This is a genomic window from Kitasatospora sp. NBC_00070, from assembly GCF_045041205.1.
Classification (GTDB): Bacteria; Actinomycetota; Actinomycetes; order Streptomycetales; family Streptomycetaceae; genus Kitasatospora.
Map to the genome: position 1 here is coordinate 626,517 of NZ_CP108247.1, position 227,516 is coordinate 854,032.

A 227,516-nucleotide genomic window follows, 5' to 3' on the forward strand; every position below is an offset into this window, starting at 1 on the left:
CGTGCTGCTCTGGCAGACCGACTTCGGCGGGCTCGGCGGCCCGGACGCCCTCCGCAGCCTGGAGCTGTTCGCCGCCGAGGTGATGCCCGCCGTCGGCGGCGACCGCACCCCGGCCGTCGCCGCCGCCCGGTGAGGGCCGCGCCGATGACCGCCCCGCGCCCGCGCGCCCTGCCGAGGAAGGTGCTCCCCACCCCATGACCGTCGAGCTGATCCACCCACCGCTGGCGGCGGACCGCGCGAGCACGGCCCGGCCGGTGCTCGCCGACACGGCGCTGCTGCGGATCAACCCGCTGCCCGGCCGCCGGCTCGCCTCGCCCACCCTGGGCGTGGCCCTGCGGGCGCTCGCCGCCGCCGAGACCGCGCGCTTCCAGGTCGCCGAGGCGGCCTGCGCGGAGCTGTACGAGCTGGCCGGCGGCCCGGCCGGGCGGGACCGCCACCGGGCGCTGCGACTGCGCCGGGACATCCACAACCACCGCGATCCCGAACCGGCGCTGCAGACCGGCCCCTGGCCGGAGGCCGTGACGGCCTGGCTGGACGCCCAGCAGCGCAGCCTGCTGGCCCGCACCGCCCTCACCGCCGGGCACCAGGACCTGCTGGCGCACGAGCGGACGGTGCTCGCCGAGCTGTGCGCGGCCGAACCCTTCCAGCTCTCGCTGGCCCTCAACTCGCCCCAGGTGCTGGACGCGGTGCGCCGCTACCGCTCGGGCGCGAACGCGCCCTCGGCCCGGCTGCGCAAGTCCGAGCGCGGCATCCTGCAGCACCTCACCCGGGCGATGGTCCGCACCAGCCCGCTGTCCCGGTTCACCGCCGTCGGCTTCGCGCACTGGTCCGAGCACGGCACCGCGCTGGACGCCGTCGGCTTCGACCGGAAGGCGGCCCGGGCGTACGTCTCGCTCGACCGGGCCCTGTTCTCCGCCCTGGTCACCGGCGTCGGCGAGGTCCCCTGGGCGGAGGGCGCCCGGACCTCGCTGCCGCCGGTGGTGGACCAGAACCGCACCCTGCGGCCGAGCGACTTCGAGGTCCGCTTCGTCCGCCGCAGCCAGGGCACCGCGACCCTGGCCGGCACGCCGCTGACCCGCCCGCTGACCGCACTGCTGGCGCTCACCGGCCTCGGGCCGATCCGCACCGCCGTGCTGCTCGCGGAACTCGCCCGCGAGCTGGCGGTGCCGCTGCCCGTCGCCCAGCGGTTCGTCGCCCACGCGCTGGCGGCGCAGCTGCTGCTCCCCGGCCCCGCCGTCCCGGAGCAGCTGGTCGACCCGCTGCCGGCCGCCCGCGCCGTGCTCGCCGAGCGCGCGCCGGAGGCCGTACCGGTCCTGGACTCCGCCGCCCGGAGCCTGGCCGAGATCGCCGGCGGCGGCGTGGTCGGACGCCGAACCGCGCTGGCCCGCCTCCAGGAGGCCGAGACCGGGCTGAACGCGCTGTCCGCGCGCCCGGCCCGACTGCACGTCAACGAGGACCTGGTGCTGCCGCCGACCGCGGTCACCACCCACGGGTACGAGCAGGCGCTGGACGACCTGGCCGAGGTGACCGCCTTCCTCGCCGTCTTCGACCGGCACCACGAGGTACGGGCGCTGCTCGGCACCGCCTTCGCCGACCGCTTCGGCCCCGGCGCCGAGGTCGGCCTGGCGACCGCCGCCCCCGACCTGGTCGCCATGGTCTACCGCCGGGAGAGCGCGCTGACCGCCGGCAACGCCGCCGAGTTCGGCCCCGCCGACGGCTCGCTGGCGGATCTGCTGCGGCTGCGCGCCGAGGCGCTCGCCCACGTCACCACGGCCGTCGAGGCCGCGGCGGACGCGGCCGAAGTCCGGCTGGACCCGGCCGGGCTCGGCGCGTTCGGCCGCCGTCTGCCGGGCTTCTTCCGCCGCTCGGCCTCCTCGTACGCCCTGCTGGTGCAGCCGGTGGACGGCCGTCTGGTGGTCAACGACTGCTACGGCGGCCGGGGCCTGCTCGGCAGCCGCTTCCTCGGCTCGGACCGGGAGCTCGGCGGCGACGCGGCCGAGCGGACGGCCGCCCGGACGCTGCGTCAGCTCGGCGGCGACGGCGGCGCCGTGCTGGAGGACCGGGGGCTGCACGGCTCGAACATCAACCACCGGGTCGGCCTGCTGCCCGAGACCATCACCCCGGAGGACTGGGCCGGGGTCAAGATCGCCCACGACCCGGCCACCGGCGCGCTCTCGCTGCGCGACCGTGGCGGCCGGCGGATCACCCCGGTGTCCTGCGGGATGAAGTGGTCGGAGCTGCTGCCCGAACCGCTGCGGGTGGCGATGTGGCTCGCCGACAGCGGACGCGTCACCCTGGACCCGCTCGCCGCCGTGCGGGCCGCCCGGCTGCGCGCGGACGGCGACCGGGCCGCCACCCTGCGGCTGCCCCGGCTGACGGCCGGTCAGGTGGTGCTCCAGCGCCGCCGCTGGTACGCCGGGGCGGACTTCCCCGAAGCGGCCGAGAGCCGGACCGAGGCCGAGCACCTGATCGCGCTCACCACCTGGCGGGCGGCCCACCAGGTGCCGGAGGAGGTGGTCGCCAAGACCCCGCTCGGCGGTCTGCCGTCCCGTCAGGGGGCCGAGGGCGTCAGCGCCTACGTGAAGGCCCGCCGCCGGGACAAGCCGCAGTACCTCGACCTGGGCAGCGCGCTGATGGCCCGCGCCCTGCCCCGGCTGCTGGACCGGCGCGGCCGGGGCTACCTGGAGGAGGCGCTGCCCGGCGTCCGGGCCGCCCGGCACGCCGTCGAGTGGGCGGTGGAGTTCGACCTGCCCGGTGCCGATCCGCTGCCCGCCCCGCACCCCGAGGAGACCGTCCGATGACCCAGGCCACCGCCCCCGCGCCGGCCGCCCCCGCGCGGCCGGCCCCGGCCCGGCGCGATCCGGCGGCGCGGGTCAGGCTCCGCCCCGGGACGCACTTCGCGCCGGTCGCCCGCGGGGTGCACGTCTCGCACCTGCGGAGCTCGTTCGTGCTCGCCGGGCCGCCCGCGCTGCACCAGCTGATCGACGGTCAGCTCGGACGGCTGGCGGACGGCACCTCGGTCGACGAGCTGGTGGCGGCGGGTGGTTCGGAGTCCGCCCGCCCGGTCCTCGACCACCTGCTGCGCACCCTGCTCGACCAGGGCGTGCTGCTGGACCTCGCGGCCCTGACCGTCGGCGAGCCCGACCCGGCGACCGCCGCCCGGTACGCCGACGTGCTCGCCCACCTGGAGGACCACAGCGACGACCCGTACGCGGTCTTCGCCCGGCTGCGGGCCTCGACCGTCGAGATCAGCGGCTCAGGACCGGCCGTGCCCGGCCTGCTCCGCGGCCTCGCGGCGTACGGGATCGAGCGGGTCCGGGTCACCGGCCCGGGCGCGGCACCGGACGGGCCGGTCCCGGACCTCACCGTGCTGGTCCTGGACCGGGAGAACGACGCTCGCCTCGCCGCCCCGGCGGCCGGGTCCGCCGTGATCCCGCTGCTCACCCTGGACGACCTCGCCGTGGTCGCCGGGCCCGGCGTCCCGGGTTCGTTCGCCGGGCTCCCCGCGGCCACCGCCCGGGCCCGCGCCTGGGCGGCGCTGGAGCCCGGGGCGGCGGCGCCGCCCACCATGAGCGCCGTGCTCGCGGGAGCGCTGGCCGCCCGGGCCTGCTTCGAGGCGCTGACCGGGCTGGCCACCCCGCTGCCCGAAGCCGCCGACGGCCCGGCCCCGGTGGCCGACCAGGTGACCGGCCGGGTGGCCGGCCCCGCCCGCCCGGAGCGGGACGCCTCCCACCACGTCACGCTGGTCTGGGGCCACGCCCTGGAGTCCCGCCGCCTGCCCGCCCCGAGGCTGCACACCACCACGGCGGCCCGCTGGGACTCCCCCGACGTCGCGGCGCTGCTGGCGGACGCCGGGCCGGGCGGCGCACCTGACGCCCTGTCGGTGTTCCGTACCGCCGCCCCCCTGACCACGCGTTGGAGCGGCCCGGCCCGGCTCGAACCGGATCTGGACCTGCCGCAGATCCCGGTCTCGACCGCCACCGCGCGCTTCCTCGACGGCGGGAGCACGTACCTCGGCTGGGGCCCGACCCGCGCGGTCGCCGGGGTCGACGCCCTGCTCGCGGGGCTGCGCGACGCCGCGACCCTGGACGCCCTGGCGGAGCACACCGGGCCGGTCACCACCGGCCGGACCGTGCCCTGCGCCGGTGCCACCGGGCAACTCTGGCTGCTGGACGGCCTGGTGCGGCTGCTCGCCCCGCCGGACACCGGCACCGAGTTCGACTGGCCGGACGTGACACACCCCGACGTCCAGTCGCTCTGGGGTGCGCTGCTCGACCACTTCGACGTCCCCGTCACCCTGCGGACCGAGCCGCTGCCGGAGCTCGGCGGCCTGGTGGCGACCGCGACCCGGGCCACCGACGGCGCCGTGCTGGGCCGCCAGTGGGGGCCGGGCACCCAGTCGGCGGTGCACGCCGCGCTGGTGGAGAGCTGTGCTCGGGTGCAGACCGGGCTGCTCCGCGCCCCCGACCGGGCCACCGGGACCGGGAGTTGGGTGCTGCACGCACTGCCCGCACCCCGGCTGGCGACACTGACCGCCCGGGCCGCCGAGCTGCTGGCGCGGCCGGGCCGCGACCTCCGGGCCCACCGGCTGCTGAGCGACGGTGTGCTCGACCGGCTCCCGCTGGTCTGCGGCCTGCTGGAGTGGCGATGAACGCGCCGCACCGGACGGCGCCGCCGTCCGGTGCCCCCGCCCGCACCCTGCTCGGCCCGGGCGCGCCCGCCGACTGGGACTGGAGCGGCTGGGCCGCCCACCCCGGGGTCGGCCTGCTCGCCGTCAGCGCCGGCTGGGACCGGCGCTGGGAGGCCGAGGCGCTCGCCGAGGCCCGGCTGCGCGGGGTCGGACTGCTCTCGGTCCGGATCGCCGACGACGCCGTGGTCCTGGGCCCGCTCTGGACCCCGCTGCTGCTGGACGGGACCCCGGTCTCCTGCGCGGGCTGCGTGGTCACCCGGCTGTCGCACCGTCACCGTCCGGAGGGCGAGGCCCTGGTGGACTTCGCGGCCGCCGCGGGCCGGGTGGCCCCGGCGGAGCCCGAGGCCACCGGTACGGGCCGCCCGGCCCCGCACCGCGCCTCCCCCTGGCTGCCGCAGGCGGTCGGCGCGTACGGGCTGGTGCTCGGCGCGGCGCCGCTGCGCCCGGGCGAACTCGTGGTGCTGCGGGGCGACGGCACCATCCGGCGCCACCGGGTCCGCCGGACCCACCGCTGCCCGGTCTGCGGCACCCCGCGCACGGCCGCCGGGGACCCGGCCGTGCCGCCCCCGGCCCCGCCCCGGCACCCCCGCCCGACGGACGCCGCCGTGCCCACCCGGGCCGGTGCGCCCTACGGCATGGACCCGGACCGGATGCGGCGCGCGCTGGCCGACTCCCGGTTCGGCCCGGCCGTCCGGGTCAGCCGGGACGGCCACGTGCCGTTCGCGATGTCCGAGGTCCAACTGCTCGGCGGCGCCCCGGCCGGCCACGGCCGGGCCCGGACCTACCGCGAGGCCGAGGCGGTCGCCTACCTGGAGGCGTACGAGCGGGTGGCCGGCTATCCGCACGCCGCGCCGCTGGTCACCGGGCGGACCGCGCGCGAGCTCGGCGACCGGGCCCTGGACCCCGCCCGGCTCGGCAGCTACACCGCCGAGCAGCTCGCGCACCCGCTGAGCCGGATCCGCCCGTCGACCCCGGACACCCCGATGGACTGGGTCTGGGGCCACCGGCTGAACGACGGGGCGCCGCTGCTGGTCCCGGCCGACGCGGGCTTCTACCAGTACCGCTACCCGCCTCGCGCCCCGGGCGACCGGCGGCTGAACCACGTCCTGGAGTCCTCCAGCGGCTGTGCCCTGGGGTCCTCGGCGGAGGAGGCGGCGCTCCAGTCGCTGCTCGAACTCGCGGAACGCGACGCCTTCCTGATCGGCTGGCACCGGCAGCAGCCGCTGCCGGTGATCGACCCGGCCACCGTCACCGACCCGCAGAGCCGCCTGCTGCTGCGGATGGCGGCGGCCCGCGGCTTCGAGGTGCACCTGCTCGCCGCGTCCGCCGACATCCCGGTGCCGGTGGTGTGGGCGCTCGCGGTCCGGCCCGACCGGGCGCTGCCCGCGGCCTTCAGCACGGCCGGCTGCCACCCCGACCCCGAGGTGGCCGTCCGGTCCGCGCTCTGGGAGCTCGCCCAGCTCACCGAGAACGGGCTGACCTGGGATCCGGCGACCACCGAGGCGATGCTCGCCGACCCCTGGCTGGTGACCGAGCTGATGGACCATCCGCGCCGGAACGCGGACCCGAAACTGCTGCCCCGGGTCGAAACGGTGCTGGGCGGTGCGCGGCTGACGCTGGGTGAGGCGTTCCCCGGCTGGCCCGAGGTCTACCGGCACGCCGCCGGCGGGGACGTCACCGGCGGGCTGGAGTTCGTGGCGGAGCTCTACCGCCGGGCGGGCCTGACCGAGATCGTGCTGGTCGACCAGTCGACCCCCGAGCACGGCGACGCCGGTCTGGCGGTGGTCAAGGCCGTGGTGCCCGGCATCGTCCCGATGTGCTTCGGCCAGGTCCACCAGCGCTTCGGCGGGCTGGACCGGCTGCTGGGCGCCCGGGCGGCCCCGGCCGAGTCGCTCGATCCGCACCCGTTCCCCTGATCCGTCCGGCGGGCCCGACCCGGCCCGCCGCCCAGCACCCATGACAGGAAGCGACGTTGACCGTAACCGACGTGCGCCGTTTCGCCTACCGACAGGGCCCGGGCAAGGGACTCTTCGGCGGGGCGATCGAGATCGACGACTCCGCACCGACCACCACCGCCCTGCCCCCGACGGCGGCCCGGGGCTCGACCGGCCACCCCCTGCCGCACGGCACGGTGGACCTGCTGGCGGCGGCCCCGTACCCGCACGGCCGCACCGACGCCGCCGCAGGTGACCGGGCGGGCCACCTCCTGCTCACCGCCTTCGGGCTGCAACGCCGGGAGCCCTCCAACCGGTTCAACGACCACCGGGTGGTCGCCTCGGTCCGCAGCAAGTTCCCCGTGCACGTGCTCACCGTCTCCGGCGGCGGGGCCGGCTACCTGGACCTCTACCGGCACGCCCTGGTCGACCTCGACCTGCCGGACTCCGAGGTACCGGCGCCGCTCGGCGACCTGGACGTGCTGCTGGCGGCCCGCTACACCGACCTGCCGACGCCGTACGGCCGGCTGCGCTGCGCGCTGGGCGACCTGGAGACCGGGATCAACCTCCGCAGCCTGCTGGTCGCCGCGCAACTCGCGGGCGTCCCGGCCCGGTTGTCCCTGGACGGGGAGGACTCGGCCGCCGCCGCCCGGCTGCTCGGCGCCGCCGGCCCCGGGCGCTGGTCCGCTCCGGTCCGGGTCGCGCTGTCCGGTCTGACCGCTCCGGCGGGCGGGCAGCCGCTCCCCGGCACCCCGGCCGACCCGGCGGTCTTCGCCGCGGCGGACCGGCTGCTGGCCGCCGAGTCCGGGCATCCCTCGCTGACCGAGGCCGAGCAGGTCAACGGGCACCGCTTCGCGGCCCGGCACCCGCTCGCCGCACCGGCGCTCGGCATCCCCGCCGCCACCGCCGACTCCGCACCCCCCGGCACCGGTTGGGACGGCGTGTTCTGGAACAGGTCGGCCGGGCGGGTGCCCGACCGGCTGTCGGGCTTCTCCGGCCGGCCCGTCCGGCTGCCGGAGTCTGCCGTGCAGGAGTTCCTCGCCTGGGCGGCCGTACCGGCCCCGAGCCCCGAACTGGCCGAGATCGGCCGCCGGGTCCGCCTGTTGGTGGCCCTGCAGAACGTCGGGGACCGGCCGACCGGCTACTACGAGGCGACCCCGGACGGGCTGCGGCCGGTCCGGGAGAACCCGACGGTGATGACCTCGCTGCAGGCCGCCTTCGGCTATCCGGTCTCCCCCGGGACGGACTGCGGGCTGCGGCACGCGTCGATGGTGTGGACCTACGCGGTGGACGTGCCCGCGCTGCTCACCGACCTCGGCCCGGCGGCCTGGTCGCTGCTCCAGCTCTGGTGCGGCTGGACGGCGCACGGCCTCGAACTGGCCGCGGCGGCGCTCGGCCTGTACGCCCGCCCCGCCCGCTCCTACGACGAGTTCCGCGTGCAGCGGCTGGCCGACCTCCCCCGCCGGACGGTGCCGGTGTTCATGACCGTGTGCGGCCGCTCGCGGTTCGCCGAACCGATGCTGGACCTGCGGACATGACCACCGACTCCGGCTGGCGGAGCTGGCACCTGCACCTGGCCGCCTTCGGCACCGACGTGTCGGACCAGGCGCTCGCCCGGGCGGTGGCGCCGGTGGTCGCCCGGCACACCGTCGCACCGGGCGGCGCCGAACGGCCCTGGTTCTTCGTCCGCTACTGGCAGGGCGGCCCGCACCTGCGGCTGCGCATCCACGGCCCGGACGAGGACGAAGCCCGGGAGATCCAGCAGCTGCTGACCCGCGCGGTGGCGGCGGTCGACGCCGCGGTCCCGGCCGACCGGCGCCTGACGGTCCCTCAGTACGCCGACGCGGTCGGCGTACTGGCGCGGACCGGCGAGGGCACCGGCGCACTGGACCAGGGCACCCTGCACCCGCCGGGCGTGGTCCGCGCCCGGTACGAGCCGGAGACGGACCGCTACGGCGGCCCCGGGCTGCTCGGCCTGAGCGAGCGCCTGTTCCACCACTCCAGCACCGTCGCCCTCCGCGCCTGCCTCACCCCGCGCGGCCGCCCGCAGGTCTTCGCCCAGACCCTGGCCGCCACCGCGGTGTCCGCCTCCGCCCTCCCCCGGACCGAGATCCGCCCGTTCCTGGAGTCCGTCCGGGACGGCTGGGCGTCCTGGACCCACGCGTACGTACGGGAGGACGGTGGCGCGGGCGGGCCGGCCCCCGACGACGACCGGCTGGCCGCCCAGGCCGAACAACTCCGCCCGGCCGTTCCCGAGTTGCTCCGGCTGATGCGCGAGCCCGGGGCACCGTGGGACACCTGGTCCGACCCGCTGCGCTCGGCGGTGCCGGTGTGGAGCACGGCACCGGGCGGGGTGCGCCGGGCCCACGGCATCCTCGGTTCGCATCTGCACATGACGGCCAACCGGCTCGGGGCCGGGGCCGGTCAGGAGGGGCGGACGGCCGCGCTGCTGCTCCGGCTGACCGGGAGCGAACTGCCCTGACCGGGCGGGCGGCGGGGCGGTCAGGCGGTCAGGCGGTCAGGGTGAATCACAGACCGCCCGCCGGGCGGCGACCAGGCCCAGGCGGGCGGCGGCCGCGCCCGCCTGGAACCTGCTGACCGCGCCCAACTCCAACAGGATCTCCGCCACATGGCGACGGCAGGTGCGCAGCGAGACGCCGAGCTTGCGGGCGATCACCGCGTCCTTGGCCCCCTCGGCCAGTAACTCCAGGATGCGCTGCTTGACGTCGTCCTCGCCGAGCACCACGTGCTCGGACAACTCGCCCCGGGCCGCCGCGCCGCCCCAGACGGTGCCGAACAGCCCCCGCATGGTCCGCACGCTGACGGGCTCCCGGACCACCGCGAGCAGCGGCTCGTCCGCGCCGCCACCGGCCGGCACCAGCACCGCGTGCCGGTCCACGATCAGCAGGTCGTGCGGGAGTCGGCGCGCCGTCCGGACCGTGACCCGGCCGGGGTCCGGCTCGTCGAGCCACGGGGCCACCTCCGCCACCCGGCAGGTGCCGTCGATCAGCACCAGCAGGCGGTCCGGGCGCCCGGGCCCGGCGAGCGCCTGCCGGACCAGCCCGGGCAGCGGTGAGCCCGCCCAGTCGCCGGATCCCATCCAGAGCAGCTCGCCCGGGTGACCGTTCGTCATCTCCCGTAGCAGGCCGACCGCTGCGGCGAGGCCCACCAGCGTCGAGTTGTGCACCGACCCGCCGGGAAGCTGCCGGTCGAGCTCGATCTGCGTCATTCCGCCTCCGTGGAGGGGCCGACGACAAGGGGACCACCGCCCGCATCAGAGCGGGCAGTGCTCTCCGGTCGGCACCCTGTGGGCACCTGTCGGCCCGGCCGGCGAGCCGGGCCCAAGCACGGAATCTAGGGCGCGCGGCGACGGGCCGACCATCCGTATTAGTACTGAAGTGGCCTTACGTAGAAGCCCGGATCGGCATAGTCTCTGTCCTGCTCTGGGCGTGATCCGCCGGCCAGCAGGGCGCACCTCCCGTCCTGGCCGGTGCGGCTGGAAGGGGGTGGCCGGCGTGCGGCAGCACTACGCACGGGAGATCCCGCCCACACCGCTGATCGGGCGCGAACCCGAACTCCTCCACTGGGAAAGGCTCCTGGACCGGCTTCCGGCCGGCGGAGGTTTCGTCGAGGTGGCGGGTGAGCCCGGCATCGGCAAGACCCGGCTGCTCGCGGAGTTCGTCTCGCGCGCCGCCCGGCGGGGAGTCCGGGTGCTGTCCGGCCGGGCCACCGAGTTCGAGTCGGACGTGCCGTTCCAGGTCTACCGGGACGCGCTGGGCAACCGGCTGGACGAGGCGCTCGGACCGCTCGGGCCCGACAGCCTCCCCCACCGCCCCACCGGATCACCCGAGTTGCTCGACGTCGAGCGGTTCCGGGTCTGCCAGGCCGTCGGCGGCCTGCTGCAGCGGCTCGCCGAGGACGAGCCCACCGTGCTGGTGCTGGACGACCTGCACTGGGCCGACCCGAGGTCGGTGGAGCTCACCGACCACCTGATCAGGCATCAACTGACCGGCCCGCTACTGCTGCTGGCCGCCCACCGGCCCCGCCAGCTGGCGCCCCGGCTGCTCGGCACGCTCGCCAACGGCCTGCCGGGCACCGGCGTGCACCGACTGGCCCTGCCGCCGCTGACCGCCGAGGACTGCGCCGAACTGGCCGCGCTGGTGAACCCCCGGGCGAACGCCCGGGACCTCTTCCTCCAGTGCGGCGGCAACCCGCTGCTCCTGCTGGCCCTGACCGACACCGACCGACCGCTCGGCACGGACGGCCGCTTCGAGCAGCCCACCGACCGGCTGCTCGGCGAACTGGCGGGCCTGGGGCCGGACTCGGCGCTGCTGGCCGCCGCGGCCGCCGTCCTGGGCGACCGGTTCTCGGTGGAGTCGCTGCACGCGGTGTCCGAGCTCCCACCGGACCGGGTGCTCACGGCGGCGGCCGACCTGGTGCGCCGCGACCTGCTGCGCGCCGTCCCGCACACCGCCCTGTTCAGCCTCCGCCACCCGCTGCTCAGCCGCACCGTCTACGACCACGGCGACCCGGTGTGGCGGCTGGGCGCGCACCGCAGGGCACTGGCCGAACTCACCGACCGGGGAGCCCTGGCCACCGAGCTCGCCACCCACGTCGAGCGGTCGCTGAGCGGTCACGACCAGGCCGCGGCGAACACCCTGGAACAGGCCGCGCTGGAGGTGCTGAACACCCTGCCGCAGGCCGCCGCCGGCTGGCTCCAGGCCGCCCTGCGGGCGCTGCCGGACCACCCGGGCACCGGCTCCCAGCGGCTGCGGCTGCTGCTGACGTGCAGTCAGGCCCTGCACACCTGCGGCAGGCTGACCGAGAGCCGCGCACTCATCCAACAGGTGCTCCGGCAGCAGCCGACCGGACCGGACCGGGCCCGCGCCCGCGCCGAGGTGGTGACCGTCTGCGCCCGGACCGAGCGGATGCTGGGGCACTACCCCGAGGCCACCGCCGTGATCGAGGCCGAGCTGGCCGAACTCACCACCGGGGCCTCGCCGGAGGCCGTCGAGCTGATCCGGGAGTACGGCTCGACCAGTATCCTCCGCGGCGACTACGCACACGCCATCCCGGTGGTGGAGTCGGCCCTGACGATGGCCCAGGAACTCGGCTACGCCGTCGGCGAGGCCGGCCTGCTGGCGCTCAGCGGCCTCGGCCAGGCCCAACTCGGCGCCACCCGGCGGGCTGTCCGCGAACTCGCCCGGTGCGCGGCCCGGACCGACGCGCTGCCGGACGCCCAACTGGCCTCCTCCCCGGAGACGCTGACCCAGCTCGGCTGGGGCGAGCTGCTGACCGAGCACCATCCCGAGGCCCGCCGCCACCTGGAGCGCGGCCTCCAACTCGCCCGGCAGGGCGGGCAGGGCCATCTCCTGCCGCACCTGCTGCTCGGCCACGGTTTCCTCCAGCTCTGGACCGGGAGCGCGGAGCGGGCCGGCCGGACGGCCGAGGAGGCCACCGAGGCGGCCCGCGAGCTGGGCAACCAGGACCTGCTCGGGCTCTCGCTGGCCCTGGAGGCGAGCTGCCTGGTGTGGACCTGCGGTTCGGCGGAGGCGGGCCGGGCGGTGGAGCTGGCCTCCCGGGCCGTCGACACCGGCCCGTACCCCTCGACCTGGTGGAGCTGCGTCGCGGCGGGGGTGCTCGCCCAGACCCTGCTGATGGCGGGCGAACACTCCCGGTGCAGCCGGGTCCTGCTGGAGGCGGGCGGCGGACCCGACCTGCCGCTGGTGCCGGCCGGCAACCGGGCGTCCTCGTACGCGGTGCTGTCGGCGGCGGCGCTCCAGGCCGGCAACCGGACGGCGGCGCACGGCTGGGCCACCCGGGCGGAGAGCGCGGCCAGGGCGGTCGCACTGCCGTCCCAGCTCGCCTATGCGGAGCGGGCCCAGGCGGCGGTCTTCGCCGCCCACGCGAACACCGAGCAGGCCGCCCGGCTGTTCGACTCGGCCGTCGACCGCTTCCGGGCGAGCGGCCTGAAGGGGCAGTGGGCCTGGACGCTCGCGCTGGGCGCCCCGGTGCAGACCGCCAACGGGCAGCCGGAGCGCGGCGCGGCCTGGCTGCACGAGGCCGGCGAACTCGCCGACGAGACCGGGGCCCGCCGGATCAGGGAACAGGTCGACGCGACGGCGCACACCCGGCCCGAACCCGCACCGCCGGCCGCTTCCGCCACTCCCGCCGCCGGCCTCACCGCCCTCACCACGAGGGAGCGTCAGATCACCGACATCCTGACCACCGGTGCCCGGACCAAGGAGATCGCCACCGCGCTCTTCCTGAGCCCCCGTACGGTGGAGACCCATCTCGCCCGGATCTACCGCAAACTGGGAGTCACCTCGCGGCTCGCCCTGGTGGCCGCCCTGGCCGCCCAGCCCCTCGACCACCCACCGTTGACGGTGGCGGACCCACCGACCTGACCGCAGGAAGGCTTCCGAGCGATGGCCCAGCAGTTCGGCGACTACCAGAACGAGATCTACTTCAACGGGCTGGCCGGCGTGCTGCCGACGATGCCGATGACCTTCGCCGAGCTGGAGGCCAGGGCGCAGTCGGCGCTGCCGCCGTCCCTGCTCTCCTACGTCGCGGGCGGGGCGGGCGACGAGTCCACCCAGCGGGCGAACGTCGCCGCCTTCGGCCGGTGGGGCCTGGTGCCACGGATGATGGTCGGCGCGGCCCGGCGGAACCTGTCGGTCGACCTGTTCGGCCTGCGGCTGCCCTCGCCGCTGTTCATGGCACCGGTCGGCGTGATCGGCCTGTGCGCGCAGGACGGCCACGGTGACCTCGCAACCGCCCGGGCCGCCGCCCGGACCGGGGTGCCGATGATCGCCTCCACCCTGACCGTCGACCCGCTGGAGCAGGTGGCGGCCGAGTTCGGCGACACCCCCGGCTTCTTCCAGCTCTACACCCCCACCGACCGGGCCCTGGCCGAGAGCCTCGTGCACCGGGCCGAGGCCGCCGGGTACCGGGGCATCGTGGTCACCCTCGACACCTGGGTCACCGGCTGGCGCCCCCGCGACCTGGCCGCCGGCAACTTCCCGCAGCTGCGCGGCCACTGCCTGGCCAACTACACCTCCGACCCGGTCTTCCGGGCCCGCCTCGCCAAGGCGCCCGAGGAGGACCCGGGGGCCGCCGTACTGGAGTGGGTACGCGTCTTCGGCAATCCACTGACCTGGGACGACCTGCCCTGGCTGCGCTCGCTCACCGACCTGCCGATCGTCCTCAAGGGCCTCTGCCACCCCGAGGACGTCCGCCGCGCCAAGGACGGCGGCGTGGACGGCGTCTACTGCTCCAACCACGGCGGCCGGCAGGCCAACGGCGGCCTGCCCGCCCTCGACGCCCTGCCCGGTGTGGTCGCGGCCGCCGACGGCCTGCCGGTGCTCTTCGACTCCGGGGTCCGCACCGGCGCCGACGTGGTCAGGGCCCTCGCCCTCGGCGCCACCGCCGTCGGCGTGGGCCGCCCGTACGCCTACGGCCTGGCCCTGGAAGGCACCGACGGCGTCGTCCACGTGCTGCGCGCCCTGCTCGCCGAGGCCGACCTGATCATGGCCGTCGACGGCTACCCCGGCCTCGCCGACCTGACCCGGGAGGCGCTGGTCCGGCTCTGACCGACCCTACGGCTCGACTTCGGTGCGGTAGACGCGCAGCCCCCGGCGCCGGTAGTTGACGAGCGCGCTCGGGTGATCGTTCGAGTTGGTCTGCAACCACACCCGGCGAACCGACTCCGCCTCCAACGGCTCGGTCTCCCATGCCTGTTGCAGCGCCAGCGTCAGCGCGTGCCCGCCGAGCCCCCGGCCGACGTACTCCGGCAGCAGCCCGAAGGTCCGGAGCTCCACCTCCCCACCCGGCTGCGGTTCCAGCGCGGCGATCCCCGCCACCTCGCCCGCCAGCACGACCAGCCAGTACCGGCGCTGCGGGTGCGCCCGCGCCACCTCCTCCCACTCCCGGTCGGTGCGCGCCGAACTGCGCCACCCGTAGGCCGCGCCGACCCGGGCCTGCACCGAACGCACCAGCTCCGACAGGCCCTCCTCGCGTCGAAGCACCAACGCGGGCACCACCTGACCGGGCGTCAGCTCCCCGCGCCCGGTCATCTCCAGATACGTGACGGTCTTTCCCATCCCGGCACCGTACCGGGCCACCGCCTTCGGCCGGCACCCCGCCCGGGCGGGCTCAGCGGCGGTGCCGGGGCACCGACTGCGGCTCCGTCGCGACCCGCACCAGTCGGCGGCGCCCTCGGTGACGTCCCTCCCCGCCGAGCCAGCCGATCTCCACCACAGCCAGGATGAGCAGCACCAGAAGCAACAGCACCATGTCGGGACCTCCACGAGTGACGGACCGTGACCTCTGCCTTCCCCCGATCACCGACCGCACACCCCCGGGAGGGCTCTCCACCCGTTGGCCGACGGGTACTTCACCCGTGCAGCCGATCGACCCGGTTCCGGCCGGCGGAAGTCCTTGCCGAACGGTCGACCACTCCGCGCTCCCGCTCGGGTAGCTTCCGAGGCATCCGTGGCGCGCGAGGCCCCGCCGCGTGGGGCACGGTGCGGCGGGGCCTCGGGCTTCGCGGACGGTGCCGGGTCAGGAGGTCGGGGCGGGCAGTTCCGGGGTCAGGACGTTCCCGGCCGGGATGTGGCCGCAGTCGGAGGGGGCGGTCCGGCCCGCGAAGCGGTCGTTCAGCCAGCCGAGGGCCTGCGGGGCCCAGACGACGGGGACGCCCACGTGGCTGAGCAGGTCGAACTGCTGGTACTTGACCGGGTCGTTCCCGGTGGCGCAGTACTGCCGGGCGAGGGCCCGGACGTCGCCCGCGACCATCACCCCGTCGCCGGTGCCGATGCCGGCGGGGCTGCCGAAGGTCCCTTCCAGGACGCCGCCGTTGCCCTGGGCGATGTAGCCGGGGACGGTCGGGGTGGGGGCCGAACCGAGGTTGATCCGGTTCACCGCCGCGAGGAAGGCCGGCACCGAGTTCGGGTCGGCGTACTGCGGCTTCGCCATCTTCTTCCAGGTGAGCCCGGGGTAGTGGCCCACGGCATCGGTGATCGACCCGTGCTCCAGCTGCTGGTAGACCGTCAGGCCGTAGTCGCTCAGGTAGGGCTTGAGGTCGATGCCGAAGGAGCGGGAGACCCCGATCACCGCCATCGGGATCACGCCGCTCCACGCCAGCGAGCCGTCGACGTACTTGAGGTTGTGGGCCGGGTCCACGAGCAGCCCGCCCTCGGTGTAGCCGACCAGCTTCCGGTTGACGTCGGGTGCGTAGCCCGGCGCCAGCGCGGCCGCCCAGTTGGTCGCGATGGCCCCGCCGGAGTAGCCCATCAGGCCGAAGGAGGTGTCGGCGTCCAGGCCGGTGGCCGCCGATCCGGTCGCGGCGCGGATCGAGTCCAGGGTGGTGGTCCCGTACTCCGGTCCGGCCGCGAAGTCGGCGGTCTGACCCTCGGTGTCCGGGATGACCAGGTTGTAGCCCTGCGCCAGGAGCGGCACCAGGAAGACGGCCTCGACGTTCGGGATCAGCCCCCCGAGCGAGAGGTCGCCGGCGATCGCCCGGGACGGACCGTCCGCCGGGTTGAGGGAGTCGTAGAAGGACTGGTACGAGACCGCCTTGCTGCCGTCGCCGGTCAGGCTCCGCACCACGGTGGTCACGTTGGCGGACGGGCGGCCCTGGGCGTCGGTGGTGCGGTACAGCAGCTGGATCGCCTTCACCGGGGTGGGCAGGCCCAGCAGGTGGTACTGCAGGGTCCGGGTCTTCAGGACGGTGCCCGGTGCGAAGGAGGCCAGCGGCGCGCTGCCGTCGTAGGTGTAGAACCGGTCGCCCGCCGCGGCGGCCGACGGTCCGGCAGCTGCGGCCGGTCCTGCGGCGACGGCCAGGGACAGGGCGGCGGTGACGGCGACGGCCAGCAGCCGCGAGGTGTGCTTGGGCATGACTCCCCGATTCGTGGGTGGGATGGTCGGGACCTGGCGACGGTGCAGGGCCTGAAGGGTGGTCAGGCGTCCGGTCCCCGGAGGTGAACTGCACGGCGCCGGTGTGGGGGTGGGGGTCGGCGCGCGGGGGTCCGGTGAACGGTGCGGTCGGGAGGCGCACACCTCTGGTGGTCCCACCGGCGAGCGTGTTACCAACTGGTCAGTAACGTCCCGAAGACCATGATGGCCGCGGTACGGCGCCGCGTCCCCGGGCCGGACCACAGAGATTCGCGAGGTGGATTGTGACCTCATCCAACGCGGTGGAACCCGCCTCGGTCCCGCAGCTCGGCGGCGTACCCGTCCACGAGCGGCTCAAGGCCGCCGCGGTGGCGCTGGCACCCGCCGTGATGGCCCGGTTGGTGGAACAGCTGCCCGCCTACGGGGCGCTCCCCTCCGAGCAGCTCCGGGGCGAGATCACCCGGGAGGTGGAGCGCGGCATCCGGGCCTTCACCGAGGTGCTGCGCACCGGCGAGCTGCCCGGCGGGACCGAACTCGCGAGGATCAACGAGTCGTCCGCCCGGCGCGCGGACGAGGGCGTCCCACTGGAGGCCGTGGTCGGGGCGTACCACTTCGGTGCGCAGGAGTGCGCGGACCGGGTCCTCTCCGCCGCCGTACCGGGTGACCTGCCCGACGTGCTGCTGGTGCAGCAGCGGCTGCTCGACTACCTCCGGCTGGTCAGCTGCGCGGTCGCCGCCGGGTACGTCCAGGAGCGGCAGGCCGCACTCGGCGACGAGCAGGTCGCCCGACAGGCGCTGCTGTCAAGGCTGTTGGAGGGCGGCGACCCGAGGTCCGCAGCCGACCGGGCCGGCCTGCCGCTGCCGCCCTGCTACCTGGTCCTGGGCATCACCATGGGACCGCACCCCGACGAGTTGCTCCCCGGGGTGAACCACGCCGTGGCCGCCCGCCGCAAACTCCGCCGGCTGCGGAACGAACTCCAGCGCCAGACCCCGGGCGTACCGCTGTCCGCGCTGTCCGGGAACGGCGGGCTGGTCCTGATCCCGGCCGACGTACCGCCCGCCGACTTCGGCCCCGCAGACCGGGACCGGCTCGCCCGCCTGGTCGAGCACCTCGGCCGGATGTGCGGCGCCGAACTGCTGGTGGCAGCGGCCGCCGCCGCCCCGGCCGGCGTCGCGGACGCCGCCCGACTGGTCGGCGAGCTACGGGAGGTGGCCCGGTCCTCGGGCCGGGGCCCCGGCCTCCACCTCCTGGACGACCTCCTCCTCGAGTACCAGCTGAGCCGCCCCAGCCCCGCCCGGGACAGGCTCGCCGCCCTGCTCGTCCCCCTGGCCCGGCGCCCCGAACTCCTCGACACCCTGCGCACCTTCCTCGCCTGCGGCCTCGACCGCCGCCAGGCCGCCGCCCGCCTCCAGGTCCACCCCAACACGGTCGACTACCGCCTCCGCAGAGCCACCGAACTCACCGGCCTGGACGCCGCCCGAGGCACCGACCAACTCACCCTGCGCGCCGCCCTGGCCGCCCACGACACCACCCGATCCGGCGCGCCCGACTCCACCTGACACCCTCCGGCCCTCGCGTTGACGAACCACCGGGCCGACGGGCCGTCAGGTCGCGCGCGGTGCCCGTCGGAGACTCCGACCCGGTCGATCGCAGCTGCCGTCCCACCGGCCACCACCCTGACACCACGGTCGCCCTATGAAGTCATAGGTAGGCGACCGGCGACCCTGCTGGTAGAAATCTGCCGTCAGCCACGCCTCGCGCTTCGCTTGTTCACCCGGCCGAGGGCGCAAGAACCCCAGGGTCCCCGTGATCCGCCGGAACATCAGCCCGGGCCGGGCGCAACGTCTCGTACCACTTCAGCACAGAGGAAAAACCTTGAAGCTTCGCAAAGCAGCCGCAGTGACACTGGCCGGCGCATTCACCGCGGTCGGCCTCCTTGCGCAGCCCGCGACGGCCACCAGCGGCGACAACTCGCGCGCCTGGGTCACCGGCGGCACGATCCACAACTACTGTGCCGTGGGCGACTTCTGCCTCTACACCGGCATGCTCTACTCCGGGCGCGTGTACGGGCTGCCGAACTGCACGGACTACGCCTTGCACGAGTGGAACGGCGTCGGCTCCTGGAAGAACAACCAGACGCCGGACAGCTACAACACCGACGCGCAGTTCAAGAACGCCGGCGGGACCGTCATCGGATACGGGTGGCTCCAGTACGGGGCCGAGCCCGCCGTCAACCTCACCCCCGTGTACTACGTGCGCCCCTGCGGCTGAGCTCCCACCGTCCGCACACCGTGGTCAACCTATGAGGTCGTAGGTCATCGATCGGCAATCTCCCTGGTAGAAATACCGAGGGTTTCCGCCATTAGCCATGTCTCGCGATTCGCGGAGCCGATAGCACGAACCCCCCGAGCCCCCAATATTCGGCGGAATATCAGCCGGGGCCGGGCGCAACATCCCGTACCACTTCAGCAAAAGGGAACAGATCTTGAAGCTTCGCAGAGCAGCCGCGGTGACACTGGCCGGCGCATTCGCCGCGATCGGCCTCCTGGCGCAGCCCGCGATGGCCAGCAGCACCGACAACTCGGGCGCCTGGGTGACCGGTGGCACGATCCACAACTACTGCGCCACGGGCGACTTCTGCCTCTACACCGGACCGTCCTACACCGGGCGCGTGTTCGGACTGCCGAACTGCACGAGCTACGCCCTGCACGAGTGGAACGGCATCGGCTCCTACCGGAACAACCAGACGCCGGCCAACTACCGGACCGACGCGCTGTTCAAGGCCTCCGACGGGGACACCATCGGGTCAACGGTGTGGTACCCGGTCATGGAGCGCATCGACTACACGCCGGTGTACTTCGTGGTCCCCTGCGGCGGCAACTGAGATCCCGGCCCCGTGCCTTCGGGACCGCGGTGGCTGACGGAGTTCGTTCGGGACTCTCGGGCCACGGGTCTCGTTGAGGTGTTCGGCTGACTCTTCGCAGAGCCCAGGTGGGTTCAGCCCGAAGGCCCGGTACCGGTGTGGCGGACCGGGCCTTCGTCGTGCCCGAGCGGACCACGCGCCCGATGGTCGGGCGGGCGGTTCGCCCGCACCGCATGCCGCCCGGCCCGGCCGCAGGCCCTCTCGGGGCGACGAGCCCCACCTCGTACCCGACCGCACCCGGGCACCTGCTCGCCCTGGTGAAAGTCACCAACTCCCCAACTCCCCACCGGCACTGGTGGGGAACGACGAAGGATCCGGTCCGCCAGGAGGCAGAACCGGATCCTTCGTGCTGCGACCGCCGACCGGCCGACCGGGCCGTTCCCAGGAGCCAGTGGCCGCGGGTGCCGGCTCTGGCCTCGGCGACGACTACGCCGGCCTGAGGACAACCGAGTTGATGGGCGACAGGTTTTCGACGTCGTGCTCGCCCGGCTGCACATAGACCCGCACAGTCCCGGTACCGCCCCACCCCTCGCGGAGTTCGACCTTCCACCCGTCGGTCTGGTTGTTGAAGACGATGTGGTTCCCCTCCTGGTAGCTGAGGTTGTAGACCCCTTCCCAGAAGATGAGGTCCGGGTGGCCCCCGTTCCAGCCCTTGTCCTGCGCGTAGATGCAGGCCGCCCCGGACGGGCATCCCTGGTAGCTGCCCGATGCCTGCGCCGGACTTGCCGCCAACACGCCTGTGGCCAGGGTCAGCATCCCGGCGGCCGCCACTGCGGCGAACCTCGTACCGATCGACCTGCCACCAGTCGTTCCTGCCACGCGCGCCATCTCTGCCCCCGGATATCAGCGAATGTGGGCGGTCCGCCGCCCTCGCACAAGGATGACGCCGTGGAAATCCGCAGGGAACCTGCAATCTCACAGGTTGACTGCGGGGGGCAGCAGGTCCGTCGAACAGAGCGGACGACGGCATCCGTGGCGGGATCGTCGGCTCCCGTGCGGCGATCCCGATCGGTTTCGCTCTCACCGACCGGAACCGCCAAGTCCGGCAGCGGACGGCTCCTAGCCTCGATCTTGCATGACGGCTCGTCAGTTTGGCTGGCGGGTCGTTTCTGCTTGTCCGGGCTGGGTTTTCTACCTGTAGAAATGCCGAGGGCCCGGCTGTCGCGTCGGGTGGGCGCCGGGTTCCACAGCTCCGGAAGTGGTCGAGTGCTCGTCGGGGTGGGGCGTTATCGCTGGTCAGCCGGGGTCTGGCAGGGCGTGTAGGCGTGCGAACGCGCTGGTGATCGTGTCGGTCCAGGGCCAGTGGCGGGCCAGGCGGAGGTAGCGGCAGCGGCCGGTGGTGACGAGCTGGGCGGCGGCGGAGAACAGCCGCAGCCGTAGGCGTTTGGGTTCCCAGCGGCGGGCGGTGCCGGTCAGGGCGAGCATGGGCATCCAGGCGAGCAGGTCGAGTGCGAGCTGGACGATCTCCAGCCAGACCTGGTTCTGCGCGAACCGGTGGAGGGGCAGGTTGCGCAGTCCGGTGTCGCGGGCGGCGCGGATGCGGTCCTCGGCGCGGGCCCGCTGGCGGTGCCGCAGCTCCAGGCGGGCGATCGGGGCGTGGGTGGTGTTGGTGGCGAAGCAGGTCAGGCGCATGCCGTCGGCGTCGGTGAAGCGCAACTGCGCGCCGGGGTGCGGCCGTTCCTTGCGGACGATGAGCCGCATCCCCTTCGGCCAGCCGCTCAGGACGTCGCCTGCGAGTTCGGCGACCCAGGCGCCGTCGCGGATCTCTCCGCCGGGTTCGACTGCGGGGGTCCAGGCAGAGGCCGGGATCTTCAGCACGGCCTGGTGGATGCCGCCGGTGATGGTCATCCCCACCGAGTAGGACAGCCACCGGCCGCGTGTGGTGAGCCAGTTCAGGAAGTCGTGGGTGCCGCCGGCGGAGTCGGTGCGGATCAGGGTTCGGCGTCCGCGCCGGTACTTCTTCGGTAGCTGGGCCAGTGCCGTCCGGGCCGCTTCGATGTGGTCTGCGGCCGTGTTGCTGCCGGCGTTCCCCGGCCTCAGCAGGCCCGCCACCGGTTCCCCGGACCCCTCGCGGCCGTGGTCGACGAACGCGAACAGTGGGTGGTGCCCGAACGTCTTCTTCCAGGTTTTGGCGGCGTCCTGCTTTTCGGAGTGCGCGAGGACCAGCACTCCGTCGATGTCCACGGTCACCTCGCCGCCCGCGTCCGGGGCCGCCTCGCCGGCCAACCGCCAGGCCCGCTCGCGGACTTCGGCCCGCGCCCGACGGATCGCCGCGAGTGCGCGGGGCCCGGCCGCGGCGAGGGTGTCGACCAGACGGGAGACGGTCGGATCGGAGGCCACCGGGCCGAACACGGCGGGCTCGGCCCGCAGCATCGCGACATCGGCCAGGCAGTCCCCGCCAAGGGCCACAGCGAGCGCGACATCCAGCAGGATCTTGCCGGGATCATGGACCACACGCGCCTTGCGCCACGGCACCAGCGCCGTCGATATCGCCGCATCCAGCCCCACCTTGCGGGCCGTCTCGACCAGCAGCACGGCACCGGACTGCGAGACCACCCCACGACCGTTGCCCTCGACGCGAACACGCGGATACGACCCGATACTGTTCACCTGAGAAGTGCTTCTTTCCACGCAGCTGACTGGACCCTAGACAAGTCCCATCGTTGCAGGTCAGAAGCACTTTTCTCTTTTCTGATCACCCGTCGGACAGTGCCCGCCGTGAAAGGCCGAGGCTAGCCGACGGATCGATCCCGGTGAGCAGCGATCAGATCGCGGTACCACGCGTACGACGCCTTCGGCGTGCGGAGCTGCGTCTCGAAGTCGACGTGCACCAGGCCGAAGCGCTGATGGTAGCCCTCGGCCCATTCGAAGTTGTCCAGCAGCGACCAGGTGAAGTAGCCGCGCACGTCGACTCCTTCGGCCACCGCCGCCTCGACCGCGCGCAGGTGGCCGTCCAGGTAGCTGATCCGCTCCTGGTCGTCCAACTCCTCGCCGTACGAGCAGCCGTTCTCGGTGATGGTGATCGGGGGTAGGGCGGTGCCGTACCGGGAGCGCAGACCGGTGAGCAGTTCGCGCAGGCCGTCCGGGACGACGGGCCAGTCGAAGGCGGTGCGGGGGACGCCCTCGATCGGGGCTTCGGTGAAGGGCAGGCCGGGGTCGGTGGGGGCGGCGATCCGGGTGGGGTTGTAGTAGTTGACGCCGAGTCCGTCGAGGCCGGAGCCAGCGATGAGCTTGAGGTCACCGGGTCGGACCGCACCGCCGAGGTCCTCGGTGACGCCGAAGGCCGACAGGTCGGGGTAGCGCCCGAGCAGCAGCGGGTCGGTGAACAGCCGGTTGTGCAGGGCGTCGTAGGCGTCGGCGGCCGCCACGTCGGCGGGGTCGGCGCTGGCCGGCCGGACCGGGGTGAGGTTGTTGGCGATCAGCACCTCCCGGCCGTGCTCGCGCAGCACCTCGGCCGCCAGGCCGTGGCCCAGCAACTGGTGGTGCGCGGCGGGCAGCGCGTCGAGCATCAGGGCGTGCCCCGGGGCGTGGATGCCCAGGGCGTAGCCGTAGACCATGTGCACGAAGGGCTCGTTGAGCGTGATCCAGGCGGGCACCCGGTCGCCTAGCCGGTCCACGACCGCCGCTGCGTACTCGGCGAACCGGTACGCGGTGTCACGGTTCAGCCAGCCGCCGGCATCCTCCAGCGCCTGCGGGAGGTCCCAGTGGAACAGGGTCGGCAGCGGGGTGATCCCCGCCTCCAACAGCCCGTCCACCAACCGGTCGTAGAACGCGAGCCCCGCCGGGTTGACCGCTCCCGCACCGGTCGGCTGGATGCGCGGCCAGGCGATCGAGAACCGGTAGCCGTCCAGTCCGAGACCCCGCATCAACGCGACGTCCTCGGGCCACCGGTGGTAGTGGTCGCAGGCCACCGCCCCGGTCTGCCCATCCCGGACAGCCCCCGGCCGGGCGGCGAAGGTGTCCCAGACGGACGGCCCGCGCCCGTCCTCGTCCACCGCCCCCTCGATCTGGTACGCGGCGGTCGAGACTCCCCAGCGGAAACCCGCCGGCAGGTCGAGTCGGTTCGGCACAGCCTGACTCCTTGCTCACACCAGCATGGAACATGAGGAAACCTCATGTTAGTCGGCCGCCACCGAAACACCAGACACAGCAGCGCAGTTCTCATCGGGGAAACATGTCCACGAAGCCAGGCGCTAGTTGACCGCCCATGCGGCGGCTCGGGCCGGTGCACGGACACGGGGGCGCCGACTGCGCATGGCGGGCTCCCGGGAAGAATTCCGGGATTCGTGGGAACTCGGTCCATGATCCGGACGACTACTGGCAGGGCACGCAGAGGCGCGCCTGTGCACTCGGATCCTCCAGGAGAGTTCCATGCGTTCTCGCGTGTTGTGCGGCATCGCTGCCGTGGTCGCCCTTCTCGTCACGGGCTGCGGCAGTGCCGGCGGTGCGAAGTCGGGCGACGCGGGAACGGGCACGGCGTCCGCCCCGGCCGGTGGTACGGCCGCTGCCGCGGCCTTCCCGGTCAAGGCCGCCGACTGTGCGGGGAAGGAGACCGTCTTCGACGCGGCGCCGAAGAAGATCGTCACCAGCAACGCGTCCAGCCTGGAGACGCTGCTGCGACTCGGCGCGGGCGCCAGGGTGATAGGCACCGGCTTCCCGCCGGGCAAGGGCACCCTTCCCGTCGACCTCGCGGACGCGGGCGCCAAGGTCCCGGTGCTCGGCGACATGGTGATCCCGAAGGAGAAACTGCTGGGCTCGGGCGCCGACCTGTACGTGGACACCTTCGGTGAGATGGGGGGCATGGGCGGCATGGGAGTGACCCCGACCGACCAGGAGTACCAGGCGGCCGGCATCAAGCGGGTCTTCCTGCACTCCACCGCGTGCGCGGCGATGGCCCCGGCTGCAGTGCAGGACCTGACCGGCGTCGAGGCCGACATCAAGAGCCTCGGCCAGGTCACCGGCACCTCGGCCAAGGCCGACGCGCTGGTCTCGGACATGGAGAAGAAGGTTGGCGCCGTGAAGACCGCGCTCGCCGGTGTGGCGGCGGACCAGCGGCCCGGCTACTTCTTCTTCGACTTCGACGCCGGTACCAAGCAGCCGATGGCGGTGGGCAACCGGCAGGTCGCCAACGCCGTGATCACCCTGGCCGGAGCACGCAACGTGTTCGGTGACCTCGACGGCGACTTCAAGCCCGTCTCCTGGGAGGACGTCGTCGCCAGGAACCCCGACTGGATCCAGCTCGGGGTGCGCAGTCGCGGCAGCGAGGCCGAGAACAAGAAGGCGTACGACGAGGCGGAGAAGTTCCTGCGCGAGTTCCCGGCCACCAGGGGCATCAAGGCCGTTCAGGACGGCAGGTTCCTGCGGGTCGGCTCCGAGGTGACCACGATCGCCGGCATCCGCAACGCCGACACCGTCCGGCAGATCGCCGCCGCCATCCACCCGGACCTGGTCAAGGGCGCGCAGTAGATGACCACCGCCACTGCGGCGACCGACCGCCGGCCGACGCGCGCCGCGCGGGCCGGCGTCGTCGCGACCGCACTCACCGCCGCACTCGTCGCGGCCCTCACCCTCGCCGTCTCGCTCGGCTCCGTGGACATCCCCGTCGGGGAGGTCTGGACGGTGGTGGGACGCCGGCTGACCGGCGCCGTCCCCGAGGCCGGCACCCGGGACCTGATCGTCTGGCAGCTGCGCGCCCCCCGCGCCGTGCTTGCCGCACTGGTCGGCGCCGGGCTCGGCCTGGTGGGCACCGCCGTCCAGGCGCTGGTCCGCAACCCGCTCGCCGACCCTTACCTGCTGGGCATCTCCTCCGGTGCCTCCCTGGGTGCGGTCGCCGTCGTCGTCCTCGGCGCGGGCACCGGATTCGCCTTCGGCTTCGGCGTCTCGGCCGCCGCGTTCGCCGGGGCACTGGCCTCCTTCGCCCTGGTCTGGGCGATGGCCCGGCGCGGCGGCGGTTTCGCCCCGATGCGCCTGGTCCTGGCCGGGGTCGGCATCGGACAGTTCCTGTCCGGGTTCACCAGCTTCCTCGTCCTCCAGGCCGGGGACGAGCAGCAGACCAGGGGCGTGCTGTTCTGGCTGATGGGCAGCCTCGGCGCCGCCACCTGGGACCAGCTCGTCCTGCCCGCCGTCGCCGTCTCGCTCGGCTGGCTCGCGCTCCAGGCCCGGGCCCGGCACCTCAACGCCGTGCTGATGGGTGACGAGACCGCAGCCGGGCTCGGTGTCGACACCGCCCGCCTGCGCCGTGAGCTGTTCGCGGTGACCAGTCTGCTGACCGGGGTGCTGGTCGCGGTCTCCGGCGCGATCGGCTTCGTCGGCCTGCTGGTACCCCACGTGTGCCGCCTGGTCGTCGGCGGCGACCACCGCCGCCTCCTACCACTGTCGGCTCTCACCGGCGCCGTCCTCCTGGTGGTGGTGGACACCGTCGCCCGCACCGCCCTGGACACCCAGGAGTTGCCGATCGGCGTCGTCACCGCCGTCATCGGCGCCCCCGTCCTGCTCTGTCTCCTCGACCGACGGCTGGAACGCTGATGAGGATCACCATCGAGGACATCACCGTCGCCCTCGGCGGACGCGATGTCCTCTCCGACATCGGCCTGATCGCCGCCGAGGGCGAGATCGCCGGCCTGGTCGGCCCGAACGGCAGCGGCAAGTCCACCCTGCTGCGCACGGTCTACCGGCACCTGAAGCCGCGCGCCGGGCGGGTGCTGCTGGCCGACCGGGACGTCCGGTCGATGGCTCCGGCCGAGGCCGCCCGACACCTCGCCGCGCTGCCGCAGGAGCGCGGCTCGGACTTCGAGTTCACCGTCCGCGAGGTGGTGGCGATGGGCCGCACCCCGTACAAGCGGGCCTTCGCCGGGGACGACGAGAACGACCGGGTGGCGGTGACCGGGGCACTGGAGCGGGTGGGTCTGCGGGCGTACGCGGACCGCCGGTTCGCGGAACTGTCCGGCGGTGAGCGGCAACGGGTACTGCTCGCACGGGCGTTCGCCCAGCAACCGGACGTGCTGGTGCTGGACGAGCCGACCAACCACCTCGACGTCCGGCACCAGGTGGAGCTGCTGGCCCTGCTGCGCGAGCAGCGGCGCACCACGCTGATCTCGCTGCACGACCTCAACGCCGCGGCCTCGCTGTGCGACCGGCTGCACGTGCTGCACGAGGGCGCTCTGGTGGCCTCGGGCACTCCGCGGGAGGTGCTCAACCCGGACCTGCTGGCGAAGGTGTTCGGCGTCCGGGCCGCAGTGGTGGACCATCCGCTGACGGGAGACCCGCTGATCGCCTTCGACCACCGGCGCACCGCCGACGCGCCGGCCGCCGGGAAGTCCCGCACGGCGGTGTGATCTGCGCCTGTCGCACGATTCGCCGGAGCGCGGCCCCAGGTCCCCACGGGACCTGGGGCCGCCCGGCTCTCGGTACGGTCAGCTGGTCTCGAAGTGGCTCGGGCGGCCGTCACGCAGGACCAGCCGGCCCTGCCGTTCGGCCTCGGGTCGGCGCACCAGTTCCCAGGTGCCGTCGGGGCGGTGCAGTACGGCGGAGTGCCAGGGGGTGGCCCAGGCGTCGGGGGCGTCGAGCAGGCGGATGCCGAACTTGGCGGCGCCACGCGGCTGCGGGTGGATGGACAGGCGCACGGTGCGCGGGTGGTGTTCGGCGATCAGGTCGCCCCAGGCGCGGCTGCGCTGGATGACGCCGTAGGCCCGCTGTCTGCACTCGCGCTGGAGCGCGGACCTGGTGCCGGTGAAGTCGACGGTGTCCTCGGTGAGGAAACGGGTGATGCCCAGGTAGAGGGCGAGAGTGTGCTCATCCGCCCTCACCTCGGCGCGCAGGGCCTCGACGGTGGGCGCGTACCTGGCGTGGACGCGGGCGCGCTTCTCGTCGTATGCCAGATCGCCGAGGACGTCGCGCAGGTCGAAGACGGACAGGTGGGTGAGGTTCTCGCGGCGGATCATGGCGGCGAGTTCGTCGGCGTAGGCGTCGATGTGCGGGTCGGGGACGCGGATCAGGTCGCCGAAGATGTGACCGTCGGAGCAGATCGCCATTCTCGCCCCGGGCCCGTACACCTCGCCGACCCTCCTGCACAGGTCGTCGAGGAACGTGAGGGAGAGACGTTCTCCCTCGTCCGGGAGGTGTCCGAGGACCTTGGCGGGGCTCGGGGACTTGCAGGGGAAACCCGGCAGGGTGAAGACGATCGGGTCGCCCTGATCGACGAACTCGGCTATCTGACAAAGCTGTTCGGGGAAGTCGCCGACGGCGGCCGGGAGGTCGGTGTCGGTGCTGCGACGGTGTGGCAGGAGCAGTTCCAGAACGGCGGCGCAGGTCTGCCGGACGTCTCTGGAGGTCGATACGGGTTGGGCCATGACGGTTTCGGTGGTGGGCACGTTTCTCCTCCGTGAGGGCATGGCGAGATGGCGCCCGGGCGCCTGCCCCTTTTCGATGGGGCGGGCGCCCGGGCGCCGGGACCGGTGTGTGGCTGGGGTGGGTCGGGTCAGACGCGCTTGTCGTACGTGACCGGCAAGCTGTTGACGCCGCGGGCGAGGACCGCCGGGATCCAGCTCAACTCGTCCAGGTCAACTGCGGGCCGCAGGCCCGGCAGGCGCGTGAGCAGGGTGGCGACGGCAATCTGGAGTTCGGCCCGGGCGAGCGCGGCGCCGGGGCAGAAGTGGACGCCGTGGCCGAAGGCCAGGTGGGCGTTCGGGCTGCGCTCCAGGTCGAGTGCGTCGGCGTCGGGGAACTGCCGCTCGTCGCGGTTGGCGGCGCACAGCGAGACGATGACGGAGTCGCCGGCCGGGATGCGGGTGCCGTGCAGGTCACTGTCCTCGGCGAAGAACCGCCAGGTGGTCAGTTCGAACGCGGCGTCGTGGCGCAGGAGTTCCTCGAGTGCCCGGGGCATCAGCTCCGGTTCGTCCCGCAGCCGCTCCAGCTGGTCGGGGTGGCGCAGCAGGGTGATCATCATGGTGCTGATCTGGTTGGTGACGGGCTCCTGGCCGGCGACCAGGAGCTGGAAGATCATCGAGTCGAGTTCCTCCGGGGTGAGCTCCCCCCGGTCGCGGGCGACGACCAGGCGGGAGAGCAGGTCGTCCTCCGCGTGCTCGCGCTTGTGGGCGACGACGTCGGCGATGTAGGTCTGCAGGCCGGACAACCGGCCCTCGTAGGCGGGGCGGCCGGGGTCCTGGGGGCCGACGGGCTGGACGACCTTGCCCCAGTCCCGGTCGAAGCGGGCGGCCTGCTCGGTCGGCAGACCGATCACCTCGGCGAGGACACGGAAGGGGTAGTGCGCGGCGAAGCCGGCCACCAGGTCGGCGCCGTCCTCGGCGGGCAGTGCGTCCACGAGCCGGTCGGCGATCTCCTGGAAGCGGGGGCGCATGGCCTCGATGCGGCGCGGGGCGAACGCGTCCAGGACCAGGCGGCGCATCCGGGTGTGCTCCGGCGGGTCCTGGTGCAGCAGGTGGACCTGGAGCCGGGAGTGCTGGGGCTCGGGCATGATCGAGGCGAGCGCACGCCAGTTGTCGTTGCCCAGACGGTGGTTCTTGCCCAGGCGCGGGTCGTTGAGCGCGGAGTGGGCGGCCTCGTAGCCGGTGACGAGCCAGGCGGCGATCCCGGACGGGAAGCGCACCCGGTGGACGGGACCCGCGTCGCGCATGCGGCGGTACAGGTCGTAGGGATCGGTCTTGTAGGCGGCGCCGTACAGCGGTATCGGCTCGCCGGCGGTCGCGCCGGTGACGGGGCAGCGGCCCTCGGCACGGTCAGGAGTGGTCATGGCGAATTCCTCGGGGGTAACGGGGACAGGTGAGGTCAGAGGCTGACTGCGGGCTTGTGGTGGTCGAGCCACAGGGCGAGGTCCACCACCCGTTCCAGGCGCAGCCGGTGGCCCCACCGGAGCTGGTCGGCCGGGATGTCGAGGGTCGCCTTGATGACCGCCTCGTCGGCGATGTCGCGCACCTGCGGGGCGTCGAGGGCCTCGTGGGCGAGTGCCTGGAGGCCGCTGTTGTAGTCGGGGTGGTGGGTGGCGGGGTAGTGGTTCTTGGGCCGCCACAGGACGGAGGCCGGTGCGATGCCCTGGCCGACCGAGCGCAGCAGACTCTTCTCCCGGCCGTCGTGGTTCTTGAGCGCCCAGGGGGCGTTGAAGGCGTACTCGACAAGGCGGTGGTCGCAGTAGGGGACGCGGACCTCCAGGCCCTGCGCCATGCTCAGGCGGTCCTTGCGATGCAGCAGTTGGCGCAGCCAGCGGGTGAGCGAGACGTGCTGCATCTCCCGTCCCCGGTGCTCGGCCGGGCTCTCCCCGTCCAGATGCGGAACGGCTGCGAGGGAGGTGCGGTAGGTGCTGTCACGGAACTCGGCGATGCGCAGCGTCCGTGAGAGCTCGGGGTTCATCGGCATCGCGGCCTCGTCGCCGGTGACCAGCAACCACGGGAAGGTCTGCGCAGCGAGCGCCTTGGGGCTGTGGAACCACGGATAGCCACCGAACACCTCGTCGGCGGCCTCGCCGGAGAGGGCGACGGTGGAGTGCTTGCGGATCTCGCCGAACAGCAGGTAGAGCGAGGTGTCCATGTCGCCGACACCGATCGGCGAGTCCCGGGCGACGACGACGGCCCGGCGGTGCCCGAGGTCGAGCAGGGCGCGCGGGTCGAGGGTCACGGTGGAGTGGTCGGTGCCGATGAACGCTCCGGCCTCGGTCGCGAACGGGGTGTCGTGGCCGGTGCGCAGCACGTCGCCGGTGAACTGCTCGGCCTGGTCGCTGTAATCGACGGCGTAGGACCGCAGCTTCGCCCCGGGGCCCTCGGCGAGACGCAGTTCGTCGGCGACCAAGGCGGTGACGACGGTGGAGTCGAGGCCGCCGGAGAGCAGGCTGCAGAGCGGGACGTCGGCCTCCAGCTGGGCCCGGGCCGCGCGGTTGACGAGGGAGCGGACCTGCTCGGTGGTGGCGGCGAGGTCGTCGGTGTGCGGGCGGGCCTCCAGCTGCCAGTAGCGGCGCTCGCGGATGCCGTCCCGGTCGAGGACCAGCAGGCCGCCGGGGTGGACCTCGCGCACGCCGGCCCAGATGGTGGGCCCCGTGTTGAAGAGCAGGCTGTACGCCTCGCGCAGACCGTCGGCGTCCACAGCCGGGGTGACCTCGGGGTGCGCGAACAGGGCCTTCGGTTCGGAGCCGAAGGCCAGGCCGCCGTCGACCTCGGCCCAGAACAGCGGCTTCACGCCGAGCCGGTCGCGCACCAGCAGCAGCCGCTGCTCGCGCTCGTCCCAGATGCCGAAGGCGTACATGCCCTCCAGGCGGTCGACCAGCGCGTCACCCCACTCCTGGTAGGCGCGCAGGACGACCTCGGTGTCGCTGCGGGTCTCGAACCGGTGCCCTCGGGCTGTGAGGTGGGCGCGCAGTTCGTGGTGGTTGTAGACCTCGCCGCTGTAGGTCAGCACGACGCCCGGGTGGTCGGGGCGGTCGGCCATCGGCTGGGCGCCGCCTTCGAGGTCGATGACGGACAGGCGGCGGTGGCCGAGTGCGGCGTGGGCGCCGAGCCAGACCCCGCCGGCGTCCGGGCCGCGCAGGGCCATGGTGACGGTCATCGCCTCGATGACGGCGGCGCTGTGGCGGACGTCCCTGTGGAAGGACACCCAGCCGGTGATTCCGCACATGCGCGTGCTCCTGACGTGAAGTGACGGGGCGGGAAAGGAGGGTCAGGCCGCACGGGTGCCGGTGCGGCCGTGCAGGGCCAGCAGCGGGACGGCGAGGCAGGCGGACGCGGCGGCGAGGCCCAGTCCTACGTGCAGGCCACCCGCATCAGAGCCGCCGAGGCTCCAGGCGGCGGTCGCCAGGGCGGGGCCAAGGGTGAAGCCGAGGCTGCGGGCGAGCTGCACGGTGGAACTCGCGGTGGCGACGGACCGCGGCGCGGCTGACGTCATGACGAGGGTCTGGGCGGGCCCGCCGTACAGGCCCATCCCGGCGCCGGCCAGCGCGAGGCGCCAGGCGATGCCGGGCAGCGACCAGCTGTCGCCGATCGGTACGAGCAGGACGAAGCCGAGCGCGGTCAGCGCGGCGCCCGCGGTGGCGGTGGGCCGGGCGCCGACGCGGTCGGCGAGGCGTCCGCCGAGCGGGCCGGCCAGCGCCATCGCGAGCGGGAAGCACAGGATGGTCAGGCCGGTGGCGGTGGCGCTCCGGGCCTCCTCGCGCTGCAGGTGCAGGGCGAGCAGGTAGTGCACGCCGGCGAAGGCGACCGCGACGGCGAGCACGGCGGTGTTCAGGCCGGCGGTTCGGTTCTCCTGCAGAGCCGCCTTGACGGGCCGTCCCCCGGAGCGGCGCAGCCACACCAGTGCCAGCGGTACGGCCGGGGCGGCCAGCAGCAGCCACAGCGGCGCGTTCACCGAGAAGGTCAGGGCCAGGAGCAGGGCTGCGACGGCGCCTGCGATCAGCGCGGCGTCGGTGAGCTCGGCCCGCGCGGGCAGGCTCAGCGATCCGCTCCGGGGCAGGCGTCGGCGGGCTGTCAGCCAGGCGGCGAGGCAGACAGGGAGCTTGACGAGGAAGATGGCGCGCCAGCCGAGGTGGTCGAGCAGCAGTCCTCCGAGGGCGGGCCCGGCGACCGCGCCCAGCGGCCCCAGGGTGGCCGGGACGCTCATCGCCCGGCCGCGCAGCTCCGGCCGGACCGAGCGCATCGCGAGCACCGGCATCAGCACGAACAGCACGGCCCCGAAGGCGCCCTGGAGCATCCGGGCCCCGATCAGCGCACCGGCCCACGGCGCGGCCGCGGCCGCGGCGCTGCACAGCGCGAACCCGCCGACGGCGGTCAGCACCGCCGCGCGCGTACCGACCGCGTCGAGCCAGCGGCCGGCGGGCAACAGCAGCGCCACCAGCGGAAGTTGGTACCCCAGGGCGGCCCACTGGGCGGTCTGGGCCGAAACCTGGAAGCCGTCGGCGATGTCGGCGAGGGCGATGTTGACGATGTTCATGTCGAGCATCGCCACGAAGGACAGCATCCCGGCGACCGCCACCAGGCTCCAGCGGTCCGCCGCCGCGTGCGGCACTTCATGGGCCGTCGGCGCGCTCACCGGGATATCTCCCTGACGGTGGGTCTGAACCGGTGTGACGAGCGTCTGTTGAGCCGCATACCCCGTCCTTCTTCGCAGAACCGCGCACCGTCGGCAACGGCACCCGGCAAACGAGTCGGACCGCACCCCCGAGAAGTTCCGGATACCTGCCGAATTCTTTGTCAGGTGGGAGAGCGCACTCGCGCAGCTCGTCCCGCACCGGTGCCGGAGCGTCCCGCGCTGCCCGGCGCGGGCGCCCGGGTGGTCCGGGCCCTGAGCGGTGGCCGAGGTGGCCGGCCGGTCAGATGCGGCCGGTCAGCGTGAAGCCGGCCTCGTCGACGGCGGCCCGGACCCGGGCCTCGTCGATCTGGCCGGCGACGCTCACCCGCCCGGCCTTGGCGTCGGCCGTGACGGCGGTGACGCCGGGAAGTGCGGAGAGCCGGGTGCTGACGGTCCGCTCGCAGTGGCCGCAGCTCATGCCCTCGACGGCGAAAACGGTGGTGCTCGACATGGATGGTTCCTCCGGAGACTGTCGTTCACGGCCTGCGACGCGGGCCGTGGTGCGTGCGTGCGTCCACGACAACGCACGGACGGTGGCGGGGCACCGGGACACGCCGCCCGGTGCCCCCTTCGGGTGGAGCGGGGAACTGATCAGGCCACGCGGCCGACCGGGGCCCGGCCGACCTGCTCGGCGTCGGCGAGCTGGCGGATCAGGACACCGCGGGCCCGGTTCACCCGAGAGCGCACGGTACCGATCGGGCAGCCCGTGAGCTCGGCGACCTCCTCGTACGGCAAGCCGAGCACGGCGGTCAGCACGAAGGCCTCGCGGCGCTCTGCGGGCAGCGCATGCAGCAGCTCGGTCAGCGCGATGCCCTCCGGGAAGCCGGGCAGGTCGCAGTGCTGGGCCTGCTCGACGGCGCTCTGCCAGTCGTCGGTGTCCAGCAGCCGGGGCCGAGCCGTGGCGAGGCGGATCCGGTCCACGACCGTGCGGCGGGCGATGGACTTCAACCAGGTGCGGGCCGAGGAGCGGCCTTCGAAGCGGGGCAGGCTGCGCAGCGCCCGCAGGTAGGTGTCCTGGGTGAGGTCGTCAGCGGCCTGGGGCTCACCGCTGAGGTGGGCGACGAAGCACCACACGTCGGTGCGGGTGGCGCGGACGAAGCGGTCCACGGCGACCGGGTCGCCGCCGCGGGCGGCCAGCGCCCAGGCGGTCACGGTCGGATCATCGGCCCGTACGCGCCGGGTCACGGTGCGTGGGGACGGCAGGACAGGCGTCATCGCCGGTTGTCCTTACTCGGGAGGTGGGAGCGGCCGGGCAGGCCGCAGGACCGGTTCGGGGCGTGCGACGGCGGCGCCGCTGCCAGGGCCGGCGCGGTGTCAGCCGGGGGCTGCCCCGATGTGACGGGCCGTCAGTGGACGGCGGGTGCGACCGGTGGTCCCCGAGTGGTGAGGGCGTGGACGAGCAGCAGCCGCCGCGGACGGCGGGCCACGGTGCGGAGGCGGCGCTGCGGGAGAGGGCTGACGGGCCGGACGGCGCCGAGCAGCAGCAGGACCGGGGCGAACAGCCGGGTGGCGACCGTGCGGGCCAGCCCGTGGACGGCGCGCTCGCCGGCCGACAGCCACAGGCCCAGCAACAGTGCTGCCAGCAGGTGCGCGGCCAGCATGCCGAGCATGCCGCCGCCGTGCTGGTGCGCCACCGCTGCCATGGCGTGGTGCGGAAGCCCGGCAGCGGGCATCGTCATGCCCGGCATGTCGGCCATGACGGAGGGGTCGGGCAGGTCGACCGGGACAACGGTCAGGCCGCCGCCGGGAGCTGACCACGGGTCAAGGCCCGCAGCCTCGACGAGTTGCGTCGCCTGCGCCTCGGTCAGTGGTCCGGCGTTGCACAGGAGCAGCTGTGCCCACTGGGTCGCGTATCCACCGTGGGCAGGTGCTGCGGAGGTTGCCTGACCGAGCGAGAACACCGCGTGCAGAGCTGCCTGACCGCCGACGGTCAGCCCGGTGACCAACAGCGGGCCGCGCTCCCGGCGGGCCGTGAGCCAGGCGAGCGCCCCGGTGCCCGCGAACGCGGCGGCCAGCGCCCAGCCGGGCACGGGGACGCCGGACGTCAGGACATGGCCGGTCGCCGCGAGCAGCACGCCGGCAGCCGCGAACACTGCGGCCCGCCCCACCCGTGCGACTCGTCCCGTTTCCATGGCCGGCTCATCGTCGCATCCCTCACGCGTTCACCGTGACGCCCCCCGCGACTTCGACCGGCCGGCGAGATGTGACGGGCATCACCCGTTCGCCCTGGAACTCCGGCCGCCGCTCATCCGACCAACGTTTCGGCTTCTGCCCATGAGCCGGTCCGTCAACAGCCCCAGTACTCCCCGGTGGCGGCCGGACAATCTCCCGCCCGCCGCGCCCGCCCTGCGCTGCCGCCACCGTCGTGCCCGGGGACGCGGGGAACGAGCGGACGACCCCGACGGCGGATCGTCGAGGGCGAGGCGTCAGGTGACTGTCGCCGGCCAGGCCGTCGGCCCTGCGGCGCTGCCGAAGCGGGCAGTTGGCGGCCCGGGGACTTCGGTCCGGGGCTCGGGAGTCGTGTCGTGTCACGGCACGGGCGGGGCACTGGTACGGCCCGCGATCGCGTCGGCGAGGGTGGCATGACAGGGGAGACGTATGTCGAGGGAGGCGAGGTTCAGTAGCTGCGCGACGTGAGGCTGGGTGTAGACCAGCCGCAGCCAGCCGCCGCCGCGCTCCGCACGGGCCTGGGCGGTGGACAGCACTCCCAGCACGGAGGTGTCCGGGTTCGTGAGTTGTCCCAGGTCCACGATCAGGCGCTGGGTGCCCTCGGCGGGGCCCCATCCGTTCAGGTCGAAGCGCAGTACCGCCGTCGTGGCGAGGCTGAACTCGCCACGGGCGGTGACGATCCGGTATCTCTCCCCGGCAGCGTCCGGGCCTTGACCTCTGGCAGTGCTCACGGGCCCAACTCCCTGCTTGACCTGCACATGCTCGCGTGGTGGTAGGCGAAGCCGGGGTCCGGGGCGGCGCGGGCACGAGCATAGGCGAGGTGAAGGAGCGCACACCGAGCGTGAGAGGAGGAGGAGCCAGTCGCTGTCGCCAAACGATCGTCTGCTGCACATTAATGACCACATCGATGCCGTTTTTCGCCCGGTTCGCCCGAGGAGTGCCAGGGCGCTCGAGGCCCGTGGTCCTCGCCGTCGGACCGCTTCCGCCCTTCGGGTTCCGCTCCGGCACTTCGTGGCACCGGTTGCGCAGGGACGCGAGCCCTGCCCGTTCTGACGTCGGCAGGCGCAGGCCCCGGCGCCGCGTCCACGTACCGGCGACTCACGCAGCTGCGCCCGCACCACAGACACGCAACCGCACCGCCCCCTCGGCACCTTCGGCCAGGTCAGGGATGGTCCGAGGGTCGACCCGAGCGCCGGCACGGGATCCGGACCAGAGCGGGTCGGGGCGACCGGGAGCACTGCGCCCGGCCGCACTCCCGGCCTGGCCGAGTTGGCGGTGGATCGAGGGCTCCACGGGAGGAAGGCTGCCGGTACGCGGTGGCAGGGCGGCAGCGGAAGCCCGCAAGGGGGACGTCACGCGCCGGCCAACGGCTCGGCCCGTCCGGACGGCACGGTCACATCCCGGAGTGCGCCCCCGTACACGCCGGGGCGGCTCCTGTCCGACTCCCCATCTGGCCGATCGGGCTTTCCAGTTGATCAGTTGACGCTCCATCAGACCGTTCCGGACCGTACGGTGGCCGTATGACGGACGCGGGGACCGGCGACCGAAGGCAGGTGCCGCTGGCGCTGGTGGTGGGCCACGCGCTGACAGGAGCGGCCGGCCCGGTAGTAGCGTCGGCGGGCGAGGGCTCGAAGGCACGTATCCGAAGAGGCATCGGCGACAGGAGATGCGCAACGGCCCTGCGCAGACGCCGAGTCGGGAACGCGTGCCGACGGGCCGGGTCTCGTCATGAGCGGCCCGCACCGGAGGCCTGCCGGTACGGACCGCCCCTCGCCGCCGGAACTCCCCAGTCCGGCGGTATCGCGAAGCGCCGGTGGAGAACCCAATTCCGCACCGACGCACCGCGACCCCCCTGCCCATGGACTCGAGGACGTGTGCGGACAGGGGTGAAGAACCTGGCGGTACGCGAGGGAAGGGTGCTGCTGCCTTCCCCTGCCGAGCCGGTGCATCTCCCACATCAAGCGCACACGGCCGGGGTCTCGGGCAGCCACGCCAGTCTAGGACGCCGGGGCACATTCCGATAGACCACGCACGGACAGCGGCACGGACGACGTGATTTCGGGGGTTTCATGATCCACCCCTGGGCCGGACGCAGGCGTCGCTCTGCTGTGGACAGTCACAGCACCATCGCGCCCGACCCGGAGTACCGACGTCATCGCTCCGCCGACCGTGTGGTGGGCGGCACCAGGTCGCTCTCGCTGATGGTGTAGGTGAGTTGCGGGTACCTGAAGTCCGTCTCGTGGTTCTCGCGGCGGCGCAGTCGGTAGAACTCGCCCTGCTGCTCCTCGTCGGCCGGGAGCAGGCGCGCACCCCCCGGGAGGTACACGTGTCCGTCGCGGTACCGGACGGAGGTCTTGGAGGTCCGGAAGGTGACGCCCAGCCAGAGGTTCTCCGGCGTCCGGGCGGAGGTGTCGAGGACGATCCGGTGCCGGAGGCGGCGATTCGAGTCGACGGAGAAGGTGACGACGGAGTTGTGGGTGAGGGGGATCTCGAACCCGCCGCCGCCGGGCTGCTTCGGTTCGACTATCAGCCTCCTCGACGGGACGGCCTCGGGGAAGCGGTAGCAGGAGTAGACCGCGATGTGCGAGTCGTCGGCCAGGTCGAGGGCTTGGTCGGAGTGGCTGCCCATGGTCGCGTAGGCGTTGGTGTAGGTCTCGATGAGGGCGTTGTTGAAGGCGACGGGGAGGGCCGCGTGCTCCTGGATCCGCTGCGCCAACTGCTCGTGCACGGGCCGGAAACGCTGCGTCGGGCTGCCGTACCGGGTGGTGGTCCGCACCAGCGGGACGCCGCCCGACTCGTCGACCCGGGCGAGCACCGCACCTCGCCTGCCCTTGCCGACATCCTCCCAACTGACCGACGCGGACAGCTCGTTGAATGGATCACCGTCGACCGGCAGAGGGTGGGAGCGGACCTCGTCCGGGATCCTAGGATCGCGGGGCACGGTAGTCTCCCGAGTTCATGCTGAAGAGGAACCGCTCACCGTAGTCGATGAAGGACGTGGACCTGTTCTCCTCGGCGTACAGCCTGCGCAACTCGTCCGTCCCTGCTTCGGTGGGCGACTCCAACTCCACCAGTCCGTCGGCCTTCTTGAGGAAGGTCCGGCCGTCCCGGTGCACGGCCTCGGTGTTCGAGCAGCGCACCACGTAGCCCAGGCGGGTCGGGAGCAGTTCGGCGTCCAGAGCCGCGGGGCGGATTTCGTGTGTGTAGAGGCGGTTGGTGGAGAGCGGCATGAAGAAGACGGAGCCGGGATAGAGGGTCAGGCTGAACTGCGCGGGGAGAGCGTCCTCGTCGCGCGCCCCGGTCGGCGACTTGCGGCGGAAGGTGAGCCGGGTCAGGCCACTGGTGTGCTCGATGCCGTGGTCGAAGGCGTCCTCGGCCATGGGCCGGAGCTTGTCGAGCCCGTCGTAGAAGGTGCAGAAGGCCATGATGCCGTTGGCGGGCATGTCCTTGGTCTTGTCCGCATGCGAGGAGATCCTGGCCTTGGCCTGCTTGCGCTCGGGCGTGGCCCGGGTGTTGTGGTAGGTCTGGGCGAGCACGTGGTTGAGCCGTGCGTGGCCCCGGAAGACGGTGGCGGCCTCGCGGCTGAGGGCCTCGACAATGCTCGTGTCGGTGGGGCGGAAGCCCTCGGTCGGGCCCGAGAGGTTGGTGGAGCAGCGGAGCAGGCGGAAGTGCAGGTCGTCGCCGTCGCGGGTGACGGGCGTCAGGTAGATGCCGCTCCGATGGGCCGTCCCGGGCTTGGTGGACTCCGTCAGGGCCTGGAACTCGTGCTCCGCGGAGATCCGCCCGAAGTGGTCGTCGTCGAGGTCGAAGAAGCGGCGGTAGTACACGCCCACCCCGTGCACCCGAACGGGGACCCGGCCGAGATCCACGACGGTCCACGGGGCGTCGGCGTCCTCCCGGTATCCGTGCGACAGCCCTCGGACGACGAACACCCGCGCAGCCGAACGGAGTTGACCATCACGGACCGCAGAAACGTCGCCGCACAGGTAGACGTCCTTCCCCGCCAGGTCGGGCGAGCCGGACGCCAGGTCATTCGGTGTGAGCACGGCCCCGAAGAAGTCCCGGGCCACATCGCTGTCCTGCAACGCCGCAGGCACGATCAGTATGTTGCCCACACCTTCGATGCGGGCTTCTTCTGGAGCTGCCGTGTACATCGGACGAATACCCCGCCGTTCGCAGACCTGGTGGATCACTGCACGACATCAGTGAATCACCCCTCACTGTCGTCGCGCCCCGGGCCCGCTTCCCGGGGTGTGGCGGACGTTCACACGGGAAGGGCAAACGCCCTGGGCAGCGGCCTGGCCGCGGACCCGCCGCCGCAGTCAGTGCTGCTGGACGGCACGCCCGCCGGCAGCGGACGGCCGCTCTCACCGACACCTGCCAACGGAGCCGACCGGGAAGAGCTCCACCGAGCGGCACGTGCGTGTGCCAACTCCGGGGACCACGACCGCTCCCCCAACCCCGGCCACCCCCACGCCATCGCCATCGCCAGGTCGTACCGGCGCCTCGCCCCGAACCCCCGGCCCACAGCCTCAGCCCCGTCCGCGGTACTGCCTCCGGCGTCTCAAGTCGTCCCACCGTCGGATCCGGACTGCGTGCAAGGGTGTGATCCAATGAGTTCATGGGGGATACCGGAAAGATCTACGGGCCGCTGGAACTCGTCGCCGGGCGCTGGGTGGTGGGAGACTCCCACCGGCCGGACGGGTCCTGGGTGGAGTTCCGAACAGAGGGAATGGTCCGGCACGCCGGCGGCACGGAGGACGAGCTGATCCCCTGGGCCAAGGTGATGCTGGGGATCGGCATCCAGATCGGGCATGGGACCAAGGGATCGGCCTATCAGGGTGACCTCGGGTTGACGGGCCTGCTCGGTGGCCTCCCCGGCCCCTTCAAGGGACGTGGGGGTGGCCACCTCAGCATGACCCTCCGCCACCCGTACGAGGACCGGAAGCTGACCTTCGACCGGCACGCCCAGTGGTACAAACCCACACACGTCCTGCTCCTGGCCGAGCTGATGACGCAGACGGTCGCCGCAGGCGAGGCACACCGCCTCGGCGACGCCGACTGGCTTGCATGGGCGGTCGGGCGCCTCGAGCTCGTGACGTCCTGGCCGATCGGCCGTCAGCCCGCGGCAGTCGTGCAAGCGGCCCTGAAGGACTGACCGGCTCTCGCCAGGACCGCGTGATCCGAGAGAAGGCGTCCGGTATCGAATCAGGCGACGTTCGCCCTGCGGTGATGATGTGACGCGCCGTCCGGGTGATGCTCCGCACGGCGCCTCTGCGCCAGGCTGTGCGCGGGCGGCGTGAGCGAACATCGAGCTTTGGAGTGACCCCTGGCCCCGGGGTGGCCATCGCGTGGGCGGACGCTTTTTCGATCACTCCCCGAACCCTTGAGGCATACAGGAGTCGGTCCGTCCCCAACCCACCTACGGGCCCCGCTGCGCCCCCTCACCACTTCAAGCCCTCGTCTCGCACCAGCCGCACCCGAGCCGACAACCGTGTGCACGAGTTCCGTCAAAGCGGCGACGACCGGTTCCGCGCCATGGCCCTTCCGGCATAGCGTGCGACTGCGGGCAAATGTTTCGTACAGGCGAACTGGCCTCCCGCTTCTGGCCGTTGACCGGGGGCTCATCGCGACAACCTCACGTCTGTACGCACCACCGTCCACTCCCTCCAGCTCGCCCGCCGGGCCGGTGGCTGCCGAGGCCGAGGGCTTGGTGCGCCAACTCGCCGCCGAGGGGCACCTCTCGGCCGAGGCCGCAGAGCAGCGGATCGGCTCCGTAGCAGGCGAGTTGGCAGCGACGGGCGCCTACCGGCAGAGTGCCGAGGAGCTCTTTGAGGGGACCCGGATCGTCTGGCGGAACAGTCCCCAGTGCGTCGGCAAGTTCTACTGGCGGGTCTGGAGACCCGGGACTGCCGCGCGACCGGAGCCGCCGAGGGTGACGAGAGCGCCCTGTTCGAAGCCCTTGTCGACCACTTACGGCCGGCCTGGAACGGCGGCAGAGTCCGCCTGCTCCTGAGCGCTTTCGCCCCGAGCACACCCGACCGGCCCGGACCCAGGGTCTGGAACAGCCAGCTCATCCGCTACGCCGGCTACCGGCAGCCCGACGGGTCCGTCGTCGGCGACCCCGAGACGGCGGATCTCACCGCGGCCGCCCAGCGGCTCGGCTGGCGCGGCCGGGGCACCGACTACGACGTCCTGCCCCTGGTCGTCCAGCAGCCAGAGTGCGAACCCCGGTACTTCGACCTGCCACCGGACGCGGTCCCGGAAGTGCAGATCAGCCACCCCGACCACCCCTGGTTCGAACAGCTGGGCCTTCGCTGGCACGCCTTCCCCACGATCTCCAACCAGATCCTGGAACTGGGCGGCCTGCGCTACACGCTGGCACCCTTCAGCGCCTGGTACACCTGCACCGAGATCGGCGCCCGCAACCTGTCCGACACCAACCGCTACGACAAACTCCCCGAGGTCGCCCGGGGGATGGGCCTGGACACCGGACGGGACCGCACCCTGTGGCGCGACCGCGCGCTGCTCGAACTCACCGTGGCCGTACTGCACTCCTACGACCAGGCCGGCGTCTCCATCGTCGACCACCACTTCGCCACCAAGCAGTTCGTGCGGCACGAGGAACGCGAGTACAAGAGCGGTCGCAGCTGCCCGGCCGACTGGTCGGCGATCGTGCCGGCCACCAGCGGGTCAGCCACCCCGGTCTGGCAGCGCCGGTGCGAGCCGACCAGGGAGCTCCCCAACTTCTCTCCCCACCAGGCACCCTGGCCCACCGGCGGTGCCGAGGGCTGAGCGATGCAGCTCGGCTCGTTCGTGGTGCCGGCCGGAGCGGTCCTCAACCTCTGCGGCAGTGGCGTCTACGCCGTACGGACGCTGCGCGGATCGGTCCGGCCCAACCCCGTCACCCGGCTGCTCTGGGCCATCGCGCCAGGCGTGGCGTTCGCGGCCCAACTCGCCCACCACGTCAGCCGGCCGGCCCTCACCACCCTCAGCGTCGGGCTCGGCCCCCTGCTGGTCTTCCTGTGCGCCCTGAGCCGCCCGGGATTCCGCAGCACCCGGCCGACCCCGGCCGAACTCTGCTGCGCAGTAATCTCGTTGGGCGCACTCGTCGGCTGGTGGATCACCGCGGACCCGGACACCGCGCTCGCCCTGAGCATCCTGGCCGACGGCTGCGCCGCCGTCCCCACAGTCGTGAAGTGCCACCGCCACCCCGAGACCGAAGACCGTACGGTCTACGCTCTGACGGCTCTCAGCTCGGCGCTGACCCTGGCTACACTGCCCACCTGGACCTTCACCGCCGCAGGCTTCTCCTGCTATCTGCTGACGCTCTGCGGCACCCTGCTGGTCCTGCTGCGCCGCCTGCCGGAGTCCTCCGACCTCGGTACGCTCCGGCCCTGACCGTCAGCGCGGCTCTCCCCCACGTCCGTCAGGGCGCGGTCCACTCCCGGCGCTCCCCGGTCGTCGGCAGCAGCACCGGGCCCTCGACCCGCGCGAACCGCCAATCGCGCGGCCGGGCCCGGCCCCGCCGATCGGTGTCGCGGATCCGTAGCCCGTCCCCGGCTCGGCTCAGCTCGGGGTGCAGGTGGGCCCCGACGCGATGCGGCAGGGTGGAGCGGACGATCTCCCAGCGGTCGGCGCGGATCCGGCCGATCGACACCTCGCAGTCCAGCAGCGCGGCCGCCTCCGCGCGGCGACCGCAGCCCCGGACCTGCTCGACGAGGGGGACCAGGAGCGTGGGCAACGGCACGGACCGGTCCCGGGCGTAGCAGAACCAGGAGCCCACCCGGACGAGCAGGCCGGCGCAGCCCTCCTCCGAATCGTCCAACAGGGCGGCCGCCGGGGAGCCCGGTGGCCGCTCGACGGGCTCCCAGTGCTCCAGATAGTCCTCGTGCAGGCCCTCCTCGACCAGCACGGCGCCTTCCCAGTGCAGGGTGCCCGCGTCGGGGAGCGGGGCCGAGGGGTGCAGATCGATCCTGCGGACCCAACCGAACGCCTCGCCGTCCTGCTCCAAGGTGCCGGCGAACGCCTTCTGCCCGCACAGCGCCAGCAGTTGTGGGCGGTCCAGGTCCTGCAGAGACGTCCCTCCGACCCTCTCCTCGAGACCGGGTGGCTGCCGCAGATCCCCGAACAGCGAGGGGCCCTGGACCCACGTGGTGGCGGTGACGCGATCCGTCGAGCCGTCCGCCTCGCGGGCGAGTGTCCGGCGCCAGACACCGTGCAGATCCGCGAGGGCAGGGCTGGGCCTGGACATCAGTACTCCGTACCTCGGGTCCTGACGGACGGGGTGGAAGCCGGACGCGAAGCCGACCGGGAGACCACGCTACGCCCCGGCGGCCCCGGGTGGCAGCCGATGCACCGACCGACCGGGGTACGACGGACTGCGAGGGCAGTTGCAAGTGTCCAACCGGTCAGGGAAGGACGTTGGCGCCGGGAAGGGTGTTGGGCGGCAGCCGCACGGCTACCGCCCAACACCCTGACCCCGACCCCGATGAGACGCTGCCTCAGGTGCCGGGTGGGCACCCTCAGGGACTGTCGATCAGAGCAGTTGGAACGACCATTCCTGCTTCCAGCCGCCCTCGCAGCTCCACACGCCGAGTTGCTTGAAGTCGGAGTCGTGGGTGAGACAGTCGTCGTCGGAGATCCGTATCTGGTACTTGCCGCTGCCGAGGCTGACGAACTCCCACTTCTGGTTGGAGGTGTTGCCCCACGCCTGCTGCTCTGCCACGTACGTGTCCGGGTTCTCGGTGAGATTGAACCCGAGGTCGTTGACGATCCGGTAACGGCCCCCGCCCAGCGGCTTGATCGTCCAGGTGGACCCCTTGTACCCGAGGATTCCGCCCACGATCGGGGAGCCCCAGCTCGCGGTCTCGTTGGGTGCCGTCGCGCCCAGCCCGTTGGAGAGCTTCAGGAACAGCGGCCGCTCGGTCGGGATGCTGGAGCCGCCCCCGGTCGGCGGGGTGGTCGGCTTCGGGTCCGGCTTCGGGTCCGGCTTCGTCGGCGTGGTCGGGTCGGTCGGGGTGATCACGCCGCCGGAGGTGGACTCGAGCACCCACTCCTGCTGCCAGCCCGACTTGCAGGTCCACACGCCGAGCTGCTTGAAGTCGGCGTCGTGGGCCAGGCAGTCGTCGTCGGAGATCCGGATCTGGTACTTGCCGTTGCCGACCCCGAACAGCTCCCACTTCTGCTTGGAGGAGTTGCTCCACGGCTGGAGTTCCGCCAGGTAGCTGCTGTTCTCGGTGAGTTCCAGCCCGTAGGAGCTGGTGATCCGGTAACGGCCGCCGCCCACCGAGGCGACCTTCCACTTCGATTCGTTGCCACCCCGGATCCCGGGGACAACTGACGCGCCGACGGAGCCGCTGACCGGGACAGCGCCCAGCCCGTTGGAGAGCTTCAAGTACACGTCGGCGCCGTTGGCGGGCGGGGTGGTCGGGTCGGTGGTCGGCGGGGTGCCGCCCCAGGCCCAGTTCTGGTTGGGCGCGTCCCGATTGTCCTCGGAGCCGCAGGCCCAGGCCGCCACCGTGCTGCCGTTGGCGGTCCGGCCGCTCAGGTCGTCGATGCAGACGTCCTTGGAGCGGTCGTCCTGGTCCGTGATGTGCCGCAGACTGCCGCTGGGCGACATGTACCAGCGTTGGCCGGGGATTTCCAGGCAGTCCCAGACCTGGAGCTTGGCCCCGTTGGCGGTCGTGTTGCCCGCCAGGTCGAGGCACTTGCCGTTGGCTGCGCGGAGCTTGTAGCCGTTGTAGGTCCACTTCTGGGCGTCGCCGTTGTTGCACTCCCACATCTGCACGGGGGTGCCGTTCGCGCTGCCGTTGCCGCTGACGTCCAGGCAGGCGTGGTAGCCGGGGCCGGCGGAGTCGGGGGTCAGGCTGCCGGTCTTGCCGGCGTAGCCGGACCGGGCGGGGAAGTGGATGGTGCGCACGTCGCCGTCGCACTTGTAGGGCCGCGCGGTGTTGGCCCGGCAGGTCCACGGTTCCTTCTTGACGCTGTCGCCGTCGTTGCCGACGAACGCCCAGTTCAGGTACCCGCCGTCACCGCGGTTGCGGAAGGTCGAGTCCCCCTGGAAGACCCAGATCCGGAACTTGTCGTAGCCGGACGGTTCCTTCTTCTCCGCGTCCAGGTAGTGGTTGAGCTTGTAGGTGGTGTCGAGCAACACCCCCTTCATGTCGGCCTTGTGCTCGTTGGTGAACCACTCGGTGTCGTACAGGTCGGTGCCCACGGTCTTGAACACCATGACGTTGAACCCGGGGAACTTCTCGCTCAACTTCGTCGCGGTGCTCTGGGTGAACTCCGCGTTGTCCAGCTTGTTGAGGTTGGCGGCCCTGCGCATGAGCCTGATGGTGTCGAAGGCGGAACTGATCAGCGAGCTCATGCAGTTGCCGCCACCCGGCACGGCCGGGGTTCCGCAGGTCTTGTCCACGGGAGCGGTCGGCGCCGGTGCGACCTGGGCCTGGGCGGTCAGGCCGGAGAGCATGACGACTGCGGCGACCCCGCAGGTCAGGGCGCGTTTCAGGCGGGACAGGGATTTCATCTGAGCAAGATCTTTCTTGTCGAAGAAGTTGGATGTTAGGCCCCGAAATCCTCCGTACCGCGGCTCCTGACGACATCCATACGGCCGACCCCCAGCAGCTTGACGCCCGTTCACACGCCACCCCCCGGTCCGGCGGGAGCTGCGGGCCGGATCGGTCCTGGGCGGACTTGACGATGTGCCCACGCCGGCCCCGAGCCGCCGCGGCCCGGCGACGGGATCGACTACCCTCCTCGGCAGGTGAGCCGGGAAGTCTGGTCGGCACAGGCCAGAACTCCGTCATCGTCCGGGAGACCCCGATGCGCACCGATCCCCGTCCCACCCGTGCCGGCATACCGTCCGGGCGAGCCCGCTGATGCGCGGCGTCGCGATCTTCGAGGCCGACTGGCGGCGGGAGCGGCTGCGCACCAACCTCTGGCTGGTCCCCGCGCTCCAGGCGCTGGGCGCGGCGGTGCTGGCCACCGTCACCCTCCTGCTGGACCGCGCGGTGTACGACGGCCATTTCGCCCTGCCCAGCTGGGTGTTGAGCGGGGCTGCCGACGGTGCCCGGCAGATCCTGACCACCATCGCGGCCGCCATCATCACCGTGGTCGGTCTGGTCTTCTCGATCACGATCGTCGCCCTGACGCTGGCGTCGACCCAGTTCGGGCCCCGGATGCTGCGCAACTTCATCCGGGACCGGGGTACTCAGCTGACTCTGGGCGCGTTCGTGGCCACCTTCTTCTTCAGCGTGCTGGTACTGGTCTCGATCAGCCCCGGATCGCACGGCGACTTCGTCCCGCACCTGTCGATCACCACAGCGCTCGCCCTGACCGTGGTCGACCTGGCCGTGCTGATCTACTTCATCAACCACATCGCCACCATGATCCAGCTGCCCCAGGTCATCGCGGGCATTGCCGACGACCTCGCCCGCGCCATCGAGACGCAGGGCACCGTGGCCCCCGCCGTGTCCGGTGGGCCGGACGCCGGCCCGTCCCAGGACGAGTTGGTCAAGCAGATCGAGTCGGCCGGGGCCACCATCACCACCTCCGCCAGCGGCTACCTCCAGTACATCCGGCACGACCGGCTGGTCCGGATCGCCACGGAGTCGAACGCCGTCATCCATCTCCCGTACCGACCCGGCCACTTTCTCGTCAAGGGCCAGCCGCTGGCGGTCGTCTGGCCGGCCGAGGCTGCGCCGGACATCGCGCAGAAGCTGGCCCGAGGGCACGTCACCGGGCCGTACCGGACGCTGACCCAGGACGTGTCCTTCGGCGTCGACCAGCTGGTGGAGATCGCCCTGCGCGCCCTCTCGGCCGCTGTCAACGACACGTTCACGGCCCTGACCTGCATCGACTGGCTGAGCGAGTGCCTGTGCCTGGTCACCACCGGCTGGCACCCGCAGCGCGTCCACCGCGACGCGGGCGGTCGGATCCGGGTCATCGCCTACCAGGCCGACTACGACCGGCTGATCCAGCGTGCCTTCGAGAAGATCCGCCAGTCGGCGCTCGGCATGCCTGCCGTGATGATCCGTCAGCTGGACGCCCTCCACAAGATCATGGAACAGACCTCGCTGCCCGACCGGCGCCAGGTCCTGCTGGACCAGGCCGCCATGATCCTCCGGGCCTGCGACACCTCCGTACCCGAGCAGGCCGACCGCGAGGACGTTCACCGCCGCCACCGGGCCCTGCTCGCCCTGCACGCCCAGGCCGAACTGAGCTCACCCGTACCGGTGGCCCAGCGCTGAGAGAACCGGGGCCGCGGCGGCGGAGCCCGGCGCCTACACCTCGATGTGGGAGCCCATGATGACCGTACGGTCGCGAGGAAGCCCGAAGTACTCGGCGGCGTCGGCCGTGATGTAGGAGGTGGCGATGAACAGCCGCTTGCGCCAGGGTGCCATGGTCGGTGCCTTCCCCCGGCGGAGCTCGATCTTCGACAGGAAGTAGGACGCCTGGTCGAGTTGGAGCTGCCCCTCGGTCTGCGCGGAGTCGAGCGCCGGCACTCCGCCGCTGTGGAGCCGGTCGACGAACTCGCGCAGCGGGCCTTCGTGCCGGGCCCGTTCCGCGGTGACGAGCTCGCGCCCGCGCTGCCAGGTCGTCATGACGGTGAACGCGGTGAGACCGATCAGCAGCGGCAGCCAGGCGCCGTGCAGGAGCTTGGTCGCGTTGGCCGCCACGAACAGCAGGTCCACGAAGAGCAGCACGGTCGCGCCGATGGCGACCAGCCACACCGGGGTGCCCCATCGCGCGCGGGCGATGCAGAAGAACAGCAGGGTGGTGATGGTGATGGTGCCGGTGACCGCCATGCCGAAGGCGAAGGCCAGCGCGGCCAGGGCGGCGGTGGCGCGCCGGCCGCGCGGTGAGCCGGATCGCCGCAGCAGGGTGATCAGCGCCATGATGCCGCCCTCGCCCTCGTTGTCGGCACGCATCGCCAGCAGCACGTAGGTGACCAGCACGATGATCACCACCGACCAGAACACCAGCGACACCACCCCGTACACGTTCTCCGGGCTGACCGGGACCGGATGCGGGTCGCTCGGGTTGAAGACGGTCTGGAGGGTGTAGATGGGGCTGGTCCCGATATCGCCGAACACCACCCCGAGGGCACCGACCACCAGCGCGAGGCGCGCCGTGTCGTGCCCGCTCGGACGTTGAGTGTCCGGCAGCCCCGGTGCCGCACCGCGATCGGCCATGGTGGTCCTCCTCCGTACCGGCCGCTGGGCAGCGGACCCGGCCCATCCGGGCGGACGACACCGCAGCGCGACGGCCGGACAGTCGTACGCCGCACCTTCCACCAGGTGGCCCGTTCGACATCGAGAGGCTGTCAGGAGTGACCCACCGTCAGTCGACGGCTCCCCCGAGCAGTTGGCGGAGATCGCGATGCGCATGCCCCCTCCAAGCAGATGTCCGCACCCCGCGCGGCAACAGCGGGGCGTGGGCTTCCTGGATCTCGGAGTCGTCGGCAACGGATTCACCGGGGCAGTCGAGAGGCCCCACTCCGGTGGTGCGGAGGACGCGCGGCACCGCTGCCGGCCAGGTCGTATCGGAGTCCGCCCCCTGGCGGACTCGTCTTCCCCGATACGACCGTTACACCGAGCACCCGATGGCACTCCGCGCGTCCCCTTCACCTACCGCCGGTCGGTCACCTGCACAGGCATCGCAGCCACCGGTCTTGACGCATCGTTGGCACCGGTCCTGGCAGCTCGAACGGAGCGTTCGTCAGTCGTCGATTGCCTGGTAAAGGGTGGTCCAGAAGTCCTGCATGGCCCGCGCCGAGTCCGGGGTGGACATCCCGGTCTGGGTGAGCAGGATGCCGACCAGCTGGTTGTCCGGGTCGGCGTAAGCGGTGGTGCCGGCCCCGCCGTCCCAGCCGAACTGGCCGATCGGCGCGTAGTCGCCCCGGTAGGTGCGCACCGTCATCCCGAAACCCCAGCCGCCGGTCTGCCCCTGACCGTACGACAGGTGGACGACGCTGCGCGCCCAGGCCTGGATGGCGGCTGTCTGCTCGGGCGTGAGGCGGTTGGCGGTCATCAGCTCGACGGCCGGCCGGGACAGGATCCGCTCGGTGCCGTGCATCCCGCGGTTGAGCAGCATCCGGAAGTAGGCGTGGTAGTCGTCGACGGTCGAGTCGAGTCCGCCGCCGGCGGACTGGAACGCCGGCGGCTTGCTGTGGTGTCCCCCCTCGGCCGGGTCCTCCACGGTGAACGCTCCGGTCTGCGGGTCGGGGGCGTACAGCGGCGGCAGCCGGTGGATCTTCTCGGCGGGCACGTGGAAGCCGGTGTCCTTCATCCCCAGCGGCTCGAAGATACGCTCGCGCAGGAACGCCTCGAACGACTGGCCGGTGACCCTGGCCACCAGCACCCCGAGCACGTCGTCGCTGACGTTGTACAGCCAGCGCTCCCCGGGCTGGTTCATCAACGGCAGCGTGCCCAGTCGGCTCATCCACTCGTCCGGCTCCACCGCCGGCAGCATCCATCCGTTCTCGCCGTAGATGCTCCGCTCGAAGTACGCGGTCATCATCGGCGAGCCCATCGCCGTCGTGTCCAGCCCCAGCCCGCAGGTGGCGGTGAGCAGGTCCCGCACGGTGATCGGACGTCGGGCCGGCACGGTGTCGTCCAGCGGGCTGTCAGGCTGCCTGAGCACCCGCCGGTCGGCCAGTTCCGGCAGCCAGTGATCTATCGGGTCGTCAAGTCGCAGTCGGCACTCGTCCAGCAAGACCATGGTCGCGGCGACCGCGACCGGCTTGGTCGTCGAGGCCATCCGGAAGATGGTGTCCCGGCGCATCGGTGCGCCGCCGTCGTGACGCATCGTCCCGATCGCCTCGACATGGGTCTCCCCACCCCGGCCGACCAGGGCGACGAGTCCGGGGATCTTCTTGGACTCGACGTGCGCTTCCAGTACCTCACGCAGTCGGCGCAGCCCTGCGTCGGACAGGCCGTTGTTGCCGTTTCCCATCGTGAATCTCCTTGCACGCAGTGGTCGGTCCCGGCGATGCGGCGCGCGGCGGCCGGGCAGGGCCCCGCGGCGGCATGGAACGTGCTGCTCGCCCCTCGGGGGCGACGTGCTGAGGTGCGGTCAGACCGGCCCGTCCGCTGTGCCGGTCCCGTTGCCGGCGGCGCGCTCGAGCTCCTCGATCAGCTGCTTGCGCGCCCGGGCGGGGACATAGCCACCCTCCGAGTAGTTCCGGGCGAACTCCTCGACGAAGTCCACCGGGTCCTCGCCGACGACCTCGCGGATCGGGGTTCCGTTCACCGCAGCCTGCTCGAACAGGTCGGCGAGGTCCTCGAACATCGCCGCGTTGCTGTCGCCGTCGGTCGGCACGAAGTGCATCAGGTGCCGCTCGATCGCCTCGACCGCCGTGCGGTAGCCCCCGGGCAGCTCCTTGACGCGCGCCTTGTACGCCCGCCAGCGCTTCTTGGGCCCGATCAGCTTCGAGATGAAGCCGGTGTTCTCGACATCGGACATGGTCACTCGCCCCCTTCGCGGAGCTGTTCCAGTCGTTCCGTGAGGAAGCTCCAGGTCCTCCAGAACTCTTCGAGGTACTCCCGCCCCTGAGCGTTCAGGGAGTGCACCTTGCGCGGCGGCCCCATCTCGGAGGGCACCTTCTTCACATCGACGAGACCGCGCTTCTCCATCCTGAGGAGCAGCGCGTAGATGGTCCCTTCGGCGATGTCGGAGAATCCCTGTTCCCGCAGCCGTGCCGTGATCTCGTAGCCGTAGGCGGGCCGGCCGGCCAGCGACGCGAGGATCATGCCCTCCAGCGTGCCCTTGAGCATCTCCGTCAGCAGCTTGGCCATGGAACACCTCCTCCCTGCGCTAGCTAGCGCCGTTGAGTACTGGTATACCGTAACGCTGACTACCGGTACTTAGCAAGACGGAATAGTGAGGGTCCAGGCCGGCGGCGGGGTTTACGGAGCTCCTCCGGCTCCACCCCGGCACGTCCACTGTGTCCGCCTCGCCGGCGAGGGCCGCGATCCTCCGCGAGGCGACGTCGTGCAGCCGCACCGCGGCCGAGCGGCGGTGCACGCAGCGCCCCAAGATCATCCACGGCTGATCCCGGCGTATCCCGGGCCATCCCCCTTCAGGGTCCGTGGCGGCAGCCGAGGCCCGGTTCGGTGATCAGATGGCAGCGGCGCGAGGGGTCGGCCTCCAGCTTGTGGCACAGCCCGGAGGCGTAGACGCGGAGGTGGTGGGAGTTCCCCTCCCGCCCAGGACCCCCGACCTCGCCCACGATCTGATCCTCCGTCACCACCCGCCCCGGAGTGGCGAGCAGCAGAGCGATGCTCCTCCACTCGGTGGGAGTGAGTCGCACAGGTCCGTCGAGGCCGGTCGCCACAGCCGCCGGCAGGTTGGCTTTGTTCACGTTCAGCAGCAGCGTCTGTCTGCGTGCTTGGGCAGCACTTGGTGATCACCGGGCCTCGGAATGTTCACGAGAGACAGCGTCAGCTTGTCCTTCGACATCCGGCGTTGAACGGCATCTCGAACGCGACTGGCCACTTCGCGGTCTGCGGGACGGCAGGACCACCTCCGGAAGCACGCATGAAGATGTGATGATGCCGAGCATGGCTATCGATTCAGTGGTTGTGCGACAGCGTGTCGAGGGCCTGGATGCGGCTGTGCCGTTCTACGAGAAGTTGACCGGAAGCACCGCATCGCGGTTCGCCTTTGCCGGCGTCACGCTGGCAAGCGTCGGTCCCTTCCTCCTGTTCGCCGGACCTGACGAGGCGGTGCAGCGGGTGGCGGGTGTGGCGGCGACTCTCGCTGTCGCCGACCTGGATGCCGCAGTCAAGGAAGCTGGGGCAGGGGGAGCTGAGATCGTGATGCCCATCCAGCCCACTCCGAACGGCCGCCGTGCAGTGCTGCGGCACCCGCACGGCGGGGTCTTCGAGTACGTCGGCCCCTGACCTTGTTGTTCAGCTGAGCGTGTCGTTTCGCCAGGCGCAATGCATGGGGACGGCCCGGCGGGCGGCGGGCCGTCGAGGCAGGTAGCGCCAGAGATCAGCTGGCCTTGGCCGATTCCTGGGCGCTGGCTCGGGCGCCGGCGAGGCGGTAGGAGTCAGTGCCGGTCTCGATGGAAGTTGCTTCCGTGGCGCGGGCCAGACCGAGCCCACGGCATTGCGGACCGTCCGCCACGACACGTGAGCCGGCCCGGAGGCGGGGTGTGCTTCGTCCGGGCCGGCTCGCCCGGTCAGTGTGCTGAGGTGTGGTCGTTTCTGCTCATGCCAGGGTCACCCGCTACCGCAGGGACCTGAAGTTCGGGAAGCCGACCCGCCAGACCGTCCACGGCCTGACCGACCTGACGCACCAGCAGGCATCCCCACACTGCATCGGAGCTCTCGCAAGGTCGGAGCGGATGATCGAGAACCGGCTCCACTCCATCCGTGACACCGCCTTCCGCGAGGACGCCTCGAAGGACCGCACCGGGCACGGCCCGGAGAACACAACCCGTCCTTCGGCGGGTCGGCAGGCAACATGATCTCCACCGCCTCGGAACTCAATCGCCTCTTCGGCGCCCTGCTCAGCGGCCGGCTGCTCCCGCCGGCCGAACAGCGGGAGATGTTCGCCACCCGGCCGACCCCGCCGAACACCTCGATTCCCGGCACGACGTACGGCCTCGGGGTGACCTCGGCCGAACTCCCTTGCGGTGCCACGGCCTGGGGCATGGGCAGCGCCATCAGCGGCTCGTGGTCGTACACCTTCGGCACCCGGGACGGCCGGCACCTGACCGCCCAGAACGTCAACGGGGACTGGAACAACCCGATCGGCTTCTTCGCCGACGTCCTGACGGCGGAGTTCTGCTCGGGCCCGTGCGCCGGGACGGCGAGCTGACCGAACGCCGAGCGCGAGGGCGGCGATCGGCTCTTCGGGGGGGGTGGCGGCAGGAGACGTGGCCATGTCAGGCTCACAGCTCCAACTGGCAGGCTCATCAGGGGAGTTCACATGAGAACCTTGCAGCAACAGCTGACCCGACTGCTGACCGTCGTCGCCCTCCTGCTCGGCGGCCTGGTCCTGACCGGCGCCCCGGCCGCGACAGCGGCCGTACAGCAGGCGCAGAGCGGCGCGACCACGACGATCTGCGGCTACACGCCCGTCCCCGCCGGCTGGGTGATCCTCGGTCAGACCTCGGCCGGCTGCAGCGGCTACGGACAGCGCACCATCATGCAGCTCACCACCGAGACGACCGTCCAGGCGTGCGCCAACTCCCCCATCCCGGACGGGTGGGTGATCACCTCGATGCAGAACGTCACCGGCTGCGGCAGCTTCCCGCAGTACACCCTCCTGAGGATCACCACCCAGACCACCGTCACCGACTGCGCCCAGTCCGCGATCCCCGGCGGCTGGGTGGTCACCGCGATCCGGACCTCCGGCACCCCCTGCGGGACGTACGGGGTCTACACCATCCTGAAGATCACCGACGAGACCGGCGTGCAGGTGTGCGGAAACTCCACGATTCCCGTCGGCTGGACCGTCACCGGCCAGGGGTCGGGCTCGCAGTGCGGGGTCTACGTCGTCTACAACATCCGGAAGACGGCCTGAACCCACCCGGGCAACCGGCCGGTCGGCGGCACCACCTGCCGCCGACCGGCATGCTCCGGCCACGCACGGGCCCGAAGCGCAGCCGCCCGCGCTCCCAAGCGACCATCAGGAAACTCTCAGGTAAGGCTCATCCGTGCGTGGCAGGCTGCCTGGGCGCGCGTGGGCCCGATGCCCACCCGCAGTCCCCGGAGAGTTCGTTCGTGCGTATTCGCTCCATGACCCCCGCCCCCGTACGCCGCCGCCCCGCCCCGCTCGTACGCGGGGACACCGTCACTCCCGCGCCAGGCTCCCCTGAGCCGGTGACCGAGGTGCGGCAGGGCGCGCTCCGGAGGGCGCGAGGAGCAGCTGTGACCACACCGGCACGGAGCTCGCACGCACCCCCCTGCCCGGGCTCTCCCCCCTCCCGCAGCACCACCCGACCGCATCCTTGACCCGAGGAGACGCGCCCGTGACCGAACTCCACCCGTCCCCCTCACCCACCACCGTCACAGTCACCGCCCCCACGCCACCGCCACCGCCTCCGTCGCCGTCGCCGCCACCGACGCTGGCCCTGGCACCGACCCCGAAGCCGGCCGGCCGATGGCGGTTGCTCCGCTGGGCGGCCTGGCCGGTCTACTTCACGCTGCTCGCCCGGTGGACGTACGAGAACGGCCTGGCCTACACCGAGGACCTGGTCTTCCTCTGGCTGATCGGTGCCCTGCTGGCAGCCGCCGTGCACGGCGGTGAGGGCTGGCGCCGCACCCTGCTGGTGCTGCGCGACTGGGTGCCGGTGATGGCGGTGGTGTGGACGTACTCGCTGCTGCGCGGTTACGGTGCCCACACGCCCTGGCTGCCGCACCTGCGGCCCCAGTTGGCGTTCGACACGGCGCTCGGGTTCGGCCAGACGTGGACGGTGCGCCTGCAGCACGCCCTGTACACCCCGGGCGCGGCGCACTGGTACGACTACGCCGCCGTCACGGTGTACATGTCGCACTTCTTCATGGTCTTCGTGCTGCTCGCGGTGCTCTGGCGGCGGAACCACGCCAGGTTCCGGCACCTGCTCGGCTGCTACCTCGCCGTCACGTACGCAGGCTTCCTCACCTACGTCCTCTACCCGGCGGTGCCGCCGTGGATGGCGGGCGCCCAGGGCGACACCGCCCCGGTGACCAGGATCGTCGGCGACGTGCTGGCGCAGGCCGAACTGCCGCGTGCCGCCTCCGTGTTCGAGGACGGCAGCCGGTTCGCCAACGACGTGGCCGCGATGCCCTCGCTGCACGCCGCGTACCCGATGCTGATCGCGCTCTTCTTCTGGCCGACCGCCACCCGCCGGGTCCGCGTGCTGCTGGCGGCGTACCCGCTCGCGATGGCGTTCACCCTGGTGTACGGCGCGGAGCACTTCGTCATCGACATCCTGGTCGGCTGGGTCTACGCCGTCGTGATCCACCGCGGCGTCACCCGCCTGGTACGGCGTCGGGCAGCGGGCCGCGCCCTCCGCGCGGTGCCGACCGTCCAGCACCGCAAGGTGCTCAGCGCCCCGCGCTGACCGGACCCGCCCACCCGGCGCTGACCGTCGCCCCCCGGGGGCAACGGTCAGCGCCGTCCGGCTCAGGCCAGTTGGGCCGCCTGCAGCCCCGCGTACGCGCCGCCGCTCCGCAGCAGCTGGTCGTGCGAGCCGATCTCGGCTATCCGGCCCTCGTCCAGCACCACGATCCGGTCGGCGCCCTTGATGGTCGACAGCCGGTGCGCCACCACGAACACCGTCCGGCCCCGGACCAGCCGGCCCAGCGCCTGCTGGACCAGTGCCTCGGAGCGCGAGTCCAGCGCGGAGGTGGCCTCGTCCAGGACCAGGACCCGGGGGTCGCGGATCAACGCCCGTGCGATGGCCAGCCGTTGCCGCTGCCCGCCGGAGAGCCGGGGCCGCGCTCACCGACGACGGTGTCGAGCCCCTGCGGCAGCCGGTCGATGAACTCCAGCGCGTTGGCGTCCCGGAGCGCCGTCCGGACCTGGTCCTCGGTCACCTCCGGCAGGCCGTAGGTGACGTTCTCCCGGATGGTGCCCTCGAACAGGATCGACTCCTGCGGCACCACCGAGACGAACTTGCGGTAGCTGCGCAGGTCCAGCGACTCCATGTCGGCGCCGTCCAGCAGGATCCGGCCCTCGGTGGGGCGGAGGAACCCGATCACCAGGTTGAGCACCGTCGACTTGCCCGCGCCCGAGCCACCGACCAGGGCGATGGTCTCGCCCGGACGGACCGTCAGGTCGAAGGCGCTGACCGACGGCGGCCCGGCCTCCTCGTAGCGGTAGCCGACGCCTTGGAAGTCCACCCGGCCACGGATCCGTTCGACCTCCGCCTTGCCGGAGTTGACCTCCAGGTCGGGGGCCTCCAGCACCTCGCCGACCGAACGGACCGACGCCAGGCCCTTGCCGATCACCGGGGTCAGGCTCATCAGGCTGGTCACCGACCCGGTCAGGGTGGTGAAGTAGGCGCTGAGCATGACCACCTGCCCGGCGCTGACGTTCATCCAGCCGTAGTACGCGACCAGGGCGGAGCCGGCCAGGCAGCCCACCCCGATGGCGTTGAGCAGGATCCACGCCAGGGCACCGAACCGGCCGTTCAGCAGGTCCAGTCGCAGCCCCGCGCTGAGCACCGAGCCGAGCGTCCGGTCGACCCGGCGCAGCGCGGTGCGCTCCAGCCCGTGCGCCCGGGTGATCGGGATCAGCGTGGTCATCTCGTTGATCCGCGAGGAGAGTTGCTCCACCTGCACCCGGAACGACTCCTTGTCGGACCGCAGCCGCTCCCGCAGCCGGTCCACCAGCAGCGCGGAGGCGGGCACGATGACCAGGAACACCGGCAGGAAGGCCGGTGCCTGGAGCGCGACCACGACGACGCCGCCGACCAGGGTGGCGACGGCGCCGAGACCGAGGTCGGCGGTCTGCTGGGACGCGTTCTCGATGCCCTCGACGTCCCGGACCACCTTGGCCTGCAGGACACCCGCGCTCACCCGCGAGTGGTAGCCGATCGACAGTTGCTGCATCCGGTGGCAGAGCGCCGAGCGCAGCCGGGTGCCGGTACGGCGGATGCTGCCGTGCATGCAGCGGACGTAGAGCAGGTGCAGCGGCAGGTTGAGCAGCAGGATGACCAGCAGGACGGCGGCGTTCCACCACAGCCCGGCGATCGGCCGGTGCTCGACGACGACGTCGATGATGTTCGCGGTGATCAGCGGGAGCAGCCAGACCGGCGTGTGCTTGGCGAAGTACACGACGACGGCGAGCAGCACCCGTCGGCGGTCCGGCTGGAACAGGTAGCAGAGGGTACGGATGGGGTGTTCGCCACGGTAGCGGTGGCTGAGCGGGCCTTGCGGCAACGCCATGAACGTCTCCTGGGGACGGAGTTCGGTACAGCTGGGGCCTGAGGGTTGCGGTCATCCTCCCAGCGCGGCCCGAACACGCAACAGCCAATTTCCGCACCCGGCCCCGGTCCCCCTGCCCGCATGCCCCGGCCGCCGGGCGAGGGGAGCCTGCGGCGGCCGGGTCTGCGCGACGGGGCGGTCCCGGGCCTCCGGGCCGACACCCGGGACCGCCACCACCCCCTCGTCTGACCGCGCACCCGCCGGTCAAACCTGGCGATTCGTCAGGCCCCCCTGCCCGCTGCGGTCGCACGTGCACCGACTGACGTCCCCGACCTGCCACGATGCCCCTGACCGCCCGTCCGGGGAACGCCGCATCGGGCCGTGCGCCACCCGACCAAAGATGCAACATTTTGGTCGATCGTGTTGACATCTGCTCGATACCAGGCCGGATACTGCATCTAACTGCAGACCTCGCGGTGTCGCAGCCTTCATCCCCCACCCGCTCCGGTGCCGTGCAACCCCCCTCAGCGCACCTGCCGCCCGGCCCGGAGTACCGACCAGGAGGGCCACCCCGTGCCACGTCCCCGCCCATGGGCCGCACCCGTCCCCCACGACCACCGCGGCACAACTCCGCCCCCGCATAAGGAGACCCCCGTGCCGTCCCGCCGCAGCAGGCTCGCCGCCTTCCTCCTCGCCACCACCATGACGGTGACCGGCGGACTGCTCGCCCAGAGCACCGCCCGGGCCACGCCCCCCACCTCCGGATACACCGTCACCGTCGGCGCCAAGGGCGCCTGGACCCACCCGACCGACACCCCGGCCTTCCCCTACATCGACAAGGACGGCACCTTCTACTACCAGCAGGCCGCCGCCCTCTACGGTGCGAACCAGGGCCGGGTGTGGGACTTCTACTCGGGCGGCAACCTGGACACCGCGACCTTCAACACCACCCTCAGCAACGCGGTGAACCCCGCCAACGCCAACGACAGGAACAACGACACCACCTGGCGCTGCAACAACAGCCCCACCGGTCTGGAGGCCACCGCGCCGCCCGCCGGCTCCGGCTACTCCCAGAAGAACTTCTGCGACCTGGCCGGCCTCTGGGTCGATCCCGACACCGGCGACTGGTACGGCCTGGTGCACAACGAGTTCACCCCGCAGCCCTTCGGCGACGGCCTGCACTACGACGCGATCGACTACGCCGTCTCCACCGACCAGGGCCGGACGTGGACCATCAAGGACCACGTCATCACCTCCCCGTACGGCACCAAGCGGGGTGACACCACCGCCTTCCCGAACCAGACGTACTACTACGGCGACGGCGACCAGCGGCTGTTCGTCGACACCGCCTCCGGGTACTTCTACGTCTTCTACGGCTCCCGGGTGGTCGACAAGAGCGGCAGCTGGAAGGCGTTCCACGAGCACGTCGCCCGGTCGCCGATCTCTGCCAAGATGGCGCCGAACTCCTGGCAGAAGTGGTACGACGGCGCCTGGTCCCAGCCCGGCAAGGGCGGCCAGGAGAGCAACATGGTGCCGGTCGGGACCACCGGCGGCACCGGCTACACCCCGGCCGCCGCCGAGTACAACCCGGCGAACACCGGCACCGCCGACCAGCAGGTCGCCGCGGGCAAGATGCCCGCCACCTCGCCGCTGTTCGTCATGGACATCACCTACAACGCCCACCTGGGCCTGTACATCGGCGAGCCCCAGGCCGTCGACCAGTCCGGCAACGCGCCGCAGGAGCTCTACGCCACGGACGACCTCACCACCCAGAAGTGGTACAAGATCGGCGACACCGGCAGCTACCACACGGCTTCCTGGTACCGCTGGTTCCTGGACAGCGTCAGCAAGACCGGCAGCGGCATCGTCGGCAAGAACTTCCGTACCTACTGCTCCTTCGGCTGCTCGGGCGGTTCCAGCAGCGAGTACGTCAACCTCGCCGTCGACAACGCCACGCCCGCCGCACCGCCGGTGGACGTGACCAAGGCCTACCGCATCGCCAGCGGGGCGGGCCGGGTGCTCGCCCAGGTCTCCGGCAGCTCCGCCACCACCTCGGTGGCGGCCGCCACCGGTTCCGGTCTCGAGACCTGGAGCTTCACCGGCAACGGTGACGGGTCCTACCGCGTCACCAACGGGTCCACCGGCCGGCTGCTCGGCGTCGACTCCGGTGTCACCGCGGGCCGCGCCTGGGGCGCCAAGCCCACCGTCACCGCCGCCCCGGCGGGCGGACCCTCCGTCGGCCAGCAGTGGTGGGTGATCCCGGGCAGGTCGACCACCAACACCCCCGACGGCACGTACCGCCTGGTCAACCGCTACAGCGGCCTGGCGATCGGGCTGTCCGCCGACACCGCGCGCCCGGCCGAGACCACGCCCACCCGGTTCTGGACCAACACCACCGGCAGCCCGGTCGGCGCGAGCCGCACCGCCGCCGAGCAGGCCCTCACCCTGACCGCGACCGGCAGCGTCCCCGAGACCGTGTCCGTGACCGGTCCCGGCAACCAGTCAGGCAAGGTCAACACGGCGGTCTCGCTCCAACTCACCGCCACCGACTCGGCCAACAAGCCGCTCACCTTCTCGGCGACCGGCCTGCCCGCCGGTCTGTCGGTCAGCCCCGGCGGCCTGATCACCGGTACGCCCGGCAGCACCGGCAGCTCGACGGTCACCGTCACCGCCTCCTCCGGGACCGCCACCGGCACCGGCACCTTCACCTGGTCGGTCGGGGTGGTGGCCGACGGCACCCACACCGTCGTCAGCTCGGGCAAGGCCCTGGACGACCCGGACCACTCCACCGCCTCCGGCATCCAGCTCATCACCTGGACACCGAACGGCGGCGCCAACCAGAACTGGGTCTTCACCCAGCAGAGCGACGGCTCCTACCAGCTCGTCAACGGCCTCTCCCAGCTGTGCGTCGACGTCAGCGGCGGCTCCACCGCGGCCGGCGCCCAGGTGCTCCAGGCGACCTGCACCGGGGCGAGCAACCAGCGCTGGCTGGTCAGCACGGTGACCGGCGGATTCAAGATCACCTCTCAGAAGAGCGGGCTCCTGCTCACCACGGCCTCGACCTCCAACGGCGCCAAGGTCACCCAGCAGCCCGACACCGGCAGCGCCCTCCAGCGCTGGACCATCAGCTGACGGACCACCACAGACCCGGGTCCGGACCCGCTGCCCCGCCCCCGGACCCGGCCCGCCCGAGGCGGTGGGTGCATCCCCTGCACCAGCCCACCGCCTCGGGCACCTCCATGACTGATGAACCGTCACATCCCCTCTTGGGAAACCGACTTCGATCCTTCGGCCACCGGGTGAACCGGACGCTTCCGGGGTAGGGACCGTGCGTCGCCTGCGCTGGGGGGGAACGAATGGATCTGATCGGATCCGGGCCGGGCCTGGCGGCCGGTTCGGTGGCGGCGGTGCTGTCGTTCGCCGTCCTGTTCTCCTGGCGCCGGGCGGTACGGCGGGCCTGGCAGGCCCTGGCCGCGACCGCGGGCCCGCCGCGCCCGGCCACCGCCGAGCTGGACCTGTACGAACTCGCCTACCTGTACAGCGGCATGGGCCTCCACCGGGCACCCGCCGTCGCCCTGGTACGGATGCACACCGAGGGGCGGATCAGCCTGACCCGCAAGCAGTTCGGCGCCTTCTGGTTCCGGGTGTCGGATCCGGTGCCCCGCGACGAGGTGGAGGGCGTGCTCCTCGCCGAGATCGCGCGGACCAGGAAGGGCCGGCTGCCCGACCGCCCGGGCTGGGACCGGAATCCGCCCGCGCACCTCGCGCGGAGCTTTCGCGAACGGCTGGTGACCGAGGGCCTGTTGACCGAGCGGACGATGCCCGCCGGCGTCCTGGCCGACTCACCCGCCGCCGTGGTCTGGCGGGCCGGGCGGCGCCGGGTCCGGCTCCGGTGCGTCACCGTCCTGGTCGCCCTACTGCTCACCGGCGTGGCCGTCGCCGTCCTCTCCCGGGCCTGGCTGCCACTCGCCGCCCAGGTCGCCGTCCTGCTCGCGGCAGCGGTCCGACGCCGACCACCGGAGCACTACGGCCGCACCGACCTCGGCCGGGCCCTGGTCGCCGCCGCCCAGGCGCGGCCACTGCCCGCCGACGCCGAACTCCTGCGCCGGGTGGCCACCCAGGGCCTGGAGCACGGGCTCCCGGCGGGCCACCCGCTGAAGCCCGTCCCGCCGCCACCTCCTTCCCCGGCTCCACCCCGCGAACCGGACCCGCCACGGCAGGAGTTCAACCTCGACTCGACCGGCCTCGGCGGGCTCTGAACCCCGTGCCACCGTGCGGTCAGCCGGACTTGACCACCTTGAGCACCTTGCCGGTGGCGCCCACGTTCAGATAGCCGCCGCCGCTGTACTCGTCCGAGAGGTAGTACCGGATGGTGATCTCGTCGGCGAACCAGCCGTACGTCACGTTCAGGTAGCGCGACTTGGGGCTGGGGACACCGAGCTCGGTCTGGGCCTTGGCCATGACGGTGGGGATCTGGTTCCAGTCGATCTTAGCGAGGTCCACCGGCTTGTCGTTGCTGCCCACGGTGCCACCGGGCTTGCTGGTGAGCTTGCCGGCCCGGTAGTTGACGTCGTCGTAGTGCTTGGGGTTGTCCTTGGTGATCACCCTCGCACTGGCGTACTCGGGGTAGATCAGCAGCTGGGTGACCGTGGCGGTGCCGGTGGCCGAGCGGATCTCCTCCACCAGGCCGCGGGCACCGTCCGGGGTGAGCAGGTCCTTGGCGGCGGCACCGGACGCCTTGGGCGTACCGCTGGTGGCGGGAGTCGAGGCGGCACCGCCGACGGCGGTGCTGCCCGTACTGGCACCGGTGACCCGTGGGGAGGAGCCGGCGGCCGCGCGATGGTCGAACTTCAGCAGCCCGCTGCTCAGCGACCACCCCAGCAGACCGACCAGCGCCACCCCGGCCACCGCCCCCAGCACCGGGCCGGTACGTCGGCGGGCGCGCGGGCGCCCCGGCAACTCCGGCTGCGGCCAAGGCTCCTGACCGCCGGTGGCCTGCCCGGGCACCCGGTCGACCGGGCCCGTGGCGGGGTGCGGCACGACACCGGTGAGCTGGGTGGGCGTGTACGGGACGGCGTCCTGCACCCCGGCGCCGCGCGTGCCGTCGATGCCCTGCTCGGCCGCGGCCAGCAGCCGGTCGAGCTCGGCGGCGTCGGGGCGGAGGGCCGGATCGCGGGCCAGCAGCGCGACCAGGGTCGGGCCGAGCGGGCCGCAGCGCACCGGTGGCGGGAGCGGCTCGTCCAGCACGGCGGCCAGGGTCGCGAAGGTGGTGGCGCGGCGCAGCGGGTGGTGGCCCTCGACCGCGACGTACAGCATCATGCCGAGCGACCAGAGGTCGGAGGAGGGGTTGCCCTCCTGGCCGCGGATCCGCTCGGGGGCGATGAACTCGGGCGAGCCGATCAGTGCCCCGGTCGCGGTCAGGCTGGTCGACTCGGTCAGCGCGGCGATGCCGAAGTCGGTCAGCACCGGGGTGCCGTCGGCGCGCATCAGCACGTTGGCGGGCTTCACGTCGCGGTGCTGGATACCGGCGGCGTGGGCGGCCCGCAGCGCGGAGAGCACCCCGCGGCCGATCCGGGCGGCCTCCTGCGGCGCGAGCGCGCCCCGGTTCAGCCGGTCGTGCAGCGAGCCGCCGGAGACCAGCTCCATCACCAGCCAGGGATGGGCGAGTTCGGCGTTGTCGACGATGTGGTAGATGATCACCACGTGCGGGTGCTGGAGCCGGGCCAGCGCCTGGGCCTCGCGCAGCACCCGCTCGCGCAGCTCGAAGGCCGCGGCCGGGTCGGCGGCCAGCATCGCCAGGTCCGGCGAGCGGACCTCCTTGAGCGCCACCTCGCGCTGCAGCACGATGTCCCTGGCCCGCCAGACCAGGCCCATGCCACCGCCCCCGAGCCGCTCGAGCAACTCGAAACGGCCGTCGACGAGCCGGCCTCCGGGACCCCCTGTAGTCATGGCGGTCATCGTAGGGGTTCGGGCGGACAGCTATCGAACGGACCGGTGGGTGAGCGGCACTCGCGTGGTCGGGGGCCGCCGGCACGGCCCCCGACGTCAGCGGTCCGTCAGGTGAGGGCGGCCCAGTTCTGGGAGTTGGCGGTGCCGGTCGGGTTGGCGGTGACCGCGGCGCCGGGAGTGTCGGCGGCGCTGTCGAGGGTGTAGCCGGTGGCCGGGTTGGTGATCGTGTAGGTGCCGCTGTTGTTCTGGGTGACCTTCCATTCCTGGTACGGGCTGGAGGAGTTGACGGCCCGCAGGGTGGTCTGGCCGCCGGAGGTGGTGGGTGCGGTCAGCACGAGGTGGTCCGGGCAGCCGTCGATGAGCTTCGCGGTCCCGTTCGCCTCCGCCCGCAGCGTCCACTGCTGCTTGTTGCGGGTGGGGTCGGCGGTGGCCAGGACGGCGGGTGAGCTGGCGGAGGCGCCGCACTGGTCGGAGCGTTCGACGGCCAGTCCGCCGCCGTTGGTGAGGACGTGGGTCCGGCCGTCGCCCACCGGTGTGGGGCCGTAGTTGATGGCGTGGGCGGCCAGCGCGGTGAGTGCGCTGCCGGTGGTGGACAGCGCGGGGTTGGCGGTGGGCCGTCCGGTCTTGAAGTAGTCGGCGAAGGTGGCGGGCTTGCGGGCGGTCATCACGCTGATCGTGCGGTCCCAGCCGCCGTCGACGTTGTTCCACAGCTCCAGCAGCGCGCCGTCCACGTTGCCCTGGACCTGGTCCCCGGTCTGCCAGCCGGTGGTGTAGGTGAAGGACTGGCTGCCACCGTCGGGCCACACGTAGCGGGAGTCCTTCAGGAGGTAGGCGGCAACCGAGTCGGCGAAGCCCTCGGTCCAGGCGCAACTGGCGGAGCTGACCTTGTCGACGTAGTGCGGGCTGCAGCCGGAGACCGCGGGGAACTGCCCGTTGTAGAGGCGGTGTTGGAAGAAGTGACCGGCCTCGTGGAGCACGGTGTGCTCGGAGTCGGGGGCTGCGGCGGGGAGATAGACGGTGTTGGCCAGGTCGTAGACCGGGCCGTCGGCCGAGTTGGCGGTCCACCTGATGTTGAGTTCGGTGCAGGCGTCGTTGTTCGCCTCGTGGGTGGACCAGCAGTCGCTGACCGGGTTGTTGCGCGCCCACCACAGCAGGTTGACGGTGTCGAAGGCGTGCCAGGCCCTGGCGCTGCTTGCCTTGAGGGTACCCAGGTCGGCACTGGCGGCAAGGTCCGACCTGGTCGGCGAGTCGAAGGTGTACACGGCACCGTTGCCGTCGCTGACCTTCCACAACTTGGTGCTCTCGGTGCTGAACCGCACCCAGATGCTGCTCATCGGGGTGGCGGTGGGGGTGTAGCAGAGGTTGAAACCGCCGTCGGCGACGGCGGTGTACCGGTAGTCGGCGGTGAGCGGGCGCGGGGCGTCGGTGGCCTTCTCCTTGCCCCACAGCTGGATGTTCGCGTTGCGGACCGGCTTGGTCAGCGTGGGCTTGCCTCGGCCGGCTTCGGCCGACTCGTAGTCGTAACTGAGCTTGCCGCTCAGACAGATGGGGGTCGCGGCCGCGGCGCTGGACGCCGTCAGCGGAACGACGGCGGTGGCGACGAGCAGGGCGGTACTCATGGCGGCGAAGCCACGAGGCAGCCGAAATCCGATGGCCACGGGTTTCCTCTCATAGGGGCGTTGCAAAGTCCTGCCGGTGCCCACTGGAACCGTCCGACGGAATCCGGCCCGGGCGGGCGGGCGACCTTCCCAAGTCACCCTGGATCACCACGGAAGAGCAGTTCCTGATCAGGGCAGCCGGACTCAGCCGCTGCGCCTGACGGCCGACGTGGACAAGGACGGAAGCCCGGCTCTCGGGCCACCGACCAAGTTGTAGTCACACACGGTTACGCCAGGTAGCCGCGGTCACGCCCCTTCACCCGGACGGCCCATCGGCTTCACCCGCCGAAACGATCATTCACGCGTAGCCGTCCGCCGGACCCCGGCCCCGCTCGGGGCCGCCGGGATCGCGGCTCACCCGGCCGGTGCACCCGCCCGGTCGTCCACCAGCCGCAGTCGGTAGCTGCCGCGCAGTGGGGCCACCGGCAGCCGCCCGGCGCCGAGTTCGGTCAGCAGCACGGTCGGGTCGGTGCCGAGGGTGACCGTGCGCGGCTCGCCGTCCAGCCGGACCAGCATCAGGCCGAGGTCCAGCGCGAGCACGTCCGGCAGCAGCGGCACCGCCGGGCAGCTCCGCCCCAGGTGCTCGGCGAAGGCGAGCGCCTCCTCGGTGGCGAACAGCTCGGGGGTCCGCTGCCGGGCGTACCCGGCCATCAGCCCCCGCACCCCCGCCTCCCCCAGGGTCAGCAGGAGCAGCCGGACGGTGTGCACGAGCGTCCCGGCCAGGGCGCCCGCGCGGAACTCCAGGATCAGTTCGCGCAGCAGGTCGATCGCCGGGTCGGTGGCCAACTCCCGCTCCAGCGCGGTCCGGGGCTCCCGCCCGACGGCCAGCCCGCCGAGGGCGGCCTCCCACTCCTCCGGCGTGGCCCCGCCCGTCGCCGGGTCCGGCGAACGGCGCGGTGCGGGCGCGGCGGCCGGGACCGCCGGGTCCACCGGCCAGATCGCCCGCAGTCGGTCCGTCAACTCCCGTACCGCGCCTGCCTCCAGGCCCGGAGCGGCTGAGGCGGTCAGCTCGAAGAGCACCGCCCGGAGCGCGGGCAGCCGGGGCAGCACCCGTTCGGCGAGCCGCAGCAGGTCCTCGTCGGGCAGACAGCTGTGGGCGTCCAGCCAGTAGCCGCGGTGCTCGAACCCGCCGGCCAGGTGGACCTCCCAGACCCGGTCCAGCGGGAGTTCGGCGAGCAGCTCCTCGACCGTGCAGCGGCCGTTGCGCTCGTTGGCCAGCACGTTGTGCAGGTCCAACAGCAGCCCGCAGTCGGCCTGTTCGGCCACCCGGGCGGCGAAGGCGCCGTCGCCGAGCTCGTCGACCCGGGGCCTGAGGTAGTTGGTGCCGAGCTCCACCGCGAACGGGACGGGGAGCGTCTCGGCCATCGCCCGGACCGACCGGACGCTGCGGCGTACGCCGGCCGGGGTCTGCCGGGGCGGCAGCATGAAGCCGGTCCGGAAGCCCTCGGCCCCGCCGACCCGGTTGAACGCCAGGTGCTCGCTCACCCAGGGAACGTCCAGCCGCTCGGCCAACTCGCCCAGCAGCCGGACGTGTTCGGCGTCCGGCAGCTCCGAGCCGCCGACCGGGTCGCCGACGCTGTGCAGCAATCGGGCCCCGGGCAGGTCGGCCAGGCGGCGCAGGGCTTCGTCGTCGGTCGCGACGGTGCCGTCCGGACGGGTCCGCCAGAAGGTCTGCGGTTCGACCTCGATCAGGTCGAGAGCGTCCCCGCACTCCTCCAACAGCCCTTCCAGGCCCCGGACATAGGTGAGCCCGACCCCGAGCCGCGCCATCGCCCCTCCCTTACCCCCGGCCGCCTGGCCGCCGGCTCAGCGGCCCCGGCCGGAGCTGCCCAGGGTGAACTCGGCCGACCGGCCGAACGACCAGTCGAAGCCGGAGTGGCAGCTCGGGCAGTTGTCCTGGTTGACGGCAGCCTTGACCGGCGCGGCCATCCGGTCGAGGCCCTCCGCCGCCGAGAGTGAGAGGGTGATCTCGGCCGGAGCCTCGGTGACGAGCACGGTGGACGACACGGGGTACCTCCTGTCCGGCACCCGCATTCCCGGGCGCCACTGGCGAACGACGTGGCAAGAAGCATGCCGCGAATCCCCCGGAATCCCGCGACCGGAACCGCGAACTGCCGCCGAACTGCCGGTCCTGCTCGGCGGCCGCCGGCCACCCACCGAGCGCTTGCCGGCGGGCCTGGCAACGCAGGACCCCGGAGGGGATTCGCGCCCCCTCCGCCCGATACGGCACAGTGGGCGCATGAAGTCGGACCTCGGCACCGCCGTCCCCGCCCGGCGCCGACCGGTACAGCAGCGCAGCCAGGAGCGGTACGAGCGTCTGCTCGACGCCTGTGCGGGCCTGCTGGACGAGGTCGGCGCGAGCGCGCTCACCACCAAGGAGACCGCGCACCGGGCCGAGGTCCCGATCGGCACCCTCTACCAGTTCTTCGCCGGCAAGGAAGCCCTGCTCGCCGCCCTGGCCGAACGGAACCTGGACCGCTACCTGGAGCGGCTGGCCCGCCGCCTCGACGCCGAGACCCCGCCCGACGTCCCCGGCTTCGTCGACCTGGCGGTCGAGGAGTTCGTGGCGATGAAGCGCGCCGTCCCGGGCTTCGGCCACCTTGACTTCGGCCTGGTCGACCGGCTCCCGGCCGGGATCGCCGACGACCAGCACCTGCTCGACCGCGACCTGGACAACAACGCCGCGGTCGCCCTGCGGCTGCGCGCCCTCGGCGGCCGCCTGTTCACCGGGCCCGGCCACCCGCTGGCGCTGCGGGTCGCGATGGAGAGCGCCGACGCCGTCCTGAAGCTGGCCTTCCGCACCGATCCGGCCGGCGACCCGGCCCTGATCGCCGAGTGCAAGCGGCTGCTGCGCCGCTACCTCACCGACCCGGACGGCCAGGTCCTCCCGTCCGGATCGGGCCGGGCGTTGCGACCTCCCCGTTCCCGCCGCACAGTGGAGACCGGGACCGCAACCGGGACCGGCAAGGAGCAGACCATGCAAGCGACGGCAGGCGATCACCTCCACATCCACAGCAGGTCGATCGGGATGGCGGACCGGCAGGGCGAGATCATCGAGGTCCGGGGCCCCGAAGGCGAGCCCCCGTACCTGGTGCGTTTCAAGGACGGCCACGAGGGGCTGGTCTATCCCGGCCCCGACACCGTGATCGAACGTCAGCAGCCCGCCCACTGACCCCCCTTCCCCCGGAGCCCCGTGGACACCCCCGCAGCACTCCCCGGTCCACTCGAACACCTCACCCCACTGCTGGACGGCTACGGCTACCTGGCGGTGGGGGTTCTCGTCTTCCTGGACAACTGCGCGATCCCGGTCCCGGGCCAGACCGTGCTGGTGCTGGCCGCCGTGTACGCGGGCACCGGGCGGCTCAGCATCGCCGCCGTCCTGGTGATCGCGCTGGCCGCCGCGATCGCCGGGGACGCGCTGGGCTACCTGATCGGCCGGACCGGCGGGCACGCCGCAGTCGAGCGCTGGGGCAGGTACGTCCTGCTCACCCCGGCCCGGATGGCGCGCGGCGAGGAGTTCTTCGCCCGGCACGGGGCCCAGGTGGTCACGGTGGCCAGGTTCGTCGACGTGCTGCGGCAGACCAACGGCATCGTGGCCGGGACCACCGGGATGAGCTGGCGGCGCTTCCTGCCGGCCAACGTGCTCGGCGCGGTGCTCTGGGTCGGCGTCTGGGGCGGCGCCGGCTACCTGGCGGGCGGCAACATCGGGCCGCTGTACGAGCGGGTGATGCGCTACCAGGTGGTCGTGCTGGTGGCCCTCGGCGTGCTGCTGGCCGGGCTGGTCGGCTACCGGCTCTGGCGCCGCCGTCGGGTCTGACCGCCCGTCAGCCCGCGGTCCGGATCGAGTAGTTGAAGTCGGCGTGCCCGAAGTGGCCCATCAGCTTGAGCCAGAACGGCATCAGCATCTCCAGCGAGCGGGCGGCCGCGATGTCCCCCAGGTCCAGCACCGAGCCCGCCGGCCAGCCGAACTCGGTCAGCAGGGCCACCACCGCGGCCTTCGCCTCCGGGTCGTTGCCCGCCACGAACAGGTTGTGCTCGCCCGGCACCCGGCCCGGGTCCACCATCACCTCGGAGTTGACGGTGTTGAGCGCCTTGACCACCCGGGCCTCGGGGAACTCGCGCTGGATCTGCTCGCCGACGCTGTCGCTGTTCACCGGCTCCAGGCTCACCTCGCCCAGCGGCGAGAAGACCAGCGGGTTGGAGACGTCGATCAGCACCTTGCCCGCCAGCGCCTCGGCCCCGGCCAGCTGGAGCGCCTGCACCGCCACCACGCCGGAGGTCGCGTTCACCACCAGCTCGCCGAACGCGGCGGCCTCGGCGAAGGTCCCGCTGTGGCCGTACGGACCGGCCTGCTCGGCCCAGGCCAGCGCGGCCACGTTCTCCTTGCTGCGCGAACCGAGCGTCACCTCGTGCCCGAGCGACACCAGCTTGGCCGCCAGCGTCTTGCCGACGGTGCCCGTTCCGATGATCCCGACCCGCATGCTGTGACTCCCGTGCTCGACCCGACCGTGCGGTCACCCTAACCGAGCCACCGGTACGCCGCCGGGAGCACAGGGGTGCCCGTCCCGGACCGGACGGGCACCCCTACCGGACCGGCTACTCCACGGTGACGCTCTTGGCCAGGTTGCGCGGCTTGTCGACGTCCCGATTCAGGGCCACCGCCGCGTGGTAGGCGAGCAGTTGGAGCGGGATGTTGAGCAGCAGCGGGTCGAGCTCCGGCTCGCTGCGCGGCACCAGGATGGCGTGGTCGGCCAGCTTGGCGTCCGGGGTCCGGTGGGCGATCGCCAGCACCCGGCCGGCCCGGGCCTTGATCTCGCCGAGGGTGGTGAGGTTCTTGTCGAGCAGCTCGTCGTCCGGCACCAGCGCCACGGTCGGCAGGTCCGGGTTGATCAGCGCGAGCGGGCCGTGCTTGAGCTCGCTGGCGGGGTACGCCTCGGCGTGCACGTAGCTGATCTCCTTGAGCTTCTGCGCACCCTCACGGGCGACCGGGAAGCCCCGGACCCGGCCGATGAACATCATGCCCTCGCTCTGGGCGTACTCGGCGGCCAGCTCGGCGATCTTGTCCTCGTCGGCCAGGATCTCCCGGATCTGGCCGGGCAGCGCCTTCAGGCCCGCGACGATCCGGCGGCCGTCGGCCGGGGAGAGGTCGTGGATCCGGCCGAAGTGCAGGGCGAGCAGCGCGAAGGCGATCACGGTGGAGGTGAACGCCTTGGTCGAGGCGACCGAGATCTCCGGGCCCGCGTGCAGGTAGATGCCGCCGTCGCACTCGCGGGCGATCGCGCTGCCGACGGTGTTGACCACCCCGAGCACCCGGCCGCCCTTGCGCTTGATCTCCTGGACGGCGGCCAGCGTGTCGTAGGTCTCGCCGGACTGGCTGACCGCCACGTAGAGGGTGTCGGCCTCGATCACCGGGTTGCGGTAGCGGAACTCGGAGGCGGGCTCGCTGTGCGCGGGGATCCGGGCCAGCTCCTCGATCAGCTGGGCGCCCATCTCGCCGGCGTAGTACGCCGAGCCGCAGCCCAGGATCTTCACCCGGCGGATCTCACGCAGCTCGCGGGCGTCCAGGTTGAGCCCGCCCAGGTGCGCGGTGGCGAACCGCTCGTCGAGGCGGCCGCTCAGGGTGCGCTCGACCGAGGCGGGCTGCTCGTGGATCTCCTTGAGCAGGAAGTGCTCGTAGCCGGCCGTGTCGTAGGAGTCGATCTCCCAGTCCACGGTGGACGGCTGACGGGTCACCGTGCGGGCGTCCTCGGTGAGGGTACGGAAGCCGTCGGCGCGCACGGTGGCCAGCTCACCGTCCTCCAGGTGCACCACCTGGCGGGTGTAGCGGACCAGGGCTGCGACGTCCGAGGCGACGAACATCTCCTTCTCGCCCAGGCCGAGCACGATCGGGCTGCCGTTGCGGGCCACCACGATCCGGTCCGGCTGGGTGGCGTCGACCACGGCGATACCGTACGTGCCGACCACGTGGCCGAGCGCGGCGCGCACCGCGTCCTCCAGCTCCACGCCCTCGCCGACGTGCGCGGCGACCAGGTGCGCCAGCACCTCGGTGTCGGTCTCGGAGCGGAACACCGCACCCTCGACGGTCAGCTTGGCGCGCAGCTCGTCGGCGTTCTCGATGATGCCGTTGTGCACCACCGCGATGCGCTCGGCGTTGTCCAGGTGCGGGTGCGCGTTGGCATCGCTCGGCACACCGTGGGTGGCCCAGCGGGTGTGGCCGATGCCGGTGGTGCCCTTGAACCGCGCGGGTACGGCGGCGGCCAGGTCGGCCACCCGGCCCTTGGTCTTGCAGACCTTGAGCGTGCCGGGCTTCCCGATGACGGCCACCCCGGCCGAGTCGTAGCCCCGGTACTCCAGCCGCTGGAGCCCTTCGAGCAGGAACGCGGTGGCGTCCTTGGGACCGATGTAGGCCACGATGCCGCACATGGTGGTACTCCTCTGTCACGTCGTCGGGTGGGACGGGGCGGGCTCAGCCGTAGACGATCCGGCGCAGCTGACGGGTGGACAGCTCGGGCGCCGCGACCCGGCGGGCGGTGAGCTCGCCGGTCAGCCGGTCGAAGATCTTCTCGTTGGTCAGGCCCCGTGCCTGCAGCTCACCGTGGCGGCGGCGGACGTACTCCTCGGTGCTCTCGGAGAAGTACGCCAGCACCTCCGCGATCACCCGCGCGGCCTCGCCGGGCCCCAGCGGGGTGGTCCGGGTCAGGTGCGCGAGCAGGTCTTCGTGAGGGTGTGGTGAGACAGGCACGAGAGGGGAGCCTAGGTGCCGAACGGGCACACTCCAAGAATCCTGCCCGAAATCGGGCAGGGGTTCCCACTATCGGCTCCGGCCGACCGCGATCCGGCCCCGGCGGACCGTCCGTGGTGGTCCTGTGAGAGTGTGTCGGTTCGGTGACCGGGGGGCGCTCTCCTCGTTGACCAGTCGGCCGCTCGGGGAACGGCCGGGCCGACACTTCCCGAATGGCCGTCAGAAGCGCTCGCTTTCCGGCGGGCGGCGCCAGGATGGGAGACGCAACCGTCCGAAGCGATCCGCCGGGGGAACACCGCACATGCAACCGCGACTCTTCGCGATCATCACCGCCTTCCTGCTGGGCGCGCTCGGACTGGGCGCGGTGGCGGTCACCCAGTGGACGCCGCAGACCACCGTGCAGGCCGCCGCCCCCGCCGGCCAGCCCGTCCCGGCGGCCCAGGTCAGCGGCCCCGCCGCGTCCCCCAGCCCGACCGGCGACCCGGCGGTGTGGACCCGCTCCACGCTGCGCAACAAGCTGATGGCCAAGATGGAGGCCACCGACCCGGGCGTCGCACTGGCCGAGCTGGACGCGATCAGCAAGAAGCTCCCGTACACCGTCCGGTTCTGCCACCCGATCGCGCACGAGCTCGGGCACACCGCGGTGAAGCGCTACCACGCGGACTTCCAGAAGGTCATCTCCTTCCCGCACGAGACCTGCGCGGCGGGCTACCTGCACGGCGCGGTCGAGGAGATGCTGAACGCCTCCACCAACCCGGAGGAGGACCTGCTCAAGCTCTGCGCCCCGGCCAACAAGGGCCCGTGCATCCACGGCGTCGGGCACGGCACGATGTTCGTGGCCAAGCAGGACGTGGCCAAGGCCCGTGCGCTGTGCAACAAGTTCCCCACCGACAGCCGGAAGGTCCTCTGCTCCGAGGGCCTGTTCATGCAGCTCTTCGGCCCCGACGAGGAGGACGAGAAGGCCAAGGCCAACCTCGACCCGGCCGCCCTCGCCAAGGACCCGCTCTACCCCTGCAAGGACCAGCCCGCGCTGTTCCAGTCCGCCTGCTTCTTCTACGCGCCGACCTTCTACCTGAGCTCGCACGACTACGCGAACCACGAGAACGTCTTCGCCGACGCGCTCAAGTGGTGCCTCAACGGCCAGGCCAGCGGCGGCGCCAACGACTGCAGCCGGGGCGTCGGCTCCCGGACCATGAAGTACAACCTGGACCGCGAGGACTGGGCCGGCAACGTCTGCGCCACCGCCGCCGACTCCTGGCAGCGCAAGGCCTGCACCCAGGGCCTGATGAGCTACTACACCGTCAACTACACCGAGAACGGTGCGGGCGCCCGGCTCTGCTCGAAGATCACCAACAAGGAGATCGCAGGTTACTGCCGCAGCTCGGGCGGCCTTTCCAGCACTCTGGACTAAGGTCTCTACCACTGGGTGCGCCGAGGAAGTCGTGCCTCCATGAACCCCTGATGGAGCAGCAGCATGACCGACACCGCCGACGACTTCCGCACCGCCGCCCGGGCCGCCGCCGAGCTGGTCTCCGACTACCTCGACGCGGTGCCCGGGCGGCCGGTCTGGCAGCCGATGGACCAGGCCGACCGGCAGGCCCTGCTGGACCTGCCGCTGCCCGCCGACGGCGTGCCGCTGGAGGGCCTGCTCGAGGTGATCGGCAGTCAGCTGATGACCGCTCCGATGGGCAACGGCCACCCGCGCTTCTTCGGCTGGGTGAACTCCGCCCCCGCCCCCGCCGGGGTGCTGGCCACCCTGGCCGCCGCCGCGATGAACCCCAGCTCGGCCGGCGGCGACCACGCCGACGTCCACCTGGAGCGGGCCGTGGTCCGCTGGATCGCCGAGCTGGTCGGCTTCCCGCACCCGGCCGGCGGCGGCATCCTCACCTCCGGCACCTCGATGGCCACCATCCTCTGCCTGGCCGCCGCCCGGAACCGGGCCGCCCGCCGGGCCGGGCACGACCTGCGCGCGGACGGCCTGGCCGGGCTGCCCCCGCTGGTCGCGTACGCCACCGCCGAGACCCACTCCTGCGTCCGCAAGGCGGTCGAGCTGCTCGGCCTGGGCAGCCGCCACCTGCGCACCGTCGCCACCGACGCCGAGGGCCGGCTCGACCCGGCCGCACTGGCCGAAGCGGTGGCCGCCGACCGGGCCGCCGGGCTGCTCCCGTTCCTGGCGGTCGCCTCGGCCGGCACCGTCGGCACCGGCGTGGTGGACGCCTTCGACCCGATCGCCGACGTCTGCGCGGCCGAGGGCCTGTGGCTGCACGTGGACGGCGCCTACGGTGCCTTCGGCGTGCTGGACCCGGCCATCGCCGACCAGTACGCCGGGATGGACCGGGCCGACTCGCTCGCGCTGGACCCGCACAAGTGGCTCGGCGTCCCGGTGGACTGCGGCTGCGCGCTGGTGCGCGACACCGACGAGCTGCGCGGCACCTTCAGCCTGGTCCCCTCCTACCTGCGCGACGAGGCGGCCGGGGCGCTCGGCTGGTTCTCCGAGTACGGGATGGAGCAGACCCGCCCGTTCCGCTCGCTCAAGGTCTGGGCCACCATCGCGAACCGCGGCCGGGCCGGCCTGACCGCCGACATCGCCCGCTGCACCGAACTCGCCCGGCACCTGGGCGCGCTGGTCGAGGCCGACCCCGAGCTGGAGCTGCTCGCGCCGGTCCGCACCTCGATCGTGGCCTTCCGCTACCTGCCCGCCGACCCGGCGCTGACCGACGCGGTCAACCGCGACCTGCCGGTCGCCGTCCAGCTGGGCGGGCGGGCCTTTGTTACGGGCGCGCTCCTGGACGGGCGGGAGATGCTCCGGGTGTGTCTGCTGAACGCGGCCACCACCGAGGCCGACCTCGACCTGCTGTTGTCCGAAGTCCGCAGCGCAGGACGGGAACTGACTGGGCGTCCGACCGGTTCTTGAGCTGAGGGGAGGCAGTTCGGATGCCATCCGCAGACATTTACCAACAGGTCACGGGGGATTCGTGATCGCGAAACACCGGAAGAGCACCATGCTTCCATGGACACCACTTCACAGCCTTCTGCACAGCCGTCCCGCGCCCAGCGCCGCAGCGCCCGCAACCACCGCTGGCGTCGCGACACCACCGAGCTCGCCGCGGTCTTCGTCGCGGTGGCGGCCGCCGACCTGGTCGCCAACACCGTCGTGCACGGCCACGACGGCCCGGTCCTGCTGGTCGCCTCGGCGCTCGCCCTGGTCGCCACGGCCGTGTTCCACGCCTGGTGGGCACACCGCCATCCGCACGGGCCGCCCGGCCCCGACCCGGCCGCACCCCCGGGAGCCGAGGCGGCCGAGGTGACCGGACCGCTGCGCGACTTCGAGCAGACCGCGCTCTGGCGGCTGCGCGCCACCGTCTCCGACTCGCCCGGCAGCCTGGCCCGGATCTGCACCGCCCTGGCCGGGCAGCAGGTCAGCATCGTCTCGATGCAGACCCACCCGCTGCCGGTCGGCGCCGTGGACGAGTTCCTGGTCCGCGCCCCGCTGGCGCTCAGCCGGGCCGACCTGGCCCGGGCGGTCGCCTCCGGCGGCGGCCTGGACATCTGGACCGAACAGGCCGACGCCCACGACCTGGTGGACGAGCCGACCCACGTCCTCGCGCTGGCCACCCGGACGGCGCTGGACGCCGCCGAGCTGCCGGTCGCGCTGCGCCGGCTGTTCGGCCGGTGCACGATCCGGCAGTTCCCGAACGGCGGCGCCAAGGCCCTGGCGGGCGTCGACGGCCACGTGATGCGGCTGCCGGTCCCCTCCGGCGACCTGATCGAACTCAGCCGGCCGCACCTCCCCTTCACCCCGACCGAGTTCGCCCGGGCCCAGGCCCTGGTCGAGCTGGACTCGCTGCTCGGCCCCCGGGTCCCCAAGGTCGAGGCCCGGCTCACCCTCCCGGCCGGCACCGACCTGACGGTCCGTCGGGCCGACGCCCAGGACAAGGCCGCCGCCCTGGCCATGCACGGCCGGTGCTCCGCGGACGCCCTCCGCAAGCGCTACCACGGCCCGGTCAAGGACGCCGACCGCTACCTCGACCACCTGCTCGACCCCCGCCACGGCCAGACCCTCGCGGTCGAGTCCTCGGACGGCCGGATCGTCGCGCTCGCCCACCTGATGTGGGACGACGACAGCGCGGAGGTCGCCCTGCTGGTCGAGGACGCCTGGCAGCGCCGCGGCCTCGGGTTCGACCTGCTCCGCCGGATGGCCGCCCTCGCCCTGGAGGCCGGCGTCCCCACCGTCTACGCGGTCACCCACGCCTCCAACACCGGCCTGATCTCCACCATGCGACGCCTCTCCGCCCCGCTCGACTACCAGGTCGAGGACGGCACCCTGGTCATCACCGCCCACCTCTCGGAGGCCACCGAGCAGCTCCCGACCCCCTGGCCCAGCCGCTGAGCCGACCCGTCCAGCCGCCGTCGTGGTCGGGCAGGGTCCGGGCCTGCGATCCGGTGGCCACGTCCGAGAGAACCTGCTGCCCGCCGGCCCCCATCCGTTCGGCCGAGGGTGCCGCGAGTTGTGCGACCCAACCGCCGGTCCACGTGCTGATGATCTCGGGGTCGATCCGGCTCGGCCGCTTGTCGCCGGGCAGCAGGGCGAGACTCTGGCGGGGCGGCCGGTCGTGCGGACGGGCCGTCATGAAACCGGTCCAGCCGGGCAGGAAGCGGCCCGTGGCGCATCCGGGCTCGGTCACCATGAGACGATGCGGCCCACGCCTGTGGCCGCCTCCGTGCACTGCTCGACGTCCACCAGTACGGCAACGCAGCGGTGCTGATCCCGTGCCAGGAAGGTCCGGCGGAGGGCTCCGGCTCCGAACGCCTTGCATGAATTGCGCAGTGGTACGGGCACTCAGTGTGGCTGGCCGGGGGCGCCGAAAGGCCCGCCACGGGACTGATCCCCCAGTGACGGGCCTGGCACGGGCGGAGGGGCTCGAACCCCCAACCTGGCTGTGTAATGTCCAGCCGCTCTGTCCATTTTGAGCTACACCCGCGCACGTCCACCCGGCCGGACTTGAACCGGCGCTCCCCGCCGAGCAGGCGGTGCTCTGGCATCTGAGCTACGGGTGGTCGCTGGTGCTGATTCTGCGGCACGGGCCGCGCGGGGACCACAGGTTTTCGGGCCCCCGGATGCGGCGGTGCAGGCGGGCATGCAGACGGCCCGCCACCGGGGCTGCCCCCGGTGACGGGCCGTTGTGGTCCCGACGGGCCGTCAGGCGGCCGGTACCGGCGTGAGCGCGGGAGTGAAAACTGGTGGTGCCTTACGGGTACGACACCACGTTGACCGGGACGGTGCCGGTCGGGGTGACCCCGCCCGTGTCGTTGATGACGTGGGTGATGGTGCCCTGGTAGTTCAGGGAGACGCTGAGCAGCGAGTGGAACCGCACGCCGCTCGTGTCGGGCACCTCGAAGGCGTGGTAACTCGCCACCGCCGGATTGACGTTGAAGTAGCAGTAGCTGCCCAGCCCCCACGCCTCGTGACTGGTGACGTTGGCGCCGACCTTGTAGGCGGCGTAGCCGTTGACCGAGGCGGAGCTCTTCCAGGCGGCCTGGTTGGGCACGTCGTACGGCATCTCGTTCTGGAAGAAGATCGTCCGGCCGCCCTGGCCGTTCCAGATCACCTCGTGCTTCTGGTAGTGCTCGACGAACAGGCCGGTGGCGAGCACGTTGTTACCGTTGACGATCAGGCCGGTGTCGGCGGGGTTGACGGTCCAGCCGAAGGTCCCGGCATTGCCGTGGTCGGCCCGCCAGGCCCAGATGTGGTCGATGATCGTGTTGCTGCTGTTGACCACCAGGCTGGTGGTGGCCTTGCCCGCGACCTGACCGCCGATCCGGAAGAACACGTCCTGGATCGTGGTCGGGTTGGCCGCGTGGCCCGCCGCCGAACCGGCCGGGCCGACGGTCAGCAGTGCCTGTGAGTTGGTGGTGCCGGCGTCGAACAGCAGGCCCTTGAGCCGGACCCCGTCGACGTCCGCGACCTGCATGGCGTTGACGCCGTTGTCGGGGACGAAGGTCGGGTAGCCGATGCCGAGCACGACCGTGTCGGCCCGGGTGACGTTGAGCGTCTGGTTCAGGTGGTAGACGCCGGGGGTGACGAACAGGTTGCAGCCCTGGGCGAGCGCGTTGTTGATGGTGGCGGCGGTGTCACCGGCCTTGACCACGTAGAACCGGCTCATCGGCAGCGAGCTGCCGGGGGTGCTGCCGGCGGCCCAGCTCGGGCCCGTCGCGTTGGTGCGCAGGCTCGGCAGGAAGACCCGGTAGCGGTTGGCGCCGTCGACGTACAGGTACGGCACGTCCCGGGAGACCGGGGTGGTGCCGAGCACCGTCTCGGGCGGGGTGGGGAAGGTGTTGGCCGGGGCGCCCTGGACGCCGGAGAAGACCATGTTCCAGACGCCACCGTCCCAGCTTCCGACGCCGCTGTCCCGGGTGTACCACTGCTGCTGGGAGATCGAGGCCATCTGGCCGCTGACCCGGCTGTCGGCGACGTAGCCGCCGCTGGCCCAGCCGTAACTGGCCGGGTACAGAGCCAGGTTGCCGCGCACGTCGATCCGCCGGAACGGGGCGGCCTGCGCCACGGCCCACCGGTTGGTGCCGCCACCGGGGTTGATCGCGAGGTTCTCGGCGCTGCGCCAGAAGTTCTGGGTGGCGTTGCCGGCGTCCGAGGCGTTGAAGGCGTCCACGGTGATGTTGCCGTTGATGACCACGTCACCGGGGTTCTGGCCGAGACCGGCCACCGAGGTGTAGAAGCCGACGTTGTCGTTGACGTTGTAGGTGCCCGGCTTGAACAGGTCGGCCACCCGGTTCGAACTGAACTGGGCCGACAGGGTGTCCTTCATCTGGTCGAAGTGGGCGTCCAGCTGCGCCTGGACGGTGGCGGCGGACATGCTCGGGTCGTAGACGTGCACGTTGGGGCCGAAGTTCGGGGTGTCCGACTGCACCGGGCAGCCGGTCTGGGTGCCACCGATGGTGTAGACCTCGGTCGCCACCGGGGAGTCGGTACGGCCGGCCAGCTGCGCGAAGGCCCGGACGGTGCCGCTGGCGGTGACGCTGATCGGCCCGGTGTACACCGGGGAGCTGCCGTTCGGGGTGGAGCCGTCCCGGGTGTAACGGATGGTCGCCCCGGCCGTGGCGTCCGCGATGGTCACCGTCTGGGCCGAGGCGTACTGCCCGCCGGCCGGGCTGAAGGTCGGCTGCGCCACCTGGCCGCCGGTGCCGCCGCCCTGGGTGTACCCGAAGTGCGGGGTGTCGTACTGCGGCCCGCTCTTCTCGTACGTGAACCAGTAGTCCAGCACGTTGCCGGTGGCCAGGCCGCTCACCGTGTGGGTCCAGGTGCCGGAGCCGTTGACCATCCGGACGTTCTGCTGGTTCGCCGCGTTCACCAGGTAGTGCACGTCGACGTAGAGCGCCGCCGTGGTCGGGGTGAACGAGATCTTCGCCTGGGTGCCGCTGGTCGCGGTCACGCTCTGGGTGTAGTCCGGGTCCGCGGCGACGGCCGTTCCCGGTGCCAGGCCGAGGCCGCCGAGCAGCAGCGCCAGCACGGCCAGCAGCAGCGGGATGCCGCGGGCGCCCTGCCGAGGCCGTCGGACGCGTGGACCGGTTCTCTGGAGCGTCATGGGGTGGGTCCTTCCCTTGTTCATCGCGGTGCGGGGTGTGCGACGGCATGGGACGGCACCGACCGCCCCCTGACGGGGCGGGCCGGCGGCCGGGACACGGGCGAGCGCTGCTCCATGGATGCGGTCGCGGAACGGCGGCACCGGCACGGCGGGAGGGGCCCCCGGCAGGTGTCACGGTGTGACGGGGTGGGCGAGCACTCTCTCTGAGAGCGCTCTCAAAGTCAGGACGGTACCAGCCACCGAAGGGGCGGCCAAGAGGCTGAACCGGAATTAAGCGGCCCCAACTTCCTTGCGGCACAGGCCACCTGAGCGATCTTCAGCAACCGACGCCCCAGGGGCTCGGGGCTGCACCTTTCGCAGGCGCTCCGCGGTCGACCACCCAGGGGCCCGGGGCTGCGCTCTAGGCAGGCGTTCGACCATCTACGGTCAGGGGATCGGGGAACTGCGAGGAGATCTGGCGCCGGGGTCACATGCGAAAGTGCCTGACCGCCTACGCAACGATCACCTTGAACGAGGCCGGCGTCGCAGTTCCCCGAGTCCCTGGCTGCCGCAGCATCTGCCAAGAGCAGAGCCCCGAGCCCCTGACTCCGTAACGGGCTGAGCACCTGCCTACAGCAGAGCCCTGGGCCCGGCCCGCCCTGCTGGTGGCGCGAGCGCTGCGCCGCCGCCTGACCGCCGATCCCGCGCTGCTGGGCCGGGGGGACTGCGGCCTGGAGTGGGTCCTCGCCGAGAACGACGAGCCGGAGCGGATCCGGCTCCGGTTCCGGAACTCCGCACCGGACGGCGCCGTCCGCTCCCTGATGCTGCCGGTACCGGTGGACGGGCGGCCGCCCGGGGAGCAGGCCGCGGCGATCGCGTCCCGGCTGATGGTGCACGATCCGGTGGACGGGGCCACCACCACCTGGGACTGACCGACCGGTCGGCCTGAGCAGGCGTCAGAAGCGCCCCTGCGCGGTGCGGCGGGACGGAGTGGGTAGGCTGGCCCCGTTCTGCCGCGCTAGCGGCGCCGCAGCAAGGAGGAACCACAGAGCATGCCAGGCCCCGATTCGGAAGCCGCAGCCGTACGCGACGCCTCGCTGCCCGCCCGTGCCAAGATCGCCGTGACGGCCGGCCGGGTGGCCGCCGCCCTGTCGCAGAAGGCCGGCCGCGGCAGTGGCTCGGTGATCGGCGGCAAGATCGCCCTCAAGCTGGACCCCGACCTGCTGGCGACCCTCTCCGACCACCTCGACGTGGTGCTGGTGAGCGCGACCAACGGCAAGACCACCACCACCCGCCTGATCGCCGAGGCGCTCCGCGCCGCCGGACCGGTGGTCTCCAACGCGCTCGGCGCGAACATGCCCGCCGGGATCACCGCCGCCCTCGCCGGTGGCAGCGAGGCGCGGTTCGGCGTGATCGAGGTGGACGAGAAGTACCTGGCCGGCGTCGCCCGCGACACCCGGCCGAAGGCCATAGCGCTGCTCAACCTCTCCCGCGACCAGCTGGACCGCGCCGCCGAGACCCGGATGATGGCCGAGAAGTGGCGCGAGGGCCTGCAGGACACCGACGCGGTGATCATCGCGAACGCGGACGACCCGCTGGTGACCTGGGCCGCCTCGTCCTGCCGCAAGGTGGTCTGGGTGGCCGCCGGTCAGGCGTGGAAGGAGGACGCCTGGTCCTGCCCGTCCTGCGGTGGCGTGATGCAGCGTCCGGGCGACGACTGGTTCTGCCAGGACTGCGGCTTCCGCCGTCCGCAGCCGCACTGGGCGCTCCAGGGCACCCACGTGATCGACCCGCAGCGCGGCGCCTGGCCGATCCAGCTCCAGCTGCCGGGCCGGGCCAACCTGGCCAACGCGACCAGCTCCGCCGCGGTGGCCGCCGTCTTCGGCGTCGCCCCGCAGGTCGCGCTGCAGCGGATGCAGGCCGTCACGGCGGTCGCGGGCCGCTACGACGTGGTGCAGTACCTGGGCCGCGACGTCCGGCTGCTGCTGGCGAAGAACCCGGCCGGCTGGCTGGAGACGTTCTCGCTGATCGACCAGCCGCCGGCCCCGGTGATCCTCTCGGTGAACGCGCTGGACGCGGACGGCACCGACACCTCCTGGCTGTGGGACGTGGACTACGAGCGGCTGTCCGGCCACCCGATCTTCGTGATGGGCCAGCGCAAGCTGGACCTGGCGGTCCGGCTGGAGGTGGCGGGTCTGCAGTTCCAGGTGGTGGACTCGCTGGAGCAGGCGGTCCGGATGGCCCCGCCCGGACGGATCGAGGCGATCGCCAACTACACGGCGTTCCAGCAGCTGCGCAAGGCGGTGGCGAACTGATGGCGACTCCCCCGTTCCAGAAGAACCCGTACCAGGGCAACCCCTACCAGCAGCCGGTGCACCCCGGCGCGCCGCAGCAGCCCGCGTACCCCACCGAGCCGCCCCAGGTGCGGCCGCAGTCCGGAAGGTCCCAGAGGATGAGCGAGAGCAGCCTGCGCCTGGTCTGGGTCTACCCGGACCTGCTGAGCACCTACGGCGACCGGGGCAACGCACTCGTGGTCGAGCGCCGGGCCCGCCAGCGCGGCCTGAACGTGCAGCGGATCGACGTCCGTTCGGACCAGGCGGTGCCGACCAGCGGCGACATCTACCTGATCGGCGGCGGTGAGGACCGCCCGCAGCGGCTCGCGGCCGAGCGGCTCGCGGCGGACCAGGGTCTGGTCCGGGCGGCCGAGAACGGCGCGATCATCTTCTCGGTCTGCGCCGGCTACCAGATCCTCGGGCACGAGTTCCTGAACGACCGGGGCGAGCGCCAGCCGGGCCTGGGCCTGCTGGACGTCTGGACCGGCCGGGGCGAGGGCGCCCGCTGCGTCGGCGACGTGCTGGCCGAGACCGACCCCCAGCTGAACCTCCCTCAGCTCACCGGCTTCGAGAACCACCAGGGCATCACCCACCTGGGCCAGGGCGTCAAGCCGCTCGCCCAGGTCCAGGTCGGCCGGGGCAACGGCACCGGCGACGGCACCGAGGGCGCCTGGCGGGACACCATCTTCGGCACCTACCTGCACGGCCCGGTGATGGCCCGCAACCCCGCCGTCGCCGACATGCTGATCAAGCTGGCGCTGGACGTGAACGCGCTCCCGCCGGCCGACACCACCTGGTACGACGCGCTCCGCGCGGAGCGGATCTCGGCGACCCGTCAGCCCGCCTGAGCTGTCCAAGGGTTGAACAGGGGTCAACACCCCCCCGCGATCCGTCACACAATGGAAGAGCCGAACGCACCACCCTCCTGAGGCGTTCGGCGCAGTACCGCGAGGGCCGGGTCAAGGGTGACCCGGCCCACATCGGCGCCTGCCCGGTCGGATCCGGGCGCCGTATGGTGGAAGTCCGGCTGTCCGTACTGTTCGGGAGTTGCAAAGCAATGCGTATTGGTGTGCTGACCAGCGGCGGTGACTGCCCTGGCCTGAACGCTGTGATCCGTTCCGTGGTCCACCGGGGGGTGGTCGACCACGGCGACGAGATCATCGGGTTCCAGGACGGCTGGCGCGGTCTCCTGGAGGGCGTCCACCGCCCGCTCACCCTCGACTCGGTGAGCGGCATCCTCGCCCAGGGCGGCACCATCCTCGGCTCCTCCCGGGTCCAGCCGAGCCACCTGCGGGACGGCGTCGAGCGGGCCAAGCAGTACTGCGCGGACCTCGGCATCGACGCGGTGATCCCGATCGGCGGCGAGGGCACCCTGAAGGCCGCCAAGCTGATGAGCGACGGCGGGCTGCCGGTGATCGGGGTCCCGAAGACCATCGACAACGACATCGCCTGCACCGACGTGACCTTCGGCTTCGACACCGCCGTCTCGGTCGCCACCGACGCGCTGGACCGGCTGAAGACCACCGCCGAGTCGCACCAGCGGGTCATGGTGGTCGAGGTGATGGGCCGTCACACCGGCTGGATCGCGCTGAACGCGGGCATGGCCGCCGGTGCGCACGCGATCGTGGTGCCCGAGCGCCCGTTCCACATCGACAAGCTGACCGAAGTGGTCCGCGAGCGCTTCGACCGGAACAAGAAGTTCGCCATCGTGGTCTGCGCCGAGGGCGCCAAGCCCGAGCCCGGCTCCATGCACTGGGAGGAGGGCGTGAAGGACATCTACGGCCACGAGCGGTTCACCGGCATCGCCAACCAGCTCTCCCGCGAGCTGGAGCACCGCCTCGGCAAGGAGGCCAAGCCGGTCATCCTCGGCCACACCCAGCGCGGCGGCACCCCCACCGCCTACGACCGCGTCCTCGCCACCCGCTTCGGCTGGCACGCCGTCGAAGCCGCCCACAAGGGCGCCTTCGGCCACATCACCGCCCTCCAGGGCACCGAGATCCGCCTCGTCCCCCTCGCCGACGCGGTCGCCGACCTCAAGACCGTCCCGGCCGAACGCTACGTCGAGGCCGAGACCGTCATCTGACGCTCCCCCGGCAGGGCGGGCCCGTTTCCGGGCCCGCCCTGCTGCGTGCTCAGCGCACCGCGACCGCGTCGATCTCGAACAGCATCCCCGGCAGAGCGAGCGCCGCCACGCCCGACAGGGTTTGGGCCGGCGGGCGGTCGCCCCAGATCGCGGTGAGCTGCTCGACCAGTTCTGCCAGCTTCTCCAGGTCGTGGTCGACCACGAAGCTGCCGAGCCGGACCACGTGCTGGTAGTCCAGGCCGACGGCGGCCAGGGCGGTGCCGAGGTTGGCCAGCGAGCGGCGGACCTGCTCGGCGAAGTCGCCCGGGACCAGGTTGCCGTCGGCGTCGGCCGCGTACTGGCCGGCGATCCAGGCGGTGCCGTCGGCGGTGACCGCCGCCTGGCTGTAGCCGAAGGCGGTCGGGTTGACGATGGTGTGCGACATGGTGGTGGTTCCCCTCGATGTTCTTGACATTGAGTATCCAGAATCAACCGCGCAGGCGGCCCGGCCCACGACGCCCGAGCTCACCCGAACCAGCGCCGGATCCGCCCCGGCACGCCCGGCATCGTGCGCTCGACGTCGGCCGACAGCTCCGCCAGCGTCTGCCCGGCCAGCTCCCGGCGCCAGGCCAGCTCGGCCCGGCCCATCGCCCGGTCGATCAGGCAGCGCTCCGGATCGCGGCCCGGCGCCTGCGCGCCGGGCCCCTGGGTGATGATCTCGGTACAGCGAAAGGCCGGCTCCGGCCCCTCGATCGCCGCCACCACGTCCATCAGGGTGATCCGCTCCAGCGGCCTGGCCAGCCGGAAGCCGCCCTTGGGGCCGGAGGTGGAGCTGACGATCCCGGCCCGGGCGAGCGCCTGGAGCTGCTTGTTGAGATAGGCGGGCGGCAGCTCGTAGTACCCCGCGAGCTTCACCGCCGGCACCGCCCGCTCCTCGCCGATCCAGGCCAGGTTGAGGCAGCAGTGCAGGGCCCACTCGACGCCCTCGCCCATCTTCATAACCTGGACTCTACATATCCAGAATAATGAGGGCAAGCGGATCGCGCGCCGCTGAGCCCCCGTCACCACCGGGGCGGCTAGCGTGCACAGTGCCGGTGCCACCGCCTGGAGGAGCAGCCCGATGAAGATCCTCGCCTACGGGGTCCAGTCCGACGAGAAGCCGATGCTGCACACCGCCTTCGACGGCGGCCACCAGCTCCGCTCGCTCTCCGTCTTCCTCAACCAGGACACCGCCCCGCTGGCCGTCGGGTATCCGGCCGTCAGCACCAGCGTCAACTGCGAGCTCGACGCCGAGGTGCTCGCCCTGCTCGCGGCCGGCGGGACGCGGCTGATCGCCCAGCGCTCCACCGGCTTCAACAACATCGACCTGGACGCCGCCGCCGGGCTCGGCATCACCGTCGCCCGGGTCTCGTACTACAGCCCGTACGCGGTCGCCGAACACGCCTGGACCCTGGCCCTCGCGGTGAACCGCCGGCTCACCCGGGCCGCGAACCGCTCCCGCGAGTTCGACTTCCGCCTCGACGGACTGCTCGGCCGCGACATCCACGGCATGACCGTCGGGGTGATGGGCACCGGCAAGATCGGCGAGTGCTTCGCCCGGATCGCGCACGGCTTCGGCACCGAGCTGCTCGGCTGGGACGTCGCCGAGAACCCCGCCTGCCTGGAGCTCGGCATGACGTACGTCGACCGCGCCGACCTGCTCGCCCGGAGCGACCTGATCAGCCTGCACGTCCCGCTGCTGCCCGACACCCACCACGTGATCGACGGCGCCGCCCTCGCCCTGATGAAGGACGACGCCATCCTGATCAACTCCAGCCGGGGCGGCCTCATCGACACCGCCGCCCTGGTGGAGGCCCTCCGGCACGGCCGGCTCTCCGGCGTCGGCCTGGACGTCTACGAGGAGGAGACCGGCATCTTCTTCTACGACCGCTCGCTGGAGGGCATCGACGACGACACCCTGGCCCGCCTGGTCACCTTCCCCCAGGTCCTGGTGACCTCCCATCAGGCCTACTTCACCCACACCGCAGTCGGCCAGATCATCGACGCCACCGTCCGCAACGTCGAGGACTTCGAGGCCGGCCGCCGCAGCGAGAACATCCTCGTCCCGGCCCCCGCAGGCTGAACCCCCCGGAACCGCCGTACCGCATAGGGCACCTGGGAACAGGAAGGTCCCCTGCGGAGCGTCTCGGCCCGGTGCTACGAGGCGGTCGAGCTGAGGTCGGCGGCTCCGCCGCGGGTCTGCGCGGGCAGCGCGGCGCCCCGGATCCGCCGGGCCCGGCGGGCGAGCAGCGGGTAGAGCAGGAACGATCCGAGGACCACCACCACGCCGTACGTCACCGCCTGGGTCCCGCTCTCCACGTACTGCTGCCAGGCGGCCCAGGCGCAGACCGCCAGCAGGCTGGCCACGATCGCGCCGATGCTCCACCAGCCGCCGGGGATCCGGTAGGGGCGCTCCAGGTCGGGTTCCTTGAGGCGCAGGGCGATCAGGGCGGCGACCTCCAGCAGGATCCCGATGTTGGTGAGGAAGACGTCGAAGATCACCAGGTTGGTGAAGCTGCTGAGGCAGAACACCGCGTAGATCAGGGCGGACCCGACCACGGACGCGATCGGCACCCGGTAGCGCGGACTCTCCTTGGCGAGCCAGGCCGGGAAGTAGCCGTCCTTGGCGAGGACCACCGGGAGCCGCGAGTTGGAGGCCAGCAGGGCCGAGAACATCGCCACCGCGGCGAACATGCCGCCCACCGTGACGGTGATCTGGAGCCAGGGTCCGGCCAGTTGCTCGGCCACCGCGGAGAACGCCCCGGCCTCCCAGCTGCGCCAGCCCGCCTCGCCGTCCGCGCCGGTGGCCAGCGAGGCGATGGTGGGCAGCAGGTAGCCCACCATGATCAGCACGATCGACACCGCGAGCGCCCGGGGCAGGTGACGGCGCGGGTTCTCCATCTCGCCGGCCACGTTGGACACGCTGTCCCAGCCGCAGTAGTTCCACATCACGATGAACAGGCCCGCCCCGAAGGCGTTCCAGGTCGACTGGTCGGAGCCGGTGGTCAGGGAGCCGACCGGGTTCGTCCCGTCGCTCACCAGATGGGTGATGCCGATCACCGAGAGGATCAGCATCGGGACCAGGCACACCACCGCGAAGACCACCGACGACTCACCGACCCAGCCCGCACCGAGCAGGTTGAGGAGCGTGAACACCACGATCACCGCGGCGCAGATGAACCAGTTGAGGTCGAACTGCAGGTTCCCCAGCCGGAACAGCACGTGCTCACCGGGGGCGACCGCGCCGACCAGGCTCTGCAGGTAGCTGGTGAAAAGGACGGGGTAGACGGCCATGTCGACGAAGCTGCACACCCACTGCAGCACGCCCTGCTGGAAACCCCAGAACCTGCCGAGTCCGCGCTTGACCCAGTGGTAGTACCCGCCTTCCTCCGGCATCGCCGTACCCAGCTCCGCGACCACGAGCGCGTGCGGCACGCTGTAGATCAGCGGTGTGACCACGATCAGCAGGATGGCCATGCCGGGCCCGGAGGTGGAGAACAGTTCCTCGATCCCGTAGGCGCCGCCGGACACGCTGAAGAAGATCAGCGCCACCAGCGGCATCAGCCGCACCCGCCTGGGCGAGGGCAGTCTGGTCGGGACGGGGGCCACCGGAAAAGCCGTCATGTTCACCTCGGAGTGGTCGGCGCACGGATCGTGGGGGATCCGGATCACCTGGTCGGCCACCGCACGGCGCCGAGGGGGTCGGCGGTGGAGACCGGACGGTTCCCGACAGGGTCCCGCACCCGGCCCGGCGGAGTGCTAGGAGTCTCCGGCCCGCAGGGCGTTGCCACAATCGATCACTGTGCCAACCGTTGCGGCCCGCCTTTGACAGTGTGATCGGCCGGCGACCGCCCGACCCGACCGCTCCACATGCGGCGTCCGCCCGGAAGACGGACCATGAAGCCGACGAGTGGAGTGACCGTGGCCAAGGAAATTCCGGCGCCGGGTACGGGCGATCTGGTCGTGTTGAGCAACGTCGACAAGCACTTCGGCGAGCTCCACGTCCTCCAGGACATCAGTCTGACCGTCGCCCGTGGTGAGGTCGTGGTCGTGATCGGGCCCTCCGGCGGCGGCAAGTCCACGCTGTGCCGCGCGATCAACCGCCTGGAGACCGTCGACTCCGGCGAGATCGTCATCGACGGCAGGCCGCTGCCCGCCGAGGGCCGCGAGCTGGCCGCGCTGCGGGCCGACGTGGGCATGGTCTTCCAGTCCTTCAACCTCTTCGCGCACCGCACCGTGCTGCAGAACGTGACCCTCGGCCAGATCCAGGTCCGGAAGAAGGGCCGGCCGGCCGCCGAGCAGCGGGCCCGCGAGCTGCTCGACCGGGTGGGCGTCGCCGCCCAGGCCGACAAGTACCCGGCCCAGCTCTCCGGCGGCCAGCAGCAGCGGGTCGCGATCGCCAGGGCGCTGGCCATGGAACCGAAGATCATGCTCTTCGACGAGCCGACCTCGGCGCTCGACCCGGAGATGATCAACGAGGTGCTGGAGGTGATGCAGCAGCTCGCCCGGGACGGGATGACCATGGTCGTGGTCACCCACGAGATGGGCTTCGCCCGCTCGGCCGCCAACCGCGTGGTGTTCATGGCGGACGGCCGGATCGTGGAGCAGGCGACGCCCGACGAGTTCTTCGGCAACCCGCGCAGCGAGCGGGCCAGGGACTTCCTCTCGAAGATCCTTCACCACTGACGGGGCTCACCAGCACTGGGGATGATCACCATGAAGGTCCACAAGGTCACCGCCGCGGCCGCCGCCGCGCTCGCCCTCTCCCTGACCGCCGCCGGCTGCGGGGACAACAACGACGACGCGGGCAGCAGCGGCAAGAAGATCACCGTCGGCATCAAGTTCGACCAGCCCGGCATCGGGCTGAAGACCCCGGACGGCACGTACACCGGCTTCGACGTCGACGTCGCCACCTACGTCGCCAAGGCGCTCGGCCACAAACCCGGCGACATCGTCTTCAAGGAGGCCAAGAGCGCCGACCGGGAGACCCTGCTGCAGCGCGGCGACGTGGACTTCATCGCCGCCTCGTACTCGATCACCCCCGCCCGGGCGGAGAAGGTCGACTTCGCCGGCCCGTACCTGCTGGCGCACCAGGACGTGCTGATCCGGGCCGACGACGACTCGATCAAGCAGCCGGCCGACCTGAACAGCAAGAAGCTCTGCTCGGTCACCGGCTCCACCTCGGCGCAGAACGTCAAGACGAAGATCGCACCGGACGCCCAGCTCCAGCAGTACGGCGGCTACTCGGAGTGCCTGACCGGCCTGGAGAACAAGGTCGTCGACGCCCTGACCACCGACGACTCGATCCTCGCCGGGTACGCCTCGCAGGCCCAGTTCAAGGGCAAGTTCAAGCTCGGCGGCTTCAAGCTGAGCAACGAGAACTACGGCATCGGTGTCCAGAAGGGCAGCGCCCTCAAGGGCCAGATCAACACCGCCCTGGAGAAGATGGTCAGCGACGGCTCCTGGGACGCCGCCGTGAAGAAGAACTTCGGCCCGGCGAACTACCAGAACGAGCCCGCGCCGAAGATCGGCGTCACCGTCAGCTGAGGCCGCCGCGCCGCGGTGCGCCGGCCGCACCGCGGGGCGGGTCGCGCCTGCGGAAGGGCAGGGCAGCATGTTCGACTTTCTCGAGGGGTACGACCTGCTCGGCGCCTTCTGGGTGACGGTGCAGCTCACCGTCTACTCCGCCGCCGGGGCCCTGGTCTGGGGGACGGTCCTGGCGGCCATGCGGGTCAGCCCGCCGGCCCTGCTGCGCGGGTTCGGCACCGCCTACGTCAACGTGGTCCGGAACATCCCGCTCACCGTGATCATCGTCTTCACCTCGCTGGGCCTGTTCCAGACCCTGGGCGTCAACCTCGGCGCGGACGACTTCACCTCCGTCAACTTCCGGCTCGCCGTCCTCGGTCTGACCGTCTACACCTCGGCGTTCGTCTGCGAGGCGGTGCGGTCCGGTATCAACACGGTGCCGGCCGGTCAGATCGAGGCGGCCCGGGCGCTCGGCCTGACCTTCTTCCAGGTGCTGCGCCTCATCGTGCTGCCGCAGGCGTTCCGCTCCGTGGTGGGCCCGCTGGCCAACGTGCTGATCGCGCTCACCAAGAACACCACGGTGGCCGCCGCGATCGGTGTCGCCGAAGCCGCCGCGCTGATGCGGGAGATGATCGAGAACGAGGCCCAACTCATCCTGATCTCCGGGGTCTTCGCATTCGGCTTCATCTGTCTCACCCTGCCGACCGGACTGCTGCTCGGCCGGGTGAGCCGGAAGGTGTCGGTGAAGCGATGAAGCCGCCCACCCTCTACGACCTGCCGGGGCCGAAGGCCAGACGGCACAACGCGCTGCTCACCCTGCTGTTCCTGGCCGCCCTGGCGGCGCTGGTCTGGTGGGTGGTGCGGAGCCTCCTCGACAAGGGGCAGCTCGACTGGGACAAGTGGCGCCCGTTCTTCACGGATGCCGGGGCCTGGCAGACCTATCTGCTGCCCGGGCTCGAGAACACCCTGATCGCCGCCTCGCTCGCGATGGTCCTGGCGCTGCCGCTCGGCGCGGTGTTCGGCATCGCCCGGCTCTCCGAGCACCGCTGGGTGCGGGGGGCGTCGGGCACCGTGGTCGAGTTCTTCCGGGCCATCCCGGTGCTGATCCTGATGCTGTTCGCGAACGCCGCGTACGCCGAGTTCACCGACGTCAGCCCCGACAGCCGGCCGCTGTACGCCGTGGTGACCGGCCTGGTGCTGTACAACGCCTCGGTGCTGGCGGAGATCGTCCGGGCCGGCATCCTGTCCCTCCCGCAGGGCCAGACCGACGCCGCGAAGGCGATCGGCCTGCGGAAGAACCAGGTCATGCGGCACGTGCTGCTGCCGCAGTCGGTCACCGCCATGCTGCCGGCGATCGTCAGCCAGCTGGTGGTGATCGTGAAGGACACCGCGCTCGGCGGCGCGCTGCTCGGCTTCTCCGAACTGCTGGCCTCGGTCCGCCCGATGAGCGCGAACTACGGGGCGAACACCATCGCCAGCTTCACCGTGGTCGCGGTGATCTTCGTGCTGGTGAACTTCGCGCTGACCTCGTTCGCGAGCTGGCTGGAGGGCCGGCTGCGGCGCGGCCGGAAGTCCACCGGCGCGGTGCTCCGGCCGGACGCCGTCAACGCGTTGGCGACGCCGGGCGAGCACGTCAGCCGTGACGACCTCGGCGGCCCGGGCCGGGGGTGACCGGCGCCCACACCGCCCGCCCGGGCCACCGGTCAGTCGGGGAGGACGGCCACCGCCCGGGCCCAGCCTGCGCCCGCGCCGACGATCTTCACCGGGAAGCAGCTGACGGTGAACCCGGTCGGGGCGGGCAGCTCCTCCAGGTGGGCGAGGCGTTCGATCTGGCAGTACTCGCGCTCCCGGCCGACGAAGTGGGCCGGCCAGAGCAGACCCCGGTCACCGGTCTCCCGGTAGCCCTCCAGCATGGTCCGGAACGGCGCGTCCAGGCTGAACGCGTCGGTGCCGATCACCCGGACGCCCTGGTCGAGCAGGAAGTGCACGGCCGAGCCGTCCAGCCCGGTGAAGCGGCTGAAGTACTCGGGGGTGCCGGCCAGCCGGGACGCACCGGTGCGCAGCAGGACGATCTCGCCCGGCGCCAGCCGGTGCCCGATCCGGTCCAGCTCCCGGCGCAGGCGGCCGGCGTCCACCGCGCCGGGCTCGGGGGTGCCGATGTCGAGCAGCACGCCGGGGCCGTGGAACCACTCCAGCGGGAGCTCGTGCACGTGGCGCGGCCGACCGTCGCCGTAGCGGGCGGTGGAGCCGTAGTGGGACGGGGCGTCGATGTGGGTGCCGGTGTGGGTGGTCAGGGTGAGGGTGTCGATGGTGAGCAACTCACCGTCCGGCAGCACCGCCGGGTCGAACTCGAGGCCGAAGTGCTCCAGCATCTCCGCGCTCATGTGCTTGGCGCCGTCGGCCGCGGACAGGACGTGGTGCTCGACCGGCTCGGGCTCCCAGCCGGCCGCGTCGATCGGGGTGGAGAGGTCGATGATGCGCACGGGTCTCCTCGGGGGGGCAGCGGGGTGGACTGACGGCGCCTCAGGCGCGCAGGGCCAGGCCGCCGTCGGCGGTGACGACCTGGCCCTGGATCCAGGCCGCTTCGTCACCGCAGAGCAGGGCCACCGCCCGGGCCAGGTCCGTCGGGGTGGTGAGGCGGCCGGCCGGGGTGCGCTCCGCCAGCAGCCGCAGCACGGCGGGGTCCGCGCTGCCCGGGCCCTTGTCGAGCTTGGCGGCGGCGACCGCGTTCACGGTGATGCCGAGCGGCGCCAACTCGACGGCCAGATAGCGGATCTGGGCCTCCAGCGCGGCCTTCGCCACCCCGGCCGCGACGTACCGCGGCACCACCCGGCGAGCGCCGTTGCTGGAGACCGCGACGATCCGGCCGGCGCCGCCGGCCATCGCCGCGACCAGCGGGCGGATGCCCAGGGTGAGCGGGGCGAGGGCGGCGGTCAGGTCCTGCCGGAACAGGTCGGGGTCCGGCCGCGCGGCGTCCATCGGGTGGAACGAGGCCACGCTGTGCACGAAGAAGTCCAGCCGGCCGCGCTCCGCCCGGATCCGCCGCAGCAGGTGCGGCAGGGCGCCGGGCCGGGTGACGTCCGCCCTGAGCACGGTCGCGGTGCCCGGCAGGCCGGCCAGTTCGGCGAGCGCGTCCTTGGCCGCCGCGTCGTCCCGGGCGTGGTTGAGGTACACCGCGCAGCCCCGGGCGGCCAGTTCCCGGGCGACGGCCAGGCCGGTCCCCCGGGTGCCGCCGGCGATCAGGGCGGTGCGCCGTTCCCAACGGGTCATCAGGCCGCCTCGGCCATCGCCCGGTTCACCAGCGCGAGGAACTCGCCTGGGGTCCGGGTGATGCTGAGCGCGTCGTCCGGGATCCGGACGCCGAACTCGCGCTCGATCCGGCCGGCCGTCTCCATCACGGCCAGCGAGTCGTAGCCCAGCTCGCCGAAGGGCACGCCGACGGTGTCCCCGTCGAGGTCGATCCCCTCGCTCTGGCCGGCCCCCTCACGCATGATCCGCTTCAGGTCGGCTTCGGTGATCATGGTCGTTCGCTCCTCGGGTCGTCGCTGCGCCGGTACGCCGTCGAGCCTGGGGCACCCGGACCTGGGCACCGCTCGAATCGGCCTGGAGCGCTGCTCCAGCCCACTTCGAGCCCGCTTCGACGCGGCGCGGCGACGGTGGGTCTCCACACCCGCGCTCGGAAGGGACCGCGATGGCTCTCGCAGCAGACACCCGGACGGCAGCCCGGCCCGACCCGGCTCCGTCGGCGGACCCCGCCGCCCGGCTGGCCCTCTCGGCGGCCGCCGTGGCCGGGGCGGAAGAGGTGACCGACTGGCTGGCCGAACGGCAGCAGGCCGGCACCTTCGAGGTCGAGCGGATCCCGTTCGACCGGATGGACAAGTGGCTCACCGTGCCCGCGACCGGCGACCTGGTGCACGAGACCGGCCGGTTCTTCTCGGTCCGGGGCCTGGAGATCCGGGAGGAGGACGGCCGGACCTGGTCGCAGCCGATCATCTGCCAGCCGGAGACCGGGATCCTGGGCATCCTGGCCAAGGAGTTCGACGGCGTCCTGCACTTCCTGATGCAGGCCAAGGTCGAGCCGGGCAACATCGGCCCGGTCCAGCTCGGCCCGACCGTGCAGGCGACCCGCAGCAACTACATGCGCGTGCACCAGGGCCGGGCCACCCCGTACCTGGCGTACTTCCTCGCCGAGGAGCGCGGCACCGTGCTGACCGACGTGCTGCAGTCCGAGCAGGGCGACAGCTTCCTGCGCAAGCGCAACCGGAACCTGGTGGTGGAGGTCACCGGCGAGGTCGAGGTGGGGCCGGACCACCGCTGGCTGACGCTGGGGCAGATCCACCGGCTGCTGGCGGTGGACAACCTGGTCAACATGGACGCCCGGACGGTGCTCTCCTCGCTGCCGCTGGCCGCGGCCACCGGCGAGCCGGCCGGGCGGGCCGGCTCCGACACCGAAGTGCTCAGCTGGCTGGCCGAGTTGAAGGCCATGCAGGTCCGCGAGGTGCAGCTGGTGCCGCTCGACCGGGTGACCGGCTGGCGGCGGACCGCCACCGAGATCGCCCACGCCGAGGGACGGCACCACCGGGTCATCGCCGTGTCGGTGCTGGCGGGCAACCGCGAGGTGAGCCGGTGGACCCAGCCGCTGCTGGAGGTGGAACGCCCCGGTCTGGCGGCCATGGTCGTGCGCCGGTCGGCCGAGGGACCGCAGCTGCTGGTCCAGGGGCTGACCCAGCCGGGCACCTTCGACGCGGTCGAGATGGCGCCGACGGTGCAGTGCGTGTCGGACGGGTTCTCCGACCTGCCGGAGCAGCCGCCGTTCCGGGACCTGGTGCTGGCCGCGCCGCCGGAGCAGGTGCTGTACTCGGCGGTGCTCTCCGAGGAGGGCGGCCGCTTCCACCGGCGGGCCAACCGGTACCTGATCGTGGCCGCCGGCGACGACTTCCCGTCCCAACTCCCGGACGGTTTCTGCTGGGTGACGCTCGACCAGGTCCGGCGGTTCATCCAGTTCGGCAACCACTTCACGGTCGAGGCCCGCACCCTGGTCACCTGCCTCGGCTCGTTGCACGGCGGGGAGGGCGGGTGGAGCGCCTGAGGGTGGGGGTGCTCGGCTGCGCGTCCATCGCCCGGCGCAAGATGCTGCCCGCGCTGACCGCCTGCCCCCGGACCCGGGTGACGGCGGTGGCCAGCCGCTCGGGCGAGCGGGCGAAGGAGTTCGCCGCCGAGTTCGGCACCGTCCCGGTGGCCGGCTACCAGGAGTTGCTGGACCGGCCGGACGTGGACGCCGTCTACCTGCCGCTGCCGGCCGGTCTGCGGGCGGAGTGGATCCTCCGGGCCCTGGAAGCCGGCAAGCACGTCCTGGCCGAGAAGCCGCTCACCACCCGCCCTGCGCTGGCCCGGGAGGCCGTCGAGCTCAGCCGTCGGCGCGGGCTGCTGCTGATGGAGAACTTCATGTTCCTCCACCACAGCGCGCACCGCCGGGTGCGCGAGCTGGTCGGGGCCGGGCGGATCGGCGAACCCCGGTCGTTCTCGGCCGAGTTCACCATCCCCGCCCTTCCGGCGGACGACATCAGGCACCGCCCCGAACTGGGCGGCGGCGCGCTGCTCGACCTCGGCGCCTACCCGGTCCGGGCGGCGCAGCTGTTCTGCGGCCCCGACCTGGCGGTGGCCGGTGCGGTGCTGCACCACGACCCCGGGACCGGGGTGGACGTCGCGGGCGCCGCGCTGCTGGCCTCGGCCGGGATGACCGCCACGCTGTCGTTCGGAATGGCGCACCACTACCGCTGCCGCTACGCCCTGACCGGCAGCGAGGGCACGCTCACCCTCGACCGGGCGTTCACCCCGCCGCCGGACCACCGGCCGCTGCTGCGCCTCGAACGCCCGGAGGGCACCGAGGAGTTGCCGCTCCGGGCCGACGACCAGTTCGCCAACGTGGTGGACGTCTTCGCCCGGACCGCGCTGGCCGGCCGGGGTTTCGACGGGCCGGGCGACCGCATCCTCCGGCAGGCCGACCTGCTGGAACGCGTCCGCCTGGCCGCCACCCCGGCCCCCACCGCCGGATAGGAGCTCTCGATGCAGATCGTCGGCCGTGGTTTCCTCGCCCGGAGCCTCCGCCCGCTCGCGGCCCGGCACCCCGACACGGTGGTCTTCGCCGCAGGGGTCTCCAGCGGCACCAGCCAGGCGGACGCCGGCTTCGCCCGGGAGGCCGAGCTGCTGTACGACACCCTCGCGGACTGCCGGCGCGGCGGGCGGCGGCTGGTCTACTTCTCCACCTCCTCCGCCGGCCTGTACGGCGCGCTCCCCCGGTCCGGCCGGGAGGACGGGCCGGTGCGTCCGGCCTCGCCGTACGGGCGGCACAAACTGGCCATGGAGGAGGTGGTCCGGGGCTGCGGCCCGGACCACCTGATCCTGCGCCTGGCCTACCCGGTCGGACCTGCGCAGCGCCCGCACCAGTTCCTGCCGGCCCTGACGGCCCAGGTCAGGGCGGGCCGGGTGCGGATCCACCAGGGGGCCCGGCGCGACCTGATCGACGTCCGGGACGCGGTGCGGCTGATCGACGCGCTGCTCGCCCTCGGGTCGCCCGGCGGGGTGGTCAACCTGGCCACCGGCTGGTCGGTCCCGGTGGCGGACGTCGTCGCCCACCTGGAACTCCGGCTGGGCGTCCGGGCCCTGCGCCAGGTCGTCGAGGTGCCGCCGGAGCACCCGGTCTGCACCGAGCGCCTGCGGCACCTGGTGCCGGCCGCGGACCGGATGGGCTTCGGCCCGCACTACTACCGCCGGGTGATCGACGACTGTCTCGCCCGGACCCGACGCCCGGAGGAGACCCTGCGGTGACCGCACCAGCCGAGACCGGCACGGACGTCTGCGTGGTCGGCGGCGGACCCGCCGGTCTGACCCTCGCCCTGCTGCTGCTCCGCTCCGGCCTGCGGGTGACCGTGCTGGAGCGGTCCGCCTCGCTCGACCGCGCCTACCGGGGCGAGATCCTGCAGCCGGGCGGCCTGGCGCTGCTCGACCAGCTCGGCGTGCTGGCCGCCGCCGAGGCCCGCGGCGGCCACCGGCTGGACCGGTTCCAACTGGTCGAGCGGGGGCGGACGTTGCTCGACATCGACTACACCGGGCTGCCGGGTCCGTACGGCCGGCTGCTGAGCATCCCGCAGCAGCACGTGCTGGCCGAACTGCTGACCGCCTGCCAGGAGTTCGACGGCTTCCGGCTGCTCGCCGGGTACCGGGCGACCGCGCTGGTCGAGCAGGGCGGGGTGGTGCTCGGCGCGGTGGCCGACGGTCCCGGCGGGCGGCACACCGTCCGGGCCCCGGCCACGGTGGGCGCGGACGGCCGGTTCTCCAAGGTCCGCCGGCTGGCCGGCATCGAGGCCGACCGGGACGACGTGTTCGACTTCGACGTGCTCTGGTTCAAGCTGCCCGGCACCGGGGCGCCGGACCGCGCGGTCCGGGTGCACCGGGGCGGCGGACGGCCGGTGCTGGCGTACCCGTCCTACCCGGACACCGTGCAGCTCGGCTGGACCCTGCCGCACCGGGGGTACGCCGAACTGGCGCACCAGGGACTTCCGTTCGTGCGCGAGGAGATCTGCCGGGCGGTGCCGGAGTACGCCGACCGGATCCGGGAGCGGATCACCGCACTGACCGACCTGACGCTGCTCGACGTCTTCGCGGGCCGGGCCCGGGAGTGGGTCCGGGACGGCCTGGTGCTGATCGGGGACGCGGCCCACACGCACAGCCCGCTCGGCGCCCAGGGGATCAACCTGGCGATCCAGGACGCCGCCCTGCTGCACCCCGTGCTGGTCGCGGCGGTGCGGGCCGGTGACGTGTCGGCCGAGCGCCTGCGCGGCTACGCCGAGCCGCGCACCCGGGACGTCGAGCAGGTGATGCGGATGCAGACCCTGCAGGCCCGGGCGATGCTCTCGCCGGGCCGGGTGGCCCGGGCGGTCCGGCCCCGACTGGCCGCGCTGATCCAGCACACCCCGCTCGGCGCCAGGATCACCAGCCGGATCGCCTTCGGGAATCCGGCCGCCCGGGTCCGGTCGGAGCTGTTCGCCCCGCCCCCGGAGTCGACTGATCGTCAACAATCCACCGACGAAGAGGAGTTCACCCGATGACCCGGACCACGACGGTCCCGCTGGAGCGGCTGCGGGCCGACCTCGACCAGTTCTACGCCCGGCACCTGCAGCTGCTGGACAGCGGCCGGGCCGAGGAGTGGGCCGCCACCTTCACCGCCGACGGCACCTTCCAGCTGCCCGGCCGGCCCGGGCCCAGCCGGGGCCGGGCCGAGCTGGCCGAGGGCGCCCGGCGGGCCGGGGCCGCGCAGCGGGAGGCGGGCGAGACCCACCGGCACTGGCACGGCATGCTGGACGTCGAGGCGCGGCCGGACGGCAGTGTCGGGGTGCGGTGCTACGCGCTGGTGTACCTGACCCCGCGCGGCGGCGACCCCCGGCTGCACCGCTCCTGCGTCTGCGAGGACGTCCTGGTGCGGGTGGACGGCAGTTGGCTGGTCCGGTCCAGGGTGGTGACCCGGGACGGTCACTGACCACGACCGACCACGACGGGCGGGCCCCCACCGGTCGGTGGGGGCCCGCCCGTCGTGGCGGCGCTGGTCTCAGCCGCCCGGCGCGGCCACGGCCACCGCCGAGTTGAAGCCGCCGTACCCCCGGGCGAGCACCAGGGCGCGCCGCAGCGGCTGCCGGCGCGGCGCGGTGACCAGGTCGATCGGGTAACCGGCGGCCGGGTGGCGGACGTTGACGGTCGGTGGGATCACCTGGTCGCGCAGCGCGAGCAGCGCAGTGGCCACGTCCAGCGGACCGCTGCCCGCCGCGAGCCGGCCGGTCATCGTCTTGGGTGCCGTGACGGGCACCCCGTACGGGCCGAACAGATGGGTCAGGGCCGCCACTTCGGCCCGGTCGGCGGCGACGGTGCCGGCCGCGTCGGCGAACACCACGTCGACCTGCCCGGGTTGCCAGCCGGCCTGGGCGATGGCCTGGCGGGCGGCCCGGAGCAGGCCCGCACCGGGCTCGGCCCCCGGGTGGCCGTCGAAGGAGGTGCCGTACCCGGCCAGCAGGCCGTGCACCCGGGCGCCGCGGGCCAGCGCGGCCCGCTCGTCCTCCAGCACCAGCAGGGCGCCGCCCTCGCCGGCCACGTGCCCGCAGGCCCGCTCGTCGAACGGCAGGTAGGCGGTGGCCGGGTCCTCCCGGGTGCTCATCGTCCCGCTGGTGAGCTGGGCGGTCCAGCTCCACGGGCAGAGCGAGCCGTCTACCGCGCCGCTCAGCACCACCGGTGTACCCCGGCCGATCAGCCGCCGGGCCTGGGCGAGCGCGTCGAGACCGCCCGCACCGTCCGCCACCACCACCCCGCTGGGGCCGCGCAGACCGTGCCGGATCGAGATCTGACCGGTGTTCACGGCGTAGAACCAGGCGAAGGACTGGTAGGCGCTGACGTGCGCGCCGCCCTTGGACCAGAGGTTCTGCAGCTCGCGCTGGCCGAACTCGAAGCCACCGGCGGTGTTGGCCGTCACCACCCCGATGTCGTACTCGCCAAGATCGGCGGGGTCGAGGCCGGCGTCGCCGAGCGCCCAGGCGGCGGCGACCAGGGAGAGCCGGGTGACCGGGTCGGTCTGCGGCAGCAGCCGGTCGGGCAGCTGGGCGGCCGGGTCGAAGCCGGTGATCTCGCCGGCCAGCCGGGCCGGGTAGGGCTCCGGGTCGAACCTGGTGAGCCGGGCAATGCCGCTCTCGCCGCGCAGCACCGCGGACCAGTACGCGTCCAGCCCCGCGCCGTTGGGGGCGAGCAGGCCGAGGCCGGTGAAGACCGCGGTCATCGGGCACCGCCGTCGGTCCGGGCGAGCACCATGGCGCTCTGGAAGCCGCCGAAGCCGCTGCCGACGGTCAGCACGGTGTGCAGCTCCTGGTGCCGGGCGTGCAGCGGCACGTGGTCGAGGTCGCACTCGGGGTCGGGGGTGTGCAGGTTGGCGGTCGGCGGGACCACGCCGTGCCGCAGGGCGAGCGCGCAGGCGGCGATCTCGATCGCGCCGATCGCGCCGAGCGAGTGACCCACCATCGACTTGATCGAGCTCATCGGTGTCGCGTACGCGTGGGCGCCGAGGGCGAGTTTGACGGCGGCGGTCTCGTGCCGGTCGTTCTGCTGGGTGCCCGAGCCGTGCGCGTTGACGTAGTCCACCGCCTCGGGAGCGGCACCGGCCTCGGCCAGTGCGAGGCGGATCGCCTCGGCCAACTCCCGTCCGTCGGGCCGCAGTCCGGTCATGTGGAAGGCGTTGCAGCGGGAGCCGAAGCCGGTGATCTCGGCATAGACCGTGGCGCCGCGCCGCACCGCGTGCCGGTACTCCTCCAGCACGAACATCGCCGAACCCTCCCCGAGCACGAAGCCGTTGCGGCTGATGTCGAAGGGGCGGGAGGCGTGCTCCGGGTCGTCGTTGCGGGGCGTGGTGGCCCGGATCGCGTCGAAACAGGCCAGCGTGATCGGCGAGATCGGGGCGTCGGTGGCGCCGGCCACCATCACGTCGGCGCTGCCCTCGGCGATCAACTCCCGGGCGTGCGCCACCGCATCGAGGCCGGAGGTGCAGCCGGTGGACACCACCGCGGCCGGACCGCCGGCGTTCACCCGCCGGGCGATCTCGGCCGCCATCGAGCTGGGCACCAGGTGGCCGTAGAGGTGCGGGACGGCGTAGCCGGGGTCGACCAGCCAGTCCCGGCCACCGTCGCTCACCGCGACGTACTCGCGCTCCAGGCTGGTGGTGCAGCCGACGGCGCTGCCCACCGTGACGCCGAGCCGGCCCGGGTCGACCTCGTCGAACGCGAGCGCCGCGTCGGCCACCGCCTCCTCGGTGGCGACCACCGCGAACTGGGTGGCCCGGTCCATCCGCCGGATCTCCTGCGGGGTCAGGCCGTGCAGCATCGGGTCGAAGTCGCACTCGGCCGCGACCCGGGAGCGGAAGGCGGAGGCGTCGAAGAGCGAGATCGGCCGGGTCGCCGTCCGGCCGGAGGTGATCAGCTCCCAGAATGCCTTGGTACCGGTGCCGCCCGGGGCCACCGTGCCGATGCCGGTGATGACGACGCGCCTGTTCATCGGTTGCCCTCCCTGGGGTACGGATCCGGACCGCTCATGCGAGTACGCGGAGTTCGGTGTGGTCGCCGACCACCAGCCGGTGCCCGCCGCCGGGCGGGGAGCTGCCGACCCGGGCGGAGCGGCCGATCACCGAGCCGTGGATGCCGTTCACGTCGGTGACGGTGGCCCGGTCGAGCAGGATGGTGTGCGCCAGGCCGGCGTCGGTGAGTACGCAGTCCGCGCCGATCGAGGTGTGCGGACCGACGTAGCTGTCCTCGACCAGCGTGCCGGCGCCGACGATCAGCGGGCCGCGCAGGTGCGAGCGGACGATCCGCGCACCGGGCTCGACCACCACCGGGCCGAGCAGCGTGCTGGCCCGGTCGACACTGCCCTCGACCGAGGTCTCCAGCCGGTCCAGCAGCAGCCGGTTGCAGTCCAGGATGTCGTCGATCCGCCCGGTGTCCCGCCACCAGCCGGTGATCTCCGCGGCCCGGACCTCATGCCCCTCGGCCACCAGCAGCTGGAGCGCGTCGGTGATCTCCCACTCGCCGCGCAGGCTCGGCTCGATCCGGGCGACCGCGTCGTGCACCAGCGGGGAGAAGAAGTAGGCGCCGGCCACCGCCAGGTCACTGCGCGGCCGGCGGGGCTTCTCCTGAAGCGCCGTCACCCGGCCGTCCGGGCCGGTCTCGACGATGCCGTACTCCTCCGGGTTCGGCACCCGGACCACGGCCACCTGGGCGGCGGGCCGGCGTTTCCGGAAGGTGTCGGCGAGGCCGGTCAGGCCGTCCGAGAAGACGTTGTCGCCGAGGTACATCACGAAGTCGTCGTCGGCGAGGAAGTCCCGGGCCAGCAGCACGCAGTGGGCCAGTCCGAACGGCGCCTCCTGGCGCAGCCAGGTGATCTCCAGGCCGAAGCGGGAGCCGTCGCCGACCGCCGCCCGGATCTCCCGGTGCCAGTCACCGACCACCACGGCCGCCTCGGTGACCCCGGCCCGGCCCAGCTGCTCCAGGCCGTGGAAGAGCACCGGTTTGTTGGCCACCGGGACCAGTTGCTTGGGCATCGCATGGGTGAGCGGGCGCAGCCGGGTACCCATGCCGCCGGCCAGAACCAGAGATTTCAAGGCCATTCCTTCCTGCGGTCCAGGATGTATTTCCCCCTTGGTATCCCGCCGCCCCCACAGAGCCGGTCGAGCCGTGGTCGAACTGACCGGAGCCCGTTCGGCACCGGCCTTCGAGCGGATTTCGAGCGCGCGGCCGTACGTTTTCCGTTCCGGTGACCGGCGGTATTTCGGATCGAGGAGGAAAAGTGGTCGCAGCGAACGGCGAGCTCTATCTGGATCTCATGAAACGGGTCCTCGCGAACGTCATCTACGAGGACGCCCCGGTCGGCTGGTACGGCGACGTGGACGGCTACCGCACCGAGTTGCGTTCGTCCGGCCTCGACCTGCCCACGACCGCGCACACGATGGTGGGCCTGAAGCGGCTGGACAACGTCCAGGCGTGCGTCGAGCGGGTGTTGGCGGACGGCGTGCCGGGCGATCTGATCGAGACGGGGGTGTGGCGCGGCGGCGTCTGCATCCTGATGCGGGCGGTGCTGGCGGCGCACGACGTACGGGACCGCCGGGTCTGGGTGGCGGACTCGTTCGAGGGCGTGCCGGTGGTGCACTCCGAGAGCCACCCGCTGGACCGGGAGATGGAGCTGCACCGGATCAACGGGGTGCTCAAGGTGACCCGGGAGGAGGTGGCGGAGAACTTCGCCCGCTACGGGCTGCTCGACGACCAGGTCCGTTTCCTGGAAGGGTGGTTCGAGCAGACCCTGCCGTCGGCGCCGATCGGCGCGCTGGCGGTGCTGCGGCTGGACGGCGACCTCTACGAGTCCACCACGGATGCGCTGACCCACCTCTACCCGAAGCTGTCGGTGGGGGGCTTCGTGATCGTCGACGACTACAACATCGAGCCCTGCCGGCAGGCCGTCACGGACTTCCGCGCCCGGCACGGCATCCGGGAGCCGATCGTGCCGGTCGACACCTGCGGGGTGCACTGGCGCCGGGCGGCGTAGCCCGGGCGGTCAGCCGGCCGGGCGGTCAGCTGGCCAGGCGGGACGCCCAGGGCCCGGGGGGTGCCGTGGGCGTTCCGCCGAGCCGGTCCAGCAGCAGGTTCCCGTCCGCCTGGTCGGGGCCCTGCTCCAGCGCGGGGTCGGCGGTCAGCATCGCCCGGTGCAGGCTCTGGATCCGCAGCGACGGATCGAGCCCCAGCTCGCCGACCATGTGCTCGCGGAGCCGACGGAAGACCTCCAGCGCCTCCGGACAGCGCCCGCACCGGTACAGCGCGAGCATGTACTGGGCGTGCAGGTTCTCGTTCATCCGGTACTGGCCGACCAACGACGCCAGCTCACCGGGGAGTTCGTGGTGACGCCCCAACCGGAGCCGGGCGTCGACCCGTTGCATCAGCGCGGTCAGCCGGCTCTCCTCCAGACGGCGGATCTCGGCGTCCAGCAGCGGGCCCGGCTTGACGTCCACCAGCGGTGCCCCGCACCAGAGTTCGAGCGCCTCGGTGAGCAGCCGGACGGCCGTCTCGTCCTCGTAGGCGGCGATCGCCTGCCGGCCGTCGGCGATCAGTCGCTCGAACTCGTGAGCGTCGATGTCGCCATGACGGACGATCAGCTGGTAACCGCCGAACTTGGTCACCAGGACGTTCCGGGCCACCTCGGCCGCGGGGATGCCCAGCGCCCGGCTGAGCATCCGGCGGATCTGCAGGACGTACGTCTGGAGCGTGGTCTGGACGCTGACCGGCGGGTTGTCGCCCCACAGCTCACGGGCCATGGCCGCCGTCGGGACGACCCGGTTCGCCTGCATGACGAGCAGGGCGATGATCTTGCGCGGCTTGGGTGCGGTGAGCTCGTCGGCCATGTTGGCCCCGTCGGGGGTGCGCAGCTTCAGCGCGCCCAGAACTTGAATCTTGAAGCACTCGGGATGATCGCTCATGATCACTTCAGTCCCCGCAATTTCGTCGGTGCTCGAAGTCTCGTGAGACTAGTGTCGTGAGATTAATTGTTCACGTCAAGATTGTTCTTTCCGGGGCCGCCGGCCTCCCGGACCCCGCCACCCCTAGCCCATTCCCACAAAGCCGCTGGTCAACCACCCCTACCCGGGCGGCCCGAAACGCCGAACGGCGACCGCTTGGTGCGGGCACGGAGAGTGTTCAACTCCCCCAGGCAAACCCCAGGTCACAAATGTAAAGGTTCCGCAAAGCCGCTGGCCCGGCCCCGGCCGTCTACTTCGACGTCGTCACGCCCCGTCACCCGGCGTGCAACCCGGCTCATTGTCTGTGATCTGCGTCACATTCCGCGCACCCCCTGTACGCCCCCGGGCTCGACCACGACTTGAGCTGGTTGCCAGGGAGCGGGACACACGATGCTCTGGCGCACCGTCAGTTCCCGTCCAACCCAGGGAGACCGGATGACCGACGACCCAGTACCGACCGTCACCAGGCAGGACCTGCTCGCCATGATGTCCTCCGTCCGCCGGACCGGCGTGCTGCGGGCCGGCGTCGACCTGAAGGTCTTCGACGCCCTCGCCGACGGGCCGGCCCGCTCCGAGGCGGTCGCCACCGCCTGCGGGGCCGACCCGCGCGCCGTGCACATCCTGTTGAACGCCCTCGCCGCGATCGGCCTGCTGGAGACGGACGGTGACCGCTTCCGGCTCGCCCCGGGCGCCGACGGCATCCTGGTCAGCACCCACCCCGACTACTACGGCCACGCCGTCCGGCTCGCCGCCAGCGACTACGAGTGGGACGCGATCAAGCGGCTCGGCGACGCCGTCCGCAGCGGCGGCACGGTGATGGAGCAGAACGCCGAGACGCCCTCGTACACCTTCTGGGAGGACTTCGCCGAGCTCGGCACCCTGAACACCCAGCCGATCGCCGACCTGGTGGCCGACGCGGTGTTCCCGGTGCCCGGCCGGGACCGGCCCACCGTGCTCGACATCGCCTGCGGGCACGGCCTGTACGGCTACACCCTGGCCGCCCGCGACCCGCGGGCCGAGGTCTGGTCGCTGGACTGGCCCAACGTGCTCGCCGTCACCGAGGCCAACGCCGAGCGGCTCGGGGTCCGCGACCGCGCCCACTACCTCCCCGGCGACATGTTCGACGTCCCGCTCGGCGGTCCGTACGACGTGGTGGTGGTGGCCAACGTCCTGCACCACTTCTCGACCGACCGGGCGACCGAGCTGCTCGCCCGGGCGGGCAGCGCGCTGCGGCCCGGCGGGCGGCTGGTGGCGATCGCGATCAGCACCGGCGACGCCGCACCGCACCGCGACCCGGTGCCGCACCTGTTCTCCGCGCTGATGCTCGCCTGGACCTCCGAGGGGCAGGTGCACCCGCTCTCCGCGTACGAGGACATGGTCGTGGCGGCCGGCTTCACCCGGCCCAAGCTCCACACCCTGCCGCACAACCCGCTGCGGGTGCTCATCGCCGAACGTCTCTGAGGAGCGCCATGGAGATCGTCGGACGCGGGTTCCTGGCCGGCAGCCTTCGGCCGCTGGCCGCCGCCCATCCGGACACGGTGGTCTTCGCGGCCGGCGTGTCCAGCGGACACAGCACCTCCGACCCGGAGTTCGCCCGGGAGGCCGAGCTGCTCTACCGGGTGCTCGCCCGCTGCGAGCGGGACGGCCGGCAGCTGGTCTACTTCTCCACCTGCGCCAGCGGCATGTACGGCGCGGGCAGCCGGGACAGCCGGGAGGACCGGCCGGTCTTCCCCAACTCACCCTACGGGCGGCACAAGTTGGCGATGGAGGGGGTGCTGCGCGCCTCCGGCGTCGACGCCCTGGTGCTGCGGCTCGCCTACACCGTGGGCCGGACCCAGCGCAGCCACCAGCTGATGCCGTCCCTGGTCGCCCAGGTCCGCTCGGGGTCGGTGCGGGTGCACCGCGGCGCCCGGCGCGACGTGGTGCACGTCCGGGACGTGGTCACGGTGATCGACGCCCTGCTGGCCAAGGGCGTCTCCCGCGAGGTGGTCAACGTCGCCTCGGGGTACGCCGTACCGATCGAGGAGATCATCGCCCACCTGGAGTCCCGGCTCGGCACCGCCGCCGTGCACGAGACCGTGGACGTCACCGACGACCACTCGGTCTCCAACGAGAAGCTGCTCGGCCTGCTGCCCGCCGAGGCCCGACCCCCTTTCGGCCCCGACTACTTCCGGACCGTGGTCGACCGCTTCCTGGACACCCCCTCCTCCGCCCCGCCCCTCCCCCGCCAACGGAAAGGCACGACATGACCGTCCTCGCCCAGACCTCGGGACCGGCCTCGGTGGCGCGCGCGCTGCTGCGGCTGAACACCTCCTACTTCCAGGCGAAGGTGCTGCAGAGCGCCGTGGAGCTCGACCTGTTCGGGCTCCTCGCCGAGCAACCCGCCACCGCCGGGCAGCTGTTCACCCGGCTCGGCCTGCGCCCCCGGCCCGGCGCCGACTTCCTGGACGCCCTGGTCGGCCTCGGTCTGCTGGAGCGCCGGGACGGCCGGTACGCCAACCACCCGGAGGCGGCCGAGTTCCTGGTCCCCGGCAGCCCGCGCTACCTCGGCGGCTCGATCGCCCAGCACTCCCGGCTGCACTTCCGCTCCTGGGCCTCGCTCACCGACGTGCTGCGCACCGAACCCGCCAAGGTGCAGCGGGACTTCCGCAAGGACTTCGAGAACCTCGACGGCGTGCGCGGGCTGATGGCGCACATGGACGCCTTCAACAGCTTCGTCGCCGACGAGCTGGACCGCTGCGTGGACTGGTCCCGGTACAGCACCTTCGTCGACGTCGGCGGGGCCCGCGGCAACGTGGCCGCCCACCTGGTGCGGGTCCACCCGCACCTGACCGGTGCGGTGTTCGACCTGCCGCCGGTGGAGCCGCTGTTCGACGAGCACATGGCGGCACTCGGCACCACCGGTCAAGTCCGTTTCGCGGGTGGGGACTTCTTCGCCGACACCGCCCCCGCCTCCGACGTGGCCGTCCTCGGACACGTCCTGCACGACTGGCCGCCCGCCGCCCGGGCCGAGCTGCTCAAGCGGGTCTTCGACGCGGTGAACCCGGGTGGCATCGTGGTCGTCTACGACGCGATGCTCGACGACGACCGCACCGACCCGGTCTCCCTGCTGCAGAGCCTGAACTGCGGGATCATGCGCGACGGCGGCTCCGAGTACACGGTCGCGGAGTGCCGCGGCTACGCCGAGGACGCCGGCTTCACCTTCGTGTCGGCCGACCCGGTCGACTCCCTGACCGGAGACCGCGTGCTGATCGCGGCCAAGCCCTCCTGACCTCACGGAGTCGCTGTGCGCGTCCTGTTCACGACGGCGGCCTGGCCGTCGCACTACATGTTCATGGCCCCGCTCGCCTGGGCCTTCCGCGCCGCCGGCCACGAGGTCCGGGTGGCCGCCCAGCCGCACGTGGTGGAGACCGTGCTGGCCTCCGGACTGACCGCCGTCCCGGTCGGGCCCGACCTCGACTTCGCCGCGCTGCACCGCAGGTTCGTGGCGGAGACCGATCCCGCGCTGTACCGGACCAGGGACGCGATCATCACGATCTTCCACCGGGTGGCCGAGATGATGGCACCCGACCTGGTCGCGCACGCCGAGGCGTGGCGGCCCGACCTGATCGTCCGTGACCCGGTCGCGTTCGCCGCCTCGGTGGCCGGCCAGGTGGTGGGCGCCCCGGTGGTCCGGCACGCCTGGGGTCCCGACCTGTACGGCACCGACCCCGGCAAGTGGCTGGCCCACCACGTCCTGGAGCGGCTCGGTCCGACCTACGCGCTGTACGGCGTCGAGGCGCCGGAGACCTTCGACCGGTTCGCGGTCGACCCGACCCCGCCCGCGCTGCGGATCGACGCGCCGGGGCAGTCGGTGCCGATGGCCTACGTGCCGTACAACGGCCCCGGCGTGGTGCCGTCCTGGGTGCTGGAGCCGCCGGACCGGCCCCGGGTCTGCATCACCTGGGGCACCTTCACCTCCACCGCGACCGACCAGCCCGAGATGTTCCTGGTCCCGAAGATCCTCGACGCGCTGGCCGAGCTGGAGGTGGAACCGGTGCTGGCGGTCACCGCCGCCGAGCGCGCCCTGCTCGGCGGGCACCGGCCCGGGGTCCGGATCGTCCAGGACCTGCCGATCCACACCGTGCTGCCGAGCTGCTCGGCGGTGGTCCACCACGGCGGTGCCACCACCGTGCTCTCCGCGGCCCGGTTCGGCGTCCCGCAGCTGACCATGCCGCACCTCTTCGAACAGCGGCTCAACTCCGACCTGTTGGAGGCGGCCGGCGCCTGCGTCCAGCTGACCGCCGGACAGGCCGGGGTGCCGGCGATCCGGGCCGCGGTGGCCGAGCTGATCCGGCCCGACGCCCCGCAGGCCGCCGCCTCGCGGGCGCTGCGCGAGCAGATCCTCGCCATGCCGCCGCTGGCCTCGGCGGTCGACCGGATCGAGTCCTGGCTGCGCGGCGGCGCCGCCGCGGACCTCGACGGCTGAGGGAGGCCCGATGGAGTACGACGTCGTGGTCGCCGGCGGCGGGCCGGTCGGCCTGCTGCTCGCGGCGGAGCTGCGCCTGGCCGGGGTCCGGGTCCTGGTGGCCGAACGGCTGACCGAGCCGGCCGGCCACGACCGTGCGGGGGTGCTGCACACCCGCACGGTCGAGTACCTGGACATCCGGGGCCTGCTGGAGCGCTTCAAGGACGGCATGGCGACCGTCTCGGGCCTGCCGTTCGGCGGCATCTTCAGCCGGGGCCTGGACCACACGCTGGCCCTGACCCGGCATCAGTACAGCCTGCTGGTACCGCAGTCACGGACCGAGCAGCTGCTCGCCGAGCACGCCACCGCGCTGGGCGTCGAGGTCCGGCGCGGCCACGAGCTCACCGCGCTGGCCCAGGACCCGGACGGGGTGACCGTGACCCTGGCCGGGCCGGCCGGCGAACACCGGGTCCGGGCCCGCTACCTGGTCGGCTGCGACGGCGGGCGCAGCACGGTGCGCCGGCTCGCCGGCATCGGCTTCCCGGGGTTCGCGCCCACGGTGAGCGCCCTGATCGGCTACGTCACGCTCGCCGAACGGGACCTGCCGAAACGCTGGCTGCGCACCGCGAACGGGGTGGTGGTGCTCGCCTTCCCCCCGGAGGGCGGCACCGGCCGGGTGGTGGTCATCGAGTACGGCCGACCGCACCCGCCGGCCCACCACCCGGTCGACCTGGCGGAGTTGCGGGCCGCCACGCACCGCGTCTACGGCCGGGAACTCGACCTGGTGGAGCCGGTGCAGTGGATGTCCCGGTTCAGCGACGCCACCCGGCTCGTCGAGAGCTACCGGTCCGGCCGGGTGCTGCTGGCCGGCGACGCCGCCCACATCCACTTCCCGATCGGCGGCCAGGGCCTCAACACCGGCGTCCACGACGCCGTCAACCTGGGCTGGAAGCTGGCGGCCGAGATCCACGGCTGGGCCCCGCCCGGCCTGCTGGACAGCTACCACCGGGAACGGCACCCGGCGGTCGAGCGGATGCTGCTGTACACCCGGGCCCAGCTCGCGCTGATGAACCCGGACGAGCACCACGTCACCGCGCTGCGGCAGGTGTTCGAGGAGCTGCTGCACCTGCCGGACACCAACCGGCAGCTGACCGAGGCGCTCAACGGACTCGACCTGCGCTACGGCGAACCGGACGGCGGCACCGAACGGCACCCGCTGGACGGCAGGTTCGCCCCCGACCTCGACCTGAAGGCCGACGGGGTGCCCACCCGGATCGCCGAACTGCTGCACCGGGGACGAGGGTTGCTGGTCGACCTGACCCCGGACGGCACCCCGGCCCGGGCCGCCGCACGCTGGCGCGACCGGATCGACGTCACCACCGCCGAAGCGCCGCAGGGCGCACCCGCCGCCGCCCTGCTGATCCGGCCGGACGGCCACGTCGCCTGGGCCGCCGGGCCCGAACCGGCCGCTCCGGCCGACGGCTTGGCAACGGCCCTGAACCGGTGGTTCGGACCACCGGACTGGAGGTAACACGGCATGGAGCACCGATATCTCGGCCGCAGCGGACTGCGGATCAGCGAGGTGGTCTTCGGCAACCTGCTCTACCCGCAGGACAGCACACCCGACGAGAGCGTGCTCGCCTGCCTGCGGGCGGCCCTGGACAGCGGGATCACCACCTTCGACACCGCGGACATCTACGGCCTCGGCCGGTCCGAGGAGTTGCTCGGCCGGGCGCTGGCCGGCGTGGCCCGGGACGGGGTGGTGGTCTGCACCAAGGTCTTCTTCCCGACCGGCACCGGACCGAACGGCTCCGGCCTGTCCCGCAAGCACGTCCGCGAGGCACTGCACGCCTCGCTGCGCCGGCTCGGCACCGACTACGTCGATCTCTACACGGCGCACCGCTACGACCCGAACACACCGCTGGAGGAGACCATGTCCGCCTTCGCGGACCTGGTCAGGGCGGGCCGGGTGCTCTACCTCGGGGTCTCCGAGTGGACCGCCCCGCAGATCACCGAAGCGGCCCGGCTGGCACGCGAGTTGAACGTCCAGCTGGTCTACAACATGCCGCAGTACTCGGCGCTCTGGCGGGAGCCGGAGGCGGAGGTGGTGCCGGCCTGTGAGCAGTTGGGGATCAGTCAGGTGCCGTACTTCACCCTCGCCCAGGGCGTGCTGACCGGGAAGTACCGCGCCGGCGCGCCGGCGCCGGAGGGGTCCCGGGGGTCCGCCGAACTGGTCGGCGGGCGGGCCAGGTTCATGCGGCGACTGCTGACCGAGCAGGTGCTCGGCCGGGTCGCCCTGCTGGAGCCGGTGGCGGCCGAGGCGGGCCTGACGCTGTCCCAGCTGGCGGTCGCCTGGGTGCTGCACCGCCCGAACGTGGCGGGGGCGGTGATCGGCGCCTCCCGGCCGGAGCAGGTCAGGGAGAACGCCGCCGCGTCCGGGGCGAAGCTCGACCCGGCGACCATGGCCAGGATCGACGAGGTCCTCGGCCCGGTGCTCGACGACGGAGGCTCGGATGGCTGAGCAGCACCGGCTGCTGCCCCCGGCCGGGCGCACCGGGCGCGGCGCTCCGTCCCGCTACGCGGCCGAGCTGTTCGGCGGGCTGCGCCGCTGGCCGGGCCGGACCGCGCTGGTGGACGGCGAACGGCGGGTGGGATTCGGCGAGTTGCTGGAGCAGAGCAGCCGGATCGCCCGGGCCCTGGAGGACCAGGGGATGACCCACCGCGAGGGGGTGGTCTGCCTGGCCGGCAACTCCCCCGAGCACGTCGCCCTCCGGCTGGCCGCCCACCTGCTGGGCTGCCGGTTCGTCCCGCTGCACGCGGGCGACCCGGCGGACGTCGCGGCGGTCCGCGCGGTGGCCGCCGAGCAGCGGCCGGCCGTCTTCGTGGTCGACCGGTGGGGCGCCCGGGCGCTGGGCCGGCCGGAACCTGGGGTGTTCTCGCTCGGCGTGCCGGGCTTCGGCACCGACCTGTCGGCCCTGGCCGACCGGATGCCGGGCGGGACGATGCGGCCGCAGGCCCGGGAGCAGGACGTCGCCCTGGTGGCGTACTCCCGGGGCACCACCGGACGGCGCCGGGGCGCGGTGCACCGGTTCACCGCGATGAACGTCACCTGGCGGCGCCCGCACGAGGGCGAACTCGGCGACTTCCCGGCCGGGATCACCACCCTGGCGGTCAGCCCGCTGGCGGGCAACGGCGGCGAGGTCGCGCTGATGCTGATGCGGGCGGGCTGCACGGTGCGGCTGATGAACGGCTTCGACGCCGGACGGGTGCTGGCCACCGTGGCGGCGGAGCGGATCACCAGCACGTACCTGCCGGCCCGTCAGTTCACCGAGCTGGTCGCCCATCCGGACCTGGACCGCACCGACCTGTCCAGCCTGCGCTACCTGCCGTACGGGAACGGTCCGGTCCCGGCCGCCGTGGTGCGCCGCGCGGTGGCGGCCTTCGGGCCGATCCTGTCGCAGAACTACGTGAGCAGCGAGATCCGCGCGATCAGCCTGCTGCGGCCCGAGGACCACCGCGCGGCGGCCGGGCCCAGGCCCGAGCTGCTCGGCTCGGTCGGGCAGCCGCTGCCGGCCGTCGACGTACGGGTGTGCGGCCCGGACGGCGAGCGGCGGCCGGTGGGCGGCGTCGGCGAGATCCGGCTGCGCGCCCCGCACCTGATGAGCGGGTACTGGCGCGATCCCGCCGCCACCGGGCGGGTGCTGGCCGGGGGTTGGCTGCGGACCGGGGACCTGGGCCGGGTCGACCGCGAGGGGTACCTCTACCTGGCGGGCCGGCTGCCCGGCTGACGGGTCGTCGACCGCGAAGGGCCCGGGGAGCCTGACGGCTCCCCGGGCCCTTCCGTGCGGTGGCGGTCAGGCGTTCTCGCGGGCGAAGGTGCGGGTGCCGACCAGGACGCAGACCCCGGCCAGCGCGACCGAGACCAGCGTGCCCTCCAGCACGGTCGCGGTGGCGTAGTGACCGGCGAACAGGTCGCGGATCGCCTCCACCACGTACCGCAGCGGGTTCAGCCGGGAGATGACGTCCAGCCAGGTCGGGGCCAGGCTCATCGGCAGCAGGATGCCGGCCAGCAGCATGATCGGCAGGGCCGCCGAGGTGAGCAGCGGGGCGAACTGGTCCTCGGACTTCAGGGCCACGCCCAGGGCGAGCGAGAGCGAGGCCAGCGCGACGCCCAGCAGGACCACCAGCACCACGGCGGCCAGGATGCCCGGCAGCACGGCGCGCAGGCCGAGCAGGAAGCCGACCGCGACGATGATCACCGACTGGGTGAGCAGGATCGCCACCTCGCGCCCGACCCGCCCCATCAGCAGGGCGAACCGGCTGACCGGGGTGACCCGCAGCCGCTCGATCACGCCGGAGCGGACGTCCGAGATGATCCCGAAGCCGCAGAACCCGGCGCCGAACAGCGCCAGGTAGACCAGCACGCCCGGCACGAAGGTCTGCCAGGTGTCGCCGTCCCCGCCCATGCCGCCGACCTTGGTCAGCAGCGGGCCGAAGAGCAGCAGGTAGAGGACGGGTTGGACCAGGCCGAGGATGATGGTGATCTTGTTCCGGAAGGTGAAGCGGACCTGGTTGTCGAAGACCAGCAGGGTGTCACGGAGTGTCTGCATGTCGACCTCTGTTCAGACGGCGCCGGCGGTGGCGGCAGCGGGTTCCTCGGAGCGGCCGGTGAGGGTGAGGAAGACGTCGTCCAGGGTCGGACGGTCCACCTGCACGGACACCGGCTCGACTTGGCGCGCCTCCAGCGCGCGGAGCAGGTCGATCATGGTGCGACTGCTGTGCTCGGTCCGGAACCGGAGCGTGTCCCCGGTGGTGACCAGCCCGTACGGACCGGCCAGCCCCTCGACCACGGCGGCCGCCTCCCGGGCGCTGCCGGGCGCGACCTCGATGGTGACCGCGTCGCCCGCGACCCGCCGCTTGAGCTCCTCGGGGCTGTCCTCGACCAGGATGGTGCCGCTGTCCATGATGAGGATCCGGTCGCAGAGCGCGTCGGCCTCGTCCAGGTAGTGGGTGCTCAGGAAGACCGTGGCCCCGAGTTCGTCGCGCAGCCGGCGGATGTGCTCCCACAGCTGGCTGCGGCTGGTCGGGTCGAGGCCGGTGCTGGGCTCGTCCAGGAAGATCAGCGGCGGTCGGTGCACCAGCCCGAGGGCGATGTCGAGCCGCCGCCGCTGGCCGCCGGAGAGGCTGCCGACCACTCGGTCGGTCAGGCCCTCCAGGCCCAACTGGGCTGCTAGCGAAGCGATCTGGGTCTGCGCGGCGGCCTTGGACATGCCGTACAGCCGGGCCTGCAGCATCAGCTCGTTGGCGACCAGCTCGGCCGGGTTGGCGCCGCCGCCCTGGGCGACGTAGCCGATCCGGCGGCGGACGCCGACCGGGTCGGCGAGCAGGTCGGCACCGGCCACCACGGCGGTGCCGGCGGTCGGGCGCAGCAGGGTGGTGAGCATCCGCAGGGTGGTGGTCTTGCCGGCGCCGTTCGGGCCGAGGAAGCCGACGATCTCACCGGCGGTAACCGTGAAGTCCACCCCGCGCACCGCGTTCACCTCCCCGTGCGGGGTCTGGAACGTCCGGGCCAGCCCGTGGACTTCGATCATGTTCATGTGTGGACCTCCATGGTCGGATCGTCGGTCTCGTCGGCTGCTCCGGAGTCGTCGACAGCTGGGCCGTCGGCTCTGTCGACCGGACGAGGCCCGGAACCGTCGGCGACGACCTGCTCAATCACGCGGTCGAGGTCGTCCTGCCAGGCCAGCTCGGCGTCCAGCTGGATCACCCGGCGGCGGAACATCGCCGCGTCCAGCGGTCCGATCGCGCCGGACCTGAGCAGGGCCTCACCCTCCGCCGCGATGCCGTCGCGCATCCCGCGGATCGCCTCGCGGCGGCGCTTGAGCAGACCGAGCAGGGTGGGCAGGTCGTCGGTCCGGGTGAACAGCAGCGCGACCCCGAACGGGTCGGTGCCGTGGTGCACCTCGGTGACCGCCTCCTCGCGCAGCCCGCGCAGCTCCGTCTCGCCCTGGTCGGTGATGCGGTAGACGGTCCTGGCCGGGCGGCGGCCGACCTGCTCGGTGCGGACGGATTCGACCTGTCCGGTCTCGTCCATCGTCCGGAGCTCACGGTAGAGGGCGCCGACGCTGACGCCGCCCCAACTGCTGACGCTCGTCACCTCGGCGATGCGGCGGATTTCGTGGCCGTGCATCGGACCACTGTTCTGCAGCGTCCCGAGAACCATGAGTCGAGTTAGATTCACGGCTTTAGTATCGTGAGAGTAGTATCGCGAGTCAAGTTCATCGGACGGCAGCGGAGGAGCAGCAGTGAGCCACCCGGACCACGTCCCCGGCGGGGATGTCATCGAGATCGTCGGCGCCCGGACGCACAACCTCAAGGACGTCAGCGTCACCTTCCCGAAGAACAAGATCGTCGCGTTCACCGGCGTGAGCGGCAGCGGGAAGACCTCGCTGGCCATCGACACCGTGCACGCCGAGGCCCAGCTGCGGTACCTGAACGGCATCTCGCCGTTCTTCCGGCAGTTCATCTCCCCCAAGGACCGGCCGCAGGTGGACCGGATCAGCGGGCTCGGCGTCACCCTCGCGGTCGACCAGCGCCGGCTGAACCGCAGCCCCCGCTCCACCCTGGGCAGCATCAGCGGGCTGAACGACTTCCTCGGACTGCTGTTCGCCCGGCTGCCCGCGCTCGGCCCGCTCGCCCTCGAACACCCCGAGCTGCGCAACCTGACCAGCGCCTACTTCGACCGGTACAGCATGGAGGGCCGCTGCAAGCGGTGCGCCGGGATGGGCCACACCGACAGCGCCGAGCCGGACCGGATCATCACCCGGCCCGACCTCCCGCTGTTCGGCGGCGCGGGCGCCTGGCTCGAACGCACCAACTCCGGCGAGCACCTGGCACTCCCCACCCTCGCCGCCCTGCACGGCGCCGACCTCGACCTGCCCTGGCGCGAGCTCCCCGAATCCTTCCGGACCGCCGTGCTGCACGGCACGGACGGCGAGCCGGTCTCCTTCAAGATCACCAGCAGGCACAAGAAGTCCGGCACCGAGACGGTGATCGAGCGCGCCGTCCCGCTGATCGGCGCGGTGGCGGAGGTCACCCGGCTGCACGAGGCGTCCGGCACCGACACCGCGCGCGAAACCTACGCCCGCTTCATGGTCCGGGTCCCCTGCCCCGCCTGTCACGGCACCGGCTTCGGCGAGACCGCCCGCACCCTCGAACTCGGCGGCCTCACCTACCCGGAGGTGATCAAGCTGCCGGTGGAGGACCTGCGCAGCTGGGTGGACGGCGTCGACGCCACCCTCACCCCGATGCAGCGCGAGGTCGCCGTCCACGTGCTGCCGGACCTCGCCCGCCGGGTCCGGCTGATGGTCGAACTCGGCCTGGGCCACCTGACGGTGACCCGGACGGCCCCCTCACTGTCCGGCGGCGAGCTCCAACGCGCCCGGGTCACGGCGCAGTTGAACATGGATCTGACCGGCATCATCTTCGTCCTGGACGAGCCCAGCGCCGGCCTGCACCCGGCCGACAAGCACCCGCTGCGGGAGATCCTGACCGATCTGCGGGACGCCGGGAACACCGTCCTGCTGGTCGAGCACGACCCCGAACTCATCGCGCTGGCGGACTGGGTGGTGGACCTCGGCCCCGGCGGCGGCCGCCGGGGCGGCACCCTGGTCGCCTCGGTGCCGACCGCCGAGCTGAGCAGCCACCCGGACTCGGTGACCGGCGCCTACCTGGCCGGCCGCGGCCCCCGGGTGCACCGCCCCGAGCGGTCCGACCCGCGCACGGCCGCCCGCCTGAGCCTGCTCGGCGTCGACGTGCACAACGTGCAACTGGACCGGGTGGACATCCCGTTGAACACCCTGACCTGCATCACCGGGGTCAGCGGCAGCGGCAAGAGCAGCCTGCTGCACGAGGCGCTGGGCCGGGGCCTGGACTCCGTCCTGCGCGGCGAACGCCCCGCCGCGATGGCCGGCGTCGAGGGGGCCGGCCGGCTCGACTGGGTGACCGTGGTCGACCAGGACCCGATCGGCCGCACTCCCCGCTCCAACCCCGCCACGTACACCAAGGCGTTCGACATCATCCGCAAGCTCTTCGCGGCCACCCCGCGCGCCAAGGCACTCGGTCTGGGGGCCGGGGCGTTCTCGTTCAACTCCCCCGGCGGCCGCTGCGAGACCTGCACCGGCTACGGGCGGCGGCAGGTGGACCTGCACTTCATGCCCGACATGTGGGTGGAGTGCGACGTCTGCGAGGGCCGCAGGTTCACCCCCGAGGTGCTCGGCGTGACCTACCGGGGCAAGGCGGTGGACCAGATCCTGGCGATGACCGTGGACGAGGCCGCCGACCTGCTCACCGAGCCCGCCGGGCTGGCCGCGACCCTGCGCGCGATCCAGCGGGCCGGTCTCGGTTACCTCCAACTCGGCCAGAGCGGAACCGAGTTGTCCGGAGGTGAGGCGCAGCGGCTGAAGCTGGCGAACGCGATCCTGCTCGGCACCGGCGGCCGCGGCCGCGGCCTGGTGCTGCTGGACGAGCCCGTCACCGGGCTGCACCCCTCGGACGTGCAGCGGATGGTGGACGCCTTCGACATCCTGCTGGCGAGCGGCAACTCGGTCGTCATCGCCGAGCACGACCTGCACGTCGCGGCCTGCTCCGACTGGGTCATCGACATGGGCCCGGGCGCGGGCCACCGCGGCGGCCGGGTGGTCGGCCAGGGCACCCCGGCCGAGATCGCCGCCGGTCCGGGGGTGACCGGCGCGTACCTGCGCCGGGTGCTCCCGGTCTGACCGGGCGGGCGGCCGCTCGTCCAGCACACTTCAACCGTTTGTCGAGTCGCGTTGGGAACGATCCCGATCACAGGGACCGCCCCGGGCACGGGGCGGTCCGGCTCGGGGCCACCGCCCGACCGGCCGGCGGGTCCGCGTCATCGACAGGAGTTGAGGAGCCATCATGTCTGCCACGTCCCGATGCCGTATCTGCGGCGGCGCCCTCCACGAGTTCTTCGACTTCGGCCGACAGCCCCTGGCCGACGCGTTCGTCGACCCGGGCGGCGGCACCGAGGAGTTCTTCCACCGGCTGGCGGTCGCGATCTGCGACGCCTGCACGATGGTCCAGTTGCTGGAGGACGTCCCGCGCGAGCGGATGTTCCGGACCGACTACCCGTACCACTCGTCCGGCTCCACGGTGATGCAGGAGCACTTCCGGGCCACCGCCCGGCACTTCCTGGACACCGAGCTGAGTGAACCCGACGCGTTCCTGGTCGAGTTCGGCAGCAACGACGGCATCATGCTCGACACGGTGCACCGGGCCGGCCGCCGCCATCTCGGTGTCGAGCCGTGCACGGGCGTGGCGGAGGCCGCCGCCGCGAAGGGCATCCGGGTCCGCAACGCGTTCTTCGAGGAGTCCTCGGCGGCGGAGATCGCCGCCCAGGACGGCCCGGCCCAGGTGATCTACGCCGCCAACACCTTCTCGCACATCTCCTACGTCGACTCGATCTTCCGGGGCGTCGACGCGCTGCTCGCCCCGGACGGGGTCTTCGTCTTCGAGGACCCCTACCTGGCGGACATCGTCGAACAGACCTCCTTCGACCAGATCTACGACGAGCACTTCTACTTCTTCACCGTCCGCTCCGTGCAGGCGATGGCGACCCACTACGGCTTCGAACTGGTCGACGTGGAGCACCTGACCGTGCACGGCGGCGAGATCCGCTACACCGTCGCGCGGCGCGGCGCCCGGGTGCCCACGCCGGCGGTCGGCCTGTTCCTGGAGCGGGAGAAGGCGGCCCGGATCACCGAGCGGGACACCCTGGCCCGGTTCGCGGCCGCCGTCGACCGGGTGCGCGACGACCTGCGCGCGGTGCTCGAGCGCTGCCGGGCCGAGGGCGCCACGGTCGCCGGGTACGGTGCCACCGCGAAGAGCGCCACCCTCACCAACTACTGCGGCATCGGCCCCGAGCTGGTCTCGTACATCGCCGACAGCACCCCGGCCAAGCAGGGCAAGCTCAGCCCCGGGTCGCACCTCCCGGTGCGCACGCCGGAGGAGTTCGCCGCCGACTACCCGGACTACGCCGTGCTGTTCGCCTGGAACCACGCCGAGGAGATCATGGCCAAGGAGGAGGGATTCCGGCGCGCGGGCGGGCGGTGGATCGTCTACGTGCCCGAGGTGCGGATCATCTGACCGGCGCCCCGGCACGGAACGGGCCGGCCCCGCTGGGGCCGGCCCGTTCCGTGCGGCTCACCCCCGGTCGGCGAGATCGGCCGCCAACTCGGCCAGGGACTCCGCGAGTTCGCGCCGGGGGTGCCAACCGGTGGCGGCCCGGAAGGCCGAGGCGTCGACGACCGTACCGGCCGCGTCGGCCGCCGTCGCCGCCTCGGGCGGCTCCACCGAGTCGACCGGGACCGGTGGCCGGCCGGTGCGGGCCGCGACGGCCCGGGCGATCGCCGTGAAGAGCTCCCGGACCTGGACCGGCCGCCCGGTGCCCACCGTCCAGTGCCGGCCGGAGAGTCGGGCACCGTGGTCGAGGCAGGCCGTGAACGCGGCGGCCGCGTCGGCGACGTGCAACAGGTCCCGGACCACGCCGCCGGTGCCCCAGACCGTCAGCGGCTGCCCTGCCAGGGCGCGCCGCACCATCGCGGCCACCACCCCGTTGCCCTCGGGGCCGGGGCCGCGGCCGTACACGGTGGGCAGGCGCAGCGACACCCCGCGCAGCATCCCCTCGGCGGTAGCCGCCATCAACTCCCGTTCGGCGGACAGCTTCTGCCGGGCGTAGACGGTGGTCGGCCGGTCCGGTCCGGTGCCGTCGACCAGCCCGGCCCGGCCCGCCTGGGAGGCCGAGCCGGCCAGCACCAGCAGCGGGGCCGGCCGGCCGGTCCCGCGCAGCGCACCCGCGATCTCCCGCACCAGGCCGGCGCCCAACCGCTCGCCACGCTGCTCCCCGGCCTGCTCCACAGCCCGCCAGCCGACCGCCCGGTCGAGCTCGGCGACCAGGTGCACGACCGCGTCGGCACCCGCCACCGCCTCGGCGGCCGCCCCGGGCGCGGCCAGGTCGGCGAGCACGCTCTCGCAGTCCGCGACCGGCTCCCCGGGCAGCACCGGGGCCCGCCGGGCCACCAGGCGCAACCGGACCGGCCGCCGGGCGAGTTCCGCCACGACGGCCGATCCGAGATAGCCCGAGGCCCCGAGGACGACGACCAGCGGTGCGCGGCCGTCGCCGGGGGCCGCCGTCACGACCCGCCGGCCGCGAGCTCGCACAGCGTTTCGGCCACCTCGCGCGGGGTGGGCTGGGCCAGGATCTCCGCCCGCAGCCGCCGGGCGGCCTCGGCGTACGAGCCCTCCCCGAGCACGGCCTCGGCGGCGGCCCGGACCTCGGCCGCCGAGGTCCGCCCGGTGGGCAGCACGCGTGCGGCGCCGGAGCCGGCCAGCACCTCGGCATCGCTGATCTGGTTGGGCAGTTGCGGCAGCAGCAGCTGCGGCACGCCGTGGTGGGCGGCGGTCAGCGCGGTCATGAAGCCACCCTGGTGGACCAGCAGGGCGCAGCCGGGCAGCAGCACGTGCAGCGGCAGGTTCTCCAGCACCCGGACACCGGGCGGCGGGGTGCCCAGCCGCTCCCGCTCCTCGGCGGTGACGGCGACCACGATCTCCGCGTCGAGCCCCGCCAGCCCGGCCAGCGCCTCGGCCAGCGGGGTGCCGCCGCCGTCCAGCACGCCGGTGGTGGAGGTGCCCCAGGTCAGCGCGATCCGCGGCCGGTCGCCGGGCCGGTCGGCCCAGTCGGGCACCGTGCCGGGGCCGTTGTAGGGCGGCCAGCGCAGCTGGAGCCGGGTGGGTGCGGGCGGTGCCTGCAGGCTGGGCGGGCACGGTGAGACGGTGCGGTGCGCCGGGTCCGTCCCGCGCAGGTCCAGGCCGTGGCGCCGGTACGGCTCCCAGTAGCCGGGCAGGATGTCGAGCAGCTTCTCGCCGCCCTCGGAGCCGAGGATGTCCGGCCCCCAGAGGTGGCGGATGCCGGGCACGCCGAGGACGTGTGCGGCCACCAGTCCGGCCGGGGCCATGGTGTCGCCGATCACCAGGTCGGGGCGCCAGGCGCGGGCGAAGGCCACCGTGTCGTCGAGCGCCGCGCCGGTGGCCTCGGCCCAGGCCCCGAACAGCCCGCCGTCGTCGGCCTCGGCCGCCGCGCGGATGTCCTCGGCGGTGCCCGGGGTCCCGTCGGCCCGCTCCTGCGGCAGCGTCCGGCGACGCACCGCCAGGTAGTCGACATCCGGACCGACCGGGACCATCGGCATGCCGGAGCGGACGACCGCCGGCCGCATGGAGGGCTGGGCGGCGACCCGGATCTCGTGGCCGGCCGCCCGCAGCGCCCAGGCCAGCGGCACCATCGCCATGTAGTGGGTGGGCCAGCCCGAGGCGGTCACCAGGACGCGAAGTTCGGTCATTTCTCCACCAGTTGGTTCGCTCGGTCCGCCTGGTCGGCGCGCGGGTGCGGCGCGTCGTGCGAGGCGGTGGTGATCGGCAGGGGCGGGACGTCGCGCGGGCGCAGCAGCCGGACCATCGGACGTTCCACCAGCCGGTACAGCAGCCAGGCGGCGGTCAGCGCGAGCACGAACTGGGCCGCGAACGACAGCAGTCCGACCCACCAGGACAGCACCGGCAGCGGCACGGGCAGCAGGTCGGCCTCCACCCCCGCGTTCCACAGGCGGCTGAACAGCTCCTCCTGCACCAGCAGATGGGTCAGGTAGAAGGACAGCGAGAGCTCGCCGAACCAGACCAGCGGCCGCCAGCGCAGCGGCGACCAGGAGTTGGCGACGTCGGCACGGCTCAGCGCGGCGATCAGCAGCGCGAACGGGACCACCATGCCGGCCCCCAGCTGCAGGTAGCCGGGCAGGTACAGGTTGACGCCCCATCCGACGGCCGTCAGCAGCAGCGCGACGGCCACCCCGGGCCCGCGCCAGGCTCCCCGGCGCACCAGCAGGGCGACCGCGATGCCGATCACGAACTCCGCCATCCGCATCGGCGGGAAGACATAGGCGAACCAGTAGCCGATCGGGCCGCCGTAGTCCGCGGTCGCGACCATCTCCATCGGGTCGGGGTGGGTCAGCGCGAAGGTGTGCTCGACCACGTACGGCAGGCCGAAGGCGAGCGCGACCGAGACCCCGGCGGCGACGTACAGCTGCCAACTCCTCGCCCGGGCCAGCAGGAAGATCAGCACCGGGAAGCAGAGGTAGAAGAACGCCTCGCAGCTGAGCGACCAGTCCAGACCGGTCATGGTCAGGTAGTACCACTGGCTCGGCACCCAGTTCTGCACCAGGAGCAGGTGCGACAGGGTGACCTTCGCGCCGGGGGCGCCGTACCGGACCGCCACCAGGGCGAACGCGATCGCGACGGTGGCCAGGTGGACCGGGTAGACCTTGGCGATCCGCCGCCGGTAGAACGAGCGGGCGGTGTCGCCGGGCCGCGCGATGTAGGTCAGCACGAAGCCGCTGAGCAGGAAGAAACAGGAGACGGCGGGCCCGCCGGAACGGGAGAACAGGACGTGGAAGACGTTCTGCACGAAATCCGAGTCGAACGTCCCGCCGGCGAAACTGAAGGAGAGGAAGAAATGCGCACCGAAGACGGTCAGGGCGAGAATTCCGCGCAATCCGGTGAGCGACACCAGATGACCGGCGACCGGCCCCGGGGAAACGGTTGCGGCAGGCGGTGATTTTCTCATGAATGCCTCTCTCTGCTGAGATCTGGGACGTCAGGCCAGCTTTTCGAGTTCGGCGACCAGGTCGGCCGGGGCGGGCTGCTCCGCCATCTCGGCGGCCAGCTTCCGGGCGGCGTCCCGGTAACCGCCGTCGGCCAGCACGGCGGCGACCCGCTCGCGGATCGCCGCGACCGGGTCCGCCTCCCGGTCGAGCTCGCCGTAGGTGAGGTGGACGCCCGCGCCGGTGGCGGCCTGGCGCTCGGCGTTCAGGGTCGGCTCGGGCCGGCGGGTGACGGTCACCTGCGGCACCCCGGCCCGGGCGGCGGTGAGCGTGGTGCCGGCCCCGCCGTGGTGGACCACCGCCGCGCAGCTGGGCATCAGCAGGTGCAGCGGCAGCGACTCCACCGTCCGCACCGAGGGCGGCAGCGCACCGAGCAGCTCGCGCTGGTCGGCGGTGGTGGCCAGGACCACCTCGACCGGCAGTCCGGCGACCGCCTCGACCGCCTGCCGGAGCAGGTCGGTCATCGCGGAACCGAGCAGCTTGGCCGTGGTGGCGCCCCAGGTGATGCAGACCCGGGGCCGCTCCGGCGGGTCGAGCAGCCAGGACGGCATCGTGCCGGAGCCGTTGTAGGGGACGTACCGCTCGGTCCGGACGTCCGGCAGCGGGCCGAATCCCATGCTCGGCGGACACAGGTCGAACCAGGCGGCCGGCCGCAGCCGCACCTCGGCGCCGACCCGCTCGAACAGTTCGACGTAGCCGTCCTGCGGCTGGTCGCCGAAGCCCTTCATCTCCAGCTTCTGCAGGCCGGGACTGCCCCAGAGGTGGCTGACGTTCGGCACCCCGAGCGCGGCGGCGACCACCGGCCCGGCGTACGAGACGGCGTCGTGCACGACCAGGTCGGGCCGCCAGTGCCGGGCGAACGCCAGCAGGTCGTCCAGCATCCGGCCGGCCAGCGCGAACTGCCGCTGGCCGAGCGCCTCCAGCAGCTGCCGGCGCGGTGCGTCGAGCAGCCCGGGCTCGACCGGCCAGCGGGCCGGCCAGCGGTCGCGGTCGTGCCAGCCGGCCAGCTCGCGGTTGCGGGCGCTGCCACCGAGGTCCACCGCCGCGCCGACCTCCACCATCGGCAGTCCGGACCCGGTCACGGCCGCGGTCAGCGACGGCGCGCTGGCGACCCGTACCTCGTGGCCGGCCGAACGGACCGCCCATTCCAGCGGAACCATCGGGAAATGGTGGGAAGGTGAGGGGAAAGTCGTGAACAGCACGCGCATTTTCTGGACCCTCCGAATCCTGGGCCGATTCGGCCCGACCGCAGTTTCCCGCGCGCGGACCTGAGAACCGGTCGAGTTCGGCTCGACGTTGAATCAAGGAGCCGGTTCCGCCCTATTCCCACCGACCCGGCTCTGCCATGGTGGAGCGCATGAGGATTCTGCTCACCGCGGCACCGATGTACGGGCACGTCCTGCCGCTCGTCCCGATTTCCTGGGCACTCAGGTCGGCGGGCCACGAAGTCCTGCTGGCGGCGCCCGGGGAATTCGCCGAGGTGGCGGCCGAGGCGGGTCTGCCCGCGATCGCCACGGCCGGTCCGGTGTCGATGGGCGACCTGATCGGCTTCGAACGGGACGGCACGCCCGCCGCCCGGCCCGCCGACCCGGCGGGCCGGGTGCACCGCAGCGGCCGGGGCTTCGGACGGCTTGCCGCGCACGTGCTGGACCGGACCGTCCGGATCGCCGAGCGCTGGCGCCCCGACCTGGTGGTCAGCGAACCGACCGAGTACGCGGGCCGGTTGGCCGCCGGACTGCTCGACCTCCCCTGGGTGGAGCACGGTTGGGGGCTGCGCCTGCCGGACGGGTACGCCCGGGCGGCCGAGCAGGAACTCGCCCCCGAGCTCACCGCCCTGGGGCTGCCCGGCCTGCCGGCCCCGCGCCTGCGGCTCGACCCGTGCCCGCCCCGGCTGCAACTGCCCGGCCCGCCCGCCGGTCCGGTCCGGCGGATGCGCTACCTGCCGTACAACGGCCCGGCCCGGGTCCCGTCCTGGGTCCGACTGCCCAGGGAGCGTCCCCGGGTCTGCGTGACGCTGGGCAGCATGCCGCCGGCCGTCCGGTCCGGGCTGCTGGCGACGGTGCCGGCCGCCCTGCACGCGGCCGGCCTGGAGACGGTGCTGGCGACCGGGTCCGATCCGATCGAAGGACCGTTGCCGGACTCGGTGCGCGCCGTCGGCTGGCTCCCGCTGGACACCGTCCTGCCGGCCTGCGACCTGGTGGTGCACCACGGTGGTCCGGGCACCGCGATGACGGCCCTGGTGCACGGCCTGCCCCAGCTCGTCCTGCCGTTCCACCTCTCCGACACCGCCACCTACGCGCAGCGGCTGGCCGAGCTCGGCGCGGGCCGCCGGCTGCCCCCCGAGCGGGCCGAGGCAGCAGAAGTCGCCCACACCGTCCGGGAGTTGCTCGCCGATCCGGCGGCCAGGACGGCCGCCGCCGGGCTCGCCGCCGAGATCGCCGCGCTGCCCACCCCGGCGGAGCTCGTCCCGGCGCTGACCGCCCTGACCCGGAAGGAGACCCCGGTATGCGTGAACTAGCGGTGGCGGGAGCCTGGGAGGTCACGCTGCGACCGCATCAGGACGAGCGCGGCACCTTCGTGGAGCTGTACTCGACGGACCGGCCGATCGGGCCCGACCGGCCGCTGCCGATCGCACTGGCCGCGCTCTCGGTCTCCCGCCGGGGCGTCCTGCGCGGCGTCCACTACGTCGACACCCCGCCCGGGCAGGCCCGTTACGTCACCTGCGTGGCGGGCGAGGTACTGGACTTCGTGGTCGACCTCCGGGTCGGCTCGCCGACCTTCGGGCGGTGGGACTCCGTCCTGCTCGGCCCCGGCCACTGGCGGGCCGTGCAGCTGGCGCCGGGCCTCGGCCACGCCTTCACCGCGCTGACCGAGGACGCCACGGTGCTCTACCTCTGCTCCGCGCCGTACCGGCCGGAGCTGGAGCGGGCGGTCCACCCGCTCGACCCCGACCTGGCGCTGCCCTGGCCGGACACCCCGGGACGGCTGCTCTCCGAGCGCGACCGCACCGCCCCGACCCTCGCCGAGGCGCACCGGGCCGGGCTGCTCCCGCTCGCCCCCGCCGGACCGACCGACCCAGCCAGGAGGCGGACATGACGAGCACTCAGAACTCTCCGGAGGCCCGGGTGCTGATCGCGGGCGCCGGCCCGGTCGGCCTGCTCACCGCGCTCGAACTGGCCCGGCGCGGCGTTGCCGTCCGGCTGGTCGACGCGGCCGACGGGCCGGCCGTCACCAGCCGGGCGATGGCCACCCACGCCCGCTCGCTGGAGCAGTACGACCAGCAGGGCCTGCTGCCCGACCTGCTGCCGCGCGGCCGGGTGATCCAGCGCTTCACCATGCACCTGAACGGGCGCCGGCTGGCCGCCCTCGGACCGGACTACTCCCGGGTCCCGACCCGCCACCCGATGACCCTGATGATCGATCAGGCCGCCACCGAGGACGTGCTGCGCCAGGCCGTCGCCAAGCACGGCTTGGAGATCGAGTGGGGGGTGCGGCTGACCGGCTTCGAGCAGCGGGACGACGGCGTGACCGTCGAGCTGACCGGTCCGGCCGGGCCCGAACGGGCCGACGCGGGCTGGCTGGTGGGGTGCGACGGCGGGCACAGCACGGTCCGCCGACTGCTCGGGCTGCCGCTGATCGGCGACTCCACCGAGACCTGGCTGATCGCGGACGCCGAGATCGAGACCGAGCTGCCGCAGAACAGCATCCACTGGATCAAGGTCGGCAGCGGCACCGTGATGGCCATCCCCTTCCCGCAGGAGGGCAAGTGGCGGCTGCTGGACACCGCCGACACCTCCTACGCGGGCGATCCGGCGGACGTGGCCGAGCGCTTCGCCGCCAAGCTGCGCCGGGGGCTCGGCCGGCCCGTCACCGTGCACCGGCCCAGCTGGGTGTCGGTCTTCACCATCCAGCAGCGGATGGTGCCGGCCATGCGCAGCGGCCGCTGCCTGCTCGCCGGGGACGCCGCGCACGTGCACAGCCCCGCCTCCGGCCAGGGGCTCAACACCGGTCTCCAGGACGCGTACAACCTGGCCTGGAAGCTCGCCCTGGTCGAGCAGGGGCACGCCCACGACGCCCTGCTGGACAGCTACTCGGCCGAGCGGGTGCCGGTCGGCCGGGCGCTGCTCGGCTCGACCCGGAAGGCGACCCGGCTGGTGCAGCTGCGGAACTCCACCGCCGGCGCGGCCCTGCCGGTGGTGTTCGCCCTGGTCCGCGCCTTCGCCCCGCTGCGCGGCCGGATCGAACGGAAGATCATCGGCAGCATGTCCGCCCTGTCGCTGGAGTACCCGGACAGCCCGCTGACCCTCCCCGACCACCGGCCCGCCGGAGCCACCGGGCCCCGGGCCGGCAGCCGGCTCGGCCAGGTCACCACGGACCGGGCCGCCGGGCCCGGCTGGAGCGCCCTGCTCGACGAGCTGCGCGACCTGCGACCCAGTCTGCTGGTCGCGGCCGGCCAAGGCGGCGCGGTCCGCGCCGCCGGGGCGGCCCGGGCGGCGCACGAGGGTTGGCTCTCGGTCCGCACCGTCGGCGGCGAAGGCCCGGACGCGCTGCCGGACCCGGACGGCGCGCTGCGCGCCGATCTCGGCCTGCCGCCCGGCGGCTGGCTGCTCGTCAGGCCGGACGGCTACCTCTGCGGCCGGGGCGAGGCCCTCACCCCGGCCGGGCTCACCGAGGCCCTCGACGTGCTGCGCGGGGTCCGCCCCGCCGCCCGGGAGGTGTGACCGTGGACCTGGGGCTCACCGACCGGGTCGTCCTGGTCACCGGCGCCTCGGCCGGCATCGGCCGGCAGACCGCGCGGGCGTTCGCCGCCGAGGGGGCGCGGGTGGCGCTCACCTACCGCACCGGCGAGGACCGGGCCCGGGCCCTCGTCGAGGAGCTCGGCGGCGCGGCGGACCGGGCGCTGGCCGTGCCGTACGACCTGGCCGACCCGGGCTCGGTGGACGCGGCGCTCGCCGAGGTCGAGCGCCGCTGGGGCGCCGTCCACGTGCTGGTCGCCAACGCGCTGCGGCGCGGGCGGCGGCGCCCGCCGGGCGGCCGCACCGAGCAGGTCCCGGCCGGGGAGTGGCAGCCGCTGCTCCGGGACAACCTCGAACAGACCCTGCGCACCGTCCAGTTGGTGCTTCCGGGGATGCGCGCCCGGGGGTGGGGCCGGGTGGCGCTGCTCTCCTCCCACCTCACCCGGGACGGTGCCCCCGGGCAGGAGTTCTACGCCGCGGGCAAGGCCGCCCTGCACGGGTTCGCCCGCAGCCTGGCCTGGGACGCCGGACCGGACGGCGTCCTGGTCAACGTGGTCAGCCCCGGACTGACCCGGACCGACGGCGTGCTGGCCGACCTGCCGGCCGAGCTCCGCGACCGGGAGACCGGGCGGACCCCGACCGGGCGGCTGAGCACCCCGGACGAGGTGGCCCGCACGATCGCCTTCCTGTGCTCCGCCGCGAACGGCAACATCACCGGCTCCGTCGTCGAGGTCTCCGGCGGGCGCTGACCCGAACCGCCCCTTCCCCCTGGGGAGTCCGACCCATCGTGAGAGGAACAGCATGTCGACCACGCACACCGTCCGGCACAACGCGATCATCCAGGCCCCGGCGGGGCTCTGCTTCGACCTGACGGCCGATCTCGCCGCCTGGGCACAGCACTTCGGCCTCGCCGTGCACGGCGAGGTGGTCGAGGAGGACGCCGACGGCACCCAGCTGGTGCGCCGCTGGGCCCTGACCGGGGGCACCGGCGTGCACTGCTGGGACGCCCGCCGCCGGCTCGACCGGGCCGGCCTGCGGATCGCCCTGGAGCAGGTGTCGCCACCGGCGCCGCTCGAATCCGCCACCGCCACCTGGTCGTTCACCCCACAGGGGGCCGGCGCGACGGCGGTCGAGCTGGTGCACACCTTCGCCACCGTCGACGACGCCCCCGAGGCGGCGGCCCGGATCACGGCCGAGCACGAGGAGCGCGCGCCCGCCCAGCTCGACGCGCTGCGCGAGACGGCCGAGCAGTGGGCGGACCTGGAGCCCCGGGTGATCTCCTTCGAGGACCCGCTGTTCATCGGCGGCCGGCTGGAGGACGTCTACGAGTTCCTGTACGCGGCCGACAAGTGGCCCGAGCGGGTCCCGCACGTCACCAAGCTCGACCTGACCGAGGAGGTGCCCGGCATCCAGTTCTTCGACATGCACACCCACACCCCGGACGGCAGCGAGCACACCACCCGGTCGGTCCGGGTCTGCCTGCCGGAGCTCAACAAGATCATCTACAAGCAGGTCAACCTCCCCGGTCTGCTGGACGGGCACACCGGCCACTGGGTGTTCGAGGAGACCCCGGAGGGCGTCGTCGCCCGGGCCAGGCACACCGCCACCATCAAGCCCTCCGCCCTGCACCTGCTCGGCGAGGGCACCACCGTCGCCGACGCCCGCGCCTACCTGCGCCGGGTGCTCAGCACCAACAGCCTCCAGACCCTGCGCTACGCCCAGCAGTTCGCCGAGGAGCGCCTCCGTGCGGCCCGCGACTGACCTCGCGGCGGGACGGCCCGCCGCCCCCGCCCCGGGGCCCGACCTGCCGTTGGACGGCCTGCTCCGCCGGGCAGCGGCCGTCGCCCCCGACCGGGTCGCGATCCGGACCCCGCTCGGCGACACCAGCTATGCCGACCTCGACGCCGAGGTGGACACCGCGGCCGGCGCGCTCACCGCGGCCGTCGGCCGGACCGGCGCGGTGGTGGGCGTGGTGGCGAGCCTGGACGTGCCGTTCGTGGTGGCCTACTACGGCGCCGTCCGGGCCGGCCACCCGGTGGCCGTGGTCAACCCGCTGATGGGGGACGACGCCCTGGTGCACGCGCTCGGCACGGCGGAGGTGGCCGCCGTGGTCGCGCCGCCCCGGGTCGCCGAGCGGCTGGAGCTGCTCCGCCCCCGGCTGCCGAAGCTCGGCGGGGTGATCACCGCCGAGCGGCTGCCCACCGGACTGCTGCCGCCGGGCGAGCGCGGCCCGGCGGCCGACCTCGACGCGGTGGCGTGCATCCAGTTCACCAGTGGCACCACCGGCGCCCCGAAGGCCGTCCGGCTGACGCACCGCAACCTGGTCGCCAACGCGGCCCAGATCGCCGCCGTGCACGGCCTGGACGGCGACTCGGTCACCGTCAACCACCTGCCGCTCTACCACCCGATGCACCTCAACTCGGCGGTGTACGCGGCCGCGACCCAGGTGCTCTGCCCCGACTCCGCGCCCACCGCCGCCGTCACGGCGGCCAACCGGCACCGGGCCACCCACCTGTACAGCCTGCCGGTCCGGCTCGCCGCGCTGGCCGCCGACCCCGGTCTCGGGGAGCTGCGGCTGGACACCGTCCGGGCGGTGCTGTCCGGCGGGTCGGCGCTGCTGCCGGCTCAGGCCCGGGCGCTCTCGGACCAGTTCGGCGTCCCGGTGGTGCAGGGCTACGGACTCGCCGAGACCTCGCCGCTGACGCACTGCGAGCGGCCCGCCGACCCGCGCCCCGGCTCGGTCGGCCGTCCCGTCCCCGGGACGGACTGCCGGGTGGTCGACGTGGCCGGCCGGTTCGCCCTGCCCACCGGCGAGCGCGGCGAGATCCAGGTCCGCGGACCGCAGTTGATGGCGGGTTACCTGCACGAGGACGGCCCGGCGACCGACCCCGACGGCTGGTTCTCCACCGGCGACATCGGCTACCAGGAGGCGGACGGCCACCTGTTCCTGGTCGACCGGCTCAAGGACGTCTTCAAGCACGAGAACTGGCTGGTCTCGCCGACCGAGATCGAGCAGGTGCTGATCCGTCACCCGGCTGTCCTGGACTGCGCCGTGGCCGACCACCCGGACCCGTCGGCCGGTGCGGTGGCACACGCCTTCGTGGTCCTCGCACCGGACGCCGGTCCGCTGGACGGCCCCAACGGCCCGGCCGCCTTCGTCAACGGCCGGCTCCCCTACTACCAGCACATCCGCCACCTCGACGTGGTCGACCGCATCCCCCGCTCCCCGAACGGCAAGATCCTCCGCCGCACCCTGCGCGAGGCCGCGGCGGCGGCCCCCACCGACCGACCCCCAGGAGACCCGACATGATCACGGTCATCAACCGGCTCACCGTGCACGGCGACGTCGAGACCTTCCGCAAGGTCCTCACCGGCATCACCGAGCACATGAGCAGCCAGCCCGGCTTCCTCGACCACACCCTCTACCGCTCGACCCGCAACCCCGCGGTGTTCGTCGAGACGGCCCGCTGGACCGACGCCCAGGCGCACCGGAACGCGATGAGCGCCGACGCGTTCCGGGAGAAGGTCCGCGACCTGGGCAGCCTCGCCTCCCCGGAGCCCGACGTGTTCGAGGCCGTCGAGGAGGACTGACCTGGCACGGCGGCGCCCCCGGACCTCGTCCGGGGGCGCCGCCGTGCCAGGTCGGGGGCTTCAGCGCGGCCACCCCTGCGGGAACACCTCCAGCGCCAACGCCCGCTCCAGCGGGGTGAGCGCGAGGTCGGGGCGCACCCGCTCCGGGTACCGGCCGGGCAGGTCCCGGGCCGCCCACTCGTCCCCGGCCAGCCCCAGGGTGATCCCGCCGAGCGCCGACAGGCCCCGGCCCACCCCCCGCCACAGCCGTCCCGGCCACCGCCTGCGCCGTACGGAACCCTGCTCCACCCGGTACCTCCCGAGGCTCGACCGTCACGGTGTGCAGGCCGATCCTCCGGCCGGCGCCTCGCAACGGGGTCGAGCTCCGATCGCGGTCGGGAACGCCGTCGAGCCCCGGACCGCTGCTCGGTCCGGGGCTCGACGACGCGCGGGCGACTACTCGACGACGAGCTCGACCTCGATGTTGCCGCGGGTGGCCTTGGAGTACGGGCAGACCTGGTGGGCCTGCTTGACCAGCAGCTGGCCGGCCTCGCCCGCCAGGGCGTCCGGCAGCTCCACCCGGATCACCACGGCCAGGCCGAAGCTGGTCTCGTCCTTGCCGATCGAGACCTCGGCGGTGACCGAGACCTCGCTGGTGTCGACCCGGGCCTGGCGGCCGACCAGGCCGAGCGCGCTGGCGAAGCAGGCCGCGTAGCCGGCGGCGAAGAGCTGCTCGGGGTTGGTGCCCTGGCCGTTGCCGCCGAGCGCGGGGGGCATCGCCAGCGCGAGGTCCAGCTGGCCGTCGGAGCTGACGGTGCGGCCCTCGCGGCCGTTGGCGGTGGCGACAGCGGTGTACAGCGCGTCCATGGTGACCCGTCCGTTCGGAACCTCGGCGGCCGTGGTCCGGCTCGCCCTCTGCCGAGAATCATTGCACGCAATTCAGTTGTGCACAACTGAGCCGCCCACAGCTATTCTGGGACCATGACCGAGTCGACCGAGCTGCCCGAGACCGAGCTGCTGCGCCTGGACCGCCAGATCTGCTTCACCGTCCAGGCCGCCTCCCGCGCCTTCAACGGCGTGTACCGCACCCTGCTCAAGGACCTCGGGCTGACCTACCCGCAGTACCTGGCGATGCTGGTGCTCTGGGAGCACGGCGAGCTGCCCGTGAAGCAGATCGGCGAACGCCTGCGGCTCGACTCCGGCACCCTCTCCCCGCTGCTCAAGCGCCTGGAGGCGACCGGCTACGTGCGGCGCACCCGCAGCACCGAGGACGAACGGTCCGTCACCGTCGGCCTCACCGACGCCGGGTCGGCCCTGCGCGACCGGGCGCTCTGCGTCCCGCGCGGCATCATCGAGGCCAGCGACCTCTCCGCCGCCGAGGCCGCCACCCTGCACGCCCTGCTGGTCCGGGTCACCGGCTCGCTGGACGCCGCCGCGGACACGCCGGGGGCGGGTGCGGCCGCCGGATAAGCGCCGCCTAGGCTGACCCCCGAAGCAAAACGGACGAACCGGACCAGCAGCGGCCCGGTCCGGCCGGAACTGACGAGGGAAAGCAGGACCCGCCGATGGGCGACGGCATGACCGGGATGCACCAGCACGGCGGGATGGCCCCTCTCGGCCCGTTCACCGCCGACTCCGCCCTGACCTGGTCGCCCGACTGGCCGTTCCTGCTCGGCTGCCTGGTCGCCCTCGGGCTGTACGGCGCCGGCGTGGTCCGGCTGGTCCGGCGCGGCGACCGCTGGCCGGTCGGCCGCGGCATCGCCTGGCTGGCGGGCCTCGGCACCGTCCTGCTGGTGACCTGCACCGGACTGAACGACTACGGCATGGTGCTGTTCAGCGCGCACATGATCCAGCACATGGTGCTCTCCATGCTCTCCCCCATCCTGCTGCTGCTCGGCGCACCCATCACCCTCGCGCTCCGCGCGCTGCGCCCGGTCCGCAAGGGCAGCAGCAAGGGCCCGCGCGAGCTGCTGGTGGCCCTACTGCACAGCCGGTACGTCCGGGTGGTCTCGCACCCGGCCTTCACCATCCCGCTGTTCATCGCGAGCCTGTACGCGCTCTACTTCACCCCGCTGTTCGACTTCCTGATGGGCTACCGGGTCGGGCACATCGGGATGATGGTGCACTTCCTCGCGGTCGGCCTGCTGTTCTTCTGGCCGATCATGGGCGTCGACCCGGGCCCGCACCGGCCGGGCTTCGTGATGCGGATCATCGAGCTGTTCATGGGGATGCCGTTCCACGCCTTCTTCGGCGTGGCGGTGATGATGGCGACCGGTCCGCTGGTCACCACCTTCAAGACCTCGATGGCCCCGCCCGGCACCGACCTGATCACCGATCAGAAACTCGCCGGCGGCATCACCTGGGCGTTCGGCGAGATCCCGACCGCGATCGTGCTGATCGCACTCACCCTCCAGTGGGCCAAGTCGGAGGAGCGCCAGGCCCGCCGCCGGGACCGGGCGGCCGACCGCGACGGCGACGCCGAACTGGTTGCCTACAACGCCTACCTGGCCTCGCTGGACAAGCGCGGCGCCCGGGCCGCCGACGCCGGCTGAGCCCCCGTCCGACCGGTGAGCCCCCGCCCCCGGCGGGGGCTCACCGCTGTCCCCGACGCCCTGTCAGAACCGTCAGAGCCGTCAGACCCGCCGGGCCAGCCCGGCCACCACGATGTCCAGCCCGAACTCGAACCGCTCGTCCCCGACGTCCCGGGTCAGCTCCCCCGCCAGCGCGACCACCAGCGGATAGCGGTCGGCCGGGACGGCTTCGAAGAAGGTCCTGATCCGCTCCCCGTACGCGGAGGCGTCCTCGGCCGCCACCTGCCACCGGCTGCTCTCCTCGAAGGCGGTGGCGGTGACCAGCAGTGAGAGCACGTCCACGCCGTACGAGGCGGTCCGGTCGTCCAGACCCCCCGCCTTGAGCAGGGCGAGCATCGCCTCCGCGCTGTCCAGCGCGTGCGGGGTGACCGGCACGTTGGCGGCCATCGCCGCCCTGGCCAGGTCGCCGTGGCCGGTCAGCGCCTTGCGGGCGCGCCGCATGTGGTCCTTCACCTGCTCCTGCCAGCGCGCCGGGTCCGGGGTCTCGACGGTGATCTCCGAGTAGACCAGGTCCAGCACCTGCTCCAGCAGCTCGTCCTTGTTGCCGATGTGCGCGTACAGGCTGGCCGCACCCGTCCCGAGCTCCTGCGCGACCCGGCGCATCGAGAGCGCGTCCAGGCCCTCGGTCTCGATGATCGTCAGCGCGGTCGCCACGATCCGCTCGCGACTCAGCGGCTGCCGCCTGGGGGCGGGCTGCTCCCGGCCGGGCCAGGTGTCGGGCCAGCTGGTCATGCGGAACCTCCGGAGTAGGCGACCCCCGAATCCTACCTTGACACGAACGTCGTTCCAGTCGTAGAACAGTGTTCGTCAGAACAAACACTGTTCGTCCCGACGAACGACGTTCCACCGAGGAGTCGTCATGACCGCCGTGCTCGAAGCACCCCCCGAACGACCGGTCCACCGCTACCGCTGGGCCGCCCTCGGCGTGATCCTGCTGGTCGAGGTGATGGACCTGCTGGACGCCACCATCACCGGCGTCGCCTCCCCCGCGATCCTGCGCGACCTGGGCGGCAGCGAGTCCCAGATCCAGTGGATCGCCGCCGCCTACACGCTGGCCTTCGCGATGCTCATGGTCACCGGCGCCCGGCTCGGCGACATCTTCGGCCGCAAGCGGCTCTTCCTGCTCGGCGCCGCCGGCTTCACACTGGCCTCGGCGGCCTGCGCCGCCGCGACCGACCCCGGCCTGCTGATCGGGGCCCGCGCCGTCCAGGGCGGCTTCGCCGCCCTGCTCATCCCGCAGGGCCTGGGCCTGATCCGGCTGATGTTCCCGCCGCAGGAGATCGGCGCCGCGTTCGGCCTGTTCGGCCCGGTGCTCGGCCTCTCCTCGGTGCTCGGCCCGACCCTGGGCGGCTTCCTGGTGGACGCCGACTGGCTCGGCGCCGGCTGGCGGACGGTCTTCCTGGTCAACCTCCCGCTCGGGCTGCTCGCCGTCCTGGCCGCCACCCGCCTGCTGCCCGCGAACCGGCTGACCAAGGCGGACGGCGCCGTCCGGCTCGACCTGCCCGGCGTGCTGCTGGTCGGCCTGGCCGCCCTGCTGCTGGTCTTCCCGCTGGTCCAGGGCCGCGAGCTGGGCTGGCCGCTCTGGACGTACCTGAGCATGGCCGCCGCACTGCCCGTCCTGCTGCTGTTCGCCCGCTACCAGCGGCAGCTGAAGCGGCGCGGCGGCTCACCGCTGGTCGAGCCCTCGCTGTTCGCCCGCCGGGCCTTCACCGGCGCGCTGGCCACCGGCGTGGTGTTCTTCGGGGCGTTCGCCGGCCTGATGCTGGTCTTCACCCTCTACCTCCAACTCGGCCTCGGCTGGACCCCGTTGCACGCCGGCCTGACGATGATCCCGCTCTCGCTCGGCCTGGTGGTCGGCGCGATCCTGTCCGGTGCGGTGCTCGGCCCCCGGTACGGCCGCCGGGTGCTGCACCTCGGCCTCTCGGTCGCCCTGCTCGGTTCGCTCGGCCTGTGGGCCACCTTCGAGCACGGCGGTCCCGGGCTGACCAGCCTTCAGCTGGTCCCGGCCCTGGTGGTCACCGGCTTCGGCCTCGGCCTGATCATGGCCCCGTTCTTCGACATCGCCCTGGCCGGCGTCGAGGAGCACGAGGTCGGCTCCGCCTCCGGTGTCATGAACGCCGTCCAGCAGCTCGGCGGCTCGGTCGGCGTCGCCGTGCTCGGCACCGCCTTCTTCTCCTGGGCCGGCTCCGACGGCTTCCGCCCGGCGGCCGGCTGGACTCTCGGCCTGACCGCCGTCGGCCTGCTGATCGCCGCCGCCCTCGCCTTCCTCCTCCCGCACCGGGCCCGCCCGCACGAGGACGGCGCGCACTGACCGGGTGTCAGCCGATGCCCTGGCGGTCCGGCGCCAGCGCGAAGCTGCGGTTCGCCGGGTCGGGTACGTGTTCGGCCACCGCCCGCTCCAGCAGGGCCCGTTGGGCCAGCAGGGGCGGGCGGCGGTCCTCCGGGGTGATCCGCAGCAGGTCGTCCAGGGCGGCGGCCAGCCGCCGGGTGACCTGGGGCTGGCCGCCGCCGCAGATCCGGATCTCGGTGAAGGCCAGGTCGATGGTGCACTGCCAGTCCGGGATCGGCTGCACCAGCCGGACGGTGCCGTCCCGGTCCCGGTAGCGGAGCTCGCCGAACGGGTAGCCGGCCAGCATCGCCAGCAGCTGGTGGATCCGGTCGATCGCCTGCACCGCCGTGGTGGGGTCGTTCACCGCCGGGGAGAGCGCCCGGATCGCGATGTCCACCAACTGCCGGAAGCCGAAGCTCAGGTCCTGGTGCATGGTGCGGTCCACCCCGATGTTCAGCGCCGAGGTGATCCGGTGCGGTCGGGGCGGGGTGCCGCCGACCACCAGCACGGTGGGGGTGCCCGGGGCGATGAAGTCACCGATCCGGGGCACCAGGTGGAAGACCGCGCCGTGCCGCCGGGCGACCCGCACCAGCCGGGCCAGGTTGACGTCGCGCAGCACTCCCGAGTTGCCCGCGTGCAGCAGCGTCACGCTGTCGGCGGGCGGCTCCATCCGGGGCCCGGTCTCGGGGGCCATCCAGCGGTACGTGGTGAGCACCCCCACCGACTCCCGGGTCACCCGGTCGATCACGTGCGGCACCCGCAGCAGCCGCTGGGTGGACTGCACGTACAGCACGAACAGCGTCAGGCTGAGCAGCACCAGCAGCACCGCCACCACGGTGGAGACCACCGGCACGGAGGTGACCTTGGTCGGGTCGGTGGTGTCGTCGTAGCCGAGCTGCACCAGCAGGGTGAACAGGAACGTGGCCAGGCAGACCGAGAAGGTCGCCTTGGTGATCCGGCTCCGCACGTACAGCCGCAGCACCCGGGGGCTCATCTGGCTGGCCGCCATCTGCAGGGCCACCAGCGAGATCGAGAAGACCACACCGATGAAGGTCAGCATCGCCGAACTGACCGTGGAGACCACGGCCTTCGCCCCGCTGGTGAAGGCCAGCAGGTCGGCCGCGCTGCCGGTCTCGGCGATCTCCTCGTGCACCAGCTCGGCGTCCAGCCAGCTGGTGGCCCCGGCCATCAGCACCGCCGCCAGGCAGGTCAGCAGCGGGGCGAACCAGAACGAGTCCCGCAGGTGCTCGCGCAACGGCGACAGCGGTCGGTGGCGCAGACGCCTCTGCCTGGGCTGCTGACGGTCGGTCATCTCGTCAGCCTAGGCCGGGTCCCCCACCCGGTCGGCGCGGCGTACGGCCGACCGGGTGAGACGGCGGGTCAGAAGGTGATCGTCCGGCCCTCGGCGGCGGCCTGCCGCGCGGTGTAGGAGACACCGTGCACCTTCAGCCCGGCCGGGTCGAGCAGGGTGATCGAGCCGCCGTGGTTGCCGAGCTCGAAGCCCCGGCCGCCGTTCACGGTGAGCACCGCGCCGGGGGCCAGCCGGGCGGCCGGGATCGGCAGCCGGTGCTTGGCCTGGTCGGCGAGCTGCCAGCCCGTCAGGTCGACCGGTGCGGCGGAGGCGTTGAGCAGGGTGACGGTCTCCCGCTCGGGCGCCGGGCCGACCGGGTTGACCAGGGCCGCGACGATCCGGACCGCCGTGCCGCCGGGATCGGCCGGGTCGGTCGGCCGGCCCGGCGTGCTCGGCAGGGTGTGGCCGGTGGTGTCGTCGGTGTGCCAGCTCTGCGACTGGAAGGCCAGGAACACCGCCACCCAGCGGTCCTCGGCGGGCAGGTGGATCAGCAGCCCGCCGTCCTGGTAGACCCCGTCGTCGCTGCGGAACCGTCCGCTGTTGCCCTGGTTCAGGTGGATGTCGTGCACGCCGTTGCCCGGCTTGAAGCCGAACGCCTTGTCCGGCACGTTCGCCTCGGGCCCCCAGCGCTCCCCGAACAGGTAGACCGCCGCCCCCGGGTCGGCGATCGCCCGCTGCACGAAGTGGTCCAGCAGGTCGGCCAGGTCGTTGTCGACCCCCGGCAGGTCCGGCGGCAGGGTGCGCAGCCGGGCCGGGTCGAACAGGTTGCCCCGGATGAAGTCGAGCGCGGCCGTGCCGGGCTTCGCGGGCAGCGCGGTCCACCCGCTGCCGGGCGCCGGGAGCAGCCCGGTCAGCGGGTGCCGGAAGTCGTCCACCACCACGTACAGCAGCTCCGAAGGAGCCTGCTGGGACAGCACGTTGACGGCGGCCCGGTAGTCGGTGCCGTGCGCGTCGCGCAGGTGGATCTGGAAGTGCGGGCTGTCGGAGGCGCCCTCCCGGCGCCGGTCCACGGCGGTGGCGGCGAGCACGCCGTAGTTCTTCAGGGGCACGGTGGGGTCCTTCGGCCGAGGCCACGTGGGCCTGCTGCGGTGGTCCCCACCGTTATGCCGTACCGACCGGGGCGGGTGCAGCGGAATCGCCGGATGTTCACCCGCCCCGACGGCCTGTGGTGCTACCAGTTGACCCGCCACTGCTGGGACTTGTTGCCGGGGGTGCAGGTCTGCATGGTGACGGCCTTGCCGGCGCCGTTGTCGGTCATGCAGAGCGAGCTGCTGTAGTCCTTCAGGTAGATGCTGCCCGAACCGGTGTTGATCAGGCCCCAGCTGGTCAGGGCACTGAAGCCCGGGTTCACCTCGACCGCACCGTCGCCCATGCCCTGCACCAGCATCGGCTTGGCGAGGTTGCAGGGGTACAGGTAGTACCAGCCGCCCGGGCCCTGGTCCGATCGCATCCAGCCGAACTCGGTCCGGCCGCCCATCACCGCCGTCGTGCCCGCCACCGGGTCGCCGGCCAGGCCGAGCTTCATGCCGCTGCCCACGCCGGTGACGTAGCTCCAGCCCTTCCCGCCGCACTCCGCCGGGACGCTGGGTCCGGGCGGCGGTGTGGTGGGGGCCGGGTTGGGCTTCGTCGGCGCCGGGTTGCTGCCGCCGCCGCCCCCGCCGCCGGGCGTACCGCCGCCGTTGTTGGTGCCGGCACCACCGTTGTTGTTGCCGGTACCGCTGCCGGTGCCGGTGCCCGAACCCGTGCCCGTGCCGCCCGCGTTGCCCCCGCCGGTGTTGGGGACCGTCCCGCCCGGCTGATTCACCGGAGCCTGCCCGGCGTTCGGGTCGGCCGGCGGTGCGCTGGCGGGGGCCGACGGCGTCTCGGCCGGCGCCGAGGACGGAGGGGAGGAACCGGCCGGTGCGGTACCGGAGTTCGAGCCACCGACGACCGGCGCCGACTGGCTCGGGGTGTTGCCCTTGGCTTGGCTGCCGAGCGGGCTGCGGTCGATCAGCAGCGCGCCGCCCGCCCCGGCCGTGATCACGACCGGGACGATCAGCGGAACCAGCACCCGGAAGCGCCTCCGCTTGGGCTCCGGCCGGGTGCGGGCCTGGTCGCCCACCGCGGCCACCACCGTGACCGGGGTGGCCAGCAGCGCCGGGGGCGTGCCGACGGCGGTGGCCGGGACCGTGACCGGTCCGCCGGCCCCCGTGACTGCGGCCCGGGCGGCGGCGGCCATGGTGGCGGCGTCGGGGTGGCGGTGCTCCGGCTGCTTGGCGAGCGCGGTGGCGACGAACTGACGGACCGCCGGGGAGAACGACGGCGGCAGCCCCGGCGCGGGCTCCCGGACGTGCTTGAGCACGATCTCCAGCACCGATTCGCCGCCGAACGGCACCTGGCCGGTGAGCAGTTCGTAGCAGACCACGCCGATCGAGTACAGGTCGGAGAGCGGGGTGGTGACCGCCCCCTCCGCCTGCTCGGGGGCCATGTACAGCGCCGTCCCGAGCACCGCGTGCGAGGCGGTGATCTTCGTACTGGTGGCGGCCGTGGCGATGCCGAAGTCGGTCACCACCACCCGGTCGTCGGCGCGCACCATCAGGTTGGACGGCTTGACGTCCCGGTGCACGATGTCCTGCTGGTGCGCGGCGTGCAGCGCGTCCAGCGCTCCTGCCAACAGCCCGAGCGTGCGCTCGGCCGACAGCGGACCGTCCGCCGCCAGCACCTCGTGCAGCGGGCGGCCGTCGATCAACTCCATCACGATGTACGCGACCTGGCCGCCGGGGCCGTCCACGCTCTCGCCGTAGTCGTGCACGTCGACGATGCCCGGGTGGCTGAGCGCGGCGAGCATCCGGGCCTCGCGCCGGAACCGCTCGGCGAACTGCTCGTCCTCCAGCAGCGCCGCGTGCAGCACCTTGACCGCGACCTGACGCCCCAACACCTCGTCGTCGGCGCGCCAGACATCGCCCATCCCGCCGCCGCCGATCCGCTCGGTCAGCGTGTAACGACCTCCGAGAACGGTCCCCCGACCCCACATGCCCCGACTCCCTTGTCATGCTCGGCCCCAACGGGCCGCCATTCGGCCACAGTCTGCCAGAGCCCCCAGGCCGGTCCAGACCCCGGGCCCGACCGTTACCGCCCTGGTGCAAGGCCCGTACGTGCCGGAACGGGTCAAGGGACGGGCCGCTCCTGCAACTTGTTACCGGGGACGCACATCGCGGCTCCACCCGCCGCCCTGCCGTGGTGGCGATGCCATTGGATAGCTGCACCGCGCTTCGCCGACGACGCGGGTCAGCCGATCACCGTTCACCGTCAAGGGGCTTGACCCGCCATCAGCCGGCGCAGCACCAAGGTGTCCGGCGCCAGCGCGGTCAGCAGCACCGCGCCCTCCCCCGGCAGTGCCAGCAGCGCGGCGTCGCCCTCGGTGGGCGCCGCCGGGGCGGGCAGGCCGACGGTGAGCAGTTGGCCGACCGTGCGGTGGCCGCCCAGGCAGGCGGGGCCGTCCCAACCGGGGGCGCCGGGGCCGAGGTCGGTCTGCTGGTCGAGGATCACCCGGCCCGCCTGCCGGACGGTCAGCCGGGAGGTCAGCCGCCCCGGACCGGTGCCCCGGGTCCAGTCGTGCAGCCGGCCGAGCACCTGCTCCTCGCGGTAGCCCAGCCGGGCCCCGGCGGCCAGCTCGATCCGGGTGGTGAGCACCAGGTGGCTCCCGGCGGCGGCGATCACCGGCTCCGGCGACCAGTCCAGCAGGGCGCCCGCACCGACCGTCAACCGCTGTTCCAGGTGGGCGGATTCGGGCCCGGGCAGGCTGATGGTGGCCGCCGCGCTGGTCAGCCGCAGCTCGGCGCCGGGGCGCACCTCGACGTGCACGGCGAGCCGGTCGCCGCCCAGCGGGGCCGCCATCGAGCCGATCAGCACCACGTGCGCGCCCGGCCCGGTGCCCAGGGTGCGGCGGAGCGCGAACGGGCCGCCGCCGGCCAGCACGGGCAGGGCGGTGCCGCCCCGCCCGTCCGGCTCGGCGGTGACCCGGGCGGCGGCGGCCAGGGCGGCGGTCAACGCACCTGCCAGTCCGCCAGCCGCTCGCGGACCCAGGCGACCACGGGGGCGATGCCGTCGGGGTCGGAGAGGGCGGTGAAGACGGTGGGCAGCTCGCCGCGCTGGGCCTTGGCGTCCCGGGCCATCACGCCCAGGTCGGCGCCGACCAGCGGGGCCAGGTCGGTCTTGTTGATCACCAGCAGGTCGGAGCTGGAGACCCCGGGGCCGCCCTTGCGCGGGATCTTGTCGCCACCGGAGACGTCGATCACGAAGATCTGGTGGTCCACCAGGCCCCGGCTGAAGGTGGCGGTCAGGTTGTCGCCGCCGGACTCGACCAGGATCAGGTCGAGCGGGCCGACGGCGGCCTCCAGGTCCTCCACCGCCTCCAGGTTGGCCGAGATGTCGTCCCGGATCGCGGTGTGCGGGCAGCAGCCGGTCTCCACGGCGGTGATCCGCTCGGGCGGCAGCACGGCGTTCCGGAGCAGGAACTCGGCGTCCTCGGTGGTGTAGATGTCGTTGGTGACCACCGCGAGCGAGAGCTCCGCGCGGAGCACCCGGCAGAGTGCGGCGACGGTGGCGGTCTTGCCGGAGCCGACCGGGCCGCCCAGGCCGATCCGCAGCGCGCGCGGGTGCTCGGGGGTGGCGGTGTGGGTGTGCCGGACGGTGGCGTCGTGGGGGTCGACGTGGTCACGATGCAAAGAGTCGTACCTTCCAGGAGCTGTGCTGCTCGGCGTAGACGTCGAGCAGCGGAGCGGAGGCGGCGGGCAGCTCGCCGGAGCGGGCGGCGGCCACCGCGCGGGCGGTGACGTCGTCCAGCGCCGGGGCGAGCCGGGCGAGTTGGGCGGTGACCTGGTACGGGTCAAGCCCGAGCAGCCGGACGCAGGCGGTGGCCGGACCGTTGACGCTCTCGTACGCGGCGACGGCCGCCGCGTCCGCCGGGGTGAGCCCGGCGGCGTGGGCGGTGGCGCCCAGCACCACCGGCTGGTGGGCACCGCCGGGGTGACGGTCCTTCAGTCCGTCCAGCAGCGGGTGCGGCCAGGTGGCCCGGGCGGCCCTGAGCAGCTGGCGGCCGAGCCGGCGGCTGGCGGCACGCTGCGCCGGGGACGGGGTACGGGCCTCGGCGGCCTGGTCCACGGCGTCCAGCGCTCCGGGGTCGGGGTCCAGGGCGGCCGCCGCCGCGAGGGCGGCGGCGGTGAGTCCGGTGGTGTGCAGACGGCCGGTCAGGAAGGCCGCCATCGACACGTGGTCGTGCACCCGGCCGGACTTCACCGCGGCCTCGGCCCCGCCGGAGTGCGCATGGCCGCCGGCCGGGAACCGGCCGTCGGCGAGCAGGAGCAGTGCGGCTGTCATCTCAGAACGGTCAGAACAGGAAGTACCGCTGGGCCAGCGGCAGTTCGGCGGCCGGGGCGGGGGTGACGGTCTCGCCGTCGATGGTGACGGTGAAGGTGTCGGGGTCGACCCGGACCTCGGGCCGGGCGGTGTTGTTGACCAGGTGGTCCTTGGTGACGCCCCGGGTGTTCCCGATCGCGGTGAACGGCTTGGTCAGGCCGAGCCGTTCGGGCAGGCCGTGCTCGATCGCCGCCGGGGCGGTGAAGTTGACCGAGTTGGCGCCGGGCGCCCGGCCCATGGCGCCGAACATCGGCCGGGGGAAGACGGGTTGCGGGGTCGGGATGGAGGCGTTGGCGTCGCCCAGCTGGGCCCAGGCGATCTGCCCGCCCTTCACCACCAGGTCCGGCTTGACCCCGAAGAAGACCGGCGACCAGAGCACCAGGTCGGCCAGCTTGCCGGGTTCCACCGAGCCGATCTCGTGGTCCATGCCCTGGGCGATCGCGGGGTTGATGGTGTACTTGGCCACGTACCGCCGGGCCCGCCGGTTGTCGGCCCGGCCGTCGCCGGGCAGCGCGCCCCGGCGGGCCTTCATCACGTGCGCGGTCTGCCAGGTGCGCATCACCACCTCGCCGATCCGGCCCATCGCCTGGGAGTCGGAGCTGATGATGGAGATCGCGCCGAGGTCGTGCAGAACGTCCTCGGCCGCGATGGTGGAGGGGCGGATCCGGGACTCGGCGAACGCCAGGTCCTCGGGCACGTGCGGGCTGAGGTGGTGACAGACCATCAGCATGTCGAGGTGTTCGTCCACCGTGTTCACGGTGTGCGGCCGGGTCGGGTTGGTGGAGCTGGGCAGCACGTTGAGCTCGGAGACCACCGTGATGATGTCCGGTGCGTGCCCGCCGCCCGCGCCCTCGGTGTGGTAGGCGTGGATGCCCCGGCCCGCGATCGCGGCCAGCGTGTCGGCGACGAACCCCGCCTCGTTCAAGGTGTCGGTGTGGATGGCCAGTTGGGCCCCCGACTCGTCACACACCCGCAGGCAGGCGTCGATCGCGGCGGGGGTGGCGCCCCAGTCCTCGTGGATCTTGAAGCCGAGCGCCCCGGCCCGCAGCTGGTCGTGCATGGAGACGGTGTTGACCGTGTTGCCCTTGCCGAGCAGCCCCAGGTTGACCGGCACGCCGTCCATCGCCTCGAACATCCGGGCCAGGTGCCAGGCCCCCGGGGTGATGGTGGTGGCCTTGCTGCCCTCGGCCGGTCCGGTGCCGCCGCCGACCAGCGTGGTGATGCCCGAGGCGAGCGCCTCGTCGGCCAGTTGGGGGCAGATCAGGTGCACGTGCGCGTCGATCGCGCCCGCGGTGAGGATCTTCCCGTTGCCCGCGATCACCTCGGTCTCCGGGCCGATCACCAGCTGCGGGTGCACCCCGTTCATGGTCTCCGGGTTGCCAGCCTTGCCGAGCGCGGTGATCCGGCCGTCCCGGATGCCCACGTCGGCCTTGACCACGCCCCAGTGGTCCAGCACCACCACGCCGGTGATCACGGTGTCCGGCGCGCCCTCGGCCCGGCTGGTCCTGGCCTGGCCCATCGACTCCCGGATCACCTTGCCGCCGCCGAAGACCGCCTCGTCCCCGCCGGCGCTGCGGTCCTCCTCCACCTCGATCAGCAGGTTGGTGTCGGCCAGCCTGATCCGGTCGCCGACCGTCGGGCCGTACAGCGCGGCGTACCGCTGCCTGCTCAGCCGCAGTGCGTGGTCAGTCATCCAGCCCACCCCCGGTCTCCCCGCGCAGCCCGTGCACCTCGCGCCGGCCGCCGATCGGCACCAGCCCCACCTCGACCGGTATGCCCGGCTCGAACCGGACGGCCGTCCCGGCCGGGATGTTCAGGCGCAGCCCGTACGCCGCCCCGCGGTCGAACTCCAGGCCCGGGTTGGCCTCGGCGAAGTGGTAGTGCGAGCCGACCTGGACCGGCCGGTCGGCGCCGTTCACGGCGGTCAGCACGGTCACCGGCAGTCCGGCGTTCAGGCCGATGTCGCCCTCGCCGTACAGGACTTCGCCGGGCGTCACAGGATCGGCCCGTGCACGGTGACCAGCTTGGTGCCGTCCGGGAAGGTGGCCTCCACCTGGACGTCCGGGATCATCTCGGCGATCCCCTCCATCACGTCCTTGCGGCCCAGCACGTGGCGGCCGGACTCCATCAGCTCGGCGACGGTCCGGCCGTCCCGGGCACCCTCCAGCACGTGCGAGGTGATCAGCGCGACCGCCTCGGGGTGGTTGAGCGTCAGCCCGCGGGCCTGCCGGGCGCGGGCCACGTCGGCGGCGACGTGGATGAGCAGGCGCTCCTGCTCGTGGGGAGTGAGCCTCATTCTGCACACACCTAGGGAGGGGGGTTTTCGGCATACCGTAGCGGACCCGCCGAGCACGCACCACAGGCCCCCAGCTGGGCTTCTGACGTTCTTTTACAGCTTTTTACGGTGTGATTTCCGGGCGATTTCCTTTTCCTCTCACCGACATTCCCCCGACTCTTCCGAGTCTTTTCCGGAGCCGTCGCCGCGCCCCGGAGCGCCCCGACGTCACGCGAGCTTTCCACAGGGTTCGCCCGGAAGGCGGCGACAGCGGCCCGCCCGGCTCCTACCGTTCGGTAGGTACCGACATCGACCCGGGAGACGACATGACGGAGCTTCACACCCCTGAGCAGGCCGACGCCTCACGCCGCTGGTTCCTGCGCACCAGCGGCGTGCTCGGTCTCGGCGCGGCCGCACTGAGCACCGCCGGCGTCGGCGAGGCCCTGGCGGCCGACGAGGGGTCGGCCGAGCGCCGCCCGGCCGGCACCCGCTCCCCGGTCCGCACCGGCACCGGCCTGGACCGGCTGCCGCACCCGCTGGTGGTCGGCCACCGGGGCGCCAGCGGGTACCGCCCCGAGCACACCCTCGGCTCCTACCAGCACGCGCTGGACCTGGGCGCCGACGTGATCGAGCAGGACCTGGTGCCCACCAAGGACGGTGTCCTGGTGGTCCGGCACGAGAACGAGATCGGCGGCACCACCGACGTCGCCGACCACCCCGAGTTCGCCGCCCGGAAGACCACCAAGACGGTCGACGGCCGGGCGGTGACCGGCTGGTTCACCGAGGACTTCACGCTCGCCGAGCTGCGCACCCTGCGCGCCAAGGAGCGGCTGCCGCTGCAGCGTCAGCACAACACCCTCTACGACGGCCGCTGGGCGGTGCCGACCTTCCGTGAGGTGGTCGAGTTCGCCCAGCAGCGGTCCCGCGCCACCGGCCGCGAGGTCTGGCTCTACGTCGAGACCAAGCACCCCAGCTACTTCCGCTCGATCGGCCTGCCGCTGGAGGAGCGCCTGGCCACCGAGCTGCGCCGGGCCGGGCTGGCCGGCCGCAACGGCCGGGCGATCCTGCAGTCCTTCGAGCCCAGCAGCCTGCAGCGGCTGGCCAAGCTGGTCGACAACCCCCGGATCCAGCTGCTCGGCGACGCGGCCACCCAGCCGTACGACTTCGTGCTCGCGGGCGACAAGCGCACCGTCGCCGACCTGGTCACCCCGAACGGGCTGCGCTGGATCGCGGGCTTCGCCCACGGCCTCGGCCCGACCACCAACCTGATCGCCCCGGTCGACCCGGCCACCGGCAAGCTGCTCCCGGTCACCACCCTGGTCGCCGACGCCCACGCCAAGGGCCTGCTGCTGCACCCCTACACGCTGCGCAACGAGAACGCCTTCCTGCCCGTCGACTTCCGGCGCGGCACCGACCCGAACGCCTACGGCGACCCGATCGCCTGGGCCCGCCTCCTGATGGAGCAGGGCGTCGACGGCTTCTTCACCGACCAGGCCGACACCAGCGTCCTGGCCCGCGCCGACTTCTGGTCCGCCCACCACGTCGGCTGACCACCGTCCGGTGTGTCCGGCCGCCTGCCCACCGGGCAGGCGGCCGGGCCGCTCTCAGAACTGCTGGACGTAGTACGGCTCGACGGTCATCCAGCCGTTGCCGCGCGCCCCGTTCAGCTGACCCGAGCTGGTCCGGGCCAGGGTGTACCAGGACTCCACGTAGTCCGGGTCGTCGGTCCACCAGGACTCGGGCAGCGCACCCAACACGGCGTTCACCAGCGGGATGTAGGCGCCCTGGTCGGCGATGGTGAGCAGGACGGCGGCCACCGCCTGGGCGAGGGCCAGGTAGTTGGTGTCACCGTCGTCCTCCATCAGGACGACGTCGGCCAGGTTGTACTTGTAGCTGGACCAGTTCACCAGGATCTGGTTCGGGTAGTACGTGGTGCCGTCGTACTGGAGGTACGGCATGGCGACCGAGTCGACCCGGACCTTGCCGTCCTGGCCGAAGCCGCTCACCAGGGCGAACATCTCGGCCGCGCCCTTGAACCAGGGCTCCTCGTCGTCGTTCACCCGGACGGACGTGATCTTGGTGCCCCACCAGCCGCCGGCCGCCTGCGCGGTGGCGGCCCCATCGGTCGAGGCGGCATCGACCCCACGGGCCCGCAACTCCCGCTGGAGCAGCTCGACTCCGGCGGTGAGCGTCTTGGCCGTGTCGAGGTCCACCAGGTAGACCGGCCGGGCCGGCACCGAGCCGGTCTCCAACGCGTACGCGCGGCCTGCGGTGTCGTAGGCCCGTACGGTGCGGGCGTGCTCGTCGGTGGCGGCGGTCGCCACCAGCGGTGCGACACCGGCGTCCAGTGCGGCCCGCATCGAGGGGTCGGCCAACTGGACCCGCAGCAGCGGGCCGAGGCCCGCGCCGAGGCCCTTGGCGGTGGCGATGCCCCGGTCGGCCCGCTCGGCGGCCTCGGCCAGACCTCGGGCGGCGGAGCCGGGGACGGCGGCGGCCAGCGGGGCGAGTGCGGCGGGGCCGCTCCCGGCCGCGGTGGTGCTGCGCAGGCGCTCGCGCAGGGCGGGGTCGGTGAGGGCGGTCGCCAGCGACCGGGCGGCCTCGTCCTCGATCGCCGACACCCGGCCGGCGGCCGGGGCCTGACCGACCGTGACGGGGTGCGGAGCGGGTTCGGCCAGCGCCGGGACGGTGCCGAGCGCGAGCAGGGACAGGGCCGCGAGGGCGACGACGGCGCGCCTCGGACGGAAGTGCGGCATGCGGGATCTCCAGACTCGTCGGGGGAGGTGTCGGAGCATCGGAGCACGGTGCGGTGGGGCGTGCGGAACGGCACCGCGCGCCGGAGCGGCGGCGCCATGACAAGTGAAGGGCCTCCCCGACGCCAGATCAACCCCCGTTCAGGGAACGGCCGGTCCGGCCCACGTGAACGCCGCGTGCTCCCCCGGGCCCGGCCGGGTCACCTCGGCGCCGCGCCGAGATAGCGCAGCACGGCCAGCACCCGGCGGTGCTCGCTCTCGGTCCGGGGCAGGTCCAGCTTCGCGAAGATCCCCGCCACGTGCTTCTCCACCGCCCGCTGGGTGACCGTCAGTTCGGCGGCCACCGCGGCGTTGGTCAGCCCCTGGGCCATCAGCACCAGCACCTCACGCTCGCGCGGACTCAGCGCGTCCACCCCGCTGCTGTGCCGACGGATCGCCATCAGCTGGGAGACCACCTCCGGGTCGAGCGCGGTGCCGCCCGCCGCCACCCGGTGGATCGCGTCCACGAAGTCGTCCACGTCGGCGACCCGGTCCTTGAGCAGGTAGCCGATCCCGGACGCCCCGGTGGCCAGCAGTCGCGCGGTGTACCGGGTCTCGATGTACTGGGAGAACAACAGCACACCCAATCCCGGGTGTTCCAGCCGGAGTTGGATCGCCGCCCGGAGCCCCTCGTCGGTGTGGTCCGGCGGCATCCGGACGTCGGCCACCACCACGTCGGGACGGTGCTCCGCGACCGCCCGGTGCAGCGCCTCGGCATCGCCGACCGCCGCCACCACGTCGAAGCCGCGCTCGCCGAGCAGCTGGACCATGCCCTGCCGCAGGACGGCGGCGTCCTCGGCCATCACGATGCGCATGCTGCTCTCCGGTGTCGTCGGTGTCAGGTGGTGACACCGGGTCGGGCGGGAAGCTCCACCGTAACGGCCGTCGGCCCGCCCGCCGGGCTGTCCACCCGAAGGATCCCGTCCACCGCCCGGACCCGCTCGGCCAGCCCCGACAGCCCGCTGCCGCCGCCCGCCGTACCCGGCAGCAGGACCGCCCCGCCGCGGCCCTCGTCCCGGACCACCAGCCGCAGCAGACCGGCCGACTGCCGGGCCGTCAGCTCGATCAGCTCCGCACCGGAGTGCCGGGCGGCGTTGCTGAGCAGCTCCGAGGCGCAGAAGTAGGCGATCGTCTCGACCTCCTCGGGAAGCCGCCCCGGCAGTTCGGTACGCAGCCGGACCGGCACGCCGGTGCGGGCGGCGAGCGTCTCCAGCGCGGCGTCCAGGCCGGTGTCCAGTACCGGCGGGTGGATCCCGCGCACCAGGTCGCGCAGGTCGCCGACGGCGGTGCGGGCGTTGCCGAGCGCCTGGTCGACCAGTTCCTTGCCCCGGCTCAGGTCGGCGGCCGGGATCGTCCCGTCCGGACCGAGCCGGTCGAGCCTGGACCGGGCCGAGGCGAGCGCCAGGGTGACCGCGATCAGCTGGGCCTGGGCACCGTCGTGCAGGTCGCGTTCGATCCGGCGCAGCGTCATCGCCGAGTCGTGGACGACCACGGCCCGCCGCTCCTCCAAGTCCCTGACCCGCTCGGAGAGTCGGCTCGGCCCGAGCAGCACCCGGCCCAGGTGCCGGGTCAGCACCAGCAGCCGCCGGCCCACCCAACCCGCGAACGCCAGCACGCCCAGCCCGGCCAGGGCGACCAGCAGGGAGCTCGGCACGGTGTCCAGCGCCAGGGTCCCGAGGCTCAGCCCCCGGTGCCCGTCCGCGCTGACGGACCGCCACCACAGCGGGTAGAGCACCCCGGCGAGCCCGTACAGCCGCAGGCCGACGGTCACCGCCAGCACCAGGAGGCTCAGCGGCGCGGCCAGCAGGACGAAGGCCAGCGTCCGCCAGCTCGCGCCGTCGGTCAGCCGGGCCCGCAGCGCCGCGCCGCCGCCCGCAGCGGGACTCGGCGGGGCCGGGACCTCCTCGCCGAGCAGTCCGCGCAGCAGTCGGCGGTGCACCGCGCCGATCCCACGCCCGGCGGTGAGCACGGCGGCCAGCAGGGGAAGGCCGAGATGGGTGACCGACAACACCAGGGCCACCGCGAGCACGGGGTAGAGCAGGGCCACGCCGAGCAGCCCGGGAAGCGGGCCGACCAGGGCGTACCCCAGCTCGCGGAGGTCGGCCCGGCCGGCCGGCACGCCGAATGCCCGTAGCGTCCGCCGCGCCCGCGCACCGCTCACCTCGTCCCCCGCTTCCTCACGTGGTCACGCCCGAGGCCGGACGGATCGTCAGCAGCCGGACCAGGGGGCCGACCGAGGAGACTACAACGAGGCCGGTCACGGCGAGCGCCAGGCCGCCCCAGACCTGGAGCGGCAGCTGGGCGGGCCCCGGCGCACCGAGCCGTACCAGTGGTGCGGTGGCGGCACCCGCGACCGCCGCGCCCAGCCCGAAGGCGGTCCCGGCGACCAGCACCGCCTCCAGCAGCGCCATCCGGACCAGCTGGGCAGGACCCGCGCCGATCAGCCGTAGCAGGGCCACCTCGCGTCGGCGTGCCAGCATCAGCATGACCAGCGTGTCCACCGCCACCAGGGCGGCGAATCCGCCGTAGAGCGCGGTCGCGAACAGGTCGATCCACGGCGGGTCCTGACGTCCCACCAGGCTGCCGAGCTTGGCCAGCGTGAAAGCGACCACCAGCGCCACCGGAGTGATCGCCGCCGACAGCCGCCGGGACCGGGCCCGGCTGTTGGCGACCGCCAGCTCCCCCGGCGCCCCGAACAGCCGCAGCGGCACGGCGGCCACCGCGGCCGCCAGCCGGCCGAGCAGCGGGCCGGCCAGCGCGACCGCGACCAGGTACCCGAGCAGCAGCAACGGGACGTGTTCGGCCACCTCCTCGGCCGGTTCGGCGGCCACGGCGGACTGCAGTACCACCGCCCCCGCCAGCGCCACCGCCGCGAGCACGCCCCGCAGCCACAGCGGGCCGCCGCCGGGACCGGCCGCCTCGCCGAGCGCGGCGGCCGGGCGCAGCCTGGCCGCCCGCTGTGCGGCCAGCAGGCCGCCGAGCAGTGCGGTGACGGTGAGCACGACCGCTGCCGCCACCGCGGGCGGCCAGCCGACGGTCAGTCGGAGCCCGGCCGGCACCAGGCCCCGGTCGGCCATCGCGCCGAACCACCACCGGGCCAGCAGCACACCCGACCCGTAGCCGACGGGCAGCGCGGGGGCGGCGGTGAGCAGCGTCTCGGCGACCACCGCGCGCCGGACCTGCCACGGGCCGGCGCCGACCGTGCGCAGCAGTGCCGTCTCCCGCTGCCGCTGGGCCACCGCCAGGGCGGCCACCTGGGCGGTGGCGAAGATCGACAGGTAGACGGTGACCAGGGTGAAACCGATCCCGATGGTGGTCAGGTCCTCGCGCTGCGGGGACGGCGGCGCGGCGGACGCCGTGACCAGGACCGCCACCGAGGCGGTGATCACCGTCGCGGACAGCACCAGCGCGGCGAGGACGCCGACGGCTGCGGCGGGACGGGAGCGCAGCGAGGCGCGGGCCAGGCCGGTGGTCACGCCGCGACCTCCGGTCGGACCGTCGACGTGGTCAGGGCGCGCATCCGGGTGGCGATCCGGCGGGCCGCCGCCTCCCGCTGCTCCTCCCCGCCGTCGGCACCGGACAGATCGGCGCCGGGCAGGTCCGCCACGATCCGGCCGTGGTCCAGCACCAGCACCCGGTCCGCCCAGGCCGCCGCCGCGGTGTCGTGGGTGACCAGCACCACGGTGGCGCCGCGGGCGTCGACCGAGCGCCGCAGCAGGCCGAGGACCTCGGCGGCGGTGCCGGAGTCCAGCGCACCGGTGGGCTCGTCGGCGAACAGCACCTCGGGCTCGGTGATCAGGGCCCGGGCGATGGCCACCCGTTGCTGCTGCCCACCGGAGAGCTGACCGGGACGCTGCCGGGCCCGGTCGGCCAGGCCGACCTCCGCCAGGGCCCGGGCGGCCTGCCGGCGGTCGGCGCGGCGTCCGTCCAACCGGAGCGGCAGCAGCACGTTCTGTTCGACCGTCAGGGCCGGGAGCAGGTTGAACTGCTGGAAGACGAAGCCGACCCGGGCTCGTCGCAGCCGGGTCAGCCGCCGTTCCCGCAGGCCGGTCAGCTCCTGGCCGCCGAGCCGGACCGAACCGCTGGAGGGCCGGTCCAGGCCCGCGGCGCACTGCAGGAAGGTGCTCTTCCCCGACCCGGACGGCCCCATCACGGCGGTGAAACTGCCCCGGGGCAGCCGGAGGTCGATCCCGCGCAGGGCGTGCACGGCGTTGCCGCCGCGTCCGTACTGCCGGGTCACGCCGCGCAGGTGCAGTGCGTCGGGTGAGGTGGACGGTTCGTGGTCCGGCATCGCGGTCTCCTTCGATGGCCGGCGGGCGCCGACGCTGCTCCGAACCTACGGAGCCGCAGGTCGACCGGGCACTGGGGTGGCCACCCGAGTCCGGGGTTCGGAAATACCGAACCCCCCGGCGGTCCGAGCCGATTGACCGGAATATGCAGACCGGTCTATTCTCGCCGCCATGGGAGCCAAGGGCGAGGAGACGCGGGCCCGGCTGGTCCGGGCCACCCGGGATCTGCTGGAGGCCCAGGGGTACGCCGCCACCGGGCTCAATCTGGTGCTGGCGGAGAGCGGCACCCCCCGCGGGTCGCTGTACTTCCACTTCCCCGAGGGGAAGGACCAGTTGGTGACCCAGGCGCTCACCGAGGCCGGGCGCGAGATGAGCGACCTGATCGAGCTGCTCCGGGACACCCGCACGGCGGGGGCGGCCGAGGTGATCAGCCGGCTGATCGGCCTGCTGGCCGGCCGGATGGAGCAGTCCGACTACCGCAAGGGCTGCCCGCTGGCCACCGTCGCACTGGAGGTCTCGGCCACGAACGAGTCGCTCCGCCGCCTGTGCGCCGACACCTACGCGGCCTGGCAACAGGCCCTGGCCGAGCTGCTGGTGACGGAAGGCCACTCCCCCGCCCGGGCGGATGCCGCCGCCGGAGCGGTGCTCGCCCTGCTCGAAGGCGCCCTCCTGCTGGCCCGCGTGCAGCGCAGCCGCCTCCCGCTCGACCAGGCGGCCCGCTCCGCCGAGCTGCTGCTCACCTGAGCCTGCCGGGCCCACTGCTCCGTGTCTCCGCCCGTCCAGAAATTATGTAGACCGGTCTATTAAGGAAGAACGCATGACCGCAACCACGCTCGTCCTCGGCGCCAACGGTTTCATCGGTCGCTGGCTGGTGCGCGAACTCCTCGACCAGGGGCACCCGGTGGCCGTCGGCATCCGGTCCGGCCGGGACACCGAGCTCCGGCGCTGGCTTACCGCCCACGACACCGCGACCGACGCCCTCACCACCGTCGCCGCCGACATCACCCGCCCCGACCTCGGCCTCTCCCCCGCCGATCACGAACGGCTGGCGGAGGTCCGCGACATCCACAACCTCGCCGCGCTGTTCCGCTTCGGCCTCCCCCGCGACGAGGCCCGTACCGCGAACCGGGACGGCGCCGTCCACGTCCTGCGCTGGGCCGCCGCCCGGCCCGCCCCCCGCCGCCTGGTGCACCTCTCCGGCTACCGGGTCACCGGCCACCCGTCCCCACTGCCACCGGACCGCACCGAGCAGCTGTACCGCCGACTCGGCGCGTACGAGGCGTCGAAGATCGAGGGCGACAGCGCCGTCCGCGCCCTGGCCCCCGAACTCGGCGTGCCGCTCAGCGTGGTGAGCCCCAGCACCGTGATCGGACACTCCGTCACCGGCGAGGCCGGCCAGTACCTCGGCCTGGCCGCGCTGGTCGAGCAGCTGTACCGGGGCCGCCTGCCCGCCCTCGCGGGCAGCCGACGCACCTTCGTGCCCGTGGTGGCCGCCGACCACCTGGCCCGCTTCCTGGCCGCCGCCCCGCAGCACGACCGGGGCCCGCTGCACCAGCACACCGTGCTCGACCCGGCCACCCCCGAACTCCCGGCCCTGGTCGCCCTGCTGGCCGACCACCTGGGCGTCCGGGCACCCCGGCTGCGCCTCCCGGTCGCCCTGGTCCGCCGGCTGCCCCGGGCCCTGACCGGCGCCGACCCGGAGACCCTCTCGTTCCTCGCCACCGACCGCTACGACACCACCTCCGCCGACCACCTGGCCACCGCCGCCGGCCTCCACCACCCGCCCGTCGCCGAGACCCTCCGCCGCTGGGCCGACCACCTGGTCGCCACCGACTTCGGCCACGGGCGGCCGGCCTGACCGCCTGACCGCCACGCGAACCCGTGCCGGCCGCCCGGCGTGCCGGTCGTACGTACAACACCTGCACGGCAGGCACGAATTGGGTACGCTCTCGGCCGCCGCAGGTACGTACCTGACAGTAGGTCTAGTTCAAGCCGAGTTCACCGGATGCTCTCCCGACGTCTTGAAGCACGTGAACAAGCCCGAGTTGACTACACAACATCTCGTCGCCCGACGAGCCCCCTCACCCTCTTCACGGAGCCTCGATGCCCCAGACCTCCGCCCGTCGCACGGTCGCCCTCGCCGCAGCCGCCCTGCTCGGCACGCTCGCCGCCCCCACCGCGCAGGCCGAGCAGGCGCCCGTCACCGTCGCGCCGCTCAAGGTGCTGACCTACAACACCTTCCTGATGAGCACCAGCCTCTACCCCAACTGGGGCCAGGACTACCGGGCCAAGGAGATCGCGGCCGCACCGTTCTTCCAGGGCAACGACGTGGTGGTGCTCCAGGAGGCGTTCGACAACGCCGCCTCGGACAAGCTGCTCTCGCTCGCCAGAACGGCGTACCCGTACCAGACCCCCGTGGTCGGCCGCTCCACCAGCGGCTGGGACGCGACCGGCGGCAGCTACAGCTCCACCACCCCCGAGGACGGCGGGGTCACACTGCTCAGCAAGTGGCCGATCCTGCGCAAGGAGCAGTACGTCTTCAAGGACGCCTGCGGCGCCGACTGGTGGTCGAACAAGGGCTTCGTCTACGCCGTGCTGAACGTCAACGGCCAGCGCACCCACGTGCTCGGCACCCACCTCCAGTCCACCGACTCCGGCTGCTCCAACGGCCAGCCCGCCACCGTCCGGGCGGCGCAGCTGACCGCGATGAAGAACTTCGTGGACAGCAAGGGCATCCCGGCCAACGAGCCGGTGCTGCTGGCCGGCGACCTCAACGTGAACTCGCACGACTCCGAGTACCCGGCCCTGCTCGCCAACGGCAACCTGGCCCCGGCCACCAGCCGGACCGGCTGGGTCAACTCCTTCGACACCGTCGACAACTCGATCGCCGCCTACCGCTACCCGGGCGAGCCGAAGGAGGACCTGGACTACGTGCTCTACCGGGCCGACCACGCCCGTCCGCAGAGCTACGACAACAACGTGCTGCGCTTCCACAGCAAGCCGTGGACGGTCAGCAGCTGGGGCACCAGCTACACCTACAACGACCTCTCCGACCACTACCCGGTGGTCGCGGGCTGACCAGGTCGCTCCGCCTCGGGCCGTCCCTCCGGGGGCGGCCCGGGGTCCCTCCGGGGGCGGCCCGGGCGTCAGTGCGCCACCGCCCGACCCTCCACGTGCTGCTTGAAGTCCCGTAGGCAGCGCTGCACTTCGTGGGCGACGAAGCCCAGCCAGTCCCCGACCGTGTCCAGCACGCCGTGCGGGGTGTGGTCGATCTGCAGCATCACCCGGCTCCGGCCGGCCTCCAAGGCGTGGAACGTGACCACCCCGGAGTGCTCGACCCCGGCCACCGAGCGCCAGGCGATCCGCTCCCCCGGCACCCGTTCGGTGACCTCGGTGTCGAACTCCCGGCGGACGCCGTCCACTCCGGCCACCCAGTGCACCGCCGCCCCGGGGGCCGGCGCCACCTCCTCGATCCCGTGCATGAACTCCGGGAACGCGGTGAACCGCGACCACTCCCGGTAGGCGTCCTCCACCGGCACCGACACCTCGACCGACTCCGCTATGTGCGACATGGCAGCACGTCCCTTCCTGGGGTTGTCGCCCTCCGTCTGCCCTCGCCGCACGCTTCCACTCCGGCCAACTCACCTGAGGTCCAGGAGTGTTGCCGGTCCTCCTGCTTGACCGGGCCGCTGCCGGGTACACGCAGGGGACCGCGCCGAACGGCAGCGGTACTGGAGGCTGGAACGTGACGACAATCAGCGGGGGGACTCCCCGGGCCGACCACCCGGACGAGCCGGTGCCGGAGTACGACCGGCCGCCGTTCCTGCACCGACGCGGTCTGCTGTCGGTGCTGGTCCGCGGCACGGTGATGCTGCTGGCGCTGGCCGCCACGGTGGCGTTCGCGGTCGCGCTGGCCCGCGTCACCCTGCTGCCCTCCCCGGCGTCCCGCAGCATGGTGCACGCCAACCTCCGTCCGGGCGCCTCCCTCCGGGCCTACCTGGACCAGCCGGCCGTCCGCGCGGCGGTGCAGCAACTGGGCGGCAACCTGCTGCTCGGCGCCCCGTTCGGACTGTTGTTGCCCGCGCTGTTCCCGCAGGCCCGTAGTCTGCTCCGGGTCACCGGACTGACCGCACTGATCATGGTGACGGTCGAGACCGCCCAGGCCCTCCTGGTCGAGGGCCGGGCCTTCGACGTCGACGACGTCCTCCTCAACACCACCGGTGCGCTGGTCACTTGGCTACTGATCGGCCACCGCCTCAGCCGTGCCCTGCACATCCGCCGCACCGCCCCCGAGAAGGGAAGACCATGGCACCGTTCGGACGCCTCCGCAGCAGACCCCGCGCCGACCGACCCGACACCGACACCGACCGCACCGGACCCCGCCGCGCCTTCCCCTGGTACCTGAGCCTGCCCGTGACGCTGGCCGTGCTGTTCGCCCTGTTCCTGGCCGGGGCGAAGCTCGACCTCTTCCCCAGCCTGCCCAACCCGTTCGAGAAACGGAGCGTGGACCGGAGCCAGCCCGTGCTGCTGCAGTCGATCCAGCAGATGAAGCGCTTCACCGGCGCCCAGGGGAACTTCCAGGTGATCGTCGACCTCGACCACGAGGCGGCCTTCCTGCCGTCCCAACTGCTCGGCAACCGCACCCTCTACGTCGCGGCCGGGACGGTGGACGCCTACGTCGAACTTGGCGGCCTCGGCCCGCAGTCCGTCACCGTCTCCGAGGACCGGCGGACCGTGGCGCTCACCGTCCCGCACGCCCAACTCGCGCCACCGTCCATCGACCTCAAGCGCTCCTACGTCTACCTGCAGCAACGCGGCTTCTTCGACCGGATCGGCGACTTCTTCAGCAGCAACCCCGGCAACCAGCAGCAGGTCGAGGAGCTCGCCACCAAGAAGATCCAACAGGCGGCCACCGAGACCGAGTTGATACGGCAGGCCGACGACAGCACCCGCACCATGCTGACCGGCCTGCTGCACTCCACCGGCTTCACCACCGTGACGGTCACCATCGCCTGACCGCCGCCGAGGCTCCCCTGCCCGCGGTCCGGCCGACGGGCCGTTGTACTGTCTGCTCGGCCGCGACCGGGGCCGACGGACCGTCAACGGGGGAAACAGTGGACATTCGGGCCGACTACACAGCGACCGAGGCGGACCTCGCCGAGGCGATCCGGAACCACACCACACGGAGGCCGGTGCGGCGTTGGCTGCTCGCCGGCTTCTGGGTGCTGGTCGGTCTCTTCGGCCTGCTCGGCCCCTGGGGGTTCACGGTGATCGCGGTGGCCGGGCTGGCGCTGATCTGGGCGACGCCGGTCCTGCACCGCAAGATGGTGCTGATGACGGCCCGGCGGTTCAGCGGCCCCACCGTCGTACGGATCACCGGCGAGGGGCTCGGCTACGAGGTGGGGGCCACCCGACACGAGGTCCCCTGGGCCTCGGTGACCCGGGTGACGGACAACCCGGTGGCCTGGGCGGTGGCGAGCAACCTCAGGACGGCCGCCCGGGTGCCGGTGGGAGCCACCGTCCTCAAGGCCGGGCTCACCCCGGAGCAGCAGGCCGAGTTCGCCGCCTTCCTGGCCGACGACTCCCGACTGGCCGGAAAGGTCCACGGCCCCGTCAGGACGCAGCTCGCCTGAGGCCCGGTCAGCCGCGGGCCCTGGACCGCACGGACCGCCACAGCGCGTGTTGCACCGCCAGGGTCAGCACGCCCGCCACCACGATGCCCAGCAGGTTGAGCAGGAGCTGGACGGCCGAACCGACCGCCTGCGAGTAGTCCTGGTAGACCACCGCCACCGCCGCGTTGGCGGCTGCGGGGACGGTGGTCACCGAGATCGCCACCCCGACCAGCATCCCGGCCTTGGCGGAGGTGAGCGAGAGCATGCCGGCCACCCCGGCCAGCAGCGCCACCACGAAGGACATCGCGTCCGGCTGCCAGATGAACGAGGTCCCCGGCCGTGGCCCCTCGAACCGGCCCGGGCTGAACAGCCCCAGACGGTCCATCACCCACGAGAACCCGACGGTCAGCACCATCGCCACCGCGAAACCCACCAACAGCGCGTTCAGCGAACGCAGGGCGGGCCCGACCCGGCGCTGGACCGCCGCGACACAGAGTCCCGCCAGCGGCCCGAACTCCGGGCCGACCGCCATCGCCCCGACGATCAGGATCGCGCTGTCCAGCACCGCACCGCACGCCGCCAGCATGGTGGCCACCGACATGAACGCCAGATACACGGCGGTCAGCGTGGACTCCTCGTGGGTGATCTCGGCGACCGCCTCCCACACCAGCGCATCGGCCCCCTCCCCCGGTGCCAGTTCCTCGGCCTGGTCCGCCGCCTTCGACAGGACCAGCTCCACCTGCTGCGCGCTGATCGCCCCGTGCTCCGCCAGCCCCAGCGCGCGCAACCCGCTCAACACCTCGTCGGCCGCCTCCCGGGCCACGTCGCAGGACATCACGTCCCCGGCCGGTGACAGCGCCGCCCCGGGCAGCACCACCACGTGGGTGACACCCACCCAACCCTCCAGGCGGGCCAGCACGGTGTCTCGGAGGTCGGCCGGAACGATCAGTCGCAGATGCAGCACAACCGCACCCTACGACGTGACCGCGGTCCGACGGCCGGTACCGGCGCGTGCCGACAGGTCGGTCGCGGACCGCGTGACCGATGATCATCTGCCGTACTAGGGTGGTGTCCAGACCGCCGGCGGGGCAGCCCACGCCGGACCCTCCCGAACGAACGGACCGATCCCGTGGACATCGTCTTCACCGCCCGGGTGATCGAGTGGCGAGGACCCGCCCCGTTCTACTTCGTCCCCGTGCCGGCGGAACAGGCCGCCGAGGTACGCCAGGTGGCGGCGATGGCCACGTACGGCTGGGGCGTCGTTCCGGTCGAGGCCCGGATCGGTGGGACCGCCTTCGCCACCTCGCTCTTCCCCAAGGACGGTGGCTACCTGCTGCCGCTCAAGATCGCCGTGCGCAGGCCCCTGGACCTCTCGGCGGGGGACGACGTGAACGTGGCGATGACCGTTCGCCTCTGACCCCCGCGCCCCCGACCGGCCGCCGAACCGCCGTCAGCGCGGCACCCCGTGCAGTTCCTGTTCCCAGAGCAGTTCGCAGAGCAGGTCCAGTCCCTGCCGCAGGTGCCGCCGGTAGGTGCCGTACGGCAGGCCGAGCCGGCGGGCGGCGGCTTCCTGGGTGGGTGCGCCGGAGAAGTGGGCAGCCGTCAGGGCGTCCCTGGCCCGGGCGCCGCGCGAGTCCTGGGCCACGTCGTCGACGGCTCGGCGGATCAGCGCGCGCAGTTCCTCCACCGGGTCGGCCAGGTCGGCCGCGAGGCGGGTGCGCAGCAGGGCGCAGGAGGCGAACGCGGCTGGACTGCGCCAGTGCGCGAGGGCCTCGCGGACGGCCCGGTCGAAAGCAGCACGCGAGAGCGCGGACGGCTTGGCCTGGGCGGGTACGTCGGTCGCGGCGATGAAGTGCCGGAGCCAGGTCTCGACGGGGACCTGACGCCAGTCGACGGCGAACAGGCCGTAGGTGTGCGCGCCGACGCGGGGCCGGGCACCGGTGTCGGTGAGGCTGCCCCTGACCCGGGCGGCCCAGGTCTCGGCGTCCCGCCAGACCGCGAAGCCGTAGGCCCGGGCCCGGGCCCGCGCGGACTCGGCCTGGGCGCGGGAGGAGCTGAGGTCGATGACCCGGGAGGGGACCTGGTAGCGCTCGGGGTAGACGGTGAAGCGGCTGACACCGATGTGCTCGCCGGGACTGACCGGTGCGGTGGCCTCGGTGTAGGCCCAGGCCGCGGCCACCACCGGATCGGCGGCGAGGTCGTCGGGGTCGGGGGGTGCGTGCAGGGCGAGCCGGGCGGTGAACGCCACGATCCGGCCGGTGCTCACCAGCCGGTACACGCTGAACGCCTGTGGTTGGCGGTGGGCCCAGTAGCGGACCACCTCGGCGGATTCGGGGCCCTCGGTCCGCTCGGCCATCTGCAGCACGGTGTCGAGGTCCTCGGACCTGAGGGGCCGGTCGTGCACCTCCTCCTCACGGGACCAGGTGCGCAGCCGGGCGACGATCTCGCCCTCCCGGAAGAGGTAGAAGAGTTCGTCCGTGACGGTCCAGACCTGCTCCTCGGGGGCCTCGCGCAGCCGGAGCAGGTACTCCTCGGCGAGCCGCCGGCGGATCTCGGCGAAGGCGTTCGGCGCCCGCCAGCGCAGATCGGCGGCGAGGGTCTCGCGGGCGGCGTCGTGCGGATGGAGCCCCCGGTGGGTGGATTCCATGAACGGCAGGTTCCGCAGCCAGCCGAACAGCAGGTGGGCGTCCTCGTCGGGGAGGATCGAGGACAGCAGTTCCTCCGAAGTGGAGTACGCCTGCGCCGCCACCTCCAGGGCGCGGCGGTGGGCCGCCGTCGGCACCTCACCGACCAGCCGGGCCAGCAGGGTGTGCAGGACGTCCGCGGAGGGTGCCCAAGTCCCCTCCTCCCGGCCCCAGTTGGTTGGCTGACCGGCGGCCGCGAGGGTCAGGGCCAGCGGGTTGCCGCCGGCGAAGCCGAGCACCCGCTCCCGCAGTTGGGGCGGTACCTGGGCGGTGGTCAGCAGGCTCCGCGCCTGGTGTTCGGTGAACGGCTGCAGTTCGAGCACCCGCAGCAGCCCGGACCAGGCCGGGTCGGCCGCCCACTGCGGCTGCGGTGCGAGCCGGCCGGCCAGCACCACCAGGGTGCCCTCGGCTGCCCGGGGCAGGAAGTGCTGCCACAGCCAGCTCTCCAGCCACTGGCAGTGCTCGAAGGAGTCGACGAACAGCACCGTTCCCGGGACGTCGAGCAGGCGGGCGGCGGCGCGCTCGAACTCGGCCGGGTCGCGGCTGGCGAACCGGCCGTCCAGTTCCAGCACCGGCCGGCCGGTCGGCCGGGCCTGGTCCGCCAGGCGGCGCACGAGCGTCGACTTGCCGATGCCGCCGGGTCCGACCAGGTAGAAGACGAACGGTGCCGCGGTCTCGCCGGCCAACGCCCTTGTGAAGGAGTCGAGTTCGGCGTCCCGTCCGATGAAGGACCGGGTGCGCGCGTCACTCAGCCGTTGCCCGGGCGAGGCCATCGGACGGCTCCTCCCCTCTGCGGTCGACGGTTCGGTGGTGTGCCGGTGCCGGGCGGGGTCACCGGATGCTCCCGAGGTCTCGGTCGCCCTCGTCGCCGGAGACCAGCAGGGTGGTCTCCTGGACGGTTTCGAACCGGCCGTCGGGGGCGAAGCGGGCGAACAGGTAGACCTCGTGCCGGGAGGTGTGGCCGTCGGCCCGGACCACGGTGACGGTGTGGCGGTCGGCGTAGCGGTCACCGTCGCGGAATTCGTCGTGCACCTCGATCTGCCCGCTGACGACCACTTCGCGCAGTCGCTCCATGTGCTGGACGAAGCCGGCCCGGTCGCTCCACACGCCGTCGGTGCGCTGGCGGTAGCCGGGGGCGAAGTGGCGGTCGACGGCCCGGTCGAGCGGCAGGTCCGGGGTGAACAGCAGGTCGGTGATGGCCCGGGTGATGTCGGTGGTGGTCATCGGGGTTTCTCTTTCGGGGAGTGCGGTAGGTGCCGGCTGCCGGTCAGCCGTGGACGGGGGTGAAGTCCAGGACCAGGGCGACCGGGCCACGGGTGTAGAGACCGGTCTCCCGGTACTCGAACCCGGGGCTGAGCCGGACCTGGTCGAGCTGTGCGAGCAGCAGTGCCGCCACGGTCTCGATCTCCGCGCGGGCGAAGGCCGCCCCGACGCACTGGTGCAGGCCGGTGCCGAAGGCCAGGTGCTGGGCGGCGGCGGTGAACGACCGGGCGGTGCCCAGATCGGCGCGGTGGAGGTCGAACGCGTCCGGGTCGGCGAACACGGCGGGGTCGCGGTTCGCCGCGCCGATCATGCAGAACACGGTCGCACCTGCGGGGACGACGGTGCCGTCGAACTCGGCGTCCCGTTCGGCGAGGCGCGGAATCAGCTGGACCGGCGGAGTACGGCGGAGCGTCTCGGCGATGGCGGCGGGCAGCAGCGCCGGGTCCCGCCGGACCTGGGCGAACTGCTCGGGGTGGTCGAGCAGTTGCTTGAAGAGCAGGCCGAGCGTCTTGTCGGCGGGTTCCACGGCGGCCACCAGGATGTTGACGACCAGCGCGGTGATCTCGCGGGTGCTCATCGCGATGCCGTCGAACTCCGCCGTGCAGAGGGCGGAGATCAGGTCGTCGCCGGGCCGGCGGCGGCGCTGCTCGATCACCGGGACGAGGTAGGACTCCAGTTCCCCGGCGCGGGCGAGGCAGTCCTGGCGGCGTTCCTCGCTCAGCCCGATGGCGGTGATGAATTCGCCGACCCCGGCCAGCCAGTGGGAGACCGGGCGCCAGTCCTGCCGGTCCAGGCCGAGCAGGTCCAGGGTGACCCGGACCGCGAAGGGCTTGCCGAAGTCGTTGACCAGGTCCATCCGCCCCTCGGCGAGCAGCGGGCCGAGCAGCTCCACGGCGTTGGCCCGGACGGTGCGGACCTGCTCTCGCAGGGCCGTCCCGGTGAAGGCGCGGACCACGATCTTCCGCTTGGCCGTGTGCTCGGCCCCGGTCATCTGGGCGAGCACGGGCCCGCGCATCACCGGCTCGGCGCGCACCTGCAGGGTCGCGGTGGTGAACGCCTCGTGGTCCGTCAGCACCCGGTGCACGTCACGGTGGCGGGAGAGGAACCAGGCGTCGACCGCCGGCTCGTGATGCACGGGCGCGTGTTCCCGCAACCAACCGAAGTGCCGCTCGGGCGCGGCGGCGAACTCCTCGGACAGGATGCTGAAGCGGGGGTTGGCCCTCGGCGGGGCCGTCAGTGGTGTCATCGTCGGCACTATAACCCGATCATTTGCCTGATCAGCGTGGCTTTCCGCGCCGCAAGGATCGTTCGTGCCATGCCGGTTTCCCGGCCCGTCCGGCCGGGAACTGCCAGGACTCGGACAAAGCCGACACCATGTCAACTCGGGCGGGCAGCAGTACGAATGACGCCGGTCGACGGAGCGGGCGGCCGGGCGACACCACCGGTCCGGCGGAGGAGTGGACAGCGGTGGACAGCAGTGGACGGTGCCCGCTCCCGACCGGTCTGGAGAGTGGACACCGGTCCGCAGCAATCTGTGCGGCATGAACCTCCCACCCACCGGACAGGACCGACCGGAGGCCGCCGCCCGGCCCGCCACCGTCCTGGCGGCGCTCGCCGCAGCCCAGTTCACCGTCATGCTGGCCACCTCGATCGTGAACGTGGCACTCCCTCACATCCGGGCCGGCATCGGCCTCTCCGACGGCGGGACCACCTGGGTGGTGAACGCCTACGGCCTGGCCTTCGGGGCCCTGCTGCTGGCGGGTGGGCGAGCGGCTGACCTGCTCGGACGCCGCCGGGTGCTGGCCGGAGGGCTGGCGCTGTTCGCGACGGCCTCGGCGGCGGCCGGGCTCGCCACCGACTCCGGGGTGCTGATCGCCGCCCGTGCCGTCCAGGGGTTGGGGGCGGCCGCCATCGCCCCCGCCGCGCTCGCCCTCGCGATGGGGCTCGCCCCGTCCGGCGCCGGCCGGACCAAGGCCCTGGGCGTGTGGGGCGCGGTCTCCGGCGCGGGCGCGGCGGGCGGCGTGCTGCTGGGCGGCGTGCTCACCCAGGCCTGGGGCTGGCCCTGGGTCTTCCACGCCGTCGCGATCGGGACGGCCCTGGTGCTGGGCGCCGTGCTGGCGTTCGTCCCCCGCGAGGGCGGACAGCAAGCAGGCAGGCGGGCCGCGGACGGCTCGGACGGACGGGCCGGGGGCCGGTTCGACCTGCTGGGCACCGCCGCCGTCACCCTCGCCCTCACCTGCCTGGTCTGGGGTCTCACCACCGCCCGGGGCGCCGGCTGGACCGACGCACGGGTGCTCGGCACCCTGGCCGCCTCCACCGTACTGCTCACCGTCTTCGCCGCCATCGAGCGGCGCCGGCCGAACGCCCTGGTGCCCCCACGCCTGTTCGGCACCGGCCGGGTCGCGGCGGGCAACCTGCTGATGGCGCTGCTCGGTTCGGTGTGGATCGCGCTGTTCTTCTTCCTGCCGCTCTACCAGCAGCAGGTGCTCGGTGAGAGCCCGCTGCTCACCGGGGCGGGCCAACTCCCGCTCGCTGCGGCCAACATGCTCGCCGCCACGCTGGCACCGCAGGTCACCCGGCGGCTCGGCGGAGGCGCGACCGCCACCGCCGCCCTGCTCACCGAGGCTGCCGGGTTCCTCTGGCTCTCCCGGCTGGACGCCGACGGGAGCTACCTCGCCGACGTGCTCGGCCCGACCGTCCTGATCGGCCTCGGCCTCGGCGTCGCCTTCGTCCAGCTGACCGCGCTCGCCGTGGACGGCGTCCCGCCTCAGGACGCGGGCCTGGCAGGCGGGTTGGTCAACACCACCCGCCAGGTCGGCGGCGCCGTCGGCCTCGCCGCCCTGGCCACCCTGGCCGGTTCGGTCACCGCCGGGGCGACCGGCGGCCAGGGCCACCTGGTAGCGCTCACCGCCGGCTACCGGGCCGCCTTCGCGGTCTCGGCGGCGGTCCTGGTCCTCGCGGCCCTGCTCGCCCCGCTGCTGACCTGCCGTCGGGCCGGGGGCCGCGCGGCTGCCGCCGCCCCGGTGCCACAGGGCGCCCGCTGACCTCGTCCTCCCCGATTTCCCCGATTTCCCGCAACGAAAGGCACTTCCATGACCATCGCCAAGCCCCCGTACCTGACCGGCCACTTCACCCCCGTCGTCGAGGAGGTCACCGCCACCGGGCTGACCGTCGAGGGCGTCCTGCCGCCCGAGCTGACGGGTCACCTGCTGCGCAACGGCCACAACCCCAAGCCCGGCATCACCCCGACCCACTGGTTCAAGGGCAGCGGCATGGTGCACGGCATCCGGCTCCGGGACGGCCGGGCCGAGTGGTACCGCAACCGCTGGGTGCACACCCCGGCCCTGGACGGCGCGCCGTACCTGACCGAGCACGGCCCCGACCTGACCGCCAGCGCCGCCGGCACCCATGTGATCGAGCACGGCGGGCGGCTGCTCGCCCTCTGCGAGGCCAACCTCCCGTTCGAGCTCACCCGGGAGCTGGACACCGTCGGCGCCTACGACTTCGACGGCAAGCTGCGCGGCGCGATGACCGCCCACCCCAAGGAGGACCCGGTCACCGGCGAGCTGCACTTCTTCGGGTCCTCGCCCTTCCCGCCGTTCCTGACGTACTACGTGGCCGACGCCAAGGGCGAGATCGTGCACAGCGCGGAGGTCCCCGGTGCGACGGGCGCCCTCAAGCACGACTTCGCCCTGACCCGCCGTCACGTGGTCTTCATCGAGGGCAACGTGACCTTCGACCTCACCGAGCCCTCCGGTATCCCCTACAGCTGGAGCGACACCCAGCTGAGCCGGATCGGCGTGCTGCCGCGCGGCACGGACGGTGAGCGCCACATCCGCTGGTACACCATCGAGCCCGGCAACATGCTGCACGTCTCGAACGCCTACGAGGACGGCCAGGGCCGCGTCGTCCTGGAGGGGCCGACCGTGGACGAGGAGGGGTTCCGGCTCTCCTGGAACTGGTGGACCGGCGCCCCGGGGCGCGGCACGGAGCCGGTCTCCCGTTCCTACACCCGCCGTTGGGTCATCGACCCGGCCGACGGCTCCGTGGACGAGCAGATCATCGACGACCTCCCGGTGGAGTTCCCCACTCTCAACGAGGCTTACCTGGGCGTCGAGAACCGCTACCAGTACGCGGTCTCCTTCCCCGACGAGAAGGGCTTCGGCGGCTACGGCCTGGTCAAGTACGACCGCACCACCGGCGCCCGCCGCATCCGGCAGATCGGCGACGCCCGGCTGCCCAGCGAGGCCGTCTTCGTTCCCGCCGCCGGGGCCACCTGCGAGGACGACGGCTACCTGCTCACCGTCGTCTCCGACCTCAAGCAGGACGCCTCCCAACTGCTGGTCCTGGACGCCTCAGGGCTCGACACCGTCGCCACCGTGCACCTCCCGCACCGCGTGAGCGCCGGACTGCACGGCTCCTGGATCCCCGACCTCCCGTCGGCCGATGCCGGGCGCTGACGCCGACCGACCGACTCCCGACGGGTTTCTGACAGCCCGCCACCCGATCGGATCGCTCCGGGGTGCGCCTCGCCCGAAGGCCGTCCTACGGTGCCTTGGGGGTCGGACCTACGAGAGGTGAGCAGTCCCATGGCAGGAAAGTTCGAGCTCTACACCGACACGTCGGGTGTGCACCGGTTCCGGCTCAAGGCGTCCAACGGCACGGTGGTGATCACCAGTGACCCGCACGAGTCGAAGGAACAGTGCATGAAGAGCATCGACTCGATCAGGAAGCTCGCGCCGTACGCGCAGGTCCAGGAGTCCGCCGCGGCCCCGGCCTGAGCCCCCTGACCAGCCCGGAGGGCCGGCCCCGCGCGTGACGGGTCCGGCCCTCCGGCGTGCGGACGGTCCGTCAGTAGACGCTGACGCCGTACGCGCTGAGCGCCTCCACCACCGGCTGGAAGAAGGTGGTGCCGCCGCCGGAGCAGTTGCCGCTGCCGCCCGAGGTCAGGCCGTGCGCGGTGTTGCCGGAGAACAGCGCGCCACCGCTGTCCCCGGGCTCGGCGCAGACCGTGGTGCGGATCAGGCCCCGGACGCTGCCCTCGGCGTAGTTGACGGTGGCGTTCAGCGCGGTGACCTTCCCGCTGTGCACCTTGGTGGTGCTGCCGCTGCGGGAGACGGTCGCCCCGACGGCGGGGGTGCTCGCGGCGGTGATCCGCCGGGTGGTGCCGTCGTACAGGTCGACCGAGGACGGCGGGGTCGAGCCGTCCGTGTACCGGACGATGGCGAAGTCGTCGCCCGGGAACCGGGAGTTGGCCGTGTTGCCGAGCTTGGTGGTCTGGCTCTGGCTGGTGTACCAGGAAGCCACCGCGTTGCCGCAGTGACCGGCCGTCAGGAACGAGTACGTGCTGCCGCTGCGCACGTTGAAGCCCAGCGAGCAGCGGTAGCCGCCGCCGTAGATCGCGTCACCACCGGCCAGCTTGGTGCTGAAACGTCCGGCCACCTGCTCCACCCGGACGGCCGTACCCAGCCGCCCGGCGGACTCGGTGACCCGGTTCAGCTCGGCGCCCCGGACGCTCTCGTCCACCGAGAGCAGCACCTGGTTGGTGACCGGGTCGACCGCCCAGGCCGTCCCGGGGACGGCGGCGGAACGGTCGAGCTCGGCCGTCGCGGCGGCCAGCTGTGCGCCGCTCCGGGCGACCAGTTGGGCCACCGCCCCGGTCGCCCGGACCTGCTCGGCGGCGGACCGGTCCGTGACGGTGACGACCAGCCGGCCGCTCCCGTCCAGGTACGAACCGGCACTGCGCTCCTCGCCCAGCGACTGCTGGAGCGCGCCGGCCACCGCGGCGGCCTGCTCGCCGACGGGGGTGGCGCGGGCGACGGCGGCGGACGGGAGGGCTAGCGCGGAGCCGGTGACGAGCATCGCGACGGCGGCGAGCAGGACGGCGGGGCGGCGGTTCCTCATGGTGTCGTCTCCCTGATGGGGGCTGGGACCTGGCTGCTGAGCACCACCATCGAGCCGCCCCATGAGCACGTCAACCGGCTCGCTCCTGCCAATCCATCCGGCAACTCCCCTTCCATCAACCGGACTTGTCAGCACCGGCACCACCGGGGGCCTGCCTCCCGTACGAGCGGCCGGGCCCGCGCTCGGCGGCACCCCGAATCCCCGGGGCGGCCGGACCTACCCGCTGGTACCTTCGCACCGAGATCATCACGCCGGTGCAACCGCACCGACCCAGGGGGGCCTGCATGGAAACCGACACACCCTCAGCCCCGGCCACGGCCGGACCGCCGCCACCGGAGACCGCTCCCGGCCTGAGTGCCAGGAACGCCGTCCTGCAGACCGTCGCCGCCCTGGGGCTGGCCGCCGCCGCGCTCGGGGGCATCTGGGGCGCCGGCCTGCTCGACCCGGCGGCCGCGCACGACGAGCCCGCCGTGTGCTACCCGCCCAAGCCCGCCGACGACCCCGGGTACCCGGCCCTGTGCGCCGCCCTGAACCGCCCCGACCTGCCGGCCCTGCTCGGCGCGCCGGAGACCCCCGTGTCGATCGCCCAGCCCGGCAGCGGGCCGATCACCCTCGCGGACGGCACGGTGCTGTCCGACCCCTCGGCGCGGGTCCAGCTCGGGAAGGTCTTCGTCCAGGTCACCGACAACCGCAGGATCTCGCTCCGGACCACCATGGCCTTCCCCGACCCGAGCCTGCTGCCGACCACCGTGCTCGGCCACCCGGCCGCGACCTTCTCCGACCACACCCTGGTGTTCGCCCTCGACACCAGGAGCACCAGCACCGTCGGCAGCGGCGGCATCGCCCGGCACCTGGTGGTCGCCAAGGGTCCCGACGCCGACGGCGGATCCTTCGAGTTCGTCGTGTGGCGCCAGGACCGCGGCACCCCGGACGACGCCGCGCTGCTCCGGGTCGCCACCCAGGTCCTCCCCACCCTCCCGGGCTGGGTTCCCGGTCCGTAGCGCACGCCTGACAGAGTGCAGCGCCGGGCCGGAGGTGCATGGCACTCTGTCCGTGGTCCCGGCCTTCGCCCGGACGATAGCCTCCCGGGCACGTCACCGAGTGAAGGCAGGTCCCCTGTGGGCTCCAACGGCAGCAGTCCCGTCGTCAACGGCGGTGTGTCGTTCTGGTATTCGTCGATCGGACTGCCCGCACCACGCCCCGGTCTGGCCGCCGGGACGGACGTCGACGTCTGCATCGTCGGTGGCGGCTACACCGGGCTCTGGACGGCGTACTACCTGAAGAAGGCCGACCCCGGGCTCCGGGTCACGGTGCTGGAGCAGCGGGTCTGCGGCTACGGCGCCTCCGGCCGCAACGGCGGCTGGCTGTACAACGGCTTCGCCGGCCGCGGCGCCTTCGCCCGCCGGTACGGCACCGACCGGGCGCAGGCGATGCAGCGGGCGATGGACGACTCGGTGCGCGAGGTGGCGGACGTCGCGGCGGCGGAACGCATCGACGCCGACCTGGTGCTCGGCGGCGTCCTCGAAGTGGCCAGGACGCCCGCCCAGCTGGCGCGGATGAAGGCGTTCGCGGCCGAGGAAGACGCCTTCGGGGAGCACGAGTTGGCCGTCCTCTCGGCCGCCGAGGCCACCGCCAGGATCAGGGTGGACGGCGTGCTCGGCGGCACCTGGACACCGCACGGCGCCCGGATCCAGCCCGCGAAACTGGTCCAGGGCCTGGCCCGGGTGGTGCAGGACCTCGGCGTGGTGATCCACGAGGGCACCGAGGTGACGGCCGTCCACCCGGCCGCCGCCGGTCGCCGGGCCCGGGCCGAGACCGCCGCCGGGACGGTCACCGCCGACTACGTGCTGCGCGCCACCGAGGGCTTCACGGCCGGCCTGCGCGGCGAGCGCCGGACCTGGCTGCCGATGAACTCCGCGATGATCGTCACCGAGCCGCTGCCCGAGTCCTTCTGGGCCGCGACCGGCTGGCAGGGCCACGAGGTGCTGGGCGACTTCGCGCACGCCTACATGTACGCGCAGCGCACCGCCGACGACCGGATCGCACTCGGCGGACGCGGCGTGCCGTACCGCTTCGGCTCCCGGACCGACACCGACGGCACCACCCAGCAGCGGACGGTGGACCAGCTCCGGGAGATCCTGCACCGGTTCTTCCCCGGCACCGCCGAGGCCCGGATCGACCACGCCTGGGCCGGCGTGCTCGGCGTCCCCCGGGACTGGTGCGCCACCGTCGAGCTGGACCGCGGCACCGGCCTGGGCTGGGCCGGCGGCTACGTCGGCAGCGGCGTCACCACCACCAACCTGGCCGGCCGTACCCTCCGTGACCTGGTCCTCGGCGACCGCACCGAACTCACCGAACTCCCCTGGGTCGGCCACCAGGTGCGCCGCTGGGAGGTCGAACCGCTCCGCTGGCTCGGCGTGCACAGCCTGTACGCCGCCTACCACGCGGCCGACCGCCAGGAAGCGGCCGGGCGCGCCACCACCTCGCCGATCGCCCGCTTCGCCGACCGCGTCTCCGGCCGCTGAACCAACGGCGGTCGCCGACCGCGTCTCCGGCCGCTGAACCAACGGCGGTCGCCGACCGCGTCTCCGGCGGCTCGACCGGCGGCCACAGCGGCCACGCCGGGCCGGGGTACGTGACGCGGGCAGGTCAGCGGATCACAATGGGGCAGCGCACCGAGCTCCAGGAGGCACCGGATGACCGAGCCCATCGCCGAGGTACTGGCGGACCGTCAGGTCCAGCGGGTCCGGGCCGGGGCCGGCCTGCGGCTGGAACTGGCCGGGGCGGTCACCGTCCTGATCGACAGTGACTTCCGGCTGCTCGCCGCCGGGGGCGTGGAGCACTTCTACCCGCAGCTCGGCACCGGCGTGAGCGGCGGCCTGACCGTGCTGACCGGCAGCCGGCTGACCGGCGCCTCGGTCAGCCCGGCGGGCGGCCTGGAGCTCAGCTTCGACTCCGGGCGCCGCCTGGTCGTCCCGCCGGACACCACCGAACACCCCTGGCAGGTCATCGGCCCCGACGGGCCGCTCTTCACCGCCGAGCCCGGCGGCTACCTGACCGGCTGACCCCGGCCCACCGGGCTGCTACCCCGGCCCTACCGTGCCCCACTCCCCGGCCGTAGCATGCTGCGGAAACACGACCACGGGGGGAAACGGGAATGTTCGGGATCGTCAGACCGTGTCGGCACAGCCTGCCCGAACCGCTCCGGGCCGCCTGGCTCGCGCACCTCTGCGGGCTCTGCCTGGCCCTGCGGGACGGCCACGGCCAACTGGCCAGGACGGCCACCAACTACGACGGACTGGTCATCTCGGTGCTGGTCGAGGCGCAGTCCGCGCCCAGCCGCCGCCAGGCCGGCCCCTGCCCGCTGCGCGGGATGCGCGGCGCCCAGGTGAGCGACGGCGAGGGCGCCCGGCTGGCCGCCACCGTCTCGCTCGCGCTCGCCTCGGCCAAGGTGCGCGACCATGTGCTGGACCGGGACGGGGTGTTCGCCCGCCGCCCGGTGGCGAGCACCGCCCGCGCGGTGGTCCGGCGCTGGGACCGGCAGAGCGGCCGGGCCGGTGACCGGATCGGCTTCGACACCGCCGTGCTGCTCGAAGCAGCCGACCGCCAGGGCGAGTTGGAGCGGACGGCGACGGCGGGCAGCCCGCTGCTCGCCCTCACCGAACCGACCGAGACCGCCACCGCGGCGGCGACCGCGCACACGGCCGTGCTCGCCGGACGTCCGGACAATGCGCCCGCCCTGCGCGAGGTGGGCCGGCTGTTCGGCCGGCTGGCCCACCTGCTGGACGCCGCCGAGGACCAGGCCGAGGACGACGCGAACGGCGCCTGGAACCCGCTGACCGCCACCGGCACCAGCCGCGCGGAGGCCGAACGGCTCTGCCGGGACGCCACCCACGGCATCCGACTCGCGCTGGCCGAGGTCGAGTTCACCGACCGGACGCTGGCGCACCGGCTGCTGGCGCACGAGACCCGACGCGCGGTCGACCGGGTCTTCGTCCGGACCGACCACGAGACCCACCAGCCCCACGCCCCCGAGCGACCGCCCGCGCCGCGCGATCCGCTGACCGGCTGCGCGATGTGGGCGTTGCTCGCCTGCAGTTGCCAACTGCTCTGCTGCGAACACGAGGACCCGTGGTCGGGCGAGCGGCGCGAGGGCTTCTGCCAGCGCAACGACTGTTCCGACGCGTGCGACTGCTGCAACTGCTGCAGCGGCTGCGACTGCAGCAGTTGCGACTGCAGTGACGGCTGTGACTGCTGCAGTTGCGACTGCTGACCCGACGGCACCGCCCGGCAGCCGCTGCGTGCTGCAGCGACTGCCGGGCGGCCCGGGGACGGTGTCGGTGTCGGCTCAGAACTGGGTGCTGACGGTGACCCCGCTGAAGTCCGTGCTGGCGTACAGGCTCAGGTAGCGGTACCCGGCCGTCGGGTTGTTCACGGTGATGCTCTGGGTGGTGCCGGGGCTGGTCGAGGACGCGGTGAACGCGTTCGGCGAGGCCCAGGTGTTGGCGTTGTAGTAGAGGAACGCGGTGCCGGTGCCGCCGGAGGTGGTGACCTTCAGCGTGCTGGTGCCGGCCGGCAGGTAGACGTACAGGTAGTCGCTGTTCCCGGCGGTGGCCGAGCGGTTGGCCCGCGAGCAGTTCTGACCCATCGCGTCGGTACGCGCCTCGGTGCAGGTCGGCAGGGTGACCGGGCCGCCACCGGTGAGCACGGTCACCGAGGTCGGCGTGGTGCCGCTCCGGCCGTTGCTGTCGGTGGTGGTCAGCGCGACCGTGTAGGTGCCGGCGGCCGCGTAGGTGTGGCTCGGGTTCCGCAGGTTCGAGGAGGTACCGTCGCCGAAGGTCCAGTTCCAGGCGGTGATCTGGCCGGGGCCGGTCTGCACGGACTTGTCCGTCAGGGTGACCGTGCCGCCGTTCACCGACTGGCCGAACAGCGAGGTCGGACCGGTCGCGTAGCAGGCGCCGGCGGCGCAGCTGGTCAGCCAGGCGTCGAAGTCGGCGTCGTAGCCGGTGCCGACGTTGTTGTAGACCGCGTAGCCGCCGGTGTAGTCACCGACCCGGAAGCGGTTCAGCATCGCCTGGACGTCGCTCGGGTGCTTCTCGAACATGTAGCGGACCGCGAGGTAGCCCCACGGGTAGACCCGGGTCGAGTCCGAATTGCCGTACGTGTTCTGGAAGATGGTGCTGAGCTTGTAGGTGTGCTTGCCCGCCTCGACCATCGCGTCGGTGTCGGTGGCACCCCGGTAGGTGAAGGAGACGTACTCGGCGACACCCTCGACCCACCAGATGTCCGGCACCGAGGTCTGGGTGCCGAAGCTGCCCTTCATGTCGTGGATGCCGTCGAGGTAGTGGGTGTACTCGTGGTTGAGGTTCCACACCCGCGCGGTGTCGTTGACGTTCCAGGACTTCTGGTACATCACCGTCACGGCCTGGTTGTTCGGGTCGGTCGGGTCCATCACGGTCTGGCCGCCGTTGTCGGTGGAGTTGCCGTAGATCGCCCAGGAGTACGTGGTGTAGTCGGTCTTGTTCGCGAAGATCCCGAAGATGACCGTCTTGTCGTACTGGTTCGGGATCGGCCCGTTGTCCTTGACCAGGTTGTGGAAGAAGGTGTCCTCGCCCCGCAGGCTGGTGCAGACCGCCGCCAGCTCGGTGGCCGAGAGCGACTGGGTCTGGAGCGTGCGGTTGTCACAGACCAGCCGGTTCGGCAGGACCGCGGCAGCCAGCTTCGTGGGCAGGTTGCAGGTGTTGTAGTACGAACACTGGCCCGGGTTGTACTGGTTGGCCTGGTACGCGGTGCCGACGTACAGCGGACCGGTCTGGCCGAGGATCGGGCTGGCGTCGAGCACCCGCTTCACCAGCGGCTTGACCGCGGTCTCGACGGCGGTGCCGGTGCCCGCCAGCCGGGACAGGTCGTTGCCGGCGTTCACGTCGAGGGCCGCGTTCGGCCCGCCGAGCAGGTCCTGGTGGTTGACCGCGAAGTCCGCCAGGGTGGTGGCGATGCTCGGGTCGGCGGTGACCGCCTGGACGAAGTCCGGGTTCCAGCTGCCACGCCAGAGCGCGTACCGCAGCGGGGCGTTGACCGCGCTGACCATCGAGGGGATGGCGTTGTACGAGTTGTTGTAGGCGTTCAGGAGCTGCTTGTAGACACCCAGGTAGCTGCCCTGCAGGTTGGCGCTGTCGGTGTAGATCAGCACCTGCTTGAGGATGTTGCCGTTGGCGTCGCTGACGTCCTTCCAGCGGGTGCCGGCGAAGAACGCGTCCATGCCCGCCTTGGAGGCGGCGGTCAGCGTGGCGTCGTAACCGCCCACCGAACCGGCGTAGTTGGACTGGACGAAGTAGCCGGCCCGGAGGAACAGCACCAGTTGCAGGATGCTGTTGGTGTTGTCGCCGGTGTAGGCGGTGGCCCGGTTCTTGAAGGCGGCCGCGACCGGCATCATCTGCGACTGCTTGAAGACACCGCCCGCCGGGGTGCCGGTGAGGTCGAACAGCGTGCTGACGCAGTCCGTGGTCGAGCTCTCGACGAACGCGACCAGGTCGGCGCCGGTCCGGGTGGTGAAGTCGGCTGCGGTGCAGCTCTGCGCGGCGGCCGCCGCGGCGGCGAGCCCGGCCTTCTTCTCGACCGCACGCGGGGCGGACTGGGTGGTGGGGGCGGCGACCGGCTCACCCATCGCGGCCTGGCTGAGCTGGGCCGGCGACAGCGGGGCGGCGGGCGAGCCGAACTGGTCGGAGTCGGCCGCGAAGGTGGCCAGACCGGCCGGCTTCGGGACGAGGGGGGCGGCCGCAGCGGCGGCCGGCTTGCCACCGGACGTGCCGGGCGCGGCGATCGCGGTGGCGGGAAGCAGCGAAGCGACCGTGGCGACGCCGGCTATGACGCCGGCTGCGAGGGTGGATATCGGTAGACGCAGGCGCACTGCCAAGTCCTTTTCCTGTGGGGGGCACTCACTGAGCATCAGGCGGGACAAGCGGGGGACGTGGCGTGCATCCTGCCACCGAATGGCCATCAGAACAATGTCACAGGTCATATCTCACAACTGTTGATGACCGTTCCGGTCCACCCGCCGGGTCGACGGCGCAGGCACCGGTCATCTCCCGGACGACGACGGCCCGTTGGCCCTACGGAGACACCTCGGGCCGTCCGGACACCAGGCGGAGTCGGCTCGTTGCGGCATTGGGCTCGGCGGCCGGCGAGCAGCGAGCGCCCATGGGCTTCTCCGGAGAGGGTCGATGGGCCTCGCGGGGAGGGACACTACTCAGGCTTGCCAGCGCATGCAACGCATCGATGAAAGCTTTCTACGCTCACGTCAGAGTGTCATTGCAAGATGTCAGTTGATTCCAACATGTCCGAGCCACTCCTGGTACGGTCGCCCCAGCCCGACCACCCTGCCGCGCCGAGCCGCTGACCTGCCGATACACCCCGCCGCCCGGACCGAAGCCACCGGCCGAGGCGTGCTGAAACCGCACTCCCGACCACCGCACCCGACCCCCCACCCAGGTCACGCAGGACCCGCCGACCCCACCGCAACTATTGACACTGCTTCACCGCGAAGTACTCAATAGGCAACACACTTCAACGCCTTCCAACACATCCCGGCCGACCCCGCGCTGCCTGACGCGAAGCAGCAGCGGGCGATTCGGCCTGGGCGAACCCAGGCGCCCCCGCACGCCCCGCGCCCCCACAGCCGGGCGGTCCACGTCGACCGCCCTCGTACCAAGAACGCCCCCACCCTCGAAAGGATCGAACGCACATGCGCCGTTTGGCTTGTGCACTAACCGCCGTACTCGCGACGGTCGGCACCGCAATCACCCTCCCCAATGCACCTGCGGTGGCGGCTGCGACGGCGACGCCCTACGTGTTCGAAGTCGAGAACATGTCGCTGACCAACTTCGCGACCGACACCGTGAACCACACCTGGAACGGCAACGCGGTCGACAACGTCACCTACGCCCGGGGCGTGGCCGGCGGGACCAGCAGCGCCAGCAAGACCTTCAGCGGCGTCGCGGGAACCTACGACCTGATCACGCGCTACAACGGCAAGACCGCGAACGGGGTGACCTACAAGCTCTCGGTCAACTCCGTTCCGGTGGACACCTGGGCGACCTCCCAGCGGTACGGCCGGGACTACACCGACCCGATGAACATCGACACCCGGACGTCCAGCAGCGTCAAGCTCAAGGCCGGGGACGTCATCGAGCTGACGGCCACCTCGGCCGGCGAGGTGCCCCGGGTCGACCGGATCACCATCCAGCAGCACGTGGGGGCGCCGACCAGCACCCTGACCATCGACTCGCCGAACGCGGCCCTGAACGACGGGTTCAACTGGGGCAAGGACCGGGCCCTGGGCATGACCTTCTACCCGGGCAACCCGATGATGGGTCACGAGCCCGAGTGGTGGCGCCTCAAGGACGCCACCCACCAGGAGAACCAGCCGGGTTACTGGGGTGCGTACACCAGCCGGGAGTCCTACTACAACCGGGACATCTCCCACCAGTCGGACGGTGCGCACGCGCTCGGCCTGGACACCGAGACCTTCAGCATGCTGAAGACCTTCGCGGGCGACGCCTCGAAGCCGGGCCAGAACGGCTGGCCGCTGTGGGCGCACAGCCCCACCGGTGCCATGTACTACATCGACGGCACCGGCTTCCGGGAGCTGCCGTCGCCGTTCAACCTGATGACCAAGGCGTACAAGCAGTACCAGTGGACGGGCAACGCGGACTGGATCAACGATCCGACCCTCGCCGCGTACTACGACTCCACCATGGGCCCGTTCCTGGCGAGCCACGAGGTGACCTGGAACGACGCCAACCCGGCGGCCGAGCAGCCGGTTTCGCGCAAGCAGTCCGGTGAGTACACCGCGACGTTCTTCGAGTTCCCGAACGAGAACCTGGTCTCCGCAGCGGACTCGCTCGGGTACCAGTACCAGTCGATGCTGGCGTACGCGGAGATCCTGAAGGCGAAGGGCGACACCGCCGGCGGCGCGAAGTGGGCCGACCGTGCGCAGCGGGTGCGCAACCAGTTCGAGGCGAAGTGGTGGGACTCCTCGAACAACCGGTACATGCGCGGCAAGGACGCGGCCGGTACGGGCTACAGCAGTTGGGGCCACGAGGCCAGCTTCCTGATGATGCTGACCGGGCTGGGCGACTACGGCAGCCGGACCAGCGGCTACCTGGACTTCATCGCCGCCAACGACGACAACCTGAACGTCGAGGCGACCTCCTACCTGCCGGAGATGTACTACCAGTACAACCGGTCGGCCGAGGGCTGGGCCTGGCTCAAGAAGCTCATGGCGGGCAAGGACAGCTACCCGGAGATCTCGTTCCTCGCGGTCAGCAACACCATCGACGGCATGATGGGCGTTCAGCCGGACGCGCCGCACGACAAGGTGGCGACCGTCTCGCGGCTGACCTCCGACACGCCGTGGGTGGAGATCGACCACCTCAAGGTCGGTGACAACGACCTGAAGCTGAAGCACATCGGCACGACGGCCTCCGCGCTCACCAACAACTCGGGTGGCACGGTGAACTGGGAGGCCCAGTTCTACGGCACTCCCGCCACCATCACCGTGAACGGCGTCGCCCGGACGCCGCAGACCAAGTCGCTGTACGGCCAGACGGTCTCCTACGTGACCGTGCCGGTGTCCGCCGGTGGCTCCGTGACCGCGATCGCCGGGACCCCCGGTGCCGACATCACCGCTCCCACCGCGCCGACCGGCCTCACCTCGACCAGCGTGTCGTCGAGCAGCGTGGACCTGAAGTGGACCGCGGCCACCGACAACGTCGGCGTGACGAGCTACAACGTCTACCGCGGCACCACGCTGGCCGGTTCGTCGACCGGTACCAGCTTCACCGCGTCGGGCCTGACCGCCTCGACCCCGTACACCTTCACGGTGAAGGCGGTGGACGCCGCCCAGAACCGCTCCGAGGCCGGCAGCCCGCTCGCCGTCACGACCGCGGGCAGTGGCAACGGGCAGGCCACCGACCTGAGTTCGCTCACCTGGACCGCCGCGCAGAGCGACTTCGGCACCGTCCAGAAGGACCGGAGCGTCGACTCCAAGCCGCTCAAGCTGAACGGCACCGGCTACGCCAAGGGCCTCGGCACGCACGCCAACAGCAGCATCACCTACGCCCTGAACGGCGGCTACAGCCGCTTCCAGTCCGACGTCGGCATCGACGACGAGGTCACCTCGAACGGCACCGTGCGGTTCGAGGTCTGGGGTGACGGCGTCAAGCTGTACGAGACCCCGGCCGCCATGACGCCGTCGAGCGCCACCCAGTCGGTCGACATCAGCGTCGTCGGCGTCAACTCCCTGGTCCTCAAGGCCACGGACGCGGGCGACGGCATCAACAGCGACCACGCCGACTGGGCCGGAGCCAAGATCATCGGCTTCCCCCCGACGCCGACCCCGCTGAGTGACCTGAACTGGACCGGCAGCCCCGTCATCGGTTCGGGCACCGTCCGCAAGGACACCAGCGTGGACGGGAACCCGATCAAGCTGAACGGCACCGCCTACGCCAAGGGCATCGGCACGCATGCCATCAGCAGCATCACCTACGCCCTGAACGGCGGCTACAGCCGCTTCCAGTCGGACCTCGGTGTCGACGACGAGATCATCTCGAACGCGACCGTGAAGTTCGAGGTCTGGGGTGACGGCGTCAAGCTCTACGAGACCCCGTCGGCGCTCACTCCGACCAGCGCCACCCAGTCCGTCGACGTGAGCGTCGTCGGCGTCAACTCCCTGGTCCTCAAGGCCACGGACGCGGGCGACGGCATCAACAGCGACCACGCCGACTGGGCCGGAGCCAAGTTGGTGCACTGACCCCGGGCCCTCGGGCCCGTGCCGGGGCCGCGTCCGCACCGGACGCGGCCCCGGCCTCTCTCATTCCGGTCCTGCGGTGACCGTCACTTCAGGCCGTTGTCGAGCGCCGTGATCAGGGCTCCGTTCGGTGTGTCACCGGACATCTCCCAGATCATCGCGCCCAGCAGGCCCTTGGACTTCACGTAGGCCGCCTTCTTCCCGATCGACCACGGGTCGTCGAAGGTCCACCACTGCCCGCCGGCCGAGGTGTAGGCGTACGTCGACACCGACTGCTCGTCGTGCAGCACGGTCAGCCCAGGGAAGGTGGTGAGCAGGTTGTTGTAGCCCCGCGTCCCCGCCTCCTCCGCGAACTGGCCGGGTGCCGCGCCGGTCGCCGCCTGCCACTCGCCCTTCGCGCCGCCATCGGTGACGCCCTGCCAGCCCCGGCCGTAGAAGGGCAGGCCGATGGTGAGCTTGCGCGGGTTGACCCCGGCGTTCAGGTAGGTCTGCACCGCCGCGTCGGTGCTGAACTTCACCGGGTACGGGTCCTGGGCGTCCGGGTACAGGTTGGCCTGGTGGCCGGTGCGGTTGGGCTCCCAGGAGTTGTCCGAGCCGGCCCCGTGGAAGTCGTACCCCTGGATGTTGGCGATGTCCAGGGAGCTGAAGATCTTCGACAGGTCCCAGCCCTGGGCGATCTTGGCCGGGTCGGCGGGGGTGAAGGCCGTGAGCAGCTTGTGCGAGCCGCCCAGCGCGTCCAGCTGCTTCCTGAACTCGGCCAGCAACGCGGTGTTGTTGGCCTTGTCGTTGACGCTCCAGTGGTTGCCGGGGTGGCCGTCGGGCGAGCCGGGCCACTCCCAGTCCAGGTCGATGCCGTCGAAGATCCCGGCGGCCACGCCGTCGCCGCCCGCACCGTTGTAGGCGGGCAGGTTGCCCTTGATCCAGACGTCCAGGCAGGACTTGACGAACTTCTGCCGGGAGGCGTCGGTGGCCGCCACGTCGGAGAAGTACTTGGAGTACGTCCAGCCGCCGAGCGAGACCACCACCTTCAGGTGCGGGTACTTGGCCTTGAGCTTCTTCAACTGGTTGAGGTTGCCCCGGAGTTTGCCCCAGCCGTCGTCGGCCACCCCGTCCACGGACTGGGCCGCGCTGAACGGCCGCCCGTAGTCGGCGTCCGCGTCCCCGGCGCCGGTCCCCTGGTCTGGGTCCTGCGGGTTGGCGGTGGTGCCCTTGGTGACGCCGGCCAGGCAGGTCAGGTTGACCGGGTCGATGTTCTCGAAGGCGTAGTTGATCACGTCCAGCTTGGCGGCCGTGCCCGAGGTGTCCAGGTTCTTCGCGAAGTACTGGCGTCCGTAGATGCCCCACTGAGTGAAGTAGCCGACCCGGGTGTACTTCCCGGCCCCGGCCAGGTCGCCGGTGGTGACGGTGAGCGGTGCCGAGGGTGGCGACTGGTTGTCCACCGCGTCCCTGGCCCGCACCGTGAAGACGTAACTCGTCGCCGGGGCGAGCGAGTTGACCGTGACCGAGGTGCCGGTCACGCTCTGCACCGGCACGCCGCCCTGGTAGACGTCGTAGGAGACCACCCCGACGTTGTCGGTGGCCGGGTTCCAGGCCAGCGTGACGGCGCCCGAAGTGACCGTGCCGGCCCGGAGGTTGGCCGGTGCCGTAGGCGGCACCGGGTCACTGGCCGGGTCGGTGGTGGTCACCGTGGTGGCCGGGCTCACCGGCCCGGCGTTGCCCCGGGCGTCCTTGGCCCGGACGGTCAGGCTGTACGCCGTGGCCGGGCTCAGCCCGGTCGCGGTGCCCGAGGTGCCGGTCGAAGTCCCGACCACCGTCGGGCCGTTGAGGATCTCGTAGGAGGCGACGGGGTAGTCCCCGGCGCCCGCGGCGGCCCAGCTCAGCGCCACCGAACGGGTGGTCACGGCGACCACCGACGGCTTCCCCGGCGCACCGGGCGGGACGTCGGGGGTGCCGTCGCACTTGTCGCCGTTGACCGTACAGCCGGTGGGGGCGGCGATCGGGCCGGTGGCGACGAACCAGAAGCTGTACGGCTCGGTGCTGCTCTTCGCGGCGACCGTGGCGTTGTAGTACGCGTTCTTGGCGACCACGTGACGGCCGGTCACGGTCGCCTCGCCGTTGTAGCTGCTGCTCAGGGTGACGCCGGCCGGGAGGTCGAACTCCAGGGTCCAGCCGGTGACGGCGGTCGCGTTGTCGTTGCGGACCACCAGGGTGCCTTTCCACCACGAGCCGTTGTCGGCCGAGCTGAACGCGGCGGTGAGCTTCCCGGCCGCGTGCGCGGGCGGGGCGGCGATGGCCGTGAACGCGGCCACCGGTAGCAGCAGGGCGCCCAGCATCGCGGGCAGCCTGCGTCTGAGATATCCGGACATGGTTCTCCTGTTGGTGTGGGGGTGCCTGACAGGTGGGTGCAGAACCGTGCGGGCCGTCCGGTCGGGAGTCGGCTTGTTTTCGCAATGTAGGAGGACTGGACCAACGAGTCAACAGGTCCATACCATTTGCCACGGCAGCCGCCCACCCGCCGAGCCCATCCCCAACTGGGCTCGTACTCACACCGGTTGACCTGCCATCAGCGATGTACCAGCCATCCCCCACTGGAGGTACTCCCTTGCGAACCCGATCCCGGCTGCTCTCCGGCCTGGGCGCCGGCGTGCTGGCCGCCGCCGCTGCCCTGACCGCGCCCACCACCGCGCAGGCCGCCAACCTCCTGACCAACCCCGGCTTCGAGACCGGCACCCTGGCCGGCTGGTCCTGCTCCGGCGGGCTCGGCTCGGTGGTCGGCAGCCCGGTGCACGGCGGCGCCAAGGCCCTGGCGGGCGCCGCGAGCGCGAGCGACAACGCCAAGTGCACCCAGACCGTGGCCGTCCAGCCCAACACCGCCTACACGCTGAGCGGTTGGGTCCGGGGCAGCTACGTCTACCTGGGCGTCACCGGCGGCACCTCGACCTGGGCCCCGTCGGCCTCCGCGTACACCAAGCTGACCGTCGCGTTCACCACCGGGGCGGGCCAGACCAGCGCCCAGATCTACCTGAACGGCTGGTACGGGCAGGGCACCTACTACGCCGACGACATCAGCCTGGACGGCCCGGGCGGCAGCAGCGACACCGTGGCGCCGACCGTCCCGGCCGACCTGGCCACCACCGGCAAGACCTCCTCCACCGTCTCGCTCGCCTGGAGCGCCGCCACCGACAACGTCGGCGTCACCGCCTACGACGTCTACCGGGGCGGCGTCCTGGCCACCACGGTCGGCGGCACCTCGGCCACCGTCACCGGGCTCAGCCCCGCCACCGCCTACTCGTTCACCGTGAAGGCCCGGGACCTGGCGGGCAACACCTCCGCCGCCTCCACCGCGGTCTCGGTCACCACCGACAACGGGACCCCGCCGCCGCCCGGGTTCAAGCAGGCCGCGCCCTACCTCTACCTCGGCTGGGGCGAGCCGCCGGCGCCGAGCACGGTGCTGAACGCGACCGGCATCAAGTGGTTCACCATGGCGTTCGTCCTGGCCCAGAACGGCTGCAACCCCAGCTGGGACAGCCAGCGCCCGCTGCTCGGCGGGGTGGACCAGTCCACCATCGCCGCGATCCGGGCGGCCGGCGCTGACGTGGTCCCGTCCATCGGCGGCTGGAGCGGCAACAAGCTCGGCCCGAACTGCTCGACCCCCGAGGCCCTGGCCGGCGCCTACCAGAAGGTGATCGACGCCTACGGGCTGAAGGCGATCGACGTGGACATCGAGAACACCGACGAGTTCGAGAACGCCGCCGTGCAGGACCGGATCATCAACGCCCTGAAGATCGTCAAGAACAACAACCCCGGCCTGCGGACCATCCTCACCTTCGGCACCGCGACCACCGGACCGACCTCCTGGGGCAACCGGCTGATCGAGCGGTCCAAGGCGCTGAACGCCGACATCGACGTCTTCACCATCATGCCGTTCGACTTCGGCGGCGGCGCCGACATGTACGCGAGCACGGTCAGCGCGGCCGAGGGTCTCAAGACCAAGCTGAAGTCGGTGTTCGGCTGGGACGACGCGACCGCCTACGCCCACCTGGGCATCTCCGGCATGAACGGGCTCAGCGACCAGCAGGAGGTGACCGGCGTGGACACCTGGACGAAGATCCGCGACTGGTCCAACGCGCACCACACCGCCCGGCTGGCCTTCTGGTCGGTGAACCGGGACCGGCCCTGCCCCGGTGGCGGCGTGGTCGAGACCTGCTCCGGAATCGCCCAGAACAACTGGCAGTTCACCCAGATCACGGCCGGTTTCACCGGCTGATCCAGCGCTGCGGCTGTGAGGCCCGTCGTCACCCGCTCCGGGTGGCGACGGGCCTCACAGTCGCTCGACCCGGGGCTCCCCGGTGCTGACCACGCCGACCGCCGCGCCGTACAGCTCGTCCTCCCAGTCCAGCAGGTGCAGATCGCCGTACCGGCCGCGCAGCGGCGAGCCGTCCAGCTCCAGCCCGGACAGGTCGATCCCGGTCAGCGTGTCCAGCGTGGTCCGCCCCAGCTTGACCATCGCCTCCTTGCGCACCCAGAGCCGCAGGAACGCCCGGTCCGGCTCGGCGTGCTCCCGGACCCGGCGCAACTCGCCCGCGCTGAGCACCCGTTCCATCACCTCGGCCGCCGTCCCCCGGGACGGCTGCTCGACGTCCACCCCGACCGGGTCGGGGCCGGCCGCCGCGGCCACCACCCCGCGGCCGTGCGAGAGGCTCACCCCGACCTCGGGGTACTCGGCCAGGTACGGCTTGCCGTGGTCGTCCCGCGCGCAGTCCGGACAGCGCTGAAGCAGCGTCAGCCCGGCGGCCGGGCGGCCCAGCAGTCGGGCGGCGGCCTCCCGGACCAGCAGGTGCGCCGCGACGAAGTCGGCCCGCGAGGAGGCCAGCCGGAACCGGGCGGCCCGGGCCCGCTCCAGGTCCGTCAACAGGTGCTCCCCGAGGTCCGGCCGGGCCAGTACCTCCGTGCTGCCAGCCACCATCGCCAGCGGTGCCATCCGGTCCTCCACCTTCGCCGAAAGTCCGGCCGAGCCTACCCTCACGCCTCCGCCGCCTTCTGCCGCCGGTAGTGCCTGGCCACCCGGGCCCGGTTCCCGCAGCGGGCCGCCGAGCACCACTGCCGCCGGGGGTTGGCGGGCCGGAACAGCAGCACGCAGTCCTCCGCCGCGCACTCCCGGATCGCCGCCAGCTCCACCGGATCGGCGATCAACTCGGCCACCGCGCCCGCCAGTTCGGCCGCCAGCCGGTCAGCCGGCCGCCCCTGCCGCCGCTGCCGATAGGTCAGCTCGGCCCCGTCCCCGGTCAGCTCGCCGACCACCGGTGCGGCGCCCAGCGCGGCGTTCAGACCGGCCAGCACCTCGGCCGGCACCGGTTCCCCGCCCCGGGCCAGGCCGATCGCCTCCGCCGCCAGCGCCCGGACGCCCCGGGCCGCCGCCAGCTCGGCCGCCCCGGCCTCGGCCGGGTCGGCGGGCAGCCCGCGCCCGGCCTGCAGCCGGAGCCAGGCCCGCAGGCCGGCCACGTCCGACAGCAGGTCGCCGTCGGCGGGGCGGGTGTTGAGCAGGTCCAGGGCCAGCGGCTCGCCGGTCAGTGCCTCGTCCATGCCCTAATGCTACGACAGCCACTTGACACGTTAGGCATCCCACGCAAAACTAATGCCACAACCACCACAGGAGGCATTAGCCATGATCGCCCGCATCCGCCACCGCCACCTCACCGTCGACGGCCTGCGGATCTTCTACCGCGAGAGCCTCCCGACCGACCCGGACGCGCCCGTGCTGCTCCTGCTGCACGGCTTCCCGTCCGCCTCGCACCAGTACCGCCGCCTGATCGACGCCCTCGGCTCGCAGTACCGGCTGATCGCCCCGGACTACCCGGGCTTCGGCCACAGCGACGTCCCGGAGTCCGCCACCACCGGCGGCCCCTTCACCTACTCCTTCGACCGACTGGCCGACATCACCGGGAAGTTCGTCGACCAGCTCGGCCTGGACCGGTTCGTCCTGTACGCCTTCGACTTCGGCGCCCCGGTCGGCTTCCGGCTGGCCGCCCGCCACCCCGAGCGGATCGCCGGCCTGGTGGTGCAGAACGGCAACGCCTACACCGAGGGGCTCTCCCCGATGGCCCGCGACTTCATCGCGCTGCGCCCGGAGACCCCCGGCGCCGAGGACACCGTCCGCGGGCTGCTCACCCTCCCCGCCACCCGGGGCCAGTACGAGGGCGGCACCGTCGACCCCGAGCTGATCGCCCCCGAGGGCTGGACCCTCGACCAGCACTTCCTGGACCAGCCCGGCCGCACCCAGCCCCAGTTGGACCTGGCCTTCGACTACCACGGCAACGTCGGGCAGTACCCGGCCTGGCAGCAGTGGCTGCGCACCCACACCCCGCCGGCCCTGATCCTCTGGGGCGCCAACGACGCCTTCTTCCCGGCCCCCGGCGCCCACGCCTACCTCCGCGACCTGCCCGCCGCCGAGCTGCACCTCTTCGACACCGGCCACTTCGCCCTGGAGGACCACCTCCCGGAGATCGCCCCGCTGATCGCCGACTTCCTGGACCGGGCCTGGAAGTGAACCACCGACAGCCTTTCACCCCCGGGGGAGCGCATGAAGTCGCGCTGCCCCGGGGTGAAAGGCCGTCCGCGCGCCGTCCGGCGACGCCCCGGGCAAATCCGCCCGTGGCCGGTCCTGGTGCGCCCACTGAAACGTACTCGAACTACTGATCGCCATTCACCGCCGACCGAGGGCCTGGGTCTTCGGCAATTTCCGCTACGCTGCGCCAGTCAAGACGAGCTAGCAAGGCCGGACCGGTGGATGCAGAGTCGACACTCTTCTCAATCTTCACGCCCGAGGGCCGGGAGAATCCCTACCCGGCACTGGCCCTCCTCAGGCGAACCGACCCACTGTATTACAGTGCGACTATCGGCTCACATTTCCTGACCCGATTCACCGACTGCCAGTCCGTCCTGACCCATCCCGATTTCCTGGTACCCGATCAGGAATGGTGCGCCCGCGAAATCACGGACTGGCCGGACCACCCCGCCGCCGAGTTCTTCTACAGCTCGATGCTCGCCACCAACGGCCCGGCCCACGACCGGCTCCGGCGGCTGGTGATCCGGGATTTCAGCGCCCGGCGGATCGCCGCCCTCGGCGGTGCGGTGGAGAAGATCACCGCCGAGCTGCTGGACGCCTTCGCCGACGCCACCTGCGCCGGCGGCACGGCCGACTTCCAGGAGCTGGTGGCCTCGCCGCTGCCGGTCGCGGTGGTCGGGGAGCTGATCGGGGTGCCGCGCGAGGACCAGGCCCGGTTCCGCCGACTCGGCGAGGACGCCGGGCGGCTGCTGGAGCCGGTCCGCAGCCCGGAGGACTGGGCCCGTGCCGACCGCGCGGTGACAGCCCTGCGGGAGTACTTCACCACCCTGCTCCGCGAGCGCCGGGCCCGCCCCGCCGACGACCTCGCCTCGACCCTGGTCGCGCTGCACCGCGCCGAAGGACCCGCCGGGGACGGCGAACTGACCGAACGTGAGCTGGTCGACACCCTGATCCTGGTCTTCGTGGCCGGTTTCGAGACCACCACCGGGCTGCTCGGTCTGACGGTGTTCGCCCTGCTCGGCCACCCCGAGCAGTGGGAGCTGCTGCGACGCCGGCCCGAGCTCGTCCCGGCCGCCCTGGAGGAGTCGCTGCGCTGGGACTCCCCCGTGCCGATGACCGAGCGGATCGCCGCCCGGCCGGTGGAGGTCGGCGGCGTCCGGCTGCCCGCCGGGGCGAGCGTGATCACCGTGCTGGCGGCCGCCAACCGCGACCCCGACCGGCACCCCGACCCGGACACCTTCACCGTGCGCCGCCCGGAGATCCGGGTGCTCAGCTTCAGCGCGGGAGCGCACTACTGCCTGGGCGCCGCGCTGGCCCGGCTGGAAGGCGCCACCCTGCTGCACCACCTGCTCGACCGCTTCCCGGGGCTGACCCTGTCGGAGCGGCCACCGACCCGGCGCAGCGGCGCCGGCCTGCGCGCCTTCGAGCACCTGCCGCTCGCCCGCGCGAGGTAGCGCCCGGTCCGGTGGTCCGGGCCCGACCCACTCCTGCCGCCCCGAAGGGACGTCCGTGAACTTCCTGCACCATGAACGCGCCGCTCTGGAGACCTTCATGCCCGGGCTGGACGCAGCCCTCGCCGACCAGCCGCTGGAACGGCTGGAGTCCGCACCCAGCCCGGCGATCCAGGCGTTCCGGGCGGCCGGCGGCCCCGGCCTGCTGGTCCCGGCCGAGCACGGCGGGTCGGGCGCGACACCGCTGCAGGCCGTCCGGGTGCAGCGGGCCGTCGGGGCCCGCTGCCCCTCGCTGGCGGTGGCCACCACGATGCACCACTTCTCGGTCGCCGGGCTGGTCCGGGCGGCCGACGGCAGCGGTCCCGAGGGCGCCCTGCTGGCCGCGATCGCCCGGGACAACCTGCTGCTGGCCTCCGGCTTCGCCGAGGGCCGGGCCGGTCAGAACATCCTCAAGCCGCACATCACCGCGCAGCGCCGGGGCGACGTCGTGGTGCTGAACGGGAGCAAGATGCCGTGCAGCCTGTCCCGCTCGATGGACCTGCTGACCGCCTCGGTCACCATGACCGACCAGGACGGCGTGGAGCGGCTGGCCGTCGCGCTGATCCCCGCGCAGTCCCCCGGGATCGAGGTCAGGCCGTTCTGGCGGACGCCGATCCTGGCCGGGGCGGAGAGCGACGAGGTGGTGCTCACCGACGTCGAGGTCGACCCGGGGATGGTGGTGCTGACCGAGGTCACCGCCGACGCCGTGCCCGACGCGCTGAACGTGGCCGGGTTCCTCTGGTTCGAGCTGCTGCTGACGGCCGGTTACCTCGGGGTGGCCAGCGCCCTGGTCGAACGGGTGCTGGCCCGGCCCGGCAGCGGCGCCGACGACCCGAGCCCGTACCTGGTGGACGTCGAGGCCGCGATGCTCGCGGTGGAGGCGGTGGCCCGCGCGATGGCGGACGAGGAGTGGACCGACGCCCTGCTGGTCGCCGCCCTGACGGCCCGTTACTCGGCGCAGGACGCGATCGCCCGCACCACCAGGACCTGCCTGGCCGCGCTCGGCGGGATGGCCTTCATCAGCTCCTCCGAGGGCAGTTACCTGGCCTCGGCCGCCACCGGCCTCACCTTCCACCCGCCGGCCCGCGGCCGGATGGCCGGGCCGCTGCGGGACTTCCTCGACGGCCGCCCGCTGCGGATCGGCTGACGGCCGTGACCGTACCGACCAGGACGGCGGGCTACCGGGTCGAGGTGGTGCGCAGCATCGAGCTGCTCCCCGACCGGCTCTGGGAGCAGCTCGCCCCGGCGGACGACCCGATGTGGTCGCGCGCCGTCTTGCTCGCCATGGAGCGCGGCCGGATCGGTCCGGACGGCTTCGCCTACCTGGTGCTGCGTCAGGGTCCGGACGTACTGGCGGTGCTGCCGCTCTGTCTGTTCCGGCAGCTGCGGCTGGACGACGTGGTCGGCCCGCGCGAGCGCCGGCTGCTGGCGCCGGTGCGCCGGCTGTTCCCCCGGCTGCTCCGGGTGCCGATGCTGTTCTGCGGCCATCTGCTGGGCCAGGGGCACGTGCTGACGCCCGGCCGGCTCCCGCCGGAGGCGGTGGCCGAGCTGGTCGCCGCCGTGCTCGCGCTGGCCCGGCGCGAGCGGCTCGGCACCGTGGTGTTCAAGGACTTCGCCCCGGCCGAGCTGGCCACCCTGCGCCCGGCCCTGACCGCCGCCGGCTTCTTCTTCCTGCCCAGCCTGCCGGACACCGAACTCCGGCTCGGCCCGGGCTCGTTCGAGGACTACCTGACCCGGCTGCCGGCCAAGCCCCGGCGCAACGCCCGCAGCAAGCTCCGCCGGGCCGCGGCCTGGCCCGGCCTGCGGACCGAGGTGCTGGACGAGTTCGCCGAGCTGCTGCCGGAGGTGCTCGCGCTCTACCGGCAGGTGATGGCGCGGGCGGACCAGACCCTGGACGTGCTGGACGCCGCGTTCCTGGCCGCCGTGCAGTCCGGCGACCCGGCCGGGCGGCGGCTGGTGGCCTGCTTCGAGCAGGAGCGGCTGGTCGCCTTCCTGCTCTGCTTCTTCGCGGGTTCGGGCGCCACCGGCGCCCGGATCGGCCTGGACTACCGGATCGCCCACGAGGCCGGGCTCTACCACGCGGTGCACCACGCGGCGATCCGGCTGGCGATCGACTCCGGCTGCCGGCACATCCGGTTCGCCCAGACCGCGTACCAGCCCAAGCTCGAACTCGGCTGCGAGCTGGTCGAGCAGTGGTACGCGATGACCCATCTCCGGCCGCTGCCAAGGGCGTTGCTCCGCCGGGTGCTGCCGTCGGCGCTGGGCTCCGCGCTGGCCGAGTCGCTCGGTCCGCACGCGGCCGCCTTCCGCACCACGTTCACCGCCGACCACGACCAGAAGGGGTTCTCCCATGCCACGCGTTGAAGTGGAACTGCCCATCGCGGTACCGCCCGACACCGTCTGGGCGGCGGTGGTGGACGTGGAGCGGTACCCGCGGTGCATGGCGAGCGTCGACTCGGTGGTGATCACCGAACAGCCCGACCCGTGCCACCGCACCACCGCCTGGTCGGTCCGGCTGCAGGGCTCGGTGCTCCGGTGGACCGAGGCCGAGGTGATCGACCCGGCCGCCCGCCGCTTCGACTTCCGCCAACTCAGCGGCGACCTCGGTGAGTTCGTCGGCCACTGGGCGGTCGACGCCGCCCCCGGCGGCAGCCTGGTGACCCTGCACGCGGACTTCGACATCGGCATCCCGCTGCTGGCCGAGATGCTCAACCCGATCGCGGCCACCGCCCTGCGGGAGAACGCCGAGGGGATGCTGGCCGCGCTCCGCCGCGAGCTGGCCCCGCTGGCCGCCCCGCGCGCCGATCGGCCCCAGCGCCCGGCGGTGGCCGGATGACCACCGCCACCGAGGTGTTCGACCAGCTGCGCCGCCACCTCTCCCCCAAGCTCGCGCTGACCGGCAGCTTCGCCGGCCGGGGCGCGGTGGAGGCCGCCGCCGAGGGCGTCCGGGTCACCCTCTCGGACGGCCGTTCGGTGCTGGACTTCGGCTCCTACGCGGTCACCCTGCTCGGCCACCGGCACCCGGCGGTGGTGGCCGCCGTCCACCGGCAGCTGGACACCATGCCGACCGCGACCCGCAGCCTGGCCAACCCGGTGGCCGCCCGCGCGGCCGACCGCCTGGCCGGCTACCTGGGCGGCACCCTGCCCAAGGTCTACTTCGGCCTGAACGGCGCCGACGTGGTGGAGGTGGCGGTCAAGCTGGCCCGGCTCGCCACCGGCCGGGACCGGGTGCTCGCGGTGCGCGGCGGCTTCCACGGGAAGTCGCTCGGCGCGCTCGCCCTGACGCACAGTCCGCTCTACCGGGTCGGCCTGCAGGGCTGCGCGGTGGACGTGGTGCACGTCGACCCGGAGGACCCGGCGGCCGTCGCCCGGGCGCTGGCCGCCGGCCCGGCGGCCGCCCTGGTCTTCGAACCGGTCCAGGGCGAGAACGGCGCCGTCCCGCTCCGCACCGACGTGCTGCGCCGCTGGTGCGCGGACGCGGAGCGGCACGGCACCCTGGTGATCGCCGACGAGATCCAGTGCGGCCTGCGCCGCTGCGGGGAGCCCTCGGTGGCGCTGGCCGAGGGCCTGCCGGTGGACGGCGTGCTGCTCGGCAAACCGCTGGGCGGCGGCGTGGTCCCGCTCTCCGCCCTGGTCTGCTCCGAGCGGCTGTACGCCCCGCTGGCCGCCGACCCGTTCCTGCACTCGGCCACCTTCGGCGGCCACCCGCTGAGCTGCGCGGCGCTGCCCCCGGCGCTCGACGCGATCGAGCAACTCGCCGGGCACGGACGGCTGTTGTCCGACCTGCTGGACGCCGGCCTGGAGCGGCTCGGCAGTCGCCATCCGGCGGCCGTCCGCGCCGTCCGCGGCCGGGGCCTGCTGCGCGGCATCGACCTGTGCAGCCCGGGCACGGCCGGCGCGGTGGTGCTCGAACTCGCCGCCCGCGGCCTGCTGGTCTCCCCCTGCCTGGGCCGCCCGACCACCGTCCGGCTGCTGCCGCCACTGGTCAGCACCGAGGCGGAGCTGACGGAGGCCCTCGACATCCTCGACGCGGCCGTGGCCGCCGCACCGATCATCTGACCCACCCTCGGAAGGAAACCCACCCATGCCCACCCGTGAGGAACTGGCCCTGATGGTCCGGACGACCATCTCGGACGTGCTCGGCACCGAGATCGAGGAGGTCCAGGAGCGCACCAGCCTGGTGGCCGACCACGGCATCGACAGCCTGGAGCTGATGGAGATCGGGGCCCGGCTGGAGCGCGCCCTGACCCTGCGGATCGCGGTCGAGGACCTGACCGGCGCCCAGGACGTCGGGCAGGCCATCGACCTGCTGTCGGCCCGGACGGCCGAGGCCCGGTGACCGCCCACCCCTCCGGAGCCCACCCCTCCGGCGGCCACCGGGTCGCGGTGACCGGCATCGGCGTCAAGTCCCCGGCCGGCAACGACCTGGAGCAGGCGTACGAGACCGTGCTGAAGGCCCGGTCCACCGCCACCCTGGTGGACCACCTGATCGAGCGGGACCTGCCGGTGCACTTCGCCTGCCTGGTGCCGCCGTTCGACGTGGACGCGTACGTCACCCGCCGGGTGGCCCGGCAGATCGACCGGGCCTCCACCCTGCTGCTCTGCGCGGCCGGCGACGCGATCGGCCAGGCGGCGCTGACCGGGCTGGACCCGGAGCGGATCGGCGTCCAGATCGGCACCGGCATCGGCGGCCTGCCCAGCATGGAGGAGGTCACCCTCAGCCACGGCACCCGGCCCCGGGACATGCCGGTGCACACCGTGCCCCGGACCATGGCCAACTCGGCCGCCTGCCGGCTGGCGCTGCGCCACGGCTTCCAGGGCGCCTGCACCACCTACTCCTCGGCCTGCGCCAGCGGCACCACCGCGATCGGCGAGGCGGCCCGCCGGATCCGCTACGGCGAGCTGGACGTGGCGGTGGCCGGTGGCGTGGACTCCTCGGTCAGCACCGTGGTGGTCGGCGCGTTCGCCCGGATGCGGGCGATGTCGATGCGCAACGACGAACCCGAGCTGGCCAGCCGCCCGTTCGACGCCGACCGGGACGGCTTCGTGATGGCCGAGGGCGCCGCCGTCCTGGTGCTCGAACGCTGGGACCTGGCGGTCGCCCGGGGCGCCGCCGTGCTCGGCGAGGTGGCCGGCTACGCCGACAACTGCGACGCCTTCCACATCGTCGCCCCGCGCGAGGACGGCGAGGCGGCCGCCCGCTGCATGAGCCGGGCGATCGCGGACGCCGGCCTCACCCCGGCCGACCTCGGGCACGTCAACGCCCACGGCACCTCGACCCTGCTGAACGACCGTGCCGAGGCCCGGGCGATCGACCGCTGCTTCGGCGGCCAGTCGCCGCCGGTCACCGCCGTCAAGGGCGTCACCGGCCACCTGATCGGCGGCTCCGGCGCTTTGGAGGCCGCGCTCGCGCTGCTCTGCGCGACCCGTGGCGTGGTCCCGCCGATCGCCAACCTGGGCAGCAGCCCGGAGGCCGACCTGGTCGACCTGGTGCGGGCCGTCCCGCGCGCGATCCGGCCGGCGCCGGTGCTCTCCAACTCCTTCGGGTTCGGCGGCCAGAACGCCTGCCTGGTCCTCACCCCGGTCTGAACCCCCGTCAACCGACACCCCCTCAGGGACGAAGTCATGCGAATCCTTCTGACCGGCGCCACCGGTGTGGTGGGCACCGAGGTCGCCGACCTGCTGCGGACCTCCGGCCACACCCTCGTCCCGGTCGCCCGCCGGGCCACCCCCGACGCCCCGGTGAGCTGGCGGATCGGCGCCGAGCCGCCGCCCGCCGAGCTGACCGGCCACTGGGACGTGATCGTGCACGCGGCGGCCACCACCCGCTGGACACTCAGCCGGGAGGAGGCGGTCGGCGCCAACCTGGACCCGCTGCGGGCGGTGCTCGCGCTGGCCGACCGGGACACCCACCTGGTCCAGGTCTCCACCGCCTACGTCGGCGGCACCCGGAACCCGGAGGACCTCCGGGGCGCCGAGTTCGAGGGCTACCGCAACGGCTACGAGTGGTCCAAGGCCCGGGGCGAGGACCTGGTCCGGGCCGAGTACCCCGGCGCCCTGACGGTGGTCCGGCCGCCGCTGGTGGTCGGCCGCAGCCAGGACGGGCGGATCGCCCGGTTCTCCGGCCCGTACACCATCCTGCAGGCGCTGGTCTCCGGGCTGGCCGCCGTGGTGGTCGGCGACCCGGGCGGTTTCGCCGAGATCAGCCCGGTCGACCAGGTCGCCGCGGTGATCGCGGCCGCCGCGCTCGCCGACCCGCCGGCCACCCCCAGGACCGAGGTGATCGCCGGCGGTGCCGCCTGCCTGACCCTGTCCGCGCTGCTCGACGTCATCTGCGACACCCTCAACGAGTACCGGGCCCGGCACGGCGTCCCCCCGATCGAGCGGCCGCCGCTGGTCCCGGTGGAGAGCTGGAACCGCTTCTTCCTGCCGCTCGCCGACCGGTACCTCTCCCCGTTCCAGACCCAGGCCGTCCGGCTGCTGGCGATGTTCCAGAGCTACACCGCGATGGCAGAACCGTTCACCCCCACCCACCCGGTCACCGACCCCGGCACGGTGATGGCCACCGCCGTCCGGCACTGGGCCGACCGCAAACCCCGGCTCGCCCTCGCCCGCCCCGAGCCCTGGACCCTGCTGGCCACCCCGGTCTGACATACCCGCACCCGATGTCACCCCCGCCCCTCCCCGGGACGCGCCGGGCCCGTTAACCTCCGTCCGTGCACAAAACAGCGAAGCAGAAGCAGATCCTGGCGGTCTGCCTGGCCGGTGGCTTCACCACCATGCTGGACAACTCCGTCCTCAACATCGCCGTCCCGGCGCTCCGCGGCACACTGCACGCCGACCCCACCCAGATCCAGTGGATCGTGGCCGGGTACTCGCTCGCCTTCGGTCTCGCCCTGATCCCCGGCGGCCGCCTCGGCGACCTCCGGGGGCGCAAGCCGTTCTTCGTCGCCGGGATGGCGCTGTTCGTCGGCGCGGGCCTGCTGGCCGCCACCGCGCAGACCCCCTGGCTGCTGGTCGCCGTCCGGCTGCTCCAGGGCGCGGGCGCCGGGCTGGTGAACTCCCAGATGATCGGCACCCTCCAGGACGTCTTCACCGGCCCCGCCCGCACCCGCGCCCTCGGCCTGTACCAGGTGACCTGCGCGGTGGCGATCGCCCTCGGCCCGCCGCTCGGCGGCGCCCTGATCGCGCTGGCCGGCCCGGAGTGGGGCTGGCGGCTCGCCTTCCTGATCAGCGCACCCTCCGGCCTGGCCACCCTGCTGCTGGCGATCCGTCACCTGCCCGCGCCGGGGCCCCGCAGCACCGCCCGCACCACGCTGGACCCACTCGGCCTGCTGCTCACCGCCGCCCTCACGGTCGCCGTGATGCTGCCGTTCGTCCAGCCCGCCACCCTCGGCACCAAGCTCTCGCTGGGCGTCGCCGCGCTCGCCCTCACCGCCGCCCTGGTGCTGTGGCAGCGGCACTACGCCGCGACCGGCCGCCAGCCGCTGATCCACCCGGCGCTGCCCCGCTCGGCGCCGTACACCCTGGGCACCCTCACCGCGATGTGCCAGTTCGGTGCCGCGCTGGCCTCCGCCCTGGTGCTGGTGATGTTCCTCCAGGACGGCCTCGGCCTCTCCCCGCTGGCGGCCTCCGCGGTCACCCTGCCGTCCGCGCTGGCGATGGCGGTGGTCTCCTCGTTCGCCTGGCGGGCGGTGCAGCGGTTCGGCCGGCACGTGGTCCCGCTCGGCCTGGGCCTGGCGATCGGCGCCCTGCTGCTCAGCGGCCTGGCCGCGCTGTACGCCCCGTCCGGCTGGCTGCCGGCCCTGCTCGCCCTCGGCCAGCTCGCCACCGGCGCCGCCTCCGGCCTGACCGTCTCCCCCAACCAGGCCCAGGTGCTCCGGTACGCGCCGGCCGAGGCCGCCGGGGTCGCGGGCGGCATCCTGCAGATGTCCCAGCGAATAGCCGCCGCCGTCGGCATCTCGGCGATCTCCGGCATCTACCTGAACAGCCCGGCCGCCACCCCGAACACCGCCTTCTTCCACGCCACCCTCGCCTGCCTCGCGGTGGTGACCCTCTCCCTCGTGCTGGCCCTGCTGGCCAACCGGAGCACCCGGCGCGCCGAGCACGGTGCGACGCCCGTGACGGACCGTCGGGTCAGCCGGTCTCGCACAGGCTCTTGAGCGTCTCGACGTCCTCCCCGACACCGGTCGCCACCGCGTTGTAGTCCCCACCCACGGCACCCATCAGGATGAAGCCCATCTCCTGGAACCCCTGGGTCAGCCGCACCATGATCGAGTAGACCCCGCCGGTGGCGTCCAGGCTTGCGCCCATCATGCCGTCGCGGGCCTCCTGCGCGGCGGCGATCCGGCTCCCCTTGGTCGTCCCGACCACCTTGTTGTAGCGGTTCAGCACCGCGTACGCCTGGTCACAGCCGCCCGGGCGGACCGGCGGCAGCGACAGCGCGGGCACCGGCAGGGAGTGAACCGGCGACGGCGTCGGCTTCGGGGGCGGAGGAGTCGGCGGAGTCGGCGGAGTCGGCGAAAGGGTCGGGCTGGGCTCGGGCTCCGGAGCGGGCGACGGTGACGGCGACGGGGTCGGCGAGGGCGGCGGCACCGGGCTCGGCGGCGGGCTCCACGCGGATCCGACGACGGGCGCCGGAGCCGGCACCGCCTGAGGGCTCGGCGGCACCACGTACGCGAGCACCGCCACCGCCGTGGCCAGGGCCCCCGCGACGGCCGCCACCGCCGTCCAGTTCGTGCCGCCCGAGGAGGACGCCGCGGCGCCGTCCGGCTCCCCCGATCCGCTGTCCGTCATGCGTTCATCGTGACGCAGCGCACCGACACCGGTCCATGCTGCCGATCCTGAACTCCGAAGGCCCTGGTCACCGCCCGGAGTTCAGTGCCCGACCAGGTGTCAGGCCACCGCCAGTGCCACCCGGACCGCCTCGGCCACCGGCTCCGCCCCGGCGGTCAGCTCCAGCGTGCGGCCGTCCGCCGCCGGTATGTCCAGCAGCTCCCGCAGCACCAGCGCGACGTCGTCGCGCGGCACCGGGGCGAACGGCAGCGACGGCACCGCCAGCCGGACGAAGCCGCTGCCCGGCTCGTCCATCAGCGGCCCCGGGCGCAGGATGGTCCAGCCGATCCCCCGGGCCCGCAGGTCGTCCTCCGCCGCGCCCTTGGCCCGCAGGTAGTCGGTGAACTCCGGGTCCATCCCGTCGGCGCCCGCGCGCTCGATGCCCATCGTGCTGATCATCAGATACCGGGGCACCCCGGCCAGTTCGGCCGCGTCGGCGAACAGCACCGCCGCGCCCCGGTCCACCGTGTCCTTACGGGCGCTGCCGCTGCCCGGGCCGGCCCCGGCCGCGAAGACCACCGCGTCCGCGCCGCTGAGGCCGCCCGCGAGGTCCTCCAGGGAGACCGTCTCCAGGTCGCAGAGCACCCCCCGGGCGCCCACCCGGGCCAGGTCGTCGAGCTGCCCGGCCGAGCGGACCAGGCCCACCACCGAGTCACCGCGCTCGGCGAGCAGCTGCTCCAGCCGAAGCGCGATCTTGCCGTGCCCACCAGCGATCACCACATGCATGCCCCGACGCTAACGCCGCCGCCCCGCCACCGCACCACGACCGGGTACGCCGGTGGGCGGCGGCACCTGCGCGCCGCCGCCCACCACACTGTCCGACCCGTCAGTTGGCCGGAGCCTTCTTCCGCAGGATCTCCACGAACGCGCGCATCCACCCCGGGTGGTCCGGCCAGGCCCGGGCCGACACCAGCACACCGTCGACCACCGCGTCACCGTCCTCGTAGACGGCACCGCCGGCCAGCACGTCCAGCTCCAGCGCGGGATAGGCGGCGGTCCGCCGGCCGGCCAGCGCACCGCCCGGCAGGCTGAGCAGCGGGCCGTGGCAGATCTGCGCGACCGGCTTGTCCTGCTCGAAGAAGTGCGCCACGATCCGCCGCGCCTCCGGGTCGTTGCGCAGGTACTCGGGCGCCCGGCCGCCGGGGATCACCAGCGCCACGTACTCGGCCGGGTCGACGTCCGCGAAGGCCACGTCGGCGGGCCAGCAGTAGCCCGCCTTCTCGGTGTACGTGTCGAAGCCCGGCACGAAGTCGTGCACCACGAACTGCAGGGTCTTCTTGGTCGGGGCCGCGAGCACCACCTCGTACCCCTCCTCCAGCAGCCGCTGGTAGGGGTAGAGCACCTCCAGCGACTCCGCCGCATCACCCGTGACGATCAGGACCTTCGCCGCCATCCCGCACCTCTCTCGAACTCCGGAGCCGTCTCCGCCCCACCCTGTCGCGCCCGCCCGGCCCCGGCAACGACCGCTGTCGACCACGCCCCGCCAGTGCGCCGATGCGCCCCCGTGCGCCCTGGCCGGACACCGCTCAGACCCTCCGGGATCTGGGCGGTGTGCCGCTGCCCGGCGGACGGACCGTCAGGCCCGGGCCGGTGTTCCGGTCCGGGCAGCTCGACCGGCCGGCCCCGGCCGACCGGCCGTCAGAGCACCGCGCTCCCCGCCAGCGCCCCCAGCCCGTACGTGATCGCCGAGGCCACCGCGACGATCAGCAGCTGACGCCCCGCCAGCCGCAGCACGCCCCGCCCCGAGCCGTACCCGAGCGCGCCGCCGACCGCCAGCGAGGCGACCGCCGTGAGCAGCACCGAGGCCGCCACCGCCGCGCCCCCGTCGGCGAAGAACCAGGGCAGCAGCGGCAGCAGCGCCCCGAGCGAGAACAGCAGCAGCGAGGAGACCGCCGCCACCACCGGTGAGCCCCCGTCCTGCGCGCTCACTCCGAACAGGATCCGGGTGCTGGTCGCCGTCGCCCCCCGGCCCGAGGTCACCACGCCCCGGCTGGCCCGGACGGCGGTCTCCCGGTCCAGACCCCGTTCGCGCAGGCTGCCGGTCAGATGGGCCAGCACCACCGGCGGCGACAACTGCCAGGCGTGGCGCAGCGATCGCTCCATGCCCTGGGCCACCTCCGCCTGGCTGCGCACCGAGACCCACTCGCCGGCCGCCATCGAGAGCGCGCCCGCGACCAGGCTGGCCAGCCCGGAGAGCCGGACCGTACCGGCGTCCACCGAGGCGCCCGCGACGCCGAGGATCAGGCAGAGGTTGGTCACCAGGCCGTCGTTCACCCCGAGCACGGCGGCCCGGATGCCGCCGCCGGCCACCCGCTCGGCGGTGCCGCGCAGGGCCGTGAGCTCCGCCTCGGCCGCCGCGTCCTGCTCGGCCGACCGCTGCTCCGGCTGCCAGTGCGGCGCCAGCACCGCCCAGTCCGGGCCTGGTACGCCCATCCCCGCACACCGTCCTCTCCTGTCCCTGGCAGCGTACGGCGCACGGCTGCTGACGGTCCGTCGGCTCCGCCGTGTCGGTTTGACGTTCTCGCCATCCCGGGGATACCTGTCCATGACAAACCCTTGCGAGGCTCCGACCAGTCCGTCCACCCCGCGTGCGCCCCCTCCCCCGGTGTGGACACCCCCCACCGGAGGTCCCGTGTCCCTCGACCTGCACCAGACCGGCTCGGCCCGCTCCGACTTCGGCGCCCGGCTGCGCCACTGGCGACTGCTCCGCGGGCTCAGCCAGGCCGAGCTGGGCCGCCGGCTCGGCTACGACGACTCGCACATCAGCCGGGTGGAGAACACCCGACGCTGGCCGCCCGCCGGGATGGCCGAGCGCCTGGACGAACTCCTCGACACCGCAGGCGAGTTGGCCGAGATCTGGCCGCAGGTGGAGCGGGAGCGCCGACGGCTGGCCCGGTACGGCCGACCGGCCGGCGCCACCCCGGGCCCGGACACCCTGGAGCAGTTGCTCACCGCCTACCGGGCGGCCGCCCACGCGGTCGGCGGCCACGCCCTGGTGGACGTCCTGGAGCAGCACACCCGACTGGCGGCCCGTCAGCAGCGCACCGCCCCCTCGGCCGAACGGGCCCGGCTCGGCTCGCTCGCCGCCCGCTACGCCGAGCTCGCGGGCTGGGCCCGGTTCGACCGGCTGGAGTACGGGCGGGCGCTCGCCTGGTACGACTGCGGCCGGGAGTGGGCCGCGCTGGCGGGCGACCCGGCGGGGGTGGCGCTGCTGCTGGCCCGGCAGAGCGCGGTGCACTGGGCCTGCGGGGACTCGGCCGCCGCGCTCGGCACGGCCGACGCCTCGTACCGGCAGGCGGTGCTGGCCGGACGGCCCGCCACGCAGGCCCGCGCGCTGCTGGCCCGGGCCCGGGGACACGCGCTGGCCGGCGACCGCCGGGAGGCGGAACGCGCCCTGGAGGAGGCCGCCCGGCTGACCGGGTCCGACCCGACCGCCGAGGCCGGGACCCGGCTGCTGCTGGTGCACGGCACCTGCCACCGCGACCTGGCCGTCCGGACCGGCCACCGGGCGCACGCCCGGCTGGCGGCCGTCGGCCTGGCCGAGGCGCTGGACCGGCTGCCGCCGGAACAGCAGCACTACCGGGCCCTGGTGACGGCCCGGCTGGCCGGGGCGCACGTCTGGGCCGGCCGGCCGGAGGCGGCCGGCACCGTACTGGCCCGGGTGCCGACGGGGGCCGGCCGGGTCGCGCTGGAGCGCCGCCAGTCCGAGCGCTGGCTGTCCAGGCACCACGGCTGACGGCCCCTCCGCCGAGGGCGGAGGGGCCGGACCGGGCGCAGTCAGAGCGTCGCGGCCGCCGCCGTGATCGCCGCCGCGTAGGTGCTCACCTGGGTGTACACCCCGGGCAGCCCTGGCCGGGCGCAGCCCTCGCCCCAGCTGGTGATGCCGACCTGGATCCAGTTGTTCGCGGAGTCCCGGCGGAACATCGGGCCACCCGAGTCGCCCTGGCAGGTGTCCACCCCGCCGTTGGCCAGGTTGCCCGCGCAGAGCGAGGCACCGGTGACCAGGCCGGAGTAGGCCGAGGCGCAGTTCGCGTCACTGACGAACGGGACGTTCGCCTTCAGCAGGTACCGCTGCTGGCCGCCGCCCTCGGTGGCGGCGCCCCAGCCCGCCACCGTGAAGGTGCCGCTGTCGTACGCGGTGCTGCCCGCGATCGGCAGCGTGCCGACGGCGGTGCTGGTGACCGGCGAGGCGAGCTTGATCAGGGCCCAGTCCTTGCCGTTCTCGGCACCGGTGAAGCCCGGGGCCCGGTACACCTTGCTGGACTTGACCTTGATCGCGCTGCCGCTGTTCAGGTCCACCACGCCCAGGGTGGCGGTGATGCTGGTGGTGTTCCCGCTGGCGCCGACACAGTGCGCGGCGGTGAGCACGATCTGCTTGGTGAGCAGCGCGCCGCCGCAGCCCATCGAGAGCCGGACCATGAACGGGAACTCACCCTGCGCGGCCCGGGTGCCGCCGACCACGCTCGGGGTCACCTCCCCGGCCTGGGCGGGCAGCACCAGGCTGCCGGTCGCGAGCAGGGCGCCCGCCGCGAGCGTGCTCCACCGTGCCAGTTGACGCTTCATCAGGTACCTCCGAAGTGGGGGTCGGGAGGGCCCCAGCTTCCTTGTCGGAGCACCGTCAGCGGCAGGGGTGCGAATCTGCCACCGGGAACTGGCAGAAGCGCCGCCGACGGCGGAGGATCGGGGCGTGGACACCGAAACCCCGGTCGAGCTCAGGCTCGGCACCGCCCGTGGCCGCTGGGTGCTCGCGGCCACCGCCCTCGGCTCCGGCATGGCGATGCTCGACGGCACGGTGGTCAACGTCGCGCTGCCGACCATCGGCGCCGACCTGGGTGCCTCGATGGCCGCGTTGCAGTGGACGGTCAACGCCTATCTGCTCACCCTGGCCGGGCTGATCCTGCTGGGCGGCTCGCTCGGCGACCGGTACGGCCGCCGCCGGGTCTTCCTGGTCGGCGTCGGCTGGTTCGCGCTGGCCTCCGCGGTCTGCGCGTTCGCGCCCAACGTCGAGCTGCTGATCGCCGCCCGTGCCCTCCAGGGCATCGGCGGCGCGCTCCTGACGCCGGGTTCGCTGGCCATGCTGCAGGCCTCGTTCCACCCGGACGACCGCTCCGGCGCGGTCGGCGTCTGGTCCGGCCTCGGCGGGGTCGGCGCGGCCGCCGGTCCGTTCCTCGGCGGCTGGCTGGTGGAGGGTCCCGGCTGGCGCTGGGTCTTCCTGCTGAACCTGCCGCTGGCGGCCCTGGTGACCTTCGTGACGGTCCGTCACGTCCCGGAGAGCAGGGACGAGGGCGCCAGCGGCCGGTTCGACGTCGCCGGCGCGGCGCTCGCCGCCCTCTCCCTGGCCGGCATCACCTACGCGCTGACCGCCGGGCTGCACGGCCTGTCACTGCTCCACGGCCCGGCCGGCCTGCTGCTCGGCGTGGCCTTCGTCCTGGTGGAACGGCGCAGCGCCGAGCCGATGATGCCGCTCTCGCTGTTCTCGTCCCGGCTGTTCTCCGCCGTCAACCTGGTCACGCTCTGCGTGTACGCGGCGTTCAGCGGGGTCTTCCTGCTGCTGATGGTGCAGCTCCAGACCGTCTCCGGCTTCGCCCCGCTGACCGCCGGGGTGGCGCTGCTGCCGATCACGCTGCTGATGCTCGCCCTCTCCGGCCGGGCGGGCCGGTTCGGGCACCGGGTCGGGCCCCGACTGCCGCTCAGCCTCGGCCCGTTGATCTGCGCGGCCGGGGTCCTGCTGCTGCTCCGGATCGGCCCCGGCGCCTCGTACTGGACCGAGGTGCTGCCCGCCGTCACCGTGCTCGGCTCCGGCATGACCCTGTTGGTCGCCCCGCTGACCGCCACCGTGCTGGCCGCCGTCGAGGTCCGGCACGCCGGGATCGCCAGCGGGGTCAACAACGCCGCCGCCCGGGCGGCCGGCCTGCTCTCGGTGGCCGCCCTCCCCGCGCTGGCCGGTCTGACCGGTGACGCGTACCTGGACCCGGTCCAGGTCGACCACGCCTTCCACACCTCGATGCTGGCCTGCGCCGGCCTGCTGGGCCTGGGGGCACTGGTCTCGCTGCTCACCGTCCCGCGCACCGCCCTGACGCCGGAGCACCCGATCGCCGAGCCCACCTGCGAGTGGTACTGCGACGGCACCGCCCCGCCGATCGACTCCGGACCGGACAGCGCCGCCTAGCTCCGCACCTGGACAGCGGAACGGCCGTGCCGCGACCCGCCCCGAAGGGCGGGTCGCGGCACGGCCGTTCGTTCCGGCGCCCCGTTACAGGATGTCGCCCGGGGTGTACTTCGCGGCGGCCGGGTGGGCGGCGGCCACGGCCTCGATCCGGCGGACCACCTCGGCCACCTGGGCACCGGCCGCGCCGGTGAAGGACAGCCGGTCGGCGAGCAGCGCGTCCAGCCCGGCCCGGTCGAGCGGGATCCGCTCGTCGGCGGCCAGCTTGTCGAGCAGCGCGTTCTCCCGGGCGCCCTCGCGCATCGCGAGCGCGGCGGCGACCGCGTGCTCCTTGATCACCTCGTGCGCGGTCTCCCGGCCGACGCCCGCCCGCACCGCGCCCATCAGGACCTTGGTGGTGGCCAGGAACGGCAGGTAGCGGTCCAGCTCGGCCTCGATCACGGCCGGGAAGGCGCCGAACTCGTCGAGCACCGTCAGGAAGGTCTCCAACAGGCCGTCGAAGGCGAAGAACGCGTCCGGCAGCGCGACCCGGCGCACCACCGAGCAGGAGACGTCGCCCTCGTTCCACTGGTCGCCGCCCAGCTCCGCGGTCATCGAGGCGTAGCCGCGCAGGATCACGGCCAGCCCGTTGACGCGCTCGCAGGAGCGGGTGTTCATCTTGTGCGGCATCGCCGAGGAGCCGACCTGACCGGCCTTGAAGCCCTCGGTCACCAGCTCGTGACCGGCCATCAGACGGATCGTCTTGGCCAGGCTGGACGGCGCGGCGGAGAGCTGCACCAGGGCGGTGGTGACCTCGAAGTCCAGCGAGCGGGGGTAGACCTGGCCGACGCTGGTGAAGACGTTCTCGAAGCCGAGGTGACCGGCCACCCGCTGCTCCAGCTCGGCCAGCTTGGCGGCGTCGCCACCGAGCAGGTCCAGCATGTCCTGGGCGGTGCCGACCGGGCCCTTGATCCCGCGCAGCGGGTACCGGGCGATCAGCTCCTCCAGCCGGGCGAAGGCGACCAGCAGCTCGTCGGCGACGGTCGCGAACCGCTTGCCGAGCGTGGTGGCCTGGGCGGCGACGTTGTGCGAACGGCCGGCCATCACCAGCTCGCCGTACTGGGCGGACAGCGCACCGAGCCGGACCAGTACGGCCACCGTACGGTCCCGGACGTGCTCCAGGGACTGCCGGATCTGCAGCTGCTCGACGTTCTCGGTGAGGTCCCGGGAGGTCATGCCCTTGTGGATCTGCTCGTGCCCGGCGAGCTCGCTGAACTCCTCGATCCGGGCCTTGACGTCGTGCCGGGTGACCCGCTCACGGGCGGCGATCGAGCCCAGGTCGACCTGGTCGATCACCCGCTCGTAGTCGGCCACGGCATCGGCCGGCACCTCGATGCCGAGGTCCTGCTGAGCCTTCAGGACGGCGAGCCACAGGTGGCGCTCGAGGACCACCTTGTGCTCGGGGGACCACAGCTGGGCCAGGGTCGCCGAAGCGTACCGGGAGGCCAGGACATTGGGGATCTGGGGCTTCGCGCTCACGCTTCGCAAGCCTAACAGTCCAGGTCAGCCCGGACCGCAGCGGGCTCGGCCGAGCAGGTCGGGCCGAGCCCGCCGGGCTCAGGCGAACCGCGAACTGCGCACCGGACCCGAGGAGCGGATCCGGTCCCGCGGGCCGCGCGCCCAGCCTCCGGCCGCCCGGGCGGCGAACGCGGCCAGGGCCTCGTCCGGGTCGGCCGGGCTCGCTCCGTCGCCCTCCTGCGGGACCGGATCGGCCGCCAGGATCGCCTCGGCGAGCTCCTCGGCCGAGCGCCCGTCGGGCTCCGACCGCTGCTCCTCGCCGTCCTCGGTGAACGCCAGGCCCGGCTCCCAGGGCGCGACCACGGTCTGCACCAGCAGGGTGCAGACGTCCGCCGTCACGCCGGGCGTATCGGTCCAGCAGGTCGCGTGCTCGAAGAGCAGCTCGCCCTCGGCCCGGTCCCGCAGGCCGGCCACCTCCTGGGGGTCGCACTCGTTCAGGTCGTACGCGACGACGAGCACGTCCGGGGTGCCCGGCCGGTACGGGGCCGCCGGGACACCGAGCAGGCGGGCCGCCGCCAGGCCGAGCGCCCGGCTGCCGCGGTCCGACAGCAGGCCGACCGACCCGGGCGCGCGACCGGCCGCCGCCAGGACCGTCCGCAGCCGCTCCAGGCCGTACCGGCAGGAGTCGAAGTCGTCCTGCAGGTACGCCCAGCGGCCGGTCATACCCTGGTCGAAGCCGTGCGGCGAGAGCGTGGTGAGCAGCCCGCCGGTCAGCACGTGGTGCCAGCCGCGGAGGTCCCGGTCGTCCACCGGTGGCACGGCCGCCGCCCGGTCGAGCATCCGCCCGACCCGTTCGCCGGGCCCCACCCACATCCCCTCGGGCGCCGACAAGGCGTCGAACACCTCCCTGGCGACCGCGGTCCGACCGCTCATCAGGGCGTTGTAGACCGTCAGACAGCGGTCCGGCCAGTCGCCCAGCAGGGCGTCGTGCTCGCGCAGCACCGCCAGCGCCTCGGGGTGCCGCTCGCCGTCCTCCAGGGCGGACACCAGCTCCGCCAGGACCCGACGGGGCGTCAGCTCCCGGGAGCCCGACCGCTTGGTCCGGCGGCGGAACAGGCCGGTGCGCTGCGGCGCGCCCGGTGCCAGGGACAGCCGGAGCGCCTCCCCCAGGGCGGGCACGGCCAGCGCGGCGACACCGCGTTCGACGCAGGCGTAGCCGAACCGGTAGAGCCCCTCGACGTCCCCGGGCCCGGCCGACAGCGCTGCCGAAGCCTCGGCGAGGTCGGTGAAGCCGGCACCTTCGGCCAGCTTCGCCACCAGCGGCGCGATCTCCGCGGGCGTCAGCCCGTCGGCGGCGAACCGCAGCGCCCGGATCGACCCTTGCGGGTCGCCGGCCTCGAAGAGCTTCCAGGCTTCGGACAGTTCGGTGGTCATGGGTCTCCGGTGATCGGGGAGGTCGGGTCCCCAGGATGATCGCCGACACCCCGGCAGCTCGACAACCGGGTTTCACCCCAGCCCGGGCGCCGTCCTGACGGTCGGTCTAGGCGGTGAGCAGCGGCAGGACCTGCTTGCACAAGCCCTCCAGCGCGACCCGCTGCTCGGCCGAGAGCGAGCCGAACGCGCGGTGGGCCCGGGCCATGTCGTCGCGGACCCGGGTCAGGACCTGGCGGCCCGGTTCGGTGATGGTCACGATCTTCACCCGCCGGTCGCCCGGGGCGGCCTCGCGGTGGGCCAGGCCGAGCCCTTCGAGGCGGTCGACGATGCCGGTGACGTTCGAGGCGTCGCAGCCCAGCCGTCCGGCCAGGGCCCGCATCGGGACCGGCTCCTGGACGGCCTTGAGCGCCTTGGCCTGGGAGGAGCTCAGCCCGTGCCGGGCGGCGGCGGCCGCGAAGTCCTGGAAGTAGGCGGCGCCGACGGCGGCGACGGCCTCCATCAGGTCGACCGTGGAGGGAGCGGTGGTGGTGCCCATGGGGATCAGGGTACGCACAGGTGCTTCAGTTCCTCCAGTTTCGACCTTGTCAAGGGTCGTCCGGCGCCCCGGTCAGAGCACCAGCTGCTCGAACAGCCGGCGCAGCTCGGCCTCCGGGTCGGCGGTCAGCCCGGTGTGCACCGGCCCCGGCTGGACCACCGCGCTGCGCGGCGCGGTCAGCCAGCGGAACCGCTGCCCCGGGCTGTCCCCCGCCGCCGGACCCGCCTGGTCGCCGCCCGCGCAGACCGCCTCGATCCCGTACAGCGCGCGCCGGACCCCGGCCACGTCCGCCACCGGGTCCAGCGCCAGCAGCCTGGCCTGGTCCAGGTGCGTCCTGGCCGCCAGGTGGGCGGTCTGCCGGCAGTACAGCAGCACCCCGATGTTGATGCACTCGCCGCGCTCGACCCGGGGCACCGCCCGGATCACCGCGTACTCGTAGTCGTGCCGCACCGCCGTCACGCCGCCACCTCCGGGAGCCAGCCGTGCCGTCCGGCCAGCCGGGCGGTCAGCTGCTCCAGGTACGCCGCCCGGACGTCCGCCGGGGTGTCGAAGCCCGGCTCGTCGGTCAGCCACTCGTCCGGGACCGCCGCCACCGCCTTCGCCACTGCCGCCTCCGCCGACGGGGCGAGCGCCTCGTCGGCCGCCTTCAGGTCGGGCGCCGCGCGCAGCAGCGCGTGGTCACCGGCGTCGTACGGCCGGCTCACCCAGTTCGCCGCCCCGGGCCAGTGGTGATGGAAGATCAGGCTGGCGCCGTGGTCGATCAGCCGCAGGCCGCCGGTGGCGACCAGCAGGTTGGGGTTGCGCCAGGACCGGTCGACGTTGCCGATCAGCGCGTCGAACCAGAGCACCCGCCCGGCGAGTCCGGGGTCCACCTCGAAGCAGAGCGGGTCGAAGTTGAGCGCCCCGCTGACGAACGCCATCCCGAGGTTCACCCCGCCGCTGGCCCTGATCTGCTCCTGGATCTGCACCTCGGGCTCGCTCCTGGCCAGCACCGGGTCCAGGTCCAGCCGGACCAGCTCGGGCACCGGGAGCCCGAGGCCGCGCCCCAGCTCCCCCGCCAGCACCTCGGCGACCAGCGCCTTCCGGCCCTGGGCCGCACCGGACCACTTGAGCACGTACAGCCGATGGTCGTCGGCCTCGACCAGGCCCGGCATCGAGCCGCCTTCTCTGAGTGGCGTCACGTACCGGACCGCCGTCACCTCTGGGAGCACCACGCCACCCTAGCTCCAGCGGTCCGGTGGCAGACCGTCACACCCCGTGCGAGGGTGGCGAACAGGTGCCCCCCGTGTTCGAAGGACGGCTCGACCCCAGCACAGGTAAGGGATGGACGATGGCACGACCTCGAATCCTGATCGTCGGCGGCGGTTTCGCCGGTCTGGAGTGCGCGCGCCGACTGGAGCGCAAGCTCGCCCCCTCCGAGGCGGAGATCACCCTGGTCACGCCGTTCAACTACCAGCTCTACCTGCCGCTGCTGCCGCACGTCGCCGCCGGGGTGCTCACCCCGCAGTCGGTGGCGATCTCGCTGCGCCGCACGCTGCGCCGGACCCACATCCTGCCGGGCGGGGCGATCGGGGTGGACCCGCGCTCCAAGGTCTGCGTGGTCCGCAAGATCACCGACGAGGTGGTGGCGGAGCGGTACGACCAACTGGTGCTCGCCCCCGGCAGCGTGACCCGGACCTTCGACATCCCCGGGCTGCCCGACTACGCCCGGGGGATGAAGACACTGGCCGAGGCGACCTACGTCCGCGACCACGTGATCGCCCAGCTCGACCTGGCCTCGGCCACCCTGGACCAGCACGAGCGGGAGTCCCGGCTGCAGTTCGTGGTGGTCGGCGGCGGCTACGCCGGCACCGAGACGGCGGCCTGCCTGCAGCGGCTGACCACCGCAGCCAGCAAGCGCTACCCCCGGCTGGACCCGCGCCTGATCAAGTGGCACCTGATCGACATCGCGCCGAAGCTGATGCCCGAGCTGGGCGACAAGCTCGGCACCACCGCGCTCCAAGTGCTACGGGCCCGCGGCGTGGAGGTCTCGCTCGGCGTCTCGGTGGCCGAAGTCGGCGCCGAGACGGTCAAGTTCACCGACGGCCGGGTGCTTCCCAGCCGGACCCTGATCTGGACCGCCGGGGTGGCGGCCAGCCCGCTGATCGGCACCCTGGACGCGGAGACCGTCCGGGGCCGGGTCGCGGTCACCGCCGAGATGCGGATCCCGCAGTTCGAGGGCGTCTACGCGCTCGGCGACGCGGCGGCCGTGCCTGACCTGGCCAAGGGCGACGGCGCGGTCTGCCCGCCGACCGCCCAGCACTCCGCACGGCAGGGCAAGGCGGTGGCCGACAACGTGGTGGCCGCGCTGCGCAACCAGCCGCTGGAGCCGTACTACCACAAGGACCTCGGGCTGGTGGTGGACCTCGGCGGCAAGGACGCCGTCTCCAAGCCACTCGGCATCGAACTCAAGGGCGTGCCCGCCCAGTTGGTGGCCCGCGGCTACCACATCATGGCGATGCGCTCGAACGCCGCGAAGTTCCGGGTCGGCGCCAACTGGGTGCTGAACGCCACCGCCGGGGACGACTTCGTCCGCACCGGCTTCCTCGCCCGGCAGCCCGCCCGGCTGCGCGACTTCGAGTACACCGACGCCTACCTGACCAAGGATCAGGTCCGCGAGCACGCCCAGGCCCTGCTGGCCAAGGGCTGAGAACGACCCGCAGGACGACGCTCCCGCCCGGGGTCCGGGCGGGAGCGTCGGTCCGTCAGATCTCGTCGTAGTAGCGGCGCTCCTGCACCACCGGGGCCTCCACCGAGCGGCCGCCGAGCAGGCGGCGCCGCCGGTAGACCCTGGCGTACACGACCAGACCGAGCAGGCCCGCGATCATCAGGATCACGCCGACCATGTCCAGGTTGACGCCGGACAGTTGCCAGTCCACGCCGAAGGTCAGGATCGCACCCAGTGCGAACAGACCGATGCAACCACCGATACCCATCGGCTTCTCCCTCCGAAGCACGGCACCGCACCCTCCCGGCACGGCACCGCCGGAGCGTCTACCCGCTTCTTGACCGCTCACCCGGGCCGAGCGGCTCCGGGTCCGGCCGTTGAGCAACGGCCGTGCCCGGAGCGGGTGTTGAGTGGTGGGCTACTTGGCGACCAGGTACATCCCGGCGGCGTCCTGACCGGCGGTGTTGCGGCAGGACTGGTCGCCGGTGGGCTTGGCCCAGACCAGCGCGAGGCAGCGGCCGAGGGCGAGCTGACCGTAGTAGTTCGGGTGCATCGACTCCCGGACGTCGCCCTGCGAGGCGCTCAGACCGGCGTCCACGAACCGGGCCCACTCGCTGGTGGTGGCGCTCGGCGCGCTGCTCGAGGTGGCCTGCTTGGTGGCCTTGGAGCAGACCTCGCGGCCGGCCATCATGTCGCGCAGGTCCAGGAACTGCACGCCCTTCGCCTTGGCGACCTTGCCCAGCTCGTTGGAGATCTGCGGCACCAGGGTGTTCCGGGCCCAGTCCGCGTCACCGTTCCAGAACGGGCAGCCGCCGGTGTCGGCGCGGCTCCAGCCGCTCTCGGGGTAGCGCATGTCCGCACCGCGCGGGATCGGCGAGGGGTAGGACTGCAGCACGATCCGGTACGAGGAGGACGAGTAGCCGGCCGCCGTCATCACCGCGCGGATCTCGTCGATCGACTTGCCGACGCCCGCCATCGCGGCGGGCATCCGGGAGTTGACCGCCTCCTGCTGGTCGTCGTAGCAGTACGAGTACCAGATCAGGTAGTCCTTGACGCAGGTCTCGATCACGTCGGCGAAGCCGAGGTCGTTGCCGCCGATCGACAGCGTGATCAGCTTGACGTCGTTGGCGGCCGCGACGGCGGCCAGCTGGTCGGCCTGCGGCAGCTCGCCCTTGTAGGACTGGCCGCCGTTGCTCGCCCGGAACACGTTGGCGCTGACCGCGCCCGAGCAGGCCAGGTTGATCTGGGTCTGGGCGATGCCGGTGGCGCTGCGCACCTCGGCCACGTCCGAACGGTCGCACCCGTTCGCGTAGCTGCTGCCGTAGGCCCGGCTCGGATCGTACGAACTCCCGGTCCAGGCCCGGTCGGTACCGGCCCGGCTGCCCGAGGTGGTGAGGCTGTTGCCCTTCCAGCGCCCGGCCTCGCCGGAGATGTAACTGTCCCCCAGCGTGACGCTGGCGGTCGGGCCCGTGGCGGCCTGGGCGGGGGTGGCCAGGGCCAGCAGCGGGGCGGTCAGCGCGGCTGCGGCCAGCACGGTGACGGCTCTTCCGGTGACACGGCGGGTGACGCTTCGACAGCTTTCGAGCACGGCGAAACTCCTGCGAACGGCCTCCCGATGAGTGGGGTCGGAAGGCGCGGGTGAGGGTGGGCCGCCGGCCGGTGGCGCGATGAATGTGACATGCCCACCGTTGTTACCGCTAGGTATCCGACCGGAGTTTCTTCCACGACCTGTGCCGGGTGACGGCTCGACCACACCCGGTGCACGGCTCCCGCGCCCGCCGCCGTCAGGTCAGCCGGGAGCCCGCCCGGGCCGGGAGCAGCACCGCTGCCAGGTCGGCCGCCAGCGCCGGGGCCAGCTCGGCCGGGAGGGTGGCCACCGTGAGCCGGACGGCCGGTGGCGACTGCAGGCGGAACCGGGCGCCGGGCGCCGCCACCCAGCCCCGCTGGGCCAGCCCGGCGAGCACGCCGGACTCCTCGGGCACGGGCACCCAGACGTTCAGCCCGCTGGCGCCGTGCGCGGTGACGCCGTGCCCGGCCAGCGCGGTCAGCACCGCCTCCCGGCGGGCCCGGTAGACGCCCGCCACCGTCGCGACCGGAGCCGCGTCGGTGCGCCAGAGCTCCGCCACGGTGCGCTGGAGCAGCAGGCTGACCCAGCCGCTGTCCAGCCGCTGACGGCCCAGCACCCGCCCGATGGTGGTCTCGTCCCCGGTCACCACGGCGACCCGCAGGTCGGGACCGTACGCCTTCGCCGCCGAGCGGACCACCGCCCAGTGCGGGGTGTCGGCGGTGGCCAGCGCCTGGTAGGGCTGGTCCACGATGCCGTGCCCGTGGTCGTCCTCGATCACCAGCGTGCCGGGGTACCGGGCCAGCACCACCCGGAGCTCGGCCGCCCGGGCGGGGGTGATCGCGGCGCCGGTCGGATTCTGCGCCCGGACGGTGATCACCACGGCCCGGGCACCGGCGGCCAGCGCGGCGGCCAGCGACTCGGGCAGCGGGCCCTCGTCGTCCAGCCGGACGGGGGCCGGGCGCAGCCCGAGCGCGGGCAGCTGGTCCAGCAGGCTGCCCCAGCCCGGGTCCTCCACGGCCACCGGATCACCGGGCCGCAGCGCGGAGTTGAGCAACCGTCCGATGGTGTCCAGGGCGCCGGAGCAGACCGCGAGCGCGCCGTCGGGGACGCCGTCGGCCAGGAAGCCCGCCCGGGCCGACGCGAGCAGCTCGGGGTCGGCGACGGCGTGCCCGTACAGCACCGGGTCCGCGTCGCCGGTGGCGGCCGCGCGGGCCACGGCGGGGCCCAGCGCGGGCAGCAGGGCCGGATCGGGGTTGCCGTCGGCGAGGTTCCTGGCACCGGGCGGGACCGGGGTCGGCAGCAGGTCCCGCGGGCTGGTGACCGGCCGGGGCAGCACCCGACTGCCGCGGCGCCCAGCGGTCTCGATCACGCCCCGGTCGCGCAGCAGCCGGTAGGCGGCGGCCACCGTGTTGGGGTTCACCCCGAGCTCGGCCGCCAGGTCGCGCAGCGGCGGCAGCGCCGCCCCCGGCGGCAGCCGGCCCGAGCTGACGGACTCCTCGATGTCGGCGGCGATCTCACTGGCACGGCGACCTTTGATCAGATACTCTCCTAGCACAAAGACGAGTATGCACTAGTACATAGAGGTTGTCATGTCGGACACGGCTTCGTACACCCGGAACGCGCGCACCACCCCGACCCGCTACCGCGACCGCGCCACCTGGGAGCGGGACGCGATCCACGCCATCCTGGACGCGGCGTACGTCTGCCACCTCGGCTTCGTCGCCGACGGTACCCCGGTGGTACTGCCGACCATCTTCGCCCGGGTCGGCGACCGCCTCTACGTGCACGGCTCCACCGGCAGCCGCCCGATGCGCGGCGCGGCGGACCCGGGCATGCCGGTCTGCGTCACCGTCACTCTGGTCGACGGACTGGTGCTGACCAAATCCGCCTTCAACCACTCCGTCAACTTCCGCTCCGTGGTGGCCCAGGGCATCGCCCGGCAGGTGACCGACCCCGAGGAGCTGGCGGTGGCGCTGGACGCGCTGGTCGACCACTGCGTCCCCGGCCGCTCCGGCGAGGTCCGCCGGCCGAACGCCAAGGAGCTGGCCAGGACCGCCGTGGTCCGGCTGGTGCTCGACGAGGTCTCGGCCAAGACCAGGGCGGACGGCGCGGACGACGACGAGGAGGACCTCGACCTGCCGTACTGGGCCGGCGTGGTCCCGGTCCGCACCGTACACGGCGCCCCGGAGCCGGACGCGAGCACCACCGTGCCGCTGCCCGCGCACCTGCAGGACTTCCGGCGCTGAGGAGGCCACCGTGCTGATCCGTTCCTGGGACCGCGGCACCGAGGCCGAGTGGCGCGGGTGGCTGGCCGACGGCCGTGACTTCGGGCTGCTGGCCGCCAACGGCACCGAGGGCCGGGGCCCGGTCCTGGTGCCGACCCACTTCCTGCTGACCGGCGACGAGATCGTGCTGCACCTCGGCGCCCCCAACCCGGTCTGGGCCGCGATCCGGGCCGACCCTCGGGTCACCCTGGCGGTCACCGACGACTACGCCTTCGCCGCCGGGGCCTGGCGGGCCGAGCCGTACGTACCGACCAGCTACTACGCCTCGGTGCACTTCTCCGCCACCGCGACGGTGGTCGAGGACGCGGCAGGCAAGGCCGTGAACGCCAGCTCGCCCACTTCGAGCCCGACTGGCCCGGGGGCTCGCCGGTGACGCCGGGTCAGGAGCCGTACGGGGGCATGCTCGCCGGCATCCGGGGCATGCGGCTCACCATCGACCGGGTGGACGCCAAGTTCAAGTACGACGACAAGAAGCCGATCGGGCAGCAGGCCGGCTTCGCCGACCGGCTGGCCGAGCGCGGCACCGGGCGGGACGCGGGGGCCAGGGCGCAGCTGCTGCGGCGCAACGCCCGGCGGGCGGGCTGCCCGCTGGGCTGACGCCCCGTCGGGTGCGGCCGGACGGGTGGTCGGCGGATACGACATCTCGTCAGATCAACGGCAGAGCGGGTGTTTTGACCGGCCGACTGGTGGAATAAGGGACAAATCCTTTCCAATCGGCCGCGCTGCTGGCCGTCGAACCCCAGGAGCGCGTCGTGTCCACCGGCTCTCCGGTCCAGCCCGCCGATCATCAGGCCCATCTGGGCCACGTGGTCTTCATCTCGGCGGCCGCCGCCATGGGCGGCTTCCTGTTCGGCTACGACAGCGCCGTGATCAACGGTGCGGTGACCGGCATCCAGAGCCACTTCGCGGTCGGCAACGGCGAGACCGCCTTCGTGGTGGCGATCGCCCTGCTCGGCTCGGCGGTCGGCGCGGTGCTGGCCGGGCGGCTGGCCGACCACCTCGGCCGGGTCCGGACGATGCTGCTGGCCGCGACGCTGTTCGCGATCAGCGGCGTCGGCTCGATGTTCCCGCCCAGCATCGAGATGCTGGGCCTGTGGCGGGTGATCGGCGGCATCGCGATCGGCATCGCCTCGGTGATCGCCCCCACCTACATCGCCGAGGTCGCCCCGACCGCCTACCGCGGCCGGCTGGCCTCCTTCCAGCAGCTCGCCATCGTGCTCGGCATCACCGTCTCCCAACTCGCCAACTGGGCGCTCAACGAGGCGGCCGGCGGCACCTCCACCGGGCACCTCGGCGGCATCCAGGCGTGGCAGTGGATGCTCGGCGTGGAGACCGTCCCGGCCCTGGTGTACGGCGTGATGGCGCTGGCCATCCCCGAGTCGCCGCGCTTCCTGATCGCCAACCGCCGGGAGGAGCAGGCCCGCAAGGTGCTGCTCGAGGTCGAGGGCGACGGCATCGACCTGGACGCCCGGGTGGCCGAGATCCGCTCCGTGCTGGACACCTCGCACAAGCCCCGGCTCAAGGACCTGCTCGGCGGCCGGTTCGGCCTGCTGCCGATCGTCTGGATCGGCATCGGCGCCTCGGTGTTCCAGCAGTTCGTCGGCATCAACGTGATCTTCTACTACTCCTCCTTCCTCTGGCAGTCGGTCGGCATCGACGAGTCCAACTCGCTGCTGATCAGCCTCTCCACCTCGGTCGTCAACGTGGTCGGCACGGTGATCGCGATCGCCCTGGTGGACCGGATCGGCCGCAAGCCGCTGGCGCTGGCCGGTTCGGCCGGCATGGCCGCCGCACTGGCCACCGCCGCCTGGGCGTTCTCCTTCCGGCACGGCACCGGCGACACCGCCACCCTGGACGACACCCACGCCACCATCGCGCTGGTCGCCGCGCACGTCTTCGTGTTCTGCTTCGCCTTCTCCTGGGGCGTGGTGGTCTGGGTGCTGCTCGGCGAGATGTTCCCCAACAAGATCCGCGCCCTCGCCCTCTCGGTGGCGGCCTCGGCCCAGTGGATCGCCAACTGGGCGATCACCGTCACCTTCCCGGACCTCTCGGACTGGAACCTCTCCGCCACCTACGTCATCTACACGGTCTTCGCGCTGCTCTCGATCCCCTTCGTGGCGTACTGCATCAAGGAGACCAAGGGCCGGAGCCTGGAGGAGATGGGCTGACCGCCCGTCAGCGGGGCGGGGCGCCGGCGCCCCGCCCCGTCCCGTTAATCGGATGACACCGTCCGCGGGCCCCGCGATAGTCACCGGATGAACAGCACCCGATTCCCCTGGGCCGGCCGCAACTACCGGGTCCAGACCACCGCCACCGTCATCAGCGGGATCGGCACCTCGGGTGCCCCGATCGCCACCGCGTTCGCCGTGCTCGCGCTCGGCGGCACGGTCACCGAGGTCGGCTACGTGACGGCGGCCCGGATCGTCCCGATGGTGCTGCTGCTCCTGCTCGGCGGGGCGCTGGCCGACCGGCTCCCCCGGCACCACGTGATGGTCGCCGCCAACCTGTTCAGCTCGCTCTCCCAGGCGGCGCTGGCCGTCCTGGTGCTGACCGGTACGGCCGGCCTCTGGCACCTGCTGCTGCTCTCGGCGGCCGGCGGTGTCGGCCACGCCTTCTACGCCCCGGCCGCCGAGGGCATGATCATGGAGTCGGTGGCCAGGGAGCACTCGGCCCGCGCCTTCGCGGTCTTCCGGATGGCGCTGAACGGCGCCCAGATCGGCGGTGCGGCGCTCGGCGGCGCACTGGTCGCGGCGGTCGGCCCGGGCTGGGTGCTGGCGATCGACGCCGGCACCTTCCTCGCCGCCGCCGCCCTGCGGCTGCTGCTCGACCTGGACGCCCCGGTCCGCCCCACCGACGGCGCCGGGCTGCTGGCCGATCTCCGGGAGGGCTGGCGGGAGTTCGCCGGCCGCCGCTGGCTCTGGGCGGTGGTGCTCCAGTTCAGCGTGGTGATGGCGGCGCTCGGCGCGGTCGAGTCGGTGTACGGCCCGGTGGTCGCCAAGGAGCGGCTCGGCGGCGCGGACGCCTGGGGCCTGGCGCTGGCCGCCTTCGGCCTCGGGCTGCTGGCCACCGGCCCGCTGATGGTCCGTTGGCAGCCGCAGCGCATCCTGCTGGTCGGCAACCACGGCGTCTTCCTGTTCGCACTGCCCGCCGCCGCGCTGGCCGCCGGCGCCCCGCTGCCCGTACTCGCCGCCGCGATGTTCCTCAGCGGAGCGGGCATCACCGTCTTCGGCGTGAACTGGATGGTCGCGCTCCAGCAGGAGATCCCGCCCGAGCTGTTCTCCCGGGTCGCCGCCTACGACCACTTCGGCTCGATCGGCTTGATGCCGCTCGGCACCGCCGCGGCCGGCCCGCTCGCCCTGGTCCTCGGCATGCGGGGCGCGCTCTGGACCTGTACGGCACTGATCGCCCTGCTCGCCCTGCTGGTGCTGGCCGAGCCCCAGGTCCGCCGCCTCCGCCGGGCCGCCCCCGAGGTCGTACCGGAACGGGAAACCGTCACTTCCGGGTGACATCGGGCAACCGTCTCCCCGATTCGTTCGTCCGACCATGTGACAACGGTGTCACCTTGGGGGGAGCCAAGTGCCAAAGCCGCTGCTGTTCCTGGACGTCGACGGGGTCCTCAACCCGGTCTGCCCGCACCCCGACGCGGGCTTCGACTCGCACACCCTGCTCGGCTACGCCGTGCTGCTCTCGGCCCGGCACGCCGGCTGGCTGCGCGAGCTGGCCGGCACGTACGAACTCTGCTGGGCGACCACCTGGGAGGACCACGCGAACCTGCACATCGCCCCGGCGCTCGGCCTGCCCCGCCTCCCGGTGGTCAGGTTCTCCGGCTACGTGCCGCAGCCGGACGACCCGAAGGTCCCGGTGCTCGACCTGATCGCCGCGCACAAGTGGGCCCCGCTGCTCCGGTACGCCGACGGCCGCCCGTTCGCCTGGGTGGACGACGTGATCCCGGGCAGCCTGCTGCGCCGCTCGCTGCTCCGCCGGGACCGGCTGCTGCTGCCGGTCGAGCCGGGGCAGGGCCTGCAGCGCCACCACGTCGACCGCCTGCTGCAACGGCCACCCGCCGCCGGACGGCTGGGGCAGAACTGTGCCTGACCGACCGTCAGCCGGTCGGCAGCCAGCTCACGTGGCCGGCCAGCAGGGCGTACCCCACGAAGGCCACCGTGTCGATCAGGGCGTGCGCCACCACCAGCGGCATCACCCGGCCCCAGCGGCGGTACAGCAGGCAGAACACCACGCCCATCACCAGGTTGCCGATCAGCCCGCCGATGCCCTGGTACAGGTGGTACGAGCCGCGCAGCACCGAACTGGTGACCACGATCGCGGGCCAGCCCCAGCCCAGCTGACCGAGCCGCCGGAGCAGGAAGCCGAGCACGATCACCTCTTCGGCGATCGAGTTCTCCCAGGCCGAGCAGATCAGCACCGGGACCCGCCACCAGACGTCCGGCAGTCCGGACGGGGCCACGGTCAGGTTGAACCCGGCCGCCTGCGAGGCGAGGTAGAACAGCAGGCCGGTACCGCCGATCGCGGCGGCCACCGCCGTGCCCCGGCCCAGGTCGCGCCACTTCTGTCGGAGGTCGAAGCCGAGCACCCGCAGCGAGGCGCCCTCGCGCAGCAGCAGGTAGCCGACCAGGGCGACGGGCATCAGGCCGCGCGCGATGTAGTAGAGCTGCCAGGCCAGGTCCAGCCACGGGCGGCCGGGCGCGCGCGAGCCGTTCAGGGTGGCCACCTGCTTGGCCAGCTGCGCGGGCTCGGTGACCGAGCCCAGGAAGCTGATCAGCGCGCCCAGGCCGCTCATCCCGAACGAGAGCCCGAGCACCACCAGCAGCTCGATCCCGAGCAGCCGCCGCGAGATCCCGGCGGTCCCGGGCGGGGTCGAAACGGTGGTCACCTGGTCTCCCACAACGACGATCGGCCCGGCGGTGCGCCGGGCCGATCATCCTCGCACACCTATCTGAGGGCGGTTCAGCCCGGAGACCGACCGACTACCGGTCGGTCTTGATCGGCGCACTGTCCAGGCGGACATGGTCGACCGCCCAGAACCAGTTGTTGCCCGCGTCGTACATCCGGAACTTCAGCGTCACCGCGCGGGCACCCGCCGGGACGGCGAACTGCCGGGTCACGAAGCTGTTCTGGGCGTCCTTGCCGGCGTTGTCGTTCCCGGTCGCGTCCGAGCTGTAGAACACCAACCGGGTCTCCTGCGCGGTGTCGAAGACGGCCGTCACGGCGGCCTTCTGCGGGGCCTCCTGCCGGTAGTGCGAGTCGAAGGCCAGGTACAGCGTGGAGACCCCGGCCGGGATCGGCACGGCGGGCGAGACCAGGGTGGAGTCGAACTTGCCCTTGGCCGACGGTGCGCCGGTGTCGTCCCAGTCGTCCGGGTCGGCCACCGCCAGGATGCCCAGGCCCCGGGTGAAGGCGCCCCGGTCCTGCCCGGCCGGGTTGGACCAGGCCCGCTTGGTGTGGAAGGTCCAGCCCTGCAGCCGGGCGGTGCCCTGCGGCATGCCGGCCGCGTTCAGCACCGACCAGCCCTGCGGCGCCTGGGCGGTCCAGCCGGAGACGGTGCCGACCGGCTGGAGCAGCGGGGCCAGCGACTCGAAGTCCTCGCCCAGCAGGTGACCGGCCATCACGGGCGCGGTCCGGACGGCCAGTTCACCGTCGGCGAGCACGAAGCGCTGACCGGACCTGGCCCGGGCGGTGACCAGGATCCGGTGCGCGGCCCCGTCCGGCAGTACGGCGGGCGGCTGGACCTCCCACTCGGCGGTGGCGCCGGCGCCCTCGGCCAGCGCGGCCGGCGGCGCGGTGACCACCTGCGCGGTCCAGCCCGGCGGCAGCACCGGCTGGGCTTCGAGGCCCGACAGCGCGGTGGTGGCGGTGAACCGGGCGGTCACCCGGGCCGGGCGGCCCGGGAGCAGGATCGCCTCGTCGACGGTGGCCGAGGCCGCGCCCAGCGTCACGTCCAGCGCGAGCGCGTCGGCCAGGCCCATCGCCGGGTCGGTCACCCCCTGCTCCTGCCCGGGCATCCGCCCGGCGTAGCGCCGACGGAACGTCAGGTCGCCCTGCACCGAGACCGCCAGGTCGTACCAGCCCTCCCGGTTGACCTTGACCCGGACCGGCCGGGTGTCCTGCCCGGTGATCCGGACCTCCTGCACCCCGCCGCCGTACGCCAGGTCGCCGATCAGGAAGGTCTGCGGGCTCTTCGAACGGTTGATCAGGTGGAACTCCAGCACCCGCTCGGCGCCGGACTCCGGGAACAGCTCCACCTCGTACGCCCCGGCGGCGTCGCCGCGCAGGTGCCAGTGCGCGCCGTTCGGGCCGTGCACCCGCAGGTCGTAGCCCTCCGGGCCGATCGCCCAGCTGTCGGAGAGCCGGTCCTTGGCGGCCACCGTGTAGTGCCGGGGCGGCGTGCCGGGCGCCGGGTAGGCGGCGAACACCGCACCCTGCCTGCCCTGGTTGGCCAGCTCCAGCGTCAGCTGACCACCCCTCACCTGCGGCTTGAGGCGCAGCACGTACGGGTTCGGCCGGGCGGTGCGGGTGCCCGCCTGCTGCCGGGGCAGCAGCTGTGGGCTGGGCACGGTCGGGGCGGGCAGCTTGCCGGTGTCGGTGACCTTCTGCCGGTTGCCGCTGGTGTCGGGCAGCTGCGGCCAGACCGGGTCGCGGCCGGAGAAGTCGAAGACCGAGGTCAGGTCACCGGTGACGGCCCGCCGCCAGGGGCTGATGTTGGGCTCGGCGACGCCGAACCGCTGCTCCAGGAAGCGGAGCACCGAGGTGTGGTCGTAGACGGTGGAGTCCACCACCCCGCCCCGGGTCCACGGCGACACCACCACCATCGGCACCCGGACGCCCAGACCCATCGGGTACGGGCCCGAGACCAGGGTCTCGCCGACCGGCAGGGTGTCGGACCAGCCGAGCGAGCCGTCGGCGGCCTTCACCCGGTACCGGCCGTCCTGGCCGACCACCCGGTGGTAGGTGGCGCTGCCCTTGCCGACCCGGACCACCACCTCGCCGTCCACCGGCACGGTGGAGCCGCCGCGCCCGGCCGCCAGCGGCGGCACCGGGGGCAGCAGGTGGTCGGAGAAGCCGCCGTGCTCGTCGTAGTTGAGGATGAAGACGGTCTTGGCCCAGACCTCGGGCTTGGCGGCCAGCGCGGAGAGCAGCCGGGCGGTCAGGTGCTCGCCGTTCGGCGGCGCGTAGTTGGCGTGCTCGGAGAGCGCGGCCGGGGCCACCAGCCAGGAGACCTGCGGCAGCTTGTCGGCCTGCACGTCGGCGGTGAACGCCTCCACCAGCGCGTCGCCCATCGCGAACGGGTCGTTCTTCTTCGCCGGGTCGCCGACCATCCGCATGCCGCGCTCGTACAGCGACTCACCCGGCTTGGCCTGCTGGAAGGGGGCGAACCAGGCCAGCGCGTTGTCGTCGTAGTTGTCCAGCGCCTGGTAGGTCCGCCAGCTGATCCCGGCCCGCTCCAGCCGCTCGGCGTAGGTGGTCCACTCGTAGCCGCCGGGGACGTAGCTGTTGTCGGTCACCGGCACGTCCCGCACCGTGCCGCCGCTGGTGCCGGTCATGAAGTGGTCGCGATTGGTGTTGGTGTTGCACTGCACCGAGGCGAAGTAGTGGTCGCAGGTGGTGAAGACCGAGGCGATCGCGTTGTAGAACGGCATGTCGGCCGGCTCGTAGTAACCCTGGCCGAGCCAGCCGGAGGAGCGCCGGGAGACCCCGCCGTCGGCCAGGCCGTCGTTCCACGCCTTCATCGAGTCGACGAAGCCGAAGGCGGGGGCGCCCTGCTGGTACGCGCTGGTGTGCGCGGCGTTCATCGCGAACGGCAGCAGGTGCCCATCCTTCCGGGACGGGTCCGGCTGGTGGAACACCGAGCGGCCGGTCACCCCGCGCACGGCGGTGCGGTCACCGAAGCCGCGCACTCCGGGCAGGGTGCCGAAGTAGTGGTCGAACGACCGGTTCTCCTGCATCAGCACCACCACGTGCTGAATGTCCGTCAGCCGCCCCGGCTTGGCGGGGGCGGCCAGCGCCTCCCGGACGCTGAGCGGCAGGGCGGACAGCACGGCGGCCGCGGCGGCGCCGCCGAGCAGGGTGCGGCGTGAGACTTCGGGACTCATCGGGGTGCTCCTCGTTCACAGCACAGGGCCACTGTTCGGCCCGGACCCGCTATGTCTAGTTGCCCCAGATGTACACGCAGCAGTGATCACGTTGCGGCCCGATGACCGCAGGTTGTTCGTACAACTTGCCCGATGGTCTGGACAACCTGCCGGCCCGTCAGCCCACCGGCCAGGTGTGCACGGGCTCGCCGCCGCGCATGTGCTCCAGGTAGCGCCGGGTCATCGCGGCGATCGCCGAGGAGCGGTCCATCCCGTACCGCTCGCGCAGCACGTGCACCGTGGCGGCCTGCCAGGAGGCCCCGTTGGTGCGGCGCAGGCAGCGCTGCTCGATGATGCCGAGGTAGCGGTCCCGGTCGCCGGGCTCGATCCCCCACTCGTCCAGCCCCTGACGGGCCATCGGGAGCAGCTCGTTCAGCACCAGCTCGGTGGCGGCCACCGGGACGGTGCCCCGGGCGCCCCGGCCCGGCTTCGGCCACTGCAGCACCGCGTCGATGCCGTACCGGGCGGCGGTGTGGAAGTTCTGGTCGGCCTGGGCGAACGGCAGCCTGGTCCAGATCGGCCGGGGCTGCTCGGCCAGCACCCGGACCAGGCCGTAGTAGAACGCGGCGTTGGCCAGGGTGTCGACCACGGTCGGCCCGGCGGGCAGGCAGCGGTTCTCCACCCGCAGGTGCGGGACGCCGCCGGAGACGTCGTACACCGGGCGGTTCCAGCGGTAGATGGTCCCGTTGTGCAGGCGCATCTCGGCCAGTTTCGGGATGCCGCCGGAGGCCAGCACCTTGACCGGGTCCTCGTCGTCGCAGATCGGCAGCAGCGGCGGGAAGTACCGCTGGTTCTCCGCGAACAGGTCGAGCGCGGAGTCCACCCAGCGCTCGCCGAACCAGGTGATCGGCCGGACGCCCTGCGCCTTGAGCTCCGCCGAACGGGTGTCGCAGGCCTGCTGGAACAGCACCGGCCTGGTCTCCCGCCAGAGCTCGCGGCCGAACAGGAAGGGCGAGTTGGCCCCGAGCGCGAGCTGCACCGAGGCGATCGCCTGGGCCGCGTTCCAGACCGGGGCGAACCGCTCCGGGGTGACCTGCAGGTGCAGCTGCAGCGAGGTGGCGGCGGCCTCGGCGACCATCGTGACGGACTCGACGGTGAGCCGCTCCACGCCCTCGATGTCCAGCGCGATGTCCTCGCCGCGGGCGGCCTGTATCTGGTCGCTGAGCAGGGTGTACCGGTCGTTGTGGGACATCGCGTCCAGGCCCGTGTGGTCCAGGTCCAGGGTCGGCAGGATGCCGACCATCGCGATCCGCGCGCCGACCTCCTCGGCCTTCCGGTCGGCGTAGCGCAGCCCGGTGTCGATCTCCTCGCGCAGCTCGTCCAGCACGTGGCCGGTGAGCCGGCGGGCGGCGATGTTCAGCTCGATGTTGAACTGGCCCAGCTCGGTCTGGAAGTCGCCGGACGCGATCGAGGCCAGCACCTGCTCGTTCCGCATCACCGGGCGGCCCAGGTCGTCGGCCAGGTTGAGCTCGATCTCCAGGCCCACCATCGCCTTCGGCCGGTCGAAACGCCCCTCGCGCAGCATCCGGTCCAACGCGTCAAGACAGCACTGGAGCTTTCGGCGGTACAGCTGCCGATCGGACAGTTCCGCGCGAGTAGCCACGACCTTCTCGCCCATGGGTGCCCCTTCACCTAGGTCGACCGTCCCTGCATCATGCCCCACCGGAAGATCCCTAGCCGCGAGCCCGAACAGAGGGGCCGAACAAGGTTGTTGACGGCGCGTCAGCTGATTCCCGACTTGCCACCGGACACCGAACGTGATAAGAAGGTCACCCTGTGCACCTGTTCGAGTAGAATTCGCACATCTTCCGCCCGGCGCCCGCCGCTCCCGAAGCCTTCGCGACGGTGGGCCCGCGCCCACGCCGCGATCATGCCCAACCGGACACGGCCCAGGTTTCCGCCAGCGCCACGCCGGTATGCCGCACTCGCACGCCGATCTAGCACGGAGAGGCGACCCGCCATGACCCTGCACACGCCCCAGCCCCCGCTGAGCGCCCTGCGCGCCGTCCTCGGCGCACTGGAGAACGAGGCCGCGCTCAGCCCGCCGGCGGCCGCCGCCCTGCGCGGCGCCGAGCGGCTGCTACCCGCGCACCCGCTCGCGGTGCACGTCCTCGACGAGCCCGGTGCCACCCTGGCCACCGCCCGCCGAACGGGCTGGCGGTTCCTGATCCGATCCGGCCACGAGACCGCCGCGGCGGCCGAGGTGGTCGAGTCGCCGGACGGCCACACCTTCTCCCACTTCACCGCCGGCCCCTACCTGGACTCCACCCTGCGCGCGCTCCGCCAGGCCGGTCAGCTCGCCATCGCCTCCCGGGCCAGGCACCAGCCCCGGCTGCTCTCCATGCCCGGCCACTACGCCACCGCGCTCTGGCTGCACCATCCCGAGCCCGGGCCCTCCGTCGACCTGCTGATCCCGCTCGCCCCCGCACCGCTCGGGATCACCGCGCACCGGGTCTACCCGGCCGCCGAGCTGCTCGCCCTGCTGGCCCGACCGCTGGCCCTCGGGCGGTCCTGAGCCCCGCCCATCACCCGAACGGGCCATCGGCGCCGCCCCGAACGGGCTGCCGCCGGTGGCCCGTTCGATGCCGCCCGGCACCCGGTGCCATCTGAACGGGTGATCCCTGGGATCCAGTTGTGGCGCATGTCACGAAATCGCTGCGGGATGCCCTCGGTATGACGACACTGGGAACCGACGCGGGGGGCGACCTGTCCTACCCGTCGGAGCGCCGGTTCACACCTGGGCCGGGCAGGGGATCGGATCGACGGGGCGGGGCACCCAGCGGCTGCCCGTACCCGGTCGGCCGGGTCGTAAGCAGCGAAGCGAGGGTACGAAGATGTGCCAGCACCGTCCTGAGTGTCCGTCAGCGGAGTCCACCGACCACGAGGCGGCCGTCACCGTGGCCTGCCACCCCGACCAGGGGTGGAGCCTGCTCTGCAACGGCGTCCTGCTGTTCGACGACACCGGCGAGCTGCTGCCCGACGGCCGGGTGGTCGGCCCGCGCCGCCCGCTGGCGATCGCCTCCTGACCGAACGACGGGTGCCCCCGGCGGAGTGACTCCGCCGGGGGCACCCGGGGCCCTGCGTCGGCTCAGGAGCCGTACTCGTCCAGCGGCGGGCAGGAGCAGACCAGGTTGCGGTCGCCGTACGCGCCGTCGATCCGGCTCACCGGCGGCCAGTACTTGTCCGCCGGGTTCACGCCGGCCGGGAAGACCGCCTCCTGGCGCGAGTAGCCGTGCGTCCACTCACCGGCCAACGCGCCGGCAGTGTGCGGGGCATTGCGCAGCGGGTTGTCGTCCGCCGCCCACTCGCCGCTGCCGACCTTCTCGATCTCCGCCCGGATCTCGATCATGGTCTCGCAGAACCGGTCGATCTCGCCCAGGTCCTCGGACTCGGTCGGCTCGATCATCAGCGTGCCGGCCACCGGGAAGGACATGGTCGGGGCGTGGAAGCCGTAGTCGATCAGGCGCTTGGCGATGTCGTCCACGGTCACCCCCGTCTCCTTGGTGAGCGGGCGCAGGTCGATGATGCACTCGTGCGCGACCAGACCGCCGGGGCCGGTGTAGAGCACCGGGTAGTGCGGGGCGAGCCGCTTGGCGATGTAGTTGGCGTTCAGCACCGCGACCTGGGTGGCCCGCTTGAGGCCCTCGCCGCCCATCAGCCGGACGTACGCCCAGGAGATCGGCAGGATCGCGGCCGAGCCCCACGGGGCGGCCGAGATCGGGCCGACACCGGTGGCCGGGCCGGCCTCCGGCTGCAGCGGGTGGTTCGGCAGGTACGGCGCCAGGTGCGAGCGCACCGCGACCGGGCCGACGCCCGGGCCGCCGCCGCCGTGCGGGATGCAGAAGGTCTTGTGCAGGTTGAGGTGCGAGACGTCCGCGCCGAACTTGCCCGGCTTGGCCAGGCCGACCAGGGCGTTCAGGTTGGCGCCGTCCACGTACACCTGGCCGCCGGCCTCGTGCACGGCCGCGCAGATGTCGGTGATCTGGGTCTCGAACACGCCGTGGGTGGACGGGTAGGTGACCATCAGCACCGCGAGCTGCTCGCGGTGCTGCTCGATCTTGGCCTGCAGGTCCTCGACGTCCACGTCGCCGTCGGTCAGGGTCTTCACCACGACCACCCGCATGCCGGCCATCACGGCGGAGGCCGCGTTGGTGCCGTGCGCGGAGGCCGGGATCAGGCAGACGTCGCGCTGGGTGTCACCGTTGGCGCGGTGGTAGGCGCGGACCGCGAGCAGGCCGGCCAGCTCGCCCTGCGAACCGGCGTTCGGCTGGATGGAGACCGCGTCGTAGCCGGTCACCTCGACCAGCTGCTGCTCCAGCTGCCGGATCAGGGTCAGGAAGCCCTCGGCCTGGTCCACCGGGGCGAACGGGTGCAGCTGGCCGAACTCGGGCCAGGTCACCGGCTCCATCTCGGTGGTCGCGTTGAGCTTCATGGTGCAGGAGCCCAGCGGGATCATGCCCCGGTCCAGCGCGTAGTCCCGGTCCGAGAGGCGGCGCAGGTAGCGCAGCATCGCGGTCTCCGAGCGGTGGCTGTGGAAGACCGGGTGGGTCAGGTACTCGTCCTGGCGCAGCAGGGCGGCGGGCAGCGCGTCGGCGGCCTCGGCGACCTCGGCGGTGACGCCGAAGGCGGCCCAGACGGCGGCCAGGTGCTCGCGGGTGGTGGTCTCGTCGCAGGAGATCGAGACCAGGTCCTCGGACGCCCGGAAGACGTTCACGCCGTTCTCGCGGGCGGCGGCGACCACCGCTGCGGCCCGGCCCGGCACCTTGGCGGTGACGGTGTCGAAGAACTGACCGGTGGTCAGCTCGACGCCGCCCGCGCGCAGGCCCTCGGCCAGCGCGGCGGCGTAGCGGTGGGTCCGGCGGGCGATGTCGGCCAGGCCGTCGGGGCCGTGGTAGACCGCGTACATCGAGGCCATCACGGCCAGCAGCACCTGGGCGGTGCAGATGTTGGAGGTGGCCTTCTCGCGGCGGATGTGCTGCTCGCGGGTCTGCAGCGCCAGGCGGTAGGCGCGGTTGCCGTCGGCGTCGACCGAGACGCCGACCAGGCGGCCGGGCAGGCTGCGGGCGTACGCGGCGCGGACCGCCAGGTAGCCGGCGTGCGGGCCGCCGAAGCCCATCGGGACACCGAAGCGCTGCGAGGTGCCGCAGGCGATGTCGGCGCCGAGCGAGCCCGGCGACTTGAGCAGGGTGAGCGCCAGCAGGTCGGCCGCCACCGCGACGATCGCGCCCAGGCCGTGCGCCTGCTCGATCACCGGGGCGAGGTCGCGGACCGCGCCGGAGGCGCCGGGGTACTGGAGCAGCACGCCGAAGACGCCGCGCTCGGCCAGCTCGGCCGGGATGCCCTCGGACAGGTCGGCGACGACCACCTCGACCCCGGTCGGCTCGGCCCGGGTCTGGATCACCGCGACGGTCTGCGGCAGGGTGTCGGCGTCGACCAGGAAGATCCCGCCCTTGACCTTGCCGACCCGGCGGGCCAACGCCATCGCCTCGGCGGCGGCGGTGCCCTCGTCCAGCAGCGAGGAGCCGGAGGTGTCCAGGCCGGTCAGGTCGGCGACCACGGTCTGGAAGTTGATCAGGGCCTCCAGCCGGCCCTGCGAGATCTCCGGCTGGTACGGCGTGTACGCGGTGTACCAGGCCGGGCTCTCCAGCACGTTGCGCAGGATCACCGGCGGGGTGAAGGTGCCGTAGTAGCCCAGGCCGATCATCGGCTGGAGCACCTGGTTGCGGTCCGCCAGCTCGCGCAGCTCGGCGAGCACCTGGGCCTCGCTGCGGCCGGCCGGCAGGCCGAGCGCGGTCAGGCTCTTGATCGCGTCCGGGACGGCGGCGTCGGACAGCTCGTCCAGCGAGCCGTACCCGACCTGCGCCAGCATCTTCTCCTGGGCGGCGGCGTCGGGGCCGATGTGACGGCTCTCGAAGGGGCTTGACTGCTCAAGCTCGGTGAGGGTCGGCTGGGCATTCATGGGGTCGAGGCCTCCTGGTCACGGACCGGCGGGGGCACGCACGCCGGACGGCAACACCACTGTGGGACAGCGGAGCCGGGGACGAACGAGCCCGTCAGGCCTCCCCCTCTGTCATCGGTACCTGAGAGCTTCGCCCGCACGCGGCGGCCGCAGGGCCGCCCCGTCGGCTTGCACCGTCGGTGAGGGTGGGGTCCGTCGGCTCCCTCGCCGTCGGTCCTGCCCTGCTTTCCAGAGTGACCTACCCCGCACGGTACGGATGCCTGAGAGATTCCGGGGAGGGTTTGCTCCTTCGGCGTCCCCGTGACACCGCCGGGCGGTGCGGGGACTCTCCCGAGCGGGCTCGGCAGTCGCGGCCCAGGGTACCAGCGACACGCCGGTTGATCACGGGTGCCCCGGTCCGGCGGACTGCCCCGGACGGGTGCACCCGGCTCGCCAGCGTCCGTTTGATGGCTTTTCGTGTGAAGTGCGGCCGTCCAGCTCCTTCGGCCGCCCCCTGACGACCCGTCAACGGGGCATTCGTACCTGTTGGAGGACAGCGTGCAGACCGACATCGACCCGCGAGACCTGATCGGCCACAAGGCGGTCGACCGGAACGGCGACAAGATCGGCACGGTCGACGAGGTCTACCTGGACGACGCGACCGGCGAGCCGGAGTGGGCCGCCGTCCGTACCGGAATCTTCGGCCGGGACGCCTTCGTCCCGCTGACCACCAGCGAGTTCTCCGGGGAGGAGCTCAAGGTGCCGTACGACAAGTCGCTGATCAAGGACTCCCCCGACTTCGGGGTCGGCCAGCACCTCTCCCCCGCCCAGGAGCTCCAGCTCTACCGCTACTACGGCCTGGACGCGGGCGGTGCCGCTCCGCCGGCCGCGGTCGGCAACGGGTCGGGGACCGCCAAGGACCTCGACTTCGGCACCCTCAGCAAGGAAACCAGCATGAACGCTTCACCCGCCGCCCCGACCGTGGCGGCCGCCCCGATGGCCTTCACCACCACCCCGGAGGCCCCGGCTGCCAAGCAGCACACCGATCCGGTCCTCAGCCCGCCGCCCGCCACCACCGGCGCCCCCTCCCCCGCCCCGACCACGGTCGGCAACGCGCCGGCCGGCCCGGTGGAGATCACCTGCCGCGAGGAGCGGCTGGACGTCACGACCGAGTGGCACGTGCTGGGCACCGCGAAGCTGCGCAAGTACGTCACCACCGAGGCGGTCGAGCGCAAGGTGCCGGTGGTGAAGGAGCGGGTCCGGGTGGAGCGGGTGCCGGTCACCGAGGCCGAGCGGGCCGCGCTCAGCGAGCAGGAGATCGCCGAGGCGGTCGAGGAGGTGACGCTCCGGGAGGAGCGCCCCGTGGTGCGCAAGTACCTGGCCCCGGTCGAACGGGTCCGCCTGGTGGTCGAGCGGTTCACCGAGGAGGCGCTGATCCGCGAGGAGCTGCGCCGCGAGCAGGTGGAGATCCACGACAGCACCACCACCCCGACACCCGCGCCGGCACCCGCGCCGACCGCCGCCAACTCCGGCCAGCTGCGCCCGGAACCGCTCCGGCCGTCCTGACGCCCCGCCACTTTGCCAAAGCTTCACCAAGCAATATTTGACACAGTGAAGTATCTGACGGCATCTTTACTTCAGTTCATTGACTTTCTCCCACCTGAAGCTCTCTGCCAGGGTGGCCCGAACTGGAGGAAAATCCGTGAGGCCGAGCAGCGCGCGCGTGCTCCCCGCCCTGGTGTTGGCGATGCTGGCGTTCAGCGTGGTGCAGACCGCGGTCGTCCCGATCCTGCCTTCGCTGGCCAAGGAACTGGACGTCTCCGGTTCGAACATCACCTGGCTGATGACGGCGAACCTGCTGTCCGCCGCCGTACTGACCCCGCTGCTCGGCCGCTTCGGCGACCTGCGCGGCCGCAAGCCGATGCTGCTGGTCTCGCTCGGCGGCCTGGTCGCCGGGTCCGCCCTGGCGGTCGGCACCCACTCGTTCACCTGGCTGGTGGTCGCCCGCGTCCTTCAGGGCGCGGGCGGCGGGGTGCTCCCGCTGGCGATCAGCATCGTCCGGGACGAGCTCCCCAAGGAGAAGGTCACCGGCGGCGTCGCCCTGATCAGCGCCTCGATGGGCGTCGGCAGCGGCCTCGGACTGGTCGCCACCGGTCTGCTGCTGGAGCACTGGAACTACAAGTCGATCTTCTGGATGGGCCTGGCCTTCGGCCTGCTGGCGATCGTCCTGGTGATCTTCCGGGTCCCGACCGACCCGGTGACCGACAAGAACGGCGGCGCCGACCCGCTCGGCGCGCTCACCCTGGCCGGCTGGCTCTGCGCCCTGCTGGTCGCGGTCAGCCAGGGCAACACCTGGGGCTGGACCTCCACCCGCACCCTCGGCCTGTTCGCCGTCGCCGCGGTGGTCGCCCTGGTCTGGGGCCTCATCGAGGTCCGGGTCGCCCACCCGCTGGTCGACATGAAGATGATGGCCCGGCCGGCCGTCGCCTTCACCAACCTCTCCGGGCTGCTGATCGGCTTCGGCATGTACGGCTCGTTCATGGTGATCAGCAACTTCGCGCAGACCCCCGAGAAGGTCGCGCACTACGGCTTCACCGCCAGCGTGCTGCACGCCGGTGTGATGCTGCTGCCCTCCGCCATCGGCTCGATGGTCGCCGCCCCGGTCGGCGCGCTGCTGATCGCCCGTCGCGGCCCCCGGCTCCCGCTGGTGCTCGGCGGCCTGCTGGGCGCCATCGGCCTGATGTACCTGGCGGTCCGGCACGGGGCCGAGGGTGACATCTACCTCGCCTCCGCCGTCTTCGGCCTCGGCGTCGGCCTGGCGTACGCCGCGATGCCCGCTTACATCAACGGCGCCGTCCCGGTCGAGCAGTCCGGCATCGCCAACGGCATGAACGCCGTGCTGCGCACCGTCGGCGGCGCCATCGGCACCGCCGTGATGGGCGCCATCCTGACCGGCGACCTGATCCCGCACCTGCCGATCCCGCTGCCCACCCTGGACGCCTACCAGCACGCCTTCTGGGTGGCCGGCGCGATGTGCCTGGTGGCGGCCGTGGTGCCGTTCGCGATCCGCACCGTCAAGACCACGCCCGCCCCGGTCGAGGCTGCCGCCTCCGCCCCGGAGCCGGTGAAGACCGACGCCTGACGGCGTCGACCGCGCGCTCAGGGACGGGTCGCGCGGTCACCGGGCCCACGGCGGTACGTGAGGGCATCACGACCGCACCCGGGGCCCGGCCGGATGAACGGCCCCCGCACCGCTGGACACGGTGCGGGGGCCGCTCCCGTCTCTCAGCCGTCCCCGTACGCCTCCTCGGGCAGCACCATCCCGGGCCGCAGCGGCTGCGGGCGGGACGGCGTCAGCTCCGGGTCCTCCACCGCGAAGGTACGGACCCGGCCGATCTCGCTCTGCGGGGTCTCGAACCGCACCGTCACCCGGCCCACCCCGCTGCCCTGCACCCAGCCCGGGCCGAGCTGAGCGTGCGTCACGTCCTGCCCCGGCCGCCAGTGCCTGGTCTCCTCCACCACCGGCGCCGGCTCGGCCCTGACCTCCTCCAGCACCTCCGGCGTGGCGGCCCGCTCCGCCCGCTCGGCCTGCTCCGCCTGCGCGAACAGGTCCTCCTGGGTGAAGTCCGCCAGCTGTGACACCCCCACCCCGAGCAGCCGCACGCCCCCGGTGATGTCCACCTGGAGGGCCAGCCGGCGGGCCGCCTCGGCGATCACCGTCTCGTCGTCGGTGGGCGCCCGCAGCGTCTCGGAGCGGGTCAGGGTGGAGAAGTCGAAGCGCCGCACCTTGAGCACCACCGTCCGCCCCGAGCGGCCGCTGGCGTGCAGGCGGCGGATGCACCGGGCCGCCAGGACGTCGATCTCCGCCAGCACCCGCCCCCGGTCCAGCAGGTCCACCTCGAAGGTGTCCTCGACCGAGACGGACTTGGCGTCCCGGTCCGCCACCACCGGGCGGTCGTCCTGGCCGGTGGACATCTGGAACACCCCGAGGCCGTGCGAGCGCCCGAGCAGCTGGACCAGCTCCGCCTCACCCGCCGCGGCCAGGTCCGCGACCTTCTCC

197 protein-coding genes, 2 tRNA genes, 3 pseudogenes and 1 riboswitch (2 of these 203 cut by a window edge) are annotated in these 227,516 nt (G+C 72.9%); of the genes and pseudogenes, 105 read left to right on the forward strand and 97 right to left on the reverse strand.

The annotated features are described in order from the left end of the window. The 6 genes from OHV05_RS02915 to OHV05_RS02940 form a co-directional block, all read left to right on the forward strand. On the forward strand, positions 1–133 hold the end of the coding sequence (locus tag OHV05_RS02915; RefSeq protein WP_405016172.1) for an LLM class flavin-dependent oxidoreductase. 950 nt of this gene lie to the left of the window's left edge; only the last 133 of its 1,083 coding nucleotides appear in the window; the start codon falls outside the window, past its left edge; its stop codon occupies positions 131–133. Positions 134–194: 61 nt separating this feature from the next. Continuing rightward, positions 195–2,801 (forward strand): lantibiotic dehydratase, encoded by a 2,607-nt coding sequence (locus OHV05_RS02920; protein ID WP_405016173.1) that lies wholly within the window; start codon positions 195–197, stop codon positions 2,799–2,801. Beyond that, positions 2,798–4,651, forward strand: a complete 1,854-nt coding sequence (locus tag OHV05_RS02925) for a hypothetical protein (protein WP_405016174.1) — start codon at positions 2,798–2,800, stop codon at positions 4,649–4,651. Before OHV05_RS02920 ends, OHV05_RS02925 begins: the two co-directional genes overlap by 4 nt. Continuing rightward, the gene (locus OHV05_RS02930; protein WP_405016175.1) at positions 4,648–6,606 is read left to right on the forward strand and encodes a YcaO-like family protein; all 1,959 of its coding nucleotides are present in this window, start codon (positions 4,648–4,650) and stop codon (positions 6,604–6,606) included. Before OHV05_RS02925 ends, OHV05_RS02930 begins: the two co-directional genes overlap by 4 nt. A gap of 56 nt (positions 6,607–6,662) precedes the next feature. Next, positions 6,663–8,162 (forward strand): hypothetical protein, encoded by a 1,500-nt coding sequence (locus OHV05_RS02935; protein ID WP_405016176.1) that lies wholly within the window; start codon positions 6,663–6,665, stop codon positions 8,160–8,162. Further along, positions 8,159–9,106, forward strand: coding sequence for a thiopeptide-type bacteriocin biosynthesis protein (locus tag OHV05_RS02940; RefSeq protein ID WP_405016177.1), 948 nt, complete (start codon positions 8,159–8,161; stop codon positions 9,104–9,106). The genes OHV05_RS02935 and OHV05_RS02940 overlap by 4 nt, the downstream gene beginning before the upstream one ends. A 36-nt stretch (positions 9,107–9,142) precedes the next feature. On the opposite strand, the gene OHV05_RS02945 is transcribed toward OHV05_RS02940, so the two are convergent. Further along, a complete protein-coding gene (locus OHV05_RS02945; protein ID WP_405016178.1) occupies positions 9,143–9,853 on the reverse strand; it encodes a helix-turn-helix domain-containing protein in 711 nt (236 codons plus the stop codon). A 286-nt stretch (positions 9,854–10,139) separates the two neighbouring features. Here OHV05_RS02945 and OHV05_RS02950 point away from each other — a divergent pair, with 286 nt between their 5' ends. Together OHV05_RS02950 and OHV05_RS02955 are read left to right on the forward strand one after the other, a co-directional pair. Further along, positions 10,140–13,031, forward strand: a complete 2,892-nt coding sequence (locus OHV05_RS02950; RefSeq protein ID WP_405016179.1) for an ATP-binding protein — start codon at positions 10,140–10,142, stop codon at positions 13,029–13,031. 21 nt (positions 13,032–13,052) lie between these two features. After that, a complete protein-coding gene (locus OHV05_RS02955) occupies positions 13,053–14,216 on the forward strand; it encodes an alpha-hydroxy-acid oxidizing protein (protein WP_405016180.1) in 1,164 nt (387 codons plus the stop codon). Between the two features lie 6 nt (positions 14,217–14,222). Here OHV05_RS02955 and OHV05_RS02960 read toward each other — a convergent pair whose 3' ends face one another. The 3 genes from OHV05_RS02960 to OHV05_RS02970 form a co-directional block, all read right to left on the reverse strand. Then, positions 14,223–14,726 (reverse strand): GNAT family N-acetyltransferase, encoded by a 504-nt coding sequence (locus tag OHV05_RS02960; RefSeq protein ID WP_405016181.1) that lies wholly within the window; start codon positions 14,724–14,726, stop codon positions 14,223–14,225. Positions 14,727–14,778: 52 nt separating this feature from the next. Beyond that, positions 14,779–14,919 carry a hypothetical protein gene (locus tag OHV05_RS02965; RefSeq protein ID WP_405016182.1) on the reverse strand — a complete coding sequence of 47 codons (141 nt, stop codon included), beginning with the start codon at positions 14,917–14,919 and terminating at the stop codon, positions 14,779–14,781. 267 nt (positions 14,920–15,186) lie between these two features. Next, complete coding sequence (locus OHV05_RS02970) at positions 15,187–16,521, reverse strand: lipase family protein (RefSeq protein ID WP_405016183.1); 1,335 nt, start codon at positions 16,519–16,521, stop codon at positions 15,187–15,189. Positions 16,522–16,802: 281 nt separating this feature from the next. Between OHV05_RS02970 and OHV05_RS02975 the strand changes: the two genes are divergently transcribed. The 3 genes from OHV05_RS02975 to OHV05_RS02985 all read left to right on the forward strand — a co-directional run bounded on the left by OHV05_RS02975 (position 16,803) and on the right by OHV05_RS02985 (position 19,402). Beyond that, on the forward strand, positions 16,803–18,077 hold the full coding sequence (locus OHV05_RS02975; RefSeq protein WP_405016184.1) for a PucR family transcriptional regulator: 1,275 nt from the start codon (positions 16,803–16,805) through the stop codon (positions 18,075–18,077). 316 nt (positions 18,078–18,393) lie between these two features. Next, the gene (locus tag OHV05_RS02980; RefSeq protein ID WP_405016185.1) at positions 18,394–18,789 is read left to right on the forward strand and encodes a hypothetical protein; all 396 of its coding nucleotides are present in this window, start codon (positions 18,394–18,396) and stop codon (positions 18,787–18,789) included. A gap of 214 nt (positions 18,790–19,003) precedes the next feature. After that, positions 19,004–19,402: a peptidase inhibitor family I36 protein gene (locus OHV05_RS02985; protein WP_405016186.1), complete on the forward strand. Its 399-nt coding sequence runs from the start codon at positions 19,004–19,006 to the stop codon at positions 19,400–19,402. 465 nt (positions 19,403–19,867) lie between these two features. Here the strand turns inward: OHV05_RS02985 and OHV05_RS02990 are convergent, their stop codons facing one another. The 3 genes from OHV05_RS02990 to OHV05_RS03000 all read right to left on the reverse strand — a co-directional run bounded on the left by OHV05_RS02990 (position 19,868) and on the right by OHV05_RS03000 (position 23,511). After that, positions 19,868–20,212, reverse strand: coding sequence for a hypothetical protein (locus OHV05_RS02990; RefSeq protein ID WP_405016187.1), 345 nt, complete (start codon positions 20,210–20,212; stop codon positions 19,868–19,870). Positions 20,213–20,677: 465 nt separating this feature from the next. Further along, on the reverse strand, positions 20,678–22,051 hold the full coding sequence (locus tag OHV05_RS02995) for an IS1380 family transposase (protein WP_405016188.1): 1,374 nt from the start codon (positions 22,049–22,051) through the stop codon (positions 20,678–20,680). A gap of 122 nt (positions 22,052–22,173) precedes the next feature. After that, on the reverse strand, positions 22,174–23,511 hold the full coding sequence (locus tag OHV05_RS03000) for a GH1 family beta-glucosidase (protein WP_405016189.1): 1,338 nt from the start codon (positions 23,509–23,511) through the stop codon (positions 22,174–22,176). 301 nt (positions 23,512–23,812) lie between these two features. Here OHV05_RS03000 and OHV05_RS03005 point away from each other — a divergent pair, with 301 nt between their 5' ends. From OHV05_RS03005 to OHV05_RS03015, 3 genes are read left to right on the forward strand one after another with little or no spacing between them, the layout of a single operon-like run. Beyond that, positions 23,813–24,907 carry an ABC transporter substrate-binding protein gene (locus tag OHV05_RS03005; protein WP_405016190.1) on the forward strand — a complete coding sequence of 365 codons (1,095 nt, stop codon included), beginning with the start codon at positions 23,813–23,815 and terminating at the stop codon, positions 24,905–24,907. After that, entirely contained in the window at positions 24,908–25,966 is a 1,059-nt protein-coding gene (locus OHV05_RS03010) for a FecCD family ABC transporter permease (protein ID WP_405016191.1), read from the forward strand. Continuing rightward, on the forward strand, positions 25,966–26,775 hold the full coding sequence (locus OHV05_RS03015) for an ABC transporter ATP-binding protein (RefSeq protein ID WP_405016192.1): 810 nt from the start codon (positions 25,966–25,968) through the stop codon (positions 26,773–26,775). The genes OHV05_RS03010 and OHV05_RS03015 overlap by 1 nt, the downstream gene beginning before the upstream one ends. 78 nt (positions 26,776–26,853) lie before the next feature. Here OHV05_RS03015 and OHV05_RS03020 read toward each other — a convergent pair whose 3' ends face one another. From OHV05_RS03020 to OHV05_RS03065, 10 genes are all read right to left on the reverse strand, one after another. After that, the gene (locus tag OHV05_RS03020) at positions 26,854–27,789 is read right to left on the reverse strand and encodes an L-tyrosine/L-tryptophan isonitrile synthase family protein (RefSeq protein WP_405021378.1); all 936 of its coding nucleotides are present in this window, start codon (positions 27,787–27,789) and stop codon (positions 26,854–26,856) included. Positions 27,790–27,917: 128 nt separating this feature from the next. Continuing rightward, positions 27,918–29,189: a cytochrome P450 gene (locus OHV05_RS03025; protein WP_405016193.1), complete on the reverse strand. Its 1,272-nt coding sequence runs from the start codon at positions 29,187–29,189 to the stop codon at positions 27,918–27,920. Positions 29,190–29,224: 35 nt separating this feature from the next. Continuing rightward, positions 29,225–31,057 carry an asparagine synthase (glutamine-hydrolyzing) gene (gene asnB / locus OHV05_RS03030; protein ID WP_405016194.1) on the reverse strand — a complete coding sequence of 611 codons (1,833 nt, stop codon included), beginning with the start codon at positions 31,055–31,057 and terminating at the stop codon, positions 29,225–29,227. A 42-nt stretch (positions 31,058–31,099) separates the two neighbouring features. Continuing rightward, on the reverse strand, positions 31,100–32,464 hold the full coding sequence (locus OHV05_RS03035; protein ID WP_405016195.1) for an MFS transporter: 1,365 nt from the start codon (positions 32,462–32,464) through the stop codon (positions 31,100–31,102). A gap of 280 nt (positions 32,465–32,744) precedes the next feature. Further along, positions 32,745–32,954 carry a heavy-metal-associated domain-containing protein gene (locus OHV05_RS03040; RefSeq protein WP_405016196.1) on the reverse strand — a complete coding sequence of 70 codons (210 nt, stop codon included), beginning with the start codon at positions 32,952–32,954 and terminating at the stop codon, positions 32,745–32,747. A 140-nt stretch (positions 32,955–33,094) separates the two neighbouring features. Continuing rightward, the gene (locus tag OHV05_RS03045) at positions 33,095–33,718 is read right to left on the reverse strand and encodes a sigma-70 family RNA polymerase sigma factor (protein WP_405016197.1); all 624 of its coding nucleotides are present in this window, start codon (positions 33,716–33,718) and stop codon (positions 33,095–33,097) included. Positions 33,719–33,849: 131 nt separating this feature from the next. Then, a complete protein-coding gene (locus tag OHV05_RS03050; RefSeq protein WP_405016198.1) occupies positions 33,850–34,635 on the reverse strand; it encodes a hypothetical protein in 786 nt (261 codons plus the stop codon). A 396-nt stretch (positions 34,636–35,031) separates the two neighbouring features. Then, positions 35,032–35,403: an STAS domain-containing protein gene (locus OHV05_RS03055; RefSeq protein ID WP_405016199.1), complete on the reverse strand. Its 372-nt coding sequence runs from the start codon at positions 35,401–35,403 to the stop codon at positions 35,032–35,034. Between the two features lie 1,421 nt (positions 35,404–36,824). Further along, entirely contained in the window at positions 36,825–37,613 is a 789-nt protein-coding gene (locus OHV05_RS03060; RefSeq protein WP_405016200.1) for a hypothetical protein, read from the reverse strand. Further along, positions 37,597–38,826 carry a hypothetical protein gene (locus OHV05_RS03065; protein WP_405016201.1) on the reverse strand — a complete coding sequence of 410 codons (1,230 nt, stop codon included), beginning with the start codon at positions 38,824–38,826 and terminating at the stop codon, positions 37,597–37,599. The genes OHV05_RS03060 and OHV05_RS03065 overlap by 17 nt, the downstream gene beginning before the upstream one ends. A gap of 578 nt (positions 38,827–39,404) precedes the next feature. Here OHV05_RS03065 and OHV05_RS03070 point away from each other — a divergent pair. From OHV05_RS03070 to OHV05_RS03085, 4 genes and pseudogenes are all read left to right on the forward strand, one after another. Continuing rightward, positions 39,405–39,830: a hypothetical protein gene (locus tag OHV05_RS03070; protein ID WP_405016202.1), complete on the forward strand. Its 426-nt coding sequence runs from the start codon at positions 39,405–39,407 to the stop codon at positions 39,828–39,830. Between the two features lie 555 nt (positions 39,831–40,385). Continuing rightward, positions 40,386–40,505: pseudogene (locus OHV05_RS03075) on the forward strand (hypothetical protein); the annotation flags it as partial. A gap of 35 nt (positions 40,506–40,540) precedes the next feature. Continuing rightward, a complete protein-coding gene (locus tag OHV05_RS03080; protein WP_405016203.1) occupies positions 40,541–41,467 on the forward strand; it encodes a nitric oxide synthase oxygenase in 927 nt (308 codons plus the stop codon). Between the two features lie 3 nt (positions 41,468–41,470). Beyond that, on the forward strand, positions 41,471–42,073 hold the full coding sequence (locus OHV05_RS03085; RefSeq protein ID WP_405016204.1) for a hypothetical protein: 603 nt from the start codon (positions 41,471–41,473) through the stop codon (positions 42,071–42,073). Between the two features lie 28 nt (positions 42,074–42,101). Here the strand turns inward: OHV05_RS03085 and OHV05_RS03090 are convergent, their stop codons facing one another. Then, positions 42,102–42,926: a hypothetical protein gene (locus OHV05_RS03090; RefSeq protein WP_405016205.1), complete on the reverse strand. Its 825-nt coding sequence runs from the start codon at positions 42,924–42,926 to the stop codon at positions 42,102–42,104. Between the two features lie 285 nt (positions 42,927–43,211). Next, positions 43,212–45,203: an RICIN domain-containing protein gene (locus tag OHV05_RS03095; protein WP_405016206.1), complete on the reverse strand. Its 1,992-nt coding sequence runs from the start codon at positions 45,201–45,203 to the stop codon at positions 43,212–43,214. 352 nt (positions 45,204–45,555) lie between these two features. On the opposite strand from OHV05_RS03095, the gene OHV05_RS03100 reads away from it, so the two are divergent. After that, a complete protein-coding gene (locus OHV05_RS03100; RefSeq protein ID WP_405016207.1) occupies positions 45,556–46,926 on the forward strand; it encodes a DUF2254 domain-containing protein in 1,371 nt (456 codons plus the stop codon). A 33-nt stretch (positions 46,927–46,959) separates the two neighbouring features. Here OHV05_RS03100 and OHV05_RS03105 read toward each other — a convergent pair whose 3' ends face one another. From OHV05_RS03105 to OHV05_RS03125, 5 genes are all read right to left on the reverse strand, one after another. Next, the gene (locus OHV05_RS03105) at positions 46,960–47,871 is read right to left on the reverse strand and encodes a KUP/HAK/KT family potassium transporter (protein WP_405016208.1); all 912 of its coding nucleotides are present in this window, start codon (positions 47,869–47,871) and stop codon (positions 46,960–46,962) included. A 526-nt stretch (positions 47,872–48,397) separates the two neighbouring features. Next, positions 48,398–49,633: a serine hydrolase domain-containing protein gene (locus OHV05_RS03110; RefSeq protein WP_405016209.1), complete on the reverse strand. Its 1,236-nt coding sequence runs from the start codon at positions 49,631–49,633 to the stop codon at positions 48,398–48,400. A gap of 120 nt (positions 49,634–49,753) precedes the next feature. Beyond that, the gene (locus OHV05_RS03115; RefSeq protein WP_405016210.1) at positions 49,754–50,143 is read right to left on the reverse strand and encodes a DUF1048 domain-containing protein; all 390 of its coding nucleotides are present in this window, start codon (positions 50,141–50,143) and stop codon (positions 49,754–49,756) included. Between the two features lie 2 nt (positions 50,144–50,145). Next, on the reverse strand, positions 50,146–50,475 hold the full coding sequence (locus OHV05_RS03120; protein WP_405016211.1) for a PadR family transcriptional regulator: 330 nt from the start codon (positions 50,473–50,475) through the stop codon (positions 50,146–50,148). Between the two features lie 284 nt (positions 50,476–50,759). Next, entirely contained in the window at positions 50,760–51,041 is a 282-nt protein-coding gene (locus OHV05_RS03125; protein WP_405016212.1) for a winged helix-turn-helix domain-containing protein, read from the reverse strand. Between the two features lie 199 nt (positions 51,042–51,240). Between OHV05_RS03125 and OHV05_RS03130 the strand changes: the two genes are divergently transcribed. The 4 genes from OHV05_RS03130 (at position 51,241) to OHV05_RS03145 (ending at position 54,737) form a co-directional block, all read left to right on the forward strand. After that, positions 51,241–51,582: a VOC family protein gene (locus OHV05_RS03130; RefSeq protein ID WP_405016213.1), complete on the forward strand. Its 342-nt coding sequence runs from the start codon at positions 51,241–51,243 to the stop codon at positions 51,580–51,582. Between the two features lie 568 nt (positions 51,583–52,150). After that, positions 52,151–52,507 carry a hypothetical protein gene (locus tag OHV05_RS03135; RefSeq protein WP_405016214.1) on the forward strand — a complete coding sequence of 119 codons (357 nt, stop codon included), beginning with the start codon at positions 52,151–52,153 and terminating at the stop codon, positions 52,505–52,507. A gap of 111 nt (positions 52,508–52,618) precedes the next feature. Continuing rightward, positions 52,619–53,215 carry a hypothetical protein gene (locus OHV05_RS03140; RefSeq protein WP_405016215.1) on the forward strand — a complete coding sequence of 199 codons (597 nt, stop codon included), beginning with the start codon at positions 52,619–52,621 and terminating at the stop codon, positions 53,213–53,215. A gap of 448 nt (positions 53,216–53,663) precedes the next feature. Then, on the forward strand, positions 53,664–54,737 hold the full coding sequence (locus OHV05_RS03145) for a phosphatase PAP2 family protein (RefSeq protein ID WP_405016216.1): 1,074 nt from the start codon (positions 53,664–53,666) through the stop codon (positions 54,735–54,737). A gap of 62 nt (positions 54,738–54,799) precedes the next feature. Here OHV05_RS03145 and OHV05_RS03150 read toward each other — a convergent pair. After that, positions 54,800–56,565, reverse strand: a pseudogene (locus OHV05_RS03150) (ABC transporter ATP-binding protein). A 681-nt stretch (positions 56,566–57,246) separates the two neighbouring features. On the opposite strand from OHV05_RS03150, the gene OHV05_RS03155 reads away from it, so the two are divergent. Both OHV05_RS03155 and OHV05_RS03160 read left to right on the forward strand, forming a co-directional pair. Continuing rightward, positions 57,247–59,676, forward strand: coding sequence for an RICIN domain-containing protein (locus OHV05_RS03155; RefSeq protein WP_405021379.1), 2,430 nt, complete (start codon positions 57,247–57,249; stop codon positions 59,674–59,676). Positions 59,677–59,900: 224 nt separating this feature from the next. Next, positions 59,901–60,803, forward strand: coding sequence for a TIGR04222 domain-containing membrane protein (locus OHV05_RS03160; protein ID WP_405016217.1), 903 nt, complete (start codon positions 59,901–59,903; stop codon positions 60,801–60,803). 19 nt (positions 60,804–60,822) lie between these two features. Here the strand turns inward: OHV05_RS03160 and OHV05_RS03165 are convergent, their stop codons facing one another. The 4 genes from OHV05_RS03165 to OHV05_RS03180 form a co-directional block, all read right to left on the reverse strand. Further along, a complete protein-coding gene (locus tag OHV05_RS03165; protein ID WP_405016218.1) occupies positions 60,823–62,493 on the reverse strand; it encodes a protein kinase domain-containing protein in 1,671 nt (556 codons plus the stop codon). Between the two features lie 107 nt (positions 62,494–62,600). Next, complete coding sequence (locus tag OHV05_RS03170) at positions 62,601–64,112, reverse strand: RICIN domain-containing protein (protein WP_405016219.1); 1,512 nt, start codon at positions 64,110–64,112, stop codon at positions 62,601–62,603. Positions 64,113–64,505: 393 nt separating this feature from the next. Further along, positions 64,506–65,921 (reverse strand): DUF692 family multinuclear iron-containing protein, encoded by a 1,416-nt coding sequence (locus tag OHV05_RS03175; protein ID WP_405016220.1) that lies wholly within the window; start codon positions 65,919–65,921, stop codon positions 64,506–64,508. Positions 65,922–65,957: 36 nt separating this feature from the next. After that, positions 65,958–66,158 carry a hypothetical protein gene (locus tag OHV05_RS03180; protein WP_405016221.1) on the reverse strand — a complete coding sequence of 67 codons (201 nt, stop codon included), beginning with the start codon at positions 66,156–66,158 and terminating at the stop codon, positions 65,958–65,960. Between the two features lie 232 nt (positions 66,159–66,390). Between OHV05_RS03180 and OHV05_RS03185 the strand changes: the two genes are divergently transcribed. Beyond that, positions 66,391–67,323 carry a DUF1918 domain-containing protein gene (locus OHV05_RS03185; protein ID WP_405016222.1) on the forward strand — a complete coding sequence of 311 codons (933 nt, stop codon included), beginning with the start codon at positions 66,391–66,393 and terminating at the stop codon, positions 67,321–67,323. Between the two features lie 21 nt (positions 67,324–67,344). Then, positions 67,345–67,968, forward strand: a complete 624-nt coding sequence (locus OHV05_RS03190) for a DedA family protein (protein ID WP_405016223.1) — start codon at positions 67,345–67,347, stop codon at positions 67,966–67,968. A 7-nt stretch (positions 67,969–67,975) separates the two neighbouring features. Here the strand turns inward: OHV05_RS03190 and OHV05_RS03195 are convergent, their stop codons facing one another. From OHV05_RS03195 to OHV05_RS03205, 3 genes are all read right to left on the reverse strand, one after another. Then, on the reverse strand, positions 67,976–68,632 hold the full coding sequence (locus OHV05_RS03195; RefSeq protein ID WP_405016224.1) for an NADPH-dependent F420 reductase: 657 nt from the start codon (positions 68,630–68,632) through the stop codon (positions 67,976–67,978). Between the two features lie 115 nt (positions 68,633–68,747). Continuing rightward, the gene (gene glmS / locus OHV05_RS03200; RefSeq protein WP_405016225.1) at positions 68,748–70,574 is read right to left on the reverse strand and encodes a glutamine--fructose-6-phosphate transaminase (isomerizing); all 1,827 of its coding nucleotides are present in this window, start codon (positions 70,572–70,574) and stop codon (positions 68,748–68,750) included. A gap of 43 nt (positions 70,575–70,617) precedes the next feature. Continuing rightward, a complete protein-coding gene (locus OHV05_RS03205) occupies positions 70,618–70,893 on the reverse strand; it encodes a hypothetical protein (protein ID WP_057235369.1) in 276 nt (91 codons plus the stop codon). Between the two features lie 301 nt (positions 70,894–71,194). Here OHV05_RS03205 and OHV05_RS03210 point away from each other — a divergent pair, with 301 nt between their 5' ends. The 3 genes from OHV05_RS03210 to OHV05_RS03220 all read left to right on the forward strand — a co-directional run bounded on the left by OHV05_RS03210 (position 71,195) and on the right by OHV05_RS03220 (position 75,283). After that, entirely contained in the window at positions 71,195–72,304 is a 1,110-nt protein-coding gene (locus tag OHV05_RS03210) for a hypothetical protein (RefSeq protein WP_405016226.1), read from the forward strand. Between the two features lie 63 nt (positions 72,305–72,367). Next, the gene (locus OHV05_RS03215) at positions 72,368–73,807 is read left to right on the forward strand and encodes a pyridoxal phosphate-dependent decarboxylase family protein (protein ID WP_405016227.1); all 1,440 of its coding nucleotides are present in this window, start codon (positions 72,368–72,370) and stop codon (positions 73,805–73,807) included. A 96-nt stretch (positions 73,808–73,903) separates the two neighbouring features. Beyond that, entirely contained in the window at positions 73,904–75,283 is a 1,380-nt protein-coding gene (locus OHV05_RS03220) for a GNAT family N-acetyltransferase (RefSeq protein WP_405016228.1), read from the forward strand. A gap of 513 nt (positions 75,284–75,796) precedes the next feature. Here the strand turns inward: OHV05_RS03220 and OHV05_RS03225 are convergent. From OHV05_RS03225 to OHV05_RS03235, 3 genes are all read right to left on the reverse strand, one after another. Further along, a tRNA-Asn gene (locus tag OHV05_RS03225) sits at positions 75,797–75,875 on the reverse strand. A 5-nt stretch (positions 75,876–75,880) separates the two neighbouring features. Further along, positions 75,881–75,951, reverse strand: a tRNA-Ser gene (locus tag OHV05_RS03230). 191 nt (positions 75,952–76,142) lie between these two features. After that, positions 76,143–78,494 (reverse strand): chitobiase/beta-hexosaminidase C-terminal domain-containing protein, encoded by a 2,352-nt coding sequence (locus OHV05_RS03235; protein ID WP_405016229.1) that lies wholly within the window; start codon positions 78,492–78,494, stop codon positions 76,143–76,145. A gap of 644 nt (positions 78,495–79,138) precedes the next feature. Between OHV05_RS03235 and OHV05_RS03240 the strand changes: the two genes are divergently transcribed. From OHV05_RS03240 to OHV05_RS03255, 4 genes are all read left to right on the forward strand, one after another. Then, positions 79,139–79,405, forward strand: a complete 267-nt coding sequence (locus tag OHV05_RS03240; protein ID WP_405016230.1) for a hypothetical protein — start codon at positions 79,139–79,141, stop codon at positions 79,403–79,405. Between the two features lie 120 nt (positions 79,406–79,525). Continuing rightward, a complete protein-coding gene (locus tag OHV05_RS03245) occupies positions 79,526–80,788 on the forward strand; it encodes a MurT ligase domain-containing protein (RefSeq protein WP_403046906.1) in 1,263 nt (420 codons plus the stop codon). Positions 80,789–80,925: 137 nt separating this feature from the next. Beyond that, a complete protein-coding gene (locus tag OHV05_RS03250; protein WP_057235347.1) occupies positions 80,926–81,654 on the forward strand; it encodes a type 1 glutamine amidotransferase in 729 nt (242 codons plus the stop codon). Positions 81,655–81,863: 209 nt separating this feature from the next. Further along, positions 81,864–82,889, forward strand: a complete 1,026-nt coding sequence (locus tag OHV05_RS03255; RefSeq protein WP_403046903.1) for a 6-phosphofructokinase — start codon at positions 81,864–81,866, stop codon at positions 82,887–82,889. Positions 82,890–82,938: 49 nt separating this feature from the next. Here OHV05_RS03255 and OHV05_RS03260 read toward each other — a convergent pair whose 3' ends face one another. After that, a complete protein-coding gene (locus OHV05_RS03260; protein ID WP_405016231.1) occupies positions 82,939–83,313 on the reverse strand; it encodes a RidA family protein in 375 nt (124 codons plus the stop codon). Positions 83,314–83,393: 80 nt separating this feature from the next. Beyond that, entirely contained in the window at positions 83,394–83,861 is a 468-nt protein-coding gene (locus tag OHV05_RS03265; RefSeq protein ID WP_405021380.1) for an RrF2 family transcriptional regulator, read from the reverse strand. Between the two features lie 127 nt (positions 83,862–83,988). Between OHV05_RS03265 and OHV05_RS03270 the strand changes: the two genes are divergently transcribed. Continuing rightward, the gene (locus tag OHV05_RS03270; protein ID WP_405016232.1) at positions 83,989–84,990 is read left to right on the forward strand and encodes a 2-hydroxyacid dehydrogenase; all 1,002 of its coding nucleotides are present in this window, start codon (positions 83,989–83,991) and stop codon (positions 84,988–84,990) included. A 74-nt stretch (positions 84,991–85,064) separates the two neighbouring features. Here OHV05_RS03270 and OHV05_RS03275 read toward each other — a convergent pair whose 3' ends face one another. Further along, on the reverse strand, positions 85,065–86,531 hold the full coding sequence (locus OHV05_RS03275; RefSeq protein WP_405016233.1) for an APC family permease: 1,467 nt from the start codon (positions 86,529–86,531) through the stop codon (positions 85,065–85,067). A gap of 273 nt (positions 86,532–86,804) precedes the next feature. On the opposite strand from OHV05_RS03275, the gene OHV05_RS03280 reads away from it, so the two are divergent. From OHV05_RS03280 to OHV05_RS03295, 4 genes are all read left to right on the forward strand, one after another. Continuing rightward, positions 86,805–87,593: an amino acid ABC transporter ATP-binding protein gene (locus OHV05_RS03280; RefSeq protein ID WP_405016234.1), complete on the forward strand. Its 789-nt coding sequence runs from the start codon at positions 86,805–86,807 to the stop codon at positions 87,591–87,593. 30 nt (positions 87,594–87,623) lie between these two features. Then, entirely contained in the window at positions 87,624–88,454 is an 831-nt protein-coding gene (locus tag OHV05_RS03285) for a glutamate ABC transporter substrate-binding protein (RefSeq protein ID WP_405016235.1), read from the forward strand. Positions 88,455–88,521: 67 nt separating this feature from the next. Beyond that, the gene (locus OHV05_RS03290; RefSeq protein WP_405016236.1) at positions 88,522–89,187 is read left to right on the forward strand and encodes an amino acid ABC transporter permease; all 666 of its coding nucleotides are present in this window, start codon (positions 88,522–88,524) and stop codon (positions 89,185–89,187) included. Beyond that, the gene (locus tag OHV05_RS03295; RefSeq protein WP_405016237.1) at positions 89,184–90,104 is read left to right on the forward strand and encodes an amino acid ABC transporter permease; all 921 of its coding nucleotides are present in this window, start codon (positions 89,184–89,186) and stop codon (positions 90,102–90,104) included. Before OHV05_RS03290 ends, OHV05_RS03295 begins: the two co-directional genes overlap by 4 nt. Positions 90,105–90,136: 32 nt before the next feature. Here OHV05_RS03295 and OHV05_RS03300 read toward each other — a convergent pair whose 3' ends face one another. Genes OHV05_RS03300 through OHV05_RS03310 form a run of 3 tightly spaced genes read right to left on the reverse strand, consistent with a single transcriptional unit; the run spans position 90,137 to position 91,954 of the window. Next, complete coding sequence (locus OHV05_RS03300; RefSeq protein ID WP_405016238.1) at positions 90,137–90,916, reverse strand: cyclase family protein; 780 nt, start codon at positions 90,914–90,916, stop codon at positions 90,137–90,139. Positions 90,917–90,956: 40 nt separating this feature from the next. Next, a complete protein-coding gene (locus OHV05_RS03305) occupies positions 90,957–91,703 on the reverse strand; it encodes an SDR family oxidoreductase (protein ID WP_405016239.1) in 747 nt (248 codons plus the stop codon). Next, entirely contained in the window at positions 91,703–91,954 is a 252-nt protein-coding gene (locus OHV05_RS03310) for an acyl carrier protein (RefSeq protein ID WP_405016240.1), read from the reverse strand. The genes OHV05_RS03305 and OHV05_RS03310 overlap by 1 nt, the downstream gene beginning before the upstream one ends. A 170-nt stretch (positions 91,955–92,124) precedes the next feature. Here OHV05_RS03310 and OHV05_RS03315 point away from each other — a divergent pair, with 170 nt between their 5' ends. From OHV05_RS03315 to OHV05_RS03335, 5 genes are read left to right on the forward strand one after another with little or no spacing between them, the layout of a single operon-like run. Beyond that, positions 92,125–93,522, forward strand: coding sequence for an NDP-hexose 2,3-dehydratase family protein (locus tag OHV05_RS03315; RefSeq protein ID WP_405016241.1), 1,398 nt, complete (start codon positions 92,125–92,127; stop codon positions 93,520–93,522). After that, the gene (locus OHV05_RS03320; RefSeq protein WP_405016242.1) at positions 93,510–94,490 is read left to right on the forward strand and encodes a Gfo/Idh/MocA family protein; all 981 of its coding nucleotides are present in this window, start codon (positions 93,510–93,512) and stop codon (positions 94,488–94,490) included. The genes OHV05_RS03315 and OHV05_RS03320 overlap by 13 nt, the downstream gene beginning before the upstream one ends. Positions 94,491–94,499: 9 nt before the next feature. After that, complete coding sequence (locus tag OHV05_RS03325; RefSeq protein WP_405016243.1) at positions 94,500–95,261, forward strand: NAD-dependent epimerase/dehydratase family protein; 762 nt, start codon at positions 94,500–94,502, stop codon at positions 95,259–95,261. Next, entirely contained in the window at positions 95,258–96,541 is a 1,284-nt protein-coding gene (locus OHV05_RS03330) for an FAD-dependent oxidoreductase (RefSeq protein ID WP_405016244.1), read from the forward strand. Before OHV05_RS03325 ends, OHV05_RS03330 begins: the two co-directional genes overlap by 4 nt. Further along, positions 96,538–96,969 carry a nuclear transport factor 2 family protein gene (locus tag OHV05_RS03335; protein ID WP_405016245.1) on the forward strand — a complete coding sequence of 144 codons (432 nt, stop codon included), beginning with the start codon at positions 96,538–96,540 and terminating at the stop codon, positions 96,967–96,969. The genes OHV05_RS03330 and OHV05_RS03335 overlap by 4 nt, the downstream gene beginning before the upstream one ends. A 69-nt stretch (positions 96,970–97,038) precedes the next feature. Here OHV05_RS03335 and OHV05_RS03340 read toward each other — a convergent pair whose 3' ends face one another. From OHV05_RS03340 to OHV05_RS03350, 3 genes are read right to left on the reverse strand one after another with little or no spacing between them, the layout of a single operon-like run. After that, on the reverse strand, positions 97,039–98,250 hold the full coding sequence (locus OHV05_RS03340) for a ketosynthase chain-length factor (protein ID WP_405016246.1): 1,212 nt from the start codon (positions 98,248–98,250) through the stop codon (positions 97,039–97,041). Next, on the reverse strand, positions 98,247–99,515 hold the full coding sequence (locus OHV05_RS03345; protein ID WP_405016247.1) for a beta-ketoacyl-[acyl-carrier-protein] synthase family protein: 1,269 nt from the start codon (positions 99,513–99,515) through the stop codon (positions 98,247–98,249). The genes OHV05_RS03340 and OHV05_RS03345 overlap by 4 nt, the downstream gene beginning before the upstream one ends. Positions 99,516–99,549: 34 nt before the next feature. Further along, positions 99,550–100,614: a glucose-1-phosphate thymidylyltransferase gene (locus OHV05_RS03350; RefSeq protein ID WP_405016248.1), complete on the reverse strand. Its 1,065-nt coding sequence runs from the start codon at positions 100,612–100,614 to the stop codon at positions 99,550–99,552. 185 nt (positions 100,615–100,799) lie between these two features. Here OHV05_RS03350 and OHV05_RS03355 point away from each other — a divergent pair, with 185 nt between their 5' ends. After that, positions 100,800–101,552, forward strand: coding sequence for a TylF/MycF family methyltransferase (locus OHV05_RS03355; protein ID WP_405016249.1), 753 nt, complete (start codon positions 100,800–100,802; stop codon positions 101,550–101,552). Between the two features lie 25 nt (positions 101,553–101,577). Here OHV05_RS03355 and OHV05_RS03360 read toward each other — a convergent pair whose 3' ends face one another. Beyond that, on the reverse strand, positions 101,578–102,477 hold the full coding sequence (locus OHV05_RS03360; protein WP_405016250.1) for a BTAD domain-containing putative transcriptional regulator: 900 nt from the start codon (positions 102,475–102,477) through the stop codon (positions 101,578–101,580). Positions 102,478–102,951: 474 nt separating this feature from the next. Between OHV05_RS03360 and OHV05_RS03365 the strand changes: the two genes are divergently transcribed. From OHV05_RS03365 to OHV05_RS03395, 7 genes are read left to right on the forward strand one after another with little or no spacing between them, the layout of a single operon-like run. Further along, entirely contained in the window at positions 102,952–103,977 is a 1,026-nt protein-coding gene (locus OHV05_RS03365) for a methyltransferase (RefSeq protein WP_405016251.1), read from the forward strand. Positions 103,978–103,985: 8 nt separating this feature from the next. Next, positions 103,986–104,765: an NAD-dependent epimerase/dehydratase family protein gene (locus OHV05_RS03370; RefSeq protein ID WP_403039660.1), complete on the forward strand. Its 780-nt coding sequence runs from the start codon at positions 103,986–103,988 to the stop codon at positions 104,763–104,765. Further along, positions 104,762–105,787, forward strand: a complete 1,026-nt coding sequence (locus OHV05_RS03375) for a methyltransferase (protein ID WP_405016252.1) — start codon at positions 104,762–104,764, stop codon at positions 105,785–105,787. Before OHV05_RS03370 ends, OHV05_RS03375 begins: the two co-directional genes overlap by 4 nt. Positions 105,788–105,802: 15 nt before the next feature. Then, complete coding sequence (locus OHV05_RS03380) at positions 105,803–106,984, forward strand: nucleotide disphospho-sugar-binding domain-containing protein (RefSeq protein WP_405016253.1); 1,182 nt, start codon at positions 105,803–105,805, stop codon at positions 106,982–106,984. A gap of 10 nt (positions 106,985–106,994) precedes the next feature. Then, positions 106,995–108,494 (forward strand): FAD-dependent monooxygenase, encoded by a 1,500-nt coding sequence (locus OHV05_RS03385; RefSeq protein ID WP_405016254.1) that lies wholly within the window; start codon positions 106,995–106,997, stop codon positions 108,492–108,494. A gap of 6 nt (positions 108,495–108,500) precedes the next feature. Next, positions 108,501–109,484 (forward strand): aldo/keto reductase family protein, encoded by a 984-nt coding sequence (locus tag OHV05_RS03390; RefSeq protein WP_405016255.1) that lies wholly within the window; start codon positions 108,501–108,503, stop codon positions 109,482–109,484. After that, positions 109,477–110,751: an AMP-binding protein gene (locus OHV05_RS03395; RefSeq protein WP_405016256.1), complete on the forward strand. Its 1,275-nt coding sequence runs from the start codon at positions 109,477–109,479 to the stop codon at positions 110,749–110,751. Before OHV05_RS03390 ends, OHV05_RS03395 begins: the two co-directional genes overlap by 8 nt. Before the next feature lie 66 nt (positions 110,752–110,817). Here the strand turns inward: OHV05_RS03395 and OHV05_RS03400 are convergent, their stop codons facing one another. From OHV05_RS03400 to OHV05_RS03410, 3 genes are read right to left on the reverse strand one after another with little or no spacing between them, the layout of a single operon-like run. Then, positions 110,818–111,573, reverse strand: a complete 756-nt coding sequence (locus OHV05_RS03400) for an ABC transporter permease (RefSeq protein WP_403039676.1) — start codon at positions 111,571–111,573, stop codon at positions 110,818–110,820. 12 nt (positions 111,574–111,585) lie between these two features. Further along, a complete protein-coding gene (locus OHV05_RS03405; protein ID WP_405016257.1) occupies positions 111,586–112,560 on the reverse strand; it encodes an ATP-binding cassette domain-containing protein in 975 nt (324 codons plus the stop codon). Beyond that, positions 112,557–113,306: a PadR family transcriptional regulator gene (locus OHV05_RS03410; RefSeq protein ID WP_405016258.1), complete on the reverse strand. Its 750-nt coding sequence runs from the start codon at positions 113,304–113,306 to the stop codon at positions 112,557–112,559. Before OHV05_RS03410 ends, OHV05_RS03405 begins: the two co-directional genes overlap by 4 nt. On the opposite strand from OHV05_RS03410, the gene OHV05_RS03415 reads away from it, so the two are divergent. Next, the gene (locus OHV05_RS03415) at positions 113,269–115,743 is read left to right on the forward strand and encodes an excinuclease ABC subunit UvrA (RefSeq protein WP_405016259.1); all 2,475 of its coding nucleotides are present in this window, start codon (positions 113,269–113,271) and stop codon (positions 115,741–115,743) included. The genes OHV05_RS03410 and OHV05_RS03415 overlap by 38 nt on opposite strands. 163 nt (positions 115,744–115,906) lie before the next feature. Further along, the gene (locus OHV05_RS03420) at positions 115,907–117,133 is read left to right on the forward strand and encodes a methyltransferase domain-containing protein (RefSeq protein WP_405016260.1); all 1,227 of its coding nucleotides are present in this window, start codon (positions 115,907–115,909) and stop codon (positions 117,131–117,133) included. A gap of 57 nt (positions 117,134–117,190) precedes the next feature. Here the strand turns inward: OHV05_RS03420 and OHV05_RS03425 are convergent, their stop codons facing one another. From OHV05_RS03425 to OHV05_RS03440, 4 genes are all read right to left on the reverse strand, one after another. Beyond that, positions 117,191–118,207, reverse strand: a complete 1,017-nt coding sequence (locus OHV05_RS03425) for an NAD-dependent epimerase/dehydratase family protein (RefSeq protein ID WP_405016261.1) — start codon at positions 118,205–118,207, stop codon at positions 117,191–117,193. Continuing rightward, positions 118,180–119,382, reverse strand: coding sequence for a nucleotide disphospho-sugar-binding domain-containing protein (locus tag OHV05_RS03430; protein WP_405016262.1), 1,203 nt, complete (start codon positions 119,380–119,382; stop codon positions 118,180–118,182). The genes OHV05_RS03425 and OHV05_RS03430 overlap by 28 nt, the downstream gene beginning before the upstream one ends. Beyond that, entirely contained in the window at positions 119,379–120,599 is a 1,221-nt protein-coding gene (locus tag OHV05_RS03435) for an acyltransferase family protein (protein ID WP_405016263.1), read from the reverse strand. Before OHV05_RS03435 ends, OHV05_RS03430 begins: the two co-directional genes overlap by 4 nt. A gap of 87 nt (positions 120,600–120,686) precedes the next feature. Beyond that, positions 120,687–121,853 (reverse strand): nucleotide disphospho-sugar-binding domain-containing protein, encoded by a 1,167-nt coding sequence (locus tag OHV05_RS03440; RefSeq protein WP_405016264.1) that lies wholly within the window; start codon positions 121,851–121,853, stop codon positions 120,687–120,689. A gap of 197 nt (positions 121,854–122,050) precedes the next feature. Here OHV05_RS03440 and OHV05_RS03445 point away from each other — a divergent pair, with 197 nt between their 5' ends. From OHV05_RS03445 to OHV05_RS03475, 7 genes are read left to right on the forward strand one after another with little or no spacing between them, the layout of a single operon-like run. After that, positions 122,051–123,211, forward strand: coding sequence for a nucleotide disphospho-sugar-binding domain-containing protein (locus tag OHV05_RS03445; protein ID WP_405016265.1), 1,161 nt, complete (start codon positions 122,051–122,053; stop codon positions 123,209–123,211). After that, on the forward strand, positions 123,199–123,789 hold the full coding sequence (locus OHV05_RS03450) for a dTDP-4-dehydrorhamnose 3,5-epimerase family protein (protein WP_405016266.1): 591 nt from the start codon (positions 123,199–123,201) through the stop codon (positions 123,787–123,789). Before OHV05_RS03445 ends, OHV05_RS03450 begins: the two co-directional genes overlap by 13 nt. Then, the gene (locus OHV05_RS03455) at positions 123,786–125,414 is read left to right on the forward strand and encodes an FAD-dependent oxidoreductase (RefSeq protein ID WP_405016267.1); all 1,629 of its coding nucleotides are present in this window, start codon (positions 123,786–123,788) and stop codon (positions 125,412–125,414) included. The genes OHV05_RS03450 and OHV05_RS03455 overlap by 4 nt, the downstream gene beginning before the upstream one ends. Then, a complete protein-coding gene (locus tag OHV05_RS03460) occupies positions 125,411–126,178 on the forward strand; it encodes an SDR family NAD(P)-dependent oxidoreductase (RefSeq protein ID WP_405016268.1) in 768 nt (255 codons plus the stop codon). The genes OHV05_RS03455 and OHV05_RS03460 overlap by 4 nt, the downstream gene beginning before the upstream one ends. 52 nt (positions 126,179–126,230) lie before the next feature. Beyond that, positions 126,231–127,190 carry an aromatase/cyclase gene (locus OHV05_RS03465; protein WP_405016269.1) on the forward strand — a complete coding sequence of 320 codons (960 nt, stop codon included), beginning with the start codon at positions 126,231–126,233 and terminating at the stop codon, positions 127,188–127,190. Continuing rightward, positions 127,174–128,739, forward strand: coding sequence for a class I adenylate-forming enzyme family protein (locus OHV05_RS03470; protein WP_405016270.1), 1,566 nt, complete (start codon positions 127,174–127,176; stop codon positions 128,737–128,739). The genes OHV05_RS03465 and OHV05_RS03470 overlap by 17 nt, the downstream gene beginning before the upstream one ends. Further along, positions 128,736–129,020, forward strand: coding sequence for an antibiotic biosynthesis monooxygenase family protein (locus tag OHV05_RS03475; protein ID WP_405016271.1), 285 nt, complete (start codon positions 128,736–128,738; stop codon positions 129,018–129,020). Before OHV05_RS03470 ends, OHV05_RS03475 begins: the two co-directional genes overlap by 4 nt. Before the next feature lie 60 nt (positions 129,021–129,080). On the opposite strand, the gene OHV05_RS03480 is transcribed toward OHV05_RS03475, so the two are convergent. Together OHV05_RS03480 and OHV05_RS03485 are read right to left on the reverse strand one after the other, a co-directional pair. Then, on the reverse strand, positions 129,081–129,308 hold the full coding sequence (locus OHV05_RS03480; RefSeq protein WP_405016272.1) for a hypothetical protein: 228 nt from the start codon (positions 129,306–129,308) through the stop codon (positions 129,081–129,083). Between the two features lie 147 nt (positions 129,309–129,455). Then, a complete protein-coding gene (locus tag OHV05_RS03485) occupies positions 129,456–129,866 on the reverse strand; it encodes an organic hydroperoxide resistance protein (protein ID WP_405016273.1) in 411 nt (136 codons plus the stop codon). A 114-nt stretch (positions 129,867–129,980) separates the two neighbouring features. Between OHV05_RS03485 and OHV05_RS03490 the strand changes: the two genes are divergently transcribed. Together OHV05_RS03490 and OHV05_RS03495 are read left to right on the forward strand one after the other, a co-directional pair. Beyond that, positions 129,981–130,469: a MarR family winged helix-turn-helix transcriptional regulator gene (locus tag OHV05_RS03490; RefSeq protein WP_405016274.1), complete on the forward strand. Its 489-nt coding sequence runs from the start codon at positions 129,981–129,983 to the stop codon at positions 130,467–130,469. Between the two features lie 95 nt (positions 130,470–130,564). Beyond that, positions 130,565–131,551: a cytochrome c oxidase assembly protein gene (locus OHV05_RS03495; protein ID WP_405016275.1), complete on the forward strand. Its 987-nt coding sequence runs from the start codon at positions 130,565–130,567 to the stop codon at positions 131,549–131,551. A gap of 81 nt (positions 131,552–131,632) precedes the next feature. On the opposite strand, the gene OHV05_RS03500 is transcribed toward OHV05_RS03495, so the two are convergent. Further along, positions 131,633–132,322 carry a TetR/AcrR family transcriptional regulator gene (locus OHV05_RS03500; protein ID WP_405016276.1) on the reverse strand — a complete coding sequence of 230 codons (690 nt, stop codon included), beginning with the start codon at positions 132,320–132,322 and terminating at the stop codon, positions 131,633–131,635. 127 nt (positions 132,323–132,449) lie between these two features. Between OHV05_RS03500 and OHV05_RS03505 the strand changes: the two genes are divergently transcribed. Next, positions 132,450–133,901 (forward strand): MFS transporter, encoded by a 1,452-nt coding sequence (locus OHV05_RS03505; RefSeq protein ID WP_405016277.1) that lies wholly within the window; start codon positions 132,450–132,452, stop codon positions 133,899–133,901. A 7-nt stretch (positions 133,902–133,908) separates the two neighbouring features. Here the strand turns inward: OHV05_RS03505 and OHV05_RS03510 are convergent, their stop codons facing one another. From OHV05_RS03510 to OHV05_RS03550, 9 genes are all read right to left on the reverse strand, one after another. Then, a complete protein-coding gene (locus OHV05_RS03510) occupies positions 133,909–135,231 on the reverse strand; it encodes a DUF2254 domain-containing protein (RefSeq protein ID WP_405016278.1) in 1,323 nt (440 codons plus the stop codon). A gap of 68 nt (positions 135,232–135,299) precedes the next feature. Then, on the reverse strand, positions 135,300–136,319 hold the full coding sequence (locus OHV05_RS03515; RefSeq protein WP_405016279.1) for a DUF2278 family protein: 1,020 nt from the start codon (positions 136,317–136,319) through the stop codon (positions 135,300–135,302). Positions 136,320–136,441: 122 nt separating this feature from the next. Then, the gene (locus OHV05_RS03520; protein ID WP_405016280.1) at positions 136,442–138,283 is read right to left on the reverse strand and encodes a protein kinase domain-containing protein; all 1,842 of its coding nucleotides are present in this window, start codon (positions 138,281–138,283) and stop codon (positions 136,442–136,444) included. 275 nt (positions 138,284–138,558) lie between these two features. Then, a complete protein-coding gene (locus OHV05_RS03525) occupies positions 138,559–139,299 on the reverse strand; it encodes an urease accessory protein UreD (RefSeq protein ID WP_405016281.1) in 741 nt (246 codons plus the stop codon). Further along, complete coding sequence (ureG, locus tag OHV05_RS03530) at positions 139,296–139,976, reverse strand: urease accessory protein UreG (protein WP_405016282.1); 681 nt, start codon at positions 139,974–139,976, stop codon at positions 139,296–139,298. Before ureG ends, OHV05_RS03525 begins: the two co-directional genes overlap by 4 nt. Then, positions 139,966–140,628, reverse strand: coding sequence for an urease accessory protein UreF (locus OHV05_RS03535; protein WP_405016283.1), 663 nt, complete (start codon positions 140,626–140,628; stop codon positions 139,966–139,968). Before OHV05_RS03535 ends, ureG begins: the two co-directional genes overlap by 11 nt. Before the next feature lie 10 nt (positions 140,629–140,638). Beyond that, entirely contained in the window at positions 140,639–142,360 is a 1,722-nt protein-coding gene (locus tag OHV05_RS03540) for an urease subunit alpha (protein WP_405016284.1), read from the reverse strand. Next, on the reverse strand, positions 142,353–142,664 hold the full coding sequence (locus OHV05_RS03545; protein WP_405016285.1) for an urease subunit beta: 312 nt from the start codon (positions 142,662–142,664) through the stop codon (positions 142,353–142,355). Before OHV05_RS03545 ends, OHV05_RS03540 begins: the two co-directional genes overlap by 8 nt. Next, entirely contained in the window at positions 142,661–142,963 is a 303-nt protein-coding gene (locus tag OHV05_RS03550; RefSeq protein ID WP_403039757.1) for an urease subunit gamma, read from the reverse strand. Before OHV05_RS03550 ends, OHV05_RS03545 begins: the two co-directional genes overlap by 4 nt. Positions 142,964–143,268: 305 nt before the next feature. Between OHV05_RS03550 and OHV05_RS03555 the strand changes: the two genes are divergently transcribed. Further along, entirely contained in the window at positions 143,269–144,492 is a 1,224-nt protein-coding gene (locus OHV05_RS03555) for a glycerophosphodiester phosphodiesterase (RefSeq protein ID WP_405016286.1), read from the forward strand. 54 nt (positions 144,493–144,546) lie between these two features. On the opposite strand, the gene OHV05_RS03560 is transcribed toward OHV05_RS03555, so the two are convergent. The 5 genes from OHV05_RS03560 to OHV05_RS03580 all read right to left on the reverse strand — a co-directional run bounded on the left by OHV05_RS03560 (position 144,547) and on the right by OHV05_RS03580 (position 150,022). Beyond that, a complete protein-coding gene (locus tag OHV05_RS03560) occupies positions 144,547–145,695 on the reverse strand; it encodes a DUF3103 family protein (RefSeq protein WP_405016287.1) in 1,149 nt (382 codons plus the stop codon). A 197-nt stretch (positions 145,696–145,892) separates the two neighbouring features. Further along, positions 145,893–146,546 carry a response regulator gene (locus OHV05_RS03565; protein WP_405016288.1) on the reverse strand — a complete coding sequence of 218 codons (654 nt, stop codon included), beginning with the start codon at positions 146,544–146,546 and terminating at the stop codon, positions 145,893–145,895. A gap of 23 nt (positions 146,547–146,569) precedes the next feature. Next, a complete protein-coding gene (locus tag OHV05_RS03570) occupies positions 146,570–147,892 on the reverse strand; it encodes a sensor histidine kinase (protein ID WP_405016289.1) in 1,323 nt (440 codons plus the stop codon). Positions 147,893–147,908: 16 nt separating this feature from the next. Beyond that, complete coding sequence (locus tag OHV05_RS03575; RefSeq protein WP_405016290.1) at positions 147,909–149,207, reverse strand: FtsX-like permease family protein; 1,299 nt, start codon at positions 149,205–149,207, stop codon at positions 147,909–147,911. Next, positions 149,204–150,022: an ABC transporter ATP-binding protein gene (locus OHV05_RS03580; protein ID WP_405016291.1), complete on the reverse strand. Its 819-nt coding sequence runs from the start codon at positions 150,020–150,022 to the stop codon at positions 149,204–149,206. The genes OHV05_RS03575 and OHV05_RS03580 overlap by 4 nt, the downstream gene beginning before the upstream one ends. Positions 150,023–150,191: 169 nt before the next feature. On the opposite strand from OHV05_RS03580, the gene OHV05_RS03585 reads away from it, so the two are divergent. From OHV05_RS03585 to sph, 3 genes are all read left to right on the forward strand, one after another. Beyond that, positions 150,192–150,764 carry a TetR/AcrR family transcriptional regulator gene (locus OHV05_RS03585; protein ID WP_405016292.1) on the forward strand — a complete coding sequence of 191 codons (573 nt, stop codon included), beginning with the start codon at positions 150,192–150,194 and terminating at the stop codon, positions 150,762–150,764. Between the two features lie 73 nt (positions 150,765–150,837). After that, a complete protein-coding gene (locus OHV05_RS03590) occupies positions 150,838–151,878 on the forward strand; it encodes an SDR family oxidoreductase (protein ID WP_405016293.1) in 1,041 nt (346 codons plus the stop codon). 245 nt (positions 151,879–152,123) lie between these two features. After that, positions 152,124–153,098 (forward strand): sphingomyelin phosphodiesterase, encoded by a 975-nt coding sequence (gene sph, locus OHV05_RS03595; protein WP_405016294.1) that lies wholly within the window; start codon positions 152,124–152,126, stop codon positions 153,096–153,098. A gap of 68 nt (positions 153,099–153,166) precedes the next feature. Here sph and OHV05_RS03600 read toward each other — a convergent pair whose 3' ends face one another. Then, the gene (locus OHV05_RS03600) at positions 153,167–153,592 is read right to left on the reverse strand and encodes an SRPBCC family protein (RefSeq protein WP_405016295.1); all 426 of its coding nucleotides are present in this window, start codon (positions 153,590–153,592) and stop codon (positions 153,167–153,169) included. A 173-nt stretch (positions 153,593–153,765) separates the two neighbouring features. On the opposite strand from OHV05_RS03600, the gene OHV05_RS03605 reads away from it, so the two are divergent. The 3 genes from OHV05_RS03605 (at position 153,766) to OHV05_RS03615 (ending at position 155,653) form a co-directional block, all read left to right on the forward strand. Next, on the forward strand, positions 153,766–154,425 hold the full coding sequence (locus tag OHV05_RS03605; RefSeq protein WP_405016296.1) for a VanZ family protein: 660 nt from the start codon (positions 153,766–153,768) through the stop codon (positions 154,423–154,425). Next, a complete protein-coding gene (locus tag OHV05_RS03610; protein ID WP_405016297.1) occupies positions 154,326–155,036 on the forward strand; it encodes a DUF4230 domain-containing protein in 711 nt (236 codons plus the stop codon). The genes OHV05_RS03605 and OHV05_RS03610 overlap by 100 nt, the downstream gene beginning before the upstream one ends. A gap of 98 nt (positions 155,037–155,134) precedes the next feature. Beyond that, positions 155,135–155,653 (forward strand): hypothetical protein, encoded by a 519-nt coding sequence (locus OHV05_RS03615; RefSeq protein ID WP_405016298.1) that lies wholly within the window; start codon positions 155,135–155,137, stop codon positions 155,651–155,653. 7 nt (positions 155,654–155,660) lie between these two features. Here OHV05_RS03615 and OHV05_RS03620 read toward each other — a convergent pair whose 3' ends face one another. Beyond that, positions 155,661–156,596: a DUF389 domain-containing protein gene (locus OHV05_RS03620; protein ID WP_405016299.1), complete on the reverse strand. Its 936-nt coding sequence runs from the start codon at positions 156,594–156,596 to the stop codon at positions 155,661–155,663. Positions 156,597–156,761: 165 nt separating this feature from the next. Between OHV05_RS03620 and OHV05_RS03625 the strand changes: the two genes are divergently transcribed. Further along, positions 156,762–157,049: a DUF1905 domain-containing protein gene (locus tag OHV05_RS03625; protein ID WP_405016300.1), complete on the forward strand. Its 288-nt coding sequence runs from the start codon at positions 156,762–156,764 to the stop codon at positions 157,047–157,049. 33 nt (positions 157,050–157,082) lie between these two features. Here OHV05_RS03625 and OHV05_RS03630 read toward each other — a convergent pair whose 3' ends face one another. Genes OHV05_RS03630 through OHV05_RS03640 form a run of 3 tightly spaced genes read right to left on the reverse strand, consistent with a single transcriptional unit; the run spans position 157,083 to position 160,825 of the window. Continuing rightward, the gene (locus OHV05_RS03630; RefSeq protein WP_405016301.1) at positions 157,083–159,089 is read right to left on the reverse strand and encodes an ATP-binding protein; all 2,007 of its coding nucleotides are present in this window, start codon (positions 159,087–159,089) and stop codon (positions 157,083–157,085) included. Between the two features lie 58 nt (positions 159,090–159,147). Continuing rightward, entirely contained in the window at positions 159,148–159,540 is a 393-nt protein-coding gene (locus OHV05_RS03635) for a nuclear transport factor 2 family protein (RefSeq protein WP_405016302.1), read from the reverse strand. A gap of 43 nt (positions 159,541–159,583) precedes the next feature. Beyond that, positions 159,584–160,825, reverse strand: a complete 1,242-nt coding sequence (locus tag OHV05_RS03640; protein WP_405016303.1) for a cytochrome P450 — start codon at positions 160,823–160,825, stop codon at positions 159,584–159,586. A gap of 295 nt (positions 160,826–161,120) precedes the next feature. On the opposite strand from OHV05_RS03640, the gene OHV05_RS03645 reads away from it, so the two are divergent. The 3 genes from OHV05_RS03645 to OHV05_RS03655 all read left to right on the forward strand — a co-directional run bounded on the left by OHV05_RS03645 (position 161,121) and on the right by OHV05_RS03655 (position 164,360). After that, positions 161,121–162,623, forward strand: coding sequence for an MFS transporter (locus tag OHV05_RS03645; RefSeq protein ID WP_405016304.1), 1,503 nt, complete (start codon positions 161,121–161,123; stop codon positions 162,621–162,623). A 48-nt stretch (positions 162,624–162,671) separates the two neighbouring features. Beyond that, entirely contained in the window at positions 162,672–164,039 is a 1,368-nt protein-coding gene (locus OHV05_RS03650; RefSeq protein ID WP_405016305.1) for a carotenoid oxygenase family protein, read from the forward strand. Positions 164,040–164,168: 129 nt separating this feature from the next. Further along, a complete protein-coding gene (locus OHV05_RS03655) occupies positions 164,169–164,360 on the forward strand; it encodes a YegP family protein (RefSeq protein WP_403039787.1) in 192 nt (63 codons plus the stop codon). Between the two features lie 70 nt (positions 164,361–164,430). On the opposite strand, the gene OHV05_RS03660 is transcribed toward OHV05_RS03655, so the two are convergent. Beyond that, positions 164,431–165,483, reverse strand: a complete 1,053-nt coding sequence (locus tag OHV05_RS03660; RefSeq protein WP_405016306.1) for an alpha-lytic protease prodomain-containing protein — start codon at positions 165,481–165,483, stop codon at positions 164,431–164,433. Between the two features lie 284 nt (positions 165,484–165,767). On the opposite strand from OHV05_RS03660, the gene OHV05_RS03665 reads away from it, so the two are divergent. The 4 genes from OHV05_RS03665 to OHV05_RS03680 all read left to right on the forward strand — a co-directional run bounded on the left by OHV05_RS03665 (position 165,768) and on the right by OHV05_RS03680 (position 169,756). Then, positions 165,768–166,484 (forward strand): DUF6215 domain-containing protein, encoded by a 717-nt coding sequence (locus tag OHV05_RS03665; RefSeq protein ID WP_405016307.1) that lies wholly within the window; start codon positions 165,768–165,770, stop codon positions 166,482–166,484. A gap of 156 nt (positions 166,485–166,640) precedes the next feature. Continuing rightward, positions 166,641–168,008: an NAD(P)/FAD-dependent oxidoreductase gene (locus OHV05_RS03670; RefSeq protein WP_405016308.1), complete on the forward strand. Its 1,368-nt coding sequence runs from the start codon at positions 166,641–166,643 to the stop codon at positions 168,006–168,008. A gap of 171 nt (positions 168,009–168,179) precedes the next feature. Beyond that, positions 168,180–168,548, forward strand: a complete 369-nt coding sequence (locus tag OHV05_RS03675; protein ID WP_403039796.1) for a DUF6188 family protein — start codon at positions 168,180–168,182, stop codon at positions 168,546–168,548. 92 nt (positions 168,549–168,640) lie between these two features. Then, complete coding sequence (locus OHV05_RS03680) at positions 168,641–169,756, forward strand: DUF5685 family protein (RefSeq protein ID WP_405016309.1); 1,116 nt, start codon at positions 168,641–168,643, stop codon at positions 169,754–169,756. A gap of 75 nt (positions 169,757–169,831) precedes the next feature. On the opposite strand, the gene OHV05_RS03685 is transcribed toward OHV05_RS03680, so the two are convergent. Beyond that, entirely contained in the window at positions 169,832–172,390 is a 2,559-nt protein-coding gene (locus OHV05_RS03685; RefSeq protein ID WP_405016310.1) for a collagenase, read from the reverse strand. Between the two features lie 912 nt (positions 172,391–173,302). Here OHV05_RS03685 and OHV05_RS03690 point away from each other — a divergent pair. Continuing rightward, a complete protein-coding gene (locus tag OHV05_RS03690; RefSeq protein ID WP_405016311.1) occupies positions 173,303–176,293 on the forward strand; it encodes an NPCBM/NEW2 domain-containing protein in 2,991 nt (996 codons plus the stop codon). Positions 176,294–176,376: 83 nt separating this feature from the next. On the opposite strand, the gene OHV05_RS03695 is transcribed toward OHV05_RS03690, so the two are convergent. Further along, a complete protein-coding gene (locus tag OHV05_RS03695) occupies positions 176,377–178,656 on the reverse strand; it encodes a glycosyl hydrolase family 18 protein (protein ID WP_405016312.1) in 2,280 nt (759 codons plus the stop codon). Between the two features lie 203 nt (positions 178,657–178,859). Between OHV05_RS03695 and OHV05_RS03700 the strand changes: the two genes are divergently transcribed. Then, positions 178,860–180,557 carry a carbohydrate binding domain-containing protein gene (locus tag OHV05_RS03700; protein WP_405016313.1) on the forward strand — a complete coding sequence of 566 codons (1,698 nt, stop codon included), beginning with the start codon at positions 178,860–178,862 and terminating at the stop codon, positions 180,555–180,557. Between the two features lie 54 nt (positions 180,558–180,611). On the opposite strand, the gene OHV05_RS03705 is transcribed toward OHV05_RS03700, so the two are convergent. Next, complete coding sequence (locus tag OHV05_RS03705) at positions 180,612–181,271, reverse strand: 4'-phosphopantetheinyl transferase family protein (RefSeq protein WP_405016314.1); 660 nt, start codon at positions 181,269–181,271, stop codon at positions 180,612–180,614. Positions 181,272–181,312: 41 nt separating this feature from the next. Further along, positions 181,313–181,873 (reverse strand): CGNR zinc finger domain-containing protein, encoded by a 561-nt coding sequence (locus tag OHV05_RS03710; protein WP_405016315.1) that lies wholly within the window; start codon positions 181,871–181,873, stop codon positions 181,313–181,315. 82 nt (positions 181,874–181,955) lie between these two features. On the opposite strand from OHV05_RS03710, the gene OHV05_RS03715 reads away from it, so the two are divergent. From OHV05_RS03715 to OHV05_RS03760, 10 genes are all read left to right on the forward strand, one after another. Continuing rightward, positions 181,956–182,837, forward strand: coding sequence for an alpha/beta fold hydrolase (locus OHV05_RS03715; RefSeq protein WP_405016316.1), 882 nt, complete (start codon positions 181,956–181,958; stop codon positions 182,835–182,837). A 491-nt stretch (positions 182,838–183,328) separates the two neighbouring features. Further along, positions 183,329–184,309 carry a cytochrome P450 gene (locus OHV05_RS03720; protein WP_405016317.1) on the forward strand — a complete coding sequence of 327 codons (981 nt, stop codon included), beginning with the start codon at positions 183,329–183,331 and terminating at the stop codon, positions 184,307–184,309. 55 nt (positions 184,310–184,364) lie between these two features. Beyond that, the gene (locus tag OHV05_RS03725) at positions 184,365–185,492 is read left to right on the forward strand and encodes an acyl-CoA dehydrogenase family protein (protein ID WP_405016318.1); all 1,128 of its coding nucleotides are present in this window, start codon (positions 184,365–184,367) and stop codon (positions 185,490–185,492) included. Positions 185,493–185,497: 5 nt separating this feature from the next. Then, positions 185,498–186,709 carry a GNAT family N-acetyltransferase gene (locus OHV05_RS03730; protein ID WP_405016319.1) on the forward strand — a complete coding sequence of 404 codons (1,212 nt, stop codon included), beginning with the start codon at positions 185,498–185,500 and terminating at the stop codon, positions 186,707–186,709. Further along, a complete protein-coding gene (locus OHV05_RS03735; RefSeq protein ID WP_405016320.1) occupies positions 186,696–187,181 on the forward strand; it encodes a type II toxin-antitoxin system RatA family toxin in 486 nt (161 codons plus the stop codon). Before OHV05_RS03730 ends, OHV05_RS03735 begins: the two co-directional genes overlap by 14 nt. Then, the gene (locus OHV05_RS03740; protein WP_405016321.1) at positions 187,178–188,404 is read left to right on the forward strand and encodes an aspartate aminotransferase family protein; all 1,227 of its coding nucleotides are present in this window, start codon (positions 187,178–187,180) and stop codon (positions 188,402–188,404) included. Before OHV05_RS03735 ends, OHV05_RS03740 begins: the two co-directional genes overlap by 4 nt. Before the next feature lie 25 nt (positions 188,405–188,429). After that, positions 188,430–188,684, forward strand: coding sequence for an acyl carrier protein (locus OHV05_RS03745; RefSeq protein WP_403039836.1), 255 nt, complete (start codon positions 188,430–188,432; stop codon positions 188,682–188,684). Then, a complete protein-coding gene (locus tag OHV05_RS03750; RefSeq protein ID WP_405016322.1) occupies positions 188,681–189,934 on the forward strand; it encodes a beta-ketoacyl-[acyl-carrier-protein] synthase family protein in 1,254 nt (417 codons plus the stop codon). The genes OHV05_RS03745 and OHV05_RS03750 overlap by 4 nt, the downstream gene beginning before the upstream one ends. A gap of 36 nt (positions 189,935–189,970) precedes the next feature. Further along, positions 189,971–190,996, forward strand: coding sequence for an SDR family oxidoreductase (locus tag OHV05_RS03755; protein ID WP_405016323.1), 1,026 nt, complete (start codon positions 189,971–189,973; stop codon positions 190,994–190,996). Positions 190,997–191,061: 65 nt separating this feature from the next. Next, positions 191,062–192,507 carry an MFS transporter gene (locus OHV05_RS03760; RefSeq protein ID WP_405016324.1) on the forward strand — a complete coding sequence of 482 codons (1,446 nt, stop codon included), beginning with the start codon at positions 191,062–191,064 and terminating at the stop codon, positions 192,505–192,507. On the opposite strand, the gene OHV05_RS03765 is transcribed toward OHV05_RS03760, so the two are convergent. The 3 genes from OHV05_RS03765 to OHV05_RS03775 all read right to left on the reverse strand — a co-directional run bounded on the left by OHV05_RS03765 (position 192,482) and on the right by OHV05_RS03775 (position 194,573). Then, on the reverse strand, positions 192,482–193,141 hold the full coding sequence (locus tag OHV05_RS03765) for a hypothetical protein (protein ID WP_405016325.1): 660 nt from the start codon (positions 193,139–193,141) through the stop codon (positions 192,482–192,484). The two genes, OHV05_RS03760 and OHV05_RS03765, sit on opposite strands and share 26 nt — an antisense overlap. Before the next feature lie 99 nt (positions 193,142–193,240). After that, entirely contained in the window at positions 193,241–193,906 is a 666-nt protein-coding gene (locus OHV05_RS03770) for an SDR family oxidoreductase (protein ID WP_405016326.1), read from the reverse strand. A gap of 100 nt (positions 193,907–194,006) precedes the next feature. After that, complete coding sequence (locus tag OHV05_RS03775) at positions 194,007–194,573, reverse strand: DJ-1/PfpI family protein (RefSeq protein WP_405016327.1); 567 nt, start codon at positions 194,571–194,573, stop codon at positions 194,007–194,009. A gap of 101 nt (positions 194,574–194,674) precedes the next feature. On the opposite strand from OHV05_RS03775, the pseudogene OHV05_RS03780 reads away from it, so the two are divergent. Beyond that, positions 194,675–194,878 (forward strand): annotated as a pseudogene (locus OHV05_RS03780) (tyrosine-protein phosphatase); the annotation flags it as partial. Here OHV05_RS03780 and OHV05_RS03785 read toward each other — a convergent pair. Continuing rightward, positions 194,819–195,613 (reverse strand): VIT1/CCC1 transporter family protein, encoded by a 795-nt coding sequence (locus OHV05_RS03785; protein ID WP_405016328.1) that lies wholly within the window; start codon positions 195,611–195,613, stop codon positions 194,819–194,821. The pseudogene OHV05_RS03780 and the gene OHV05_RS03785 overlap by 60 nt on opposite strands. Positions 195,614–195,812: 199 nt before the next feature. On the opposite strand from OHV05_RS03785, the gene OHV05_RS03790 reads away from it, so the two are divergent. After that, entirely contained in the window at positions 195,813–196,916 is a 1,104-nt protein-coding gene (locus OHV05_RS03790; protein WP_405016329.1) for a helix-turn-helix domain-containing protein, read from the forward strand. Between the two features lie 41 nt (positions 196,917–196,957). Here the strand turns inward: OHV05_RS03790 and OHV05_RS03795 are convergent, their stop codons facing one another. Beyond that, on the reverse strand, positions 196,958–197,743 hold the full coding sequence (locus tag OHV05_RS03795; protein WP_405016330.1) for a S1 family peptidase: 786 nt from the start codon (positions 197,741–197,743) through the stop codon (positions 196,958–196,960). 124 nt (positions 197,744–197,867) lie between these two features. Here OHV05_RS03795 and OHV05_RS03800 point away from each other — a divergent pair, with 124 nt between their 5' ends. Beyond that, positions 197,868–199,349 carry an MFS transporter gene (locus OHV05_RS03800; RefSeq protein ID WP_405016331.1) on the forward strand — a complete coding sequence of 494 codons (1,482 nt, stop codon included), beginning with the start codon at positions 197,868–197,870 and terminating at the stop codon, positions 199,347–199,349. Between the two features lie 84 nt (positions 199,350–199,433). Here OHV05_RS03800 and purB read toward each other — a convergent pair whose 3' ends face one another. From purB to OHV05_RS03825, 5 genes are all read right to left on the reverse strand, one after another. Then, positions 199,434–200,873, reverse strand: a complete 1,440-nt coding sequence (purB, locus tag OHV05_RS03805) for an adenylosuccinate lyase (protein WP_405016332.1) — start codon at positions 200,871–200,873, stop codon at positions 199,434–199,436. A 69-nt stretch (positions 200,874–200,942) separates the two neighbouring features. Next, positions 200,943–202,277, reverse strand: coding sequence for a hypothetical protein (locus tag OHV05_RS03810; RefSeq protein ID WP_405016333.1), 1,335 nt, complete (start codon positions 202,275–202,277; stop codon positions 200,943–200,945). Positions 202,278–202,383: 106 nt separating this feature from the next. Further along, on the reverse strand, positions 202,384–202,812 hold the full coding sequence (locus tag OHV05_RS03815; protein ID WP_405016334.1) for a MarR family winged helix-turn-helix transcriptional regulator: 429 nt from the start codon (positions 202,810–202,812) through the stop codon (positions 202,384–202,386). Between the two features lie 72 nt (positions 202,813–202,884). Further along, complete coding sequence (locus OHV05_RS03820; protein ID WP_405016335.1) at positions 202,885–203,271, reverse strand: DUF3037 domain-containing protein; 387 nt, start codon at positions 203,269–203,271, stop codon at positions 202,885–202,887. Beyond that, positions 203,268–204,023, reverse strand: coding sequence for a HipA family kinase (locus tag OHV05_RS03825; protein ID WP_405021381.1), 756 nt, complete (start codon positions 204,021–204,023; stop codon positions 203,268–203,270). Before OHV05_RS03825 ends, OHV05_RS03820 begins: the two co-directional genes overlap by 4 nt. A 119-nt stretch (positions 204,024–204,142) precedes the next feature. Here OHV05_RS03825 and OHV05_RS03830 point away from each other — a divergent pair, with 119 nt between their 5' ends. Further along, entirely contained in the window at positions 204,143–205,501 is a 1,359-nt protein-coding gene (locus OHV05_RS03830) for an NAD(P)/FAD-dependent oxidoreductase (protein ID WP_405016336.1), read from the forward strand. A 55-nt stretch (positions 205,502–205,556) separates the two neighbouring features. On the opposite strand, the gene OHV05_RS03835 is transcribed toward OHV05_RS03830, so the two are convergent. From OHV05_RS03835 to OHV05_RS03845, 3 genes are all read right to left on the reverse strand, one after another. Next, positions 205,557–205,787, reverse strand: a complete 231-nt coding sequence (locus OHV05_RS03835; RefSeq protein ID WP_403039883.1) for a DUF6458 family protein — start codon at positions 205,785–205,787, stop codon at positions 205,557–205,559. A gap of 150 nt (positions 205,788–205,937) precedes the next feature. Further along, positions 205,938–207,053: a GDSL-type esterase/lipase family protein gene (locus tag OHV05_RS03840; RefSeq protein ID WP_405016337.1), complete on the reverse strand. Its 1,116-nt coding sequence runs from the start codon at positions 207,051–207,053 to the stop codon at positions 205,938–205,940. A gap of 250 nt (positions 207,054–207,303) precedes the next feature. Beyond that, positions 207,304–208,641: an aminotransferase class I/II-fold pyridoxal phosphate-dependent enzyme gene (locus OHV05_RS03845; RefSeq protein ID WP_405016338.1), complete on the reverse strand. Its 1,338-nt coding sequence runs from the start codon at positions 208,639–208,641 to the stop codon at positions 207,304–207,306. A 34-nt stretch (positions 208,642–208,675) separates the two neighbouring features. Here OHV05_RS03845 and OHV05_RS03850 point away from each other — a divergent pair, with 34 nt between their 5' ends. From OHV05_RS03850 to OHV05_RS03875, 6 genes are all read left to right on the forward strand, one after another. Continuing rightward, a complete protein-coding gene (locus OHV05_RS03850) occupies positions 208,676–209,332 on the forward strand; it encodes a pyridoxamine 5'-phosphate oxidase family protein (protein WP_405016339.1) in 657 nt (218 codons plus the stop codon). Between the two features lie 10 nt (positions 209,333–209,342). Next, complete coding sequence (locus tag OHV05_RS03855) at positions 209,343–209,744, forward strand: FMN-binding negative transcriptional regulator (RefSeq protein ID WP_405016340.1); 402 nt, start codon at positions 209,343–209,345, stop codon at positions 209,742–209,744. A 26-nt stretch (positions 209,745–209,770) separates the two neighbouring features. Further along, positions 209,771–209,968 carry a hypothetical protein gene (locus tag OHV05_RS03860; protein ID WP_405016341.1) on the forward strand — a complete coding sequence of 66 codons (198 nt, stop codon included), beginning with the start codon at positions 209,771–209,773 and terminating at the stop codon, positions 209,966–209,968. A 155-nt stretch (positions 209,969–210,123) separates the two neighbouring features. Then, positions 210,124–211,539: a sugar porter family MFS transporter gene (locus OHV05_RS03865; RefSeq protein WP_405016342.1), complete on the forward strand. Its 1,416-nt coding sequence runs from the start codon at positions 210,124–210,126 to the stop codon at positions 211,537–211,539. Positions 211,540–211,626: 87 nt separating this feature from the next. After that, a complete protein-coding gene (locus tag OHV05_RS03870; RefSeq protein ID WP_405016343.1) occupies positions 211,627–212,877 on the forward strand; it encodes an MFS transporter in 1,251 nt (416 codons plus the stop codon). Positions 212,878–212,947: 70 nt separating this feature from the next. Beyond that, positions 212,948–213,466, forward strand: a complete 519-nt coding sequence (locus tag OHV05_RS03875) for an HAD domain-containing protein (RefSeq protein ID WP_405016344.1) — start codon at positions 212,948–212,950, stop codon at positions 213,464–213,466. A 7-nt stretch (positions 213,467–213,473) separates the two neighbouring features. Here the strand turns inward: OHV05_RS03875 and OHV05_RS03880 are convergent, their stop codons facing one another. The 3 genes from OHV05_RS03880 to OHV05_RS03890 all read right to left on the reverse strand — a co-directional run bounded on the left by OHV05_RS03880 (position 213,474) and on the right by OHV05_RS03890 (position 219,136). Next, positions 213,474–214,262, reverse strand: coding sequence for a CPBP family intramembrane glutamic endopeptidase (locus OHV05_RS03880; RefSeq protein ID WP_405016345.1), 789 nt, complete (start codon positions 214,260–214,262; stop codon positions 213,474–213,476). A gap of 94 nt (positions 214,263–214,356) precedes the next feature. After that, entirely contained in the window at positions 214,357–217,479 is a 3,123-nt protein-coding gene (locus tag OHV05_RS03885) for a phosphocholine-specific phospholipase C (RefSeq protein WP_405016346.1), read from the reverse strand. A 157-nt stretch (positions 217,480–217,636) separates the two neighbouring features. Further along, positions 217,637–219,136 carry a glutamate-cysteine ligase family protein gene (locus OHV05_RS03890; RefSeq protein ID WP_405016347.1) on the reverse strand — a complete coding sequence of 500 codons (1,500 nt, stop codon included), beginning with the start codon at positions 219,134–219,136 and terminating at the stop codon, positions 217,637–217,639. A gap of 342 nt (positions 219,137–219,478) precedes the next feature. Between OHV05_RS03890 and OHV05_RS03895 the strand changes: the two genes are divergently transcribed. Then, positions 219,479–220,033, forward strand: coding sequence for a hypothetical protein (locus OHV05_RS03895; RefSeq protein WP_405016348.1), 555 nt, complete (start codon positions 219,479–219,481; stop codon positions 220,031–220,033). A 319-nt stretch (positions 220,034–220,352) separates the two neighbouring features. Further along, positions 220,353–220,544: a DUF5999 family protein gene (locus OHV05_RS03900; RefSeq protein ID WP_403039917.1), complete on the forward strand. Its 192-nt coding sequence runs from the start codon at positions 220,353–220,355 to the stop codon at positions 220,542–220,544. A gap of 62 nt (positions 220,545–220,606) precedes the next feature. Here the strand turns inward: OHV05_RS03900 and gcvP are convergent, their stop codons facing one another. Further along, positions 220,607–223,477: an aminomethyl-transferring glycine dehydrogenase gene (gcvP, locus tag OHV05_RS03905; RefSeq protein ID WP_405016349.1), complete on the reverse strand. Its 2,871-nt coding sequence runs from the start codon at positions 223,475–223,477 to the stop codon at positions 220,607–220,609. A 238-nt stretch (positions 223,478–223,715) separates the two neighbouring features. After that, positions 223,716–223,820, reverse strand: a riboswitch (glycine riboswitch). Between the two features lie 194 nt (positions 223,821–224,014). On the opposite strand from gcvP, the gene OHV05_RS03910 reads away from it, so the two are divergent. Both OHV05_RS03910 and OHV05_RS03915 read left to right on the forward strand, forming a co-directional pair. Continuing rightward, on the forward strand, positions 224,015–225,022 hold the full coding sequence (locus OHV05_RS03910; protein ID WP_405016350.1) for a PRC and DUF2382 domain-containing protein: 1,008 nt from the start codon (positions 224,015–224,017) through the stop codon (positions 225,020–225,022). A 136-nt stretch (positions 225,023–225,158) separates the two neighbouring features. Further along, entirely contained in the window at positions 225,159–226,598 is a 1,440-nt protein-coding gene (locus OHV05_RS03915; RefSeq protein ID WP_405016351.1) for an MFS transporter, read from the forward strand. A gap of 143 nt (positions 226,599–226,741) precedes the next feature. Here the strand turns inward: OHV05_RS03915 and OHV05_RS03920 are convergent, their stop codons facing one another. Beyond that, on the reverse strand, positions 226,742–227,516 hold the 3' portion of the coding sequence (locus OHV05_RS03920; RefSeq protein ID WP_405016352.1) for a DNA polymerase IV. 629 nt of this gene lie beyond the right edge of the window; 775 of the gene's 1,404 nt are visible here — the last part of the coding sequence; its start codon lies beyond the right edge, outside the window — the gene reads right to left on this strand; its stop codon occupies positions 226,742–226,744.

Excerpts from the sequence above, each read along its gene's own strand:
- OHV05_RS03895 (WP_405016348.1), top strand. The coding sequence starts at position 219,479 with ATGACCCTGCACACGCCCCAGCCCCCGCTGAGCGCCCTGCGCGCCGTC.
- OHV05_RS03870 (WP_405016343.1), top strand. The coding sequence starts at position 211,627 with ATGAACAGCACCCGATTCCCCTGGGCCGGCCGCAACTACCGGGTCCAG.
- OHV05_RS03390 (WP_405016255.1), top strand. The coding sequence starts at position 108,501 with ATGGAGCACCGATATCTCGGCCGCAGCGGACTGCGGATCAGCGAGGTG.
- OHV05_RS03115 (WP_405016210.1), bottom strand. The coding sequence starts at position 50,143 with ATGTCCGATGTCGAGAACACCGGCTTCATCTCGAAGCTGATCGGGCCC.
- OHV05_RS03660 (WP_405016306.1), bottom strand. The coding sequence starts at position 165,483 with ATGAGGAACCGCCGCCCCGCCGTCCTGCTCGCCGCCGTCGCGATGCTC.
- asnB (WP_405016194.1), bottom strand. The coding sequence starts at position 31,057 with ATGTGCGGAATCACCGGCTGGGTGTCCTTCCACAGGGACGTCCGCCAC.
- OHV05_RS02925 (WP_405016174.1), top strand. The coding sequence starts at position 2,798 with ATGACCCAGGCCACCGCCCCCGCGCCGGCCGCCCCCGCGCGGCCGGCC.
- OHV05_RS03835 (WP_403039883.1), bottom strand. The coding sequence starts at position 205,787 with ATGGGTATCGGTGGTTGCATCGGTCTGTTCGCACTGGGTGCGATCCTG.
- OHV05_RS02945 (WP_405016178.1), bottom strand. The coding sequence starts at position 9,853 with ATGACGCAGATCGAGCTCGACCGGCAGCTTCCCGGCGGGTCGGTGCAC.
- OHV05_RS03655 (WP_403039787.1), top strand. The coding sequence starts at position 164,169 with ATGGCAGGAAAGTTCGAGCTCTACACCGACACGTCGGGTGTGCACCGG.
- OHV05_RS03040 (WP_405016196.1), bottom strand. The coding sequence starts at position 32,954 with ATGTCGAGCACCACCGTTTTCGCCGTCGAGGGCATGAGCTGCGGCCAC.
- OHV05_RS03155 (WP_405021379.1), top strand. The coding sequence starts at position 57,247 with ATGACGGTGACCGGCGGACTGCTCGCCCAGAGCACCGCCCGGGCCACG.
- OHV05_RS03665 (WP_405016307.1), top strand. The coding sequence starts at position 165,768 with ATGGAAACCGACACACCCTCAGCCCCGGCCACGGCCGGACCGCCGCCA.
- sph (WP_405016294.1), top strand. The coding sequence starts at position 152,124 with ATGCCCCAGACCTCCGCCCGTCGCACGGTCGCCCTCGCCGCAGCCGCC.
- OHV05_RS03220 (WP_405016228.1), top strand. The coding sequence starts at position 73,904 with ATGGACACCACTTCACAGCCTTCTGCACAGCCGTCCCGCGCCCAGCGC.
- OHV05_RS03175 (WP_405016220.1), bottom strand. The coding sequence starts at position 65,921 with ATGGCGCGGCTCGGGGTCGGGCTCACCTATGTCCGGGGCCTGGAAGGG.
- OHV05_RS03810 (WP_405016333.1), bottom strand. The coding sequence starts at position 202,277 with ATGACCACCGAACTGTCCGAAGCCTGGAAGCTCTTCGAGGCCGGCGAC.
- OHV05_RS03260 (WP_405016231.1), bottom strand. The coding sequence starts at position 83,313 with ATGTCGCACACCATCGTCAACCCGACCGCCTTCGGCTACAGCCAGGCG.
- OHV05_RS03025 (WP_405016193.1), bottom strand. The coding sequence starts at position 29,189 with ATGACCACTCCTGACCGTGCCGAGGGCCGCTGCCCCGTCACCGGCGCG.
- OHV05_RS03365 (WP_405016251.1), top strand. The coding sequence starts at position 102,952 with ATGACCGACGACCCAGTACCGACCGTCACCAGGCAGGACCTGCTCGCC.
- OHV05_RS03130 (WP_405016213.1), top strand. The coding sequence starts at position 51,241 with ATGGCTATCGATTCAGTGGTTGTGCGACAGCGTGTCGAGGGCCTGGAT.
- OHV05_RS03720 (WP_405016317.1), top strand. The coding sequence starts at position 183,329 with ATGCTCGCCACCAACGGCCCGGCCCACGACCGGCTCCGGCGGCTGGTG.
- glmS (WP_405016225.1), bottom strand. The coding sequence starts at position 70,574 with ATGTGCGGCATCGTGGCCTACATCGGTCCCAAGGACGCCACCGCGTTC.
- OHV05_RS03885 (WP_405016346.1), bottom strand. The coding sequence starts at position 217,479 with ATGAGTCCCGAAGTCTCACGCCGCACCCTGCTCGGCGGCGCCGCCGCG.
- OHV05_RS03430 (WP_405016262.1), bottom strand. The coding sequence starts at position 119,382 with ATGACCGAACTTCGCGTCCTGGTGACCGCCTCGGGCTGGCCCACCCAC.
- OHV05_RS03050 (WP_405016198.1), bottom strand. The coding sequence starts at position 34,635 with ATGGAAACGGGACGAGTCGCACGGGTGGGGCGGGCCGCAGTGTTCGCG.
- OHV05_RS03520 (WP_405016280.1), bottom strand. The coding sequence starts at position 138,283 with ATGTGGGGTCGGGGGACCGTTCTCGGAGGTCGTTACACGCTGACCGAG.
- OHV05_RS03650 (WP_405016305.1), top strand. The coding sequence starts at position 162,672 with ATGACCATCGCCAAGCCCCCGTACCTGACCGGCCACTTCACCCCCGTC.
- OHV05_RS03705 (WP_405016314.1), bottom strand. The coding sequence starts at position 181,271 with ATGGCACCGCTGGCGATGGTGGCTGGCAGCACGGAGGTACTGGCCCGG.
- OHV05_RS03335 (WP_405016245.1), top strand. The coding sequence starts at position 96,538 with ATGACCCGGACCACGACGGTCCCGCTGGAGCGGCTGCGGGCCGACCTC.
- OHV05_RS03275 (WP_405016233.1), bottom strand. The coding sequence starts at position 86,531 with ATGACGGCTTTTCCGGTGGCCCCCGTCCCGACCAGACTGCCCTCGCCC.
- OHV05_RS03360 (WP_405016250.1), bottom strand. The coding sequence starts at position 102,477 with ATGAGCGATCATCCCGAGTGCTTCAAGATTCAAGTTCTGGGCGCGCTG.
- OHV05_RS03715 (WP_405016316.1), top strand. The coding sequence starts at position 181,956 with ATGATCGCCCGCATCCGCCACCGCCACCTCACCGTCGACGGCCTGCGG.
- OHV05_RS03455 (WP_405016267.1), top strand. The coding sequence starts at position 123,786 with ATGACGAGCACTCAGAACTCTCCGGAGGCCCGGGTGCTGATCGCGGGC.
- OHV05_RS03775 (WP_405016327.1), bottom strand. The coding sequence starts at position 194,573 with ATGGCGGCGAAGGTCCTGATCGTCACGGGTGATGCGGCGGAGTCGCTG.
- OHV05_RS03120 (WP_405016211.1), bottom strand. The coding sequence starts at position 50,475 with ATGGCCAAGCTGCTGACGGAGATGCTCAAGGGCACGCTGGAGGGCATG.
- OHV05_RS03580 (WP_405016291.1), bottom strand. The coding sequence starts at position 150,022 with ATGCCGGACCACGAACCGTCCACCTCACCCGACGCACTGCACCTGCGC.
- OHV05_RS03500 (WP_405016276.1), bottom strand. The coding sequence starts at position 132,322 with ATGACCAGCTGGCCCGACACCTGGCCCGGCCGGGAGCAGCCCGCCCCC.
- OHV05_RS02955 (WP_405016180.1), top strand. The coding sequence starts at position 13,053 with ATGGCCCAGCAGTTCGGCGACTACCAGAACGAGATCTACTTCAACGGG.
- OHV05_RS03020 (WP_405021378.1), bottom strand. The coding sequence starts at position 27,789 with ATGGCCCAACCCGTATCGACCTCCAGAGACGTCCGGCAGACCTGCGCC.
- OHV05_RS03375 (WP_405016252.1), top strand. The coding sequence starts at position 104,762 with ATGACCGTCCTCGCCCAGACCTCGGGACCGGCCTCGGTGGCGCGCGCG.
- OHV05_RS03045 (WP_405016197.1), bottom strand. The coding sequence starts at position 33,718 with ATGACGCCTGTCCTGCCGTCCCCACGCACCGTGACCCGGCGCGTACGG.
- OHV05_RS03860 (WP_405016341.1), top strand. The coding sequence starts at position 209,771 with ATGCTCGCCGGCATCCGGGGCATGCGGCTCACCATCGACCGGGTGGAC.
- OHV05_RS03395 (WP_405016256.1), top strand. The coding sequence starts at position 109,477 with ATGGCTGAGCAGCACCGGCTGCTGCCCCCGGCCGGGCGCACCGGGCGC.
- OHV05_RS03765 (WP_405016325.1), bottom strand. The coding sequence starts at position 193,141 with ATGACGGACAGCGGATCGGGGGAGCCGGACGGCGCCGCGGCGTCCTCC.
- OHV05_RS03100 (WP_405016207.1), top strand. The coding sequence starts at position 45,556 with ATGCGCGGCGTCGCGATCTTCGAGGCCGACTGGCGGCGGGAGCGGCTG.
- OHV05_RS03310 (WP_405016240.1), bottom strand. The coding sequence starts at position 91,954 with ATGATCACCGAAGCCGACCTGAAGCGGATCATGCGTGAGGGGGCCGGC.
- OHV05_RS03410 (WP_405016258.1), bottom strand. The coding sequence starts at position 113,306 with ATGACATCCCCGCCGGGGACGTGGTCCGGGTGGCTCACTGCTGCTCCT.
- OHV05_RS03160 (WP_405016217.1), top strand. The coding sequence starts at position 59,901 with ATGGATCTGATCGGATCCGGGCCGGGCCTGGCGGCCGGTTCGGTGGCG.
- OHV05_RS03710 (WP_405016315.1), bottom strand. The coding sequence starts at position 181,873 with ATGGACGAGGCACTGACCGGCGAGCCGCTGGCCCTGGACCTGCTCAAC.
- OHV05_RS03450 (WP_405016266.1), top strand. The coding sequence starts at position 123,199 with ATGCGTGAACTAGCGGTGGCGGGAGCCTGGGAGGTCACGCTGCGACCG.
- OHV05_RS03900 (WP_403039917.1), top strand. The coding sequence starts at position 220,353 with ATGTGCCAGCACCGTCCTGAGTGTCCGTCAGCGGAGTCCACCGACCAC.
- OHV05_RS03505 (WP_405016277.1), top strand. The coding sequence starts at position 132,450 with ATGACCGCCGTGCTCGAAGCACCCCCCGAACGACCGGTCCACCGCTAC.
- OHV05_RS03135 (WP_405016214.1), top strand. The coding sequence starts at position 52,151 with ATGATCTCCACCGCCTCGGAACTCAATCGCCTCTTCGGCGCCCTGCTC.
- OHV05_RS03070 (WP_405016202.1), top strand. The coding sequence starts at position 39,405 with ATGGTCCGGCACGCCGGCGGCACGGAGGACGAGCTGATCCCCTGGGCC.
- OHV05_RS03270 (WP_405016232.1), top strand. The coding sequence starts at position 83,989 with ATGAAGATCCTCGCCTACGGGGTCCAGTCCGACGAGAAGCCGATGCTG.
- OHV05_RS03675 (WP_403039796.1), top strand. The coding sequence starts at position 168,180 with ATGACCGAGCCCATCGCCGAGGTACTGGCGGACCGTCAGGTCCAGCGG.
- OHV05_RS03770 (WP_405016326.1), bottom strand. The coding sequence starts at position 193,906 with ATGCATGTGGTGATCGCTGGTGGGCACGGCAAGATCGCGCTTCGGCTG.
- OHV05_RS03245 (WP_403046906.1), top strand. The coding sequence starts at position 79,526 with ATGCCAGGCCCCGATTCGGAAGCCGCAGCCGTACGCGACGCCTCGCTG.
- OHV05_RS03445 (WP_405016265.1), top strand. The coding sequence starts at position 122,051 with ATGAGGATTCTGCTCACCGCGGCACCGATGTACGGGCACGTCCTGCCG.
- OHV05_RS03005 (WP_405016190.1), top strand. The coding sequence starts at position 23,813 with ATGCGTTCTCGCGTGTTGTGCGGCATCGCTGCCGTGGTCGCCCTTCTC.
- OHV05_RS03815 (WP_405016334.1), bottom strand. The coding sequence starts at position 202,812 with ATGGGCACCACCACCGCTCCCTCCACGGTCGACCTGATGGAGGCCGTC.
- OHV05_RS03510 (WP_405016278.1), bottom strand. The coding sequence starts at position 135,231 with ATGACCGACCGTCAGCAGCCCAGGCAGAGGCGTCTGCGCCACCGACCG.
- OHV05_RS03645 (WP_405016304.1), top strand. The coding sequence starts at position 161,121 with ATGAACCTCCCACCCACCGGACAGGACCGACCGGAGGCCGCCGCCCGG.
- OHV05_RS03490 (WP_405016274.1), top strand. The coding sequence starts at position 129,981 with ATGACCGAGTCGACCGAGCTGCCCGAGACCGAGCTGCTGCGCCTGGAC.
- OHV05_RS03610 (WP_405016297.1), top strand. The coding sequence starts at position 154,326 with ATGGCACCGTTCGGACGCCTCCGCAGCAGACCCCGCGCCGACCGACCC.
- OHV05_RS03165 (WP_405016218.1), bottom strand. The coding sequence starts at position 62,493 with ATGACTACAGGGGGTCCCGGAGGCCGGCTCGTCGACGGCCGTTTCGAG.
- OHV05_RS03585 (WP_405016292.1), top strand. The coding sequence starts at position 150,192 with ATGGGAGCCAAGGGCGAGGAGACGCGGGCCCGGCTGGTCCGGGCCACC.
- OHV05_RS03250 (WP_057235347.1), top strand. The coding sequence starts at position 80,926 with ATGAGCGAGAGCAGCCTGCGCCTGGTCTGGGTCTACCCGGACCTGCTG.
- OHV05_RS02940 (WP_405016177.1), top strand. The coding sequence starts at position 8,159 with ATGACCACCGACTCCGGCTGGCGGAGCTGGCACCTGCACCTGGCCGCC.
- OHV05_RS02965 (WP_405016182.1), bottom strand. The coding sequence starts at position 14,919 with ATGGTGCTGTTGCTTCTGGTGCTGCTCATCCTGGCTGTGGTGGAGATC.
- OHV05_RS03210 (WP_405016226.1), top strand. The coding sequence starts at position 71,195 with ATGCAACCGCGACTCTTCGCGATCATCACCGCCTTCCTGCTGGGCGCG.
- OHV05_RS03555 (WP_405016286.1), top strand. The coding sequence starts at position 143,269 with ATGACGGAGCTTCACACCCCTGAGCAGGCCGACGCCTCACGCCGCTGG.
- OHV05_RS03420 (WP_405016260.1), top strand. The coding sequence starts at position 115,907 with ATGTCTGCCACGTCCCGATGCCGTATCTGCGGCGGCGCCCTCCACGAG.
- OHV05_RS03635 (WP_405016302.1), bottom strand. The coding sequence starts at position 159,540 with ATGACCACCACCGACATCACCCGGGCCATCACCGACCTGCTGTTCACC.
- OHV05_RS03850 (WP_405016339.1), top strand. The coding sequence starts at position 208,676 with ATGTCGGACACGGCTTCGTACACCCGGAACGCGCGCACCACCCCGACC.
- gcvP (WP_405016349.1), bottom strand. The coding sequence starts at position 223,477 with ATGAATGCCCAGCCGACCCTCACCGAGCTTGAGCAGTCAAGCCCCTTC.
- OHV05_RS03370 (WP_403039660.1), top strand. The coding sequence starts at position 103,986 with ATGGAGATCGTCGGACGCGGGTTCCTGGCCGGCAGCCTTCGGCCGCTG.
- OHV05_RS03755 (WP_405016323.1), top strand. The coding sequence starts at position 189,971 with ATGCGAATCCTTCTGACCGGCGCCACCGGTGTGGTGGGCACCGAGGTC.
- OHV05_RS03265 (WP_405021380.1), bottom strand. The coding sequence starts at position 83,861 with ATGGGCGAGGGCGTCGAGTGGGCCCTGCACTGCTGCCTCAACCTGGCC.
- OHV05_RS03315 (WP_405016241.1), top strand. The coding sequence starts at position 92,125 with ATGGCTCTCGCAGCAGACACCCGGACGGCAGCCCGGCCCGACCCGGCT.
- OHV05_RS03405 (WP_405016257.1), bottom strand. The coding sequence starts at position 112,560 with ATGAACATGATCGAAGTCCACGGGCTGGCCCGGACGTTCCAGACCCCG.
- OHV05_RS03295 (WP_405016237.1), top strand. The coding sequence starts at position 89,184 with ATGAAGCCGCCCACCCTCTACGACCTGCCGGGGCCGAAGGCCAGACGG.
- OHV05_RS03465 (WP_405016269.1), top strand. The coding sequence starts at position 126,231 with ATGTCGACCACGCACACCGTCCGGCACAACGCGATCATCCAGGCCCCG.
- OHV05_RS03680 (WP_405016309.1), top strand. The coding sequence starts at position 168,641 with ATGTTCGGGATCGTCAGACCGTGTCGGCACAGCCTGCCCGAACCGCTC.
- OHV05_RS03015 (WP_405016192.1), top strand. The coding sequence starts at position 25,966 with ATGAGGATCACCATCGAGGACATCACCGTCGCCCTCGGCGGACGCGAT.
- OHV05_RS03385 (WP_405016254.1), top strand. The coding sequence starts at position 106,995 with ATGGAGTACGACGTCGTGGTCGCCGGCGGCGGGCCGGTCGGCCTGCTG.
- OHV05_RS03065 (WP_405016201.1), bottom strand. The coding sequence starts at position 38,826 with ATGTACACGGCAGCTCCAGAAGAAGCCCGCATCGAAGGTGTGGGCAAC.
- OHV05_RS02960 (WP_405016181.1), bottom strand. The coding sequence starts at position 14,726 with ATGGGAAAGACCGTCACGTATCTGGAGATGACCGGGCGCGGGGAGCTG.
- OHV05_RS03640 (WP_405016303.1), bottom strand. The coding sequence starts at position 160,825 with ATGACACCACTGACGGCCCCGCCGAGGGCCAACCCCCGCTTCAGCATC.
- OHV05_RS03695 (WP_405016312.1), bottom strand. The coding sequence starts at position 178,656 with ATGTCCGGATATCTCAGACGCAGGCTGCCCGCGATGCTGGGCGCCCTG.
- OHV05_RS03325 (WP_405016243.1), top strand. The coding sequence starts at position 94,500 with ATGCAGATCGTCGGCCGTGGTTTCCTCGCCCGGAGCCTCCGCCCGCTC.
- OHV05_RS03095 (WP_405016206.1), bottom strand. The coding sequence starts at position 45,203 with ATGAAATCCCTGTCCCGCCTGAAACGCGCCCTGACCTGCGGGGTCGCC.
- OHV05_RS03280 (WP_405016234.1), top strand. The coding sequence starts at position 86,805 with ATGAAGCCGACGAGTGGAGTGACCGTGGCCAAGGAAATTCCGGCGCCG.
- OHV05_RS03740 (WP_405016321.1), top strand. The coding sequence starts at position 187,178 with ATGACCACCGCCACCGAGGTGTTCGACCAGCTGCGCCGCCACCTCTCC.
- OHV05_RS03495 (WP_405016275.1), top strand. The coding sequence starts at position 130,565 with ATGGGCGACGGCATGACCGGGATGCACCAGCACGGCGGGATGGCCCCT.
- OHV05_RS03630 (WP_405016301.1), bottom strand. The coding sequence starts at position 159,089 with ATGGCCTCGCCCGGGCAACGGCTGAGTGACGCGCGCACCCGGTCCTTC.
- OHV05_RS03400 (WP_403039676.1), bottom strand. The coding sequence starts at position 111,573 with ATGCAGACACTCCGTGACACCCTGCTGGTCTTCGACAACCAGGTCCGC.
- OHV05_RS03795 (WP_405016330.1), bottom strand. The coding sequence starts at position 197,743 with ATGAAGCGTCAACTGGCACGGTGGAGCACGCTCGCGGCGGGCGCCCTG.
- OHV05_RS03590 (WP_405016293.1), top strand. The coding sequence starts at position 150,838 with ATGACCGCAACCACGCTCGTCCTCGGCGCCAACGGTTTCATCGGTCGC.
- OHV05_RS02920 (WP_405016173.1), top strand. The coding sequence starts at position 195 with ATGACCGTCGAGCTGATCCACCCACCGCTGGCGGCGGACCGCGCGAGC.
- OHV05_RS03235 (WP_405016229.1), bottom strand. The coding sequence starts at position 78,494 with ATGACGCTCCAGAGAACCGGTCCACGCGTCCGACGGCCTCGGCAGGGC.
- OHV05_RS03305 (WP_405016239.1), bottom strand. The coding sequence starts at position 91,703 with ATGACCCGTTGGGAACGGCGCACCGCCCTGATCGCCGGCGGCACCCGG.
- OHV05_RS03255 (WP_403046903.1), top strand. The coding sequence starts at position 81,864 with ATGCGTATTGGTGTGCTGACCAGCGGCGGTGACTGCCCTGGCCTGAAC.
- OHV05_RS03440 (WP_405016264.1), bottom strand. The coding sequence starts at position 121,853 with ATGGTTCCGCTGGAATGGGCGGTCCGTTCGGCCGGCCACGAGGTACGG.
- OHV05_RS03215 (WP_405016227.1), top strand. The coding sequence starts at position 72,368 with ATGACCGACACCGCCGACGACTTCCGCACCGCCGCCCGGGCCGCCGCC.
- OHV05_RS03550 (WP_403039757.1), bottom strand. The coding sequence starts at position 142,963 with ATGAGGCTCACTCCCCACGAGCAGGAGCGCCTGCTCATCCACGTCGCC.
- OHV05_RS03285 (WP_405016235.1), top strand. The coding sequence starts at position 87,624 with ATGAAGGTCCACAAGGTCACCGCCGCGGCCGCCGCCGCGCTCGCCCTC.
- OHV05_RS03830 (WP_405016336.1), top strand. The coding sequence starts at position 204,143 with ATGGCACGACCTCGAATCCTGATCGTCGGCGGCGGTTTCGCCGGTCTG.
- OHV05_RS03185 (WP_405016222.1), top strand. The coding sequence starts at position 66,391 with ATGAAGTCGGACCTCGGCACCGCCGTCCCCGCCCGGCGCCGACCGGTA.
- OHV05_RS03890 (WP_405016347.1), bottom strand. The coding sequence starts at position 219,136 with ATGGGCGAGAAGGTCGTGGCTACTCGCGCGGAACTGTCCGATCGGCAG.
- OHV05_RS03785 (WP_405016328.1), bottom strand. The coding sequence starts at position 195,613 with ATGGGCGTACCAGGCCCGGACTGGGCGGTGCTGGCGCCGCACTGGCAG.
- OHV05_RS03735 (WP_405016320.1), top strand. The coding sequence starts at position 186,696 with ATGCCACGCGTTGAAGTGGAACTGCCCATCGCGGTACCGCCCGACACC.
- OHV05_RS03535 (WP_405016283.1), bottom strand. The coding sequence starts at position 140,628 with ATGACAGCCGCACTGCTCCTGCTCGCCGACGGCCGGTTCCCGGCCGGC.
- OHV05_RS03485 (WP_405016273.1), bottom strand. The coding sequence starts at position 129,866 with ATGGACGCGCTGTACACCGCTGTCGCCACCGCCAACGGCCGCGAGGGC.
- OHV05_RS03345 (WP_405016247.1), bottom strand. The coding sequence starts at position 99,515 with ATGAACAGGCGCGTCGTCATCACCGGCATCGGCACGGTGGCCCCGGGC.
- OHV05_RS03600 (WP_405016295.1), bottom strand. The coding sequence starts at position 153,592 with ATGTCGCACATAGCGGAGTCGGTCGAGGTGTCGGTGCCGGTGGAGGAC.
- OHV05_RS03340 (WP_405016246.1), bottom strand. The coding sequence starts at position 98,250 with ATGACCGCGGTCTTCACCGGCCTCGGCCTGCTCGCCCCCAACGGCGCG.
- OHV05_RS03565 (WP_405016288.1), bottom strand. The coding sequence starts at position 146,546 with ATGCGCATCGTGATGGCCGAGGACGCCGCCGTCCTGCGGCAGGGCATG.
- OHV05_RS02970 (WP_405016183.1), bottom strand. The coding sequence starts at position 16,521 with ATGCCCAAGCACACCTCGCGGCTGCTGGCCGTCGCCGTCACCGCCGCC.
- OHV05_RS03170 (WP_405016219.1), bottom strand. The coding sequence starts at position 64,112 with ATGAGTACCGCCCTGCTCGTCGCCACCGCCGTCGTTCCGCTGACGGCG.
- OHV05_RS03085 (WP_405016204.1), top strand. The coding sequence starts at position 41,471 with ATGCAGCTCGGCTCGTTCGTGGTGCCGGCCGGAGCGGTCCTCAACCTC.
- OHV05_RS03140 (WP_405016215.1), top strand. The coding sequence starts at position 52,619 with ATGAGAACCTTGCAGCAACAGCTGACCCGACTGCTGACCGTCGTCGCC.
- OHV05_RS03195 (WP_405016224.1), bottom strand. The coding sequence starts at position 68,632 with ATGCGGGTCGGGATCATCGGAACGGGCACCGTCGGCAAGACGCTGGCG.
- OHV05_RS03745 (WP_403039836.1), top strand. The coding sequence starts at position 188,430 with ATGCCCACCCGTGAGGAACTGGCCCTGATGGTCCGGACGACCATCTCG.
- OHV05_RS03010 (WP_405016191.1), top strand. The coding sequence starts at position 24,908 with ATGACCACCGCCACTGCGGCGACCGACCGCCGGCCGACGCGCGCCGCG.
- OHV05_RS03090 (WP_405016205.1), bottom strand. The coding sequence starts at position 42,926 with ATGTCCAGGCCCAGCCCTGCCCTCGCGGATCTGCACGGTGTCTGGCGC.
- OHV05_RS03700 (WP_405016313.1), top strand. The coding sequence starts at position 178,860 with ATGTACCAGCCATCCCCCACTGGAGGTACTCCCTTGCGAACCCGATCC.
- OHV05_RS03290 (WP_405016236.1), top strand. The coding sequence starts at position 88,522 with ATGTTCGACTTTCTCGAGGGGTACGACCTGCTCGGCGCCTTCTGGGTG.
- OHV05_RS03105 (WP_405016208.1), bottom strand. The coding sequence starts at position 47,871 with ATGGCCGATCGCGGTGCGGCACCGGGGCTGCCGGACACTCAACGTCCG.
- OHV05_RS03560 (WP_405016287.1), bottom strand. The coding sequence starts at position 145,695 with ATGCCGCACTTCCGTCCGAGGCGCGCCGTCGTCGCCCTCGCGGCCCTG.
- OHV05_RS03540 (WP_405016284.1), bottom strand. The coding sequence starts at position 142,360 with ATGACTGACCACGCACTGCGGCTGAGCAGGCAGCGGTACGCCGCGCTG.
- OHV05_RS03475 (WP_405016271.1), top strand. The coding sequence starts at position 128,736 with ATGATCACGGTCATCAACCGGCTCACCGTGCACGGCGACGTCGAGACC.
- OHV05_RS02930 (WP_405016175.1), top strand. The coding sequence starts at position 4,648 with ATGAACGCGCCGCACCGGACGGCGCCGCCGTCCGGTGCCCCCGCCCGC.
- OHV05_RS03110 (WP_405016209.1), bottom strand. The coding sequence starts at position 49,633 with ATGGGAAACGGCAACAACGGCCTGTCCGACGCAGGGCTGCGCCGACTG.